The organism is Exiguobacterium sp. R-39, from assembly GCF_049942815.1.
Lineage (GTDB): Bacteria > Bacillota > Bacilli > Exiguobacteriales > Exiguobacteriaceae > Exiguobacterium_A.
On the sequence record NZ_CP187965.1, the window covers coordinates 2,162,506 to 2,393,191 of the forward strand.

The following is a 230,686-nucleotide window of genomic DNA, read 5'->3' on the forward strand; positions in this document are numbered from 1 at the left end:
ACAGGACGAGGTGACCGGTTAATGAAGCCCGGATCGAAATCTCGGCTGTCTCGATGTCACGAATTTCCCCGACCATGACGACGTTTGGATCCTGCCTGAGAATCGAGCGGAGTCCGCTGGCAAACGTTAGACCGATTTTCGAGTTGACCTGGACCTGATTGATGCCGTCCACTTGGTATTCGACCGGGTCTTCAACCGTAATGATATTACGTGTTTCATCATTTAATTCATTTAAAGCCGCATACAAGGTCGATGACTTTCCTGATCCGGTTGGTCCCGTGATTAAGATAATTCCGTTTGGCCGTTTGAGCATCTCACGAAATTGTTGTTCGTTCCGTTCACTGAATCCGATTTTTGCGATCGAGATGTTCGAGTTCGAACTGTCGAGAATCCGAATGACGACTTTTTCGCCGTAGACGGTTGGTAATGTCGAGACCCGGAAATCATAGGCAACCCCATTATGTAGAAATTTAATGCGTCCATCCTGTGGTAAGCGAGTTTCCGTAATATCCAGTTCACTCATGACTTTGATCCGGGTCGTTAAAATATTTTGAATCTGTTTCGGATAATTGTTTTCTGTACGTAATTCACCATCAATCCGGATCCGGATCGAAAGTGACGTTTCTTGTGGATCCATATGAATATCGGATGCCCGCTGGGAAATTCCGTTCTCGAGTATTTGATTGACCAGACGGATGATTGGAGCATCTTCACGTGTAACCGTATCACGTGATGTATCCGAAATCGTCATCTCGTCTGACTCGAGTAGTTCTCGCAGTGACGAATCGATATCGTAATACTTTAAAATTGTCCGTCGGATTTCATCGCGTGTCGCAAGGCCTACCTCAATCATTAATCCTGTTTGAAGTCGCAAGTCATCAATCGCAATTAGGTCCATCGGGTCTGCCATCGCGATGAACAGCCGATTCCCCTCGCGGTAAACCGGCACAAGCGTATGTCGTTGTGCCAGTTCCTTTGAAATCAATTTCGTTACCGCCACATCGACCGGATAATTATACAGTTGAATGACAGGAATTTTTAATTGATGATGTAATGCTTCAATCAACTGTTGTTCCGTCAAGTGACCAAGTCGTAATAACGTATCCCCCAGTTTTTCAGATGTCCGTTTGACGGATAGCGCCTCTTCAATTTGCGCTTCCGTCACCACACTCTCTTCTAACAGCATTTCACCTAGTCGTTTTCGTTTCATTGCCATTTACGTTGTCATCCTTCCGCGTGCCATGTTTCTTCCTCATCCAGTAGTGTCAGTTTCTGCTTTCTTTCATCCACGACACTCGTGATTGCCGTCACAACGAGAATCGATACAACGTAACCGGCAATTACGAAAGGATTCGAAATCCAGTCAAACTTGACGATTAAATAGAGGGAAGTGACCAGGACGAGCGCCGTCAAGGACAGAATCACTTTTGCTGCCGTAGTCGTGACAAAAGGGATTTGAATCGCAAACATCAAACCACAAATGATGGTCGCTAGACCGATGATGATACCAAGTTCAATTGCTAAGTCCGTCCAGTTCATATTCATCCTCTTTTCTTTTTGGCAAGATCAGCCAACAGCGCCTTCCGTCGAATCATCTTCGACCGGAGATGCCGGGTCTCCTGTCGTTGGCGTATCCGGAGTGTCCGGTACCGTCGGTTGATCCGGTGTTACAGGTTCTTCTGGTGTCGTCGTTCCGTCTGTTGTTCCATCCGTTGAGTCAGTTGTTGAGTTATCTGTCGAGTCATTGGTTGTTTCATCATTCATTGTATCGTCCGTCGAGTCGGTTGACGGTTCTTCTGCCGGTGGTGTGACGACAGGCGGTAACTCTTCTTGACTGCTCTTCGTCACAATGGCTGGTGTCGCCGCATAAAAATCAAGGGCCAGTAGTCGTTTGACTTCTCCTTGATTGGATTTCGTGACACGATACAATTCAATCGACTTTCCTTCAATCCCCGACTGCGTATCACTGCTTGTTCCTGCAGACAGCGTCGCAGAATACCGTGTAATCGTCCGGTACGGAATTGTTTTTTCCGCTTCGAGTACGGCCGTGACCGTTTCTTTGAACGGTGTCCCGCGTAATTCCAGCGTGACATCACTCCCGTTCTTCGTCGCGACGACTTGGTAATTAACCGCTTGAGTGTTTCGAACGGCAAAATCAGTTTTCTCATCAATCTTGACATCATAACCAAGTGTGATGTCGTCCGGTAATTCCTTATGCGGCATCCGTTCGACAATCTCAAATGGTGTTTTCGCGAATAGTTCATACAATTTACTGCCAATAAAGGAGGCAGCCACTGGATCCATGCCGTACGTCTTAACATTCATCAATTGGCCGGCTTTGATGTCGACTTGAGCCATTCCGTCAATCATCTGTTCTTCTGCTGCAGAACGTGTCGTAAACGTGACACTCGAGACGACTTCTCCTGCCGGATCAATCGCTGCTGCTGTTTCAGCCGGGTCAAAGTTTCCTTCTTCCAGCTTTTTACTTGTTTTAATCAACCAGGTGTTAAACGTCTTCACCTGTTCTTCTGTATATGTAATCGGTTGTGAGGCAAGATAGGCTTCCATTGCAGTTTGATTGACAGTTACCTTTAAAGATCCGCCTTTTTTCAAAGAAGCTTGTTTGATGGATTCTTCGACCTTAAATGTCACCAGTTCGGTCGGAATCGGTAATGTCTCTTCTCCTGTTCCAACGGTCAATGGTGTTTTTTTAGACCAGGACGTGACGGCTTCCTGCACTTTCGGTTTTGCTTCTTTTCGTGTCAGTCCGCTGACTGGAACGGAACCGATTCGGGCGGTATCAGAAAATTTTTCGATGACTGTTGCTTTGCCTGTAAAAGAAATCAAGGCAAATGAAGGAACATAGATTAGAGCAATTAACGCGACTAGCAGCAACGTATGGACAGCAAAACGTTTGAAATTTATCATCATCTGTTTCCTTTCCGTATGAAATAACCATTTCAGGTGTCTAGTATTTCCATTATAATGAATATTATGATGAAACATAAGTCCTACCTGACAAATACTTTCTCTACGTGTGAATACATACCTTTTTTTAATTTTCAGTCCAGAAATCCTATTGATTTAGACATGAGGTGAATCCGTGCCAAACAAGCAAGCTGGTTTTTCATTAATTGAAGTATTAGTCAGTATTACGATTTTATCGATTATTTCTGTATCGTTAATCAGTATCTTTTCCCAGTCCCTCGCAGCTTCAAGGGACAGTACCGAATTGACGTTTGCCAATTATTTAGCAAAGAATGCCGCCTCCTATATCGAGCGGGAAGCTATCGAGACAGAATCCGGTCCCTTTGTTTTTGAAGATTTGAAGGAACAAGCACAACAAACGATTTATCAGAATGGTTCTTTTGAAATACCGACGCCGAACACGCCGTCATGTGGTGTATCGGCTATTTGTGACTCAATCTTCAACGATGCTGAAATAAATAATCTACCGTTTGATGTAAAGTTCAGTGTCACGCCCCGTAAGATTAACGGTGAAAACGATCCAAATCTGCTTGATTTGTATATTTATGTCTATCCGGATGGACAACCGGAGCCGATTACGTCTTTGAAAGGATCGATCACCAATGCGACGCTTAATCAAAGTTTTCCCTCAACGAAATGATGGCTTTTCGCTTGTCGAGTTGCTTGTCGCCATCGTCATCGCTGCTATTTTCAGTGCCGTCATTTTGACAGTATTCATCTCCGGTACAAAAAGTTTTCATGCGACCGGTATCATCAGTGAATTGCGGAGCGAAGCAGACAGTTCGGTTGGTTTGATATTAAATGAAATCACAGGGTTTGATGCCATTCGAATCGACCAAGCAAACGAACTCGCATTCTACAAAAAAACGTTACCCAGTCTCAGTCAAGCAACCGGCTTACTTGAACGGTCGGCTGGTTTCGTCCCGTATAACGCGAATCAAGAAGATGTGGTCGAGCCCGTTACGTATAGATTCGACGATAAACAGACAGAACAAACGACCTTGATTTATAAGAGTCCGCTCGAAAACATCAATGAGCAGACGAGCATGCAAAAAACGTTTACCCTGTCCCGTCCGGAAACGGTCACGATTACGACAGGTGATTACCCCGGTGTCTATGTGGTCCACGGTATCTTAACGATCACCTTAACGATTCAGTCCGTCGATCAAGAAGAAACACAAACCCTCACAAGCACGATTGGCTTTTAAGAGAGAAAGGATGACCCATGCGAAAATCCGAAGAAGGTTATACTTTATTATTTGTATTAGTAACATTAACGGTGCTATCCGTTTTGGCTGTCGCGACGATTGGCATCAGTCTCCAATCCACACGACTGACAGAAATTCGTGGGACGAATATCGAAGTAGAATCAGCGACACAAAATGAATTGAAACAAGCGATTGCTGCTTTACAGCAAATCGTCGCGACGACAGCCGGAACCAGTCCGACGAGTTCGTCGAAGGAGTTATTTAATGACCCGACCAATCAAATCATTTTAAAGCTTGCGACTGCAGCACCGAACGTCAAAGTGACATTAAATGAAGCCGCATCAAATGTCCGCGTCAAAGCCTTCGATTTGACGGCACAGGTTGAAGAAACAAAAGGCGATCAGCCGACGGTCCGGAAAAAGTATGCGCAACGTGTCTATTTGTCCGCTATTCCAAGTTTCTTATATTACATTCTAGGCTCTGATAATCAAGTCATTTTAAACGGTGCCCCGCGGATTCAAGGAAATGTCTTCTCCCGGCAACCGTTACAAGTATCCGCGTCACCAAACTTCATCTACAATGGCGCAACCGGCTCCTACACGGATAAAACAGCCCGTGTCTATATTGATGGTCAAGTCAAAGTCTTCCAGCCAAAGGATCAGCCTTTATTGAGCTGTCGTGACTTCTTATCTTGTGATACGAGTGTATTCGATCCGACCGTCAAGACAGACCTGATCGCAACGAAAGAAGCACTGGTGCCTTTCGATTTTGAATTTGCCTTGAATGATTTTTTAAATATTCCAAGTACAACACCACTTGCGACATTGCCCGGATATTTGCGGACTCAACCTATTAAACAAGCTGTCTTAACGGGACCTTTTTTGAATGAACTCAGTACAGACAAACAGTTGATTCGTCCGGCACCAACAGAAAACAATACAGTGACAATCACTGATGATATCGTTAAAGCCTCCATGGAACCCCTCATCATTGATGGAAACTTAACCATTTCCTCTTTAAATCCGGTGAATCAACCACTTGAAATCAAACGCCCGATGATTGTTCTCGGTAATCTATTGATTCGAGGAAATGTCAGCTTTGCGACGACGATATTTTCGACGGGCTCGAGTCGACTCGATGATGCAAATATCCAAGGAATCGCCAGTTCGTCGAATCAAAATACGTTGATTCTTCTCAGTAAAGGAAGCCTGACGATTAATCGTGTGAATAAGTTTTCAACACCACAAACAACCAAACCTGATATGAGTGCTTTTTTATACAGTGATGATCCTGCCTTGAATCGAATTTATTCGGTCGGTTCTACGATGAACCTGCAAGGCGGAATCTTTACGAAAGGTATTCTCGAAGTCAATGCCTACCGTGGAACGCTGGATTTACCGGAAAACAGCTTCCCGCAAGATGTAACAGCACTCGAGACCTTGATGAAAGCCAAGCAATCCGCGGACGCTGAAAAATCCCGCCTTCGTCTGACCTATGACGCCAGTGTTCTTCAAAACCCGACGGCAATGCTTCCGCTCAGCCGAGCCGTTCAATTATATGTTGAAACACCTAAACGCCTTCCATGACATACAAAAACACGGCATCCTTTTTATGAGGATGTCGTGTTTTTTGTTACTTAAATGATTCTGCCCCGTAGTTGTTTGCTATTTTTTTAACTTGTTTCGTGTTTGCTGAGGCCCCACTCGTTTTTAACAATTGGTATAAGTCGGTCCGATTTTGTTTAACGGTCTCATAAATCGGTGGATCTGTTCCTTTGTCTGGAACAGCGCCTGCTGCGAGTAGCAACTCCATCGCTTCTTGATTTTGATCGACTGTCGCATAATAAAGCGGTGTATGACCAAATCGATCCAATTGATTCAGCTGACTTTTTGAAGCTTGTTTGACGAGTAAATCATAAGCATCAACAGAACGATTGATACTTGTTGCGACATGCAAAACATTTTGTTTGTTCTTATTTACTTGTTTCATCGAAGCGCCCGCCGCTAACCATTGTTTGACGATATCGGTCGGGGCAAACTGAGCGACATAAAACCAATTTTGTTGATTTTTGGCACTTGTCCGGTCTAACAAAACAAGTGCTTTTTCATACTCAAGCGTTTCTTGAAATTTCCGAATGTATCGGTTTCGTTCTTTTGTTGATAAATCAACCGTCGCTACAGCCTGTTGCAACTTAGTGGCATCACTCGCCTTTAGGCTCTCTTCAAACGTTTGTTGATTTCGATAATCAATTAACAGATAGGTCGTTCCTCCAATTCCAACTAAGAACAGGAGAACGACGAGCATGATTTTTTTTCGTGTCACGTCGCTTGCTCCTCTTTAATACACATCCGTATCACTTTCTCCTGTTGATCCGTCAGATGAAATCGTGACTTTAAAGGTTGTCGTCAACGGTTGCTTCTCTTTTTCCCCGTCTTTCAATACTTCAAAAACACTCTTGTCTTCTTTTAAGGCAGTCACTTTGATTCGGGCAACACCCGGACGAAGAGCCTTTAGCGTCTGAGCAGTCGCATCCGTCTTGACGTATTCTTTTCCTTGCATGACTTCGAGACGATAGAAACGTTCCGTCGTCGTAACGGGCAACCAATTGAGAAGCGGGCGTTTTTGATCATCTTGTAACGTCATCGTCAAATCATTTGCCGTCAACGTCAATGGATTTTCACGCACATTGATTCTTGTTACAGCACGGGTATCCGGGAAGTCACTTAGTTGTAATACCGCATCGACTGGACCGTTTGGAGTCCCGGTCAATCCTTTGACGGTATATCCGGTACCGGTTGCAGTCAATTCAATGGCATCACTGATTTTAGAAAGAACAAACGGTAAGCGGATATCCGGCGAAAACGTTGCGGTCACATTTTGAGTCGTTCCCGCCCATAGTTCCAAGTTGCTTGGATTCACAGTTAGTTCCGGAACCTTGACTTCAATCGTATAAACTTGTGATTGCGCCAAGTAGGTCGTTGCGCCTGCTGTAGCTGGTACGACCGCCTGTACAGTCAGCATACCGGGTTTGACACCCGTTAAAGTCAACGTATCCGTTTCTTTTCCTTTCGATTCAACCGATCCAGGATTCGTCACTATCCATTTGATCGGTGCATCCGTTCCAGATAACATGATGGCATCCCCGGTCATTGCCTTCGTTTGTCCCACGTACAACACATTCGGAACGTCACGGACAATCAGTCCGCCAAATACATCATTGATGGTCAATTTAGAGGTTGCGACCAATTCTTTGCCATTTGCAACAGGGACAATCAATTTAATATCCGTCGTGCCGATTTTTTTCGGCACAATGATTCCCTCTTGGTTGATGGTTGCAATGTCCGTGTCTGCAATCGACCACTTCAACGTTCCGTATTGACTGCCTGCCGGACTGATCTCCGGCAAAACTTTATAAGACGGTGTATTGAGATCGATACGAACCGAGGGAATTTTAGCTTCTGTTGCATACGATTTTGATAACGCATATCCTAGGACCTGGAAAAACTGTGTGTCATTCGCAACACTTGTGAATCGATCTCCGGTTGAATTGGAGCGATAGACGTTTTTATTTGATGTTAAAGTATTATCTTTTTTATCAAGTACATACGTTCCAGCATCTTCCTTTGCCCGAACAGTTACTTTAAACGTAATCTCCGATTGGCTCGAAATCCACTTACCTGAACCTATGTCTTCCCGGTATTCTATTCCTTTAAATGCTCCCGATACTGTTTGATTGGTCACAACTGCATCTTCTATACCGGTTGTCGATAAAATTTCAAGATTATTAGGAAGCAATTCTTTGAACTTAATGTCCTCCATTTTAACGACGTACGCTTCGTTATTTGAAACATTATCCCCGATTGCATATGTTCGTGAAATCGGCTCTGGTTTAATAGTATATGTGATGGTTGCCATTTCGCCTTGAGGAATTGTTGTAGGATTAATTGACCGCTGTAACGTAAAGGGCGAAGAAGATGACGGCTTAACCACTTGAACCGTTCGGGTTTCAATAGTTTTTGCGCCACGTTCATCTTCTGCCTCAATTCGAATAATCGCAGAAGTTTTCCCAACTAATTTAGCATCAAATGTTTTACTGACAAATGAGTTATTCTGAAGTTTATTGTTTTCGTATACTTTTTCGTTATCAATATAGATTCGTGTTTTTAGTACCCGATCGCGTAAGTCATAATCATTTACTTTATACGAAATCGTGAGTGGTTCATTGTTCAAATAACTTGCTTGATTGTTAGGCAAGATGTTTTTAATCAATGGTTTATGGTTTGCGCCAATGAATGCCCGGTACATCGTGTTCGAAAACAATTCTTTTTCCTGCTGTTGACTGAATGTCGAGGTATGTCCCGCACCTGAATAGGTAATGTTCCCTTTCGTATACATATAATAATGATTTCGGGCATCACCAATCGTTCGACCGGCATCCTGGTTCGAGGCGGCAACACTATTTTCGCGAATGTTATACCATGGAATTAAATCAGGTTGTTCCAAGTCCAGTCCAAAGTACTGGTTATGTGTCGTTGCAATTAAGACATTACTTCCTAAGGTGAAGGGGTAAGTTGTCATGACGCCATCGTTTTGCTTGACCGCTTGTCCTGAAGTACGCGGCGCCGCATAGCCCATATTCGTAAAATTCTTTTGTCCTGCTAAATCAGCAAACTTCTTTTCCCAGAACAGCTCGGGAATCGCTGATTGATTCGGACGGAAAATCGTGTCGTGAGACAACATCAATCCTTGGCCCGTGTTCGTAAACCCAAGGATCGCGTTCGATGCAGCGTCACTCAAAGAAGCCGCTCCGTAAGAATCTTGAAAACCAAAAATCAACATATCGTAAGCCGTATTTAAATTCTTAGTCGAATACGTTTGATTAAATATGTCTGCAGTAATGACTTCGACATTAAAGTCATAAAATCCATCCTGCTTCAGTAACGTTCCAGTATTCATGAAGCCGTTAATCGATCCAGTCGTTCCACTCCGAGTCACTTGAAGAATTTTCGCTTCCGCAATCTGATCTTTCATCAAAAAACTACCGGTTTTATAATCTGTCAACCCGTCACTACTGGAAATGCGTATCATCCAGTTTCGTGGACCGGTATAGCTCGGAGCATTAAAATTATAGCTCAGCGTACCTGTTTTTCCAGCAGGCTTTTCATCCACTTTTTCCGACTCCTCAAATTGATCATTGCTGTCAAAATCAATGAAGAGTTGCGCTAGTTGGTTCGTATTTTCAACACTGGTCGTATAGGTAAAATCAATCGGTACGTTTGGAACAGCCGTCGTACTTTTATCAACGTCTGTCAAAACTGTTCCCTGTTGTTGCGCAGAAGCCCGCTCAAGACGAGGACGAACGATTTTCTGTGCTTTTAATTTTGTAATGATCGTCGCCATGTCGGTATAGACAGGTACATCTTTAAAAATCAAATTAAAATTGCTAGATGTTTGTGCTAAAACATCTTGATGCAAAAAGACTGGTAATCCTTTTTTGATGTATGCATTTTTAATTTCGTTCGCTTTTAACTTCGTAATATCATTTTCAATTTTATTTGTATTATGATTTTTTTTCGTATCCGAAATCGTCATCGAATAACGATCTGTACCCGAAAATGCAGACGAATCAAAGACAATCGCATCAAATGCTCCGTCAAGTGGAAAACGGGAGGCATTCAGTTCCTTAACGGTCATCATCTTAATTTCATATTTAGTTGTATCCAATCCCGTCAACATCGATGTGATGACAGTATTCGGATCGATGCGATTTGTTGCTGACCAGGCATCCCGGATTTCTAATATCTTAAACTTCTCTCCAGTTGCTGCCTTTGTATATGGTGGTTGTATATACGTAATACTAGTAAATATCAATAAGCTGACTAAAAACAGACGTACCCAACGTTTCATCTTCATCGTCTCCTCGTCTTAAGTTCATGCAATCTAGGACTATATTACCCCACCATTAGTATACAAGGACTTTCAGCGTTTCCCCTTTTTTGTAAAAGACTGCGCCTTTAGTAATGTGCGAACCGTGCTGATGAAATAGAGCGATCCCGTGACGATGAGCGTCTTTTCCGTCGTATCCACTTCCTTGAAAAAACGGTTGAGTTCCATCGCATTCGCTCCGTCCATCTTCAATTCTTCAAGCGACCGCGCCCGTGGAAAATCAAACGTCGTTTCGTAGATATTCGGCGTCACTTTCTGCAACTGTCTGAGCATCGCTTCGCGGTCCTTGTCCCGTAAAATCGAACACAGGACGAGAACCGGTTTTGACTCTTCCTTCAGTCGTTCAACCAGTGCCGTCACCCCTTCCGGATTATGGGCACCGTCCAAAATAATCCGCGGCTTGCGGGAGATGATCTCAAACCGTCCCGGATGCGTCGCATTCCGCAGTCCGCGCCGGATAGAGGTCTTCGACCAGCCGAGTTGTTTCGCACAGACGACAGCGTTCGCCGCATTGTGGACTTGATGAATCCCTTCCAGCCCTAGACGTGTCTCGGGAATCCCTTCATAGGTCGCCCATGTGCCGGTCTCACTCAGCCGGTAATGCCGGATGACTTCCTGACTCCAGGACAGGCTCGCCTGCCGATCGCCACAATAGGCCATCAACGGAACCGTTAATTCTTCCTGCAGTTTTCCCGCAATGACTCGTGTACCTTGTTTAATGATCCCGAACTTCTGTAAAGCAATCTCTTGGAGCGTATCTCCGAGAATCGCCTGATGATCGTGACCGATCGAAGTAATAATTGCGGCTTTTGGTTGCTTCAGGACATTCGTCGAATCATACAGACCGCCCAGTCCGACTTCATAAATAACGAAATCAGGACGAATCTGATGAAAATGATAAAAGGCGAGTGCTGTCAGAGCTTCAAATTCCGTCACTGCCCCGATTACCGGTTCTAATTTCAGGATTGCAGCTTGAACCACATTAGCCGCCTCAACCAGATCCGCTTCACTGATCGGTACACCGTTCAACATGATTCGTTCCTCGAACTGAATGATATACGGTGACGTAAAGGTTCCGATTTGCAATCCTTCCGCTACACCCATCTCCCGCAAAAAAGCGACCGTTGATCCTTTGCCGTTTGTTCCCGCAACATGAATCGTCGGAATCGCATCCGGATCAATTGCAAGTTCCGCCAGTAACGCGTTCATCCGGCTCAACCCCGGTTTGATGCCAAATGCCAGTAACGCCGATAACCATTCGAGCACATCTTCTCGTGTTCTCACGCTTGGTTCACTCCTTTAAAAAAAGTGACTCAAGAAAACTTGAGCCACTGTTAAGATTATTTTGCGAGTTCGCTGATCCGGACTTCGACTGCCGCCCGTTTCTCTTTATAGTCTTGTGCTTTTGCCTGTTCTTCTTCAATGACGTGTGCCGGAGCTTTCCCGACGAAGCCCGGGTTGTTGAGTTTCTTCTCGACCCGTTCGACTTCTTTTGTATATTTCACCAGTTCTTTGTTCAGACGTGCGATTTCTTCTTCGATGTTGATCAAATCAGCCAGTGGAATGAACAATTCGGCTCCCGTCACGATGGCACTCATCGCTTTTTCCGGTGCTGGCATATTCCGTTCGACGAGCAATTCCGAGGCATTCGTGAACTTTTTCAAGTACGAGACGTTTGTCTCTAAATCGTGCTGGACTTGATCGTCACTTGTTGCAATCATCAACTGGATTTGTTTCGACATCGGTGCGTTGACTTCAGCACGGATGTTTCGGACTGAACGGATGACGTTCTGAACCGCCTCGAACGCCGGAACAGCTTTTGGGAAGTCCAGTGAATCGTTGCGTGTCGGCCAGGCAGCACGTGTGACCGTTTCGCCTTCGTGCGGCAAGTGTTGCCAAATCTCTTCCGTGATGAACGGCATGAACGGATGCATCAGACGCATGATTTGATCCAGCGTATACGCAAGAATCGAACGTGTCGTCAATTTAGCGGCTTCATCTTCACCGTTTAACGGCAATTTCGCCATCTCGATGTACCAGTTACAGAAATCTTCCCAGATGAAGTGATAGAGAACACGACCGGCTTCACCGAACTCATACTTGTCCGAAAGACGTGTTACATCATCAATCGTCGTGTTCAGACGCGTCAGGATCCATTGGTCGGCCAGTGATTTCTCACCTGACAGGTCAATCTGTTCATGTGTCAGTCCGTCCATGTTCATCAACGCAAAACGGCTTGCGTTCCATAATTTATTCGAGAAGTTCCACGTCGCTTCGATTTTCTCCCAGTAGAAACGTAAATCGTTTCCTGGTGTTGAACCGGTCGTTAAGAACCAACGCAGCGAATCGGCACCGTATTTCTCGATGACATCCATCGGATCAATTCCGTTACCGAGTGACTTCGACATTTTCCGTCCTTCCGAGTCGCGGATTAAACCGTGAATCAGTACATCGTTGAACGGACGTTCGCCTGTGAATTCATACGACTGGAAGATCATCCGTGAGACCCAGAAGGCGATGATATCGTAACCCGTCACGAGTGTTGACGTCGGGAAGTACTTCTGATAATCAGCCGCCCCTTCATTTGGCCAACCCATCGTCGAGAACGGCCAGAGCGCTGAAGAGAACCAGGTGTCAAGCACATCATTGTCCTGTTCCCAGTTTTCGATGTCAGACGGTGCTTCTTTGCCGACGTAGACTTCACCCGTTTCTTTATGGTACCAGGCCGGAATCCGGTGACCCCACCAGAGCTGACGGCTGACACACCAGTCGCGGATGTTTTCCATCCAGCGGACGTATGTGTTTTCGAAACGTTGCGGAATGAAGTTGATTTTGTCTTCGCCTTGCTGCTCTTGCAATGCTTTTTCAGCGAGCGGCTCCATTTTAACGAACCATTGGAGCGACAAGTACGGCTCGACGATCGCGTCCGACCGTTCCGAGTGACCGACGGAATGCAGATGCGGTTCAACCTTGATCAGGACACCTGATTCTTTTAGATCTTCAACGATTTGCTTGCGGCATTCAAAACGATCCATGCCTTCGTATTTCCCGGCATTTTCATTCATCGTTCCGTCTTCGTTCATGACAAGGACACGTGGTAAATCATGACGGTTTCCGACTTCAAAGTCGTTCGGATCGTGGGCCGGCGTGATTTTAACGACACCTGTTCCAAATTCCATGTCGACGTACTCATCGGCAACAATCGGGATTTCCCGGCCGACGATTGGCAACGTGATCGTTTTTCCGACGAGGTGTGCATAGCGCTCATCTTTCGGATTGACGGCAATCGCCGTATCGCCGAGCATCGTTTCCGGACGTGTCGTCGCCAGTTCGACGTGACCGCTTCCGTCCGTCAACGGATAACTGAAGTGATAGAAAGCTCCTTCGATGTCCTTATAGATGACTTCGATATCCGAGATGGCTGTTTTCGTCGCCGGATCCCAGTTAACGATGTATTCACCACGGTAGATCAATCCTTTTTCATACAATTTAACGAACACTTCCTGAACCGCTTCCGACAAGCCTTCATCGAGTGTAAACCGTTCCCGTGAATAATCGAGTCCGAGTCCGAGTTTCGACCATTGTTCGCGGATCGTTGAAGCATACTCTTCTTTCCATGCCCATGATTGTTCGAGGAACTTCTCACGTCCCATTTCAAGACGTGACTTGCCTTCCGCCCGGAGTTTCTGTTCGACTTTGGCTTGCGTCGCGATTCCGGCGTGGTCCATTCCCGGCAGGTACAAGACGTCAAAACCTTGCATCCGTTTCATCCGTGTCAGCATATCCTGAAGTGTTGTATCCCAGGCATGACCGAGGTGTAATTTCCCGGTGACGTTCGGGGGAGGGATGACGATCGTATACGGCGCTTTTTCCGGATCCTGATCGGCTTTGAAGTATTCCCCTTTTATCCAAAAGTCGTACCATTTTTCCTCTGTTGCCTGCGGATCATATTTGGTTGGCATTGATAATTCCTGCATCTGAATCGCTCCTTTAATCCATAATAAAAACGGCTTCTCTCGTCCTCATCTAAGGACGAAAGAAGCCGTTGCTCTTCCGCGGTACCACCTTAGTTCACTCTTTACAGAGTGCCCTCTAGCCCGCGTAACGTGCGGCAATCCGGATCTCGCTTGCTGTTGCTTACAAGACCAGCTCGTGGGGTGACCTTCATCAGGACGTCCTGTCACATCTCTCAGCCATGGATGTGTTCTCTCATAACAGTCCGTTGATTGACTACTCTTCCCGTCATCGCTGTTTTCCAAATTAATCTTTCTTCATTTTATCCGAGACGTCCGTAGCGCGTCAAGAACTGCTTAACGATTAAATTCGAGTTGTAATTCCTTGAATGTCAGTTCGACTGCTGCAATCGTCTGCTCGATGTCGTCGTCCGTATGAACGGTCGATAGGAAGAGTCCTTCAAATTGTGACGGTGGTAAGAAGATACCGCGTGCTGCCATCTTTTGATAATACGAACGGAACATGTCGAGATTCGACGATTTTGCCTGCTCGAAATTCGTCACCGGCTGATCCGTGAAGAAGACACCGAACATGGCGCCCGCCCGGTTCGTCGTTAACGGAATATTGTATTTCGCTGCTGCTGCGAGATACCCTTCCGCCAGTCGACCGGCTTTCCGGTCAAACTCTTCGTAATGTTCCGGTTTCAGCTGCGTCAATGTCGCAAGACCGGCTGTCATCGCAAGCGGATTACCTGATAACGTCCCCGCTTGGTAAATCGGACCTTGCGGCGCAATTTGTTCCATGATATCGCGACGTCCACCGTAAGCACCGACCGGCATACCGCCGCCGATGACCTTACCGAGACACGTGATATCCGGCGTGACACCGAAGTATCCCTGCGCACAGTTGAAGCCGACACGGAAACCGGTCATGACTTCATCAAAAATCAAGAGTGTGCCATACTGTTCTGTGATCTCGCGAAGTCCTTCGAGGAATCCCGGTTGCGGTGGAACGAAGCCCATGTTTCCTGCTGCCGGTTCAACGATGACTCCTGCGATATCATCTCCGTGTTTTTCAAATGCAATCCGGACCGCATCCATGTCATTGTATGGAACCGTCAATGTCATGCTGGCAATTTGTGCCGGTACGCCCGGTGAATCCGGGAGTCCGAGAGTCGCCACGCCTGATCCGGCTTTAATCAACAGCGAATCGCCGTGACCATGGTAACAGCCTTCGAATTTCAGGATTTTTGTTTTTCCGGTATAGCCGCGTGCGAGGCGAAGCGCAGCCATCGTTGCTTCCGTTCCCGAGTTGACCATCCGGACGACTTCAACCGACGGGACACGGCTGATGACGACTTCTGCCATCGCCGATTCGATTTCGGTCGGTGTTCCGTAGCTCCAACCGCGTGTCGCTTGTTCCTGAATCGCTGCTGTCACAATCGGATCCGCATGACCAAGAATCATCGGTCCCCAAGACAAGACATAGTCGATGTATTCTTTGCCATCGATGTCATATAACCGTGACCCTTGTGCCCGTTCTGCAAAAATCGGTGTCATTCCGACTGATTTATAGGCACGAACCGGGCTGTTGACGCCACCCGGCATGAGCGGCAAGGCGCGTTCAAACGCCGCTTTTGATTTTGAGTTCTGATTCGTTAAGCTCATTTTGACCCCTCCAAGTAACGACAAATGTCTTTCGCGAAATAGGTGATGATTAAATCGGCACCGGCCCGTTTAAATCCAAGCATTGTCTCCATGACGATTCGTTCTTCATCAATCCAGCCGTTTAATGCAGCGGCTTTGACCATCGCATATTCACCCGATACGTTGTATGCAACGATTGGCAGATCCACGCGTTCGCGGACGTCACGAATGATATCCATAAAGGCAAGGGCCGGTTTGACGATCATGAAGTCTGCACCTTGATCAACATCCGCTGTTGCTTCACGGAACGCTTCCCGACGGTTTGCAGGATCCATTTGATACCCTTTGCGGTCGCCTTCACCAGGAGCCGAGTTTGCCGCATCACGGAACGGTCCGTAATACGCGGAAGCATACTTGACGCCGTAACTCATGACCGGGATATGGCTGAAGCCGTTCTCATCCAGTCCTTGGCGGATCGCTGCAACGAACCCGTCCATCATCGAAGACGGTGCAATGATATCGGCACCGGCACGCGCTTGTGAGACCGCTGTTTGGACATGTAACGGAAGTGATGCATCATTATCGACGGTTCCGTCAGCAACGATGCCGCAGTGTCCTGTAGACGTGTATTCACATAAACACGTATCTGCGATGACCGTCAGTTGCGGTGCAACTTTTTTAACGAGTCGTGTCGCTTCTTGAACGATCCCGTGATCATGAAATGCCCCTGTTCCCTGCTCATCTTTTAAATGATCGTGCGGTACGCCGAACAGGATGACTGATTCAATACCAAGTGAAACGACTTCTTGGATTTCTGCTTCAAGATGATCGAGTGATAAGTTGAACACACCCGGCATCGAGCTGACTTCCCGTTTGATGTCGTCCCCTTCCGCGATAAATAGCGGATAAATCAAATCGGATTTGTGCAAATGATTTTCCCGGACGAGTGAGCGTAATGACGCTGTATTGCGTAAGCGGCGGTGGCGTGCGAATTCTAATGTATTCATAACAGTTCCTCCTCTAAAATACAGTCAATCAGCCCGTCGAGCGTATAGACAGCAGCGACCAGAAGCGGTGCCAAACCAGATCGTCGGGCGGCTTGCTCGGTGATTGGTCCGATCGTCACATAAGTCGCGGTCGTCCCCTTGCAAAATGGAGCAATCGCTTCGACAGCTGAAGGACTTTGTAATCCAATATACGTAGCACGTTGTAGCACATCAGGCGGAAGCCCCCGTAACTTCGTTTCGTACGTGATGACTTCCAACACTTCAGCCGCAACGGCGTTTCTTAATCGTTCGAGCGGTTCTTGACGTGACCGGTTCCCGCGGGCAAAACAAATCCGTTGACCGGTCTCGAGAAGCGGTCGTAATTCTTCGACGAGCACATCCCCAGTAAAAGTGGATGGCATGAAATCAGGTGTCCGTCCCTGTCGGATTAACGCCGCCGCCGTTTTCGACCCGACGACGGCAATCTTTGTGTCCTGCAAAGACGGAAGCTGTGACTGGATACGTTCGACGCCGGTCGGACTCGTGACAATCAGCCAATCTAATGCTGTCGGCAATTGAAAGGCGACAGGAATCGTTTCGATGACCGGGTGATGGACGACTTCAATCTGTTGTGCCGCTAAACGTGCCACTTGCTCTGCAGTCGGCTGCCGACTCCCCGTCAACACCAGTTGTTTATAAATCATCCGGTAAAGATGCGAGAATTTCACGGCCACCCGCATCGAGAAGACGCGTCGCAACCGTTTGACCGAGTTGCATCGGATCAAGTGATGTTTCCCGTTCAAGCAAGATTTGTTGTCCGTCTACTGAACCGAGGAATCCGACGAGTGTCGTCGACAAATCTTCGTTGATGGTCGCAAATCCACCGACGGGTACATGACAGCTTCCTTCGATTGCCGCTAGGAAAGAACGTTCGGCGAAGGCTACTTTTTCTGTCATCTGATCGTGGATCAAATTCAACAAGTCGCGCACTTCTTGATCGTTCGCTCGGCATTCGATTGCCAAAATTCCTTGTCCGACTGCGGGAATCATATCATCCGTTGAAATGTATTCCGAAACGATTTCATCCGACCAGCCCATCCGCTGAAGACCGGCAGCAGCAAGCAGAATGCCGTCAAACGGACCTGTTTTCAGCTTTTCAAGACGTGTATCGATGTTCCCACGAATCGATTCGATTTTTAAATCCGGACGTAATTTGAGTAATTGGGAACCACGGCGTAAGCTGCTTGTTCCAACGATTGCGCCTTCCGGAAGCGAGTCCAGTCCGCCGCCTGTCATCGTAATCAAGGCATCACGCGCATCGACTCGTGCAGGTGTCGCGCCGATGATGAGCCCTGTCGGCAACTCAGACGGGAGATCTTTCATGCTATGCACTGCAAAATCAATGTCTTCGTCAATCATCTGTTGTTCGATTTCTTTGACGAACAATCCTTTACCGCCGACTTTAGATAGTGTCACGTCAAGGATGCGGTCACCCTTCGTGATGATATTCTTGATTTCGAATTCGTATGGTGCACCTGCTTGTTTCAATTGTTCGATGACCCACTTTGTTTGTGTCATCGCAAGTTTTGAACTACGTGAACCTACTATGATTTTTCGCATGCTGAAATCCCCCTGTACAATAATAAAGGGGCGGCACAAGTCCGCCCCATGCTTTTCTATTGTAACACAATTCGGTCTATGTTCACCGATTCACAGCTTTCCGTTCAGCTGTTGTTTCTTCCTGTAATACCATTTCCTCAGCGGCACTGTCAAACAGTTCTTCGTCTAATGCAAACGTATCCATGAACTGCGCAATCCGTTGATCGGCATCCGGTTTTGCGGCTGCATCTTTGATATAGGATAATGGCTCGCGCAGCAATTGATTGATGATGGATTTCATGTGTTTTCCGATCACGGTTTTTTCCCGATTTGTCATGTTCGGCAACTTCCGCTCCAGGCTTTGCATTGTCTCTTGCTGGATTTTAAGCGACTGGTCACGGAGTTCCGTAATGATCGGAACGACACCAAGTGTCGTCATCCACCCTTCGAACTCGGCAATCGCAGCTTCAATCCGGCGTTCGATTTTTGCTGCTTCTTTCATTCGTTCTGCCATGTTTTGCTGGACGATCGACGTCAAATCATCGACATCGTATAAATGAACACCCGGCAAGTCACCTGCCGTCGGTTCGATATCACGCGGAACCGCGATATCAATCAACAGGAAGGGACGATCACTTCGGAACAATTGTGCTGCAGCAATGTCTTCACGTTTGATGATTGCCCGTTTTGCTCCGGTTGAAGAAATAACGATGTCAGCCCGAAGCAGACCGCATTGCATTTCATTGATCGAATGTGCGGATCCTTCGAAACGATTCGCCACTTCTTCGGCTTTGGCCAGCGTCCGGTTAAAGACGGTGATATCACGGGCACCCGCTTCATACAGGTTAAGTGTCGTCAATTCGCCTGTTTCTCCGGCACCGATGACCACGATGGATTTATCTTCAAGCGATCCAAGTAACTGTTCTGCGAGCGTGACGGCAGCTGCACTGACCGACACCGCATTTTCACCGATTCCCGTTTCAGCATGCGCGCGTTTCGCAAGCGTGACCGCTTCTTTAAACAATTTATTGAAAACCGTTCCTGTCGTCTCGAGTTTTTGTGCCGTGAAGAAACTGGTCTTCACTTGCCCGAGAATCTGTGTTTCGCCGACAATCATCGAATCGAGCCCGCTCGTCACCCGGAAAAGATGCTTCATCGCGTCAAATCCCTCGTGAATGAACAAATACGGCTCTAATTCTTCCATCGTCAACCCAAACCAGTTCGCCAGAAAACGTTTTGTATAATAACGCCCTGTATGCGGCTGATCCGTAACAACATATAATTCCGTCCGGTTGCATGTCGAAACGATGACGCTCTCGAAAATACTTTTTTCGTCACGTAGCGCAACGACCGCTCCCTTCATCTCATGTTCCCCAAATGAGACTTGTTCGCGGATTGATACAGGCGCCGTCTTATTATTTAAACCGACAACTACGATATGCATGCGCTCTACCCCTTACGTCCAAAGATTTCATTCTCATCTATCTTTCGTTCTCTACTCTACATTATAACCATTATAAAAAAGATTCCAATCAATTTATAAACTAAAATGAGTCGAAGTTGTGAAACTTATCTTCTTACCATATCCCTCTCAGCAACAAAGTACAAACCCTCTGCTTTCATCATAAGCAGAGGGTTGTGGATTTCTTATTTCGTCGAATCGGTAATGATCCGTGACTCCTCGATCTGGACATCCAACTTTTGTTGACGCAGACGATAAATCCGGGCAATGTTTTGAACGACGACTTTGGTCACGGCATACGTCGGGACCGCTAAGATGACACCGATGATGCCGCCAATTTTACCGGCAACGAGTAAGACGATGATGATGGTCAACGGGTGGACCTTCAACGTCTTCCCTTGGACGTAAGGTGAAATCAGATTCGATTCAATCTGTTGGGCAACGACAATCGTAATGATGGCGTAGAGCGCTTTGATTGGATCATCGATGAATCCGACGATGACTGCAGGAACAGCACCGATATAAGGTCCGAGATAAGGAATGATATTCGTGACCGTACAGAACAGCGCCAGCAGCAACGCATATTGAATGTCCGAGAGGAAGAATCCGATCAACGACATGAGACCGACACATAACGAAACGATGACTTGACCATTCACATAATGTTTAACCGTCACATGCATGTCATGAAGAATTTTACGTGTTTCCGTTTCATAGCTTTTCGGTAAAAGTTTGACGACTGAATTCGGAAACTTATAACCGTCGAGTAACATGTAGACCAAAATGAATGGTACAAGCACGATGATCAGCACGGTCGAAGAAATGACACTGAAAATCGTCCCGACAGAGGTCGACACCGACTTGAACAACGTCCCGATGTAAGATGTCGCTTCATTCGTCCATTTATCAAACAAATCGGTATTTTCATGTACCCAGTTGGAAATGAGTCGATTGTTCATCAGCTGATCCCGGAGGTTCAGCGTCTGGTCCCGCAGTTCGACGACCAGATTCGGAATGCTCGTTACGAAGTCCGAGACTTGCTCGACCAGAATCGGTCCGATGGATGCCACGGCAATCGTGATGACACCGAGAAATCCGAGCAGGACGATTAAAACAGCAAGACCCCGCTTCTTGACCCGCTTTTGCAGTGCATCAACAATTCCAAGTGTGAAGTAATAAAAAATACCGGCGATAATCAACGGTGGGAAAATCAGGGCTAACATCACTTTAATCGGTTGGAATAAAAATGAGATTTTCGTTCCGACCCAGATGACTAAGAAGATCGTCAAAATCCAAAGTAAGGCTTTAAACCATTTGTTTCGAAGTAAATCCACGAACAGTCCTCCTACGAGTTTACAATCAACTTGTTTTTTCTTTCGCTTCTTCTGTTACGACATCATCCAGTCGTTGTCGTTCCATTTTACCCCATTGACCGCGTCCCGTCATGAACTGAATTAATCCGCCCAGTTTAAAGAACACGAGGATCGGCCGGTACCAAAACGATTCTGTCAGTGACCACAGGAACAATCGAATCAATTCCTTGACGTTTTTAAAGCGGTGCATCGTCCATTCTTCAAGCAAGACAGCCCCTGCCGATAATAATGAGCCATACAATAGAGCCACCGTCAACAGAACGATGCCAAACTCAAAATTTAGCGTTCCGACAAGTAGATTTAATGGAATGATGAAATAACCGATCAGTTCGACGATCGGACCTAATAATTCAATCAAAAAGAAGTACAGCATCGAGACACTTCCGACAAAGCCGTAGCGCGGATTTCCAATCATCCGCTTATGCGTCCATAACGTTTCCGCCAGTCCACGATGCCAACGGCTCCGTTGTGAGCGTAAGACTTCCATCGTATCCGGTGCCTGAGTCCAGCAGACCGGTGACGGGACGTACTCAATTCGTTTGTCGATATCATTTTCTTTCATGTACCGGTGCAGCCGGACAACCAGTTCCATGTCCTCGCCGACAAGTCCTTCTTTGTACCCGCCAGCCTGAACAACGATTGCCTTTTGAAATAATCCAAAAGCCCCGGAAACGATAAGGAGCATGTTAAAACGGCTTAGCCCAAGACGACCGAACAGGAATGCCCGGAAGTACTCAATCATTTGCATCAACACGATCCGTTGTTTTGGTGTCCGAATCTCAACAATTTCACCGCCCTCGATTGTACAGCCGTTGACGAGGAAAATCGATCCGCACGTCGCAATGACATCTTCATCGGACTCAACAATCGGTTTCATGACTTTCAAGAGCGCATCCCGCTCAAGAATTGAATCCGCGTCCAGTGAACAGAAATACGGATAACTGGAATAGTCGATTCCGGCATTCAAAGCATCCGCCTTTCCGCCGTTTTCTTTATCGATGACAATCAAACGGGCATCGATTCGGGAACGGTAGACCTGTTTAACCGGTTGCGATCCAATCAGGATCCGTGGAAACCGCAATTCCTTTTCCAGTTCGTACATCTTAAACAGTTCACTCATTGTCCCGTCACTTGATCCGTCATTGATGACAATGACTTCATGTTCCGGATAATCGAGTGCAAGCAACGCCTGAACACTCGTGACAATCGTATACTCTTCATTGTAAGCCGGAACAAGGATACTGACCGGTCGTGTATAAAGAGAACGCATCAACGGAAGATAAGAACTTTCCTTTCGTCGGAATCGTTGTTTTCGGACCATTTGTGCCGAAATCAGATACAACGAGGAATAGAAAATGATGACGAGAATCATATAAATCAGGACAGTCCATGATAAAACATCAATGATTTTTTGAATGGTTTCAGATGACAACATGTTGTTTCATCTCCTTTGCTAGCCGTTCCGTCGCTTTTTGTTTCGCATAGCGGTCAGGATGATCTTTTGCGACAAGCGCCAACTGTTCGAGACCACCACAGGCAAGCAGGGCATCAAATGCCGCCGTTCGTACCCACCAGGAACGACTGCCGACAAACGGTAAAATGTAATCAATTGAATCTTTTGGTGTTACGTTTTCTAAAAAACGCAAGGCTAACATCTGTTCGACCCAACTCGTCTCATCCTCGAGATACGGCGTATAGAGCTGCCAGTCGTCTTCAAGACCAATGCGAGTCAACGCGCGCAGAGCCCGCTTCCGGATTTCGGGATTGGCGTCGTTCGTCTTCATCCGAACGAGTTCTGCATACTGCGTATCGTCACGGTCATAAATCAGTTGAAGAATTGCCATCTGAAAAGATTCCGTCAGCTGATCAAATGCTGTCACCCAAGGCGACAGATCGCGACTGCGACCGACAGCCAGTACCGCACCGAAAAAACTGATATCGTTTTGCTGTTTAGCTTCTTCAATTGCAAGCCCCGGTGCAATCGATACGAGGGTACGGACGATGACGTCTTCTTCTTCTTTAGATAAGTGTTTATGCAATTTTTGCTGAAGGTCTTCTGCGACCGGACTCAACCGGAACTGCGCGATTGCTTCATAAGCATTCAGACGTCGGTCAATCCGACGGTGTCGGATTTGTTTTTGATAATAGGTTAACAGATTCGTTTCGACATACTGGTACAGTTTTTCCTGATGCGACTCGGTCGCTGTCAAATTGGTCAAGGCAAACAATTCCAATTCAACCAAATCTTCATTTCCTGGCAATATATCCGGCATCTTTGTTTGTTTACTTGTCGCATAATCATAAATCTCATCACGAAAATGCAGTTGCCAAGTTAACCGTCTATCCTCTTGTTTGGAACGCTTCCGTTTTTGAAAAACGAGATAAACTAAAGCGGCTACCTGAAGAATAACTAGGATAAGAATAAAACTAAGAATCCATCTCATTCGTTCATCCCCTCCAGTTTTCTGAGCCATGCCCGAAATTCCTCCACTTTAAGCGGGAGTGTCATGATTCCGTCAACACCACGTTCGATAGCGAGTACATGATCACGTTCCCGGTTGTACATTGAAATCATGATAGCGTGAAACGGCATCACACTCTCAGTTTTGGCACGCAAGAGTAGCTCAAGACCATCGGCGCGTGGAAGAGCAGATGAAAAGACAAGAAGATACGGACGCGTGGCTACATGTTCTTCTAAAAATGACTCCGTCCGTTCATATAAAGACAGTGTCTCAAACCGGTTCGCCAGTTCACGCTCCAAGAGACGTTTTAAATGCGGATCCTCGGTCACGATGACGGCATCAACAATTCGTTGAACCCGCTTGTAGCGACTGATCCGGTCAAGCAACACATCTACCGTGACATCAGCCGGTATTACTTCACGTGCATTATCAAGCAGATACAGAGAACTGTCCGATTCATTCGGATTGAGATAGAGAACTGGTATTCGTTCTTCTTCAACAGCACTGCTCGCGAGGACGACATCTGCATAAGAGATATCTGTCCGGACACAACGTCCTTGCTCAATTAAATCATTAACCGTTTCCGGCATTAAACCAATAGTATGGATGAACATAACACCAGAGGTCGATTGCTTAATTTCTTCATCTGACGCCATATGCGCAGAACTCGTTTCCTCGTCTAGCGGTGCAATGGATGCATTGATCAGTTTCCACATCTCTTCCCGGCGCATTTATCTCACTCCTTCTTTAAACGCTTTTTGCATCGTTTGATAAACCGGTTTCAACGCTTCACGCTGTTGCGGATTCGTCCATTCCGACCAATTGTAAAAACCACGGTCTTTTTCCGGAATTCGTGTCGTCCCGATTTGACCGGTCACTTCAATCCCTTCCGTGATCATCTTCGCTTCGAGCCCGTCTTTCCAAAAATCTCCGATGATTTCATGTTTGCTTGGGTCGCGCATGTTCAATAACATCCATGGAATCCGGAGTTCGATTTGTTTCCGCTTCATGTCGGAGATATCGGTCAAGATACTTTCCGGTGGTCCTTCATGTAAGATACCGGTGTCCCACTTCACTGCCGGCTTGATAATTTTTTTAGTGACCGGATCCCGTCTTGCATAGTCGAGCATTTGGTAAATCGGATTAAAGTTTCCGCTGTTTTGTTGATCGGATGGTGGTTTGACCATCTCAAACGGTTTTTTCAATCCGTAATGGTAACGGAAGATGTCATACCGTTCATCGACATCGAGCCGTGCTTGATCGGCAATCGTTAAACGATATTCTGCTCCTTCTTCCAGTTTCAACGGTCCCACTTGTAAGTTGCCATCGTTCGGTTTCGTCGAAAAGGCGAGTGTCGTCGGTTCCGCTTTTTTCCGGTCAATCCGGACATACAGATAGGCTTCATCTGATGTCATGTAAATGGCTTGACCGTCCGTTTCCGCTACTGGCGCATAACCTTTCCAATCATCCATTTTTCCGTCAATCGTAATATCGGATCTTAAGAAACCGAGCATTCCGAAATGTTGTTCGCTCGTTTGAACATTTGACCAACGCGGACGCGTGTTGGCATCATCGTAGTCCATCGTGTTCCACGTCCGTTTAAACCATTCATCCTGCCAGATGAAGACCAGTCCGCCGGCCATTTTCGTTTCAACGATGTCCTGATACAACTTCGCCACAAGTTTCCCCTGGTTTTCTTCACTGACATGCCCTTGATCAAATCCATTCGGTCCAAGGTGAGTTTTACCGCGCGAACTCGGAATACCAAATTCGGAAACAAGTAACGGCATATCATGATAGTCTTTCATCCGTTTAAGATACCGGCTGTATGACTCTGAGTCGGTATCCCCTTTCCGTCCAAATTCTTCCTTGATGAACGATGGATAGTACGGGTAAATATGGTACGAGGCAAAGACGCCGCCTGCAAACTCTTTTGTGGCCTGGATATGATTGAAATCAATCGATACTAAATCCTGTTCTTCTTCCACTTCATTTGGGTGTGCAAGCGGATCCGTCGTCGGCCAGTTCGTCGCTGCGATGGGCCGGGTCGTTTTGTACGCGTCGAGCTCATGTTGTGTCGCACCATCCATCCGACCGGCTAACCACGACTCGAACGGAGATGCCTCTTTTGTCGTCGTCACATATTTCCCGTCGTATCGAAGTCCTTTATTCTTTTTGTTTGTTCCGATTACGGCATCCGGTAACCATTCAATCCCGAACACAAATGCCGAGACGTATTGCGAAACATCTGACGTATAGGTTCCGGAAGCATGACCGACAACTTCTTTGACGACAGCATTGCCGTGAACCACGTCGACCATCCGCTTCGCTTCCGTATCCGTCATCTTCAAAAATTTCGGTTCGAAGGCATTTTTTAATTCCTCGAACGGTTTTTCTTCGACCCACATGCCTTGCATTAAATAAATCGGTGTTTTCGCCGTTTCATTGTAAGCTTTTAACGCATCATAAAAAGCGGGAGGATGGAGGGTATAAATCCGGATGGTATTGACGCCCATCTCGCCCATCTGCTTCAGCCACCGGTCGTATTCATTGCGGCTGATGGCGTGTTCTCCCGGGAAAGCGCCGGGACGTCCTAGCCCAACATTCACACCTTTAACAAAGTATGGTTTCCATTTTCCGTCTTGATACATTTCAAGTGTATCCTGACCAGAACGTGCCCGTGTACGGACCGTCTGATTGTTAACTTTCGTTTGTGCCAACGGTTTAACTTGCGCCGACTGCTGTTTTACGACTTTCGTTTCTTTCAAGATACGACTGATCGTCGGTGCATAGACTTTCCAAAAGAATGCAGTCTCGCTGTCTGCACTATCCAAAATGAATTGCTTACGGAACCACTCGAGACCGGCATAACGATAGTAGCGCGGAATATCGGCCACATCTGTGAAGTCACCTGCAAAATAATGACCGCTTCCCTGTTTGACATATGCGGGGAATTCAAGTGGCAATTGCCGTTCACGCAACATGGCTTGTGTTTTCTTTGACGGATTCCAAGAGAATTGCGCCTGTTGTTCGCCTCCGTCAAGCTCCAACACTTCAAACCAGTAGTTGTAGCGGACTTCATCCTTCGCCTGTCCCTGGTTTTTATCCCATGTGTATAAAAGTGGCGTCTCATCATTGACGAAAAAGACTTCTTCCGTTGAGTCGTTGATGAAGACATAACCAGGTCCCGATAATTTAAATGCTTTATCTTTTGCCTGAAGCTTCAATTTATCAATGACGGTCTGATCGAGTCCCTGTAATTTTGTTAAGTCCGGGAAAAAGCGTCCGATCCATCCTGTCCATGCCGTACCAAACAATTGCCGAAACGCATTGGAGCGATCGGATGGTGTCGGGCTGGCTGCTGTATTAAACTCTGCGACGACTGTCTTTCCTTTTGAAATCGCATCTGTTGCCAATGCCACATCCTCAGCCGTCAGTCCGCCACGATGTTGTTCCTTACCATCGACGGTATAGGATTTCCCGTACGTGTCCGTAAACAACAGGACATCCGCCTTTGATGCTTGTTTGAGCATCGTTTCGCCTTGCGTCCCGTCATAACGGTTTACGTAATCCGTGTATGTATAGTTCTTTCCCTCATTCTTCGTGATTTTCAAATGATTCAATAACCAGGTCGTTCCTGCATGCTCCCGTTGTTGTTTTCCTACCGTGTAATCAAACAGGATTACGTTTAATGTCCGTTCCTTTTGAATGAACCAAATCAATAATGGTGTCAAAATCAAAAGGAGAATTACTGCTGCGATCCATTTATATCGCTTCATCTTTACACGTCCCTTTCCGTCCCCTTTGTTTTTTCTATTGTAACGTGAAAACAATCTATCGCATATATGGGAACTGCTTATTTCTGAAAGGTATATTTTGGATAAAAAAAAGAAACGACTACCGTTAGGCAGTCGCTTCGACTCATTTGAATTATAAGTGATGGTAGATGGCTTCCCATGCTGCGTCGACACCTTCACCGGTTTCCGAAGAAAAGGGAATAAATGTGTCTTGCCCGTCAAACTGTAATTTCCGTTTAATCGCCGCAATCTGTTTATCCCGTTGACCACGCTTGATTTTATCGAGTTTCGTCGCTACGACGATGACCGATAAATCGTAGTATTTCAAGAAATCATACATGATGACATCATCTGCTGAAGGTTCATGGCGGATATCGACGAGGAGGACTACCCCTTTTAAGATTTCACGTGTCGTGAAATACTTTTCCATCATCTTGCCCCATGCCTCACGCTCGGTTTTTGAAACTTTCGCATATCCATAACCGGGTACATCGACAAACATGACTTCATCATTAATATTGAAGAAGTTTAACGTCTGTGTTTTACCCGGTTTTGATGATGTGCGGGCGAGTGCTTTTCGCTGAACAAGTTTGTTGATGAACGACGACTTTCCGACGTTCGAACGTCCGGCGAGTGCCACCTCTGGAAGGAGTGGTTCCGGATAATGTTCCGGATTGACACCACTCGTAATAAAATCTGCTTTATAAATTTTCATGTTACTCTCCTTTTAATGCATGTTCGAGCACTTGATCCATTGTCGCGACCGGTATGAAGCGAATGCCGTCCCGGACCGTTTCAGGAATGTCATCGATATCACGTGTATTGTCTTGCGGCATCAAAATCGTCGTCAGACCCGCACGATGAGCGGCGAGTGACTTCTCTTTCAGACCACCAATCGGCAAGACCCGTCCCCGTAATGTAATCTCTCCGGTCATCCCGACATCTCGCCGCACCGGACGTTTCGTCAAGGCGGAAATCAATGCTGTCGCGATCGTAATTCCTGCCGAAGGACCGTCTTTCGGGACTGCGCCTTCCGGAACGTGAATGTGGATGTCTTGTGTCTCATAAAAATTCGGATCAATCTTAAACGCTTCCGCATTCGCCCGAACAAAGCTGTACGCCGTTTGAGCCGACTCCTGCATGACGTCTCCCAATTTCCCTGTTAACTGCAATTTTCCTTTACCTGGAGCGAGACTCACTTCAATCGTCAGTGTATCGCCCCCAAATGCAGTATACGCTAAACCGGTCACCGCGCCAATCGTATCTTCGAGTTCACTTTGACCGTAACGGTAAATCGGTTTACCTAAAAAGTCAGGTAAATTACGTTTTGTGACCGTGACCCGTTTCTTTTCGCCCATCGCGATTTGTTTCGCCGCTTTTCGGCATAACGCACCGATGACACGCTCTAAACTCCGCACACCAGCTTCTCGTGTATACCGCCGCACGACCTCTTGTAAGGCATCCGGTTTAACCGTCAGTTGACTTTTTTTCAGGCCGTGCTCTTTTAATTGTTTTGACAATAAATGCCGGATGGCAATCTCTGTTTTTTCCTGTTCCGTATAGCCGCCGATTTGAATCAGTTCCATCCGGTCAAGCAGTGGCCCCGGAATATTTGAAACATCATTTGCGGTCGCAATGAACAGGACGTTTGATAAATCAAACGGTTCTTCGATATAGTGATCGGAAAAACTGTTGTTTTGTTCCGGATCCAGCACTTCAAGCATCGCTGAAGACGGATCGCCCCGGAAATCGTTTGCCATCTTATCGATTTCATCGAGCAGGAAGACCGGGTTGTTTGTTCCGGCTTGTTTCAAGCCGCGAATGATGCGGCCGGGCATGGCTCCGATATAGGTCCGGCGGTGTCCTCGGATCTCGGCTTCATCACGGACTCCACCAAGCGAGACACGTACGAATTTGCGCTCGAGCGCTGTAGCAATTGAACGGGCGAGTGAGGTCTTCCCTACTCCCGGAGGACCGGCCAGACATAAAATCGGACCGCGTAACGAATCTGTCAACTGGCGGACTGCCAAGTATTCCAAAATCCGTTCTTTTACTTTCTCGAGACCGTAATGATCTTCATCTAATTGGTCCGATGCGGCTTCGACATTCAGGAAGTCGTCGGTCGCTTCGTTCCACGGAAGGGAAAAGAACCATTCGAGATAGTTTCGGATCACACCGTGTTCCGGACTCGTTGCCGGCACGACGGAAAGACGATTAATCTCTTTTTCGATATTGATGACTGCCGTTTCCGACAAATCAAGCATTGCCAGTTTTTCTTTATACTTCACGGCGTCACTTTCAGCGGAGACTGCTTCTCCACCAAGTTCCTGTTGAATCGTCTTCAGTTGTTCACGAAGATAGTATTCACGTTGCGACTGTTCAATCGTCTTTTTCGTCCGTTCCCGCATTTCGCGTTCCAGTTCGACGACTTCATATTCATGTTTCATGACATCAAGCAGCATGACCCCGCGTTCAACCGGATCGTTTTCTTCGAGGAATTCTTGTTTTTTGGCAATGTCGATCGGTAACTTCGAAGCGATGTAATCCGTCAACGAGTCGAGTCGTTCATATGTTTCAAAACGACGTCGTTCGTCCGTCCCGATTCCTTTGATGCGTGATACCAATTGCCCGAACTGTTCCTTGATCAGACGGACGAGCGCTTCCTGCTTCGCCCCTTTGATGTCGGCTTTTTCAATCGGTTCAATGTTTGCTTGGTACCCTTCGTCCGTTTCCGTTACTTGATCAATCCGGACACGTTCTTTACCGATGACCCGCACGCGGACCGTATCGTTTCCAAGCTCACTCATTTTTGCAATCTGAACAAGTGTACCGATCGTATGCAGGCCGTCAACAGACGGTTCTGCTTCCGGATCACGTTGCGTAACGACGACCAGATCAATTTCATGTTCTTTCGACGCCAGTAATGCTTTTAGCGAGACAGGACGCCCGACATCAATCGTCAGGCCGATTAATGGGTATGCGACGACACCACGTAGTGGTAATAATGGATATTGTTTTGTCTTCATCAAAAATCTCCTCCTAAACAAAAAGACTCGGAAAGGCGTACAAGTAGCCTCCGAGCCGATTTGTCACGGTGTTACGCCGTTTCTTTTTCTTTACCATGTTCAATTGTGCCATCTTTCAACTCGAGCGTTGGACCGCGTTTTCCAGTCAACGTTTCCGCTGTGATGATGACTTTCGCAATATCTTCACGCGATGGAATCTCAAACATGATATCAAGCATCGTTTCTTCAATGATTGAACGAAGACCACGTGCTCCTGTTTTCCGTTCAATTGCAAGTTTCGCAATCTCAACGAGTGCGTCATCTGTGAAGTCGAGTTCGACATCATCCAGTTGAAGCATTTTTTTGTATTGTTTGACGAGTGCATTTTTCGGTTTTGTTAAGATTTGAACGAGCGCTTCTTCGTCAAGTGGCTCAAGTGTCGCCATGACAGGTAAACGTCCGATGAATTCCGGAATCAATCCGAATTTCTGCAAATCTTCCGGTAAAGCAGCCGCAAGGATTTCTTTTTGTGTCAGGTTACGGTTCTCAGAATCGTTTCCGAATCCGATGACCTTTTTACCAAGACGACGTTTAATCGATTGATCGATTCCGTCAAAGGCACCACCGACGATGAACAAGATGTTCGTCGTATCGATTTGAATGAATTCTTGATGCGGATGTTTCCGGCCACCTTGTGGCGGAACGCTCGCAACTGTACCTTCTAAGATTTTCAGAAGCGCTTGTTGTACACCTTCACCTGAGACATCACGTGTAATCGACGGATTCTCAGATTTACGGGCAATTTTATCGATTTCATCGATGTAGATGATACCTTTTTCTGCTTTTTCGACATCATAGTCAGCAGCTTGAATGAGTTTTAAGAGAATGTTCTCAACATCTTCCCCGACATATCCGGCTTCCGTCAGACTTGTTGCATCCGCGATTGCGAACGGAACATTCAGAATACGGGCCATCGTTTGTGCGAGGAGTGTCTTACCACTACCAGTCGGTCCAATCATGACGATGTTCGATTTAGACAATTCCACGTCGTCAGCACGTCCACCAGCATTGATCCGTTTATAATGATTGTACATCGCGACAGATAAAGATTTTTTCGCTTTTTCCTGTCCGATGACATAGTCATTTAAAGTCGCACGGATTTCATGCGGTTTTGGTACGTTCTTCAGTTCGACTTCTTCTTCTGTACCAAGCTCTTCTTCGACGATCTCATTACAGAGTTCGATACATTCATCGCAAATGTATACGCCAGGTCCAGCAACAAGTTTGCGCACTTGTTCTTGTGTCTTTCCGCAGAAAGAACATTTTAGCTGACCTTTTTCTTCGTTAAATTTAAACATAAAGGTCCACCCCTTTAACGTGGAATTTGGATAGATTCATTTCGCATCTATTCTCACGTTTTACTATTTATGATTGTAGCATGAACAAGGAAACTCTTTCAAATCTTGGATGAGCGTTTTACAGTTTGATTTGAAAAATATAATTTTGTTTGTCCTTGTTTGACCTATCGTACAAAAAAATCGACTTCAAGACCAGAAATTGGTCTTGAAGTCGATCCTGTTCGGTTGTTTGCTTATTTTGCTTTTGCGTTGTCAACGAGAACGTCGATTGCTTTACGGAACTGAAGATCACCTTTAAGTGTATCCAATCCGCCTTGTGGTGCAAGCATCGTTTCGAGTTGATCTGCAGGAATGTTGTAGAGTTCAGACATCGATTGAAGTTCAGCTTGCGCTTCTTCTTCAGTGACTTCGATTTTTTCATCTGCAACGATCTGTTTAAGAACGAGACGAGCTTTAACGCGCTCTTCTGCTTGTTCTTTCATTTCAGTGCGCATCGCCTCTTCAGTCGTTCCAGTTAATTGGAAGTACATGTTAAGGTCAATTCCTTGTGACTGAATGCGTTGTGTGAATTCTTGGACCATACGTTCAACTTCGTTTTCAACCATGACTTCTGGAAGATCAACTGTTGCGTTTTTAGTCGCAGCTTCAACCAACTCATCACGCATTGAGGCATCAGCTTCTTGTTTGCGTGTGTTTTCAAGACGTGTGCGAATTTTTGTTTTCAACTCATCAAGAGAAGAAACTTCTTCGTCCATTTCTTTAGCGAACTCATCTGTCAATTCAGGAAGTTCTTGTGCTTTGATTTCGTGGATTGTTACTTTGAATACGACTGGTTTTCCAGCGAGTGATGCTTCATGGTACTCTTCTGGGAACGTGACGTCGATATCTTTTTGCTCGCCTGATTTAAGACCAACCATCTGCTCTTCAAATCCTGGGATGAAGTTTCCAGACCCGATGACGAGTGAGTAGTTTTCTGCAGTACCGCCGTCGAATTGGTTTTCACCATCGAAACCTGCGAAGTCGAATACGACTGTATCGCCATTTTCGATCGCGCCGTCTTCTTTAACGACGAGCTCTGCACCGCGTTCTTGCATTGTTTTGAGTTCAGCATCGACATCTTCGTCTGTAACGTCTGTTTCGACTGCTGTGTACTCAAGACCTTTGTACTCACCGAGTGTTGCGTCCGGCTCAATCACGAATGTGATTTTGAACTCAACTGGTTTTCCTTTTTCGAGTGTTTCAACGTCGATGTTATCAAGCGCGATTGGCTCGATTCCAGATTCGACGACAGCACCTTCGATTGTGTCTTGATATAAGATATCAAGTGCATCTTGGTAAAGTGCTTCTTCGCCGTACATTTTGTTAAACATTGCGCGTGGCATTTTTCCTTTACGGAAACCTGGTGTGTTCAATGTCTTAACGACTTTTTTGAACGCTTGGTCTACCGCTTTATCAAATGCTTCAGCAGGCGCTTCATACGTGAGAACGCCGAGGCTACCTGATTGTTTTTCCCATTTTGCAGTCATGCTGAGTCCCTCCAAAAATGTCAATTAGCGTACGTGTGTGTACAACAAGTCACATTATAGCACAATCGTTCTGAGGATTACCACTGTTGAACAAGGCATTCTCTTGAATTAGAGAAGTAATGCCTGCTCATACTGTTTCCCTTCCGGTAACACGAAATGAACAGCCTGATAAATCTTTTCAGCTTGTTCACTCAAGTCGGATGGTGGTGTTTCCGAAATGAAGTCGAGTTCAGTCAATTCATCGACCGCATCCAACCACTTCCGCCAGCCGTCGTCCCCCTTCAGTGTTTCATTTGGAAAGACGATTTGATACCAATTCATGAACAACAGTGCCTTGAACGGATCCATTCGTTTTAACTTAAACGTCTCATCACTAAAAGCCTGTAGTTCCATCGCCTGTCTCACCACATGTCTGTTGAGTTGATCCGGATCTTCAAAGACATGCTCTACCCGGATGGACGGAATGTATATCCGCACCGGAAATAGATCCACATTCTGAGGCAGTTGTGGAAGTAACGCCTGAATGACGAGAACACTCTGTTCTTTGACATCTTCTCCCGTGAGGTAGTCATGAACGATATAGTGGACGAAAGAAGGATTCGTTCTTAAATCGATTTGTCCGATCGAACGAAACTGTTCCTCCATCGTCCCGAGCCGGTAAAGCTCGACCCACTCACCTTCATCTGCGTGCAAAGGTGATGTTTCACGGATCTTCACATAGGAGGAATCATCCGTTTGTCGCGCATTCCCCTTCTTACGCGAAAGCGATTGGGCCATTTCGTCTAATTTTAATGCAAGACCATAAGGAAGATAGGGAGAGGCAGTTCGTAAGGCCACGTTAAACGAATACCGCTCTCCCTTTTCATACATGAACAGCGCGATGAGTTGTTCGACACCGTCTACATCCAGAAAAGGATCTGCCACTTGTAAATAAGCTTCCACACCATGTTCAGTTGTCAAAAAAGCTTCCTGAATCGTGTAGAGTACATAGAGAACGTCTTCTTCTGTTTTCCAGTCCTCCAATTGCACGAGCTCAGCTGCCAACTCGTCTTGGCTCAACCTGGCAAGCCGCTTGCGTTCGTCTTCCAACGGTTGTTCCATCCAACGTGATTGCGACTGATTCACAGTCATCCCACCTTTTTCATATCTGTCTTACTTTGTGAACGGATCAAGCAAAGACGTCCAGTTCGAGATAGCCTCTTGTAATTGCCCCGCCTGTTCGATTCCCATTTTGTTAAGTGTATCCAAGGAAACATCCGTTTCCAATAACCGTGTGATGTCTTCCGATTGATTCACGTACTGCTCAAGTTTTTCACTTAAGTTCTTCAGTTCTGCTGGCGGACTGTCTAAGTTTGCAAGCCGTTCATCAATCTGGTTCAATTCTTCGTTCAACTGTTGGACCGTTCCATCATTTTTTAATTGTTCGATTTGCTGATCCAGGGCTTGTTCCGGATTCGCCGCATCACGTGCTTCCATCGCTGCTTGATCGAGCTTTGTCGATAACTCAGATGTCACTTGCGACGTATCCTTGGCAATGTCTTGCAATTGTCCTGCATAATCGACACTATTCTTTACGTCTGTCACTTGCTGTTTTGCATTATCCACTGTATCCGTAACCTCGCTACAGCCGGCTAAAGCCACTGTCAATACGAGGATTCCACTCATTCTCTTTAACATCCTTATCATCCCTTTCAAGTTCATGATACCTTAAGTATACCCGAAAAAAGGGATAAAAAAAAGAGACCTCCCTCATAAGGGAAGCCTCTATTTTAATTATAGTGTCCCAAGAGGGATTCGAACCCCCGACCGACGCCTTAGAAGGGCGTTGCTCTATCCAGCTGAGCTATTGAGACGTGTCAACACGAATAAACTATACTAAAACAATTCTTTCGTGTCAATCACATTCGCAAAAACTCTTTTTAAAGCATTCCCTCGAGATACAGGGCATTGATTCTTTCGCCTGTCAAATCATAAAAATCAACCGTAAATTGATTATTTTCTACCGTCAACAAGGCATATGTCTTTTCCGGGCGATGACGTGGCATCCGAATCGAGCCCGGATTGATAAATAATTTCCCGTCCCGCTGTTCGGCTTTCGCGACATGCGAATGACCGTATAAAACGATTGCTGCCGCTTTCTGATCGGCATGGTGAACCAATTGATCAAGACTGTACTTGACGTCCTGCCGATGACCGTGGACACATAAGACACGAAACGGTCCTAGCTCTTCAACGACGTCGTCCGGAAAATCATTCCCATAATCACAGTTCCCTTTCACAACACGATAGGGGTATAACGATTCGGCATCTCTTGTCAGTTGGGAATCACCGCAATGAAAGGCAACATCTGCTTCTTGGTGGCGGTTGAATATCGTCAATAGTTCCTGATCGAGACCATGGCTGTCACTTACGATTAACGCTTTCATTTAAAATCACTCTCCCAAAAAAGTAGTTAATGCCGCTTCAAGTTTTCGCAACGCTTGTCCACGATGACTGATGGCCGCCTTTTCACTTTTCGTTAATTCGGCCGCCGTCTGATTTAAGGACGGAATAATAAACAATGGATCATAACCAAAACCGTTTGTTCCTTTTAATTCAAATCCAATCCGTCCTTCCATCGTCCCACGGACAGTCAATGTTTCACCCGAAGGTTTTGCCAGTGACAAAGCACAGACAAATCGAGCTGTTCGCTGTTCTGCCGGTGTGTCCGCTAACTTTTCTAACAGCAACGCATTATTAGCAGCATCTGACTTGTCCTCTCCTGCAAAACGGGCCGAGTAGACACCCGGTGCTCCGTCTAACGCATCCACTTCAAGCCCGGAGTCGTCCGACAGTACGGCATGACCAAAATAGGCCGCTGCCTCTTTGGATTTCAATTCCGCATTTTCTTCAAATGTCGATCCGGTCTCTTCGGTCTCAGGCGCCGTCTCATAATCCAGTAAGGATTCAACGTCGTATCCGAGTCTTGCAAGCATCGCCTGAAACTCACCGACTTTTCCGGGATTTCTCGTTGCTACGATAATTTTCATCCGTGCTCCACCTCTTCCCCGACATACCACCACGAGGCGCCTAACGATTGTTCCGCCGCATGGAGGAGTTCTTCAATACCCTTTTCCCCAAGTTCGAGCATATCGAGCATTTCTTTGCGAGAAAAGGTTGCTTCTTCTCCTGTCGCTTGCAGTTCGACGATTTTTCCGGACGATGTCATGACGAGATTCAAGTCGACATCTGCCGCTGCGTCTTCTTCATAACAAAGATCAAGCAATAACTCCGTCCCGACTTTCCCGACCGATACTGCTGCAATTCCTTCTTTGATTGGTGTATCCGTCAGCTTACCGCTTTGAATCAATCCGTCAACCGCTAAGACGAGCGCCAGGAAACCACCTGTAATGGCCGCTGTCCGGGTTCCACCATCTGCTTGAAGAACATCACAATCAATCCAAACCGTTCGTTCGCCTAATTTCTCAAGATTGACGACAGACCGCAATGCCCGGCTGATCAATCGTTGAATTTCCATCGTCCGTCCTGTCTGCTTGCCTCGAACGGATTCCCGGCCTGTCCGTTGTGCTGTCGCCCGCGGTAACATCGCATACTCGGCATTGATCCATCCGTGTCGTTTCCCACGCAGGAAGGGCGGTACTTTTTCTTCGACCGTCGCTGTACATAAGACCCGTGTATCACCAACCGATATCAGCACCGATCCTTCTGCGTGTTTATTGACACCCGTCTCGAACTGAATCGTTCGCATGTCTGCTTGTGCTCTTTGATCTAAACGCATTTTTCTTCCTCCGTTCCTAACACTAACCGTTTTGCCTGGACCGGTTGATTTAACCAGTCACTGGCGATTCGTTCAAAAGAGCGTGTATCACCGGTCGCATGATAGACATGCTCCGGAACGGTATCGTGTGCTGATGTGATGCCGTTATAATCAAGCAAAGCACTTACTTCAAGTGCGGTTTCGTCTCCCGAAGAAATCAGCTGGACGTCTGGTCCGATGACTCGTCCAATGACTTCTGCAAGCAACGGATAATGTGTACACCCTAAAATCAGTGTATCCATATCGTACGAAAGCAAGGGTTTTAAAGTGTTCGCAACGACACGTTCCACATACGGTCCACTTGTCTGGGATGATTCAACAAGCGGGACGAACGGTGGGCAGGCCAACGACTCGACGACGACTTGTCCCTCGACATGACGTAATGCTTTTTCATACGAGTTACTTTCAATCGTCATTTTCGTACCGATGACACCGATTCGTTTCGAACGTGTGACTTTAACCGCAGCCCGTGCACCCGGATCGATGACACCGATGATTGGAATCGACAACTTTTGCCGGGCTTCCTTCAGGACGACGGCTGTCGCCGTATTGCAGGCGATGACAATCAATTTCACATCTTGGGCGACAAGAAAATCAATCATCTCCCACGTAAATTGACGAATTTCTTCTTCCGGCCGAGGACCATACGGACACCGTAACGTATCTCCGACATATATGATTTGTTCATGGGGCAGCTGACGCATCAATTCACGTGCGACCGTCAATCCACCAACCCCAGAATCTAATACTCCAATTGATCTATTCACGATTTCCCCTCACTTTCCTCTCATCTCATATGGTAACAAAAAAGGACGACGGTGCAAGACCGGCGTCCAAGAATGTACGATAAAGGATTACTGAGCAAGACCTTCGCTTGTCAGCATATCTGAAAGAGTCGTGATAGCTTCAGAAGCATCGTCACCGTTTGCAACGATTTTGATGTCTGAGTCTTTTGCGATTCCGAGTGAAAGAACACCCATAATCGACTTGAGGTTTACAGTCTTTCCGTTGTATTCCAAGTTGATGTCTGATTGGAATTTAGAAGCTGTGTTGACGAGTTGTGTTGCCGGACGAGCATGAATGCCTGAATCCGCGATGACTTTGAATGTTTTTTCCATGATTAAGAAATCTCCCTCCACTAATAACGTACTAGTGAGTCGTTTTCGAATATGTGAACTCATTATCAAATGATAACGGATTCGAATCGATTCTGCAAGGAATTTTTATATGCTTCATTCCATGGAAAGGCATTCCCGGAACGATCAATCTGAACCATCGAGGTCCGTCCTGTAAACATCAATTCCTCTTGTTCGCTGAACGCTGCGTAATGCACATCACACGAAGCCGTTCCGACCTGTACAGGATAGGCGTAGACGGCAAGACGGGCCCGCGGATAGACTTGTCGGATGTAGTTACACTGTGCATCCGCGACGACGACGATGCCGTCGTCAGCAAGCGAGTAGCCCGTTTCTTCTAGCATCAGAGTCCGGACATCTTCGAAATAAACGAAGGGAACCCGATTATTCATATGACCGTAAGCGTCGGTTTCAGCGAATCGGACCGCGACATCAAGTCGCGTCCCGTGTTTCATCTGTTCCAACCATGGATCTAAATCATTGATATAACTAGGTACACGCACAATCATTTCCTCCTTAAACTATAAAAAGAAGGAGCATCGCCCCTTCTTTAATTTTACGTTTTTGTATTAATGACTAACTGCTTCACCCGTACGTCCTTCGTCACTTCCGAAGAATTTCTTGAATGAGTGCAATGTCGTCTGACGGTTCATTGCCGCGATTGATGTTGTCAGTGGAATCCCTTTCGGACACACTTCAACACAGTTTTGTGCGTTTCCACACTGCATGATTCCGCCGTCTTCCATCAAAGCTTCAAGACGCTCTTCTTTGTGGAACGCACCGGTTGGATGCGAGTTGAAGAGACGGACTTGCGAGAGCGCTGCCGGTCCGATGAAGTTCGACCGGTCATTGACGTTCGGACACGCTTCCAGACAGACACCGCATGTCATACATTTCGAAAGTTCATATGCCCACTGACGTTTGTTTTCCGGCATCCGTGGTCCCGGACCTAAATCATACGTACCGTCGATCGGTACCCAAGCTTTGACTTTCTTCAAAGCATCAAACATCCGTTGACGGTCGACCTGAAGGTCACGGACAATCGGGAACGTCTGCATCGGTTGAAGACGAATCGGTTGCTCGAGCTTGTCGACAAGTGCTGTACATGATTGACGGGGCGTTCCGTTGATAACCATTGAACACGCGCCACATACTTCTTCGAGACAGCCCATATCCCAGTTGATCGGTGTCGTTTTTTCTCCGGCTGCATTGACCGGATTACGACGAATCTCCATCAAGGCCGAAATGACGTTCATGTTCGGGCGGTAAGGGACTTCAAATGCTTCATCATATGCTTTACCATCTGGTCCATCTTGACGTTGGACGATGAATTGAACCGGCTTTTGATTCGTTTTCTGTTCGAGTGGTGTCGCCATTATGCCTTCACCTCTTTCTTCGACTTCTTGCTATAGTCGCGCTTACGTGGTGGAATCAATGATGTATCGACTTCTTCGTAATAGATTTCCGGATGACCGTTCGTATAACGGGCCATCGTTGTTTTCAAGAACCGTTCGTCATCACGTTCCGGGAAGTCCGGTTTGTAATGGGCACCACGGCTCTCGTCCCGTTTCAGGGCTCCAAGCGTAATCGCTTCCGCAAGATCAAGCATATGATCGAGTTGACGGATGAATGATGCGCCCTGGTTGCTCCAACGTGCTGTATCCGTTGCCGAAATACGTGTGAAGCGGTCACGGAGTTCCTTGATTTTCTCAAGCGTTTGCTCGAGTTTGTCATTGTAACGGACAACCGTGACATTATCCGTCATGACTTCACCGAGTTCACGGTGAATTTGATACGCATTTTCCGTACCTTCCATCGCGAGGATGTCGTTGAAACGGTTGATTTCTGCAATCTTATGTGCTTCGACGACTTCTTCCGGCATTTCATGGACAGACTGATCGAGATCGTTCATGTAAGCGATGGCTGCCGGTCCAGCGACCATTCCGCCGTATACGGCAGACAATAATGAGTTTGCCCCTAGACGGTTACCGCCATGCATCGAGTAATCACACTCACCGGATGCAAATAAGCCCGGGATGTTCGTCATTTGATCATAATCGACCCATAATCCACCCATTGAGTAATGGACTGCCGGGAAGATTTTCATCGGTACTTTTCGTGGATCATCTCCGACGAATTTTTCGTAGATTTCAAGAATCCCACCCAGTTTGACGTCCAGTTCTTTTGCATCTTTGTGGGAAAGGTCAAGGTAGACCATGTTTTCCCCGTTGACACCAAGCTTCTGATTGACACAAACATCAAAGATTTCGCGCGTCGCGATATCACGTGGCACAAGATTTCCGTAAGCCGGATATTTTTCTTCCAGGAAGTACCATGGCTTGCCGTCTTTATACGTCCAGACGCGTCCGCCTTCACCACGTGCTGATTCGCTCATGAGACGCAGTTTGTCATCCCCCGGAATCGCTGTCGGGTGAATCTGAATAAACTCGCCGTTCGCATAAATGGCACCTTGACGGTAGACAGCTGCCGCCGCCTGCCCTGTGTTGATCACCGAGTTTGTTGATTTTCCGAAGATAACCCCCGGACCGCCTGTTGCTAAAATGACTGAGTCAGCTGCGAACGCTTCGATTTCCATCGAACGTAAGTTTTGACATACCGCACCGCGACAAATACCTTCTTCATCGATGATTGCACGAAGGAATTCCCATCCTTCATATTTTTCTACCAAACCTTGCGCTTCGAACTTACGGACCTGTTCGTCGAGTGCATACAACAATTGTTGACCTGTCGTCGCACCGGCATAAGCCGTCCGGTGATGTAATGTTCCTCCGAAACGACGGAAATCAAGCAATCCCTCCGGTGTCCGGTTGAACATGACACCCATCCGGTCGAACATGTGGATGATTTTCGGTGCTGCTTCCGTCATCTTTTGAACGGGTGGTTGGTTGGCTAAGAAATCGCCGCCATATACCGTATCGTCCAAATGTTGGTAAGGTGAGTCACCTTCCCCTTTCGTGTTGACGGCCCCGTTGATCCCCCCCTGCGCACAAACGGAGTGTGAACGTTTGACGGGCACAAGTGAAAATAATTTAACGGGTACACCTTGTTCTGCTGCTTTTATCGTAGCCATCAAACCGGCGAGTCCTCCACCGATGATGACAAGATTCTTATTCGCCATGTTGTTAGTTCCCCTTTCCTTACAACACGCCTGCAAACGTCAAGATCGAGCGTACGCCTACAAACGATAATCCGATGAATACGAGGGCTGCCACATAAGACATCGCTTTTTGAGAAGCGGGTGATTGTGTGATTCCCCATGTGATGCAGAACGTCCAGAGACCATTCGCCAAGTGGAACGTCGTCGCTAAAATTCCGACGATGTAGAAGGCAAGCATGAATCCGTTATCGACGATATTTTGCATCATACTCGCATCAACTGCCGTACCCATTGCTGCTGCAATCCGTGTTTCCCAAACGTGCCATGTGATGAACACGACGAGGAAAATACCTGAAAAGCGTTGTAGCACATACATCCAGTTCCGGAAGTATGTATAACGACCTGTGTTCGCGGAACCTGTAAATGCGATGTAAACACCGTAGATACCGTGCAGGATGATTGGAATGAAGATGACAAACACTTCCAAGAACAACCGATACGGAACGCTCCCCACGACTTCCGCAGCCTTATTAAAGTCTTCCTCCCCACGAACGATGAAATAGTTCGTCGTAAAATGAGAAAGTAAAAATAACCCGATTGGAATGACGCCGAGCAGTGAGTGTATTTTACGCCCCACGAAATCACGATGATTCGCCATCCAAATCCCCCCTTTTGTTTGCCAATCAAACGTTGGCGCATTTTGGTAGAAAAGCGCTTTCATAAGGAAATTCGTCTTTTCATCACTTATTCTACTCCTGTCCTTTTTATAAGACAACCCGAGCCGTTGCATTTAACTGCAAATAACTGCAAATTTTTTCAGGAAAACAATGACCGAGGAGAATTACCCCGCTATAATAGTTTCAGAGATAGGAGTGATTGTTGATGGATTCAGTACCAACGCCCTCTTCCGCATTCGGAATCGAACTGATTCGCGACTATGTGCTGATGGATTTACTAGGAACAGATTATCGCCATGTCATCTATTGGGCAGGCAAGCGACTGGCACGTGAATTCCCGATCTTAAGTGCCGAAGAAGCGACTCCCTTTTTTTACGAAGCAGGTTGGGGACATCTCGAACTAAAGAAACAAAAAGGAAACTCCCTGAGTTTTTTATTAACACCGCCCGAATCGACACGCCTCGACCGTCCTGCAGGTTATTTTCAACTGGAAGCCGGCTTTTTAGCGGAACAATTTTCCCGACTGCATGGTTGTGTGGCTGAAGGATACGCTGAATTAAATAAAACCCACGTGCAGATTTTAATTGAGATGGATCCAAAAGATCCGATTGAACGTTCACTTTGAAATCCGGACAGGAGTTTGAAGGCAAATCTCGAATTCTTGAAACATGAAACCTTTTTAGTCTGATTGCCGTATCAATACTCAGTCGCATCTACCAAAGGAGGAATTTTTTATGTTCAAGAAACTAGCAGCCGATTTAACAGGATTCAGTGATATTGGGCAAGTGATTCACCCGGACGATTTTGACAAGGCCGCCGCGGATGACTATGTGTTACATGAAGACGGCGAAAAAATTTATTTTTTAATCAAATCGAAAACAGATGAGTATTGTTTTACGAACCTAGCGCTTGTTCACCTTGATGGCGAAAGTGCCGTCAGCTCAAAACGTGTTCTCTATCGTTATCCATATGCGCATTACCCGATTCGTCATGTCATGTTTGAAACAGCCGGTACAGTCGACCTTGATGTCGAAATCAAGTTCGAAATCGGTGGAAAACATTACTCGATTGATGTCGATAAAAAACAGCTTGAACACGTGAAGGATCTCTACAAAGCACTTCTTGCGATTGCCGAGAAGCAATACGAAGGACAAAAAATGCTTGAGTTCGCCAACAGTTCACTGAATCATTCCGTGACGATTCTCGGCGGTCTTCGCCAAGGCGACATGAATGTCCCGCAAACGTTCAAAGACTTATCTCAAGAGTCGTTCGACTGGTTACAGGGTCATTATTACAAATGGAATCAAAAAGACTTTGGTTCGTTCTACGAAAAATATATCAACAATTAAAACCAATGCTTTAACTTAATCTGAAGGACCACTATAAAAAAACGCGCCAGCCTCTCGCTTTCTATCAGAAATCCGAGGGAATGGCGCGTTTCTTTTTTTATTTTATTCTTCATTCGTCTGACTGAGATATTCCGCAACCGTCTCCGCTAACTTAACGGGTAAGCCCGCTTCCGTCAGCTGTTCGATGTTCGCTTTCTTCAAACTCCGCATCGATCCAAAATGACGGATCAACTGTTGACGGCGTTTTGCCCCCACTCCGGGAATATCGTCAAGCAACGACCGGGTCATTCCTTTTGAGCGCAATGACCGGTGGAACGTGATGGCAAATCGGTGGACTTCGTCTTGCATGCGTTGCAACAGATAAAACGCGCTCGAACGCGGATGCAGTTCAATCAACTGCCCGCCTTCCCCGAACAATAATTGACTCGTCCGGTGCTTATCATCTTTTTTCAGTGAGCCGACCGGCAGGGATAACCCCAGTTCATCTTGAATGACTTCAAGTGCCGCATTTAATTGGCCGAGTCCACCATCAATCAAAACGAGATCCGGTAATCGAGCTCCTTCGAGCAGAAGGCGTCGGTAACGCCGTCGGACGATTTCCCGCATCGATTCATAATCATCCGGTCCTTTGACGGTCTTAATCTTAAATTTGCGATATTCTTTTTTGAGCGGCTTCCCGTCTTCGAAAACGACGAGTGCCGAGACGGCATCAGCACCTTGGATATTGGCATTATCAATGATTTCAATCCGCGATAACGGATGGATACCAATCGCATCGGCAAGTTCCTGGACAGCCTGAACGGTTTTCTTTTCATCACGGGCAATCAGTTCGAACCGTTCGCCGATTGCATTCTCCGCATTTTTCGTCGCAAGATCAAGCAACTTACGTTTTGACCCTCGCACCGGGACATGGACACGCAGGTTCAGCGCTTCTTTTAGCAACATCTGATTGACGAGGGGCGGTACATAAATTTCGCTGGGCTTGATATTTTTTTCGTAGAACTGAACGATAAAACTCTCGAGCTCTTCTGCCGGTGTTCCGTAAATCGGAAACAGCGATACATCGCGCTCGATCATTTTTCCACCGCGCAGGAAGAAGACCTGGACACACATCCATCCTTTATCGACATAAATCCCGAAGACATCCCGGGCAGTCAAATCTGCTGTAATCATATTTTGCTTATTCATGATCGATTCAATCGCCCGAATTTGGTCACGTAACTCCCCTGCCCGCTCGAATTCCATCTCCTCCGCTGCAACACTCATCTTTTGTTGCAATGACTGGACCAGGTCTTTTGTTTCTCCCGACAAGAAACGGCGGATTTCCGAAACGATGTCTTTTTGAACGCCTTCCAGGTTCGGAATTTCGCAAGGGCCGAGACATTGACCAATATGATAATACAAACACAATTTCTTCGGCATCGGCTGACATTTTCGCAATGGATACAATCGGTCGAGCAGACGTTTCGTTTCGTTCGCAGCATAGGCGTTCGGATAAGGACCAAAGTAATGTCCGCCGTCTTTTTTTAATTTACGGGTCGTAATCAGACGCGGATACGTCTCATTCGTAATTTTAAGATACGGATAGGATTTATCATCCTTCAGCATGATGTTGTATTTCGGATCGTGTTTCTTGATCAGCGTCATCTCAAGAAGCAAGGCTTCGAGCTCGCTTCCGGTGATGATGTATTCAAAATCACGAATGTCTGCGACAAGCCGTTCTGTCTTTAAATCATGCGCTCCGGTGAAATAAGACCGGACACGGTTCTTTAAATTTTTGGCTTTTCCGACATAAATGACCTCATCGAATTGATTTTTATGCAGATAGCAGCCTGGTTCGTCAGGTAAAAGGGATAATTTCGCCTTAATATGTTCTTGATGACTCACAAAAATGTCTCCTTCCACCGTTTCTAGTTTTACGTTATAGGGTAAATATCATACATTGATTATGACACATGGGGGATAAAAAATGCGTACATACGATTGCATTGTAATAGGTACAGGCTCAGCCGGGAATCAAGCAGCTTATAAATTTGCTGAAAAAGGACTTAACGTCGCCATCATCGAAAATTTTACACCGGGCGGTACGTGTGCCCAACGCGGTTGTGATGCTAAAAAGATTCTACTCACCGGCAGTGAAGCAAAGGATGCCGTCGAACGTCTGCTGGGATATGGACTAAAAGGCCTTGTATCCATTGACTGGCGCCAACTGATGGAACGGAAAAATGAATACACACGCGCCATCCCGGAACAAACCCGAAATCGGTATGATGACTTGGGTATTGACTACTATCACGGTGAACCGCGTTTTCTATCCAATAAAAAGCTTCTGGTTGATGATATCGAGTTGGAGGCCGAACAATTTTTGATTGCGACCGGCCTTCGACCACGCGAGCTGTCCGTTCCCGGAAGTGAACGTTTTCTCAACAGTAATGAATTTCTGGAATTACGGGATGTCCCCCGTCGCCTGGTTTGCATCGGTGGAGGATACATTTCGTTTGAATTTGCTCACCTGGCACGAATCGCCGGTGCCGAAGTGACGATTCTTCTTCGTTCAAGTGCACTTAAACAATTTGAACACGAATTGGTTTCCGTCTTGCTCGAAGCGACACAAGCGCTCGGTATTCAGATTCTTCATGAAACGGAAGCCGTATCATACTCGGACACGACGTTGACGCTTTCCGACGGAACACGCTTAGAAGCTGACGTTGTCTTGAATGCAACAGGTCGTATCGCAAGCATCGAACATTTGCAATTGGAAAAAGCAGGTGTTGTTTACGAAGAAAAAGGAATCCATGTGAACGACTATTTACAGTCTTCCGCTCCGAACATTTATGCAGCGGGTGATGTCGCAGTCAGCGGAAACCCTGCCTTGACTCCTTTCGCTGGGACGGAAGGACGTCTTGCGGCCTGTAACATGCTTGAAGGTAATAGACGCCGACTGGAGTTACTTCCTGTGCCGAGTATCGTCTTTACCACGCCGAACCTTGCAAAAGTCGGGCAGACGGAGGCCAGTCTAAAACAAAACAATACAAGATACCGCGGAAAATTAATTGATACCTCGAGTTGGCAAACAAATGTCCGAATCAAAGACCCGTTCGCTCGGGCAAAAGTATTGATCGGGGAAGACGATCAGATTCTCGGAGCACATTTCATCGGCGTCCATGCTGCAGAACTGGCCAATTATTTTTCGTTCGCGATGCAACACCGGATTCCAAGCTCCGCCTTGCAAAAAACAAGTTTTGCTTATCCGACACCGGCATCTGACATTGCTTCGTTACTTGAAGACTGATTGATGAAAGCGAGGGGTTAACATGGTTCGTTACGGATATACGATTCTATACATTACTGATCCCGTAAAGACCCGCCTGTTCTATCATGGTCTGCTTGGGCTTCCGATTAAAGCTGAGCATGGAAGTTATACGGAATTTGACACCGGATCAACGATTCTTGCCTTCAATACAAAAGAAGACGTTCGTTCCATCATTCCCTATGAAATTCCGGACAAAACCGTTCAACAATCGATGGAACTTGGTTTTGTGACGGAGGATGTGGCTCATTTGTTTGAACAGATTAAAAAGGCCGGTCACAAAACCATCTTGCCTCCGACTGAAAAACCGTGGGGGCAAACTGTTGCCTACGTGCTCGATCCGGACGGTCATCTGATTGAACTTTGTTCGCCGATAAATTGATTTCACTCAAAAAAGGCATTCCGTCGATTGACGGAATGCCTTTTGAAAGTGTGCTTAGAATCAGTTTGATGTTTCGACGAATTCTTTTAATGCATCTTTAGGCATGAAGCCCATTGTTTTGTTAACCGGTTGACCGTCTTTGAACAAGACGAGTGTCGGAATACTTTGGACTTGGAAAGCTCCAGCGACTTCCGGGTTAGCGTCAACATCAACTTTAACGATTTTCACGTTTTCCATGTCTGCATCGAGTTCTTCAAGAACAGGAGCAAGCATGCGACAAGGTCCGCACCATGTTGCCCAGAAATCAACGAGAACGAGACCTTCTTGTGTATCTTCTTTAAACGACTGGCTAGTTGCGTGTACGATTGCCATTGAGAAAAACCTCCTATTTTTAGATTGGTTTGATTTATTTATCGAACCCATCTTTTTACTGACTTGAGTATAGCACAGCCCTACCTTACAACAAACGAAACTGCTCAGACAAGTCATAGCAAAAAAAAAGAAGCAAAGAAGTTACTCTTCGCTTCCTTTCCGCTGTCTTAATGGACAAGCATTTTTTTGAATTCTGCTGTTAACAACGGGACGACATCAAATAGGTCGCCGACGATTCCGTAATCTGCCACCGAGAAGATATTCGCTTCCGGGTCTTTGTTGATGGCGACGATGACTTTCGCGTTCGACATGCCGGCTAAATGTTGAATCGCACCGGAAATCCCGCAAGCGATATACAAGTCGGGTGTGACGACTTTACCCGTCTGACCGATTTGCAGGGCATAGTCACAATAGTCTGCATCACACGCACCACGTGATGCACCGACTGCGCCGCCGAGTAAATCAGCCAGTTCTTGAAGCGGTGCAAACCCATCCGAACTTTTGACCCCCCGTCCACCGGCAACGATGACTTTTGCTTCCGATAGATCGACTCCGCCCGTTGCTTTTCGAACGACTTCCGAAACGATTGTCCGTAAATCCTTCAATTCAACGGTTACCGCTTCGACAGTCCCTTTGGAAGAGCCTTCAGCCAGTGGTTCGATGTTGTTCGGACGGACTGTAAAGAGCGTTTTCCCTTCTGATACCTTTACTTTTTCAAAAGCTTTTCCTGAATAGATCGGTCGGATGAAAAAAGCATCTTCTCCCGTTCCTTCGATTGACGTGACATCACTGATCAATCCCGCTTGCAGTTTCGCTGCAATTTTCGGTGATAGATCTTTACCGAGTGATGTATGACCAAATACGATGACGTCTGGCGCAACACGATCCAGCAGTTGCATGAAGACTTGTCCGTATCCGTCCGGTGTGTAATGCTGCAATCGCTCGTCTTCAACGACGAGGACTTGATGGGCGCCTCGTGTCGCAAGTTGTGCTGCATCTGCCGCCACGTTTTGTCCGATTAAGGCAACTACGACTTCATCTGCCACTAGATTTGCTGCTGCAATTGCTTCAAATGATACATTTCGTAAATTCCCGTCCCGTGATTCCGCAAGTACAAGTGCTTTTGACATATCGTTTCTTCCCCCTTAAACAACTTTTGCTTCGTTGCGTAATAATGAAGCGAGTTCCTGGACCTGTGTCGACAAATCACCTTCTAGAATTTTACCGGCTGCTTTATTTGGCGGCAAAAAGCGTTCGACCGTTTCAAGACGGGGTGCAAGTTCATCCTCATCTAATTCAAGATCAGATAATTCGAGTTCTTCGAGTGGTTTCTTTTTCGCTTTCATGATGCCCGGAAGACTTGGATAACGGGGCTCGTTTAATCCTTGTTGTGCCGTGACGAGCAATGGTAACGATGTTTTAATGACTTCCGTATCCCCTTCCGAGTCACGTGTTACGACAGCATCGGTTCCGTTTAACTCCAGTTTCGTAATCGTCGTGACATACGGGATGTCAAGCAGTTCTGCGACGCGCGGAGCGACTTGCCCGCTTCCTCCGTCAACCGCTACATTCCCGGCGATGATCAGATCGACCGTCTGTTCCTTGAGGTATCCGGCCAACACTTCTGAAATCGAATAGTGATCCGCTTCTTCAATATCGTCTTCAATCGAAATCCGGACTGCCTGATCTGCTCCCATCGCAAGCGCCGTCCGCAGTTCTTTGTCTGCATCTTCCGGTCCGACGGTAACAACCGTCACGGTTCCAGATTGGGCATCCCGTACACGGATCGCTTCTTCAACTGCATATTCGTCATAAGGATTGATGATGAATTCTGCACCATCCTCTTCGATTTGACCATTTTCGAGCTGAATTGCTTCTTCCGTATCAAATGTTCGTTTTAACAAGACGTAGATTTCCATTCTTCGTTCCCCCTCGTATCAACTTCTATTGACCACCATCATTTTTGTATCCGCTTACAAAAAGTTTTTCATGAAAAGGGCTTAACTCAGCCCTTTAATTAACATGCGATGAATACCGTGACGCGTTTCGAGCAACTCGTATTTAAACCCGCTCGCCATCCAGCTCGTCACGACCTCGTCAATCGTGCCGAACACCATTTGCCGTGCCAAACGATAATCCAGCTCGTTTGAGAACTCTCCCGATTCCATCCCGTTTCGAATCACACGATCAATCAGATGGAGATACGGTTTTAAAACCGTTGCGATATTATGCCGCATCTCTTGATTCGATTGGCGTAACTCGATTTGCGTGACGACGGCCAAATCATAATCAACCGACAACTGTTCAAGATGCGCTTCAATGAGCGCTGCCAGTTGTTGTGTCGCTGATTGATGATGTGCGATTTGCGCCTCCGAATATTCGATGAAACTACCCATCTTGGCTTGGAACAAAGAAATTAATAAGTGCTCCTTGTTCTTGAAGTAAAGATAAATCGTTCCATCCGCTACGCCTGCTTCTTTCGCGATAGCTGTTACTTTGGCACCGTGGTAGCCATTTTTCGCAATCACCTTCACTGCCGCATCAATGATGCGATCACTCTTAGACATCGTTCTTTTCATAAGGCTATCTCCTAACACATAAAATGAATGATGGTTCATTCATATTTATTCTATCATGTCATTTCGAGCTGTCAACTGCTTTCTTCCAGTTGTTTTGCCCGTTCTTCCTCGACTAAGACACGGCGCAGGATTTTCCCGACAAACGTTTTTGGTAACTCTTGTCTGAACTCATATTGCTTCGGCACTTTGAATGACGCCAAACTTTTCCGGCAGAAGTGATCCAGTTCCTCTTCTGTCGTCTTCATGTCATCTTTCAAAACGATGAAGGCTTTGACTGTTTCTCCACGGTAGGCGTCCGGCACACCGATGACGACTGCTTCTTTAACCGCCGGATGTTCATACAAAATCTCTTCGACTTCCCGGGGATAAATATTGAATCCCGAGGCAATGATCAAATCTTTTTTCCGATCAACAATCCGGAAATAATGGTCCTCACCGATATATCCAAGATCACCTGTGTGCAACCATCCGTCACGGAGAACAGCCTGCGTATCTTCCGGGCGTTTCCAGTATCCTTTCATGACTTGCGGACCGCGGACAAGAATCTCCCCGATTTCTCCTGGTGCAGCCGGCGTTTCTCCGTCCGGTTGAACGATTTTCGCCATCGTATCCGAAACAGGAATTCCGACTGTTCCGGGAACCCGTTTATCCCAAATACAGTTCGTATGCGTCACCGGACTTGTTTCCGACAACCCGTATCCTTCGACGATCCGTCCGCCCGTTACCTGTTCAAATTTTTCTTGTACTTCAACCGGTAACGGCGCCGATCCTGAAATACACGCTTCGATTGAGGATAAATCATATTTTTTCAATTTTGGATGGTTCAACAATCCGACATACATCGTCGGTGCACCTGGAAACAGGCTTGGTTTTTCTTTATCGATCGTCTTCAAGACTTGTTCTAAGTCAAATTTCGGTAAAATGATCTGTTCGTATGCATTGAACATACCGAAGTTCAAGTTACATGTCATACCGTAGACATGGAAATAAGGGACGACTGCCAATAGCTTTCTCCCATCTCCCCGTGAATATTTATAGAACCAATGACTGATCTGTTCGACATTGGCACTTAGATTAAAGTGCGTCAACATGACTCCTTTAGGCGCACCGGTCGTTCCACCTGTATATTGTAACACTGCGATATCTTCTTTTGGATCGATACTTACCGGTTCAATCATCCCACTCCCGCGATGGGACAGAAAAGGAATCGATCCTGTCGTATCAATGATGATGTTATTGTCTTTCCGGGACTTGATCGGATACAGTTTATTTTTAGGAAATGGCAGATAATCAGCAATACTTGTCGTGACAACGGTTTTTAAACGTGTTTTCGCTTTGACACGTGACGCTTTCGGATACAGCAAATCGAGTGTGACGAGCATCTTCGCGCCTGAGTCGACGAGAATTTGTTCCAGTTCACGGTCCGTATATAACGGATTGACTTGAACAACGATTCCACCGGCGTACAGCACTGCATAGTAACTGATTATATACTGCGGACAGTTCGGCAACATCAAACCGACACGATCCCCCTTCTCAAGACCGGCATCTTGCAGGACTTGAGCAAAACTCCGGGCCTCCTGCCGTACTTCCTGAAACGTCATACGTTTCCCGATAAAACTAAGGGCTCTCCGCTCCGGAAACTCATCTGCCGCCTCTTCAAGTGCTTGATAAAGCGGTACTTCGCGATAGTCGATTGATGCAGGTACTTGTGCCGGATAATCCTTTAACCATGCTGAATCCATTCCATTCCCTCCCTGTAACTGAATTACTATTCATTTTTATTATACGTGTAATTCAGCCATAGCGGCTAGTCTTCTGTTAAAATAAATTTCATTTTTTCCAAATAACAGGTATTTCAAAACATACCAAAAAACCACCCGTGAGATTTCACGAGTGGTTGACGCTTTAAGACATTTAACGGGATGGATACGTAAATCCTTCCCCGATGACTTCCCGTACTTTATGAATGACGACAAAAGCACGCGGATCGGCCGCTTCGACGATTTGTTTCAATGGCGCGAGCTGACGTTTATCGACAATCATGTATAACATGTCGTTTTTCTGTTTCGTAAAATGACCGTGACTGTGGATGACGGTCGCACTGCGTCCCAGTGTTTCAGTCAAAATCGTCGCGATTTCTTCCTGACGGTGACTGATGATCGTGACGGCTTCCCGGACATTCAATCCTTCACTGACCAAATCAATTAAATACGAACCGATGATGATGGCAATTAACGTATACAGCATCGTTTCTTCGCCGAACAAAAATCCGGACGCCCCGACAACCGTCACATCGATGATGAACATCGATACGGCAATTCCTAAATTCAGATATTTGTTCATCAACCGGGCGATGATGACACCACCGCCGGTCGTTCCACCTGCCCGGATGACAAGACCGATTCCGAGACCGATCAAGATTCCGGCATAGACCGTCCCGATCAGCCGGCTGTCGGAACTCGTCGCGAGTGACGCCGTTGACGACAGGACAAACGAGGTCGTTGCAACGGAAATGACAGAATAGATCATCGTTTTCCGACTTAAGAAGCGATAGCCGACGACAAACAGTAATGCATTCGCAATTAACGAGACTAAACCGGTATCCCACCCATACAGGTAGTAGAAGATGACGGTAATCCCGATCAATCCTCCTTCAGACAAGTCATTCGGAATCGTGAAGTAGTTGATGCCGAACGCCAGGATAGCTGAACCGATGATGACCCAAAAGATATCTTTCCAGGAAATCAGTTGCATCGCTTCAAAGGCGCGCCGCCGTATTTCATTCGTATTGGTTTTTTTGACATTCATAGTCGTTTCCTCCTTCATTTTTTTGTGTCCTGCCAATAAAAATTCCGTACTGAATCAATCTCAGTACGGAATAATCACTCGGCAGAGCCAGTTCTTTTAATTCATAAAAATCCATAACAGACCGACGACCAAAAAGGCAATCGATACACCGAACATGATTTTTGCTAATCGTTCTAACACCTGTTCACCCCACTAACGCTGAACCAATCACATAAGACATCCCGATCGATAACGAACAGGAGATGATGCCGACAGCGATATTTCCTTTTTCGATCTCCCGGTCGACCGGAAGATTCGGAGTTAAGAATTCAAAAATCCAATAGGTCGAAATCAATAGTAAAAATCCGAAGGCACTCTCTAAAAAGATTGCCCCGACACGCTGCTCACTTTGAACAGCAAAATGAACGATATTTGCCAGACCAATGATCTTGCCACCGGTCGCCAGCGCTACAGCGATGTTTCCACTCTTGATATGTTCCCAGTTTCGGTATCGGGTTGTCAACTCAAAAAGTGCCAGACCCATGATGATCAATAGTCCCGCAACCGAATATAAAGCTGTCGTGTAGACATAGACGTTTTCAAAAATATTCACCTAACCGCGCCTCATTTCAATTCGATGATCGTCACACCGTGTCCACCTTCACCTTGACCGCCTAAGCGATGCGTTTTGACATGACGGTTGCCACGTAGATATTCTTGTACTCCTTGACGCATTGCTCCTGTCCCGAGACCATGGATGACACGAATCTGTTCGTAGTTGGATAACAATGCCTGATCCATGAACCGGTCGAGTTTCGCAAGCCCTTCCTCAACGCGGACACCACGTAAGTCCAGTTCGGCTGAAGCAGCGGATTGTTTCGTAATGCTTGTTCCACCGGAGCGTTTTTTAGTTTTCGAAGCCGTTTTCGCTTCGCCGACTTTGGCGAGATCCCCCGGCTTGACGTTTACTTTCATGATCCCGACTTGAACCGTATATTCACCATTCGAATTTTGATTGATGATATATCCTTTCTGGTTGAACGTCGTCACTTTTACTTCTTCACCTTTGGCAAAGACCGGAGCCTGATTCGTTTTTGCTTTGACCTTGGCAATCCGTTGATCTTGTAACAAAGGTTTCGCTTGCTCGAGCTGTTTACGGGCTTCAATCAGTTCGTGCTCTTTGACAGCTCCCGCGTCACGTAATTCTTTCAGACGTTTGATGACAGCTTCCGCTTCTTTTTGTGCCCGTTCGACTGCACGCGTTGCCTTTTCTTCTGCTTTGGCCAGGATTTCATTTTTTTCTTGATGAATCTCTGCTTGTTCCCGCTCGAATTCTTCCCGTTCTTCCACTAATCGTTGTTGCTCCTGCAACAATTCCCGCTCTAAGGATTCAGCACGTTGTTTTGCTTCCTCGAGTCGTCCGATCATCGTTTCAACAGACTGGGCGTCCGTTCCGACTTGATCGCGGGCCGCATCAATGACACGGTCATCTAACCCAAGTCGTTTCGAAATTTCAAAGGCATTCGAACGTCCCGGTACACCAATCAGCAAGCGATACGTCGGACTGAGCGACTCGACATCAAACTCCATCGAGGCATTAACAACGCCTTCCCGGTTGTAACCGTACGCTTTCAGCTCCGAATAGTGAGTCGTCGCAGCGACACGTGCCCCGCGTCGTTTCACTTCATCCAAGATGGCAATCGCAAGTGCCGCCCCTTCCGTCGGATCTGTTCCGGCTCCGAGCTCGTCAAACAGGACAAGACTCATGAAATCAATTTTCCCCATCATCGAAACAATGTTCGTCATGTGGGAACTGAATGTCGAGAGATTTTGTTCGATGGACTGCTCGTCCCCGATATCCGCATAAATCGCGTCAAAAACACTCAACTCTGTCTCATCCGCTGCCGGCACGTATAACCCGGATTGGACCATCAATTGCAGTAAACCGATTGTTTTCAGCGTGACGGTTTTCCCGCCAGTATTCGGTCCCGTGATGACAAGTGACGTAAACTCACCGCCGAGCGAGACCGTGATCGGTACGACTTCATCATCCGGAATGAACGGGTGCCGTGCTTCTTTCAGGACGATATGACGATTTTCATTTAATTTTGGTTCAACGGCACGAATCGTGTGACCGTATAAGGCTTTTGCCATGATGAAATCAAGTTCTGCCAAGACGTCGACGTTGATTCGAAGTGAATCACCAACCGAGCCGACCAGCGCCGAAAGTTGGGCTAAAATCCGTTCGATTTCCGCTCGTTCTTTAAGGCGGGCTTCCTGAATTTCATTGTTGGCGGCAACGACTGCTTGCGGCTCAATGAACAAAGTCGCACCGGACGCCGATTGGTCATGGACAATTCCGCCAAAAGCTTGACGGTACTCTTGTTTGACAGGTACACAATAACGATCATTCCGCATCGTGACGATGGCGTCGGATAACATCTTCGACTTACTGCGTAATACACCGTCGATTTTCGAGCGGACCTGCCCTTCGAGGGAGCGTAATTGACTCCGTAAAGAGCGAAGTTTATCGCTTGCCGAGTCTTGAACCGTTCCTTGATCATCGATGGCGTGACGAATTCCTTGTTCGATTTCCACCAGTTTCGTAATCTGCTCGATCCGGCTATCAAGCGCCGGTAATCGGAGATCCGGGTGATCTTCATGCAACCGTTCCTGGAAGGCTTTGACTTGACGTCCGGAATAGACGACGTCGGCAACTGCCAACAATTCACTGGTCGAGAGGACAGAGCCGATTTCCGCCCGTTTTACCTCACTGCGGACATCCGTCAGTCCACCAAACGGGTAACGGTCGCGCAGCCGGTAGACTGTCGTCGCTTCTGTCGTCAAAGCAAGCAACGATTTCACCTGCTCGAAGTCTTCCGCCGGCTCCATCTTCCGCACAAATTGAGCCCCCAGTGAACTGGCTGTTTGTTTTGCGAGTAGTTCTTTTAATTTATCATATTCTAATACACGTAGTGCATTGGCATTCATTTACTTCACTCCTAAACGTTTTCGATCAAAAAAAGCACGCGCTTCTTTTGCAGTCCACGTATTAATGACATCAGATGGCTCCAAATATGCTTTACGTGCATGCAGGACACCAAGTTTCATATCTTCTAACATTTCCGGACGATGGGTATCGGTATTGATCATGATTTTAACCCCTGCCGCCTTCGCTTTTGCAAGGGACGAGGCGGTTAAATCAAACCGTCCGGGATTTGCATTCATCTCCAGTGCCGTCCCGGTTTCAGCCGCCAACTCGACGAGTCGATCGATGTTGACTGCATATCCGTCCCGCCGACCGATGATCCGTCCGGTCGGATGGGCAATCAAGGAGACATAGGGATTCCGACAGGCATTTTCAAGCCGTTGCATGATTTCCTCTTCCGTCTGATCAAACTTGGAATGAATCGAGGCGATGACATAGTCCATCTCTTGTAAAAATTCATCCTCGTAATCCAGTGAACCATCCGGTAAAATATCCATCTCGACCCCGCATAAAATCGTCATTTCCGGATGTTTTTTGCGTGCTGCTTCAATTTCGACACGCTGCTTCCGCAATCGTTCTTCCGTCAATCCATTGACGAATTTCATATATTTACTGTGATCGGTAATCGCCATCCAGGAATATCCCCGCGCCGCACAAGCATCGACGAGTTCATCGACAGACAACGTACCGTCCGACCATGTCGTGTGCATATGGACATCCGCTTTGATATCCGCCTCTTGAATCAACTTGTCTAAATCTGCTTCGAACTCCAGACGACCTGCTCGCAACTCCGGTGGGATGAACGGCAAATCATAACGGGCAAACAGCTCCTGTTCCGTTTTTGGCTGGAACAGACCGTCCTTGGTTTCGACACCATACTCCGAAATGCTTTCGCCGCGCTCTTTCGCCAGTTGCCGCATCCGGACATTATGATCTTTTGAGCCCGTAAAGTGATGTAACGTCGAAGCAAATGCCAAATCATCCACTAATCGAAAATCAACTGCAATATACGCATCGTCCCGTTTGAGGACAATCGAGACCTTCGTTTCCCCGGCAGCAATGATTTCATCGATTTGTTCAATTTCAAGCAATTGTGCTTTCACTTCTTTTGGTTGATCTGTCGAGATGATGAAATCGAGATCCTTACAAGTTTCTTCCGCACGCCGAAAACTTCCTCCGACTTCAAAACGAATGATCTGATCAATCCTGGCTAATGTCCGCTCCAGTTCACTGACACTTTTGCGCATCACACCATACGGTAATCGTTCTGGTCGCGTCTCGAACGTTTCCAGTGCCTTACTGTATTTTTCGACGGTCTTTTTTCCGAAGCCTGGCATTGCTTCCACTGTACCATCCGCCAGTTTCTCAGCGAAGGAATCTGCATCAATGACCCCGACTTCATGCAATTTTGCTAATTTCTTCCCACCAAGTCCCGGAATCTTCAATAAGGCGATCAATCCTTCCGGCACCTGTTGCTCCAGTTCTGTCAAAGCTGTACTCGTTCCGGTTTCACGAAATTCTTCAAGTACTGTGGCCGTACCTTTACCGATTCCTTTCATCGCTGTAAAGTCTTCAATTGCCATGAAATCCAGTTCTGCCGCTTCAAGCAGACTCGCTGCCTTTCGAAACGCATTGATTTTAAACGGATTTTCCCCTTTTACTTCGAGATAAACTGAAATTCTTTCTAAATGTCGAATCGCATCTTGTATCGTCCGCATGTTCAATTCTCCCCTCAAAAAAAGCTCCCATTCAACGGGAGCACGTTATTTTATCAAACCGACTTTTTGCATCAACCAATCTGCAAGCACTGGTGTATGTTGAATCATGAACGAGGCTAAACTCGAATTTGCAATGGCATCCTGAATCGACTGAACCGGCGCGAAGGCGGCCAAGAATAAAATCAGGAAGATGAAAATATACATCTCGATGAATCCGAATACTCCACCCAATAGACCTTTTACCTGCTTGAGAACCGGAATATTCGTCAGTGAATCAAACATCGCAATGATGATGGATAACACGATTTTCGTCACAAAAAACAAGACGATGAACCAAAAGGCTTTGTAAAACACTTCATCCAAACCGACTGAACTCGGGATGGAAAACATCGTCAAATCAATTCCGGCATCATCCAGCGTCGATGGATAGGGAATCCATAACTTGAACTTCTCGGCCAGTTCATCGTAAAACGATAAAGCGACGATAAACGAGATAATCAAGCTTAATAAATGACCTATCTGTAACACTGCACCCCGACGGACGCCCGTCATCGTACCTAAAGCTAAAAACAATAAGATAACAAGAGAAATCATGTTTAAAGTTCACCCAAATTCTTTTTGATTTTGACATAATCACTACCGATATTGAGAGCTGCCAAGACAGCAATTTGTCGAACGTCGAGTTGTGGTGCCTGGTCTCTGATTTCACGAATTTTTGTATCCACGAGGAGACCCACTTCGCGTACATGTTCAGGTGACTCCGTTCCGACAATCGTATAATCGTTTCCTGCAATATGAATCGTCGTCCGGTTCAACCCTTCTGAATCAGCCATTTTCCTGTCCTCCTCATACTTTGCTTCATTCATATAGTACCATCATTTTTGAAATAGGAAAAGAAGTCCACCATCCGACTTAAGGATGGTATGCTTATTTCCGAAAGGGTGATTAAGCCATGGGAACAGTCGTTTTAAAGTTAACAAAAGAAAAACAAGAAACCGTCATTTCGGATTTTGGACGTCATCAAGTCTCTCCTCCTCCGTATGCACGTTTCGCCGCCCGAACAACCGGATGTATTTTGACCGTCTATAATTCAGGTAAAGTCATGTTTCAAGGGCAAGAAGCAGAAACAGTCGCTGCCCGGTATGGCTCGCCTGTTGCAAAAAAAGCAGCTTCGACGGCAAGCGGCTCTTTACCTGAAGGATTTGCCAATTGGTCGGTTGTCGGCAGTGATGAAGTCGGAAAAGGTGACTTTTTTGGTCCCTTAGTCGTCGTTGCTGCTTATGTCGACAGCACGAAAATCAAACTGGTCCGTGAGCTCGGGGTCCGTGACTCTAAAAATGTCTCTGATCCGGAAATCCGAACGATTGCGCGTGATCTGCATGCTGTCATTTCTTATGAATATCGTATCCTTCATAATCCGGATTACAATCAAATGCAACGGACGATGACACAAGGCAAAATGACCGCCCTGCTTCATAATGCGGCGCTTAATGGATTACTCACTCAACTGGAAGAACCGCCGCAAGCCATCTTAATTGATCAATTCGCCGAAAAGGCCACCTATTATAAACATCTTTCCGGAGAAACAAAACAAGTCAAAGACAATGTCTATTTTTCAACGAAAGCAGAAGGATTACATGTCGCTGTCGCGGCAGCTTCTATCCTAGCACGGGCCATCTTCTTAAAGGAGATGGACAAATTGAGCCGACAGACCGGCATGGAAATTCCTAAAGGAGCCGGTGCTAAAGTCGACCAGGTCGCTGCTTCCCTCTTGTTAAAATACGGACCTGAACGCTTACAAGAATGGACAAAATATCATTTTGCCAATACGAAAAAAGCAGAAGCTTTAGCTGAGAAAAGAAACCGACCATAATCAAAAATGGTCGGTTTTTCACATGGCAGACTCTTGACCGGATAATCGAATCAGTTCATCCGTTAAAATCTTGATTTCATCGAACGGAACATGCTCCGTCCCAATCTGTTCAAACCGTTCATGTCCTTTACCGACGATGACCATCCGCTTTCCGGCCAATGCAATCTTTGCCGCAATCTGAAGTGCTTCTTTTCGTGACTCATGACACGTAATGATTTTCCGGGGAGCGATGTCACTCAGAAGCTCTTTAATGATCTGCTGCGGGTTTTCGTGCCTCGGGTCATGAACCGTCACGATGATTCCATCACAATACTGACTGGCAATACGTCCCATCACTGCCCGTTTGGAACGATCCCGTTCACCGGCTGCACTCAATACCAGATATAAGGGTTCACCCGGAAGAGACAATGCTTTCAGACATTTCTCCAGTCCGTCCGGTGTATGTGCATAATCAATATACACTTCACACCCCTCGAACGGAATCTGTTCCAAGCGTCCTTTTGGCAAACGAAGTTCCGGTATGTGTCGAATCAATTGGTACATATTGACTTCACCTGCCTGCATCAGTCCGATTGCCGCCGCAAGATTCGCCGCATTGAAGTCTCCAAGAAGAAAGACCGGAACCTCAGTCACTGTCCCGTCAATCCGGACACTGACTGTTTCTTCTTTCCATTCCACCGTGATGGGTGCTTCCGACAACGCATTTGTCGCATACCAAGTGACAGGTACCCCTTCCGCTGCTCTCGCCATGACGTGGCTCGCCGGATCAGCTTCATTAAGAATGACCGCTTGACCACCGCTCGTTGCGATTTGTTTAAACAACAAGGCTTTTGCCTCCGCATATTCTTCCATCGAGGCATGATAGTCGAGATGATCATGGGTCAGGTTCGTAAACGCCGCTGCATAAAACTGTACTCCTTCGACGCGCCCTTCCATTAAAGCATGGGAAGAAACTTCGATTATACAATCCGTGACGCCCTGCTCGACCATTTGATGTAACAGACGATGTAAAATGATGGCTTCCGGTGTCGTATTCGGTGTATCAATCATCTCTCCGTCAATCATCGCACCAATCGTACTGATCATTCCTACCTTATGTCCGGCAGCACGGAATAAATCATAGGTCAATTTTGTTGTCGTCGTTTTTCCGTTCGTACCTGTTATTCCATAAACCCGCATTTTTTGACTCGGATGGCCGTAAAACAAATCCGCCACTTGTCCTGCAGCATGTTTTGTATCCTGTAACATGACGACCGGAACGGCTAATCCACGTAATGGCTCTTCCGCTAAAATTGCAACGGCTCCGTTTGCAACGGCCTCTTCGGCATACTGATGACCATCAACGGTATAACCGCGTACACAAATAAACAGACTCCCGTTTGTCACTTCGCGCGAGTCTGTCGCGATACTCGTGATGGAGGGATTTTCTTCGCATGTAAGTTGGAATGGAGCAATTAATTCTGACAGATGTTTATATGGACGATTCATGATGTAGGTTCTCTCCTCCTAAGTTTAAGCGAACGGTGACATTGTTCAGACCGGTTTTGCCGCTAAAAAATACAGGTCATCTCATCTCCAGTTAAACTTCAGGTGATGATGGTAAAATTAAGTTAAGTAATGAAAGAGTACATCTCCGACTTTTTTAACATGTATTGTTATTCAGAATCAAAGGTATCATTCGACGAATTCAGCCCAGTATCGAACAACAGCTCTCTTTTCGTAAAATTACCCTATTTCCGGCAAGCTGTAACGTTTTATTTTTAATAGCCGATCATTTTGGCTTCTAGAAATTTCAAACCCTTCATTTAATGCGCTTAACTAATCCGCTATGTGCTTAACTAATATGCTTAACTAATGTGGTGACTCCATCATCTGATTGATGCACGACGACTACTCGAATCGACTGCTAGCTGCATCAATTACCTTCATGTTGACCATCCTTTCCGCTTCCTTCAGAAAAATCACTTGTCATCGTGTCATCGATCCGGTATACTCCTTTAAGTTAACTAGTTAACTTAAAGGAGTTTTTTATATGAACACATTTCAAGAAGATTTGTTAGGACAATTATCCAAAGTAGCACGCCTCGCCAAACGTGATATCGATGCGGCGCTTCTGCCTTTTTCATTACACACCGGACAATGGGGTTTAATCAAAGCGGTCGCCATTCTCGAACCCGTTTCGCAAGTTGCCTTATCTAAATACTTAGTCATTGAAAAACCCGCTGTCACCAAGACCGTTGCGCGTCTCGAAGAGTTGGGCTACATCACGCGAACGGGTTCTGGGCGTAAACGCCTGATTACTTTAACCCCTTCCGCCCGTCAGTCTTATCGTGAAATCGATCAAGCAGTCCAGTCGGCTCATCGTGCATTTCTGCAACCTGTTTCAGTCGACGACCAAACCACCATTGCAGCAGTCATGACACAATTACTGGCAACACACCGTCCAGATGAACAGGAGGATTCCCTTTGAAAAACCGTTTATTTCATCGTCATTACGTGCTGACTTTATTGATTAATCTGTTGTTGTTCATTACATTTTATCTACTCAATGCTTCGCTTCCGTTACTTGCCGCTAAACAATTTGATGTTTCACAAGCTGCACTTGGCTGGGTCGTGACCAGCTTCATTTTAGCAACCGTCTGTTCCCGACCATTGATTGGTCATTGGCTTGACCGCCATGATGTCAAACGGATGCTGTTAATTTCAGCAGCATTGTTTACAACAATGAGTGTCTTCTATCTGTTGGTTCTTCCTTTGAATTCTTTTTTGTATCTCATCATCATCCGCATTTTTCACGGTTTTAGTTTCGGAATGTTATCTTCATCCATCAGCTTGGCCGTAACGACACTCATTCCGAAAACCCGCCAAGGTGAAGGCATGGGGTACTTTGTTTTATCCATGAATCTCGCATCCGTTCTCGGACCGGTCATTGGACTCAGTTTGATTCAACACGATGCCTTTTTCCTTTATTTCATCACAGTCGCACTGCTTGCATTCGTTTCATTCGTTCTGATGATTCGTTTGCCGTTGACGAGTCAACATGTACCGAATACGCGGGTATTCCGGCTTCATCAATCACTTTTCCTGTCCCGTCCGTTATTATTACTTGCAACTGCTCTGGCCGGTGTCGCAATCTCCAGTACAGCGGCTTTTATTTCGCTGTATACGGATTCGATTGGCCATATTTCCTACGCCTCTTACTTTTATGCCCTCGTCGCTCTTGGCATGGTGGCAATCCGTCCGCTTGCCGGCAGATGGTTTGACCAAAAAGGACCAGGCTTCGTTTTATTTCCTTCTTACCTGCTCTATGGTCTCGGTTTTATTCTCTTAGGAGTTTTCCCTTCGTTACCCGGGTTACTTTTGGCTGCACTCATCATCGGAATCGGATCGGCTTCGATTTTCCCCGGACTCCAGACGGTGATGCTGACCTATGCCGCACCACACCAAAAAGGGAAAGCCATTTCCACCTTTTTCTTGGCTTACGACAGCGGGTTTGGTCTCGGCGCATTACTACTGTCGGGTCTTGCAGCCAAAATCGGCTACTCGAATATGTTTTTGTTTTGCAGTGCCATCGTCCTCACAAGTGGTTTCATCTACTTTATTTTCAACCGCCGAAATGAACCACCGCATGAGCAAGAACTTGCTTCATGATTTTCTGTATGTATCAAAAGGGAGCTGGATGTACATTCATCCAGCTCCCTTTTTCGGGCAATCATTTACTTTTGAGTACATCTTGAACGCTGTATGACACGATTAAGAACGTAACTCGGCTTCAAACGATGATTGAAGAGCTTCGATTACTTGTTGATGGGCTGTCGCGACTTCTTCATCGACGAGTGTCCGTTCTTTATTCTGATACCGTAACGAGAATGCAAACGACTTTTGATCGGCTCCGACATTATCACCGGTATACACATCAAACAGTTCCACTTGTTTCAACAGAGGACCTGCTGCTTGCATGATGACGGCTTCGACTTCACTCGCAGATACTTCACGCTTCAGCACAACCGCGACGTCACGTGTCATCGATGGGAAACGTGAAATCTCTTGGTAGACGCGAGCTTCTTTTGAGTGCAATGTCATCGCATCGAGTTCGAAGACATATACTTCCTTCAGACCGTATTCTTCTTTAGATAATCCAGGATGAACTTGTCCGACAAAGCCAATTGCTTCACCGTCAAGGAAAATCCGTGCCGTCCGGCCCGGGTGCATCGATTGCATGGCTACAGCTTCATACGTTAAGGAGACATCAAGTGCTTCGGCGAGCGTCTCGACGATTCCTTTCATGACGAAGAAGTCTGCTTTGACATGCGTCCCGTGAACACGGTGTTGCTCTGCCAGCCCTACCATGATTCCTGCTACCATTTCTTGTTCAAGAGGCAAGGTCTCAAGTGAAGCATCACGTTGCAGATAAACACTTCCGAGTTCATAGTAGGCAAGGTCTGCATGTTGCCGCGCCGCATTGTGTTGTGCGACTTCAAGCAATCCCGGAATCAACGAGGTCCGGAGTGTCGAACGGGCTTCGCTTATCGGCATCGCTAATTTAACCGGATGCAAATCCTGTTGTTCATTGAATTGCATCGCGCGTTGCTCACTCGTCAAGGAGTACGTGATGGCTTGTGAAAGACCTGCGCCTTGAAGAAGGTGACGGATTTTACGGCGGTGTTGGTTACGTTTAGGTAAGAAACCGCGACTCGCTTCCCGCGGTAGGCTTGACGTCAACGCATCATATCCGTAAAGACGGGCGACCTCTTCCGCTAAATCAGCCGGAATCATTAAATCTTGACGACGTGTCGGTACACTTACTGTCAATGCATCTGCTGACAGCTCGACTTCAAGACCAAGACGTTCGAGCAAATCTTTCATGACAGTTCCTTCAATTTCCATACCAAGACGGTGGTTAATATACGAGACACTACCTTCAATCAGATGATCCTCCAGTTGAAGTGTACCGGCTTGGGCTGTTCCGGATAATACCGTACCTCCTGCAAGTTCAGCAATCAGCATTGCGGCCCGATCAAGTGCCAACACGACACGACGCGGATCGACACCTTTCTCAAAACGCGAGCTCGAATCCGAACGAAGACCTAACACGCGGCTTGTTTTCCGAACGGATGCCGGTGCAAAGTAAGCAGATTCGAGGACAATCGAAGTCGTCGTTGTATCAACTTCCGTGTTCGCTCCCCCCATGACACCGGCAAGTGCCACCGGACGTTCGCCGTCTGTAATGACGAGCATTGACGGATCAAGTGTCCGTTCAACTTCATCTAATGTCTGGAACGTTTCACCGGCTTTTGCTTGGCGCACGACGATTTGTTGTCCTAATTTTTTTGCATCAAAAGCATGCAACGGTTGTCCCGTCTCCAGTAAGACGAAGTTCGTGATGTCGACGACATTGTTAATGGGGCGGATTCCGTTCGCGATCAGACGATTTTTTAGCCATAATGGGGATTCACCGATTGTAATATCACGAATTTCCCGGGCCGCATAAAACGTACAGGCTTCCGAGTCCAGTTGAACGGTGACTTGAGTCGATGCCGTTCCCTCAGGTACTTCGACGTCCGGGAAGACAGGTGTTGAATTCAAGATTCCAGCAACTTCGTGTGCCACGCCGTACATACTCAAACAATCCGAACGGTTCGGCGTCAATCCGAGTTCCAATACCTCATCATGCAGACCAAGCAATTCAAGGACGTCCTGACCCGGTGTGACCGGTTCACGGAACGTATGAATGCCATCCTGTTCATCTTCACGGATGTATTTTTTCTCAAATCCGAGTTCTTCAAGCGAACAGATCATGCCTTCTGAAACAACACCACGCAGTTTAGCGCGTTTGATTTTAATGCCAGGCAGACGGGCTCCGACACGAGCGACGATGACATCTTGTCCGGCATCGACATTCGGTGCACCACAAACGATTTGAACCGGCTCTTCTTGCCCGATATCGACCGTCGTGACGTTTAATTTATCGGCTTCCGGGTGTTTTTCTTTCGTCAGAACACGACCGACGACGATATTACTTAAGTCAGCATCCCGCACCTCGACAGATTCGACTTCAATCCCACTTTTCGTAATCAAGTCAGCTAATTCCTGACCTGTCTTCTGACGAACATCAACAAATTCCTGTAACCATTGTTTTGAGACTAACATCTGTTTTCCCCCTTAAAACTGTTCGCTGAAGCGAACGTCATTCGTATAGAAGTGGCGAATATCATCAACACCATATTTCAACATGGCGATTCGTTCAATCCCCATTCCGAAGGCGAAGCCAGACATTTTCGTACTGTCATATTCCGCCATTTCAAGCACGTGCGGATGAACCATACCTGCTCCTAAAATTTCAATCCAACCTGTCTGCTTACAGATGTTGCAGCCTTTACCGCCACATTTAAAACAGGACACATCGACTTCGACCGATGGTTCAGTGAACGGGAAGAAGCTTGGACGTAAACGAATTTCACGTGCTTCACCGAACATTTGTTTAACGAATGCTTCAAGTGTTCCTTTTAAGTCTGCCATTGAAATCTCTTCGCCGACGACCAGACCTTCGACTTGCATGAATTGGTGCGAGTGCGTCGCATCATCTTCATCCCGGCGATAGACTTTTCCGGGACAAAGAATCCGGATGGGTTCACCTTTTGAAGCGAGCATCGTCCGCGCTTGTACCGGTGATGTATGGGTACGCATTAAAATCTCATCCGTGATGTAAAACGAATCCTGCATATCACGGGCCGGATGATCTTTCGGCAAATTCAACATTTCGAAGTTGAACAAGTCCTGTTCGACTTCCGGACCTTCAGCAATCGTATAACCAAGTCCGACAAAGATATCTTCGATTTCATCCGTTACTTGTTGCAGTAAATGCGCTTGTCCGACCTGTTTCGGACGACCCGGAAGTGTTACATCAATCGCTTCGAGCGCTAATTTCGCATCCATTTCCTGTTGTTTTACATCGACAAGGCGTTGTTCGAGTTCTGTTTGAATCACACCGCGGACAGCATTCGCGATTTCTCCAACGACCGGTCGTTCTTCTGCTGAAAGTTTTCCCATTCCCCGGAGAACTTCTGTAATTGGTCCCTTTTTACCAAGATATTTCACCCGGACGTCGTTTAATTCTTTTTGTGTACTTGCCTGCTTGACCAGTTGTAGCGCTTCATCACGCAATGCTTCTAATTGTTCACGCATATTCCTCACTCCTTTTCCAAATAAAAAAATCGTCCCTCCGGCAAAATGCCGAAGGGACGATTCAATTTAATCGTGGTACCACCCTTGTTCGACCTGAATTCCTCAAGTCCTCAAGTGGCGCGGTAACGGGCGCCTCCCGTCACGATCTCTCGTGCGACTCCGGAGTGAATTCAGCTAGCAGACTCGTAAAGAAGCTCCCAGTCTAAGGCTTCCTCTCCCTGATCGAATCGTTTTCTAACCTACTCTGTTCCATCGTTGTCTAGGTAAATATGATGCTGTAATTCACTTTAGCATGAACGTTCCTTGGATTCAATCAGCCGGAGCAAAATGATACAGTAAAATACCAGCGGCAACTGCCGCATTTAAGGACTCTGCTTTTCCGCGAATCGGGATGTATGCCCGACCATCACACTGATCAAGCAACTCGGGAGCAACACCTTGCGCTTCGTTTCCGATAATCAATCCGATGGCACCCAGGTTCTCAACATCTGTGTAAGGTTGAGCTCCACGTAAGTCAGTCCCTAAAATGAAGACACCCAGTTCATGTAAGTCTTGAACGGCTTCTTCAAGTGACATCATGATGACCGGTAAATGGAAGATGGATCCTTGTGTCGCCCGGAGGACTTTACTGTTGTAGACATCAACCGTTCCATGTCCGATGATCACTCCGTCGAATCCGGCAGCATCTGCCGTCCGAATCATTGTACCGACATTACCTGGATCCTGAAGACGGTCGAGTAAGAGGTAACGTCCGCGTTCCAAGCGTTCAGTTTGCTGTTTCATCTCACAGACAGCAAAAATCCCTTGTGTCGTTTCTGTTTCAGAGAGTACTTTTGCGACTGATTCATCAATCGTGATCAAATCAGCGGCATTCTTTTTCCACGAACCCGGTACTTGAACATCTTCGCGCACGATTAACTCTTTAATGATTCCGGCACGAACGGCTTCTTCGACTAAATGTTCCCCTTCAATCAGGAAACGTTTTGTTTGCAGACGTCCTTTTTTAGTCAGTAATTTTTTCCATTGTTTAACGATTTCGTTTTTTGCAGATGAAATGTGTTTCATAGTTTACCCCTCGTAAATCGCTTGGACCGTCTCTGCATCTAAACGTTTTGTTACCGCGACGATCAAGTCCACGGCTGCTTCGAAATCTGCTTTATGCATGATTGAAACATTTGTATGCAGGTAGCGAATCGGAACAGTCAGTGCAAGAGAAGGCACACCTGTATGAGACAGATGGAATTTCGCTGCATCTGTTCCACCACCCGGTGTCAGATCCAATTGATATTTAATGTTTTCTTCTTTAGCAACAGTTGTGACAAAATCAATCAATCCACGGTGTGCAATCATTGTGGCATCAAACAGGATGACTTGAACGCCTTCTCCGAGTTTCGACAAAGCTTCACGGTCCGTCATACCTGGTGTGTCTCCTGGAATTCCTGTATCGACTGCAAACGCAATCGTCGGGCGAAGCAGATTTGCAATCGTTTGAGCACCGCGTAAGCCGACTTCTTCCTGCACGGTAGCACCGGCAAAAATCGTATTCGGGTGCCCCTCTTCTTTTAAGCGTTTGATCGCTTCGATTGCAATGGCGCACCCGACACGGTTATCCCACGCTTTTGCCATCAAGAAATTATCATTTTTCATCACAGTAAATTCGCAATGCGGAACAACCGTATCTCCCGGTCGGATCCCCCACCCCTCGACTTCTTCTTTCGAAGTAGCGCCGATATCGATGAACATCTCTTTGATATCGACTGGTTTATTGCGCGCTTCCGGTGGTAAAACATGAGGTGGTTTCGCACCAATCACACCTGGAATGACTTCGCCAGATGACGTGACAATATTCATACGCTGCGCAAGAAGAACCTGTCCCCACCATCCACCGAGTGGTTGGAAGCGAAGGAATCCCTTCTCATCAATCTTCGTGACCATGAATCCGACCTCGTCCATATGCCCGGCAATCAAAATCCGTGGTGCATCTTCTCCCGCCCCTTGACGTTCGGCAAACAAACTGCCTAATCCATCTTGATGGAAGTTTTCTGCATGCGGTTCGAGATATTCGCGCATTAATTGACGTACTTCTTTCTCATTTCCGGGAACACCCGTTGCGTCCGTAAGACGTTTCAGCATATGTAATTGTTCATTCATCTGATTTCCTCCTCAGTAACCGTTGTCTTGGCGAACGTGATTCGCCTCGTTTTTCGCGACATAAGCTTTGAAAATCATTTCTTGTGTAAATCCAAGTGTAGCACCTAATGCGAGATAAGCACCAATCAGAACATCGTAACTTTGTTCTGTCCGCGAAATCGCAAACACGTTTGTCTTATTATAGACATCTAAAAACGCATCTGTCGCCGTCAGGTAGTAATCACCTTCGACAAATTCGTTTTTACGATACTCTAAAGAAAGTCCTAACGAAAGTAGAAAATGGACACCATCCACATACTCTTCGAGAATCGTGACTTGAGCCGATGGTCCTTTTGTCGACCAGAATTTAAAACAACGCGTTTCGTTCGCAAGCTCACCAAGCTCCACTAATAGCGCCAGCAAACGTTCATCAAATTGATTTCCCGTCAAATTATGTTCTGACTGAATCCGTTTATCCAATTGTTCCTGCATTTCAAAAAGTGTCAACCAGTCCATCTTAATTCTCCTTTTAATCTAAAAAAATTGCCTCAGCCCATAAAATGCGCTTTTTTATTTTACCATGAATCCAAAAAAAACGCCGGAGAATTAAATTCCCCGACGAATTGTAGAACTTAAGCGTTCAATTTTGCTTTTGCTGTGTCAGCAAGTGAAGCAAATGCAGTTGCATCTGTAACTGCGAGGTCAGCGAGCATCTTACGGTTAACGTCGATACCTGCTAATTTAAGACCATGCATCATGCGGCTGTAAGAAAGACCGTTGATACGTGCAGCCGCATTGATCCGAGTGATCCAGAGGCGACGGAAGTCACGTTTCTTTTGACGACGGTCACGGTAAGCATACATGAGAGATTTCATGACCTGCTGTTTTGCAACCTTGAAGAGTGTATGTTTCGAGCCGTAATAGCCCTTAGCTAATTTGAGTTGTTTTTTACGACGTTGACGAGTCGTATATCCGCCTTTTACGCGTGGCATATAAATTCCCTCCTAAATCTGTGTACGATTGGGTAAATTACTTAGCGATCATGTGACGGATACGTTTAAAGTCACCCGATGATACCATGCTAGCTTTACGTAATTTACGTTTCGCTTTAGTTGATTTGTTACCGAATAAGTGGCTTGTGTAAGCACGACCACGTTTCAATTTACCAGAAGCAGTACGTTTGAAACGCTTAGAAGCACCGCGGTGCGATTTCATTTTAGGCATGAGAGATTCCCTCCTACTTCGATTCGATTAGTCTTCTTTCTTTGGAGCAAGCACTAGGAACATGCTGCGTCCTTCCATCTTCGGTCTCTGTTCAATGACACCGAACTCGCTTAATTCTGTAGCGAGACGTTCGAGGACACGTCTACCGATTTCTGAGTGAGTGATGGCACGTCCGCGGAAACGAATGCTCGCTTTCACTTTGTTACCATTCTCCAAGAATTTCTTCGCATTACGGAACTTCGTTTGGAAGTCATTCTCCTCGATTGTCGGGCTGAGACGGACTTCTTTCATCTGAATCACTTTCTGATTCTTCCGAGTTTCTTTGTCCTTTTTTTGTAACTCAAAACGGTATTTACCGTAGTCCATGATTTTACATACTGGCGGCGTCGCTTGTGGTGCGACCATGACGAGGTCAAGGTCAGCTTCCTCAGCTAAACGTAACGCTTCTGTACGCGACTGGACTCCAAGTTGAGCACCATCCGCTCCGATAAGACGAACTTCTCGAGCGCGAATGCCTTCATTGATTAACAGATCTTTGCTAATGGTTAGCACCTCCATCGTGCAGAGCACGAAAAATGAATGATATAAAACGCTATAAAAAAAGCGTCGGCAGTTTTTCCCGCCCACACTCATAAAGTATACAATAGTCAGAGAACACTCTACTATCACATATCATCATGATGGACCAGCATAGATTGCTATACGTGGTGAGAAGCGGGATGCTTCTGCTTTGTTGTCATTTCACTTTGCTATCATAGCACTTGTTTTCCCTCGATGTCAAGCCGCTATATCTGTTCGGTTAGAACGTTGCTCAGATACTTGATTATAATAGCAATCCTGTCTCGTTTTAGCAAGAAGTTTCTAAGGTTGTTATCCTGGGTAAATAAAAAAGGGCAGAAAAAGTTTTCAGAATTTGCAGAGCATTATTCTTTATTTAGAATAATTATTGTTTTATAATCAATGTAATCTTTTACATAAGGGGGAGTTATTAATGAATGAAAAACGATTAACCACTAATCAAGGTGTTCCGATTGGCGACAATCAGAATTCGCGCACGGCAGGTCGTAGAGGTCCTACATTACTCGAAGACTATCAATTGATTGAGAAAATGGCCCACTTCGACCGGGAACGTGTTCCGGAACGTGTCGTTCACGCCCGCGGTTTTGGTGCACACGGGGTTTTCACAGTGAAAAACTCGATGAAGAAATATACAAAAGCTGCATTCCTTCAAAACGAAGGTACAGAGGTTCCTGTATTCGCTCGTTTCTCAACCGTTATTCACGGTACACATTCTCCTGAAACATTACGCGATCCACGCGGCTTCTCGGTTAAGTTCTATACAGAAGAAGGAAACTGGGATTTCGTCGGTAATAACTTACCGGTCTTCTTCATTCGTGATGCGATGAAATTTCCGGATATGGTCCACTCGCTAAAACCGGATCCACGTACGAATATTCAAGATCCGGACCGCTACTGGGACTTCATGACATTGCGTCCGGAATCGACAAACATGTTGATGCACCTGTTTACAGATGAAGGTATTCCGGCAAGCTACCGTAAAATGCGCGGTTCATCCGTCCATGCTTTTAAATGGGTGAATGCACACGGAAATACGGTTTATGTCAAATTGCGTTGGGTGCCGAAAGTCGGTGTCCATAACCTGACAGCGGACGAAGCGACAGAAATTCAAGGAAAAGATTTCAACCATGCTTCAAACGATACGTTCCAAGCAATCGAAGACGGAGACTTCCCGGAGTGGGATCTGTTCGTCCAAGTTCTTGACCCGTCAGATGTCGACAATTTTGACTTTGATCCGCTCGATGCAACAAAAGACTGGTTCGAAGATGTCATCCCGTTCCAACATGTCGGCACAATGGTCTTAAACAAAAACGTCGATAACTACTTTGCTGAAACTGAATCAGTCGGTTTTAACCCGGGTGTCTTAATTCCAGGCATGTTGCCTTCTGAAGATAAGTTGCTTCAAGGACGTCTCTTCTCTTATTCAGATACGCAACGTTACCGGATCGGAACAAACTACCAACAGTTGCCGATCAACTGTCCGTTCGCTCAAGTCAACAACTACCAACGTGATGGTGCAATGCCGGTCGGACAGCAATCAAGCCCGGTCAACTATGAACCGAACCGTTATCAGGATGAGCCGAAACAGACACCGGAATACACGGAAGAAAACCAACCGTTGTATGATGACATCCATGGCCGTCTCGAAATCGAAAAAACTAACAACTTCGGTCAAGCCGGTGAAGTATACCGTCGCATGACAGAAGAAGAACAAATGGCACTCCTGAACAATTTAGTGGATGACTTAAAACAAGTCCGCCATGAGAATACCGTCTTGCTTGCCATCTGTAACTTCTACCGCGCGGATGAGTCTCTTGGTAAAAAATTGTCAGAAGCGTTACAAGTCGATATCCAACCGTTCTTACAACAAATGCAAAAATAATGTTTCCATAAAAAAAGTCTATTCCGTAAAGGAATAGACTTTTTTTATGGAACAAAATTAAAGCGTTCCGATGTTTCCGCCGAAAAAACACCTAACTTGGAAAACAAAACGACTTGATTTACTGTTGCTTGATTTACTTCGTTCTGACGAAAGCTCAGTTTTTCTTTATCCGTAAACCGATTGTACAGCGGCTTGAATCCATAATTGACGTGTGGCTGAAATTGAATGGCCCGGTCGATCTTTTCCAGACGATTCTGTTTGATGCTGCCACCGACTACTCCTCGTCCCAAAATAGCGATGCCTTTCCCATCTGGACGGTGAACGTTTCGAATCGTATTGTATTGAATGACCGGTTGGTTCCAGTTCATCATTGAAATCGCATGATCTTTCGTCCCGTCAATCACGTTATTTAAAATACGGACCGCCGTATGCGGACGATCTTGAGAGTATTGGTGTGTGCCGATTGCGACATTAACATTGGTGAAGTCGTTATTTCGAATCGTGATGTCATGATTCGGTGTCCGGTCTTGCGCCGACCATTTCCATTGAAATCCTTTCGTGACCGGATCCGGCGTATCCAGATTAATGGATTCATTCGGACCTGTCCCGGCAATCATCTTCGCATCGACAAAGTGCATGTTTTCAATGAGTGCCGTTTTTGTCGCATCCAGTTCAATCGCATGCGATCCTTGTTGATGACGGATCGTGATTCCCCCGAGATACAGATTTTCATTATGTGCGATGGCAAAAGCCGAGCCGCGCGGAAAATAATTCAAATCGATTTGAGCACTTCCCCGTCCGATGATTTTGATATTTTTGGATCCACTGTATGTTCCGACCGTTGTATTTAACCGTAAAACAGAGGGCGGTACTAAATCAAAGATACTTGTTGTTGCTTGAAGCTTTGGCGTCCCGGTCTCCTTCGTCTTCTTGATGATGACACCATCCTCTAAAATGATGGTCGTATTGGAAGGAATCCCGACGCGTAAAGGGGAAAGATACACGCCTTTTGACAAGACTAACGTCCCTCCGCCTTCTGCCTCGATTTTTTCAAGGTACGACCGGAGAGTATAATGATTTTTGGTTTGGCTATTATATGTCGAATAAGCGCGAAGTGCAGGATCAATTGGCTCTGTCTGTGGCGTAATCCGGTAACTTTTCATACTGATCGCATGTTCTGTATCAGGTAAAAGCAGAAATACCAAGACCAGACATACTCCGAGCATCATTCTTCTTTTCATTTTTTCATCTCCCTTCCCTGTCCCTATTATCGGTATTCAGACATAGAATCTGTAGGACAAAAAAAGAGGACAGCTGTGAGCCACCCTCTTATTGCTATTACTAAATCCTTATTTTGAACGGTTTGCGATTTCTTGTTCCAAATCACTGACGAACTGTTCCAGTGATGCGTTGCTTGAATCTTTTGAACCGTAACGGCGGATATTGACTTCACGCGCTTCGATTTCTTTATCACCCAGAACGAGCATGACCGGTACTTTGTTGACTTGCGCTTCCCGAATCCGGTAACCGAGTTTTTCATCCCGGAAATCTGTCTCGACACGAATCCCTTTTTTCAAGAGCATCGTTTTGATTTCACGTGCGTAGTCTTCATGTACGCTTGAGACCGGGATCAATTTGACTTGAACTGGTGCGAGCCACGTCGGGAACGCTCCTTTGTACTCTTCAATCAAGTACGCTACGAATCGTTCCATCGTCGAGACAACACCACGGTGTAAGACGACAGGACGATGATCTTGTCCGTCGTTTCCTTTATACGTCAGCTCAAAGCGTTCAGGCAAGAGGAAGTCGAGTTGGACGGTCGACAGCGTTTCATCTTTACCGAGCGCTGTGCGGACCTGCACGTCAAGCTTCGGTCCGTAGAATGCGGCTTCGCCCTCTGCTTCGAAGTACGGCAGTTCGAGCTCATCCATCGTTTCTTTTAACTCACGCTGCGCCATTTCCCAAATCGCATCGTTGTCGAAGTATTTTTCTTTATCGGCCGGATCACGGTACGACAGACGGAACTTGTAGTCTGTGATGCCGAAGTCGGCATATACTTCCTGAATCAAGTGGACGATTGCTTTGAACTCTTCCTTCATTTGGTCCGGACGAACAAACGTATGTCCATCATTGAGAACCATGTAACGGACACGCTGAAGACCTGTTAACGCACCCGACATCTCATACCGGTGCATGCCACCGAGTTCTGCAACGCGGAGCGGTAAGTCACGGTACGACCGCGGTTCATTTTTATAAATCATCATATGGTGCGGACAGTTCATCGGACGGAGAACCAACTCTTCATTGTCCATCTCCATTTTCGGAAACATATCATCTTGATAGTGATCCCAGTGTCCTGATGTTTTGTACAATTCAACCGAACCAAGAACCGGCGTATAGACGTGCTCGTATCCTAGTTCAAGTTCTTTATCGACGATATAACGCTCGACCGTCCGGCGGATGGCCGCCCCTTTTGGTAACCACATCGGTAATCCTTGTCCGACATCTTGAGATGTGAAGAACAAGTCGAGTTCTTTGCCGAGTTTTCGGTGATCGCGTTCTTTCGCTTCCGCCAAGAAATGAAGGTGTTGTTTCAGTTGGTCTTTGTTTGCCCATGCTGTTCCGTAAATCCGTTGCAACATCTTATTTTTCGAATCCCCGCGCCAGTAAGCACCGGCGATGCTCATCAATTTGAAGACTTGTAACTTAGCCGTCGCCGGCACATGTGGTCCGCGGCATAAGTCGAAGAACTCGCCTTGACGATAGAACGTTAAATCCTGATCGGCAGGAATCGATTCAATCAATTCGATTTTAAGCGGATCATTTAATTCCTGATAAACAGCTAATGCTTCATCTCGTGAAACGACTTCCCGCTCAATCGGTAAGTTTTCACCGGCAATCTTATTCATCATCTTTTCGATTTCCGGCAGGTCTTCCTCTGTCAGGCGGCGCTCCATATCGATGTCGTAGTAAAACCCGTTTTCGATCGTCGGTCCGATTCCGAGATGGATCGTTTCGTCCGGGTACAGGCGTTTAATTGCTTGTGCCATTAAGTGAGCAGATGAGTGACGGATTAAATCCAGTCCTTCTTCCGAATCCGGCATGACGAGTTCAATCGAACCATCTTGCTCAATCGGACGACGGTAATCGATGACTTGTCCGTTTAATTTTGCGGCAAACGCTTTTTTCCGTAATCCCGGGCTGATTGAAGCGGCGACTTCTTCAGCTGTCGTTCCGGCTGTAAATTCCTTTACTGCACCATCTGGAAATGTAAGAGCAATGTTTGACATGACTGCTTCCCCCTATAAATTAAAATAAAAAAGACCCATCCCTCAAAAAGGGACGAGTCTCAATCTCGTGGTACCACCCTCGTTCCCGAACATGTTTCCATGCACCGGCTCGAACACGCGATAACGGGCGTGACACGCAAGCGGATTAGCCCCGCTTGAGCTATGAGGGAGTAAAGAAATGACGGATTCCATGAGAAGCTTTCACCATCCTTCTCTCGCTTGTTTGGTCCCTGTTCATTTTTCATGTCCTCAATCGTAGCTGACATCTATACAGATCGTGTCCTTAGTATAGCGAAAGTCGAACTTCTTTGACAAGAGAAATTAATAGCGCCGTCGGTTTTCACCTAAAAACTCGACCGGATTCGTCGTCGTCCGGATCCGTTCCATCAGACGCATCGCTTTTAGTTTATCTCCCTGGTCATTCGTAATCCCGAAATGCAACTCCAGTTCGTCATACGACAGGTTGGAACTGAACAGGGTCGGCAGACGGTGCATCATGCGGTATTGCAGGATGATTCCGAATAATTCATCGCGGACCCACGGACTGATTGACTCCGCTCCGATGTCGTCAATCAACAAAACCGGCACAGTCTGAAAACTTTCCAAAAACGTATCGAAACTGTCCGACCGGATCCGCCGCTTCGCTTCCGAGACGAAACCGGGTGCATGAACCAAAATTGTCGCAACCCGTTCCTTTTTTAATGCATTCCCGATTGCAGCAAGCAAATACGTTTTCCCGACACCAAAACTGCCGTGCAGGTACAATCCTTTGACTTGTTGTTTTGAACGGACTGTATTTAAAAACTGTGAAGCTGCACGCAAAGCGAGCTTCCGGTCCGTCGTCGTCAAATCAAAGTCACTGAAGTTCGCATCCCGGACTTCATCCGGTAAGAACAGACTTTTAAATTTCTTTTCGAGAGCCCGCTCGTTTTCACGGTCGCGTAACGCCTGGGTTTTTTCATAAGCAACCATGATCTGACCTTTTTCTAAATGCAGGACAGGTTGATACCCTTCGATGACGGCCTTCTTTTCAATGATTTGATTCCCGTGCATCTGTTCAGCATACTCGTTTAGTTTCAGCATGCCCCGTTCAATCGTCCGTTGATCAATTTCAGGGTGCGTCCGTAAAAACATGATAACTCCCGGATGTGACAAGACACGCTGATGAATGGCTCGAACCGATTCTGCCACGTCCGGCCGGTTTAAAATCTTTTCAATCGATGATTGGATATGTTCCATCTCACTACTCCTTTATTTGCCTTTGAGTTCCCGCAGAATCCGTTCCATTTCTTCATCATCTGGCACCTCAGCTTCAAAACTGGCTTTTTTCGTCGCTTCATATTGCTGTTGTTTTTCTTTTTCTTCCTGCAACCATTTCGGATTCGGCCCGGTCGCATTGGAACGACCTCTTCGTCCACCGACCGTTTGCCGTGAACGCTCTTGTTTCTGATCCTGCTTTTTCGAAATCAATTCGTCCTGTTCTTTCGTTTTCGCCAATGCTTCGGCTGCCGTGACGTATCCTTTTTGTTTCCAGTCATCCACGATCGAGAGAAGGAAGTTCTTACTGAAACGGTTATCCTTTTTAATGACTAACGCATAATAATAGGCTGCGTTGACGATTCCGGACGACATCTCATAGTCGATGATCAATTGCTGAATCAACTCTTCATCACGCTCCGACAGTGCTTTGACTTTTCTTAGTTTCGCAACGTAATGCTTCGGATGCGTTCCTTCCATCGTCTCCGTTTCGCTCAGCTCCCCGACCTCTACTTCTTCGAGAACGGCAACCTTGGCTTTCTTTTCCCGGCTGAGTTTCTGCTTCGCCGACAGCATCATCTGTTTACACCGTTCTTGCTTTTCACTGTCCGTCATCGGCAAGTACGCTTCATGACGGAAACGGGCGTTCAGGAGTTCTGCCATGAGGGCTTCGTTCGATTGTGTGACGTACGCCAGTTTCAACAACAGATGGTCAATCGATTTCGTATAAAAACTGCGTGGCAAGAAGCGATCGGTTTGGCGTTTCATTTCTTCAAGGTCAAACGAATAATCAAATTCGTAAGCTGCCCGTTCCTGTTTCGCATAGGATTTCGGCTGATGCGCAGAGGCGAGTCCTGCCTTGACGTCAAATACTTGATCAAACCGGACAGTCCGGTCGACGACGTTTTTCGGTAGCGGATCAGTCCGGAAACGATTTTGTAAAGCACGGAAACGAATTTCGCCGACGCGGTAGAACAGTAAGCTCGACAGCACCCCATCGTTTAAAAATGTGTTTGGTGCTAACGGGACACGGATTTGATAGACATAACGGTAAGCGGCCTGTTTCGCTTCAAAGGTCCGGATCAAACCAATCCCCTCGAGCTTAAACAGTTCTTCTTTGAATTCATCGACTGAAAATCCGAGCAGCGTGCCGAGTTCTGCATGCGAGATGTATTGCGATTTCGTCTTACCGGGAATCATCTCGCTCCAAAACGTTTGGTACAGACCAAGCGCTTTCACACCGATAATTGGTTGATACAGATAGTAGAGGGACTGATATGCTTCCCGGTCGACGACACCATTACTCATGATCAAGCAGAGATCGGTCCCTGACAATTCACGTTCCATCATTTGCTTCATCCCTTCTTTCGTGAGAAAAAGAGAGGGCGTTCTGAACAGTCAGACGACCTCTCCTTCATTAGGTTTGATTTTCCCGTTCAGTGTCTTGATGACGTTCCATCAATTCGGATAATTCCTGGAAAAAGACATTGATGTCTTTAAATTGCTTATAGACACTGGCAAACCGGACATACGCTACTTCATCGACAGAAGCGAGTTCATTCAGCACGAGTCGTCCGACCTGTTCGCTCGGAATTTCATGTTGTGCCGTTGCTCGTAGTGTTTTTTCAACCCGGCTGACGACTGTTTCCAGTTGTTCAATGGAAATCGGGCGTTTTTCACATGCTCGGACTAATCCACGCAAGATTTTGTCCCGATTGAATTCGTCACGTGTTCCATCTTTTTTGACGATGATGAGAGGCGTTTGTTCTACCATCTCAAATGTCGTAAAGCGATAGCCACATGATTCACATTCCCGCCGTCTGCGAATCGAACCAAAATCTTGCACGGGTCTCGAATCTAATACTTTTGTCCCGTTATAGTTGCAGGCTGGACAACGCATGTCGTACCTCCATTCACGTAATTTCTTTCGTACCGATCATTTTTAAACGATACGTCGAATCAAGCTCCTGATAAATGGATTCAATCCATTTTTCAAGATCGGGACCAAGCAAACCGTCGCGGTGCAGGAACAAATCAACAGCCGTACGGCCGGATCCCACCATGATGACAGTCGCCAGACCATCTAAGCCAGGTGCACTAAACGCAAGTTCTCCGCGCCCTTGATCGATCCGCTTAACTTTTCCCTGTTGTTTCGTTACTGTCGCTTCCAACCCCGTAAATAGCATCTCTACGGTCGCTGCATAGTAATGGGTCCGTAACTTTTCGTTTTTATGTGTATCTGACGTTTCCATTTGTTTTTGTAACCGTTCTTTCAGTCCCATTCCCTCATCACCCTTTTTCTGTTTTCTTCTACTATTAAGAATAACAGACGTCAGACATATTAAAAAGCCCTCGCCATAAGACGAGGGCTTGTTGATTCGTGTTTTTGTCAGTTAACGTGCTGAACCTTAGCAGCCGGAACTTCAACAGGTCCCATACCACGTGGAATTTCGACATTTTCACGGATTTTCGCATCGAGTCCGTCAGCGATATAATGCGCTGCGATGGCCGGATCGATTCGATCGCCACATGTAAATACATCAACAGATGCATAACCATGCTCTGGGAAACTGTGAATCGTTAAATGCGATTCAGAAATAATAACGACGCCGCTGACGCCGTGTGGAGCAAACTTATGGAATGCGACTTCGCGTACTTCCGCACCTGCTTGAAGTGCTGCATCAACAAAAAGTCGTTCTACAAATTCCATGTCGTTCAATTTTTCAGGATTACAATCCCAAAGTTCTGCAATAATGTGTCTTCCCATAGTATCCATTTGTGGATCCCCCCTACATTCAATGGTCTTCAAAGTAGTTGATCACTTACTTTGCGCCTGAGTCGTTCGCACCCACGGGGGAAAGTTAGTCCAGAGAGGTCCTAACCCTTTAAGCTGCGATTGCCAGACCGATTGAAGTTCACGATTTGAATTATAGCGAGTATCAAAAAGATACACAAGGATAAATTTCGAATTTTAATATATTTTCTCGAAGAAAACGCTCTACAGGTTGCTGTAGAGCGATTCTTCATTATTATTTTATTTTAACTCCAGTTGTTTTTGTTCGTTTCCGCTTGCCTCGATATGTGCACCAACCAGATGAACGAGATCGACGACACGACATGAGTATCCCCACTCATTGTCATACCAAGCGAGGACTTTGACCTGTCGTCCCCCCATGACCATCGTCGACAGACCGTCGACGACTGTTGACTTCTCTTCTCCGTTGAAGTCGATCGAAACGAGTGGTTCCATCGTCAGACCGAGTATTCCGTCGAGCGCTCCGTCCGTTGCCTTCACGAATGCCTCATTGACTTCAGCGACTGTCGTATCGCGGCTGACTTCCACAACCAGATCGACCAGTGAGACGTTTGGTGTCGGAACACGGAGTGCCAGTCCGTTGAGTTTTCCTTCGAGGTGCGGTAAAACGAGTGAAATCGCTTTGGCTGCTCCGGTCGAAGTCGGAATGATCGATGATCCGCAAGCCCGTGCCCGTCGTAAATCCTTATGCGGATTATCGATATTATTTTGATCATTCGTAAAGGCATGAATCGTCGTCACAAGACCCGATTCAATCCCGAACGCCCGGTCGATGACTTGAACGACAGGTGCGAGACAGTTCGTCGTGCACGAAGCGTTCGAGACGATCGCATCCGTCTCGTGATCATACATCTCGTCATTGACCCCCATGACGATCGTACGTAAATCCCCTTTGGCTGGCGCCGTGATGACGACTTTTTTAGCTCCGGCCGTCAAATGTTTTTCAGCACCTGTTTTTGAATTAAACTTCCCGGTTGCCTCAACGACGATATCGATGCCCAGTTGCCCCCACGGCAACTGTTCCGGGTCGCGCTCGCTGACGATTTGAATTTGTCGTCCATTCACCATCAATGCCCCATCAATGATGTCGACTGGATAAGCAAATTTCCCGTGAACCGTGTCATATTTGATGAGATGTGCCAATGTTTCCACCGGATAACTTGCATTAATGGCGACAACCTCACTTTTCCCCTCAGCGATTAGACGCCGGAATACCATTCGACCAATTCGACCAAAACCGTTAACTGCCACCTTGACTCCCATTTTCGGATCCCCCTTCAATGTGACGGATGATGCTCCGTTTACAGATAGAACTATATCATGAAATGTAAGCGATTTCATTACGTAATCTAAAAAAAGTGAGAGAAGTTGGTAACTTTCTCCCACTTTGATTACGAAAACACTTTTCCAGGCAGAAAACCGATCTAAACGGTTTTCCTTTATGCGGAACGAATCGTTTTTAGCCAGTCATCGATTTGCCGGTATAATGCTTCTCGTGTACTTTCATTAGTCAGAACGTAGTCTGCCAAACGCTTTTTCTGCTCGATATCGAGTTGCGCATCCATTCTGGCTTGCGCCTCTTCTGCTGTTAGATGATTCCGCTCCATCAAACGTTGCTTTTGTAATTTAGCAGGGCAATAGACCACTACGACTTGATCGACAAGTTGTTTCCAGTCTCCTTCTAGCAGTAATGGAATATCAAAAACGATGATGGATTGTCCGGCCTGTTCGTTTTGAGACGCCATTTCTAACATCTGTTGCCGAATTTTCGGATGCATCAGTTCATTCAGGATGATCCGCTTTTCATTATCGTGAAAAATGATATCCCCGAGTTTTGAACGAACGAGTTCCCCTTCTGAAAAGGCTGTCGGAAAAGCGGCTTTGACTTCCTCATAAGCCAACCCGCCCGGTTCGATGACTTGACGGGCGACAAGATCCGCATCGATGACGACGACACCCTGTTGTTGTAGATAGGCAGAGACCGTACTTTTTCCGGTTGCAATTCCTCCGGTCAGTCCGATTCTCATAAAGCCACCTGTTGGCATGTCGGACAGAAGTGCGTCCCTCGTCCACCTACTTTGATTTTCTCGATTGCTGTCCCGCACCTCGGACAAGGTGAACCGGTTTGTCCGTACACAGCAAGCTGTAATTGGAATTCACCTTTTCCGGTCGGAGACACATAACTCCGAATCGTGCTCCCGCCGCCTTCAACGGCTTTCCCTAACACATCCACACCGGCAACATGAATCCGTGAGATGTCATCTAACGTCAAAGCCCCTGATTTCGTTAACGGATGGACCCGGGCAGCAAACAACGTCTCATCGACATAAATGTTCCCCAGTCCTAAAAAAATCGATTGATCGAGTAGCGCGGTTTTAATCGGGCTCCGCTTTTTCCGGATCAGGTTTTCAGCCAGGACTTCTGCCGTAAACGTCGGATCAAACGGTTCCCGTTCGAGTTGGGCCAGTGGCGGGACCGACATCGCGGTCTCTTTCTCGCGCAGCTCCATCGTGCCGAATTTCCGGACATCGTTGTAATGCAGTTCCGAACCGTCTGTAAAGCGGAAGATGACATGTGTATGCTTATCCTTCTCAATCGCCTGCGGATAAGGGAAATACTTCCCTTCCATCCGCAAATGACTGACGAGATAAAATCTTTCAAACGTAAACAGTAAAAATTTCCCCCGACGCTCGATCCGTTCGATTCGCTCTTGCTTCAATGCATCAACGAACGGTGCGACTTCCATTCCCCGAATCATCTTCGGATGAAATACTTTGACGGAAGAAATCGTTTTTCCGGAGACCGTCCGTTCCAAGCTTCGTCTGACGGTCTCGACTTCAGGTAATTCAGGCAACTTACTTCCTCCTCTGACCACTTCTTATTTGGTTTCGTACCATGAATGACCGGCATCACCATCAACACGTAATGGTACAGACAAGTGAACCGTCTGTTCCATCGCTTGTTTGACTAGCGTCTTGAGCGCATCCAGCTCTTCATCCGGCGCTTCAAAAATCAATTCATCGTGCACTTGCAGTAACAGACGAGCCTGCAACGGAGATGCTTCCAGGGCGGCATGGACATCGAGCATGGCTTTTTTGATGATATCGGCTGCTGAACCTTGGATCGGCGTGTTAATCGCCGTCCGTTCCGCAAAACCGCGCAAATTAAAGTTTTTCGAATTGATGTCAGGAATATTCCGGCGGCGATTCATCAGCGTTTCGACAAAACCGTTCATCCGTGCTTTCTCAATCGCTGCATCCATGAACAACTTGATTTGCGGGAACAATTCGAAATAACGGTCGATGAAGTCTTGCGCCTCTTTACGTGAAATATTCAAGTTCTGCGACAAACCGTAATCACTGATTCCGTAAATGATTCCAAAGTTGACGGCTTTCGCCTGACGACGCATATTGCCTGTGACGTCATTCGGTGCGACACCAAAGACACTGCTCGCTGTCTGCGTGTGAATATCGGCATCATCCAAGAACGCTTGGACAAGTGTTTTGTCTTCCGACATATGAGCCATGACCCGCAATTCGATTTGGGAATAGTCGGCGGCGTACAAGGACCAGCCTGATTCACTCGGCACAAACGCTTTTCGGATTTTTCGTCCTTCTTCGATCCGGACCGGAATGTTTTGTAAGTTCGGATTAACGGAGCTGAGACGTCCTGTCTGAGCAATCGTTTGAGCAAATCGGGTATGAATTTTTCCGTCTTCCTTGATGACCTTCTGTAAGCCTTCGACATACGTCGATTGCAGTTTTTGCAATTCGCGGTACAACATGATGTGGTCGATGACCGGATGCAGCGGACGAAGTTTTTCTAGTACGTCGGCCGCTGTTGAATAACCGGTCTTCGTTTTCTTGAAGGCAGGTAATTCAAGTTTTTCGAACAGGATGACGCCGAGCTGTTTCGGCGAATTGATATTGAACTCTTCCCCGACTTCCCCGTAAATCAATTGTTCCAAATCGTGTAGACGTCCTCCCAAATCGGTTTGCATCTCCTGAAGTGTTGCCACGTCGACGCGAATTCCGGTCCATTCCATTTCAGCCAATACGCCGGATAATGGACGTTCCAGTGTCTCATATAACTCAAACTGTTGGTTTGCCTTCAGTTCTTCTTTGACTTTCGGGAATAACAGTTCAATCATGCGGGCTTTTTCCGCCAAGTAAGGATGCAACACCTCGTCTGCCGGAGCAAGACGTTTTGCGCCTTTTCCTAAGACAGACTCTTCGTTCGGTGCCATCAGCATATAATGTCCGGCAATCGACGCCAGGGTCGTTCCTCCGCTCAAGTTTAATAAATAACCGGCGAGCAACAAGTCATCGAATGCCGTTAATTTCAGCCCGTGTTTACGTAAAGCGAACGCGACCTGCTTCGCATCGAGGCAAATTTTTTGATGTTCTGATTCAATCCAATTACGGAAGGCCGGATCATGGACAAGTTCCAAGGACGCGACATAAATTTGATTCGGTGTCGCGATACCAAATCCAATGATCTCTTCTTCCATGTAATCTTCACGCAGTTGTTCAACGACCAACACAGCATCTGTAACATCTGTCGGGAAAGAAGTAATCGTTTGGACGTTTAACTGTTCTTTATCCGCTTCTTCAACGACGGGAGCAAACCGGTTCGTTAAGGATTTAAAGCCAAGTGATTGGAACAATGAATACGGTACTTGTGTATCGACGTCACTGATCTGTAAGTCATCGAGTGTGACATCAAGCGGAACGTCCAGCTTGATTGTCGCGAGTTCTTTTGACAACCGTGCCAATTCTTCATTCGCGATGACTTTTTCTTTTTGTTTCCCTTTTAAGTCTTCGACATGTTCGTACAGACCTTCGACTGATCCATAAGCAGAAATCAATTTGACGGCTGTTTTTTCACCGATTCCCGGAACTCCTGGAATATTATCGGATTTATCGCCCATCAAACCTTTCAGATCAATCATCTGAATCGGCTTTAATCCGCCGTAAGTTTCAGCAAATAATTCTTCTGTCATACACAGAACGTCTGTGATACCACGCTTCGTAATCAACACTTCGACCTGATCCGTCACGAGTTGAAGTAAATCCTTATCTCCCGTCACGATTCGGATGCGATCAGCCGGCATCGTTTGTGCCAATGTCCCAATCAAGTCATCCGCTTCGTAGCGGTGAAGTTCCATCATTTGAATGCCTAACGCTTCACAGATGTCCCGGACAATCGGAAACTGTTCCCGGAGCTCTGAAGGCGTCTTTTCACGACTGCCTTTATATTCTTGGTACACGTCATGCCGGAACGTTTCGCTTGATGCATCAAATGCGACGAGCATGTGTGTCGGTTGTTCCTCTTCAAGTAATTTCAACAACATCATCGTAAAACCGTAAGCTGCATTCGTATTGCGTCCTTGCGCATCCGTCATCGGTGGTAACGCAAAAAAAGCTCGATACGTCAGTGAATTTCCATCAATCAATAAAAGTTTGTTTTCCATCATCTACGCCCCTTTGGAAGATTTTCTGTTCTTATTGTATCACTCTACACACATTTGTTCGCTAAAAAAGCAGACAAAAAAAGACGACCGGCTAAATAGCCAGTCGCCACTGCGTGTCCCGACATGGGAGCTGAACCAGTCGAGGCACAGATGATGAAGAAGGTACTTTAAGCATACGATTATTCTGTAAAGGAAGTATGAACCCTCATCCCTTTTTTGGTAAACGTATCGTAAAGGTCGTCCCGACATTTTCCTCGGATTCAACCTCGATTGTCCCATGATGAAGATCAATGATATGTTTCACAATTGCCAGACCAAGACCGGTCCCGCCCGAATTTCGACTCCGCGCCTTATCCACGCGGTAAAACCGTTCAAAAATCCGTTGCATCTCTTTTGGATGAATCCCGATTCCATCATCCTTGATTCGGAGCATGACGGCTTCTTCCCCGTCCTCTAGACTGACCCAGACATTACCGCCGTTCGGCGTATAGTTCAAGGCATTCGCGACAAGATTGACGACGACTTGCTTTAAACGATTTAAATCCGCCCGGATAAATACTTCTTCTTCTGTCTCGAGATGAATCGTCATCTGCTTTTCCGTTGCTTTTCGTTGTAACAGTGTTTCAGTTTCACGGAGTAAACTCGTAACGTCGACAATCGTCGTCTCCAGCTGATAATTGTCCTGTTCGAGACGCGACAGTTCAAGTAAATCTTCGACCAGCGTCTGCATCCGCTCTGATTCATCGTGGATGATGTTCAGGAACTGCTCCCTGATTTCCGGTACGTCTTGTGCTCCATCGAGCAGTGTCTCCGCAAATCCTTTGATGGAAGTCAACGGTGTCTTCAGCTCATGACTGACGTTTGCAACGAAGTCTTTACGCATCTGTTCGAGCTTTTTGATTTCTGTAATATCGTTAAAAACGACCGTCGTCCCTTGGACACGTCCATTTTTCCCGAAAATCGGTGCTGCACTGACCATAAAGGTCCGACTGTTTAAACCAAACCGGACACTTGATTGTTTCCGGTTTGGTTTTTCCGTCAAGTAGACATCTTCAATCACTTGACTCATCTTTTCATTTGGTAAGACCCGGTAATACAATTGTCCATTTGATTGACCATAGATATTGAACATTTCCCGGTACGTTCGATTGACAAGCAAGACATAGCCTTTTTCATCAATCAACATCAAGCCGGCACCCATGTATTCAATCAGTGACTCAAGTCGCGCCCGTTGCATCGCTTCGCCGGAAGACGCATTCTCTAGGTTCCGGGCCAACAGATTAATGGATTTCCCGAGATCTCTCGATTCATCCGGTGCCGTCAATTCGTAGACACGTGATTTATAGTTCCCGTGTGACAACTCGTATAAGACTTCTGTCGCTTCCGCAATCGGTCGTAAAAAACGTTTTGTCGAACTGTAGACAGCGAAGAAAATAATACAAAGCGAAGTCAGAAGAGATAAGATGATGACGGTCCAAATCCGCGAATAAATCATGTTCAAATCTTTTGTATAGCGGATGAAACTGATGTAGACTTCTCCACCGTCAGCCGTCAGGACGGGTTTCGTATATTGAAGACTCGTTTCATCGACTTTCGATTCGAATGTGCCATCGTTTGGGATGGCAGAAAAATTAATGGCCCTAACGTTTAGCTTCGTGACATCGACCGGGGTTCCGGCAATGATTTCCCCGCGACCGTTAAATAAAATCATGTCGAAATTCGATTCAGCATACATCTTATCGACGTAGGCTGCCATATCCGGCACTGTCCGCTCCCGTAAAATGGACTCCACAAGTGAAGTTTCATCCACTAATTTTTCTTTTTCATTATTGATATAAAAATCTTTAAATGATTGTCCAAGCAAAAAGCCCAGTGCGATTAAGACCAGGCTGATGAAAGACAACATTTTCAGAATGAATCGTTTGCGGTATTTACTCATTCCGCTTTCGGCTCCTCCATTTTGTAGCCTAATCCGCGAATCGTTTTAATGTAGATCGGCTTTTTCGTATTCGGTTCAATTTTTTCTCGAACATGACTGATGTGCACATCAACGATTCGCGTATCCCCAACGAAGTCATAATTCCAGATGGCGGACAACAATTGGTCCCGCGTCAAAACACGTCCTTTGTTTTTTGCGAGATATACTAACAGCTCAAATTCCTTTGGTGTCAATTCGAGTCGCTCTTCCGCCTTGAATGCTTCGTAGTTATCCGGTACGATTTTGACGTCTCCAATCAGGATCGTTCCATCCGTCACTTCTTCCGCGACATTCTGCTGGTTCATTCGGCGCAGGATGGCTTTAACACGGGCGACGACTTCACGCGGACTGAACGGCTTCGTCAAATAATCATCTGCTCCGAGTTCCAGTCCGAGCACTTTGTCAAACTCATCATCTTTTGCCGTCAGCATTAAAATCGGGGTATTGATTTTTTGTTGGCGTAGTCGCTTGCAGACTTCCAGTCCATCCAGTTCCGGTAACATGAGATCCAGGACAATTAACGCTGCATCTTGTTTCTCCGCTAACTTCAACCCTGTCATTCCATCATGGGCCGTTTCAACAACAAAACCGGCTTGCTCTAAATTAAATTTTAAAAGTGTGGCAATCGAGAGTTCATCATCAACAACGATTATTTTATCTTTCAAGACAGTTAGCCTCCTCAGCACATTTCATCTTTGAATGAGGAATTCCGTGGAATCCGCTTCTTCTGTCTTCATCTTAACGACTTTCGCTACTAAACCACAAATCTTTCTGGTCTTTCTTTACATAATCTTTAAGGTCGGACACTTTCTTCCAGTAGTTTCCCGTGTTGAAATGACGGAATTGGGGAAACAGTTACATATCGTGATTATGTGGAGGAATGAATATGGAATGGAATCACCCGTTGTTTGCAGCAATTACGGCCTGGTTTATCGCACAAGCCGCCAAACTCGTCACCGGTTTAATCAAAACAAAAAAATTTGACCTTGAAATCATGTTTGCTTCAGGCGGCATGCCGAGTTCACATAGTTCGACTGTCGTCGCACTGGCTGTCGTGATTGGTTTTCAAGAAGGCTTTAGTTCTTCCCTGTTCGCACTTGCCGCCATTTTCGCTGTCATCATCATGTACGATGCGACCGGCGTTCGCCAAGCCGTCGGGTTACAGGCTAAGCTGTTAAATGATTATTTCAAAGGAATCCGGCACAAGACACCTCTGCTCAATGAACTGGTCGGACACACCGAGTTTCAGGTCTTCGTGGGTCTTCTGCTTGGTCTTGCCGTAGGTTTCCTTTGGCCCGTCTTGTTCTTTTAATCATGACGCCCACACGGTACATCAGATATAATTTTTCACACAAAAGACCGCTTCGGATGTCAGAAGCGGTCTTTATGCTGGTTGCGTTATGGTTTTAAGATGACTTTAATGCACCCGTCCTCATGATCGTTAAACGTTTGGTAGGCATGGGCTGCCTGTTCCAAATCAATTTTGTGCGTAATGATATCGGTTGGATCAAACTCCTGATTGATGATTTTTTGGAACAATTCGGGCATCAGATGAACGACCGGAGCCTGTCCCATCTTTAGCGTGATGTTCCGCGTAAAGAAATCTCCGAGCGGGAATTGATTGTATTTTTTGGCATAGACACCTGTCAATTGGACCGTTCCAAATTTCCGAACAGCATCTTTCGCGATATTGATGGCACTCAACGTTCCACCTTGCAAACCGATTTTTTGTTCCACTTTTTCAACAGCCGACATCTTACCGTCCAGTCCGACACAATCAATGACGACATCTGCGCCGCCCTGAGTCAGTTCCTTCAGATATTGACCGGTCTCTTTGTGATCCTGCAAATTGACCGTTTCGACGCGGTTCGTCATCTTGGCATGATTTAACCGGTATACTTGCTGATCAACGGCAATGACCCGTTTTGCTCCTTGCATCCAGGCAAATTTCTGTGTCATCAATCCGACCGGCCCCGATCCGAGAATGACGACCGTATCCCCTTTTTTAACGCCGGCATTCAAAACACTCCAGTAAGCTGTCGGAATGACATCGGACAGGAACAGTAAGGCTTCGTCTTCCAGTTCACAAGACTCCGGAACAACGAGTGGCATGAAGTTTCCAAACGGGACTTTTAAGTACTCTGCCTGACCGCCCGGATGTCCTCCGAATTCTTCCGTAAATCCGAAGTATCCGCCTGTATCGACGTGCGGATTCCCGTTCGAATTGTCGCATTGACTCTCCATATCATGTTCACAAAAGAAACAATGTCCACACGCGACGTTGAACGGCAGGACAACTCGGTCTCCGCGCTTGACCTTCGTTACATCCGGACCAACTTCTTCAACGATTCCCATCGGCTCATGTCCAATGACATAATCTTTTTTTGCCGGCATATTTCCTTGATAGATGTGCAAATCTGACCCACAGATGGCAGTTGACGTAATTTTGACGATGATATCATCGTTCTTCTCAATCGACGGATCCTGAACATCTTTCACTTCGACATTTTTTGTACCTTGATACGTAACGGCGCGCATGAAATTTCCCCCTTTAAAGTTTTAAAAAACAGGTATACTGTAAAGGTTTACCCTAAAAAACAGGCATTCATGTTACATGTTTCTTACAAAAAGAGGATTTTTTAATCCAATACAAAAAGACACCCAATCTTTTGATTGGATGCCTTGTTTACTAAAATTGAAGTCAGAGCATTTCCAACACAGAACGGACCGTTGAAACGGATCGATCCAGCCCTTGCTTTTCTTCTGACGTCAAGTCCAACTCCAGTACCCGTTCCACGCCGTTCCCACCAAGAATGGTCGGAACACCGAGATACAAGTCCTCATACCCGTATTCTCCTTCGAGATAGGCAATCGCCGGCAAAATTCGCCGCTGATCTTTTAGAATTGCTTCCACCATCTCGACGATGGCAGCTGCCGGTGCGTAATAGGCCGAACCGTTCCCGAGTAACTGAACGATTTCACCGCCGCCTTTGCGTGTCCGTTCGACGATGGCAGCTAATCGTTCCGGTGTCAGCAGTTTCTCCAGCGGAATTCCGCCCGCGTAGGAATAACGTAACAACGGTACCATATCGTCGCCATGCCCACCGAGCACGAATCCGGAGATATCCTTAACGGAGACATTGAGTTCCATTGCGACGAACGTCCGGAAACGCGCCGTATCGAGCACACCGGACTGACCGATGACGCGTTCTTTCGGAAAACCGGATGCTTGAAAGACGGTATACGTCATCGCATCGACAGGGTTCGTCAACACGATGATGATCGATTCCGGTGCATGGGTCACGATTTCTTTCGTGACGGCTTTCATGACGTTTGCATTCGTGCTGACAAGATCTTCACGACTCATCCCCGGTTTTCTGGCAATCCCCGCCGTAATGACGACGATGTCAGAATCTTGAATGTCTTGATAATCAGATGTCCCGTTGATCCAGGCATCAAAACCTTGAATCGGTGCTGTTTCCTGCATATCAAGTGCTTTTCCTTTGGTCGCGCTTTCCTGTTGCGGCATATCAACGAGCACGATATCCCCTAACTCTTTTTGAGCGAGGTACAGTGCTGTTGTTGCCCCTGTGAATCCGCTCCCGATGACCGAAATCTTTTTTCGTCGATTCATTGCCCCGTCCCCCTATTCAAGATTACATATTCTTGATGAGTTCATCTGCGAATTCAGAACATTTCACTTCTGTCGCACCATCCATGAGACGTGCGAAGTCATATGTGACGACTTTATTTTCAATTGATTTTTCCATTGATTGAATGATCAAGTCTGCAACTTCATTCCATCCAAGGTGACGGAACATCATTTCTCCTGAAAGAATGACAGAAGATGGATTTACCTTATCAAGTCCCGCATATTTCGGTGCTGTACCGTGAGTCGCCTCGAAGATCGCGTGACCTGTCATGTAGTTGATGTTAGCACCAGGTGCAATCCCGATTCCGCCGACTTGTGCTGCAAGCGCATCAGAAATGTAATCACCATTCAAGTTCATCGTTGCAACGACATCGAATTCTTTTGGACGCGTCAAGATTTGTTGTAAGAAGATATCAGCAATCGAATCTTTGACGATCAACTTGCCCGCTGCTTCTGCTTCAGATTGTGCTTTGTTCGCTGCATCAGCGCCTTCTTCATCCTTGATGCGGTCATACTGGTTCCATGTGAAGACGTGTTCTGCATATTCACGTTCTGCGAGTTCATAACCCCAGTTTTTGAATGCACCTTCTGTGAACTTCATGATGTTCCCTTTGTGAACGAGCGTCAATGAAGCACGTTTGTTTTCGAGTGCATATTCAATCGCTGCACGGACAAGACGTTCTGTTCCTTCTTTTGAGATTGGTTTGATCCCGAGACCAGACGTTTCAGGGAAACGGATTTTGTTGACACCCATCTCTGTTTGCAGGAAGTTAAGTAATTTTTGTGCTTCTTCGCTGCCTGACGCATATTCGATCCCAGCGTAGATATCTTCTGTGTTTTCGCGGAAGATGACCATGTCTGTATCTTCTGGGCGTTTAACCGGTGAAGGAACACCTGTGAAGTAACGGACCGGGCGAAGACATGTATATAAATCAAGTTCTTGACGAAGCGCAACGTTTAACGAACGGATTCCGCCGCCGACTGGTGTCGTGAGTGGTCCTTTGATCGCGATGATGTGTTCGCGGATCAGGTCAAGTGTTTCTTCTGGAAGCCAGTTGCCTGTTTTGTTGAATGCTTTTTCTCCAGCGTACACTTCTTTCCATTCAATCTTTTTTTCACCGTTGTATGCTTTTTCGACAGCAGCATCAAAGACACGAACTGCAGCATTCCAAATATCAGGTCCAGTGCCATCACCGATGATGAACGGAATGATTGGAGCGTTTGGTACGTTAAGTGTGCCGTTTGTTACCGTGATGTTTTCGCCTTGAATTGTAGCCATTTGTAAAATCCCCCTTGAATATGATTGATGTCATCAAAAAGCAGGAGAGGATTTCTCCTCTCCGTCTTTTTTAACGTTCGTTCATGGACACGTATGTCCGGTGTGTTTCACCAATATAATCGGCGCGTGGACGAATGAGGCGGTTGTCACTATACTGCTCTAAAATGTGCGCTAACCAACCTGACATACGACTGACGGCAAAGATTGGCGTAAACAATTCCGTATCAAGTCCAAGTGCATGGTATGTGGAAGCGGAATAGAAATCGACGTTCGGTTTCAATCCTTTTTCCGATTGGACGATTTGGTCAATCTTGACTGACATCTCGTACCATTTCGGTTCTCCGATTTGAGCTGTCAATTGACGGCTCATCTCCTGGAGGTGCTTCGCACGCGGGTCGCCGTCTTTGTAGACACGGTGACCAAAGCCCATGATTTTTTCCTTGTTCTTAAGTTTATTATGAACATACTCGTCAACCTTTTCAACTGAATCAATTTCAAGCAACATGTTCATGACCGCTTCGTTCGCTCCACCGTGAAGCGGACCTTTCAAAGCACCCATGGCAGCTGTGACGCCTGAATAGACATCTGACAGGGTTGCAACACAGACACGTGCTGTAAATGTTGAAGCGTTCAGTTCGTGATCGGCATGCAAGACGAGTGCTTGGTTAAAGGCTTTTTCTGCTACTTCTGTCGGCTCTTCGCCTGTCAGCATGTAGAGGAAGTTTGCCGCATAAGAAAGACCTGCTTTCGGTGCAACCGGCTCTTGACCTTTTTTGATTCGTGCATACGCTGTTACGAGTGTCGCAATCTGTGCCTGGAGTTTGATGGCTTTAGCGTAATTCGCCTCTGTCGACATATCTTCAGCCGATTCATCATATAATGCGAGTTGTGATAAAGCCGTGCGAATGGCTGACATCGCGTTGGCGGTTTTCGGCGCCACTTTTAATGTCTCGAGAACTGCTGGTGCGACCGTTGCTTCAGCAATCAAAGCTTCTGACAGTTGCTTCAGTTCGTCTTCTTTTGGTAAGCGGTCATTCCAAAGTAAAAAGACCACTTCTTCAAATGAGGCGTGCTCCGCCAAATCATCAATTGTATACCCACCATACGTCAACTGACCATCAATGATCGAACTGATCTTCGATGCTGTCGCGACGATTCCTTCTAAACCTTTTGTTTGTGTCATACAAAAATCCCCCTTTTTTTCCCCCAGAAATTTAAAACGCTTTCATTTCCGTATTGAAAAAAAGACGTCTACGCAAGAGTCGTTCCCCACTCTGAACCGTTTGCTCTTGAATAGACCATCTTGTTTCTGTTCTTAGTATAAACAAAATTAACCAAAAAGTGAACGAACTTGCATACTATTATCAAAAAATTAATTCAGTTCACTATTGTTACATAATTTAACCACTGATTGTTTTAACGATGATATCCCACATTCCGATGACAAGAGCTGCAATTCCTGCTCCGATCAAAGGACCAACCGGTACACCGCGGAACAGTCCGACTGCAAGAATCGTTCCGGCAAGCAGTGCTGTCGTGACGAGTGGATCTTCCTTCATCAGACCAACGCCGTGGGCTGCAATGATGGCTACAAAAATCCCTGCTAAAAATGAAATGATCCCGATATGTCCCCGGATACTGTTCAGTAGTTCTCTAAATCCGATGTCTCCCGTTGCAATCGGTACTAAAATCGCCGCCGTGATCAACGTGACCCCCCATGTGATGCCTTTCGCCTGTAACGACGGGAACAGGCGACCGTCGAGCCCGATTGCTTTGATGATGAGTAAAAATGCAGCCGCAATGATCAACGATTTATTTTGAGCGATGACACCAATCAACACGAGACCAATCAAAAAAAGATAGGCTTCCATGTTCAAACCCCCGATTTGAAAAAACGGACATGGCTTTCGCCACATCCGTTTCATTGATTATGCGTTGTACAATTTACCTGTTAAAGGATCGATTGAAATACGTTGACCATCCGTGAAGATTGTCATGGCATTTTCAACACCGACGATAACCGGTTTACCGAGTGAAGGACCAACGATTCCAGCATGGCTTGTCAATCCGCCGTCTACTGTGACCATTGCTGCAGCCATCTCGATTGCAGGCATCATATCGCGATCCGTTGAGTTCGTGATCAGAATCATACCTGGTTTTGCTTTTGCGTTTGCTTCTTCAGCTGTATGAGCGATGACGACTTCGCCAACGACACCACGTTCACCGATTCCGCGACCGTTTGTGATCTCTTTACCGACGATATGGATTTTCAACATGTTTGTCGTACCTGCCGTAAGAGCCGGGATACCTGCAGAGATGACGACGAGGTCACCGTCTGTAACGAATCCTGCTTCTTTTGCTGTATCAGCAGCAAGTGTCAACATGTCATCCGTGTTGTCTGACAAATGATCGACAACGATCGGGTAAACACCCCAAACGATATTGAGTTGACGTGCAACACGCGCGCTCGGTGTAACGGCAACGATGTTTGGCTCTGGACGGTATTTTGAAATCCGGGCAGCTGTGTAACCAGACTGAGTCGGTGTCAAGATTGCTTTAGCGTCCAGGTTGATCGCTGTATGCGTAACTGCTTGAGCGATTGCATCCGTCACAGTGTGCTCACTGCGTGTTTGACGATCTTTCAAGAGCATTTTGTAGTCAAGCATTTTTTCTGTGCGCTTCGCAATCGTATGCATCATTTGAACAGACTCAATTGGGTAGTCCCCGGCTGCTGTTTCACCTGAAAGCATGATCGCATCTGTTCCATCAAGAATCGCGTTTGCGACGTCTGATGCTTCGGCACGTGTCGGACGTGGGAAACGTTGCATCGAGTCAAGCATTTGCGTTGCTGTGATGACCGGTTTACCGTAGTCATTACAAATTTTGATGAGATCTTTTTGTGTTGGTGTAACTTCTTCCGTCGGAATCTCGATTCCAAGATCACCACGTGCGACCATCAAACCGTCTGAAATCGCGATGATTTCTTCGATGTTGTCGACACCTTCTTGGTTTTCAATTTTCGGGAAGATTTTGATATGACTTGCATTGTGTTTTTCGAGCAATTGACGAATCGCAACGACATCAGATGCGCGACGAACGAATGAAGCAGCAATCAAATCGATGTCGCTTTTGATTCCGAACTCGATGTCTGCGATATCTTTGTCTGTCAAAGCAGGTAAGTTAACTTTTACGTTTGGTAAGTTAACGCCTTTTTTCGTTTTGATGATTCCTTCGTTTTCGATGTCACAAAGGAGTTCACGGTTTTCGAGTTTTTCTGCGACACGAAGTCCGATTAATCCGTCATCTAACATGATCATCGAACCGACCTCGACATCATCATATAAACCATCGTACGTGACAGAGAACTTGTCTGCTGTTCCGACGATTTCGTTCGCGTCACCACTGACGACGATGACTTGTTTGCCGCGTACGAGAAGAGCTTTGCCTTCTTCAAATGTATGCGTACGGATTTCAGGACCTTTTGTATCTAAAAGAATCGTAACTAATTTATTTGCTTCTTCTGCTGCACGGCGGATGTCCGTAATACGGGCACCATGTTCTTCATAGTCACCGTGTGAGAAGTTCAAACGAGCGACGTTCATACCCGCTTCAATCATTTCTGGAAGACGTTTTTCTGACGCCGGTCCAATCGTACATACAATTTTAGTTCTGCGCATATTCCATAAACCTCCTACAATGTTTGGCTGTTCAATCACAATGCCAATAAAACCTATTCTACTCCGACTGATATCGGTCGATCTTAAATTGATAGTTGTTTTGACAACTCTAAGATTCCAAGATCCAGTTCGTGTTTGTTTTCGTCCAATGCCTCATCGATATCAAGATCAATCATCTTGCCACCGCGTACCCCAACGACACGTCCTTGCTTACCTTCAAGCAAGATGTCGATTGCATAAGCACCCATCCGGCTTGCCAATACACGGTCAGCAGCTGTCGGCGCACCACCGCGTTGAACATGACCTAATACTGTGACACGTGTATCAAGTCCTGTTTCTTTGGCGATCTCGTCTCCCACATCCTGCGCGCGTCCGGCACCTTCTGCCACGATGACGATCGAGTGTTTTTTACCACGATTGACACCGCTTTGAATCCGGTTTAGGACTTCTTTTAAATCTTCTGGTCGCTCTGGGACCAGGATTGATTCCGCTCCGCCGGCTAATCCAGCATAAAGAGCGATATCCCCTGCGTCGCGTCCCATGACTTCGATGACATACGTCCGCTCATGCGACGACGCTGTATCACGAATCTTATCGATCGCTTCCAGTGCCGTGTTGAGTGCTGTATCGAAACCAATCGTGTAATCCGTACCTGGAATATCGTTATCGATCGTTCCAGGGAGACCGATTGTCGGGAAACCAAGTCCCGTCAATTTTTGGGCACCACGATAAGACCCGTCACCACCAACGACAACGAGTGCATCAATTTCGAATTTCTTCAGATTGACGACAGCTTTCGCACGTCCTTCTTCTGTCCGGAACTCTGGGCAACGTGCAGAACGAAGGAATGTTCCGCCTCGTTGAATGATGTCACCGACTGAACCAAGGTTCAATTGGACGAGATCTCCGTTAATCAGACCTTGATATCCGTTATAGACGCCAAATACTTCCAGTCCATGAAAAATCGCCTTACGTGTTACAGCACGCACTGCAGCGTTCATGCCGGGTGCGTCGCCTCCACTTGTTAAAACAGCAATCCGTTTCAAACTCACGTTAATCACCTCTCCATTAATCTTAGTCTAAAATAGCACGTAGTTTTGTTGTTTTACAACAGGGCAGACTGCATAAACTTTCTACAGCAGTTTGTTCATCCTATCACGAAATAAGGAATGCCAATCATGATAGCGATTACATGCAGGTTATGTGCCAATTTGGTGATATTTTTCTGTGCGCTTCTCGATTAACTGCTCTGGTGTCAAACGGGTCAGTTGGGCAAGTCTTTGTTCTAGAACAGATTTTACTTTGTCAGCCTGTAATGAAACATCTAAATGCGCTCCACCGATGACTTCCGGGATGATTCCATCCGCGATTCCAAGTCGAAGTAAGTCCGGCGCCGTAATTTGCATTGACTCTGCCGCTTTTTCAGCAAGACTCGCATCTTTCCAAAGAAGGGCAGCTGCACCTTCAGGTGAAATGACGGAATACGTGGAGTTCTCTAACATCAACAACTGATCACAGACACCGATTCCAAGTGCTCCACCTGATCCGCCTTCACCGATGACGATAGAAATAATCGGGACCGGCATTCCGGCCATTTCAAAGAGATTCTTCGCGATTGCTTCGCTTTGTCCCCGTTCTTCCGCTGCCCGGCCGGGATACGCGCCTTTCGTATCAATGAACGTGATGATCGGACGATTGAACTTCACCGCTTGTTGCATCAATCGTAAAGCTTTTCGATAGCCTTCAGGATGCGGCATACCGAAATTCCGGCGGATATTTTCTTTCGTATCTTTTCCTCGCTGATGACCAATGATTGTCACGGCTTGACCATTCAGCATCGCAATTCCTCCGACGATTGCTGCATCATCGTAACCGTGCCGGTCACCATGTAATTCAATGAAATCGTCACAGATCAGACGAACATAATCAAGTGTCGTCGGACGCTCCGGATGCCGTGCCAGTTGGACACGGTTCCACGCTTTCATATTCCCGTAAATATCGAGTTCTAATCGACGTAGCCGTTCTTCCAATAAATTCAGCTCTTCTTTAAAATCGAGCCCTTGTGTCTCTGCCATATCGTGCAGTTCTAATATTTTTTCGCGCAATGCGATTACTGGTTGATCAAATGGTTGCATGATTGGTTCCCTCCGAGTGCATCATCAGAATACGTGTGTAGTAGGTTTTCAAGTCGTGTCGCGATACGACATCGTCGAGTTGTCCCGCCTGCAATAAAAACTCTGACGTTTGGAAGTCTTCCGGTAATTTTTCACGAATCGTCTGTTCAATGATCCGGCGACCGGCAAAGCCGATCAAGGCACCGGGTTCTGCAATATTAAAATCACCTAACATGGCAAAACTGGCTGACACGCCACCTGTCGTCGGGTGTGTCATACATGAAACGTACAATAATCCGGCATCCGAATGTTGTTTCAGGAATAAGCTAGATTTCGCCATCTGCATCAGGCTGACCATTCCCTCTTGCATCCGTGCTCCACCGGAAGCCGAAAAGATCGTTACAGGCAACCGTTCTTTCGTTGCATAACGGATGGCTTCTGCAATCGCAGCTCCGACTGCCGCTCCCATTGAGCCCATCCGAAAACGTGCATCCATGACACAGGCTACAAGCGGATATCCATTCACTTGACCAACACCGCAGACAATCGCTTCTTCAAGTCCTGTCCGTACTTGATCTCCTTTCAGCTTTTCCGGATAATCCTGAAAATCGAGTGGATCTGCCTTCACTGCCGGTAAATCGAAATACGTAATCGTTCCCGCATCAAACAATTGTTCAAATCGTTCGGTAGCAGTTAACGGATGATGGTAGCCACAGACACAGACTTTTAAATTGGCTTCGAGTTGTTTCGTATATTGAATCAGTTTGCACTTCGGACATTTCGTCATTAAACCAACCGGTACATCGACCCGTTGTTCTTTTGATGTCAAAGTGACAAATTTTTTAGGTTTTCGAAAAAATGCTTGCACGTTAGTTCCCCCTTGTGGTTCCTACGAGCGTTTTAGAAAAGCTTCCCGTTCCGCTCGCGTATAGAGCTCCCCTTGACCAAAACTTTGATAGAAGGCATTCACTTGCCGCCAAATCCGCTCAAACAAATCGTTATCGATTGTAGCGATCAGCGTTTCCCGAAAAGCCGCATCGGAATCGACGTGCACTTCTAGAATGGACGCGTCTGCGAGTTGAACAAATGCTGCTTGTTCAAGCAAACGAAGTGTTCCTGCCAGATCTTCAAACTTTGAATCGCCGGTCACTAAAAATTGTGCGATGATTTGAATATAGGTATGGTCATCACGGTTTAAAAGAAAACTCCCTCCGCCGTGCCTCGTCTCGATGATTCCGAGATAAGCTAACGTCCGAAGTGCTTCCCGGACAGACGGACGACTAATCGACAGTCGTTCTGCCAATTCACGTTCTGATGGAATTCGATCTCCCGGCACAAAACCATCCTGTTCGATCATCGTTTTGATTGCTGAAATATTCATTTCAAAAGCATTCCGCTTTTTCTCCATTTGTACAGCACCACCTTCCTGACGCATGCGTCATTTCCTTATTCCGGCGGTCATTGGTCAGACCAATTACCCCTTATTATAACAAATCTTATTACCTACTACTAGTTCGAACGAGGGACATTTTTCAAGATGATATTCGTTTCCCCGAATCGAATCCGGAGTTGCGCCATCAATTCTTCTTCCTGTTGGATGGCATACATTCCCGGCAGTGATTTGGTCTCATTCGTATCGGCATAACGAACGACGACCGGAATATCCCCGGGGACGGTCTCGAGCATCCGCTCAAGAACCGCGAGATCATTTTTGGACGGTAGTTTGACGAATAACACATCTTGCCCTAAAGGACGTAACCGCTCCAGGACGAATTGCCGGTTCCCTTCGCGTTCCTGCACCTTCACTTCAATCAACAAGACGTTTCCGATATACAACGAACGTTTAAACGCTGCATACTGTTGCGGAAAAACGACAACTTCTTCCGTCGAATACCCATCAACGGCATGCATGACCGCCATCGTTTGGGCGCGTTTTGTCTTAAATTCACGGATTTGCTCAATATAACAGACCAGGTAATTGGTTTGATTGCCTTCAAGGGAAACCGTTTGAAAATGCGTCGTTTCAACCGGCGGCTTCATCGCGGTCATCAATGGGGAATAGGTCAACCAAAATCCGAGTGATTCACGCTCAAGGCGTGCCCAATCCGTTGCTGTCCGGTTCGTTTGTGCCGTTGTCTTTCTTCGCCCGAGACTTGCGAGTTCATCCGGAAGAAGTGTATTCGAAGCCATCGTAAAGTAGTCAAGGACTTCCTGTTCCGCTAGCCCACGGTCTCCATGAGTTGCCCGATCGAGCGCTCCGCTGTATAACAAAAGTTCAATCTTAGCCCGTTCTTTTTTCCCCCAACCAACTGCTGACAATAATTGTGTAATCGTTTGCGAGGTTTTGGCCGCTTCCCGTAACGTCTGAAAATCTTTTTCCGTGATTCCCCGAAGTGTTTGAACGCCGAGCCGGATTCCTTTACCTTCTAATGTCGAACGGTAATCCGACATCCAAATATCAGGCGGCAGTACCGGAAGACGTTTTTCCCGCATGACACGCACGAGACGTTCCGGTTGATCGATCGATACCAATGAAAAGATTTGTGGATAATGGGCCTTCATGTATCCGAGGGCATAACTGATTTTCGTATACGCCACGGCATGACTACGGTTAAATCCGTATCCGGCAAACCGTTCAATTTGATCGTACAACGTTTCGGCGACCGTTAAATCAAAACCGTTTTGCAGCGCCCCTTCAATAAATCGTTGTTTTTCCGCCTCTACAGACTGACTGCTTTTTTTCGAGATTGCCCGCCGTAATAAATCAGCTTGCGCCAAGGTGAATCCGGCGACCCGGCGTGTAATCTCCATGATTTGTTCTTGGTAGACGATGACGCCGTACGTCGCGGTTAAAATCTCTTCTAAAATCGGATGGACCATTTGATAGGGTTGACCGGCTTTTCGTTTCGCATAGAGATCGATGAATTTCATCGGTCCCGGACGGAACAGTGACATCGTCGCGACCAGATCCTCGAACTGATTGGGCTTGACCTCCCGTAACGTCTGTTTCATTCCGGCCGACTCAAATTGGAAGATGTGATCCGTCTCCCCTTTGGCGAACAATCGTAACGTCGCTTTGTCCTCGTCCGGTATCCGTTCCACCAAGAAATCGGGGTACGTATGTTGAATCAATTGTTCCATCTGCCGCAGTCGTGTTAAATTCCGTAACCCCAATAAGTCAATCTTCAGCAATCCTTGTTGTTCGATGGCCTTCATTAGATATTGTGTAACGAACCGTCCGCTGGCATTCAAATCAACCGGTGTCGTCTCGATCAACTCATCTGATCCGATGATGACACCGGCAGCATGAATGGAACGTTGGCGTGGTAATCCTTCAATTGCTTGAGCAAGCTGCAGTAATTGGCGTCGTTTTTCACTGCCCGAGAACCAGCGGTAAATGGAAGCCTGTTGTTCAAGGCCTTGTAATGTCGTCACTTTTCCCAACTGTTTCGCTGCCGCATCTGTTTCATCTTTAGAAAACTCCAACACCCGTGCAACATCGCGTAATGCTGCTTTCGCTCCAAGAGTCGATAACGTTCCGATCTGACCGACATGTTGCTTCCCGTACCGTTCGACCAGGTACTCAAGCACTTCTTCCCGCCGCTCATCTTCGATATCAATATCGATATCGGGCATCGAGATCCGCTCCGGATTTAAGAACCGTTCAAATAACAACCCGTATTTCAGTGGGTCTACCGTCGTAATCCCGAGAGCATAACTGACGAGCGACCCTGCGGCCGAGCCCCGTCCCGGTCCTACACGGATGCCTTTTACCTTCGCATGGCGCACTAAATCTTCGACGATCAGAAAGTAATCAGCAAATCCCGTTTTTTCAATGACTTCCAGTTCATACTGCAACCGTTTTGTCGCTTCTTCCTCGACATGTCCATGTGCGAGCAAGCCATCATGCGCCAAACGGTTCAATGCATGATTCGAATCATCCGATACTTGCGGGAGAGGACGTGATTGAAACGGCAACGTCAATGTTTCCTGCGACTCTCCCCATTGTTTCAGCAACCGCAGTTCCCGATCAGTATACTGCTCGTGCAACTCCTCCATTAGTTTAAAGTGAGCCGTCCGACTGACTTTTTGATCAGCGAACGTCGACCCTTCGTCAATCGCACGCAAAGCTTGAAACGCTTCCGCCTCTTCCCGAAACAGATAACGAACAGGATCGATGGGAATCGTTTCGATTCCGAGCGCATTTGCCGCTTGACGGTACTGTTCCCTGCTGTCGCGCTCAACGGTCGACCGGACCGCCTTGACGCCGAGAAAAATCTTCGCTTTGTGCGCTGATCCCATCCAGTGGGCGATGAGACGCCGTAAGCGCGAGTCATCTTCCGGTGCTTGGCGTTTTGGTTCCAGGACAGCGATCAATTGTGAATAGTCTTCAACAGGCATCTCACTGGCAAGCCGGTAGAGTGCTTTTAGTCCATGACTCGTCTTCGCATACCACAAAATCGTGAGTTCATCCGGTTCTATGACTTGTTCTAGTCCGATGATCGGAGTCAGTTCCCGTTGCGCACAACCTGCCATGAACGCCGGCACGCCGGTCAAGGACGTTTCACAGATGGCTGCAGCTGAAAAGCCGCGTCGTTTGACCTCATCCAGATAACGATCCATCCGAATCGTACTTTGCAAAGGACTGTATGCTGTACGGACATTTAGTTGGATCATTCTTTTTCCTCCATTCTCATCTGCTTTTATTCCTTCCATAAATGAAACGTTTTCAGAAGTTTCATATCTATGCGTTTCTGAGTCTCGCCATCCCCATCATTTTTCGCTACAATAAAAAGAGAACATCATGACTTGCACGGAAGGAGAGTTTGCCATGATTTTAAACCGTAGCCAAATTGCCCGCGAAAAAGTAGAACAACTGAAATTAGGGGTAACCGCATTTACCGAGACTGAAGAAATCGCTGAAAAAATCCGGAAGTCCGTTAAAGAACTTGAATTAAACGTCATTGAAGATCACACAGAACGGGGAACTTGGTTCATCCCTCAAGAAGAGGCTTCCACTCATTGATGCTAAAAAAAGCTGTTCGCCATGTATCCGAAACAGGATGATGGCGAGCAGCCTTTTTTTATTAGAACGTAAAGGCTTCTGCCACTTCATTCAAACGGGAGACGACCGTATCCACTTCCGTCAAATCTTTGATCGTCGCACCTGATGCCATCGGATGTCCGCCACCATTAAATTCTTTGGCTACCTCATTGATGACCGGCCCTTTCGAACGCAGGCGGACACGAACTTCCTTATCAGTTTCGAGGAATAATGCCCATGCTTTTAAGCCTTTCAGACCTGCGAAGCTATTGACGAGGAGGGACGCTTGTTCAACGGTCGCATCGAATGTCGCCAATGTATCCTGTGTCAACACGACATACCCGACGCCGGCTTTCGTCAACTGGATATGTTGCAAGACATAGCCTTGTAACTGTAAAGCAACCAGTTCCGTCTGATACATGTTGCGGTAGAGCCAATCCGTATCGATTCCTGTATCCAGCAGTTGCGCTGCGACGGAAAATGTCCGGCTTGTCGTGCCTCTGAATTGGAAGCGGCCTGTATCACCGACAATTCCTGCATAAAATTGAATCGCCGCCATTGCCGGAATCTCGTACTCCCATTCATTTAAGAGGTGAACCAATAATTCTGACGTCGAACTGACGGTTGTATCCACAAGTTGAACGTCGGCGTATGGATCTTCGTCCGGATGGTGGTCGATTTTAATCGTGTGTTGACCGTTTAAGGCTTCCGCTCCATCGATCCGTCCTTGATTGGCGGTATCCAGGACGATGACGAGTGCATGCGCGTACTCTGCTGCTTCTACAGCATCGAGCTCTCCCATGAATGAAAGGGAGGTCGCCATCTCGCCCACTGCCTTTATTGTTTTATCGGGAAATCGCTTTTGTAAAACCAGCTGTAATCCAAACTGACTGCCTAGCGCATCAGGGTCCGGACGTTCATGCCGATGAATGATGATTGTCGATGCTTGTTCAATCAATTGTCTGATTTGTTCTTTCACAGTGCACAGCTCCTCTAAATATTGATATGATACAAACAGATATAGAAAGAAAAGGAGGTCATCCATATGCAGTTTGTTCTCATTCTGTTAATCGTCTTATCTCTTGGTGGATATTTACTTGCAAAACGACGTGCGTTTCATACGAAAAGCACGAACCGGAAATTTTTATTCAATACGCAAGCGAGCATCTGGCTCAGCTTGTTCGTCATTCTTTTTGCCGTTAACCAATTTGTGTCTGGTGACGGATTGACGACGACGATCGGAAAAGTCGTCTGTTCGATTCTGATTGTCATCGGTGTCGCTTCATTTATCGCAGGTTTCATCCGCTATAAGAAAATCTATCCGTATGTCGTCCGTGAAATGGAACAGTCGGAACAATCGTAAAAAAGACGGTAGCTACCGTCTTTTTTTGTGTCCAGTCCCTGTCATCGATCGATTAGTTGTGACGTCACGAGTGCTTTCGCCACGATTTGTGTACCTTGATACATCTCGACATCCACTTTTCCGAACTTCCGTCCGACATCAAACACATTGGCTCGAATCGTAATCGTACTCTCGATTTGAACAGGTTTGATGAAATAAATGCTGACATTTTCGATGACGAGGTCACCCTTTTTCATATGACGCAACATCCGTGTCGCTCCTTCGACGAGCAAGGTCGTCAAGACACCACTCGAAGCCGTCCCCATGAAGTTCGTCATCTGCGGTGAGACTTCGAGTGAAAGGTAAGGTCCTCTCGCATCTTCTGCCGCTTTGATCTGTCCTGTGATCAAGTCATCAAACGTTTCGCCGACTTGCGGTTGACGGTTCGCCAGTTGCAGGGCTTTCAAGACATCTTGCCGGCTGATGATGCCAAGCAGACGTCCGTACTGATCGATGACCGGTAACATCTCGATCCCTTCCCATACCATCTGGTGCGCGGAGTTCGTCACGCTTGTCCGGATTCCGACCGTGATCGGGTGACGGGTCATGACTTTTTCGACCGGCCAGTCATGTGGACGATCAATGATATCCTTCGCCGTCACGACACCGACAACCTTCATCTGTTCATCAATGACCGGATAACGGTTATGTTTTGTCTGCTCATTAAGTTCATGCCATCTGGCAATCGGGTCGTTCGTTTGCAAATAAAACGTATCGTGTAAAGGAATTAAGATATCGGAGACCAGTAAAATTTCTTTTTTGATCAGTCGGTCATAGATGGCCCGGTTGATCATCGTCGCGACAGTGAACGTATCGTAAGACGTGGAAATGATCGGCAACTCCATTTCGTCTGCCAATCGTTTTGCGTCTTCCGTCGTGTCAAAACCACCGGTAATTAAAACTGCTGCTCCTGCATCCAAGACCAGCTCATGTGCTTTTTCCCGGTTTCCGATGATGACGAGACTGTCGACATCGATATAACGCATCATCGCTTCTAACTTCATCGCGCCGATGACAAACTTCGTCAATGTCTTATGAAGTCCGTCACGTCCTCCGAGAACCTGTCCATCGACGATATTGACGACTTCCGCAAACGTCAGTTTTTCAATATTTTCTTTTTGTTTCTTTTTAATGCGAATCGTCCCGACACGTTCAATCGTTGAGACGAACCCTAAATTTTCCGCTTCTTTGATGGCACGATATGCCGTACCTTCGGATACCGTTAAGTCCTTTGCGATTTGCCGGACGGATATTTTGGCGCCCACATCGAGATCCTCAATGTGCCGGATGATCTGTTCATGTTTTGTAGGCATGCTGTATCCCTTCTTTTTCCTATATTCTACTCTTCTGTCATTATACTGTACCACTCCAACGAATGAAAAGTGTACTAGTCCCGATTTGCGAGAAATGTTTTCCGTTTCTAACGATGGTATACTGAATCCTGAAACGAACAGAGAGGTGGAAGCGATATGTTAGAACGGACAAATCAGATTAGTCGTGTATTACAGGAATCAGGAATCGACGTTGCATTGATTACGTCAAAAGCGAGTGTGTTTTATTTTTCAGGTGTCTATGCGGAACCTCATGAACGTGTGATGGCTGTCATCGTAGATGCTAACGGAAAACGTGCCCTCTTCTGCCCAGCCCTCGAAGCCAACATCGTCGCTGCAAGTCCATGGGACGGCGAAGTCATTACGTATGCGGACCACGAGCATCCATTTGACAAAATTAGCGAAACCCTGAAGACATTTTCGATTTCCAATAACCGAATTGGAATTGAAGGCGAACACATGACTTTCAGCCGGTTTAAAGAGTTGGAAGCCCGTCAGGAAAATGCGGCAATTCTTGATATTGGTCAACCCTTGCAAGCACTACGCCTAAAAAAAGACGCTCAAGAAATTGCAATTCTCCGCGAAGCAGCAGCATTAGCTGACGAAGCGATCGAAATCGGCAAACAGGCGATTCGTCCCGGCGTCACGGAAATGGAAGTCATTTCAACAATCGAGTTCGAAATGAAAAAGAAGGGCGTCCGTGAGATGTCGTTCGATACATTGGTTTTATTCGGAGCAAACAGTGCCGATCCGCATGGTGTGCCCGGTGACCGAGTCATTCAAGAAGGCGATTTCGTTCTGTTCGACCTTGGTGTCGTTTGGAAAGGATATTGCTCAGACATTACTCGGACGTTCGTTTACGGGGAAGCCAGTGAAGAACAACAAACTATTTATCAAACAGTTCTTCAAGCACTTGAAGCAGCAACGGAAGCCAGCCGGGTCGGCGTGACTCTTGGTACATTAGATCAAGCTGCCCGGAAGGTGATTGAACAAGCCGGTTACGGTGACTATTTCACCCATCGTGTTGGACACGGTATCGGCATCGATGTCCATGAATTCCCGTCACTCGCATCGAACAACTTGCTGACAGCGGAGTCTGGAATCGTATATACACTGGAGCCAGGGATCTATGTCCCGAACGTCGGCGGTGTCCGTATTGAAGATGACATTCATTTAACCGAGAGCGGACCGGAAGCACTGACCCGCTATCCGAAGCACCTCCAATCCTTACCGGTAACAGCCGTACAGTAAACGAAATCAGAATCTAATAAAAACAAAAATCAGGTGGACGGAATTCGAATTCCGCCCACCTGATTTGTATACACAGCCAAATCTAGCTGTTAATCCTTCTTCCGAAAAATCACGGTCGTGATTGATGCACAACATTGACACCACCGGTCACATCAAGAATCGCCCCTGTAATCAGACTGGATTCTTCCGCTACTAAAAATGAAATCGTCCGCGCGATATCTTCTCCGACACCTGTCCGTCCGACCGGCGTCTGTTCATCCGCCGTCGCCTCTTCAATCCGTTTTGACTTATTGTCGCCCACAATATTACCGGGATTGACCATGTTTACCGTAATTCCGTATTCCGCCTCTTCAAGCGCTACACTTTTCGTCAAACTGACCATACCGCTTTTCGCAGCGGCGAATGCAGCTCGCTCCACCCACCCGGGTGCAGATGCACTCTCCGGAAAACCGTATGTAATAATACGTCCGTATTGTTGTTCGCGCATAATCGGAAGGATTTTTCGCAATAACCAAAAACTGGCTGTCAGGTTACCGGTCACTACTTCATTCCACTCTTCATCCGAATAGTCGACAAGCGATTTCCGTTCGAAGATATACGGTCCCGCGTTTAAAATTAACGCGTCAATCCGACCGTGGGCAGTCATCGTTTGTTCAACCGCATCCATCAATTGATTTTGCTGCGTGACGTCCGCTTTAATCAAATGAAGTCGTTCGTGAACAAATGTCGGCTCCGAGCGGTGAAGCGCAGTGACGTGCCACCCCTCCTCGAGTAAACGACGGGTCACCATTTCACCGAGTCCTTTTGTTCCTGCTGTAATTAACGCGTGCCTCATCTTGGCATCGCCTCCTTTCATCTCTTTCCATCTTACGGGTTCCGCTGGCGAAGAACAATTTTAAAATCTCCTTAAATGTTCCTCACCTTCTACTTGAGGGAATGGTATAATAAGGGTGTAAAATCAGAGGAAGACGAAGGGATGGATACAAGATGGCAATCGTATATCATAACATTTTAGTAGCAGTCGACGGATCAAAAGAGGCAGAACGTGCTTTTGAAACGGCGATTGACGTCTCACTTCGAAACAATGCCAAACTCGTCATTGCTCACGTCATCGATACACGGACTTTCGCAACTGTCGAGGCCTACGATCGGACGATTACCGAACGTGCCGAATCCTATGCAAAAGAACTGCTCGATGATTACGTCAAGACAGCTCAGGAGCGTGGTGTAAAAGATGTTGAAGTCGCTATTGAATACGGTTCCCCGAAAGTAACCATCGCCAAAAAACTTGCACCCAACCATAATGTCGATTTGATTATCTGTGGAGCAACCGGCTTAAACGCTGTTGAACGTTTCTTTATCGGTAGCGTTTCAGAAAGTATCACACGTTACGCGAAGTGTGATGTCTTGATTGTTCGTCTTTAATTGAACTCATTTTGAGCACTTTCTCTTTCAAGAGGAAGTGCTTTTTTGGACAAAAAAATCAATCGCACCAATGTACGATTGATTGAAATGACTTATTTGTATTTAACAGTGACGTTACGACGACCCCAGTTAAATGCTTCGGCACGTGAGTAGTACAAAATGTCCATCTTCTTGCCTTTGATGGCACCACCTGTATCTGCTGCTGTATATGTCCCTTTTAATTTCCCTTTGTAATACACTTTGACTGTTGAACGAAGGGGAATCACACGTGGATCAACTGCTACGACTTTCTTTTTCGAGCTCTTGATGTTCCAGCCGATTGCCGTTAAATTACCGCTACCTGGATCGTATGGTGTATAAGCTGTTGCACTTACGTTTGTGATTGTTTTCCAACCACCTGTTGATTGTTTTTTCGATCCGCTTGATGTGACGACTTTCGAATAACGGGCACTGAGGTACGCCGTTTTTCCTTTATAACTTACTTTATACCAGTTTCCTGTTTTAGCTTTGTACGGTAACGTTTGATTCTTATATAGAAGACCGAGTTTCTTGGACGCTGTGGTAGCTTTCTGGCGAACAATCAGACTATCGACCGACGACTTGACATTTTTTTTAGTTGCAGCTTCCGCTTGAAGACCTGCAAACGAACTGAGTGCTAACAAGACTGCTAAAACACTAGCGATTATTCGTTTCATCATCATGTAATCTCTCCTCCATAATTGTCCCTGTTTTGTAACTTACATTAATATACATGACAAAATGAAGCTGTGCCGTTACATATAGACCACAAAAAGATGACGTCATTGTTACTTTTATATTACAAAAGTCTCATTTTTATCGGTTTCAAACCGTTTTTTCGACAATAATCGGTTTAACTTTCGTTTTCACGTTTTTTATATGACAAACCTTGTAACAAACGTTTTTATTACGAGAAATCATCTCACCTGTTTTCACTCCGTTGAGATGATTTTCTTCAAACAAAAAAACGCCTGAATACAACTTTCGTTGTGATCCAGACGTTTGCTCAAAAAGATTTAATTATGCGTTTTGCTCGACCAATCCACCGATACGAACCGTGTCACGGGCAATCATCAATTCTTCATTCGTCGGAATGATGATGACTTTGACCGGTGAATGCGGATAGTTGATGAACAATTCTTCTCCGCGTGCACCGTTGTTGAGTGAAGGATCCCAATAAACGCCCATGAATTCAAGGCCACGTAAGACACGCTCACGGATCGAATCCGAGTTTTCACCGACACCTGCTGTAAAGATGATGGCATCGACGCCATTCATCTCTGCTGCATACTGACCGATATAGCCATGAATCCGGTTAGCGAAGATTCGTAACGCCATTTCCGAACGGTGATTTCCTTCTGTCGCTGCAGATTCAACATCACGCAGGTCACTTGAAAGACCAGAAAGACCGTAGATGCCTGACTCTTTGTTCATGACATTTAGAACGTCTTCTGCTGTCTTGCCGGTTTTCTCCATCAAGAATGGGATCAAGGCTGGGTCAAGCGAACCAGAGCGCGTTCCCATCGTGATTCCTTCGAGTGGTGTGAAGCCCATTGTTGTATCAAGTGATTCTCCGCCTGCGACAGCTGCGATCGATGCTCCGCTACCGAGGTGACATGAAATCAGACGCAAGTCTTGTAATGGACGGCCCAACAATTCAGAAGCACGTTCCGTGACATATTTATGGCTTGTTCCGTGGAAACCGTACTTCCGGATGCCGTACTCTGTGTAGTATTCGTACGGAAGACTGTACAGGAAGTTTTCTTCCGGCATTGTTTGGTGGAAAGCTGTATCAAAAACAGCGACTTGCGGTACTTCCGGTAAAATCGCTTGGAACGCACGAATTCCGATCAAGTTTGGCGGAATGTGTAACGGACCGAGCTCCGTGTAAGATTCGATGTCTTGCATGACTTCTTCTGTAATGACAACAGAGTCCGCATATTTTTCTTTACCGTGTAACACACGGTGTCCGACACCTTTGATCTCATCATACGATGAGATGATGCCGAATTCCATGAGTTTCTCAAGTGATAATTCAACTGCTTCTTTATGTGTCGCAAGCGGAAGAACATCCGTGTATTTCTGTCCTTCGCCATATTTAATCGTAAAGATGGCATCGTCTTTTCCGACGCGCTCTACTAAACCAACTGCAATCATCGTTTCATTCGGCATCTCAAGTAATTGGAACTTCAGTGACGAACTACCGGCGTTTACTGCCATAATCTTTGCCATGATTTATTTCCCCTTTTCCATTCAAATCGATCGACATTCACATCTGTATGAGTCTTGCTCTTTTTCTGTTCTACACTAGAATAGTCAAATTAACGACAGATTTCAATCACTTTGCGCATTTCATTTTAATTCTGTGTTAATCCATTCATCAATCTGTTTCACCATCCCGCCGAAGGCACGGGCGTCGGTAAACGATGGCAACTCGGCCAACAATGCCTGTTTTGGCATCGTCATACCTGCCAAGTGGTTCCGGACAATCAAATAACTTTTAGCTGCTTGTTCCTGCTTGAACATCGTCAACGGTAACTGGAGGATTCCGACGACATGGGCTTTTGTTTCGAAATATTGCTTCAGCTTACCTTCTGTATCATGTTGAAAGAGTCCGTTCGGAATGACAAACACTCCAAACCCGCCCGGTTTCACATAATTCATTGCTTGTTCGATCAACAGGAAATGGCTGTAACTCATACCTTCATCCCGTTTTAAAACGTATGTTTTCGAGACTTCTTCATCCGGATAATAGCCGATCGGCAAATCTGCCATCGCTAAATCGACCGGATCAAGCAAAAGCGGACGCAAAGCATCCTGATGCGTATAGTTGACCGGATAATCCATGAGTTCAGAAACAGATGCCGACAGTCGAATTAATGTTTCATCCACCTCAACGGCTTCGGCAACCGTATCTTTCGGAAGTTGACTGAGGACAGCATGCAACATACCGCCTGTCCCGCTGCCAAGATCCAGCAGACGGACATCCTCCTTCTTGATTAGTTTCCCGATTAAATAACCCGCAAACAATGCGACGCTGTCCGGTGTCGGCAAGTGATTCGGTTGTGCCTGTTTCATTCCTTCGAGAATGGCAAGTGATACGGCTTTTCGGACGGTTTCCGGTTCTACGTTTTCCGTATGCCGTTCATTCAAACGGTCGATGACTTCCGTCAGACCTTCAAGGTACGGCATGTCTAAATCACGTTCTAATTTACGCGTTTGCTGTGTCAATTCTTTATATAATTTTTCTAGTGATTCCATGTGTGTTCCATCCTTTCAAAACGAAACGGCCCCCGCACTTCTTGGGAGCCGTTCTTTCTCATTACTTTCATTGTAGCGGTTTTACGCCGTTTGTAAACCATTCTTACTTCGTTGTTTTGGCTCCTTTGGCAGCCGCAAGTGCTGATTCAAAATCAACTTCATTCGTTGACTCTTCTAGATATTCCGCATAAACGACTTCATTTGCTGCGTCGATGACGAAGACCGAACGAGCCAGTAAACGAAGTTCTTCGATTGCGACTCCGTACTGTGTACCGAACGAAAGATCACGGTGATCTGACAGCGTCACGACGTTGTCGAGTCCACTCGCCGCACACCAACGACGTTGTGCAAACGGTAAGTCGTTTGAAATCGTCAAGACTGTTACACCTTCAATAGCCGCTGCTTCTTCGTTGAATTTACGTGTTTGGGCATCACAGACACCTGTATCGATTGATGGTACGACACTGATGATTCGAACTCCTTCATACGTATCGCGTGTCACCGGTGAAAGATCGTTTGCTAACACTTCGAAATCCGGTGCCTCTTGTCCGATTTCAACAGGTGTTCCGATTAATGTGATTGCGTTCCCTTTAAATGTTGCCATGTAAATTCCCCATTTCCCGATAGATTCATATGTCGTTTTCCATTCTACTATAGAAATGCCACCACGGTAACACAAGATTTCTGCCCGCACTTCGAGCTGGCAGTACCGATTTTTGTCAAAGACGGGTATAATAAAGGAGTTCATGAAACGCTTTCAAGGGGGAATTGACCATGGCTCGAAACAATGTCTACCTGTATTACCGTAACAAACAAAGACACGAGACGCAGGTACGTAAACTGATTGAAGTAGGAAATCGGTATGGACTGAATGTCGTTCAGGACCACAAACAAGCCAACATCATTGTCTCGATCGGCGGAGACGGTGCCTTCCTTCAAGCGGCACGCTTTACAGGATTCCGGGAAGATGCGATTTATGTCGGGTTTGCCGAAGGACCGAACTCATTTTATTGTGACTTCGATATCAACGATCTCTCTTCGGTTGAAGCCATATTCAAGGAAACCGGAAGCCGTGCTTCTGAAGGTGAAATTGAAGTCCGTCGCTATCCGCTCCTCGAAGCTTCAATTAACGGTGGACCGGGTATGTTGTGTCTAAATGAATGTTCCGTTAAGTCGAGCATCATCAAGTCGCTGGCAATTGAGGTCTATATCGACGGGTTCCTGTTTGAGACATTCCGCGGGGACGGTATGGTCATCTCGACACCAACCGGTTCAACGGCTTACAACAAATCATTATCAGGGGCAATCGTTGATCCATTAATCCATTGTCTTCAAGTCAGTGAGATTGCTTCCGTCAACAACAACCGGTACCGGACACTCGGATCGGCATTCCTCTTGAATCGCGGTCGTAAGTTGTCTTTACGCATCATCGAAGATGGCAACGACTATCCGATCATCGGAATGGACAATGAAGCGCTCAGTTTAAAACGGACAGATTCCGTCGATATTCAATTATCGGAAAAAGAACTCAAGACCGTTAAATTAACGAATAATACATTTTGGCATAAAATCCAACGTTCTTTCCTGTAAAACAAAAAAACTGCCGATTGGCAGTTTTTTTATTTTAATTCATGACTGGCGTCGCCTCAAAAACAGTTCTTCCTGCCTGAACAGTCTCCAGCAACCGGTTGGTTAAGACAGCTTCCCCGCTTAACATGTAGAAATCCTGTTCAAAGATGACGAAGTCTGCATCGTATCCCGGAAGCAACATTCCTTTTCGTCCATGTGTATCGGTTGCGATATGTGGATTTTTCGTGAACAACAGCAGGGCTTCATACATTGATAATACTTCGTCCGTCTTATTGATGTTACCTGCTGTCCCCGTCGTCGCAGCATACAAGGCACGCCGGACATCCGGACTTGAAATCGGCGCATCGGATCCACCGCACAGAAGCGCTCCCGTATCCGCAAGAGATTTCAGCCGATAGGCCCAGTCCAAGCGATTCAACCCGAGTCGGTCTTGCGCAAAATCAGCATCATCGAGCAGGAAGACCGGTTGGACATCGATCAAGACCGGCAATTTTCGAATTCGTGCCAACAACTCCGGACGTACGACCGTTGCATGAATGATTCGGTCCCGTGTCCCTTTTGGAGCCGGGTATTTTTCAAGGACGGCTACGAAACGTTCGATCGCCAAGTCCCCGATGACGTGTGCCGCTACCGTAAAGCCGTAACTCCGGGCCCGTTTGACGAGTTGTTCCAACTGTTCCGGAGAATGGACTTCGATGCCGCGTGTCGTCGCATCATCCGAATATCCTCTGCCAAGCAGTGCCGTCCGTCCTCCGAGCGCCCCGTCGACGAACAGTTTCATCGCACCGGTCGACAACGTCGGCGGCAGGACGGGATTCAGTTGAATAAGTTGATCAATGACTAAATGATGAACGAGCAGATGAGCATGGAATCCCGTTTCTTCCGTCACTTCCCGGTATGCTTGTAAGACTTCTTCTAAATCGCCATGATACGCCAAATCTTCCGTATGCGCAGCAACAATACCATGACGGTACAAATCTTTAATGGCTGACCGCAACGAGGATTTATTCCGCTCGACTGAGCCCGATTGCAGGGCATACAACGGTTCGATCGCCGCATCATAAAGAAATCCGTCCGCTTCTCCCGATTCGAGTAACCCGATTTTCCCACCTTCAATGACGGTTGACGATTTGTATCCCAACTGTTTGAACAAAACATCGTTGACGAGTACGGTATGCCGATCCGTCCGCTTCAACAAGGCCGGTTCTGTCGGAAAGAGCTGATTTAACCATGCTTTCGTCGGTGCCCGGTCAAGCTTCGTTTCATCGTATCCTTCTGCCACATGTAATCCGTTAACGGCTTCTGCCTCGACGAATGCTTTTCCCAATTCCGCTAACGTGGCATAACGCGACGCATCCACACGTCCGATGGCTTCACCGTATCCGATCAAATGAATATGTGCATCGGTGAAAGCCGGATAAACCGCTTTCCCGTTCAAATCAACGATCGACAGAATCCGTCTTCCAAACCGCCGTCGTAACTTGCTTTCTTCACCCATGGCAATGATCCGTTCTCCTTCAATGAACATCGCCGAGTGAATATCTGTTTCGTGCGTCATCGTTCGAATGATTCCGTTTACGTACAGTTTCCCCATCTCAATCGCTCCCTTTTTTTACAAAAACAGGGTGACCTGGACGGCCACCCTGAATTGTCAGTGATGATTATGCATGCATCGTTTCCGGTTGACCACATGCTTTTCGAATACGTTCAATCGAATTAGGATCAAATTGTTGTAGTACTTGTTCTCCTAACGCAATCGTCCGTTCATAGTCTCCTGCAAGGAACTTCGTCTCAGCAATCGTCAACGACATATGTATCTCGTTATCTTGTCGGCGGAATCGATTGGCGTATTGAACGAGCCGTTCTGCATAAGTGACTTCGAATACTACTTTATCTATCCGTTCTTGCAATGTTTTAAACGTTCCGTTGACATCTTCGCTTTGGGAAACGATGTAATGGACGTTAAACGGTAACTCTTCGAGCCGTGTTTCAAGCGTCTGCAGCGAACGACTTGATGCTTGTAAAGCTTCTTCGACGTCTGCCGGGATTTTCGGAAGACCGAGTCGTTTTAAGCGCAAGCGGATGGTCGATAACAATTGTCGCCATTCGGCAACACGTTGACGGACTTCTGTTTCTTCTTTCCGTAACGCCTGCAATTCAACCGCGAATCGTTCGTATTGAAGCATCAATTGTTCTTCCAATCGGACAGCATCCCGCATTTGATCTTCCAGCATACTGAAGGGGATGATCCGGCTTGCAATCGATTCATCCAAATCTTTCGCTGCTCCAAATAACATTTCTTCATCCCGTTGAATCGATTCGTAATGTTCTCCTAAATCTGCCGAAATCTCATAGTTTTCCCGCAACATGCTGAATTCTTGTGCCAATTGATGAACCTTTTCACGCATCCGTAATGCTTTTTGCTTCAATGATTGATTTTCTTTTTTCACATGGTGCCGGGCATCGACTTCACGACGGAACGTATCGTACATTTGGTCGATATCTGAAGCAAGTTGCTGCACCTGCTCTTCAAGTCCGTTAATTTCAAGGAATTCGAGCTTCTTGACGAGACTCAAACGTTGTTCTTCAAATCGTTTGATATCAGATTGCATACCGAGTGGTTCAAGCGGATACCCATCTAATGTCATCTCTTTATAGCCGGCTCCGAGCTGATCAATGCGCTGTCTCAATTCGTGAGCGAGTGTCTTCCACTGCTGTGGAATCACTTCGACGAGTTGACGTGTTTCTTCTACTTTTGTTTCAAGTAACAAACTTGTCTCATAGGCTTTCGTCACTTCACCCGCTTCTTCAAAGGCAACCATCTCAATCCGTAACTGGTCAATCTGTTCCGCCTGTTCTTCCAATTTAGGTAACGCAGGTCCGAATGACGTCGCCTGCAACAATAACGATTTACGAATTTGACTGGAGTTTGTTTCGCCTTGTGCCTTAAGCTCCGCCAAGACCGATTGATTTGTCTTGAACGTCGACATGTCTACCAGCATCCCATCAATTAATCCCTCGAGTTCGGCAATTAATTGTTCTGTTACCTCCAGATCATTTTTAACCGCAACAAACCGGTAACGATCCAGCCCTTCTTCCGCTCGATATAATGTCTCATCGATTTGTGCGACGTGGACTGTCACTAACTCCTCCCATGCCTGATGCCAGGAAGTGAATTTCGTCTCCGTCTCACCCGCCATCGGGAGTTCCTTCAGTTCTTGCAACTCCTTCGGAATCGACGCGCTGATGATTCCTTGTTTCCGAAGATCAAGTTCATCGATTTTCGTATAATATTTTTTCCGACTGATCATGCTAAACAGCATGACGAGTAATACGATGACGATGACACCAATCACCCATGCCCACATTTGCTACGACCTCCACCCTATCAAGCGACTTTATATTTTGAGAAATTCGCTTTAATCTTATCCTTATAATAGTATAGCGCAACCGATTTGCATAGATTTACTCGGGCTTTTACTAATTTCTTCCGAATTTTTAGCCGGGTTTCTTGAAATCAATTGTTTGTCAGTCGTGTGAAAACCCGATAAGATGATTAAAATATGATTTTTCAGGAGGAATTCTATATGTTTGAGACAACGACTTATGATGGTGACCGGACAAAACAATACGAAATGCTGAATAAACAGCTTGATGCGTTACTGACTGGGGAAACGAATCAGATTGCCAACCTTTCAAATGCAAGTGCCTTACTCGGTCAATTTCTCGACCGGACGAACTGGGTCGGGTTCTATTTAATGGACCCGGAACAAAACGAGTTGGTCCTTGGTCCATTCCAGGGACTGCCGGCGTGTGTCCGGATTCCGCTCGGACGGGGAGTTTGCGGAACAGCCGCTCAGGATCAAACAACACAACTCGTCATGGATGTCCATGCGTTCCCGGGACATATCGCCTGTGACGCAGCAACTAATTCGGAAATCGTCGTGCCGTTGATCAAAGACGGAAAAACGATCGGCGTCCTCGACATCGACAGTCCTGAACTCAACCGCTTCGACGAAACGGATCAAGCCGGTCTTGAAGCATTCAGCGAAATTCTTCTTCGCCATATTTGATTGACAGCAGGAATCAGCAGACGTATACTTGTAAAAGTGCAGAAATGATAACGATAGCGGTCAAATCGCTTACGTATCACATTTCATGACTCGGCTTTGCCGGAGGGGCATCGTGTAACTTTGCTATCAAGCGAGGGTGCCACATCATGAAATGGGCGTAACGTGGGTTTGATGGCGTTATTATTTTTATGCAAATAATAACGAACACTAAGGAGGAGTCTTATTATGGCTCGCTATACAGGTCCAGCTTGGAAACTTTCACGTCGTCTCGGTATCTCACTTACTGAAACAGGAAAAGAAATCGCAAAACGTCCGTACGCTCCAGGACAACACGGTAACAGCCGTCGCAAAATGTCTGAGTACGGTCTCCAACTTCAAGCGAAGCAAACGCTTCGTCACATGTACGGAGTAAACGAACGCCAATTCAACCGTATCTTCAACGATGCTGGCAAAATGCCTGGTATCCACGGTGAGAACTTCATGTTCTTACTTGAAGCACGTCTTGACAACGTTGTTTACCGTATGGGTATGGCTCGTACACGCCGTGCTGCTCGTCAGCTCGTCAACCACGGTCACATCCAAGTTGATGGCGCTCGCGTCGACATCCCGTCGTTCCGCGTGAAACCAGGTCAAACGATCTCAGTTCGCGAAAAATCAAAGAACTTTGTCGTTATCAAAGAAGCACTCGAAGTTGCACCAGCAACTAAAGACTTCGTTACTTTCGATGCTGAGAAGCTCGAAGGAACGTTCGTCCGTCTTCCAGAGCGTTCTGAATTGAACGATCAAATCCAAGAACAACTCGTCGTTGAGTACTACTCACGTTAATCAGTTGTTTCAAGCATCCACTCCGGTGGGTGCTTTTTTTGTTTCCCTTTTTCACGTTTTGTGTTAACCTTTATTTTATATTGGTTAACACAAAACATAGAGGACGTGTCATCTTATGAAAACAAAAGATCTTACATTTATCGCTTTAGGTGCTGCCATCATTTCTGCGGTCAGTTTACTGCCGCAACTTCAACTCGTCGGTCCGGTACCAATCACGCTTCAAATGCTCGCCATCATGACGGTCAGTGCCATTCTCGGTGCGAAACGCGGTGGACTGGCTGTCCTGATCTTCTTATTGCTTGCCGCTGCCGGTCTTCCCTTACTTGGTGGAAAAGGAGGACTTGCCCCATTCGTCGGTCCGACCGTCGGTTATCTGATTGCGTTCCCGATTGCCGGTTTCTTCATCGGTCTCGTCGCTGAAAGGACACGCCGTTTCATTCCGCTATTCATCGGGATGCTCGTGTTTGGACTCGGACTCGTTTATCTGCTCGGCACGTTCGGTTTGATGATCGTCTTGCATCTGTCGTTCCTCGATGCCCTGACAATCAACATTCCGTTTATTCTCGGTGATGTCCTAAAAGCGTTGCTCGCAACAACGATCGCCGTCCGTTTGCTTCCCCTTCGCCTGTTCCGTGTCGCTTAAACAAAAAAAACAACGCTGACGAAATCGCCAGCGTTGTTTTTTATTCGCTTCAAGCGTGCTCGAGCACGAAGTATTTCTTTTTCCCACGACGGATGATCGTGAAATCACCAATCGCATCTTGTTTCGTAATCTCTTTTGTCAATTCCTGTTCTCGGTCCCCATTGATGTAAATCGCACCGTTTGTCACATCTTCGCGTGCTTGACGCTTCGACGGACTGATTTGGGCTTCGACAAGGATGTCGACCAGGTTTGTTGCCTCTCCCAGTGCGAAACGTGGCATTCCTTTGAAGGCATCGGCAATATCTTCTGCTTTCAACGATTTGATTTCACCGCTGAACAATGCTTTTGTAATCCGTTCCGCTTGTTCGAGTGCCTCTGCGCCATGAACGAGAACTGTCATTTCTTCTGCCAACCGGCGTTGTGCAACTCGTTTTTCAGGTGCCGTCTCGACTTCCTGTTGAAGGGCGTTGATTTCGTCAGGTGTCAGGAACGTAAAATATTTTAAGAACTTGATGACATCAAGGTCATCGACGTTGAACCAAAACTGGTAAAACTCGTACGGTGTCGTTTTATCAGCATCGAGCCAAACTGCTCCACCGGCCGTTTTCCCGAATTTTTGACCATCCGATTTCGTAACGAGCGGCACTGTGATTCCGAAAGCCTTTTGGTCATGACCGACGCGGCGAATCAATTCCATTCCTGCCGTGATGTTTCCCCACTGATCACTTCCACCGACCTGCAGGCGACATCCTTCATTTTCGTACAGCTTCAAGAAATCGAACGATTGAAGCAACATGTAGGAGAACTCCGTGAACGAGATTCCGTTTTGCAGACGTGAGTCAACGGAGTCTTTCGCCAACATGTAGCTGATCGGGAAATGTTTCCCGATGTCGCGCAAGAAATCAATGATTGTCAAATCCTTTGTCCAGTCAAGATTGTTTGCAATCGTTACGGGATTTTCGCCATCAAGCGGCAAAAAGCGTGACAATTGTCCTTTAATCCGGTTGGCGAATTCTTCGACGATATCCGATGTATTCAATGAACGTTCTGTCGAGCGGCCACTCGGATCACCAATCATTCCCGTTGCCCCTCCGACTAATCCAATCGCCTGGTGTCCCGCTTGTTGGAAACGTTTTAACACAAGAATCGGCAATAAGTGTCCGATGTGGAGTGAATCTGCTGTTGGATCAAATCCAGTGTATAGTGTCGTCGGACTTTCAAGTAATTCTTTAATTCCTTCTTCGTCCGTCATTTGACTGATCAATCCGCGAAACTCTAAATCTTCCAGTAACGTCATCTGTCTTCCCCCTAAAATAGTCTAAAAAAAACCGTCCCCTCGTCTGAACGAAGGGACGGAATATTCCGTGGTACCACCCTAATTGCATGAACCTCATGCCACTTAGATTGCCGATAACGGGGCAGACCGCCTGATTTCTCAAGAAGCTCCTGGAAGCATAATTCATGAAGCGCTATGTCCTAGTTCGCAGCACCACTAGGTCTCTGATACAGGGAGCGGTTCATTACTTTTTTCCAATCACAGCTGATTCTACTATACTTTTGATTAAGATGTTTCCATGATACGTTGAAGCAGAATCCACTGTCAAGCCATTTTCTAATACTTCAGTTATGGTATAATACGTCTATCTGTGATTTAATGTTAATTTACACCCAAGTTTAAGATGTAAAGGAGATCATTTATGCGCGAGAACTGGTTCAAGTTTTGGAATCATCCCCGGACGAAAGCCGTTCGGCACTGGTCGAATATCACATACGACGTATCTTGGAATATCATTTTATTCCTCATCATAGGGGTCTTGTTAGTCGGAAGTTTTTCTGTCGGAGCAGCGGGCGGTTATTTCGCTTCGCTTGTCAAAGATACAAAAGCACCGAAACTGACAGAAATGAAACAACAAGTAAACAGTTATGCCATTACGAGTGAGATTTATTGGGGAAGTGGCGAAAAGCTGACGAACATTGCCACGGACGAAGAACGTCAACCTGTCAATATTAAGGAAATTTCTCCTTATCTGCTCGATGCTGTCCTATCGACAGAAGATGTTGATTTTTATGAGCATGATGGAGTCGTACCAAAAGCTACATTACGTGCCGTCTTACAAGAGGTGACGAACTCGTCTTCCCGGACAGGCGGAAGTACGTTGACACAACAGTTGATCAAAAACCAAATCCTCACGAATGAAGTCTCGTTTGAACGGAAAGCCAAAGAAATCATTTTGGCTCTGCGTCTCGAAAATGCGATGACAAAAGATGAGATTCTGCAAGCTTATCTGAATGTCGTTTCGTTTGGTCGAAATTCACTGGGACGAAATATCGCCGGAATCGAAGCTGCGTCACGTGGTGTGTTTAACAAACCGGCCAAAAAACTGACGTTACCACAAGCTGCTTTCCTCGCAGGTATTCCAAAAAATCCTTACTACTACACACCTTACCTTCAAGGTGGAGTGGTCAAAAAAGATTTGACGCCGAGTACCAACCGGATGAAAACGGTCTTAAAGCGAATGTATGTCGCGAAAAGCATTACAAAAGCACAATATGAGAAAGCTGTAAAATACGATATTACAAAAGATTTTTCTAAAACATCAAAACGTTCACGTGATACGTATCCGTATGTCTATGATTTAGCTGAAAAAGAAGCACTTAAAATCATGACAAGCTATTTCATGAAACAGGACGGGATCAAAGAAGATGAGGTTAAACCTTCTGAACTTGCCGAAGTCAAAGCCAATTATCGGGATCAGGCATTGATTGCGATGCGACAAGGCGGATATAAAATTCATTTGACACTGGATAAAAAGATTCACGAAGCGATGCAAACACCGGCTAAAAATGCGTCGAACTTCCCGAGTGCGCCGCAATACAAACAAGTCGTCAATCCAAAAACGAAAAAGACAGTCACGAAAAAAGATCCGGAAGAAACCGCTGCTGTCATGGTTCAAAATGAAACAGGTCGGATTTTAGGATTTGTTGGTGGACGTTATATGGATGGAACAGCCGATGACTTCAACCGTGCTTTCCAGGCGAAACGTCAAATCGGTTCGACTGCTAAACCAATTCTTGTTTATTCGAACGGAATTGAAAATGGATTAATCACACCGGCATCGACCATTAATGACGAAGAGTATTATTACCAGACCGTTCCGCGTCAACCCGGTGATAATCCAATCAACAATGAAGGCGGACGTTACCGTGGAAACGTCACCGTACGCGAAGCATTGGAACTGTCTCTAAACGTTCCTGCCGTTAAAACGTACGAGAAGATGAATATGTCGAATTCGATTCAAAAATTAGTCGATATGGGAATTGAAATTCCGGATAATATCCGCTATGCCCCATCTGCCGCTTTAGGAACGATGGAAATTACACCAGTTGAACTTGCCGGAGCTTATGCAACGCTTTCCAACTACGGTGAATACGTCAAACCCTATGTCATTTCGAAGATTACGAAAGACGGTAAAAACATCTATAAAGCAAAATCAAAGAAAAAGCGTATCTACCAAGATCGTACCGCTTATTTGACGCTTGATATGATGCGGGGTGTCTTTGATAAAGGAACGGCGCAATATGCCAATTCATTACTCAAGGTACCTGGTGATTGGGCAGGTAAAACCGGGACGACCAATGAAATCAAAGACTCGTACCTGGTCGGTTCAACACCTGGTGTCACCCTTGCCGTCTGGACCGGACATGACCAAAACAACTCATTGATGGGTGCAACCACGTACTATCAACGGACACAAAATCTTTGGGCTCAAATGGCGAATCTGACGTATAACGCAAACAGCAGTTACTTTAAGTCAGGTGCCCGATTCAATCAGCCGGCCTCTGTCAGTGCAGATGACTTCAAAAACACCGGTCGTTTCAAAGAGGAAGACCAAAAGAAAAAAGAAGCGGAAGCAAAGAAAAAAGCAGAAGCAGAAGCAGAAAAGAAAAAACAAGCCGAACAAGATAAAAAGAAAGCGGATGAAGCAAAAGCCAAAGCGGAAGCGGATGCCAAACAGAAAGCGGACGATACAAAAGCCAATGCCGACGCGGATGCTAAACAGAAAGCAGACGAAGCAAAAGCGAAAGCCGATGCGGATGCCAAACGCAAAGCAGACGAAGCAAAAGCGAAAGCCGATGCGGATGCCAAACGCAAAGCAGACGAAGCAAAAGCGAAAGCCGACGCGGATGCCAAACGCAAAGCAGATGAAGCAAAAGCGAAAGCCGACGCGGATGCCAAACGCAAAGCGGATGAAGCAAAAGCGAAAGCCGACGCGGATGCCAAACGCAAAGCAGATGAAGCAAAAGCGAAAGCCGACGCGGATGCCAAACGCAAAGCGGATGAAAAGCAGAAAAACGCTGAGTAATCTAAGTTCCGTCACTAAAGCATCGACTCTAAAAGAGTCGGTGTTTTTTTAGTTTCCGTTCAAAACAAAAAACAAGACCACCTACTTCCGCTTTCTCCGGAAATAAGTGGTCTGTTTTTATAAGATAAACTTAGTCTTCCATCGTCGAAAGATCTCCTGTTTCAAGATTCAATTCCCAAGCCTTTAAGACACGGCGCATGATTTTACCGCTGCGTGTTTTAGGCAGTTTATCGCGGAAGTCGATTTCGCGAGGAGCCGCGTGGGCTGCCAGCCCCTCTTTAACGAATTTTTGGATTTCTTGTTTAAGTTCTTCTGTCGGCTCATATCCATCTCTTAGCGAAATGAAAGCTTTGATGATTTCACCACGAACCGGATCCGGTTTCCCGATGACACCCGCTTCTGCAACAGCCGGATGCTCAACCAAGCGACTTTCTACTTCGAATGGTCCAACACGTTCTCCGGCAGTCATGATCACATCATCGACACGACCTTGGAACCAGAAGTAGCCTTCATCGTCCATATAGGCCGAATCACCTGATACATACCATCCTTTGAAGAAATACGACTCGTATTTTTGTGGATTGTTCCAAATTTGACGCATCATCGAAGGCCATGGTGTTTTTAACGCTAAATTCCCCATCCGGAAAGGAGGCAACTCGTTTCCTTGATCATCTACAATCGCTGCTTGCGTTCCCGGAATCGGTTTCCCCATCGATCCTGGTTTGATATCCATTGATTTGTAGTTACAGATCATCATAGCACCCGTCTCCGTCATCCACCATGTATCGTGAATGCGTTGATCGAAAGCTTCTTTTCCCCACCGGATGACTTCCGGGTTAAGTGGTTCTCCGACCGAAAGGACATGCCGTAAACTGGACAGATCATGTGTATTTGCAATTTCCGCCCCAGCACCCATCAACATCCGGAAAGCTGTTGGTGCACTGTACCACACAGTCACTTTATATTTCTCGATGACACTGTACCAGAAGTCAGGATTAAATCGACCGCCAACGACAACATTCGTCGCACCGTTCAAAAAAGGTGCAAAGATACCGTAGCTTGTTCCTGTGACCCAACCTGGATCAGCTGTACACCAATAAACATCTTCTTCTTGTAAGTCGAGGACCCAACGTCCTGTCATCATATGTTGAATCATTGCGTTCTGAACATGTAAGACGCCTTTCGGTTTACCGGTCGAGCCCGATGTATAATGAAGGATTAAACCATCTTCCCGGTCTAACCAGACCGGTTCAAATGATTCCGATGCTTGATTGAACGCTTGTCGGAAATCCTTGATTTTATCATCTTCCTCTACGTCTTCATCAACTAAGAGAATCTGTTCGAGTGATGTCAGTTCATCACCAGGGACGCGTGGTAATAATGCTTTTGTCGTAATCAACATTTTTGCTTCCGAATCCAACAAGCGATCCCGGACTGCTTGTTCCATGAAAGCTTCAAATAACGGGCCGACGATCGCACCGACTTTCAACGCACCGAGTAAAGCAAAATACAATTCCGGCGAACGTGGCATGAAAATGAAAATCCGATCTCCAGCTTCGATACCCGCATCTTTTAAGACGTTGGCCGCTTTATTTGTCATTCGTTTCATATCAGCATACGTAAACGTTTGTTCCGTTGTCCCGTCAAAATAAATCAGCGCCGTCTTATTGGCACGTTCACCTTCTGCATGACGATCGATTGCTTCGTAGGCCATGTTGACTTTCCCCGTCGTCGACCACGAAAAATATTGTTCCGCTTCTTGCCAATCGTATGAATCTGAACCATCATATTCGGATAACCAATGCTTCCCCGGAAGCGCTTTCAAAACTTTCATGTCTCGTTCCTCCCCTTCGCTGTTCTCTCCTACATTATAAGCTAGTTAGCCTGTAGTTCAATCAATTTGCCGTCAACTTGTTAAAAAATCCCTCTCTTTCTTTCTCTGCTTTCGATTATAATGAACAGGAAGGTGGTGACGCTTACATGTTTGAAAAACAATTCAATCATCGTACTCATGAAACATCGCTTGGTCCAGTAGAAATCGAAGGACCAGTCACAAGCCAGGTACTTGCTTCTTATACACTTGATCCAGGCCTAACAGCTTTTCGACAACCTGCGGAACAGCATGAAGCACTCGTTGAAATCGCCGCTTTGGAAGAAGGACGTATCATCATCGCCCGACAAGGAAATGACATCATTGGCTATGTAACGTTTCTGTATCCCGATCCTTATGAGACATGGAGCGAGGGGAATAATCCGTATATATTGGAACTCGGTGCCATCGAAGTAGCGGCCCGCTTCCGGGGACAACAAATCGGTAAAAAACTCTTAGAAGTTTCGATGCTTGATCCAGCGATGGAACAATATTTAATTTTAACGACAGAATATTATTGGCACTGGGATTTAAAAGGAAGTGGTTTGTCTGTTTGGGATTACCGTAAAATCATGGAAAAAATGATGAACCACGGTGGGTTGGTCTTTTTCCCGACGGATGATCCAGAAATCGCCTCGCACCCTGCCAACTGTTTGATGGCACGAATCGGTAAACATGTCGCACCTGAAGTCGTCGCGCATTTTGATGCATTACGGCTCCGTCGTCGCTTCATGTACGATTAAGGAGGGCTCGCATGTTAATCGAACAAATCATGAAGACACATTGTATTACGATTCAACCTACAAACTCGATTGCTCACGCTGCCGAGTTGATGCGCCGTCACCAAATTCGGCATTTGCCTGTGATAAATGCCCGACAGGAACTGTTAGGCTTAATTGGTCTGCAGGAGATACAAAGTGCCAGCAGTGTGTTTCACCCGGAAACTTTTTTAAAGGATAAACAAAATGCGGTATCAAGCATCATGCAACGAATACCAATCACGGCTCACCCTCTTGATTTCATCGAAGATGCGGCTGTCTTATTTTATGAACATCGCCTCTCCTGTCTTCCGATTGTTCGGGGACGTCGCTTAGTCGGTTTAATAACAGAAACGGATTTGCTCCGGACCTTCGTCCAATTAACCGGTGCACTAGAACCGAGTTCACAAATCGAAGTCCGTGTCGAAAACACGGCAGGAACACTCGCTAAAATCGCTGGACTCCTGGCGAAAACAAACGTCAATATTTTAAACGTCTTAGTCTATCCGACAGATGATCCATACGTTCGGATCGTTGCTTTTCGTGTCCAAACGATGAACCCGATTCGCGTCATCGAAAAATTACGAAAGGAAGGATTTGATGTGGTTGGTCCTGATATGAGCCGATGAAAGAGTTTGCTTATGTATACAGCAAAGAAGAGGCTGCCTACCGCTTCTCCGACTCCCATCCGTTTAATCCGATTCGACTCGAATTAACCCTGTCCTTATTGGAAGCAACCGGTGCCCTCGAGAATATCGACTGCATCGTCCCCCGTCCGGCAACAGACGAGGAATTATCGTTGATTCACGATCCGGATTACATACAGGCGGTGAAACTCGCAGGACACGGCGAACTTTCTCCGATGAAGGCGCAAATGTACGGATTAGGAACCGAAGACACCCCTCTTTTTGACCAGATGCATGAAAGTGCAGCCTTGCTCGTCGGCGGAACGATTGAAGCATGCGAGCTTGTCCTGTCCGGTCAATACCGGCGGACATTCCATATCGGAGGAGGTCTGCATCACGGCTTTCGCGGACGGGCTTCCGGTTTTTGTATCTACAACGACACTGCCGTCGCGATGGCAGCCATGATTCAAAAATACGATTGCCGGATTTTATATGTCGATACCGATGCCCATCACGGCGATGGTGTTCAATGGGCGTTTTACAACCGGGCGGATGTCATGACGTTGTCACTTCATGAAACCGGACGTTACTTATTTCCCGGAACCGGAATGGTGACGGAGCGTGGAGCAGAAGAAGGTTATGGTTGGAGCTGGAACGTTCCCTTTGACGCCTTTACGGAAGACGCTTCTTTTTTACATGCCTACCGGACTGTCCTGTTTGAAGCATGTGAACTCTTTAAGCCGGATTTGATCATTACTCAAAATGGCGCCGACGCACATGCCCTTGACCCGTTGACCCATCTGTCGTTAACGATGGAGAGCTACGAACAGATTCCTCAAATCGCCGTTGAGGCTGCTGACCGGTACACAGGCGGCCGGATTGTAGCTTTAGGTGGTGGCGGTTACGACTGGTACCGCGTCGTCCCTCGCGCCTGGAGTCAAGTATTTGCTGCTTTAACGAATCAATCTCCCTTCCAGGGGAATCTTCCGGAAGAATGGATTAAGCGATGGCAGAAAGAGAGTCCGAATGTTCCGGTGACATGGGCCGATCCTGTTCCACTGTATCCGATGATTCCTCGTCGTCCGGAAATCGAAGAAAAAAACTGGGAGACCGTTAAACGATTACTGTGGCCGTTCGTCGATGATTCTAAAAAAGAACACTTATCGTTCTCCTCCCCTTATTCAAATGATTAAAAATGTCTTGTTCTTTTCACAATTACTTCGTGGGCATTTCACAAGTTCTTGTTATACTAAATAAGCTTTCATTACTTTATTTAGTAAACGAAAATTGGGGGAATCCGTGTTGAAGAAAAAAACAATAGGCTTCATGGGGATGTTTTTCGCGACAGGACTTTTGCTTGCCGGATGCGCGAATGACAAACAAGCAATGGATCACGATACAATGCAAGGATCCGGAAAAAAAACAGTCGACGTTAAGGTTGATGTACCGGCGAAGACGATGGAAAATCAAAAAGTGGTTTTCCAAGCGACAGCACTTGAAAATAAAAAGGCTGTTAATCTGGAAAACGTAGCTTTCGAAGTCTGGAAAGCGGATGAAAAAGAAGCGGTTCATCAAAAGTTTAAAGCGGCATTGAAAAAGACAGGTACTTATCAAGCCGAAGCCAAGCTTGCTGAAGGCGAATACGAAGGACTTTATCATATCAATGATAAAAACGGACTTCACCATATGGATAAAATCTCATTCGTCGTCATGGACCACTCGCACGAAGGCGCGAAAAAGAACACGACTGAACATACACACAAACACGCTACCGTTGAAGGATTATCCGTTCATTATATGGGTGCTAAAACAGTGAAGGCCGGGGCAAAATTCCCCGTCTCCTTTCATGTCTTTCTAAACGGCACACCACTCAAGGCAGATGTTCAAATTGAAGTCATCGAACCCGGTGTCGAAAAACATACGTATCTGCCGCTCACTAAAAAATCAGATCAATACGTAGGTGAAGTCTCGTTGACACATCCAGGAGAGACCATCGTCCGACTTCATGTCGAGAACGATCAATTACACCATCACCAAGACCAAACGATAGTCGTTAAACGATGAAAAAAAGTCTGTTTCTTTTCCGGTTGGAAAAAGAACAGACTTTTTTTTGATCAAGAACGGGTAGAATCCCGTTGTTCGATTCGGTGTGGTAAGGTCACATCGTTTGTCTCGATTTCTTCTTTGTTGAGGATTTTCGTCAACAAACGCATTGAAACGGCTCCGATATCATACATCGGTTGAACGACCGTCGTCAGTTTTGGACGAATCATCGTTGCAAGACGCGTGTTATCATGACCGATGACTTCGAAGTCTGCCGGAACTTGATGACCAGCGTCTTGAAGAGCATGAATGACACCAAGCGCCATTTCATCTGTCCCTGCAAAAATCGCACGTGGACAAGCATCGCCAAGTTCAAGTAATTGGTTCATCGCCTTCATGCCTGAATCGTACGTGTAGTTTCCAAGGACAACATTTTGCTCATCAAACGGTAAATTGGCTTCTTCCAACGCGCTCCGGTAGCCGGCAAATTTCTTTTCTCCATTAATCTGTTGTTCAAGTGGTCCAGTAATGAATCCAATCCGCTTATGACCATTGTCAATCAGAGATTTTACAGCATCATGTGCAGCACTTTCGTAATCAATATTAACGGCCGGAAGATCATAATCTTGGTTTAAAGTAGCCGCCAATACGATTGGAACAGGTGATGTTTTAAATTCACGGACAAGATCTTCATGAAGACGCCCACCCATGAAGATGATTCCATCGACTTGTTTACCAAGTAACGTATTCAACAAATGAATTTCTTTTTCAGGATTTTGGTCCGAGTTACATAGGATGATATTGTACTTATACATCGTTGCAACGTCTTCAATTCCCCGTGCTAAATCTGCAAAAAAGATATTTGAAATATCCGGTACGATGACGCCGACAGTCGTCGTTTTCTTACTGGCAAGACCTCGTGCGACGGCGTTCGGACGGTAGCCGAGTTGATCGATGGCATCCTGTACTTTTTTCCGCGTCGACGGTTTGACATTCGGATTTCCATTCACTACACGCGAGACGGTCGCCATGGAGACCGCGGCTTCCCGTGCGACATCATAAATCGTTATATTACTGTTCAAAACAAATTCCTCCTTATTTTAGACAACCTTTTTGTTTTCATTCTTGTTTTCATTTTTAGGCAACACGAAAGGAAGACAGGAAAAGATAACTTTCTTTTCCCATTCTTCCCTCATTGTAAAACGTTTTCATTCGCTAAAGAACAGTCTTTTTAGAAAATCATTGAACGTTTAGTGCCGGAAAAGTAGAAGTCAGATTCTCGATGAACGAATCGAACTCATTAAAATCTAATTGTTGGTTTGCATCCGATAACGCAAGCGCCGGAAACGGATGGACTTCTACCATAACAGCATCTGCTCCGATCGCATACGCTGCTTTTGCAGTCGGAAGAAGTAAATCTTTACGGCCCGTCGAATGGGTTACATCGACCATGACCGGAAGATGTGTTTCTTGTTTGAGAATCGGAACGGCAGAGATATCGAGTGTATTGCGGGTCGCCCGTTCATACGTCCGAATTCCGCGTTCGCATAAGATGACCTGTTCATTCCCGCTTGCCATGATGTATTCCGCAGCGTACATGAACTCTTCAAGTGTAGCAGACAAACCCCGTTTCAACAGAACCGGCTTGTTCGTTCGCCCTACTTCTTTCAACAAGTCGAAGTTTTGCATGTTGCGGGCACCGACTTGAATGATGTCCACGTAAGGCAGAGCTGATTCAACTGCGCTTGGTGTCATGATTTCAGTAATGACATGAAGACCGTGCGCATCAGCTGCTTTTTTCAACATCTTTAATCCGTCTAATCCAAGACCTTGGAAATCATATGGTGATGTCCGCGGTTTGTAAGCACCGCCACGCATGAAGCGTACACCATGCTTTGCCAGTTGTTCTGCCACCTCAAAGACCTGTTCTTCACTTTCGACCGCACACGGTCCTGCAATCAATTGTTGGGAACCGTCACCAATCACATCATCCCCGATGCGAATGATCGTATTCGTCGGTTTTTGTTTTCGGGAGACCAACAACTTCCGTGTCCGATCCTCCCCTTGAAGTTCAAGTGAAGCTTTGAAAATTTCTTTAAATACGTGCTGTAGGCGTCCTGTTTCAAATGGACCATGATTGCTCGCTGCAATCGATTCAAGCATCTGACGTTCACGGACCGGATCATACCGATCGATTCCCTGGGCACGTTTGACTTCACCGATTTCAACCGCTATTTCCCCTCGTTTATTGATTAACGCCAGTAACTCAGCGTTTACTAAATCAAGTTCATCCCGTAAACGTTTCAATTCTGCATGTTGATCCATTCTTCTACCACTCCCTAATCAGCATATAGCTCGTAATAGCAACTAATTATAGCGAACTCTTGTGAAATTGTACATAAATAAAGCGTACTCACTATTTAAAGTCAGTGAGTACGCTAAAACGTTGCTTATTTTTTAGGTTGTTTTTCATGACTTAACTTTGCCTGGGGATCATTGTCCTCATCTTCTGTATCTTCTTCGTTCTCTTCTCCTTCGAGATCTTCACGTAATTCAGATAGCTCAGCAACCGTTTCAGTATCAAGTTGTTCTGCTACCGGAGCCCCGTCCACTTCGTCACCGATTTCTCGTTCGATATCACGGACCAATTGTTCCGCTTCTGCAAGTGCAGCATCGATGCTCGATTGGTCTTTTTCAAAACCGGCATATTGTGCCGCTTCCTGGACCGTCGGATTCTTTTTCGCTTTTTCAATGACAGGTGCTGCTTTATCTTTTGCTAATTGAATCCATTCGCCGACGAGTGGTTCTGCTTTTTCGCGAACGACTTGTGTCTGTTCGTTTAAACGTTGGCGTGCTGGCGCTGTCCGCTCATCGAGCATTCCGCGCATTTCACGGCCTGATTTCGGACTTGATAATAAAGCGGCTGCTGCGCCGATTAGGCCACCGACGATGATGCCGGCAAGGAATCCGCCACCTTTAGAAGTATCTTGTGTTTGGTATGGATGTTGTTTTGTCATTATGAACGATCTCCCTTCAACTCATCTGGAATACTTTCGACATCCGGAACAGAAACGATTTCCGGTGTAACCGGTGTTTCTGCTTTTTTACGGAAGCGACGACGCGGTTTCTTTTCGACTGTTGTTGTAGCTGTTGTCGAAGAAGTCACGTCTTGGCCTGGTTCAGGCTTATTTTTCTTAAAGAGTTCCACCGCGACTGATCCCCAACGGACGGCTTGTGCGATTTGTTCTTTGTTTGTATCCGCAGCACCTGCGACCGTGTCAGACACAGTCCGAACTGAATCAGTTACTTTATTGAGCGATGTTCCGAGTTCTTCGATTGAGTTCGCAACCGGTGCAAGCAATTCTGTTTTTTCTTCAATCGTATCGACAAGACGATTCGTTTTGTGTAACAACGCTGTTGTCTCCATCATGATGCCGTCTAATTGACGCTCGAGCCCTGCTGTCGTATCCGCTACGTTGTTAAGTGTCTTACCTGCTGCGCTCAATACGCGTGCGAGGAAGATGACGAGTACTACGAATGCAATCGCAGCAACCAGTCCGGCAATTCCGCCTAATGTAATTTCCATGGTTCGTGCCTCCAATTTCTTTTGCTAGTGTCTAGTTGGTAGTTCGACGTCGGGGCAGTTGTTCCTGCTACTCCAAATGGTTTATTTCCGTTACAATGATAAATGAAACCTACATACATCATTTTGAGGAGGAACTTTTCATGCGTGACCCGCGCCTAACACAACTCGCAACGAATCTTATCAATTATTCAGTAGCACTTGCTCCTGGTGAAAAAGTCTTGATCGAGAATTTCGGAATCGAACGTGAACTTGTCGAAGCACTCGTTGATGCCGCTTATGAAGCCGGTGGTCTTCCATTTGTCCTCTTAAAGGATAACCGTGTGTTACGGAAATTGTACCGCAATGCATCGGAAGAACAACTTCAGTTAATGGCAGACATCGAACAAAAACAAATGCAGGCGATGGATGCTTATATCGGTCTGCGTGCCGGAGACAATATCAATGAACTTTCCGATGTCCCGTCTGACAAAATGAAGCTGTACGGTAAAACGCTCGGTAAAATGCATACCGAAGATCGTGTCAAAGGCACGAAATGGGTCGTGTTACGCTTCCCGACGACTTCAATGGCACAACTGGCGAACCAGTCGACAGAAGCTTTCGAAGATTTTTACTTCGATGTCTGTACGCTTAACTACGCGAAGATGGGTGAAGCCATGACGCCCCTCGTCGATTTGATGAATAAAACTGATCGCGTTCGTCTCGTCGGTCCCGGAACAGACCTGACTTTCTCAATCAAGGACATTCCAGCCATCAAGTGTGCCGGCAATGCCAATATTCCGGACGGAGAAGTCTTTACGGCGCCTGTCAAAGATTCGATCAACGGAACGATTTCATACAATACGCCTTCCCCTTACCAGGGCTTTACCTTCGAGAACGTCAAACTGACATTTAAAGACGGTAAAATCGTAGAAGCAACAGCAAACGATACGGAACGGATCAATCAAGTATTTGATACAGATGCCGGAGCACGTTTTGTCGGCGAATTCGCAATCGGTGTTAATCCGTTCATCCAACATCCGATGAAGGATATCTTGTTTGATGAAAAGATTGATGGTAGTTTCCACTTTACACCCGGTCAAGCATATGCCGAGGCTTACAACGGAAATGACTCATCCATCCATTGGGATTTGGTGAACATCCAACGTCCTGATTACGGTGGCGGAGAAATTTGGTTTGATGATGTCTTGATTCGTAAAGACGGTCGATTCGTTTTACCTGAACTCGATGTCTTGAATCCTGAAAACTTAAAGTAAGGAAAAACGGACGGCTCATTCCATAGAGGATGCAGCCATCCGTTTTTTTTGACTTATTTTTTTAATGTTGCACGCAACATCCAAATTTGTTTTTCAATTTCTTTCGCTTGTGCCAATAAATCGTCTTCAACCGTCACATCCTGCGATTCAAGATGTACGATTGCATCCAGCATTTCCTTGCGAATCTGTTGGAAGTCACTGATGACCGACTCGACCATCTCATCTGCTGATAAGCCTGGTTTAGCTTCTTCAAGCGTCGTTTGCTCCAAATATTCCTTCAGTGTTGCAGAAGGCATTCCGTTGTTCATCAACAGACGTTCTGCCACGACATCGTACTGTTCCGAAACCCATGTGTATAATTCTTCAAGCTTTACATGTAACGTCAAGAAATCAGGACCTTTAATGTACCAGTGGTAGTTATGGAGTTTTACAAACAGGACACCATAGTTTGCCACCTGTTGATTTAAAGCCGTCTTAGCATGATTACTAATCATTATCGATTTCTCCTCTCATAAAACTATGTTTTGTTCTATTTCATCTTTATCCTTAAATAACAAAACTTAAACATGATTTCATGAGAGATTCTTCGAGCATGCAGTAAAAAAATTTCTTACTGAGACCGTTTCAATCCTTTGAGCATATAACCGCCTTTGAAATCCACCGAATCAAAAGCGACAAGAAACGCTTTCGGTTCATACTCCTCGACCAGGTTACGCAATACTTTCATTCTTGTCCGGGCTGCCAGTACATCCAGTCGATAACGAATTCCATCACGACCCTGACCTTGATAATGTGTGACTCCGAATCCGTTATCCCGGATAACTTGAATCAATTCTGCCGGAAACTCTTGTGTGTGAACTTGAATCATATTGTATCCAATCGCCAGCTTCCGTTCGACGAATCCTCCAATCAGAATACCAAGACCGAATCCAAGCGCATAGACAATCATTCCGACTGTCGTCAAGTCACGGAATACGATACCGAGCGCAAAGATATAAATCAACGTTTCAACCGTTCCTAACACACCTGCAATGATTGTTCTTCCTTTGACGAGCATGATGGTACGTAATGTCAAAACAGGTACGTAAATCAGCTGTAACAGTAAGATGAGTAAGATTTGTCCCATGACGTCTTTCCTTTCTAAATAACATACCCCCACTATTCCAAAAATTAATTCAAGATGCAATCAAAAATTTACAACAACCTACCTCAAAATCACTTCAGTTTTTTTTGTTTCATGAAACCGACAAAAAAGACACTGACAAATGAATGTCAGTGCCCGTTCTTACTCAGGATGTTATTTCGTGTTTTCGTACTGGTGTTGATACGTTTGAATGTCTCCTGCTCCCATAAAGAGCAATACGGCATTTTCGTGTTTACTTAAGAGTGATACATTGTCCCGTGTCAAAATATCCGAGCCCGGCACTTTTTCTTGTAAGTCTTCTACCCGGACCTGGCCTTCCTGCTCACGTGCCGATCCAAAGATTTCACACAGATATGTGGCATCTGCCTCGCGTAACGATGTCGCAAAATCATCCATGAATGACTTCAAGCGAGTATACGTATGCGGTTGAAAAATCGCTACGACTTCACGATCCGGATATTTCTTGCGTGCAGACTCAATCGTCGCACTGATTTCTTTCGGATGGTGTGCATAATCGTCAACAAGAATCTGCGAACCGAAGTTAGATTCACTAAAACGGCGTTTCACTCCGCCGAATGTAGACAGACGCGCCGCTACCTCTTCTTTGTTCAATCCTTCATACTGGCAGATTGCGATGACAGACAGTGCATTCAAGACATGGTGGCGACCAAATCCAGGAATCAGGAATGTCCCGTAGAAGTCATCCCGGAGATATACGTCAAACGATGTTCCATCTGGAGTCGACGTTGCATTTTCTGCACGGAAATCATTATTTTCGCCAAAACCGTAATACAGAATCGGAACATTCGCCTGAAGGTTTTGAAGATGTTCGTCATCTCCACAAGCTACGATTGCTTGTTTGACCTGCATCGCCATCTCCTGGAATGCAGATACGACGTCATCAATGCCTGTAAAGTAATCGGAATGATCAAAGTCAATATTCGTCATGATGGCATAGTCCGGTTTGTAATACAGGAAGTGGCGTTTGTATTCACACGCTTCAAAAACAAATGCTTTCGCATCTTCTACACCGGCACCCGTTCCATCACCAATCAAAAATGCCGTTGGTGTAATTCCACTCAAGACATGTGACAGTAACCCGGTCGTCGATGTTTTACCATGCGAACCGGTAATGGCGACAGACCGGTACTCATCTGCTAAATAGCCTAAGAAATCATAATAATGATAAATCGTTAAATCCAGTTCCTTTGCCCGAGCAATTTCTGGATGATCATCTCCAAAAGCATTTCCTTGGATGATGACTTGATTTTCTTTAATGTTGTCCGCACTGAACGGGAAAAACGGAATTCCTTTTGCCCGCAAGGCATCTTCTGTAAAAATATGCTTGTCAATATCAGAACCTTGTACTTGATGATTCATTTCATGCAGTACTTGGGCGAGTGCACTCATCCCTGTCCCTTTAATCCCTACAAAATGATAATTTGTCATATATGAGCCCTCCAATTCACGTTCCGGTCCGTACCATCGGGCTTGGGTACAAAACCTGTACCATTATAGCAAACCGACTTATTATTTACCATTTAAATTATTTTGTTCCCGACGTGCACGATACATGGCCATCAAGTCTTTCGTCGTCATCACGACGTTTACCGGTGGTCCGACCGGTTTTTTAATTTGAACCGACTGGTCTGTAGGTACCTTTTCTGCCCCACTATTTTCTACTTTGATTTCAGCGACTAAATCGTTTTCAGCAGAGGACAGTTCTTCTACCTGTGTGACCGGTTCCTCCGTTTTGTGATCAACGTGTAAAGTACCTGTTGATAACTGGACAGGTTCCGCATCTTCTCCGTGAACAGCGTGCTCTTTCAAAGTCATTTCAGACTTTTCTTCCACAGGACTCTCTTCGGTTAATTCTTCCATCGTCTCTTCTTTACTCATTTCTTCTGTAGCAGGATTTTCTAACGCTTGAACGGTATCGTTTACTTCAACAATATCGTCTGCTGCAGGAAGAGAACTTTCCGTCGTCACTTCTGCTTCGACTTGTTCTTCCGAAACATCTGACGGAGAATTTTCTTCGATTGTCGGTTCTGGAACGAGGATGTCTGCATCTGTCGTCGGTACTAAGCCAGCATCCGCTTCGGTTAGATCCGTCTGTTCCATCGTCTCGATCCGCGACTCTTCGTTCAATTCTGATGTCTCATGTTCAAGCGACTCTTCTGATTTTTCCTCTTCCTGTACACTTGAAACATCGACTTCAGATTCGTCAGAATGGATTTCCTCTTGGATCGACCGTTGCTTTCTAGGTCGTTGGAATCCGTAAATAGGCGATGGAACATCCGTCAACACGAAACGATCTTCACGCTCTTCTTTTTTAGGCCGTTCAACGGGTTTTGTTTCTTTTTCGCCTGCTAATTCACGTCGAATTCGTGCTGCCTGTTCCTTTAACGACTGTTCATAACGATTGCTCATTCCCTCACCCCTCCATCTTGTTAAAAAATCGGCCGAATTATCGACCGATTAAAAATGCTTCTCCCGTTTTCGCCGTATCCTCAAGGACAAGAATTCCTTTTTCCTGCGGTGCATCCGGCAATGCGAGTTCCCGTGCAGAACAAAGCATTCCGCTCGAAGCCACTCCACGTAACGCGGACGGACGAATGATTAATCCGGACGGCATGACTGCGCCAGGTTTAGCGACCACTACTTTTTGTCCGGCAGCAACGTTTGGTGCTCCACAGACGATTTGCAATGTCTGACCATCCACCTCTACTTGACAGACCGACAACTTGTCCGCATCTGGATGTTTTTCAGCAGATGCTACGAATCCGACTACGAATTTAGGTGAATAATCAATTTCACGTGCTTCGAAATCGACTCCGTTTTCTCCTAGTACGCGTTGAACCGTTTCAACAAGTTCCGGTGTCAATTCGACCGGTCCTACAGCGTTCAATTCAAACTGCTTTGATGCTTCGAAGATGTTATAGCCAATGACGTCTTCGCCATGGAAAATCGTTGCTACATCGCCTTTTCTTTCGGCAGTGATTTCAGCGCGTGGTGCATCTGCCAAGATGACCATCAGGACGTCCCCGACACCTTCTTTATTATAAAAAACATTCATGCAATCCATGACTCCCTTCAAACTTTCTCACAATGCCTATTGTAGCAGATTATTCAACTTTTCGGATGCTTGTTTTTTGCAAGAACGAAGACAGGTTCCAGTTTACCTTCTTCATACATGAACGGAAGCGCCGTTACCGGAACCCGTCCGTTCGTGAAGAAATCGAACATCAATTGTTGTAAAACATCGTATCCTGCATCATTTCGGATATCAGCAAAAATCAGCACATCCTGATGCGGAATCCCGACAGCAAACTCACCTGTCATTTTTTCAGCGTAATCGCTCAATAATTGTTTATTTAAGACACGACTTGCTTCATATCCATCACCCGTACTCAGGAAGTAAAAGATGTTCCCGGCTACTTCGTCCATTTTAAAAGGGGCTTCCAGTGTTTTTAAATTAAAGCGGGCTGCTTCTGACAAATGTTCGGTCGTCCACCCTGCCTGATGTAACAATTCTTCGTCAATCAACCGGTACGTGGCACCTAAATCAAGCGCGTACATGATTTTCGTTTCACCGGTATGGGGGGTGCTGATGATTTTCTTACCATCTTTCGTTTCATCCGCAAAAGATTTTGCCCGAATGACCGGAAAGACTTGTTGCTCATGACCAATTAAAGAAACCGGTTCCGTCTGTTCCAAAACGGCTTTGATGTATTCGATTGTCTCTTCGACTGCGATGACACCGCGACGCTTCGCTTTCGCTACAAGTGGATTTAATCCCAGATCGACTCCTGTACGATCTTTTTTCCGTTCGATGCGAAGCACCGATTTTTCACGATCGAAATACGTTGTATAGTGGGTTGTATCAAATGCCTCAGTAACAAGGCGACGAATTTGTTGTAGTTCCATGAATCCATTTCATCCTTTCCTATTAAAAAAAGCGAGTCAGCACTCGCTTTTGTCTCAGACTGTTTCTAAAAAGGCTGTAACCTGTTCAGGTGTTTTTCGTTCTTTCCCGACATAACGGCCTGTCTCTTCATTTTCACGATACGCGACGAAACTCGGGATTCCGAAGATGTCCATTTCCTGGGCAATTTCAATGTGCTGATCGCGATCGACGTAATAAAAATTGAATTCATTAAACGTCTGTTCCATCTCCGGCATGAACGGATCTAAAAACCGGCAATCCGGGCACCAATCCGCCGAGAAAAGGAAAATCGATTTTTCTTTTTTTGCTTGGTCAAATTGTTCTTTTGATTCTAATTTTTCCATCTGTTACACTCCCTCAATACTTGCTTTTTCATTGGGTTCATCATAGCATATTCGAATGTTTCTGTGCGTTTTGGCGCTCTGTTTGCTATACTGCAACTAGAAAATGTCCTGAAAGGAAATTATTATGACTGATCAACCTGTTAAACATCCTTTCGAACGATTTGTAGGTTTTGTCGGCATGACAAGTTGTCTCCGATATGGATATTCGTTCATCGATTCCGAGCGTAGCCTGCCTCAAATTCTTATTTTTCTTGTGGTCGGATTCGCCATCATCATGTTACTCGAAGCCATCGGGAAACGGCTCGCCAGAAAATTACCAATCGTTCGGATGCGTTACTTGATTCCGCTCTATCTATTGTACTTGTATGTCTTTTTCACAAGTTTTTACTCCAGCTCGTTTGGTTTTTCCCTGTAAGTATACGTATGTAAAGAGAAACAGGCGGTGGATGCGCATCCACCGCCTGTTTCTCTTTCTTTGCCTCTTTCAAAAAGCCAATGAACAAGCATATTCTCATTAGTACTCGATTTTCAAATCTCCGTCTTTAATCCGTCCCATGCGATGAAGGGCCCGATAAATCAAATAACTCAGCAGCGCTGGTGCCAGGAAACATAAAACAAAGACAGCTAAATAATACTCCGCTTCAAATCCCATCGTTTTTAACATCATCAGCGGACCGACAAGTCCGCTTGTCCCCATACCCGATCCTTCAGGATTACTTTCGAGTGTCAACAAGACGGTCGCGAACGGTGCGAGCAGTGCTCCCGCCAGTGTCGGCGGGACAATCGTCCATGGATTTCGAATGATATTACCCACTTGTAACATCGACGTGCCGATTCCTTGGGCAATGAATCCACCAATCCCGTTATCCCTATAACTGATGACACCAAATCCGATCATCTGTGCCGCACAGCCAATCGTTGCAGCACCGGCCGCCAGTCCGTCAAGACCTAACATGATACCGAGGGCAGCACTTGAAATCGGAGCTGTTAAGGCGAGACCCATGACGGTCGCGACAAAAATCCCCATAATCAAGGGTTCTCTTTCTGTTCCCCACCGGATGACTTCTCCTAAATCGGTCATCAATGTTCCAATCCAAGCTCCGACGTACTTACCACTTACAAAACCGACGAGCAACGTGATCAATGGCGTTAAGATGATATCAAGACGCGTCGTCTTTGAAATCAATTTTCCGATTTCAGTAGCAATGACCGCTGCGACATAACTTCCGGCAGGGCCTCCTGCTTCATAACCAAATGCACCGACAGCAACGGCAGAAAACAAAACGAGTGGTGGCGCTTCAAGTGCAAACGCGACAGCCACTCCGATTGCCGGACCCGTCAGCGCGATTGCCTGTTCTCCGACCGTAACGAGCATTCCCGCTTCAATACCTCTTGCAATCAATCCTTCACCTATCGTCTTTAAAATTAATCCCATAATCAAAGAACTGAATAACCCTAATGCCATATAGCTGAGCACTGTAATAAAATATACTTTCGGACTAAGTAAAATCCCTTTTCTTTTTAACAAGATGCCACTTCCTTCTGTTTGAAATCAGATTCATTATAACAAACTCCAAAAAAAGGTCATACATTTGTTTTTCATGTGACAAGACAGTCGGGATGTAAAAAGAGGATGCACAAAGGCATCCTCCATTATCTTCATTTGATTTGTAATGTTGCGAGCGTCGTCGCATCGAGTTGCGTGACAAGTTTCTTGAGCAATTCTTTTGCCGCATCGTAGTCATCCGTATGCATGATCGAGGCATGCGTATGAATATAACGTGCCGGAAGACCGACGACCGTCGTCGGAATACCGTTGTTCGAACGATGAATGACTCCCCCGTCCGTTCCGCCTGCACCAACATAGTATTGATACGGAATCTTGTTCGATTCTGCCGTATCGAGAACATAATCTGTCATTTCTTTCGATAAAATCATGACGCTGTCCTTAATCCGTAACAACGGTCCTTGACCGAGCTGACCAAATTCTGTTTTATCACCTGAAGCATCGTTGGCCGGTGAGGCGTCGACGACAAAGGCAACATCCGGATCGATCAGATTCGTTGCTGTTTGTGCGCCGCGTAAGCCGACCTCTTCTTGAACCGTCGCTCCTGAGAATAAGATGTTTGGATGATCCGACGCTGTCGTCTCTTCCAACAACTCGATCGCCATACCGACGCCGTACCGGTTATCCCATGCTTTCGCCATGATTTTTTTAGGATTGGCCATCGGTGTGAACGGGAAGAACGGAACAGCCGGAATACCCGGACGGATGCCGAAAGATTCCGCTTCTTCTTTTGAGTCTGCCCCGACATCGATGAACATATCTTTGATTGCCATCGGCTTATTCCGGACTTCATCCGTCAATAAATGTGGTGGTATCGAGGCAATGACACCGGGAATGATGCCGTTATCCCCACAAATCGAGAACCGTTGTGCGAGCAGTACCTGACTCCACCAACCGCCGAGCGGTTGAATCCGGAGCATGCCGTTTTTCGTAATCTGCGTTACCATGAAGGCCACTTCGTCCATATGACCGGCAACCATAACCTTCGGACCATTTTCCTGTCCCGTCCGTTTGCCGAAAATCGAACCGAGACCGTCCATGACGATTTCATCCGTCACCGGTGTAATGCGTTCTTTGACAAAGCGTCTGACATCGTGTTCAAATCCAGGTGCACCATTTAATTCTGTCAATGTTCGAAACAAGTCTCTTGTTTTTTCATTCATATGTATCGCCCCCTGTTCATTCATTATACAAAATTTTGCTTCAATCACTTAACCTTTTGTTTCTCACTGGACGAATTATTTGGTACAGTAGGAATAGAACCTGTAAGGAGGGGAATTTTAATGAAAAAACGCTATTGGATTATCGGTCTCGCAGCAGCGGTCGTTGCCGCTTTCGCAGTCAAGAAGGCTGTCGACAACAAACAACTCTCTGCCGAGGAAGCGCTCGAAATCACGAAACGCACATTTTCAGCAAAAGGACGTGTCCAAGGTGCATGGATCTCTGCAACACCAGAGGCGTACGCATACGAGTCACGTGACTACCAAAGCTACAAAGGTGGCATCTCGGTCCTTGAAGGTGACGATGAAAAAACGTATCAATTCACAGTTGATGCGGAAACAGGTGCTTTACTCGAATACGCATAATAGACGGACCATACTTCGATCGACGAAGTATGGTCTTTTATAAAGAAAGGAGTCTCGACATGTCTTTACTCGCTATCTTCTTTGTACTGCTAGTCGCTGTGGAACATTTTTATATCATGGTACTTGAAATGTTTCTTCTATCATCTAAGTCTGCCAAACGTACATTCGGACTGACCGAAGAAGCGGTCTCAAATCCGCAAATCCGGACATTATTCGCCAATCAAGGTCTTTACAACGGTTTTCTTGCCGCCGGTCTGATCTTCGGACTGATTCTTGATTCCCCGGCTGTTCAGTTGTATTTCCTCGGATGCGTCATCGTTGCTGCCCTTTACGGTGCAGCTACTGCAAATGTCTCGATTCTTTTCAAACAAGGACTTCCAGCCATCATCGCTTTTTTACTCGTTTTATTTATCTAAAAAAATCCCTTGTCCGTCCCGACGAATCGGGTCAGACAAGGGATTTTCATTTGTTTAAAAAAGATTAACGCGGGTTATCATTACGCTCGTAGATCGGGTTCATGTATTCCGTAGTAGAGTACAGACGCGGTACAACAACGTATAGCATGATAGCTGGTACAGCAATTAATAAGATCATGAGTAACATCGGCAACCAGTAGACTACTTTTTGGTGCAGGTTATCCGAGTTGCTGTCAATGTATTCTTTGACGCCGTCTACTTTAGCCGCATCTGCGCTTGTAAGTAATTTACCGCTGTCTGCGTTAAAGAAATGGATTTCACGTTTGATCGTGATGAAGATTCCATCACGAACAGTCTCGATTACCGCGATTCCGCCGATAATCTGTTCACCTTTTTCACCAGTGAATGTTTTTGGATCTTCAATTTCTACAGAACCTTTTTTATAGTCGTAATGTGTACTCTTCAAATCCTCGTCAAGTGCTTTTTGCATAGATGACGTATCAATCGCAGCGAATACCGATTGTCCGATACTCAATGCGAGAAAGAGTGCCGTTACGAAGGCTAAGCTTTTTTGCCACATCCCCAATTTCCCCCTTTACCTGTAAATACAGTTCTTCAGTCAACAACATTGTACCAATTAATAAGAAAAAAGTGTGAAAGAAATGCTAGGAAAATAAGAAAACTTTTTGTCTAAATTATTTCGTATATGTTGCTTCCATCCGATAAATCGGTTGACCCAGTGCTGAAAAACGTTCTTCGTATTCCGTTCTGACGTTATTTTCCGGCTCATTGGCATGTAAATCAAGCGACATCCAATCGAATGTCATGCCGTAAGCAGACATCGTCATCAGACTGGATTCAAATAATTTCCGGTTATCCGTCTTAAAATGAATCTGCCCTTTTTCCGGTAAAATATCTTCATACGTCGCTAAAAACGTTTTGTACGTCAAGCGGCGTTTGGCATGGCGTGATTTCGGCCAAGGATCGGAGAAGTTCAAATAAACACGGGCAACCTCTCCTTTTTCAAAGAAGTCACGCAAATCTTTTGCATCAACCGTCAAGACACGAACGTTTTCAAGTGGTTCTTCCACCATCTTTTGAACGATTGCGACCGCAACGCTTTCAAACAACTCGATCGCGATAAAGTTGACCTCCGGATACTGTTTTGCCATCCCTGTGATGAAGGCCCCTTTGCCTGACCCGACTTCGATGTAAATCGGATTTTCATTTTTAAATTCATTCGACCAGTTTCCTTTTAAAGTCGACGGGTCTGCTATATAGATGGAGGATTGCTCTTTCATATAATCCAGCGCCCATGGTTTGTGGCGTAAACGCATATTGTTCATCCTTTCGATTCTTAAATTATCCGCAGATAAGTTTATCATGATTCGGGTAAATATATAAGATGTTCTTGATTGACGCCAAAAAGAAAGTTCAGCAGATCGTCACTTGAGAATAACTGAGCAATCTACTACACTTACAGTACAAAGTTTCTTGAAGGAGGTTTTAATGATGGATGACTTCTTAATTGCCTGGGGTTCTCCGATCGTCCTTGTCATGGGTGTAGCAGCCCTCTTTGTTTGGGCGACATTCGGGAAAGTTAATGCGGAATAATGCTGACGTGTCAGACATCTTGTGTAGATCACAAGGTGTCTTTTTTAGTTTCTGAACGATTCACCTTGGTTTCTCACTAAAACAGATGTATACTTTTTACGAAACAGTTTTTATATTACAGCTATCGAACAACCAAAACTACTGGTAGAAAAGGAGAATTGTAATGATTGAAAAACAAAACAGTGAATCAGAAGAATTAGTACAGAAGAAAACAGGGGCCGATTTGGTTGTGGATACTCTCATCGAACAGGGTGTCGATTACATTTTCGGAATTCCTGGAGCTAAAATTGATTCTGTCTTTAACGTTTTGCAAGACCGCGGACCAGAACTGATCGTCGCACGTCATGAGCAGAACGCTGCTTTCATGGCGCAGGCGATCGGTCGCTTGACGGATAAACCCGGTGTGGTTCTTGTCACGTCAGGACCAGGTGCTTCGAATCTTGCGACCGGTCTTGTCACGGCAAACTCTGAAGGCGATCCTGTCGTCGCGATTGCCGGCGCCGTCACAAGAGCTGATCGTTTGAAACGAACACATCAATCGATGGATAACCAAGCACTGTTCAAACCGATCACGAACTTCAGTGCTGAAGTTCAAGATGCCGACAACATTCCCGAAGTGTTATCCAATGCTTTCCGGACGGCCGAAACGACATCAGGTGCTGCGTTCGTCAGCATTCCGCAAGATGTCGGATTAAATGAAGCAAACGTCACTTCGTTTAAAGCCGTCCAAACCCCTAAACTCGGAATTGCACCGGAAGAATGGATCGATGAGACAGCTACCTTAATCGAACAAGCGAAATTACCGGTCTTATTACTTGGTATGCGTTCAAGTCAACCCCGTGTCGTCGAAGCAATCCGTGCTTTGTTAACACGCGTTTCGATTCCAGTCGTTCAGACATTCCAAGCGGCCGGCACACTGTCGCGCGAGCTTGAATCCAATTTTTATGGCCGAGTCGGTCTTTTCCGTAACCAACCGGGAGATGCTTTGCTTGCTGAAGCCGATCTTGTCTTGTCGATCGGATACGATCCAATTGGGTACGATCCGAAATTCTGGAATCAACCGTCTCAGGAGCGGACATTAATCCACCTCGATCAAATGCGGGCTGAAATTGATCATTTCTATCGTCCTGACCGCGAGCTTGTCGGTGATGTCGCAGCAACCATCAATGCTTTATCAGAACGGTTAAACGCATTGACACTTCCAGAAAGTTCAACTGAGTTTTTACGTGGTCTTCAACAACGGTTGGAAGAACGGGACATCCCGCCAATCGTCAAAGACTCGCCACTCACTCATCCGCTTTACTTTATGAAAACGTTACGCGAACAAATTGCTGACGATGTGACGGTCACAGTCGATGTCGGTTCACATTATATTTGGATGGCGCGTCACTTCCGTTCGTATGAACCACGTCACCTTCTATTCAGTAACGGGATGCAGACGCTTGGTGTTGCATTACCATGGGCGATTGCGGCGACACTCGTTCGTCCCGGTAAAAAAGCCGTCTCGATTTCCGGAGATGGCGGCTTCCTCTTTTCTGCAATGGAACTGGAGACGGCAGTCCGTCTGAATGCCCCGCTCGTCCATTTCGTCTGGCGTGACAGCGGCTTTGATATGGTAGCATTCCAGCAGGAAATGAAGTACAACCGAAAATCCGGTACATCGTTCGGTGAAGTCGATTTAGTGAAATATGCTGAAAGTTTTGGTGCAAAAGGACTTCGTGTCAATCATCCGTCAGAGCTCATCTCGGTCATGGAAGAAGCATGGCAAACAGACGGTCCTGTAATCGTTGATGTCCCGATTGACTACAGCGATAACATTACACTCGGCAAAGAGGTACACTTGGATCAACTGAACTGATAAGGAGATGGAAGCGATGCAACACGAGGATACGTTACTTCAGATTTCGACAATGATGGCTTTACTCGACGGCGTGTTCGAAAGTGAGACACGCTACGAGTCGATTCTTCCCGGACATGATTTCGGGATCGGAACATTTGATCATCTCGACGGGGAAATGATCGGTTTTGATGGTTTCTTTTATCAATTACGGTCGGACGGCAGTGCCCGTCCACTCGATCCGGAGACGACGACGCCGTTCTGTTCTCTGACACGATTTGTTCCGGAACAGTCGTTGTCCGTGAAGCAAACGATGACGAAAGCTGATTTCGAACACTGGTTAAGTGAGCAGCTGAGTACAGTCAACAGCTTTTACGCGGTACGGATTGAAGGACGATTTTCCGAGGTCAAGACACGGACCGTCGCCCGACAGGAAAAACCCTTCCGTCCGATTACTGAAGCCGTCGCGACACAAAGTGCCCGGACATTCGAACAAATTGACGGGACGCTGGCCGGTTACTTCACACCCCGGTTCGGTCATGGAATCGCAGTCGCAGGTTATCATCTTCATTTCATCGACCAGGAACGAAGCGGTGGAGGTCATGTTTTCGACTATACGGTACAGGACGTGACGGTCACGTTTGAAGAAAAACCAAGGCTGGATTTACGTTTGCCGACGACAGAAGCTTATCGTCAAGCGGATCTCGAAAGTCACGATATCGAAAAAGAAATACAAATTGCTGAAGGCTAAAAAAATGTGCGGACACAGAATCATTCTGTGTCCGCACATTTTTTTAGCCTTTAAAGCTCGTTATATCGAAAGTACCCAGCGCTGATTTAATCTTCCTGCTCCATCTCAAGCAGTTGGGCCAAGAAAAGATAACTCTCTGCTGCATCCGGATGCACGGTATCTTCATACCAATAAATTGAGAGTACCGCCTGAGCCACGACATACCAATACATCCGCTGCTTCAGATCTGCCGTCAACGGATGTCCGTAATTCGCAAACCATTCCGGCCAACACTCTTCGTCGACATAACTGTATAACATCATTCCAAGATCATAAGCACGATCCGCAATGATGGCATCATCCCAATCATTAAGATACAGATGTCCATCTGTTCCGACCAACCAGTTATTATGATTCAAATCCGAGTGACAAACGACTTGCTCGTCCGTTCTAACAAAAGGTAATTGTTCTGACAGATAGTCGATTGCCTGTTCAATCAATTCCGGTTGTTCCAGTTCAGCAGGTTGAAAATACAGCCGGCATTGCCGTAAAAGTTCATCCGGTTCGATCGGACGCTGATCCAGTTGTTGTAACATGAACAGCAATTCCTTCGAGTCATGAATTTTTCCGAGCAACCTTGCGACTTCCGGCCGTTCCATCATTTCCGGTTCCAGTTCTTGCCCCTCAATGAATTGTTGGGCACTGATGACATCTCCGCTATAAATCCGCTTCGTCCAAAGCAGCTTCGGTACGATTCCATCCGCTGATAAAATCGCCAAAAATGGCGAGGAGTTTCGTTTTAAAAAGAGTTTTGACTGCCCTGTCGAGGCAATATATGCTTCTCCCGTGATTCCGCCTGCTGGCGTAAGGGTCCAGCCTTCGCCAAGCGCATCTAAAATATCTAATTCCATTATAATCCGCTCAACTTTTTAGTAGATTTGCCTTAAGGCACAATGATTATCTTAACATGTGGCGATCGTTGTTGACAACGGAAGGACCGTGATCTGCGAAACACCCTTTTCAAGTGGCGTAACGGATGCTTCGTTGCCGTGGACATGTACATTCCATCTCGGATGATCGAGCACAATTTCAATTTTTTCAAACGTCACATTATGAACGACAAGCGTCCGTTGCCAGGCATCATATGAATGAACGGCCCCTACTTCGTAGGCGATGACACCCGGATGCATCGGCAAAAAATGCATCAATTCTTGCACCTGGTTGGCTCGGTGTAATCGGAATCCTCCGTGCATTCGACGGATTTGTAAGATATTTTTTAAATAATCGACCATATGCGCATGGCGATCGCGTAACGTCCAATCCATCCGATTGATCGTATCAGGTGCATTGTAACTGTTCTCGACCCCTTGTTTTGTCCGTCCGAACTCCTGTCCGGCGTGAATAAACGGAATACCGGCCGCTAAGAAAATAATCGTCTGAGCCAGTCGACTCATTTGTAACCGTGTCACTTCATCCAAATCCGGTCGGGCGAGCGCTAACTTATCATACAAGGTATGGTTGTCATGTGCTTCGACATAATTGATCGAATACGTCGGCTCAGGAAAACGCCCGGTCGTTTGACCGTCCAATGTGATACTCCCGGCCATCCCGTTTCGCACTTCCCCTTCCCACCAACCATTACCCGATACAAAACCACAATCCGTTTCATTGAACGTCGAGCCTTTTAACGCATCCCGGAAAACATCGTTAAAATGACCAATCCGAGGCATTTGCGAAGCAACTGAACTGATGGCTTTTTGACGTTGCGGTAAAGGTGTCGCCAAGTCCCAACCTTCTCCATAAACAAGAATGGTCGGATCGATATGATCCAATGCTGCCCGGACATGGTTCATCGTCTCAACATCATGAATCCCCATCAGGTCAAAGCGAAAAGCATCCACCTGAAAAATGTCCGCAAAATACGTCAGGCAATCAACAATCATCCGTCTCATCATAAACCGTTCCGATGCCGTATCATTCCCGACACCTGTTCCGTTGGCAAGTGTCCCGTCCACTTCGTAACGGAAATAGTAACCCGGTACCAGATGTTCGAGTGCGGATTGCTCCCGAATATAGACATGATTCATGACAACATCAAACGTCACCCGAATTCCTGCCGCGTGCAACTGTTCGATCATCTCGACATATTCAAGAATCCGGATTTTCGGATCAGTCGGGTTACTGGCATAACATCCGGTCAGTGAAAACCATTGAACAGGATCATATCCCCAGTTATAAGGAAGACGACTGACTTCCTCTGTCGTCGTAAACAGGTGAACCGGTAACAATTGAAGATGGGTCACCCCCAACTCAAGTAAATAATCAATGCCTGTCGAACGTCCTTCCGGTGAAACGGTTCCTGTTTCCGTCATCCCTATGTATTGTCCGGGATGATGCGAGCCGGAAGACGAATCAATCGTAAAATCCCGGATATGCGCTTCATAAATGATGGCATCTGTCGGTTTGATCAACAGCGGTCGTTTTTGTCGATGCGGAAACTGCCGGTTAATTTCTTGCTCGACATCAAGCAAAACAGCAAACTGTCCATTTACGCTGACTGCCTTTGCATAAGGATCGACGACTTCATGTGTTCCCTGATACGTCGTGACCCGGTAACGGTAACGGCTGTTTTCCCATGTTCGGGGAACTACTAAACGATACGCCCCACGTTCTTGCCGTTCGAAGTCCCGGCTCTCGATTTCGACACCGGCTTGATCGTAGCGAATACACTCCAACCTCTCTGCCAGCGGTGACCAGACGTATAAAGAAATCATTTCCGTGTCATAGACGGCACCTAAAGGTCCTTCATAACTGTATTTGCGGTCGAATCCCGCCGTTTGGACAATCCGGTTCGGCAATACACGGACTCGTTCCTGATCGGGTAAGATGATTTCATAACACCGTTCTACTTCAACCGCCCGGTCGAGCAGCAGTGTCAATTTGATTGTTCCGTCCGTATCTTCTCGACGTTCAATGAAATAGTTCATCGGCTGACCATCACAGACGAGCAAAAACTCACCTTGTTCAACCGGTGTCGTCGTCTCCATTAGAATGGTTTGAAATGTCACGAACTCAACTGAACACAATCCGACTTGCTGCGTTTCCGATTCATTATTTACCATCTGTTTACGCGACAATCAAACATCTTGCCGCTTCCCTCCCTATTTTTGAATCCGCCCGTTTTCTTGACTGTTCAGCGCCATTTGAAAGGTCACCGAAACCGTTTCTTTTAAGATCTGTTCGCATACCCGCATTTGAGAAGCTTTTGTATGCACAGCCGACAAATTCATTTTCCGTAGCCAATCCGTGAAGTCCACCTTACTGACATATGTCGTCGTTGTCTCTTTCGGAATTTGATCGAAGTAACCTTGCGATGCAATGACAACACGTTCGATTGGTAATATGAATTCGGAACCTAGAATCAATCGCAGAATATCCTCCGTCCGCTTTAAGCTGATTAATGGATTGACGATATTTTTTGGCGGGGCTTTAAAGGGTTGTTCCCGCCACAGTTTATTTCGCTTGATATGATAGATACTTTCTTCCCCGTCTAACCAGTCCAGTATATAGATGGCAGAAGGTCCTACGACAAACGGACTGAGTTCAACCTCTCCTTGCTGGTATTGAATGACGGCACGATAAAACATGCCGAATTGATCGTTCAAGAGATGCAACATTTGATAAAAGTCAAGATGGCGTCTTAAAGGCAAGCGCCAGATGTCTTCTTCCGTCGCTCCGCCTGCCACGTAAATTAATTTTTGGACTTCTACTCGCTTTTTATACCATTTATCAAACGCCGGCTTTGAGATTTGTTTTCCCGGCACCTGAAACCTCTCTGGTTTTTTAAAAGGCTGCCACCATTTTTTCGGCCGAATGATCGTCTCACCCGGAAACAGTTCACCCGACTCCCATTTTTTAAGGACATTCGCATAATCCACCAGCTGTTGTTCTTTGAAACGCTTCGAAGCTTCCAACGGATTTCGTTCATATCGGCTTTCTAAATCATAAAGTTTCATCAATAATGCCAATCATATCACCTCGTTATTTCTTCCCAAATGGAAATCGTGTGTCTGCCTGATACCGCGGCTGATCGTCGGGGCAAATCTGATACAGAACGATTTCATTGACATTCAAGCTGCCGCCAGGTGTTTGTTCGGGTGGATGGAGCGCCACTTCTTGATTCCACTTCTTCGCAAGAGTAATGTGCGGAACAAACGGTTTAGCCGGATCCGGATCAATCCGTCGGGCAAGCTGAAACAGTTTTTCCTCATATGCCGGTCCGACGGCAAAGACACGAGGCCTCTCGGCTGATCCAAACCGTTCAAGGTGATCTAATTTCAAGGTAAAAGCAAAAGTGAGCTGAGCAATTTCCGTCAGTTGACGTCGCCAATTTCTCAACTCGTCCTCTGTTAACGTTCCTAAAAAACGTAGCGTCAGATGATACTCGCCTGATTCGTACACCGTTTTGTAATAGCGGCCAAGCGCTAGAGGAGCCGCGAATCGCGTCAACATCTCGTCAGCAACCGGGATAGCGATGAAGTAGTGTTTTTGCATACGGATCACTCCTTGATTTTTGAGCTGACCAGATACAAACAAGCACCTAACAAGCTACTACCTGTATATACCCAAAATACGGCATAGATGGTCCATTGATCAAAAACAATCCCACTCATTAAATTAAACAATGCCGTCGCAAGACCGGTCGTCGTCGCCATATATGTACTGACTGCCGTCGCCACTGTCGAAGGTGGAACGAGCGAGCGAACATACTCAAGTGCGACCGGAATCAACAGACCGATGATGAATCCTTGTAATGCTGCCAATATCCAGAGTGTAAAAATCGGCGGCTCAAGCGCCAGTATCCCTGTCCGTACCGCGGATAAAACAGAGATGAACACCAGTACAGGAATCGGTCCAAACCGCATCATGACACGCGTCGCAACCCGCATGAACGGTATTTCGCATAAGACAGCGACAAAAAACAGTGTTCCGACGAGTGCTGTTGATTCCCCACGAATCGTCACATAACTTCCAAAGTAATAGTTATTCGCAAAAATTGGTCCGAATACTAAACTTCCACCTGCTAAAAACAGTAAAAAACGTTTGTTTGAAAATAACGATTTCAGCGGAATATGTTCACGCTCGACGGTCGAAACCGGCGTTTCTTCAATTCCGATCAACACAAGAAATCCAAGAACAAGCGCAGCTCCGCTAGCATAAAAAATCGCACCGAGTGATCCTTGTTCCGTTACCTGTCCAAGGATAAAGACAGCCAGTGCAAAACCGGCGGAACCAAATAAGCGTAATGCTCCGTAGTCGACTGATTTTCTTTTTGAAAATTCGATGGCCAACGTATCGACAAGCGGAATATGTGCACACTGGAACAATGCCCAAAGTGAAGAAATTAATAACAGGAATAAGTAGACAGACGTCAATAAATAACTGAGCGTTAAGAGCCCCGCAGCGAGTAAAGCCACTAACAACAGACGTTTCGGTCGTCCGAAGCGGTCTGCCGCCATGCCCCAAACCGGTTGTAAAACAATTGATAACACTGGACCTACTGCAACAATCGTTCCGATTTCGGATGCCGATAATTGAAAGGCATCATTGGAAAAATAGAGTGCCAAGTATGGAATAAGTGCACCTTGCCCAAAGAAGATGAAAAAATAAAGGGCTTGAAAATGATATTTTTGACGATGGATCACAACTGAGTCTCCTTCAAGAATCAATCCCCCTATCACAACGGATTTGGGGGATTCATTTCCTTATACTATTTTTTTTAAGATGCACTGATGCTTATTTCGCCAATTCGTAAATCGCCTCTGCATAGATGGCAACGGCTAATAAGAGTTCTTCAAAATCAACATACTCATCCACCTGGTGCGCGACTTCCGGTCCACCAGGAAAAACAGGTCCAAATGCGACACCTGCTGTCAATGAACGGGCATAGGTTCCGCCGCCGATCGCAATTAAGTCGGCCTTTTGATTCGTTTGCCGTTCGTAAACCGCACTGAGCGTCCGGATCAGTTCATGGTTCGGATCGACGTGATGCGGTGGCATATGCGTCCGTGTTTGAAGTTCGAATCCGTATGCAATCGCGGCTTCTTTAATCAATTGCAACCGTTCTGTGAAATCGGCACTGTAAGGGTAACGGATATTGATTGAAGCTGTCCCTTGTCCGTTTTCGTAACGGAACACTCCACCGTTGATCGTCAGGTCGCCTGTTTCATCAGATGCCGCCACTCCGAGTGCAACACCGCGTGAGTCGCGGAACATGTGCACGATCATTTCAAGATAACGGCGGCCGCTGTAATCCAAGTGGAGCGTATGCAAGAAACGCGCCAGATGAAGGGCGGCATTTTTCCCGTTGTCCGGTTCCATCGCATGGGCGGCGACGCCAATCACATCAAAGATGAGGCCTTCTGCCGTCTCCTTGATTGTCCCTGTCACACCTTGCTTTTCTAAATACTGGTGGAAATCTTCTTCAACCGTTCCCCGCTCAGCGACATGTACCGTCGCTGTCGCGTGACCCGGTACCATATTCGGACGTTCTCCGCCTTCGAAGCGAATCAGTTGGTAGCCTGTATCTGCGGCTTTAACCGGTTTACCTTGAGTCAACAGACCGTCGTACAATCCTTTTTCTGCATTGATGATTGGAAAATCGGCATCCGGTGCAAATCCAAGCGTCGGCATTTCTTCATGCTTGAAGTAATGATTCACACACCGCCATTCACTTTCTTCGTCCCCGCCGGCAATCAGACGAATTCGTTTTGAAAGCGGAAGTCCCAACTCTTTAACGATTTTTAAGGCATAATATGCTGCCATCGTCGGTCCTTTGTCATCAATCGCACCCCGCGCAATCAATTTTCCGTCAGCCAATGTCGGATTAAATGGGCCGTACGTCCAGTTATCCCCGCCCGCTGGGACGACGTCCAAGTGGCAAAGAATACCGAGCAATTCATCTCCTTGACCATATTCAAGGTGACCGGCATACCCATCAACGTTTTTCGTGATGAATCCATCGCGGTCCCCGAGCGCGAGCATCCAATCGAGCGCACGTTTGACTTCGGTTCCGAATGGAGCTCCTTCCTGAATCGTTGTTTCATCGAGAATACTAGGTATGCGTAACAATTCCTTTAAATCAACTAAAAGATCTTCGCGTCGTGCCATGACTTCTTCTTTCCAATTGACCATATGACTTCTCTCCCTTATCCGCTGATTCGTTCACCTTTAAGTATAGCGAAAATTTGACAATTACGAACATCCAAAATACCAAATCTTTTGTTATTACGTTTTTAACGAACATTGAAAGATAAAAAACACCTTTCATTCGCTATTGGGTGTTGAAAGTTTGTGTTATTTTTGCAAACGTTCGGTTAAATTACTTGCATTCTATACTAAAAGAGTTATACTAAAGGCGAAACAACTTAATTAATCATCGTCTTTTGTCACCCGAAGCTTTAGAACACTATTCTATCCATTGGGGGAGTGGTTATACCAATGAAAGATTCTACAGACCGTATGTTGACCCGGATTAAATCGATTTATCTCTATATCAATGAGAACGGAGCTACTACGACAGCAGACTTGGTTGAAGAGTTCGGCATTACTTCAAGGACCGTCCAGCGTGACTTGAATGTGCTTGAATACAACAACCTCATTGTAAGCCCAAGACGCGGTACTTGGACATCAAGTAAAAAACAACGACAAGCCGGCTGATTAAGATGTTTCATCAGACTATTTTCTGTTACGACGCGAATTCTTCGCGTCTTTTTTTTGTTATTTTTTTTTCAGGCAGGGTATATCTAGTTTGAGAAGGAGATGATGAGATGAATATTTTAATTATTGGAGCAAACGGAACAACCGGGCGGAAAATGGTTGAGCTGATCGGCAAGCAAGGTCAGCATCAAGCCATCGCTGTAGTCCGGGAAGAAAACCAGATCAATGACTTGATTGCACTTGGAGCATCTGAAGTCCGCCTTGGTGATTTAACGAAAGATGTCACGGACGTCGTCAAAGATGCCGATGTTGTCATTTTCGCTGCTGGTGCCGGTGGCGCTTCCGAAGAATTGACACGTGCCGTTGACCAGGATGGCGCAATCAAAGTCATCGATGCGGCTAAAGCAAGCGGAATTGAGCGTTTCTTGATGCTCAGTTCAGTTGGCGCTGATCACCCGCAAGGTGATTTGAAAGTTTATCTGGAATCTAAGGGTGCGGCGGACCGTCATTTAAAAGACAGTGGCCTCGATTATACGATTGTTCGGCCGGGTCCACTCAGTTACGATGAGCCGAGCGGCTCGATCGAGACACAAGAACATTTTGATTCATATGAGGGACGCGAAGTCTCACGAGATGATATTGCGGCTCTGTTCGTCACATTGATTGATCATCCGACTCAAACACGTCAGTTTGAAGTACTCAGTGGTCCCTTCCCGATTGCGGAAGCCCTTCGTAACCAGTAATCGACAAAGAGGCTGGGACATAACTCGGCTTTAAATAAAAAGACCCTCGAAACTTTTTTCGTTTCGAGGGTCTTTACTTATTCCGGTTTCCAGTCGAACAGGGCTAATTCACCACGTGTGAGTTCCCGGTATTCGCCTGCTTCGAGTGTCGAATCGAGCGGCAGTTGTCCAATCGACAAGCGTTTCAAATACGTCACTTCTTTTCCGAGAGCCAACATCATCCGTTTGACTTGATGGAACTTCCCTTCGGTAATCGTCAGCTCGAGTGTAGACGTTTCATCCGTCGCTTCCAGGATGACCAGCTTTCCCGGTTTTGTTTTATACCCGTCTTCAAGCGTGACCCCTTCTGCAACTTCTTCCACGTCCTCTTCCGTCAGCGTACCGATGACTTCCGCATAGTAGACTTTTTCAACGTGTTTCTTCGGTGACATCAACGCATGATTAAAGGATCCGTCATTTGTCAACAGCAACAATCCTTCCGTATCCTTGTCGAGTCGTCCGACCGGAAAGGGTTTAAAGTACGTCACATCTTCAAACAGTAAATCAATGACGGTTTGATCCCGCTTATCTTCAGTCGCACTGATTACGCCCGGCGGTTTGTTCATCATCAAGTAGATGAACTTTTGATACGTGACCGGTTCCCCGTATAAAAGTACGTGTTGCTGTTCGGTATCAACATGTTGCTTCGGATCATACACGATTTCTCCGTCAACTTGAATCGCACCGGATTTGAGTAATTGTTTTACTTCTTTCCGCGATCCGGCTCCCATGTTTGAGAGTAATTTATCTAGACGCATTTCCTCGTCCTCGTTTCATTGAAAATTTTCTTCCTAATACAGCTTCCGCTAATCCGCTCCAAATGGCAAGACCTGCAAAGACGACGATTCCAATTCCTGCTCCGACGATTAAAATGACGAGCGAACCGACCGTCGTAGCGGGTAACATGACCGATAATCCCCATTTCACCAGCGCGACGCTCGCACCCATGATGGCACTGATGATCATGATCAGTGACGTCCGGCGTAAGACCGTACTGAACGGAAACTGAACCGTTTGCGTAATCCGGAAGAACATCAATCCCGTCGCGACGACGTATCCGAGAATCGTTGCATATCCGGCACCCGTTCCGTCTCCTGTCCAGTGAATCAGGGGAGCATTCAACAGATATTTCGTCAGCAATCCTGCCAATGTCGCAACAATCGTGAAATACTGCCGGTTGATGCCTTGCAATACAGCGGCCGTGACGGAATACAGCGCAAGGAACAGCGCACTTGGTGCATAACTCAATAAATAGACCCAGGCAGCCTGATCTTTCGGGAATAAGACATGGAACGTCTCTTCACTCAGCAAAATCATACCGACGACCGCTGGAATTGTTACGAAAAAGGCCAGTTGATAAATTTGCGAGATTTGTTTCCGGACTTTCCGCATATCCCCTTGTGTAAACGAGGCCGTCAACAATGGTGTCGCGGATAAGGATAACCCCGTCGCGACCGAAACCGGAATCAGGACAATCTTATGACTATCTGCAATCAGATAGGCCGTTGCATTCCCCGCTGCTTCCAGCGTGTAACCAATACTTTGTAAAGCCGCATTCATCGTGTTTTGATCAATGACCTGATAAAGCGGTGTTGATAACCCGACCATGACGATTGGGATCGCATACGTCAACAATTCTTTGTACAGTCCTGCTAACGGACGATCCGGCGATATCGTCGTCTGACCATCGCGTAAGGCTTTTAAACCGGGTGCACGTTTTCGGAAATAATAAACGAGTACGACAACACTGCCGATTGCCCCGATGAAGGCACTGAACGTCGCAATCGTTGCTGCCCACGCTGCATCCGTGTCAAACAGATAAATCGCGATGCTGACACCGGCCAGTAAAAAGATGATTCGCACGATTTGCTCCAGGATCTGCGAAATCGCTGTCGGTCCCATCGATTGATACCCTTGAAAATAACCCCGTGTCATACTCATCGCCGGAATCAGAATCAAGGCAAAGCTGACACCACGGATCGTCATCGTGACAGCATCGACATATGAAGCCGAATCGACATCTCCTCCGGGTATTGCCCGGTGAGCCAAATACGGAGCCAGTAAAAATAAGGCCAGAAAGGAAACTACACCGGTGATGGACATGATTTTTAATCCGGATCGGTATAATCGTTCGCTTGTGTCGTATTCCCCCATCGCATTATACTTTGCGACGAACTTCGAAACGGCGACCGGAATACCGGCTGTTGCGAGACCAATCATGATGGCATAATAATTATAGGCATACGTGTAGAACATGATTCCCGTCGCTCCGACCATGAACTGAAACGGAAACAGATAAATCAGACCAAGGGCACGGGAAATGAGTGATGCACCGGATAACAACATCGTTCCACGAACGAATCCGGTATTACTGGATGAAGTTTCTTGCTTTTTGCTCACAGTCGACATGGATAACCTTCCTCGCACTTTCTATTTTTTCTTAACTCAATAAACGTCTCAATATACAAGTTCTCTCTTGCACAATTGCAAATCATTATACCGCTCAGCTTCCATAAAAGAAAGAGACGGTTTGTTTACAGTACAAACTTCTGCTAAAGTGAAACAAGCAGAATCCAACAAATGAGGTGACCACATGTATGATGTAATCGTAATCGGAGGCGGCCCAAGCGGTTTAATGGCAACTCTCGCCTCGTTACAAGCAGGCGCGAAGACGCTTTTGCTCGATAAAGGAAGTAAACTTGGACGAAAACTGGCGATTTCAGGGGGCGGTCGGTGTAACGTCACAAATCGCAAACCACTGGAAGAGTTGGTTCAATCGATTCCGGGAAACGGCCGTTTTCTCTATAGCGCCTTTTCGCAGTTCAATAACGAATCGATCATTGAACTGTTCGAAGGGTTTGGTGTCGCCCTAAAAGAAGAGGACAACGGACGGATGTTCCCTGTTTCCGATAAAGCGGCCGATGTCGTTCGTGTGTTGATTGATCAAATTCGTCAACACGGCGCCGAAATCCAAATCAATGCCGAAGTCGAAACCCTCGACTTTCATCCGGATGGTTCGTTTGCAGCCGTCTTGCTCGCTGACGGAACCCGCCTTGAAGCCAAAAGTTGTGTCGTCGCTGTCGGCGGACAATCGGTTCCCCACACCGGTTCAACCGGTGACGGCTATCCTTGGGCACGTAAAGCCGGCCATACGATCACGGAACTCTTTCCGACGGAAGTCCCGATTTTACTGAACGACACGTTCATTCAGGAAAAGACATTACAAGGTCTTTCCTTACGTGACGTTGCTCTGACCGTCCATGGCAAAAAAGACAAACCGATTAAAACGCATACCGGTGACCTCCTGTTCACGCATTTCGGTCTGAGTGGTCCGATTGCGTTACGGTGCAGTCAGTACACGATCAAAGAAAGAAAACGATCAGGTGAGCGAGTCGTCCATCTCTCGATCGATTTGTTCCCGGATGAATCAATCGGTGCGTTGACGGAACGATTCCAAGCCGCCCTTGCCGCTAATCCGAAAAAGACAGTCCGTAATGCGTTAAAAGGATTTGTTCCGGAACGGTTACTCGACCTGTTATTTGCTAAAATCGGTTTCGGTGATGAAGTGTGTACGCAAATTAAGAAGCAGGACTTCACCCAATTGTTAGCAACGCTCAAACGGTTCCCGCTTCAAGCAGTAGGAACACTCGACTTTGATAAGGCATTCGTCACCGGAGGTGGCGTTTCGATTAAGGAAATCCAGCCGAAAACGATGATGTCGAAAAAAGCAGACGGTCTCTTTTTCGCCGGCGAAATCCTCGACATTCACGGCTATACAGGCGGTTACAACATCACAGCCGCTTTCGTGACCGGACATTGTGCCGGAACGAATGCTGCCTTGACCGCATTATGACAAAAAGGCTAGTTCCTACACGGAGCTAGCCTTTTAGTCGATTGGCGTAAACGAACGGCTCGAGAATTTATCCGTTTGGATGAGTGCAAACAACTCATTGTCCTGAACAAATATTCCTTCTGCCCCGTACACTTTCGGACTCGCTGATTCCCCCGTGATTGTCACATCTTTCGTATCAATCGAATACAGGAATAACGCTTCCGAATCCAATGTATAAATCCGCCCTTGCCGCTCGGCCAGACCGATCGGACGGAAGTTTTCCGTGAAGGCTTTTTTCGCATCACTGCGCATGCCACTGGCCGTGTCGATCCGTTTTCGTGCCACGATCGTCAAATACGGTGGTTTTTGTTTTTTCTTCAAGGCACGCTTTTCCTTCGCAGTCGCCTCTTTATCAATCTTGATTTCATCTTGTTTCATCGCAAAATACGTCAGTTCACTTCGTGCTAACGAGCGAATGTGATTGATCGTATAAAATTGTTTTTTCTTGGCATCGTAACCGAGTCCGTGAAAGCTGTCACGGATTGTCGTACCTGCTACCCGCTCTCGTTTGTCTTCTTTCCAGACGCCCTCTTCCCGTTTGACTGTCACGAGAATTTGATTGGATGTCAATAAGGCGACGGTCTCGCCGTCAACGAGCGTCATTCCGTCAAGTCCCGATAACATCAACTTGCCTTCATCCTCGATTTGGAATGAAGCATTGATACGTTCTCCTGTCCCACTGATTTCAAAAAAGTGATAATCTTCCGTTACAACAAGATAAGAACCAATCGAATCATCATACAACATCTGTTGGACATTCTTGATCAACGGTTCTTCCGGATTTGGAATCGAGGACGGCGTTTTCGGTGGTACTTGTTTCACAGCTGCTTGGTGTTTGGATTGTGTCTCAATTTTTGCAAACGTCTCTTGAATTTGTGCTACGGTCTCAGGTCTCGAAAAGACGAGGGCCACACAAAGGATCAGACCGGAGACGACGGCAAAAATCGTTGTATAGACTATATAAGTTCGTTTCATTTACACAAATCGCCTTTCTGTCTCGGTTTCTGATTCAGTTTAGCAGAAGGCGCCCTAAAAAAAAAGCGGACTTGCGACGGAGATAATCGAAAACCCCTCGATCTGATTAAATCAGATGAGGGGTTTCAGCTTAGTTTGCTACGATGTTGATCAGTTTTTTCGGGACGACGATGACTTTTCGAACCGTTTTATCACCAATCCACTCTTGTGTTTTTTCATCTGCAAACGCAAGAGCTTCAATTTCTTCTTTCGTTGCGTCGATGCTGATGACGAGCTTCGAACGGACTTTGCCGTTGACTTGAATGACGAATTCCATTGTATCGCTGACGAGTTTCGTTTCATCGAATGTCGGCCATGCCGCATATGTCAAGGTGTCTTCAAAGCCAAGTTGTTCCCATAACTCTTCCCCTAAGTGCGGAGCAACCGGAGTCAATAATTGAATGAATCCACGAAGGAAATGGCGTGGCAAGACCGGTTGTTTGTTTGCTTCGTTGACGAAGACCATCAACTGCGAAATGCCGGTGTTGAACTGAATATTCGTGAAATCTTCCGTTACTTTCTTAACCGTCTGGTGGTAGACACGTTCAAAGTCCGCATCGACTGTCGTCACATCTTGAATGTCCGCTGTCCGTTCAAACAGACGCCAGACGCGGTCAAGGAAACGACGTGCTCCGTCTAGACCGTTCTCCGACCAGGAAACTGAAGCATCCAGTGGTCCCATGAACATCTCATATAAACGGAGCGTATCCGCACCGTGCGATTTGACGATTTCATCCGGATTGATGACGTTTCCGCGTGATTTCGACATTTTTTCGTTGTTTTCTCCGAGAATCATCCCTTGGTTATATAACTTTTGGAATGGTTCTTTCGTCGGTACGACACCGATATCATACAAGACTTTGTGCCAGAAGCGGGCGTAGAGTAAATGAAGTACGGCATGTTCAGCCCCTCCGATGTAAATATCAACCGGGAGCCAGTATTTTAATTTTTCCGGATCGGCAATCGCTTCTTCATTGTGCGGATCGATGAAGCGAAGGTAATACCAGCAGCTGCCGCCCCATTGTGGCATCGTATTCGTCTCACGACGCCCTTTAAGTCCTTTGACCGGATCCGTGTAATCGAGCCAGTCTTCAGCAAGAGCGAGTGGAGATTCACCCGTTCCCGACGGCTTGATTTCCGGAATCATCGGCAATTCAAGCGGAAGTTCTGATTTATCGAGCGTCTTCATCGTTCCGTCTTCCATGTGGACGACCGGAATCGGCTCACCCCAGTACCGTTGACGGCTGAATAACCAGTCACGCAACCGGAAAGTGATTTTTTTGCGTCCGACTTGATTCGTCTCAAGTTCAGCGATGATTGTCTCAATCGCTTCTTGTTTTGATAGTCCGTCGAGCATCTCTGAATTGACGTGCTCTCCTTCACCCGTGTACGCTGCTTCGTCGACGTTACCGCCTGTTACGACTTCGATGATTGGCAGGTCAAACTGTTTCGCAAATTCATGATCTCGCTCGTCATGTGCCGGTACGGCCATGATGGCGCCTGTCCCATATGTCGCGAGGACATAATCGGCGATCCAGATCGGCAGACGTTCTCCGGAAATCGGATTGACGGCAAAAGCTCCCGTGAAGACGCCTGTTTTTTCTTTCGCAAGATCTGTCCGCTCCAAGTCTGATTTCGTCTGAACAGATGCGATATACGTTTTAACAGCTTCTTCATGATCGGCTGTCGTGATGTCCGCGACGAACGGATGCTCCGGTGCAAGAACAAGGTAAGTTGCCCCGAAAACTGTATCCGGACGTGTCGTAAAGACCGTCACTTGTTTTTTATGACCGTCAATCGTAAAGTCGATTTCCGCCCCTTCCGATTTTCCGATCCAGTTCCGTTGCATTTCTTTCACCGATTCTGGCCAGTCGAGTTCATCTAAATCTTCGAGTAAACGGTCCGCATACTCTGTGATTTTTAAGACCCACTGCCGCATCGGAACACGGACGACGGGATGATTGCCACGCTCCGACAGTCCGTCGATGACTTCCTCGTTCGCAAGGACTGTTCCAAGCGCCGGACACCAGTTAACCGCGACTTCGTCAACGAAAGCAAGTCCTTGTTCATACAATTTCGTAAAGATCCACTGTGTCCATTTGTAATAATTTGGATCCGTCGTATTGATTTCACGATCCCAATCATATGAGAATCCTAAATCTTTTAACTGACGTTTGAACGTCTCGATGTTTTGCGCTGTAAACTCCCGCGGATCATTCCCTGTATCAAGGGCATACTGTTCCGCTGGAAGTCCAAACGCATCCCATCCCATCGGATGAAGGACGTTGTACCCCTGCATCCGTTTCATCCGTGCGAGGATATCCGTTGCCGTGTATCCTTCTGGGTGTCCGACATGGAGTCCTGCTCCCGATGGATAAGGAAACATGTCTAACGCATAAAAACCTTCTTTTTCCGGATCTTCTGTTGTGACGAACGCATTGTCCTGTTCCCAGCGCGCTTGCCATTTCGGTTCGATTTCACGATGATTGTACGGCATCTCTATTCCTCCTCTGAATATACAAAAAACCGGTCTCCGCCCCTAGGAATAGGGACGAAAGACCGGTTTGTCTCCCGCGGTACCACCCACGTTGTCTGCTGAAGCAGACCACTTGATTCACGGATAACGGTGTGAAGGACCGGAGTTCGCTACTTGATTTCACGAATCATGCTCCCTGACGAGTTCACGGACGATTCCGACTGGTTTGCACCGATCACCAGCTCTCTAAACGGAATGACTCCCTTACTACTTCAGTTCGTCGCAATGGACTATCTATGTGTTAGTGTAAGCTGAATCTTCCCTTATCGTCAACGGTTCCGTAAAATTTCTCCGATTGCCGCATGCGACGAGACGACGTGGTCCGCGTGATGCAGGATTTGTGCCGGCATCCGTTCATCCAGCAAGGCGATGACTTCCATTCCTGCTTCCTTCGCCCCGATCATCCCGTTCGCTGCATCTTCAATCACGATACAAGCCTCCGGTGCTTGATCAATCCGTTGCGCCGCCAAGCGGAAAATCGCCGGATCCGGCTTCGACCGCGGGACTTCAAATCCGCTCGTGTACGCATCGACCGTCAATCCATAATGCGTGATGACGCGTGTGATTTTTTCAAGTGAACTGGAAGAAGCAATCGCAATCCGGTATCCTTCCATGCGGGCCAGTTCCATCAATTCTTTGACTCCGTCTTTTAGGCCGCATGCTTCCGGCTTCGCGTGTTGCTGGAATAATTCATGTTCGAGTGCCAGTAATGCTTCCGTAGAGTGAGGTAACTCATGTTGTGTAATCAGTTCTTCCCACATCTCGTCTCCTGTTTTCCCCATGAATGTCGCATACTGCGTATGATCGAGCGGGATAGATAACGTCTTAAACATGTGTTGGTGGACTTTAAAATATTGAATTTCACTGTCGAGAATGACACCATCCATATCAAAAATCAGACCTGTTTTTTTCATTTTTTCCCCTCCTGCTATCAGCCTACCAAAAAACCTGATCATCCGCAGACGATCAGGTGGATTCATGTCGCTAAAACCGTCTCTTGGTAGCGGTATTCCGGGAAATAGTCTACGTCTTGATCACTTCCATAGCGTTGGCACAATTTTTCATAGACATGAGGCAGAAGAATCGTTTTTCCTTGGTGGTATTCAAACATCCGGTATCCTGTGTAACGGCACTTGCTTTCAAACAGACTGTCCCGTTCCTTATATCCGCCGCCTAAATGTTGTTCGACCATCCCTGCCGTCTTGGAATGTAAGATCGCCTCATATTCCAGTCGCTGATTCGGAAACAGTTTATGTTCATCCCGTTGACATCCAATCAAATGTCCGTGTGCATACTCTTGTCCAAGCAATACGAAATAACCACCGACGGCTTCCCCTCTCCACTCGGCAATCAACAATAACGGTTCACACAGCTGTGTCGGCTGAAACAGTTGTTCAAAGTATTCAGGTGTAAAATAGTAATGGGAAGAGGCATCTTTCCGGTCCATCGTTTGGTAATAAAGACGGATAAAAGTTGGCAAATCTTCTTTTGATCCCCGACGGACTGTCAGCTCTGACGCCAATGACTTCCGGATCATACTCCGGTTTTTCTTATGAAACGTTTGCATGATTTCTTCCACGGTTGGCCGAAGATCGATGCTCGTCGTGTGGCGGATGAATTCCGTTTTCGTCCAATCCGCTATCCGTTTTTGATTTTCCGTCAATGGATTAAACCGAATCAGCTCCGAGACAATTTTGTGACGCATGGCCCATTGCCGAAAAGAACGCTTGGCATCTGCCAGTTCTTCCAACGTCAGTTCACCAACAACTTCCGGACCTCCATAACCATAAGGTGTAATCATATCAAAATACTCGGTGTCGAAAATACGCCTCTTCAAAAAAGGATAAAACAGTTCGCCTGACGCACCTTGAAAATAAACCAGTCCCGCCGTTTCATCGGCCCGTGCATTTAAACGGACGTATTCATAGCTATAAAAAATATCAAGTGATTTATTTTCGACAAGTGATGTCCAAGTCAGCTGATCTTCAACGAAAATACATTGCCTCATCTTTTACACCTCCGGCACACGACACGTCAAACATATTTTTTCTTTAATTTGGTTAATCAATTAATATTTTCCTTTTAATTGAATACCCATTTTACATGTTTATTATGCGTCCTCAAAAAAAGACAGATGGCGGCATCAAACGACCGCGTCTGTCTTTCGAACTTATTTTATCGCCTTACTTGGTATAGCACGAATGAATGTGAATCCTGCCACCAGAATCAATCCGATCAACGTCAGGAACACGGCATTCATACCGGATAAATCATAAATCAGTCCCCCGACGGTCGGACTGATCATCCGGCCTGCCGAAGCGGCGATATTGACGTATCCCTGAAACTCACCTTCTTTACCAATCGGAGCCAAGCGCGCTGCCATTGCAGGAACTGCCGGCCAAATGAACATCTCACCAATCGTCAAGATGATCATCGCCACTAAAAACATTTTGAATCCGCCCGCAAAGGGAACGATGGCATAGGACAAAAGAAAAATCCCTGTCCCCGTCAGTAACTGACGTTTCAAATCGTCTCCAAACCATCGTAAGACGGGTGTCAATAACGGTTGTGCAAACACAATCAGCGCCCCGTTGATCGTCCATAAAATCGAATACTCGGAAATTGTTACTCCAAGTGACTTTGTATGCACGGCAAACGTTCCCTGCCATTGAACATACACAAACCATAACAGTGCATAACCAATCGAGACATACAACATCGTCCGGACAGAACTCCGTGAGAGCGGTTCCCGCACTTCCTCGCTTGCCGACATCGATTGACGTCTGATTGGATGGACCTGAATCCAATTCAATCCTACCAACAGAACCACAGCAAACAACAAGTACAGTATCAGATTTGCGATGAAGATGAATTGGATATCAATCGCCGCAATTTGCCCACTGATAGCAGTTCCGAGCGCCACACCGACGTTTTGAGCAACATAGATTGCGTTAAACGCCCGTCTCCCGCCTTCCGGCCAGATCACACCGGTCAGAGCATAGATGGTCGGAAAAACCATTCCGCCGACGAATCCGATTAATCCCAGCATCAGAACATAACCGGTGAAAGTCTGATGGAACATCCAAAGTCCGATTGAGGCAAGGACGAGTCCGATGACACTGATGACAAGTGTGCGTTTCCCACCTAACCGATCAAATGCTTTTCCACCAATGTAGTTCCCGATGATGGCGAGAGCCGAGTTGACGAATAAGGCCATTCCGGCCTTCGTCATCGACTCCCCTAAATAGTCATGAATGTATAATGTATTAAACGGCCATAAAAAAGAGGACCCTGTCGTATTGATTGCCATCGCCAATACCAGAATCCAGACCGCGCGAGGTAATTTCGGCATGGTAAGTATCCTCCAATGTAGTTTCCAACCTTGCCACTTTACGAAATTATTCTGTCGTCTGTCAAGGAACTTCGATTTAAACGAACAATCGGAAAAATGATACAATTAACTAAAGGGTCGATTTTGCGGGTACTTAGAAAAAAATAGAGCATATCAATCAAAAAGAGGAGTTTTTGCCATGTCACTTGCACGTGTGTTACCTTATGCCAAAGAATTGTTGGAATCAGTCATCCATGAAGGGGATTGCGTCGTCGATATGACTGCGGGGAACGGTCATGATACGCATTTCCTTGCTGAACAGGTCGGACCGGGCGGACGGGTCATCGCTTTTGATGTCCAGGAGCAGGCAATCGAAGAAACGACCCGTCGGTTGCAGGCGGCTCACGTCTTCGATTGGGTCGATTTGTATCACGAAAGTCATATCCATGTCGGCGCTCGGTTATTTGCTGAACAACGTCCGATTCGTGCCGGAGTCTTTAATCTTGGTTACTTACCGGGAAGCGATAAATCCGTCACGACGACAGGAGAAGAAACGCTAGAGGCACTCCGGGCCCTTCTTCCGGTCCTCGTCCCCGGTGGTCTGGTTGTCCTCGTGATTTATCACGGTCACTTGGAAGGACGCCGCGAACGTGATGCAGTGCTGGAGCATGTTTCATCCCTCCCCCAGCAGGATTATGCCGTCTTGCAGTACCGTTTCTTGAATCAGCAAAATAATCCGCCGTTCATCGTTGCGATTGAAAAAAAATTAAAAAAACAAATACTCGATTAAACAACAGAGGAGTGCCGTCGTATGCGACGGCACCCCTCTTTTTAAAACATATTAATCTTCCACTAATTTCAGGAACAGCAACAACTTTTCAGCAAACCGTGTGTTCAAGCGTTCGAAACTGAAGTGCGGGAACCCGTGCAGACGTTGCAGATAAATCTGGTCCCCACCCATTTTCCGGCATACCTCAAGCGTCAACTTGACGTCAGCAAACTGATCGTCCGGCGCATAAAAACAAGCGAGTTGGACCCGCGGCAGTTTCTTACGTTCTTCATCATGGATGACAATTTCTTCTTCAATCTCACGATATTCAGCGTACGTCAGTTCACCGAGACGAGCAGCATCCTCATTATTTTGTCCGAACGGTAATGTCCCAAGCGGAGCATCCGGACGGAACCGGTCGAAGGCACTCGCGAAGACTTGTTTGACGCCTCCCAATTGCTTGGAATTGTGCCAATCAAATAACGGCGAGATAAACGTCAGGCTCGCCATCGGCAACTCATATTCTTGAAGCAGTCGGTTGACGACAAGCGCTCCCATACTGCAGGCAATGATATGAATCGGTAATTTCCGCTTACCGGCTTCGCGTAGTGCTTCTTTTAATAACTGTTGATGTTCTTCAAACGATACACGACGGGGTGCGTCGACCAAGAGGACCTCATATTCGTGCTCTAAGACACGAATCAGTGCTTCACTTGGCCGGGCACGTAATTGGAGTGGATATACAAGAACGATCACTCCGGTTGGTTGTTCTACCACAAACTCACCTCTTCATTCGATATCTGTTTAGTATGCAACAAATCCGACTTCAGCCAAACCGCCTTAAGTCGGATTCCGTTTCTTTAATATATACGTTGTAGTCGCGTCACAGGTTCCACCTGTCCGAAGACTTCCTCTGTCGTCTCGCTGATTTCCTTAAATCCGTATGAAGTCAAAAAGTGACGGGCTTTATAGTTTCGGGATTCAACATACACTTCAATCGGAGACGCCCCTTGCAATTCCAGTTCGCGGATCAGCCGGCGTCCGATTCCGTTTTGCTGGTATTTCGGCAAGACATACAGCCGGACGATTTCCCACGTTCCATCCACATCGATGGCGTGGATAAAACCGACGATTTCCCCGTCGATCAGTCCGACATTGAAGTATTCTCCACGTGCTTCTTCCGCTGTCCGGATTGCTCGGACCACTTCTTCCTGCGGGTACGCTTCTTGTACGAAATGGGCTTTCGAACGCTCTGAATAGATTTCCTCATATGTGTCCATCCAGGACGTGAGCGCAATATCATGAATGCGTGCTGCATCAGCCGGAACTGCTTCGCGTATCTCCATACCGAAATCCCCCTTTTCCTTTTACAGGCTCATGTTCTTTTACCCTTTTCTAGAAATTTCAGTCGTTTCCCTGCAAAGTTCCGGAGAAACAAAAAAAGTTCAGAAACACCCTTAAAAGGGAGTTTCTGAACTCAGGATTATGCGAAACGTTTTGCCTGCTCTTCAAGAGTAGCGGCTTTATCTGTTTGCTCCCATGGTAATTCGATGTCTGTACGACCGAAGTGACCATAAGCTGCTGTCTGACGATAAATCGGACGGCGGAGATCAAGCATCTTGATGATCCCTGCAGGACGGAGATCAAAGTTTTCTGCGATTAATTCAACGAGTTGCGCTTCAGGAAGTTTTCCTGTACCGAACGTATCGACTGCGATTGAAACCGGGTGCGCCACACCGATTGCGTAAGCAAGTTGAACTTCTGCTTTGTCCGCAAGACCAGATGCAACCAGGTTTTTCGCGACATAACGTGCTGCGTAAGCAGCTGAACGGTCGACTTTCGTTGGATCTTTACCAGAGAACGCTCCACCGCCGTGACGTGCATATCCGCCATACGTATCAACGATGATTTTACGACCTGTCAACCCTGCATCTCCTTGTGGTCCGCCGATGACGAAACGACCAGTCGGGTTGATGAAGAATTTTGTGTCTGCATCGATGTACTCTGCCGGGATGACCGGTGCGATGACATGTTCTTTCAGATCAGCTTGAATTTGCTCAAGCGTCACTTCTTCTGCATGTTGTGTCGAGATGACGATTGTATCGACGCGAACAGGTTCATTGTTCTCGTTGTATTCAACCGTAACTTGCGTTTTACCATCCGGACGGAGGTAATCGAGTTGCCCCGTTTTGCGGACCTCTGCCAAACGACGAGCCAGTTTGTGTGAAAGCGAGATTGGAAGTGGCATGAGTTCCGGTGTTTCTTTCGTTGCATAACCGAACATCAGACCTTGGTCTCCTGCTCCGATCGCATCGATTTCTTCATCGGACATGTTTCCTTCGCGTGCTTCAAGCGCTTGGTCCACACCGAGAGCGATGTCTGCTGACTGCTCATCGATTGATGTCAATACAGCACAAGTGTCTGCATCGAAACCGTATTTAGCGCGTGTATAGCCGATTTCACGAATAGTTTCACGAACGACTTTCGGGATATCCACGTAAGTTGATGTCGTGATTTCTCCAGCTACTAATACGAGTCCTGTCGTGACAGAAGTTTCTGCCGCAACACGTGCGTTTGGATCGGCTGCAAGAATTGCATCCAAAATTGAATCCGAAATCTGGTCACAGATTTTATCCGGGTGACCTTCAGTTACTGATTCCGACGTAAATAGTCGGCGATTAAGGTTTGTCATGTTTGACCCTCCCAAAAAAGAATTTGACGGTGTACTCATTTCCCCTAGTTGAGTGGGACGGTAAAATGAAAAAAACCTTTCCATGTCCAAAAATGGTCAGGGAAAGGTTGTGCGTTCTTCCTTTACCCTCTTATCGTTCGAAGTGTTTACTTCGCTTCAGGAGAGCACCTTTTCCTACATTAATGATGAAATTAATATAAGACGGTTGCCGGGTTTCTTCGGGCCTTGTTCCCTCCACCTGCTCAGAATAAGAGTATCCGTTACGAATTACATGATATAAACTTGTGCTCACTCTGTCAAGCAACGTTTTAATTTCTAGTCGAAAAATTTCGGAAGAGATGTTAAACTGTTAATGCTGAAAGCGTTTCCAGATAAATAGAAATCAGCGCAGGAAAATGATTGCCCTGTCATTAGTATGTCATATATAATAAATGTGTCATACTAATAGTAGAGCTAAAACCAACGTAGGGGAAAGGTGGGGTCAGGATGCCGATGACGGTCCTGAATATCGAAGAGCTACTCAAGAAGGAGCATGTGTTCAAACAACTGTCAGTTGCTGAACTAGTCGAACATGCGATTCGCAACAAAGAAGGAGTTCTTGCAGAAAATGGTGCTTTGTCTGTAGAAACGGGGAAATTTACAGGTCGTTCACCGAAAGACAAGTTCATCGTCCGTGATCAATCGTGTGAGATGCATATCGATTGGGGTCATGTCAATCAACCAATGGAATCGGACAAATTCGAGCAACTGTTACAAAAAGTTCTTCGTTATATGAACGAAGCAGATCAACTTTACTACACAGAAGCTGCTGCTGGTGCCGATACGCATTTCACCCTTCCAGTGCGCGTCGTAACCGAATATGCTTGGCATAATTTGTTTGCGAAACAGCTATTCTTACGCGAATATCCTACGGTTGCGGCCTTTGAACCATTTACGGTCGTCTACGCACCACATTTTAAAGCGGATCCGGCGGTCGACGGGACAAACTCGGAGACATTCATCGCGATGTCTTTCGAACACCGTATTGTCTTGATCGGTGGTACAGAGTACGCCGGAGAAATTAAAAAATCAATTTTCTCGGTCATGAACTATCTCTTACCACAACAAGAAGTGTTGTCGATGCACTGTTCCGCCAACGTTGGACACGAAGGGGATGTCGCGTTATTCTTCGGACTATCCGGGACTGGTAAGACCACACTGTCTGCAGATGAGAGCCGTCAATTGATCGGCGACGATGAACACGGTTGGTCCCATGACGGTGTCTTCAACATCGAAGGTGGCTGCTATGCGAAAACGGTCAACTTGTCACGCGAAAAAGAACCACAAATCTTTGACGCCATCCGCTTCGGAACCGTTCTTGAAAACGTCGTCCTCGACGACACCCGGATTCCGGATTATGATGATACCTCACTGACGGAAAATACGCGTGCGGCTTACCCGATCACAGCAATCGAGAATATCGCCATCCCGTCACGCGCCGGTCATCCGAAAACGATTGTCTTCCTGACAGCAGATGCTTACGGTGTACTGCCTCCGATCAGTAAACTGACAAAAGAACAAGCGATGTATCACTTCTTGTCAGGTTATACATCTAAACTTGCCGGCACAGAGCGTGGTGTCACGGAACCGGAAGCAACGTTTTCGACCTGCTTCGGTTCCCCGTTCCTGCCGTTGATTCCAGAAAAATATGCGACGATGCTCGGGGAACTGATTGATCGCCACGGCGTCACCGTTTATCTCGTCAACACCGGTTGGACCGGTGGGGCTTATGGTACCGGCAGCCGGATGAAACTTTCGTATACACGGACGATGGTCAATGCAGCCGTCAACGGCCTGCTCGCAGACATCCCGACAGAAGAACATCCGATTTTCGGTCTGCATATGCCGATTGAAGTACCCGGTGTTCCGACTGATTTACTCAATCCGGTCAAGGTATGGGCGGATTCATCTGTTTACGAACAACAAGCGACTGCACTCGCGCAAAAGTTCACGCAGAACTTTGCACGTTTCGAAAGTGCGACGGATGCCATCAAAGCAGCCGGTCCCCGCGTTTAAAAATGATTGATGATACTAAAAAGGTTGAGCTCCTTAACGGATGCTCAACCTTTTATGTTAGACGATTGAATCTGTCTTATCTTGTAAATGAAGCTCTTTTTGAGAAAGCCAAACTTGGCTTTCTTTTAATAATTCATAAGCGCGGCGCTTCGCAATCCCGAATCGATTGCTCAGCATCTCGAACCGTTCGAACTCTCCCCGGTCTGCGCTGATCGCAAGGAGCAGGCAATCCCGAAACGGATGATCATCACCTTGTAAGACGTTTTTCAAAGCCGGTTCAATCGGAAGCTGATCAATGATTTCATCAATATCGACTGAGAGTAATGCATCAATATGAGACAGTAATCCAATCATATAAGCGCTCTCTGCTTTCAAGGTCTTCGTTTCCGTCGCAAACAGTTCACACAGCTTTGCACAATGCAAAGATGAACGTAACAATTCATCCGACCACCTGTACGGACTTGCGAGTTTCATTTCACGCAAAACGATTAACGAAATCCAGCTCTTTAATTGCGAAAATCCAAGTAAGGAAATCGCTTGTCGGACGGAACTGACGGTGTTCCGAAGACCGATTCCCGGAGAATTGATTAATTGCAGTACTTGTACACTGATGTAAGGATTTCCTTCGATTTCATCGACGACGTCCTCATAATGATCGTCTGTATCCAACCACTTCAGCATCTTCAACAGGACAGGTACTTGCGGAGGAACCGCCTTCCCTTTCATCAGCATCGGTTTGGCATAAAAGTATCCTTGAAACCAGTCATATCCCATCTCAAGGCTTCGCGTATGATCTTCATGTGTTTCGACCCGTTCTGCCAAAAAGCGCATATGCGGATAATTCCGCTTTAAAATATGTAAGATTGCACTTTGTTCGCGTGGGTTGATGGCTTCGATATCAATTTTAATCAAATCAATCAGATCAAACAGCTCTGCCCCATGATGACGCAACAGATCGGTTACGAAATCATCCAGTGCCAATACGAAGCCTGCTTCTTTCCACTTCTGCAACGTCAGGAGCATAGCAGCATCAATGTGAACCGTCTCTAACACTTCAATCACGAATCGGGTCGGATCCAAGTGATCGATCAGCTCAGACTGTAACAGATCGCCTGTGAAATTAATGAATAATCGTTTCCCTTCTGCTACACGGTCTACTCCCAAATGAATCAGTGTATTCGTCAATACATCCATCGTTGCCAAGTCACCATCAAACACTGCAGGTGTTTCAACGGAACGATAGAGCAGTTCAAAAGCGTCAATCGAACCAAACCGGTCTACAATCGGTTGTCGCGCAAGTAAGATTTCCATCTCATATATCCCTTCTAAATCCGTTAATCTGGCTTATTTTATATGTTCTAGTATATCAAATATCGTTTTCCCTTAAAAAATCTCTTTTTTAAAACATATCAATGTTCCCATCATTTGGAGAAAAAAACATCTCAATGCGAGGCACTGAGATGTTTTCACGAATCCTTTTACTTGGATAACATCCAATCGATGACTTGTTTCGTCACAAGCATTTTTTGATGGATTGGAAATTGATGCGCATATTGATATACCAATAAACGGGTCTTTTCCGGATAGCGGGCTGCATAGTTCGTCGCATGCCGCAACCGAACGTTTTGATCGTACAATCCATGAATCAACAAGACGTCTCCTTGCGGCGGAAAATAGAGTGGTGACCGGACGCGATATGCCTCCAGCCGTTGCTCTGGAACGCCACCGGTAAATCGTCTGAGCATTTTTTGCATCGTCCGTTGTTCTTCATACGTCCAAATCAAATTCGTCACGCCGGCCCAGGAAACTGTCCGGGCGACTTCACGATGATGCGCCAGTAAAAGCGCCATCTGACCGCCGCGGGAAAAGCCAAATACCGATGTCCGCTCGACATATTGATCGAGCCAATCAAAAGCACTGATGGCGTCAAGGATATCCCGTTGTCCAAAATCTTCTTTTCCGGTCCCCCCTAAGTTACCGCGGTAAAAAGGAGCCATGACCAAATAACCGGCTTGCGCGAACTGCATTAAGCGGGTCGGTCGAACCATGCCGATATTACGTGTCCCACCACGTAAATACAAGAGACCTTGTCCGTTCGCCCGAACCGGTAAGATGATGTACGCCCCGACCCGTTCTCCGTCGGATGTTTCATAAAAGACCCGAAAGGTACGAAACGGTCCCTGGCGGGGGAGCTCAAACCAGTCGGCGTTCGGCGAGTACACGAAGAGTCTCCGGAAGGACACGGTCCTTCATCATGAAGCTGTATTGGCGGTTCGTATCTAAACGTTTCGGGATATCGTCTAGTAAATAGGCACCGTCCGTCTCATCGACAGCAAGATGCGGCACCAAGGATGCGATTTCGGCGAAGTAGATATTCTTGATGATCGTATCCCCCCGACCTTCAACCCGGTATTGTCCGATGTACTGGAGACGTTCGATATGTCCCCCTGTCTCTTCCATGACTTCCCGGTACGCTGCTTCCTCGGCCGTTTCCCCCGGTTCGACCTTTCCACCCGGAAATTCGTAGCCCCGTTGCTTATGATGTGTCAGTAACCATTTCCCTTCGTACACGGCAATGACCCAGACATGAAGCGGATGGACTGAAAACGGATGGTCCTCAAAACTCAGTTCAACCCGATTTTGATAATAATCTAAAAACGTAATCACGTGCGTGCACCTCATTTCTTCTTCTCTCTTCACTTTACCTGTTTCGAAAGCATTCTAAAAGTGAAAGTGCGTAGGAATTTGCCAGAATGACAAAAAAAGACATCCCTCTGAATCGAGAGATGTCCGGCTTCTTATTTCAAGCGAGCTTCAAGCTCTGCTTTTTCTGCTTCAAATCCAGGTTTACCAAGCAAGGCAAACATGTTTTTCTTGTACGCTTCCACACCCGGCTGATCGAATGGGTTGACACCAAGCAGGTATCCACTCATTGCACATGCCTTTTCAAAGAAGTAGAACAAGAATCCGAGATGATACGGTGTCATCTCCGGCAACTCAACTGTCAGGTTCGGAACTTGTCCATCTGTGTGGGCAAGCAACGTTCCTTCTGCTGCCTTGTCGTTGACGAATTGAATCGACTTGCCTTCAAGGAAGTTTAAGCCGTCCAAATCCTGTGCATCTTTTTCAATCGTCAAGGTATGACGCGCTTGTCCGACTTTGATGACCGTTTCGAACAAATCACGACGTCCTTCTTGAACGTATTGTCCCATCGAGTGAAGATCCGTTGAGAAGTCGACTGCTGCCGGGAAGATCCCTTTAAAGTCTTTTCCTTCTGACTCTCCGTACAACTGTTTCCACCACTCCGACACATAGTGTAAAGCAGGTTCATAGTTGACGAGCAACTCGATTGTTTTTCCTTTCGCATATAATGCGTTTCGAACGACCGCGTACTGGTACGCTTCGTTTTCCGCCAAGTTCTCATTTGAGAACTGAACTTGCGCATCACGCGCACCTGCCATCAAGTCTTCAATCGAAATGCCGGCAGCTGCAATCGGTAATAAACCAACCGGTGTCAAGACAGAGAAACGACCGCCAACGTCATCCGGAATCACAAACGTCTGGTATCCTTCCGAGTCAGCAAGTGTCTTCAGGGCACCACGTGCTTTATCCGTCGTCGCATAAATCCGGTCCTTCGCTCCGGCTTTACCGTACTTGTCTTCCATAAATGTTTTCAGGAGACGGAATGAAATCGCCGGTTCCGTCGTTGTCCCTGATTTTGAGATGATGTTGACCGAAACATCTTTTCCTTCAAGTACTTGGAACAAATCGTGTAAGTACGTCGAAGAAATGTTATGTCCGGCATAAATGATTTGCGGTGCTTTCCGCTCGTCTTTTGACAGTAAGTTGTGGAACGAATGACCGAGCATCTCAATTGCAGCACGTGCTCCGAGATACGATCCGCCGATCCCGACGACTAACAAGACATCTGAATCCGACTTGATTTTTTCAGCCGCCGCCTGAATTTTTTCAAATTCCGCTTTGTCATAGTTTGTCGGTAAATCGACCCATCCTAAGAAATCGCTGCCGGCACCTGTGCCGTTGTGGATTGCTCCGTGTAATGTTTTTACCATATCCGCCATATAGTCCACTTCATGTTGTCCTACGAATTGTAGGGCCTTCGAATAATCAAAACGTACCGTTGTCATTCACTCGTCCTCCTTATTCATTCGCAAACAAATGCGACCTTCCTTTTCATTAAAACGCAAGAAGGAAGGTCGTTCAAGTCTTTTGTGAAAAGATTAGCAAATGTTATGACGCTTACAAAGCAGCTGTTACGATTTGACGAACATCTTCGTTGCCAAGTGATTTGAAGTTACCAAAGTCTCCACGTGTCATCGCTGACTTCACGATTGAATCGACCGTTTCTTCTTTGATGTCATAATCCGCAAGGCGGTTTGGTGCACCAAGTGATGTCCAGAACGCACTGATTGCATCGATTGTAGCGTGTGCTGCTTCCATTTCTGATTTACCTGTCGTATCGACGTCAAAGACGTTCTCACCGAGCGTAACGAAACGGTGTGCGTTTGACTCATCAAGAACATGACGCATCCAGTTCGGGAAGAGAATCGCCAGACCGCCTGCATGCGGGATGTCGTGAACCGCTGAGACCGCGTGCTCAATGTTGTGTGACGCCCAGTCGCCGCGTGCGCCCATTTGAAGAACACCGTTGAGTGCCATCGTACCGGCAAACAGAATCGTACCGCGGAGTTCAACGTTTTCAAGATCGTTGACAAGTTTCGGTGCAGCTTCAACGACTGCTTTCATGACACCTTCCGTCATCCGCTCTTGAACCGGTGCATGCGCCGTGTGGAAATATTGCTCGAGGCAATGGCTCATCATGTCGACGATTCCGTAAATCGTTTGATCTTTCGGAACGCTGACAGTGTACTTTGGATCAAGGATTGAGAATGTCGGGAACGTCAACGGGCTGCCCCAACCGTATTTCTCTTGTGTCTTCCAGTTCGTGATAACAGAACCTGAGTTCATTTCTGAACCTGTCGCAGCGAGCGTCAAGACTGTTCCAAACGGGATCACTGTTTCTGGTGTCGCTTTACCGATGACGAGATCCCATGCTTCACCCTCGTAAGGGATACCTGCAGCGATCAATTTCGTGCAGTCGATGACAGAACCGCCACCAAGAGCGAGCAATGCGTCAACGCCAGCTTCACGTGCGATTTTAATACCGCGTTCTGCTGTCTCGATGCGTGGATTTGGTTCGACGCCGTCGCATTCGACGTATTCGATTCCTGCCGCATTGAGTTCGCGCGTGACGTCATCATAGACACCATTACGTTTGATACTGCCGCCGCCAAATACGAGCATGACTTTTTTAGCATCTAAAGCTTTCAATTCGTCTTTGATTTTGTTGACTTGACCGTCACCAAAAATAAGTTTCGTTGGATTACGATATTCGAAGTTTTCCATTGTGTGTTGCCCCCTTGATAAGTAATGAACACCTTACATTATCCACACATTCCCCTTTTGCATCTATTTTAATGCTTATAACGCAAAAAAAGAGAACCGACCGATGTCGATTCCCTTTCAAAATCTTATTTTTGGAAGTTTGATTTTTCAATCCATTCTTCCAATTTGCCTTTTAACACGTTGAAGCCAGGAGCTTCTTCTTGTTTGAAAGCAGGACCTGCATCGCGACGGCCGGTGTTTTTGCGTGGGCCTTTAGCGCGTGCTTCGCGTTTTGGAGCTTCCTGTGTTGCTTTGATCGAAAGCTTCATTTTTTTGTTAGCTTCGTCGATGTCGAGAACTTTAACAGTTACTTCATCGCCAACTTTTACGTAATCGTTGATGTCTTTTACGTAATCGTGTGAGATTTCTGAGATGTGGACGAGACCTTGTGTTTGCTCGTCAAGTGCTACGAAAGCACCGAAGTTTTGAATACCAGTTACTTTACCAGTAACGACTTGGTCTTTTTCAAAGTTTGCCATAGTTTATACACTCCCTAACTAAATTCATCAACTTATAATAACATACTTTTTACGGATGGTAAAAAATATTTTTCAAATTGTTTATTTTTTATTTTACCAGGGAACAAATTAGTAGCAAGACTTCAAGTATTCCCCCTGATTCTGCCGGACTTTTCGAGTCCGGCCCTTTTTTTGTTTCAACTTACTTTTTCACGCAAAAAGGACAGGTCCGGTCTGCTCGCTTTCCGCGGACAAGCCATCATGCCGCTTCAGATGCAATGCATCTTCCAGGGTCAGGATTGACTTGTATTTCCGCAGGAGTCGAGCATGACCTCACCTGTCCTAGCGTAAAGGAAATTTCACGGTGAAGCAATCAAAAAATAAAGATTCGGGAATGGCTTACAAATCGTCAAATCCGTTTGCATCCGTCACTTTCGCATATGACCGTGATTTTTGCTCGAAGAAATCGGATTTCGTCGCATTCATCGAGTCGTCGGAATACGCCCGGATCCATGGCATGACGTCTTCATCATGTCCTTCATACAGATCGTCGAGCCCGATGACACGGAGACGTTTGTTGGCGAGGTATTTGACATAGTCACGCATCTCGCTGACATCAAGTCCGTCCAAGTCACGTAACACGTATTCACTCCACTCGATTTCGAGATCAACAGCACGCTCGAATGTGGCATAGACGAACTTCGTGAATGAACCGTCGGCATCGATTTGCGGATGTTCTGTCAAGACGGCACGTAACAGCTGACTGATGAAGTACGAGTGTTGCAACTCGTCGCGTTGGATATAACTGATCATCGTCGACGTTCCGACCATTTTCTGATGGCGCGCCAGGTTATAAAAGAACGCAAATCCGGAGTAGAAGTTGATTCCTTCAAGAACGATTGAGGCGACGAGTGATTTCGCAAAGTTTTCCGGTGTCCGGTCGTTTTGGAAATCTTCATACAGATCCAGAATAAAAGCATTCCGCTTCATGACCATGTCATCATCTTTGGCGATGTCGAAGATCCGGTTTTGTTCTGACAACGGTACGAGACTCGACAGCACGTAGCTGTACGATTGGTTATGCACGACTTCCTGTTGGGCCACAATCGCGAGGATCGCATGAATCGAGGCGTCTGACGTAAACATTGCCGACTCCAGGATATAGCGGGTCTGGACAGAGTCAAGAATCGATAACAGACCGATGATCCTCTTAAACGCATCCTGTTCCCGCTCGCTCAATTGATTCCACTGTTGCATGTCTTTTGACATCGAAATTTCGTCCGGAATCCAGAAGTTCGATAACAGTTGTTTATAGATCGAATAAAACTGCGGATATGCGATGTCGTTCCAGTTGACGATCGAGCTTGTCTCGCCACCGATGATCGCTGTCGCACGATTCGGATGACGGGCATCAAGCAGTTTGATTTTTTGTAGTTGTTCCATGTTGTTCGGCTCCCTCTTGCTGTAATTGCAGTAGTGTTCGACGTGTCCACTCTTTGACCGCATGCGGTCGGTTGCGCGGCGATTGTTCGATTTTGAGTAATTCACCTGCGAGCGGAACCCCGAACTTCGCGAGATGATACGCCATCTCATCGACGGCGCGGCAATATTTGACGAACATCTTATCGCCCGTCCCGAAGACAGCCGCCTGCGGAATCGCGTGCGGACTTTCCCTTAAGACCAGCTTCAGACAATCCCGCATCTCATCCGGCAATTGTCCGTCTCCCCAGGTGTACGAACCAAAATAGACGATATCATAAGGGACCAGCTGATACGTCGTCACATCATCGGCAAAGATCATCGTCGGTTCGACCTGCATTTCGGAACATGCTTTTGCAATCAGTTCCGCAACCTCCTCTGTATTTCCGCTCATTGACGCATATACGATTGCTGCCTTCATGATATCGTCCTCCTTCTCTTATGATGAACACGACTCACATTCATCGATTTCGACGGTCGTCGAACGTGTGTAGTAAATCGTCTTCATCCCCAGCTGCCATGCCTCCATGTGCATCTCGAGTAACTCTTTTGCTTTGACACTGTTTTTGACGTAGAGATTAAAGCTGATTGCTTGGTCAATATGACGTTGGCGTGAGGCATTTTGACGGATGCTCCAAAGCTGATCAATCTCAAACGCTGATTTATAGAACCAGTTCGTTTCCGGTGTCAAATCGGGCACTGTGACTGGAATCTTGTAGTTTTTCTTCTCTTCCGCATAAACCTTCTTGTAAATCGGATCGATCGAAGCCGTACTTCCGGCGATGATTGCCGTCGACGAGTTCGGGGCGACTGCCATCAGATAGGCATTTCGCATACCGTGTTCTGTGATGTCGGCTTGCAGACGATCCCAGTTCAGTTCAGCCGTTGTTTTGTAGTGACGGCGGGCGATGTATTCCCCTGTCTGCCATTCCGATCCTTCAAAGAGACGGTAAGCGCCTTTTTCTTTCGCCAGTTGCATCGACGCATCAATCGTCAAGTAGGCAATTTTTTCGTAAAGACGATCGGCATACTGAACAGCCTCGACCGACTCCCAGCGGATGCCTTCGAGAGCGAGCAGATGATGCCAGCCGAATGTTCCGAGACCGACGGCGCGGTATTTTTGATTCGTAATCTGTGCTTGCGGCACGTCGATCGTATTTAAATCGATGACGTTATCAAGCATCCGCATTTGAATCGGAATCAACCGTTCCAATACATTTTCACGGACAGCACGCGCAAGCGCGATCGAAGATAAGTTACAAACAACGAAATCGCCCGGTGTTTTCGTGATGATGATTTTGCCGTCTTCCGTGTACTCTTCTGTGACAGTCGTCGGGCTCATGTTTTGCATGATTTCCGAACAGAGGTTAGACGAATAAATCATTCCCGCATGTTTGTTCGGGTTGGCACGGTTTACTGCATCACGGAAGAACATGTACGGTGTGCCTGTTTCGAGCTGCGAACGCATATAGCGTTTGACGAGATCAATCGCCGGTACTTTCGTCCGGCTCAGACGCGGTTCATTGACACACGCTGTATATTTCTCCGTGAAGCTGCCGCCTTGTTCCGTTTCGTCAAACGAATCTTCCAGGCTGAAGCCCATCACCGTCCGAATTTCGTGCGGGTCAAACAAGTACCAGTCGCCGCGTGCTTCGACCGTCCGCATGAAATGGTCCGGTAAGCTGACGCCTGTGAACAAGTCATGTGTCCGCAACCGTTCGTCCCCGTTGTTCAATTTCGCATCGAGGAACTCAAGAATATCTTTATGCCAAATATCGAGATAAACGGCGATTGAACCTTGGCGCATACCGAGCTGATCGACGCTGACCGCTGTGTTGTTCAACTGTTTCATCCACGGAATGACACCGCTTGAAACTCCTTTAAATCCTTTAATGTCTGACCCGCGTGAACGGATTTTCCCCATGTAGACACCGATTCCGCCGCCGCCTTTTGACAGTGTCGCAACATCGGTATTCGAATCATAGATACCCCGCAACGAATCATCGACTGTATCGATGAAGCATGATGACAGTTGTCCGTATGATTTACCGGCATTCGATAAAGTCGGTGTCGCAACAGTCATGTAGAGATTCGAAAGTGCCCAGTAAGACTCTTTGACGAGCTCGATCCGGCGGTCTTTTGGTTCTGTCTGCATGAGTGTCATCGCGATGATCATAAAACGTTCCTGCGGTAATTCGTATAATTTCTTGACGTGGTCGCGCGCTAAGTAACGGTCGGATAATGTCCGGAGTCCGATATACGTGAACAGATGATCACGTGACGGGTCAATCGATGCCGCAAGTTCCTCGACTTCTTCTTTCGAATACGTCTCCAGAAGGTGGGGTGTGAAAATACCAATCTCCGTTAATTTTTCAATCAAGTGATATAGCGAGCCGTACCGTTCGTCCGCTGCATAGCCGCGGTTTTCACTCGCTTCAAGATACAGCCGGTTCAAGTACGTTGCTGTCGCAACAAACGTCCAGTTCGGTTCTTCTGCCTTCAACATGTCAAGTGCATGCATGGTTAAGAGTTCATAGACTTGATCCGCCTGTAACGTCTTCCCTTCGAGTGCCCGAATCGCCCGTTCTGTGTAACGCTCGACGTCGAGCTCCGAGTATGATGCTGTAATCTGACGGATGACCGTATATACATCTTCTATTGTCATTGCACCTTGATAGATGCGTGCTGTATTCAGTGGAGATGCCACTATGAACCACTCCCATTCTCTAACTTTAAAATAGGTTCCGTTGCCGTAAAAAATGCGCTAAACTAAAAAAAGACGCCCTACATATAGAAAGTGTTATTCAATCTTCACTCTATATATAGACGTTCCAGGCATTTCTAAACCTATTTATCTACAAGATATAGGTTATCACTAAATGCCGGAAAAATAAGCCCTTGCATTGAAATTCAGGTCAAACAAATTTGAAAAGGCGGACTACCGCCTTTTGAGATATATTGAGATAAGGAGTTTTAGTGATTATGAGTTCAGAAGAACTTTTAAAAAAATATGATCCATTTCACCTAGGAGAAGGAAATTATCCGACGGAAATGTCTGCTATACTAAGCTTACTGACGGTTCATGATCAAATAAGCCCGCTTGCGGAAGCAATCGGGAGCGTTTTTGAAGAATCATTTGATGAACGACCGGATCAGCAGGAATTGATTTTACTCGCAACGAACTTACTTTTATGTGAAGCTTCGTGTGAACTTTGAAAGGAGACTGATTATGCAAGTTGACTACACGCCTAACCCGAACTCAGTAAAAATCACCCTCGACGGAGACCGTTTCGGTGCCAAGAGCACCAGCGTCAAAAAAGGGGATACACCGGAAGATGCTTTGCTCGCATCACTCATTACGATTGACGGCATCGATAATCTATTTGCATACGGTGATTTCGTCACCGTCACAAAAGAAGCTGACGCTGAATGGAATGACTTACTTCCGACAATCGAAGAAAAAATGTAAATATCTCACAAGGACACCTGAATTTCAAGGGTGTCTTTGTTCTAAGGAGACGACTTAAATGCCGATGGTCTCAGTCATCATCCCCACATATAACAGATTGCGTGAGTTGCGCGAAGCACTGACCGCACTGACAAAACAAATCTATCAGGATTTTGAAGTCATCATCTTAAACAATAACGGCGAGCCGCTGACTCCTGTCCTGACTGACTTTCAGGACAAACTGACAATCACGTCAATCGATTTGCCGGAAAACCACCATGTCCGGGCACGAAATCACGGTGTCTCGTTAGCAACAGGAAAGTATATCCTTCTCCACGACGACGACGATTTATTGTTGCCTTCGCATATCGAGGAAGTTGTCGGCGATCTTGAGGCCGGTGCGGACTTGACGTACGTCGATGCCGAACTGTTCACTTACGAGTGGCAACAGGACCTGCGTGTCGTAAAAACGACGGAACCTTTTGCTTATCCGTATGACCGGGAAGCGATGAAAGAGGATTCGACCTATATCCCGTCCGGTTCCCTCTATCGCAAGTCACTTCATGAAAAACTTGGTTTATTTGATGAAGACGTCTTCAACTATTGGGATTGGGACTGGATTTTGCGTGTCGGACAGGATCATCTCGTTCTGCACCCGGCCCGGGCAACCGTCCTGTATGCGTTTAATCCTGCGGGCAACCACCAATCGGCTAAGCAGGATGCGTCGCGTCGCGTCTATTTTGACCGACTCGTCGAAAAGCATCATCTCCCGACAACTGATATGAAAAATTTCCACATCGTACAAGAGGAACGTCGCTCCCGGCTACGCGAGACACGCCGGACGTTCCATGGCAACCTGACAGAAAGCGAGTGATGATTGTGTACACAGACAAACAACTAGAACTACTGGAATTATTGACGCAGAATGGACCGGTCGATCCTGTCTTAGCTGCTCAAATGCTTAATTTGACAGAGGAAGAGGTGTCATCTTCACTCGAGACGTTTAAACAAGACGGGGTCCTGCTCGGTTATACAGCCGTTATCGACTGGCAAAAAATCCATGCTCACCATGGCGTGACCGCTTTCATCGATGTCAAAGTGACACCGAAACGGGGACGCGGCTTTGATGAGGTCGCAGAACGCATCCACCGCTTCCCGGAAGTGACGTCACTCTATTTGATGTCAGGAGCATACGATTTACAAGTCGTCCTTGACGGAAAATCCCTGCAGGAAGTATCACAGTTCGTCTCAGAAAAATTATCGACACTCGATTCTGTCATTTCGACGACAACCCATTTCCGTCTCAAAACGTATAAACATGACGGCGTTTTATTCAGCCAGGATGACGGGGACAAACGATTGAAGGTGTCTCCATGAAACATTTATCTGAACGTGTCGAACGATTGGCCCCTTCCGGTATCCGGCGGTTTTTTGATTTAGCCGGTTCGATGGAAGATGTCATCTCGCTTGGTGTCGGCGAACCCGATTTTGTCACCCCCTGGAATGTCCGGGAAGCCAGTTTCGCTGCGCTCGAACAAGGTTATACGGCATACAGTGCCAATGCCGGATTAGTCGAATTACGCCAGGAGATCCGTTTGTACATGCAAGAAAAATTTTCGATTGACTATCAGGTCGCGGACGAAATCATCGTCACGACCGGTGCTTCGGAAGGACTCGATTTAGCCTTTCGGACGTTGATCAATCCGGGAGACGAAGTCATCGTCGTTGAACCGGCCTTCGTCTCGTATGCTCCATTGATTGAACTGGCAGGCGGTATTCCTGTCGCGGCAGCCTGTCGTGCAGAAGACGGATTTACGATTCAGCCGGAAACGATTGAAGCGGTCATCACAGACCGGACAAAAGCGATCATCTTTTGTTTCCCGTCCAATCCGACCGGTTCCGTCATGACACGCGATCAATTGGCCGATCTCGCGTTGCTTGCCAAGAAACATGATCTTTATGTCATCAGCGATGAAATCTACGCTGAACTTTCTTATGAAGACGAGCCGACTTGTTTTGCGACCCTTCCCGATATGCGGGAACGGACGATTGTCATCAACGGGTTTTCTAAAGCCTTTGCGATGACCGGTTGGCGGCTCGGTTTTACCTGTGCCCCGCCCGCTATCAGCCAGGCGATGCTGAAAGTTCATCAGTATGGCATGATGTGTGCCCCGACGCTCGTTCAGTTCGCCGGAATCGAAGCCTTACGTTCGCGTCATAAGACAGTTCCGGATATGGTCCGCAGTTACCGGCAACGACGGAACTATTTCGTCAAAGCGTTAAATGACGCCGGACTGCCGACGCATTCACCGGGTGGGGCGTTCTATGCCTTCCCGTACATCGGCGGAACCGGTTTGACGAGTGAGGAATTCGCAGAGCAACTGTTGCTTGCGGAACGCGTCGCGGTCGTCCCCGGTTCTGTATTCGGTGCAAGTGGAGAAGGTTATGTCCGGGCCAGTTATGCCAGTTCGATCGAACAGCTCCAACAGGCGATTCACCGGATCAACCGTTTCATGCAACACTTGAATCAGAAACAAATCGAACTATCGAATCCCTCACGATGATCTACACCAAAAGAAGCATCCATTCCAAATTGGGAAAGGATGCTTCTTTTTTAGTTACTCATCGACATGTAGGACGATAAACATCCGGTGGTCGTCTTCCGCATGATACGGCGATACCGGACCGAGTTGAGGGGCATAGACATCAATCCGGTACGGTGCTTCTTTAAACGACAGCGGTGTCTGTTCCTTAATGATTCGTCCGATTTCATCAGCCTGATCTTTGACGCTTCGTAAACTGTCAGTCCGCTCGATCGGAGCCTCGATGACGAATCCATCAATGCCTTCAATCCGGGCACAACGCAGGAACCGGCGTAACGACGGCAGTGACGCCCGAATATGCGCCTCGAGCGAAAGGCCGCTTTCATGGACGGGTGCACCCCAGAGACGTTCCGTATTGCCCGTTGCGCTTCGGAAGTGATCAATCGTCGCTTCTGTCACCGGATCACGTGTCAAAGCAAACCGTTTACGATCACGATTCAGATTCTTCTCGTTTGTCCGGTCGATTTCTTTCAGGAGGTTGATTCCGAGGGGACGGGCCAACCGGAACAGTTCACGCTGGAGACGGGCGAGCGATGTCCCGATCGGAATGACGTCTTCCGTCTTTTTCGGCGGCTTGTCACCTTCATATCCGTTCATGACACGAGCGACCTGCCCCGTTTCATGAACAAGGCGGTAAAACGAACCTCGAACCTCGTCTTCGATCGTCCCGAGCTGTTGATGTTGCTGTGCCAAATCCGTCACATATTGATTCGCAAGACAGGTCGAAATCATCAGGACATCGACCAGTTCCGCTTGAAACGACGACTCGTCTCCGGTTTCGAGCGCCTCCCCGACTTCACCGACCTCCTCAATCAAACGGGCTAATCCAGATAACGGGCGAAAATATCCTCCGAGCGCTCGAATCGTTTCATCAACCTTTTGTTGAAGAAGAATCATCTCCTGCATCGTCCTGCACCTCCGCCAGTCCCTTCACAAGCCGGTCTTCCGATTGTTCCTTAAATCGTTTCGTAAACTGTTGGTTCTTCCGCCATTCCCGAACAGCCAGTCCACTCGCAACGGCGAGCGAGACGAGTAATCCCATTTCTTTTCGTTTCATCTGAATTCCTCCCCTTTTGAACGATACGTTCGTCTGACAAACATGATATGATGATGACATTCCATACATAGTAAGAGGTGTTGCTTATGTCGACTGAACGTTTGTGGCAATTAGCCCGTTTCATTGGCGTCATCCTTGCCATCTTTTTCACCGGTTGGCTGATCGTTCGCTTGTCTTCTTTCATGTACCCGTTCGTCTTTGCTTTTCTATTGGCTTTATTCAGTCGGCCGCTCGTCGACTTTTTCCAAAAACGACTTCGGATCAACCGCGGTTGGGGTGCTCTGCTGTCCATCATTTTAATGAGCGGTTTATTGATCGGCTCGCTCGTCTTGATCATCATGCAGTTGATTCGTGGACTTGTGTTTGTCGCCAATCAGCTGCCGGCACAAATCCAGGAGCTGAGTCTTTATTTCCAAAAACTCTACAACGAAAAGCTGGCACCGATTTGGAACGATGCGTCGGAAGCCCTTCGCTCGCTTGAACCGTCACAACAAAATACGGTCCAAAACAGTATCCAGTCCCTCGGCAGTTCCCTTGCCAGTGCGATCGGTGAAGGCTCCAAAAGTGTCGCCGGGATGTTGCAGACGATTTTAGCGACATTACCCTCCATCGCGTTGATTTTAGTCATCGTCTTGCTCGCCTGGTTCTTCATCTCAAAAGACTGGCACAAGTACGAAATCAGATTGAAGCAATACGAAATGTTACCATGGTTCGCCCGTGCCGAATCGGTCGTCACGAGTCTCCGGTCCGCTTTGTTCGGTTATATCAAAGCGCAACTGACATTGATTACGATTACATTTTTCATCGTCCTGATCGGACTGTTGATCATCGGAGTCGAGCATCCGTTTGCGATCGCCTTTATCGCGGCATTTTTTGACATCTTACCCTATCTTGGAACCGGCTCCGTCTTTTTGCCTTGGATTGCCTATTCCATCATTACGGGAGATACGGGTCTTGCCATCGGTCTTGCGATTCTTTACGGAATCGTCATCTTACAACGCAATATCATGGAACCTAAAATCGTCGGCGATAACATCGGTATTCAACCGATCACCGCCTTAATCGCCTTATTTGTCGGTATTCAGGTGTTCGGCGTCTTCGGATTGATTTTAGGTCCCTTGATTGCGGTCATCATCAAAGCGTTACACAACGCGAGGATTTTTCATTATCTTTGGGACTTTATCAAAGGATCACCTACACCATTTCGGTGAAGGTGATTTTTTTCGGTAATGCGGCATATAACGGAAATCCCATCGAATCAACCGGACGATCGTCCGGCACATAGACTGCCGGTAACGTGGCAGCAACTGCCAGGAGACAGGCATCGATCCAGTCGTCTGTCGCGACACCGCGCACATTTAGTTCCCAGTAAGCCGGACAACCGTACCGTCGCAACAGTTCTGCCCGCTCTGCCATTCCCTCGACCGTCCGTTTACTGTGACGTGCCGGATGACCGGTCAGGCGGGCAAAACAGACTTCCGGATGGGATTCCACCATGCCCGGTCGATAACAGTTCCGTACCTGTTGGATTTTCGGTAACAGATACCACGCTTGTTTGGAGAGACCGAAACCTGCCTGCTGCTTCGAATACTCGTTTGCTTCCGGATAACCGGCTTGCTCCAGTGCTGCACGCAACGGGGCATTAAAGACACTGCTCGTTCGGCCAGGCTTCAATTCTTCCCGTAACAACTGATCGACTGCCCGGCGTTTGTCTTCTTCCAGTCCAATCGGCATATCGATATAGGTCCGGGTTCCGCATTCGATTTCGTCGAGTGACGGAGCGACCGTCCAGGAAAACTGACCGTCTTGAATCGATACAGCCACCCATCCGGCTTTCGCCGCATCAATTCCGGTGACGTCCACTGGACTTCTCCCGCAGACTCTTAAGGAGCGATAAAATCGTAAAGACACCAAAAAAAGTCGCTGCCGCTAAAGAAATCTGTTCCCGTGCATCCAGGTACCAGACGATACTAACGATTGTCATTAAAATGAGGACGCTGTTGACGCGCATCATTTTTCGCGTTCGACGAAATGATACAGACTGCGGACCATGACACCGGTCGCCCCTTTTGGACCAAGTTCCGTCGCGGCTTTTTGTTCGGATGTTCCGGCGATATCAAGGTGGAGCCACGGGGTCTCACCGACAAATTCACCGACAAACGCACCACCGAAAATCATATGTCCCATCCGTCCCGGTGAGTTATTTAAGTCTGCGACGTCCGAGCGTCGGACCTGCTTGATGAACTGATCAACGTACGGCATCTGCCAGACCATTTCGTTTGTCTCTTGTGTCACGGCTTCAAATCGTTCGTACAGATCAGCATCATTCGTCAATGCCCCTGTGATTTCTGTTCCAAGTGCCACTAAGACTCCGCCTGTCAGCGTCGCAAGGTCAATGATCATCTTCGGCTTGTATTCTTTGGCGTAGGTGACGGCATCTGCCAGGACAAGGCGTCCTTCTGCATCGGTGTTCAGGATTTCAATCGTTTTTCCTGCCATTGACGTGATGACATCATCCGGTTTAAAAGCATCACCGGAAATCATGTTATCCGTCGCCGGAATGACTCCCAAGACGTTTACATTCGGTTTAAGCTGACCGAGGGCTTCAAACAATCCGAGGACGGCTGCGGCTCCTCCCATATCCCCTTTCATCCCGACGATTCCGTCTTTTGGTTTAATCGAGTAACCGCCTGTATCGAAAGTCACACCTTTTCCGACGACGGCAATCGGAGCCTCGTCGCCTGCTCCTTTGTATTCAAGGACAATCAGTTTCGGTGGAATTGTCGACCCTTGATTGACGGCAAGCAATGCACCCATCCCGAGCGCTTCCATATCTGTTTTTTCAAGAATCTTCAAATCATGCCCGTGACGCTCGGCAATAAAGCGGGCTTCATCCGCCAAAGCAGGTGCAGTCAACAGGTTACCCGGCATCGTGACGAGACGGCGCGCGAGATTCGTCGCTTGCGCAAGTGCTTCCCCACGTACAACATCCTGATCTCCCGCGTCTGACCAGATTGTTAAATCCAGATCATATGTGCCCCGCGTGTTTGTTTTATAATGTTTGACTTCATATGTAGCTAAGCCAAACGTCTCAGCAATCAGTTCGACCGGTTGACCCGGGAAAGTCGTCGCATCAATCGTCACTTTGGATAACTGGCGTGCTTTCAAGAACTGAGCTGCTTTTCCGAATAATCGGCGAAGGCTGTCTGTCGTAAGTCCTTCGGCTTTCCCAAGACCGACGAACAACACACGTTCCACGGTTCCCGTCAGTGTCGGCAACAAGCGGAGTTCTCCTTGTTTCGTTGAGATATCCCCTCGGCGTATCCATTCATCCAAACGATCCGGATAAAGTGACCGGATCCGTTCCTCGACCGGCTGGTTTCCTGAAATACCGACAACGAGTACTTCGACATGAGCTTGTGGATCTACTTGATTCCATTGCATATTCAAATCCCCCTTTAGTGATACATATTAGTATGAAGTGTTTAATCCAATTTTCCAACTGATAGCCTCCGAGACAAATGAAACCGTTCTCAAAGAAGACGTTCTTTAATTTGTCGATTTGAAGCGTTTCAAACAATTGTTGCCTGTTTCACAATATGATAGGATTAAACAGGTGAAAAGGACAGGCACTTCTATTTTAACGGTCATTTGGCAACGACAGAAATGTCTACGTTTTCATTCAAAGGGAGAGTCCGCAAGCGACCCGTTAAGAGAGATGCGTTTATGGGTATCTATAGATAGCAAAGAAATGACGTCGCTGCGGCGAAAAAACTTACTGAAAAGAGGGTAATGCACATGGCACAGCACATCAAAGGAATTGGCGCTTCTGCAGGGATTGCGATTGCAAAGGCATTCGTAATGGAAACACCTGTCTTTGACATTCCAACGAATAAAATCGAGGACTCGGCAGCAGAAAAGGAACGTTTCCAAGCCGCCATCGTTAAGTCGAAGGGTGAACTTGAAATCATCCGTGAAAACACATTAAAAGAACTCGGTGCAGACAAAGCGGAAATCTTCTCAGCTCACCTCTTGATCTTGGAAGACCCGGAAATCGTCAGCCAAGTCAACGCAAAAATTGACGATGAGAAGACCAATGCAGCCCAAGCACTCGATGAAGTGTCACAGATGATGGTCATGATTTTTGAATCCATGGATAACGAATACATGCGTGAGCGTGCAGCCGATGTCCGTGACGTTACAAAACGGACGATGGCCCACTTGCTCGGTATCACATTCGTTACACCGGCTCAAATCAATGAAGAAGTCATCATCATTGCAGAAGATTTAACACCTTCAGATACAGCACAACTCAACCGGAAGTATGCAAAAGGATTTGCTACGAACATCGGTGGACGGACTTCGCACTCGGCGATCATGTCCCGTTCTCTTGAAATTCCGGCTGTCGTCGGAACAAAAGTCGTCTTGACGGAAGTCAAACACGGTGATTTCTTGATTCTTGACGGTACAGAGGGTGACGTCATCGTCAACCCTTCAAGCGAACAAATCGCAGAGTATGAAGAAAAACGTTCAGCGTATATCGCTCAAAAAGAAGAGTGGAAAAAACTAAAAAACGAAAAAACAGTTACAGCAGACGGTCATCACGTCGAGCTCGCAGCGAACATCGGAACACCAAACGATGTAAAAGGCGTTCTCGAGAATGGTGCGGAAGCAGTCGGATTATACCGGACAGAGTTCCTTTACATGGACGCTGAAACGTTCCCGACGGAAGACGAGCAATTCACGGCTTACAAAACGGTTCTCGAATCGATGGGCGATAAAAAAGTTGTCATCCGGACACTCGATATCGGCGGCGACAAAGAGTTGTCTTACCTCGATCTCCCGCATGAGATGAACCCGTTCCTCGGCTACCGTGCAATCCGTCTTTGCCTGGACCAAACAGATCTCTTCCGGACACAGCTCCGTGCCCTTCTCCGGGCAAGCGCGTACGGAAAACTTGCTGTCATGTTCCCGATGATCGCGACACTCGAAGAATTCCGTGCAGCAAAAGCGCTTCTCTTGGAAGAAAAAGCAAACCTTCAAGCAGAAGGCGTGACGGTTTCTGAAGACATCGAAGTTGGTATGATGGTCGAGATTCCATCAACAGCTGTCATGGCGAAACAATTCGCGAAAGAAGTCGACTTCTTCTCAGTCGGAACAAACGACTTGATTCAATACACGATGGCAGCTGACCGGATGAATGAGAAAGTTTCATATCTCTACCAACCGTTCAACCCGGCCATCTTGAACCTCTTAAACAACGTCATCACAGAAGCACACAAAGCAGGCAAATGGGTCGGCATGTGTGGTGAGATGGCTGGAGAAGAACTCGCGCTTCCAATCCTTCTCGGACTCGGACTCGACGAATTCTCAATGTCAGCTTCTTCCGTCCTTCGTGCACGCAGCTTAATGACGCGCTTGAACAAAGCAGAATGTGAAGCAGTCGTTGAACAAGTACTCGATATGGATACAGCGGAAGATGTCGTTAACTTCCTCAGCACAACATTCGATATCAAAAAATAAGGTTTTTCAGACACGTCCCGTCTCGGGGCGTGTTTTTTTGTCTCGTTAACAAAGTATCCCCTTTTCCTTTACTTTATGCGGGAAATCGGATTATCCTACGTCGAAATCATTCCTCTTTGTACTCGCTTTTCTCAGACGAGACACAAGCCAGTTTTCCTGCCCCGTGTGGGCAGAAAAGCGGGTCTTGTTTGTCTCTGACAGCGCAGTTTGCACTTGCGCTTTTTCCTGCAGGAGTCTCGTGCATTGAATGATTTCGAACAACAAAAAAGGAAAGCGGATTTTGACATCCACTTTCCTCTCGTCTGTTAATGTTTATCTAAATCGCTTTAACTACACATTATGCTTGTTTTGCTTTTGGTCGTTCGCCTTGTCCTTCTTTTAACGTCGGACGTTCATTCCCCATCAGGAACACAAAGATAACACCGAGTACTGCTGGAATCAAAGCCCACAGGTAGACGGATGAAATCGATTCGGCAAGTGATGACTTGATGGCATTCGCTACTTCCGGCGGCATCTTCGCAAGGGCCGAAGCCGTCGGGAATTGTCCGCCATCCGGTGCATTGCCATTTGGCAACTGTTCACTGATCGTCGATGAGAATGTTCGCGACTGGACAATACCAAGAACTGTTACCCCGAGCGTCATTCCGATGGTCCGGAACGTCGATCCCATCGATGTGGCAGCACCGCGCCGTTGCATCTCAATTCCGTTGATACTCGCCAGGTTGAGTAACGAGAAACTGAATCCGACACCAAACCCTAAAATGATCATATAGATCGTGATGGCTGTTCTTGATGTTTCAAGCGACATCGTACTCAAGAGATAAACGCCTAATAAGAAGAAAACAGCTGAAACGAGCATGACATTCCGGAATCCGTATTTATTCGGTAGACGTCCACCGAGTTGGGCCGAAACGACGGATGCAATCAACATCGGCATCAAGATCAGACCCGAATTGGTCGCGCTACCACCAAACACACCTTGGACAAAAATCGGAATAAAGACACTGGCGGAGATAAAGACAAAGCCATAGAAGAAGGCTACGCCTTGTGTCGCCGCAAACAATTGCCGTCTAAATAAGCTGAACGTGATGACCGGATCAGCTGCCCGGCGTTCGATGAAGCCAAAGACGATGAAGGCAACAAGTGCTGCTCCAAACAAACCGAGGATTTGCGGTGAGTTCCACGCATAATCTTTTCCGCCCATTTCAAGTGCCAGCAGGAATAGGACAAGTCCGGCAACCAACGTCACCGCTCCGGCATAATCGATTTTTTGTGTCCGGTGAACCGGTGACTCCTTGTAAAACAGTGAAACGAGTGTTAACGCCAAAATCCCTAATGGAATATTGATATAGAAGACCCAGCGCCAATTGATGGCATCCGTTAAGACGGCACCAAGCAACGGACCAAAGATACTTGAAATTCCGAAGACGGCCCCAAACAATCCGCTGACTTTCCCCCGTTTTTCCGGTGGAAAAATATCAAAAATAATCGTAAAGGCGATTGGCATTAAAGCACCGCCGCCAAGACCTTGAACGGCACGATATACGGATAGTTCCACGATCGAGTCGGCCATTCCGCAAAGAATACTTCCTGCGATAAACAGTAACATTCCAAATAAGAAGAATCGTTTCCGACCATACATGTCACTCAATTTACCAAAAATTGGCATCCCGGCCACAGTCGCAATCATGTAGGCCGATGTGACCCATGCATATTGATCAAAGCCGTTTAATTCACTGACGATTGTCGGCATTGCTGTTGCAACGATGGTATTATCCATTGCCGCTACCAAAATCCCGATCAATAACCCTAACACGACATAGCGTGTTTTTGTCGAAGTCGTAGCCATCGACTCACCTCTTTCTTTTCAAAAAAATAGCTAATCTTCATAATAGCTTATTCATTGTATCATCGTATGTGCAAAATCTCACTGTTAAATGTTCGCTGCATATAAAAAAACACGATTCCAAAAACGGAATCGTGTTCATCGTACCGCTCATTATTTAATGTCATACGAAATCTTTTCACCGGCTTCGACTGTTTTTCCAACATCGACCGAGACTTTCCGGTCGCCGCTGTTCGTGACGATGATTGGCGTGAGTAACGATGGAACAAGTGGCCGGATTTGTTCTAGATCAACATTTAATAATGGTGATCCCGGTTCGACCCGATCGCCGGCTTTGGCGAGTGCTTCGAATCCTTTTCCTTCAAGCGAGACGGTATCGATTCCGATATGAATTAAAATTTCGTCTCCATTATCAGCAAGGATGCCAATCGCGTGTTTCGTCGGGAAGAACGTCGTGATTTCACCGGATACAGGAGAAACGACATATCCTTCTGTCGGCTCAATCGCATAACCGTCACCCATCATCCGTCCAGAGAAAACCTGATCCGGTACGTCATCAAGTGAACGAATCACACCGCTCAGTGGCGAAACATATCCTTCAACCGGTACATAGGCTCCATCTTTACCGGCTAAGTCAGAGCGGTCATCCGTCCGCGCTTCCGCTCCTGTTGGCACTTGTGGAATCGGATCAGCTTCCGGCTTAGCCGGCGGTTGATAGTTCGGGTCGTTCATAATTTCTGCCATTTCGGTCTTGATGCCATCCGACTTCGGACCAAAGATTGCCTGGACGTTATCCCCTACTTCGAGGACACCGGCAGCACCGAGTTGTTTCAAGCGCTCTTTGTTGACCCCTGATTTATCATTGACGGTAATCCGGAGTCGTGTGATACAAGCGTCCAAGTGTTTGATATTCGCGGGTCCACCAAACGCTTGGAGAATTTCATACGGCAATTCACCGGCTGTCGCACCGGCTGTTGCTGCACCTTCCTGAATCGCTTCGCGTCCAGGAATCTTCAAATCAAATTTCTTGATGACGAAACGGAAACCAAAGTAATAAATGACCGCGAAGACGAGACCTACCGGAATGACGAGCCACCAGGAAGTCCGGTTTGGTAAAATACCGAACAACGTATAGTCAATCAATCCTCCGGAGAAGGTCATCCCGATCTTGACGTTTAAGATGTCCATGATCATGAACGACAATCCGGCAAACAAAGCATGGACTGCAAACAATAACGGTGCAACGAATACGAACGAAAACTCAACAGGTTCAGTGATCCCTGTCAGGAAAGAAGTCAGGGCAGCCGAGAAATATAACCCTTCAACTGCTTTTCGGCGATCTTTCGCAACCGTATGATACATCGCAAGACAGGCAGCAGGAAGTCCAAACATCATGAACGGATATTTTCCCGTCATATACGTTCCGGCTGTAAATGGAACACCATCTTTTAACTGGGCGAAGAAGATCCGCTGATCCCCGTTGACGAGATTACCGGCTTTATCGGTGTATTCACCGAACTGGAACCAGAAACTTGAATACCAAATATGGTGGAGACCAAACGGAATGAGGGAACGTTCGACTAATCCAAAAATGAAGGCAGATAACGTTTCGTTTGATTCGATGATGGTTTTCGAGAACGTGTTGATTCCTGTCCCGATTGGTGGCCAAATATAAGACAGTGCAAAACCAGCGACTAAACTGAATAGCGCTGTAGCAATTGGTACAAATCGTTTACCGGCAAAGAATCCAAGGAAATCCGGAAGTTTAATCTTAAAGAATTTATTATAGCTGTACGCCGCAATCAATCCGGCGATGATCCCTCCGAATACCCCCATTTGCAGGGTCGGTATCCCTAACACGGTGGCATACGATAAATCACTCGACTTTTGTGCTTCTGTAATCTTTTCAGGTGTAATCTGTAAAAATGAGCTGATAACTTTGTTCATGATCAAAAATCCGACAATCGCAGCTAACCCGGCGACCCCTTCACCATTCGCAAGGCCAATCGCAACCCCGACGGCAAACAGTAATCCTAAATTGGCAAAGATGATGTCCCCTGCATCTTGCATGACCCGCCAAATGACCACTAGTGCATCATTTTCGAGAAACGGAAGATACTGCGTCAGGTTCGGGTTTTGAAACGCCGTACCAAACGCCAGGAGCAGCCCCGCTGCCGGTAGGATTGCGACCGGTAACATCAGCGCTTTACCGATCCGTTGCAATACACCGAACACGTTTTTCCACATCAGTGATTTCCCTCCTTTTTTTGACCAAACTACTTACTTCATACCCTTAATGTTTCTTCCACAAAACTATTTCCTTCATGTTTCTTTCCACAAAAAAAGAGCCTTCCCAAATTGGGAAAGCTCTTTTACTCATTAGACTGATTTTTCTTGTTTACGTGATGCGATGACAGCTTGAATTTCAGATTTAATGTTATCTGATTTCGGTCCGTAGATCGCTTGAACGTTGTTACCAACTTCAAGAACTCCTGCAGCACCTAATTTTTTCAATTCATTTTTGTCAACTTTTGATTTATCAAGGACTTCAACACGAAGACGTGTGATACATGCGTCCAGGTGTTTAATGTTTGATTCAGAACCAAGTGCATCAAGAATACCTGCTGCGAGTTCAGAACCTTGTGCCATTGATGTCTCTTGAACTTCGTCTTCACGACCCGGTGTTTTCAAGTTGAACTTGCGGATTGCGAAACGGAATCCGACGTAGTAAACAACTGCAAGAACAAGACCGACGACGATGACGAGCCACCACTGCGTGCGTCCTGGAAGGACACCGAAGAGAAGGAAGTCAATCAATCCACCTGAGAATGTCATACCGATTTTAACGTTCAAGAGTTGCATTGTCATGAACGAAAGACCTGCGAAGACTGCGTGAACTGCGAACAAGATTGGAGCAACGAATAAGAATGCGAATTCGATTGGCTCTGTGATACCTGTCAAGAATGCTGTAAGTGCTGCTGATCCAAGAAGACCACCAACGATTGCGCGACGCTCTGGGCGTGCTTCATGGTACATAGCAAGTGCTGCTGCCGGAAGACCGAACATCATGAACGGGAATTTACCAGTCATGAATGTACCAGCTGTCAAGGCAACGTTATCTTTTAACTGAGCGAAGAAGATTGCTTGGTCACCGTGAACAACTGTACCGGCTTTGTTCGTGTATGAACCGAACTCGAACCAGAATGGTGCGTAGAAGATGTGGTGAAGACCAAATGGAATCAATGAACGTTCAATGAGACCAAAGACGAATGCTGCAAGTGTTGGGTTTTTCTCCATCATGAAGTGGGAGAATGTGTTCAACCCGTCTTGAGCGAACGGCCAAACGAAAACAAGTACAAGACCTGCAAATAATGAAACAACTGCTGTAACGATTGGAACAAAACGTTTTCCTGCGAAGAATCCGAGGAATTGCGGCAATTCGAGATTATGATACTTCCCGTATGCCCAGGCTGCGATTAAACCGATGATGATACCACCGAAAACACCTGTTTGAAGTGTCGGGATACCGAGTACGTTTGCGTATCCTTGTCCGTTAGCAACCATTTCTGGTGTAACGCCGAGCCAAACGCTCATTGTTTTGTTCATGATCAGGAATCCGACGATGGCAGCAAGTCCGGCAGCGCCGTCTCCTGCTAATCCGATCGCGACACCGACCGCGAATAAGAGTGCTAAGTTACCGAAGATGATATCCCCGGCTGCTTCCATCAATTTTGCAACCTTGATGATTGCATCATTTTTTAAGAACTCGAGTTTTGACGTCAAGTTCGGATTTTGCATCGCGTTACCGAATCCAAGTAAGATCCCGGCAGCAGGCAAAATCGCAACAGGAAGCATCAACGCTTTACCGACACGTTGAAGAACAGCAAAAATCTGTTTGAACATGTGTGTTTCCTCCTTTTGATGTACGAGCTAAGAATAAGGAATAATACCAATGACAGGTCGAAAAAAGTCAGACATCTGACCGATTTTTACAGAAAAAAATCAGGCACAAGCGGATTGTAGACAAAATACACTTATCCCGTAAAAATAGAAACGGAAATAAATCATCTTGCCCGACATCCCACTCATGCCTGATCGTATCAGTAACACGTAGTCCGTGCGGTCATTTACCTAAATCGTACTGCACTAAGCGTTGCAGATGCATCGTAAGATACGTCGCTTCGCCGCGCGGTACCGCTTTCTTCAACTGACGTTCCATGATGGACATCAGCTCCCAAGCAGTATCATAGCACAGCGGATATTCTTCGCGCAATAGCTTTTCTACTTTTTCTGGCGCCTCTAGGTACTCCCCATTGGAAACCCTTTCAATCGCCGATCGTAAGTGCCGGATTAAACGCTTGTAATCCAGTGATTTCCGGTCGATTTTAATCTGTAACCGTTGTTCGATATGACTCGCAATTAATCCAACCAATTGATGGTGCCGGTTGACTTCGAGTACATCTTTGAAGTTCGTCGCCGAATGAATATGAAGGGCAATAAATCCGGTTTCAGCCGGCGGTAAATAAAAATTCATCTCGGCGCTGATGAATTCAACGATTTCTTCAGCTAAAGCATACTCTTCCGGATACAAGGCTTCGGTTTCAGCAAGAAACGGATTCGTCACTTCCATCCCTTGTTCAAGTCGCTTGAATGTAAACGTCAAGTGATCCGTCAAACCAATGTGAATATGTTCATCCACCCGTTTTCCGAATCGCGTTTCAATCATTGAAACGATTTCATTCATCAAGGCGATGAAGTTTTCATCCAAATGTCCGACAAGTGCTTTGTACTGCGCCTGTTCGTCTTTATCCTTTAACGTATACACTTTTTCTAATTTATCAAGATCCGTTAGTTGATCGCCTGGCTTCCCACCGAAGCCAATCCCTTTTGCGAGGATAATGACTTCCTGGTTGGCACCAGTCGAACAAATGACGACATTATTATTCAAGACTTTGATAACGTGGTACATTTGTTTATCCATTCGCTCTCAACCCTATCTGCTCTTACACATTTTTTAAAAGACACTGTTTTCATTATAACGTGTTTTCACATACTAAAAAAGCCTACTCACTCAAGTAGACTTTAAAACATTTGGTAACCGCTCTTACGCAGGAAGCGAATCGACATCCCGGCGATGATGATTCCGGCAAGACCGGCTACGAACATCGTGATGTCTGCCGTCTGCAGACCCATGATACGTTCCCCGAGTTTCGGAATCGCTTCACGCGCACTCGTGAAATAATCCAGTGTCGACTGGTTATCAATCATCATGATGATGATGATCGGATACAGGACAAGCATGATCCACGTACTGCGTAATAACATGTTTAAGATAAAACCGATACTAAAGAACATGACGAGATAAAGAACGCTCCCGATCACGGCTTGAATGATATGCATAATGTTCCCCCTTTAAATCTCTTTTAGTATAACCGACAAAAAAGACAAATGCACGAGTGTACATTTGCCTAAAACGTGAACTTAGAATTTACCTTTTTTGATGGCAAGACCAATCTTTTTAAGCTCAAGGAAATGTTTGTTGTCGATGACTTTTTTCATGAATGATGCATTACGGCCGTAAATCTTCTTACCGAAGACCATTCCGATTCCATCTTTATGACCAAGTGAAGCGACAGTTCCTTTGTTTTCATATGTGAATGTCGATGTTTGACGTCCACCGATGAGTGCTGCAATGTTTTCAGCCACTTTGTGTGCCTGTTGTGTCGCGATTTGTGCTGTCGGCGGGTACGGACGGTTTGAAGCCGGATCCATAACAGCTGAACAGTCACCAATCATGAAGACATTTTCATGTCCAGGAACACGGAGATCTTCTGCAACGACTACACGGTTACGCATCGCTTCGAAACCAGATGCTGCAACAACAGGGTTTCCGCTGACGCCACCTGTCCAGATGATTGTGTTCGCTTCGATTGTTTCTGTCGTATCACCTTGAAGTGGTCCGAATGTCACGCTACCCGGTCCACATTCCTTGATGCCGTTACCGAGTTTAAACTCGATGCCTTGGCGCTCAAGCCATTTGTGTGCGTAGTTAACGAGATCGGCATCAAATCCAGGAAGGACTGTTGGAGCCGCTTCGATATTGACGACACGAACAAGTTCGCGTGGGATGTCATACTGTTTGCACAGTTCAGGGATCCGGTTGACGAGCTCACCCATGAACTCGATTCCTGTAAACCCGGCACCACCGACGACGATCGTCAAGAGTGAACGGTTTGTTGAACCCGTCGTTTTGTACTCTGCGAATGAGTAGTCGATGTGTTCTTTGATTTTCCGGACACTGTTCAATGAACTGATTGTTAGAGCATTCTCTTTCAACCCTTTGATGCCGAATGTTTCAGGAACTCCACCGAGTGCCACGACGACATAATCGTAAGGGACTGTCCCGCCATCCACAAGCTTCACTGTATTGTTTGCTGTATCGACTTTTTCGACGATTCCTTTAACAAGCTTAACGCGTGAAGGATTGATGACATCATTGATATAGATACGTGCTTGTTCAGCAGACATCGTACCTGCTGCTGGTTCGTGTAACCACGTTGTTTGGTAATGATAATCGTGTTTGTTGATTAATGTAATGTTCGCTTGGTCGACGCCAAGTTTTTTCTGAAGGTTGACTGCTGTGATCAATCCACCGTAGCCGGCTCCGAGAATAACAATATTTGGTGTGTTCATGTTCTAATACCCCTTACGCATAATAGTTTTGTTGTGATTTTCTTCACATTCAATTGCAGATAAATGCTCAAAAACTTTGTTCAAATAATGTTCACACGTCTATACGTTTATTGAACCATTTTCTATCATAGATTGCAAAGGGAAATTATGCAAACCCAAAAAAATGTGAGATGTCCCGTACTTGCAACATGGAACCCCTCTTCCTATATAATAGAGGTATCCAACTTTAGGAGGGACTCAGATGCACCAACCATATGATGTAACGATTATCGGCGGCGGTCCGGTCGGACTGTTCACCGCGTTTTACTCAGGCATGCGTCAAATGAAGACGAAAGTCATCGAAAGTCTGCCGCAACTCGGCGGACAACTTGCGACGCTCTATCCTGAAAAATATATATACGATATTGCCGGCTTCCCGAAAGTCAAAGCTCAGGACTTAGTCGACCGCCTGCTTGAACAAGCAAATGAATTCGATCCGACTTACGTTCTCGGCGAAACCGTCCTTGCTTATGAACGACTTGATGACGGACTGATCCGTCTCGTCACGAACAAAGGTGAACACTATACGAGAACCGTCATTCTGACAGCCGGAAACGGTTCGTTTGCTGCCCGCCCGCTCGGTGTCGCCGATGCCGAACGGTTCGAAGAAAGCAACTTACACTATTTCGTCAACGAGATGGACCGCTTTAAGGACCGTCAAGTCGTCTTGCTCGGCGGCGGCGATTCTGCCGTCGACTGGTCACTGATGCTTGAGCCGATTGCAAAATCAGTTACCCTCGTCCACCGACGTGATAAGTTCCGTGCCCATGAACATACGGTCGAATTGTTGCATAACTCGTCCGTCAATGTCATGACACCGTATACACTCGAATCGGTTACCGGTGAAGACAGCATCGAAACGTTGACATTCAAACACGCCGAGACGGATGAAGTCATCGTCGTCGGTGCCGATGATGTCGTCTGCAACTTCGGTTTCGTCTCATCACTCGGTCCGCTCAAGGAGTGGGAAGTCGAATTCGAACGGAACTCGATCCGTGTCAACTCGAAGATGGAAACAGCGATTCCCGGTGTTTTCGCCTGCGGCGATATCGCGACCTATGACGGTCGTGTCAAATTGATCGCGACCGGTTTCGGTGAAGCGCCGATTGCCGTCAACCAAGCGAAGTTGCTTGTCGATCCATCGGCACGTCATCCGCAGCACTCGACAAGTCTGTTTGAAAAAGTTAAAAATCATTAAGGTATAACCAACAACAGCGCCACCTCGATTTCAGGATCGAAGGGACGCTGTTTTTTTTGACTCAACTGTCGGATGATGATTCAAATAGAATCCGATACGTATACTCGACCAGTTGTTTCCCGCCCCGCGCGATTGATTGTTCGGAAACGAGTCGTCCGCCGAAACGTTCGTAAAAGTGACGGGACGGGTTATCTGCCAGCACACTTACAATACAGGACGGGAAGCCTTTCCGTCCGAGATCTTCCAACACGTGATCAAACAACCGTTTACCGGTTCCTTGCCCCTGATGGCTTTTCAAAAGATAGAGCGCGTACAGTTCTCCTTCCGTCGCATCATTTTCCCTGTTTGGTCCACCGTTCGCAAAACCGACGATTTCGTTTGTCTGATCAAGCGCGACGAAAACCGGACCTTCGGCAAGGCTTTTCCGCCAACCCGGTTCCCGCTTCTCCTGTGACAATTGATCAAAATACGCATCCGGAATGATTTTCCGGTACGTTTCCTGCCAAGATTTAATCTGAATCCGCGCAATCGCGCCAGCATCTTCCATAACGGCACGCCGGATCGTCACAGGTCCTGATTTCATAACGGAATGACGAAACGCCGGACCGTTGTCCCGTCTTCTTTGATAAAGGATTCAATCTCTTGACCGCCGTTTGCCAGGATTACACGGCCGGATGCGGCATTCTCTGAACTGCAGGTGATCAAGACCGAGCTAAGTCCCCGCTCCTTTGCCACGCCCAGTGCTTGGCGTAATCCTTCTGTCGCGTATCCCTTGTTCCGCTCACTCGGTCGAATCCCGTATCCGATATGACCGCCGACTTGTTGCAATTGATCGTTTAAATCATGTCGGAAATTTACTGCCCCGACGATCGTTCCCCCGTCATATAACCAATACGTCGAATGGGTCACCCAATTAGCGGGCGCGATCCGTTCCTCCTGTTCCTGTTCTTCTAAAAAAATTTCCAATGGTAAGAAGGTTTTACTGACGACGCTCGGAACGATGGATTCACCGGATTCTTGCCATTCTAACAAATACTCGAGGTACTCCGGTTCTAAGCGTATCGTTGGTTTGATCAACGTAATCATTTGTGGTTACGGACCTCCTCTTCAATCAGTCGATCGAGCCAGTCGTCGACATGTTGGAAGATATAACCGGCCTGCTTGGCTGCTGTCGTATCCATATAGAAATCATGTGCCGGTGCAAGCGGTGACGGCTCTTCGCCTGCCGTCTCAAAACGCGATGTCGTTCCTGCCACGTGATCAATTTTATCCATCAAATCTTGAATCGACAACACGCCGTCACTCGCGGCATTTATCGGTCCGGTCATTGTCGAACGGCCGCACCATTCAAGGAAGGCTGCAGCTTCATAACTTGAGATGTACCCCACCTTCGCATACAAGTTTTCAGCAACGATCGGCTGATCGGCCAAAGCGCGTTTGACATGAAAGACCAGCCGTTCCGTGTAATCATCCGGTCCGAGGACAACCGGGAAACGGACGGCAATGACGGGGAAAGTCGCCCGTTGGAAGAAATAACTTTCCGCCTGACGCTTTCCTTCGCCGTAATCATGTTCTTTTTCGAGGTCGTATTTCCCGGGAAACGGATTATAGGACCGTTCGGAAACATTTGTCCCGCCCTGCTCATAGACCGACATCGTCGACGTCAGAATGTAACGACCGACTTTCCCCTCGAATGCATCAACAGCAAGCTTCGCCTGATACGGATTAAAGCAGATATTGTCATAGATGATATCCCAGTTTTGACTTCCAAGATCCTTCATTGTACTGCTTGATGTCCGGTCCCCTTTAAAAAATGTCAAGCCCTTCGCGACAGGCGGCGTATGTTCCCCACGCGTGACAATCGTCACATCATCCCCCGATTCCGCGAGCCGTAATGCCAACCGTCGACCAAAGTAGCGTGTTCCACCGAAAATCAGTACCTTTCGCATCGATAGTCCTCCCTCGTCATAGCGTGCTAACGTTCTTGTTAATTCTTCTCCACGTGCCTTAAAAAGTCCTGTCGCTTTGCGCTGAAAACAAAAAAAACGCAGACGGCATCGTCTGCGATAAAAGTTTTTTGATTAGCAACCACCGGGTGTCCCGGCATTTGTAGCCGTCCGGAACGACGTCCCGCAACCGCATGTCGCGATCGCATTCGGATTCGTAATCGTGAATCCGCCGCCGAGCATCGATTGTTTATAGTCTACTTCCAGTCCCTTGACGACCGGATAATCTTTTTGATCAACGATGACTTTAACCCCGTGTTGCTCAAAAGTTAAGTCCGTTTCTTTTTCACTGTCAAAGCCCATGCCGTAGGAGAGACCACTGCATCCGCCACCTTGAACGAGCATGCGCAGATTTTGTTCATCGTCCGGCGCCTGCAACATCATCTCTTTGACTTGGAGTGCGGCCGCTTCTGTTAAATGAATCATGTCATCACCTTCCCTTTTTTATTAGTATACGCAATTTTAAGGGGAATCGAAACCTAGTTGCTTGAAACAATCTTGAATTCGTTGTATAAAGGAGTTGTATCAAAAAAAATTAAATCGTTCCATCTTCAGGGCAGGGTGAAATTCCCGACCGGCGGTAAACAGGCGATTCGTCTGAAGCCCGCGAGCGAATAGGGCGCTATTTGCTGATTCTGTGTGACTCAGGAGCCGACAGTATAGTCTGGATGGGAGAAGATGGCGGCATGTTTCTTTCTTGAACCGGTTTTTGCAAAAATCGGTCAGGCTTAGTTTACTGCGGACTTCTCCCCTATCGAACACTTCGATGGGGGTTTATTTTGGACGCAGACATGCCAATACTTCATCGAGAGGAACGAGCAAAAGGAGATTATACTCGTATGAAACGCACACAAAAAATGGTCACATTATCCATGTTAGGTTCAATTTCGTTTGTTCTTATGCTACTGAATTTCCCGCTTCCTTTTTTACCGAACTACTTGAAGATCGACTTCAGTGACGTTCCTGCTTTGATTGCTGCCATCATGTTCTCACCGGTAGCCGGCGTCATCGTCGAAGCACTCAAAAACGTCCTGTACTACATCTTCCGCGGAAGTGGTGTTCCGGTCGGTGAACTTGCCAACTTCGCAGCTGGCGTTGCTTTCATTCTTCCGGTCAGTTGGTTCTACCATAAAAAGAAATCTACAAAAGGTCTTGCAACCGGTCTTGTCGCTGGTACAATCACGATGGCACTCGGTCTTGCAATCCTCAACTATATCTTGATTCTTCCAGCGTACGCTTGGTTCTTCGGTATGGACTACATGCTTGACCCTGCCGTCAAGTGGACGACGATCACGGCTGGTATTCTGCCGTTTAACATCATCAAGGCGATGTTCATCTCAGCACTCTTCATTCCGCTGTTCCTGAAACTGAAGCCATGGATGACGCGCCGTCAACAAACTGTCTAAGTCCGAAGCTGCGCCCGCTGACAGACACGAATCCCCGGTCTCATCTGAGACACGGGGATTTTTTTAAAGTTCATTCTCTTCGATTTTCTGATAAATCTTTTCAAGCAGTTCTTCCGGCGTCTCGCCGACAACGGTTTCCCCGTCAACCAGACAGAAATGATCGAGGGAGCAGATGCCGCAATAACCAAGACAACCATATTCGACAACATCGACATTCGGGTCCCGTTCGAGTTGTTGCATGACGACCTGGGTCCCTGTCGCTAAGTTACTGATACAAAATTCAATAATCGGATTCACTTTTTTTCCTCCTTCAGGCAGGAATTATCTTTCCTCATGTCGTATTATACAAGGTCAGACTGATTTAGGGGAACTAAGGGGGATTTTAAGTTATGAAGCAACTAGTTGTTTTAGGTGGCGGATATGGCGGTATGCGGATCTGTGAACGATTCAAGGATGAGGACGTGGCTGTGACGCTCGTCGATCGTTTACCATATCACGCGTTAAAAACAGAATACTATGCACTTGCTGCCGGAACATTATCGGACCGGGATGTCCGGATTGCGTTTCCGGAAGGAGAACATCTCTCATATAAGTATGGACATGTCATCAAGATTTCACCCGAGACGAACTCCGTCCATCTGCAAGACGGTACGGAACTTTTTTATGATGATTTAGTCATCGCGTTAGGGTGTGAAGATAAATACCATAACATACCGGGCGCACAAGAGTTTACGTACAGCATCCAGACACTTGAAGAGTCGCGCAAAACACAACAAGCGATTTGCGGACTTTCTCCCGGTGCGGTTGTCTCAATCGTCGGAGCCGGTCTATCCGGAGTCGAACTTGCCAGTGAACTGCACGAAAGCCGGAAAGATTTAAAAATCCGCTTATTTGACCGCGGACCGTCTGTCTTGTCGTTCCTTTCGGATAAGGTCTCGACCTACGTCCAGGAGTGGTTCGAGGAGCATGATGTCGAGGTCATCAATAACTCCAACGTCACATTCGTCACGGCAGATGATGTTCAAAACGGTGATGATGCCTATCCATCGAATTTGACGATTTGGACGGCCGGGACACAACCGGTCAAAGTCGTCCGTGATCTCGGTTTTGAAGCCGACAGCGGCGGACGGATCAAGCTGACGGAACACCACCATGTGCCGGAACATGAAAATGTGTTTGTCATCGGGGATTGCGCCAGCCTGCCGTACGCACCAAGCGGTCAGCTCGCCGAACATCAAGCCGATCAAGTCGTCGATGTCCTGCAGGCGAAATGGGCTGGAAAGAAGTTACCGAAACTGCCGGAGATCAAGTTACGTGGGATGCTCGGGTCACTCGGAAAATCAGATGGTTTCGGAATCGTCATGGGGAAACAAGCCTTGACAGGAAAAGTTCCGCGTCTTCTGAAGTCCGGTGTCCTTTGGAAACACAAAAAGATTAAATAAGAAAAACGGCGCCGGTCATTTCGGCGCCGTTTTTTCGATTCTTTGATCAATCGCTTGGGTGATTTTCTTCAGTTGAACGTATCCTTCATCAACCATTTCACCATCGAGCAGGACGAGCGGATAAAAATAGACATCGTCCTTTAAGGCTGTCACCCACTCATCTTCAAACGGTTCATCTTCAAAATCGACGTATTCAAATGTTAATGTCGTCCCGTATTTTCGTCCGAGAACGGCTTGCAGCCAGCTGTACGTCTCTTCGGAACTCGGTGCTCCGACACAGCTCGGACAAGTCTTCGCAGCCCCGTATACCTTGATTTCCATCCCATATCCCCCTTTTCTTTCTACACTTCTTTTTCAGTATACAAGTTTTCCAGATTGAGAACATTTTTCAACCCTGTTACAATGATTCTATAAGAAAGGATGTGTTTACGCATGGAAATGTTTGATCAAGTAAACGAAGTACTCGAAAAATTGCGTCCGTTCCTTCTTCGTGACGGAGGAGACGTTGAACTCGTAGATGTAGAAGATGGTATCGTCAAACTCCGTTTGATGGGTGCTTGCGGCAGCTGCCCAAGTTCAACAATCACACTGAAGGCTGGTATCGAACGTGCCCTGCTTGAAGAAGTAGCCGGCGTCGTTGAAGTCGAACAAGTTTTCTAATCAGTAAAATCCCCACTGACATCCTGAACTGCCCCATAAAAGTTGGACATAAAAATCCAACTTTTATGGGGTGTTTTTTATGGTCAAATATACAAAGGCGTTTAAAGTCCAGGTCGCTGAGCGTTATCTGACAGGACGAGACGGATACCGAGGTGTGGCGAAAGAATTCGGGATAACGCATAACCTGGTCCGTGAGTGGTCACATCTCTATGAGCGCTGGGGGGAAACGATCTTCGATCCTTCCTATACAACACACTCGCTGGCATTTAAACTGGAGGTATTAAACGACATGGCGACCAATAAGCTGTCCAATAGAGAGACGGCCGTAAAATACCGAATTTCCTCCCCGGGGATGATTTCGACATGGCGATCGACGTATGAACGGGAAGGGACCGCAGGTCTGGTCGCCAAACCGAAAGGACGTGCCCCGATGACGAGACGCAAGAAGAAGGATTTTGAAGAGATGACAGAAGTCGAGAAGCTCAAAGATCGGATCGAGTATCTCGAGATGGAGAACGCTGCGTTAAAAAAATTGAAAGCCTTGGTTCAAGAAGAGAATGCGCGACGAACCGGATCAAGGCACAAGTAATCGACGAATTGCGGTCAATCTATCCCGTTCCGGGACTCCTCCGCGTGCTCGGAATGGCCAGGAGCGTCTATTACTATTGGCGGACGCGCCTGACGGGCGAAGACAAGTATGCGGAGGTGAAGGCAGCCATCCATACCCTCTTCCACGAACACGAGGGACGATGTGGTTATCGTCGCATCCACGCACTTCTCGAACGCCAGGGCTTCCGGCACGATCCGAAGACCGTGCGCCGTCTCATGAACGAGCTCGGTCTCAAATGTCTCGTCCGCATGAAGCGATACCGCTCCTATAAAGGACGGGTCGGAGAGGTCGCACCGAATCTTCTCCAACGGGACTTCAAGGCCACCGGCCTGAACCAGAAATGGGTGACTGACGTCACTGAGTTTCACCTGTTCGGTGAGAAGCTCTACCTGTCGCCGATGATGGACTTGGGAAACCGTGAGATCATTGCCTATACCCTATCGGACCGCCCTACATATCGATTCGTTGGTGAAATGTTAGACAAGGCAATCGGGAAGCTCGACGGGAAAGCCCGACCAATCCTCCATTCCGATCAAGGGTGGCATTATCAATATAGAGCGTTCACTGGTACGCTCCACGAGCACGGCATTACGCAAAGCATGTCCCGTAAGGGCAACTGTCTCGACAACGCAGCCATCGAAAGCTTCTTCGCCGTGCTCAAGTCAGAGCTCCTGTATCTCAAGGAGTTCGATGACATGGACCACTTCAAATGTGAGCTCGAGCGTTACATCGAGTACTATAACCATCGTCGTATCAAGAGACGACTAAAAAACCTGAGCCCGGTGGAATACCGGACTCAGGTCCTCAAGGTCGCCTGACAAATTATTTATTGTCTAACTTTTTTGGTTCAGTTCATCCGTCAATGGGGATTTTTTTGTTTAGAGAATCCATTCCGCCAGCGTATCGACCATATAGGTCGGTTGCGCGTCTTGTCCTTGAATGAAGACCGGTGTATGGACGCCGGAATTGACATGCATCGTCCGGATGCCACCATTGATGCCGAACAAGATGTCCGTATGGTAGTTGTCCCCGACCATGATGAGGTCTTCTTTCGCAAGTCCAATCATTTCTGCTGCGATATTGACCATGACCGGTTCCGGTTTCCCGATATAAAACGGTTCTTTTTCTGTCGTCACGCGTAAAACGGATGTTAATGCGCCGTTCCCCGGTAAGAATCCGCGTTCTGTCGGAATCGCGATATCTCCGTTCGTCGAGATAAAACGGGCTCCGCTCCGAATCGCGAGGGCTCCGACCGCTAACTTCTCATACGTAATCTGACGGTCAAGACCGATGACGACATAGTCGGCATGCTGGTCTGCGACGACCTGTAAGCCTTGACGCTCAAGAGCATCAATCAGCCCGCCTTCTCCGATTGCATAGACCTTCGCACCCGGATCGAGTTCTGCGATGTAGCGACCTGTCGCCATCGCACTTGTTAAGACGTGTTCCGCGTTCGAGTGGACACCCATGCCGCGTAATTTTTCCGCGACCGCTTCTGCCGTCATCGAAGCATTGTTCGTGACGAACAGATACGGTACGCCTTCTTCCTGCAACCGGTTCACGAAATCGACTGCTTCTTTGACCGGTTCTGTCCCGTTATACATCGTACCGTCTAAATCAAATAAATATCCTTGTGCTTTCATCCTGGCTCACTCCTCATTTGGTAAAAATGCAGAGACGGGTCCGAGTTCTGTCTCTAAATAATGTCGGACGGCGTCCGGAAAACGACGCAATTGCGTTTCTTCCTCAAAAAGAACAGTCCGGATCTCTGCCGTACTCGATGTCGTAAATTCACGGACGATTCGTGTCCGCAATGCAACGATCCGTTTTAAGCTCGTCGCAAGTGACGCATCGATGACCCGTTCATCTTCTAAAATCATGACGATATCTTCATAACTTCCCGGATCACGCATGATGAAACCATCAATCATACTGTTCCCGATATCGATGATACTTTCAATCACTAAAAACCCGATCCGTTCCCACGCAAGTGAAACTGTCAAAGCATCCCCCGTTAACTCTTTGCTTTGACGCAATGCCGTTTCAAAACAAACAACGGTTTGTTCAATCTTTTCACGATTTACAAAATACACCTTACATTCCCCCTCACATCCTTCATTTTAGCTCTATCGGCGAAACATGAAAAGCAGAAAGGCTGTTTGCATCACATTGTCCAATGTGTTATCCTCAATTTAGATTTTTACGAAAATAGTATGTCACATTAAGTGACTTGGAGGTTATTCATAGATGGAACGCGAATTAGCACTAGAAATCGTCCGAGCAACAGAAGCAGCTGCACTGGCATCCGCCAAATGGATTGGCCGGGGGAAAAAGAACGAAGCCGATGATGCGGCAACAACGGCCATGCGCGAAGTCTTAAACACAGTCAACATGGCAGGAACGGTCGTCATCGGTGAAGGAGAACTCGACGAAGCACCGATGTTATTCATCGGCGAAAAAGTCGGGACGTCAAACGGACCAATCGTCGATATCGCAGTCGATCCACTCGAAGGGACGAACATCGTTGCCAAAGGTCTCGGTAATGCGATGGTCGTCATCGCGGTCGCCGATCAAGGTGCCTTGTTACACGCACCGGATATGTATATGGATAAACTGACCGTCGGACCGAACTTAAAAGGCCATGTCTCACTTGACGATCCGCTTGAATTCATCATTCAAAAAGCAGCGGAATTGAATCATAAACGGATTGAAGACGTCACCGTCATCATGCAGGACCGTCCACGCCATGACCACTTCCGGGAAGCCGCGATGCGTGTCGGTGCCCGTGTCCGTCTGTTTGAAGACGGCGATGTGTCAGCAGGAATCGCTCCGCTTTCGCCATCGACAGGAATCGATATCTTCATCGGAACCGGTGGGGCACCGGAAGGCGTCATCACGGCAGCGGCCGTCAAGGCGATGGGGGGCGACATGCAGGCCCGTCTGCACCCGATGAATGAGGAAGAAACGGCACGTGTCATCCGGATGGGTCTTGCCGATCCGCTGCAATTGTTGACACTCGATGACCTGATTAAAAGTGACGACTGCATCTTTGCTGCAACCGGCGTCACAACCGGCGAAATGCTCGACGGAGTCCGTTTCTTGACCGATGATATCGTTGAGACGACATCACTCGTCATGCGCTCAAAAACACGGACAATCCGGAAAGTCATCGCAGAACACAGCCTTTCACGTAAACCGTACTTGCAAAAGGTTCCCCAAACCCTTTAATCTAAGCAGAGATGAAGGAAATGAGGGAACTGACAGATGATGCAAGAACGTGATTTTTTATATGATGACGTCGAACAGACGAAAACCCGATTCGTTTGCTGGATCGGAGAGACGAGCCGGTTTGATTTAGCGATCACCCATTCCGAACATTTTTTCGGAAAGATTTTAGTGTTGAATCTCTTATCGAACCGGTTTGCCATCATCGGTACGGATGACTTTGATGAACCCGGCTATATCGCTCATGCCTTTGATTTAGAGGATGAAGCGGCGGATGAACTTGAAGGATACTTACGCGACTATATCGGTCTGTAAGCAAAAGAACAGCCAATTCCCGAGGGAGTTGGCTGTTTTTTACTGTTACAGTAACCGGTCGTTCCGCTCATTGAGTGTGTTAGGACCGCTAAAGACGTTGGTATTATCTGATTCATCGTGGGCTTTACGTTCAGAATGTTGATCCGCTTCGTCGCCGACGAGTAAGACGAATTGTCCCTCTTCCGCTGCTTTGTTGGCACGGTTGACATCATCTTTCGTCAAGCCGCTTGCTTCGAGAACATCACTGTGTGAAGAACCGGCACTGTCTTTTTTAAAGATCCCTTTGATCTCCTGCCACAGATTCATGTGTTCTTCTTGCGACAGACGTGTTGATGTTTGATGATTATTCAAATCTGCCAATTCCTCGATTTGTTCCAAATCATATCGATCATGGGCAATGACTTTTAAATCCGTTGATACAACACCTGCGACACGTAAATCATGAACAGCACTGACGACTTCTGGTACTGAATGGTAGATTCCGACGATTCTCATGGATAGTTCCCCCTATAGGTGCGTGATACTATACTATTAGCCGAAATCACCCATTCAGAAACGTCTTTTCAGATGTCATTTTGATTACTGCTCTTCTTCCGTCTCTTCTTTCGCCGCCGAAAACTTCCGTTTCAGTTTTAACGTATTCGCTGAAGATCCGTCGAAGCGAGGTGGTGCTTCTTCTCCTTCTACGAATTCCATCCGTTTGACGATAAAATAGGCACAGCCGAAATTGCAGTATTCGTACAAATAATCCGCCACATGGGAGATTTTTGTATCGAACGTTGCTTTTTCATGGTTATCTTCATAGAAACCACGGAGCCGCAATTGTCCGTGTCCCCAGTCTCCGACGATGTAGTCATATTTTTCGAGCACATCGCTAAAGCGGCCGATGAAGGCTTCTTCGTGGAATCCTTCCCGTTTTTCTTCGACGATTTCATATCTTTCACGATTGACTTGTATCATTTTTCCACCCCCTGCTTCTTTTATCTTACCATAATCATGATTGAAAACGAATCGTCAGACAGCAGAAAACCGTCCTCGCAGATGGCGCGGACGGTCTGTCAGTATCAATCAATCGGTAGAGCAGCCTTATTTTTTTTCGCAGCATTGACCTGTTCGTCGGCGTGATAAGACGAACGGACAAGCGGACCGGCTTCACAATGCGAGAACCCTTTTCCGAGCGCAATCTGCTTGAGTTCGGCAAACTCTTGCGGCGTGTAGTACTTGATGACATCCAAGTGCTTTTTCGTCGGTTGGAGATATTGACCAATCGTCATGATGTCGACATCATTCGCCCGTAAGTCATCCATCGTCTGTAAGATTTCTTCCCATGTCTCACCAAGACCTAACATCAGACTCGATTTCGTCGGAATTTCAGGAGCCAGTTCTTTTGAACGGCGCAGGAATTCAAGTGTCCGATCGTATGTTGCTTTCGCCCGGACGGTCGGTGTCAGACGACGAACTGTCTCAATGTTATGGTTCATGATGTCCGGCTTGGCTTCGATCAGCGTCTGCAACGCTTCGAAGTTCCCACCCATGTCGGACGGTAAGACTTCAATTGATGTTTCCGGGTTCATGCGACGGACTTCCCGTACCGTCTCTGCATATACCCCTGCCCCGAAATCATTTAAGTCATCACGCGCAACTGCTGTGATGACGGCATGCTTCAGATTCATCAGACGAACGGATTCCGCAACGCGTTTCGGTTCTTCTAAGTCAAGTTCATTTGGACGTCCTGTCGTCACGGCACAAAAACGGCATGCACGTGTACAGATGCTTCCAAGAATCATGAATGTCGCCGTCCGGCGCACAGCCCAACACTCGTGAATGTTCGGACATTTTGCTTCCTCACATACCGTGTGAAGCTTTTTTTCACGCATCATACTTTTGAGTTCTGTGTAAGTCTCATTCGTGTTCAGCTTGATTTTCAGCCATTCTGGTTTACGTTGTATCTCTCTGCGTCCCATGAATCGGTTTCCCCCTTTATCCGTAAAAAACTGACCTGATTTCTGTTACAGTATAACAAATATTCAGTGTTTGCGGATGGGTAATTCACCAAATTCTGACTGCTCCGATAGGCGATCAAAGAGCAGATCCCGTAACAATTCCGGCATGAAATATTCTTTCGGCATTTCTTTGATTTCCGGAAATAAAGGACCAAATGTAAACATATCCGGAAGGACCACGGTGTAATGTTTTTCGTCATCCAGATGTTGACGGTTTCCGGCATAATGCATCTTGCCCATCAGCTTCCCGCGGAAACCAAGTCCGCGGACTTTTAATTGTTCAAAGCGGTTCGTATCGACTTCGGTGATGAATTGTTTTAATTCAACCCCCGTCATCGTCACTTTACACGGATTGATCGGATGCGGACAAAGCCGGTGTAAATCGTAAGACGAGACCGGTCCCGGGGACAATGAACCAAGAAGCATACCGGCCGGCACACAGGCAAGATCCGCCTGACACCAGTCCCGCATCGTATCGGCAAGCAGCTGTGTAAACGGTGATGGATTAAACCAGTCATTCGCTAGACCTGATGTCCGGCCAATCGGTTGTTTCATCTGACGTTCTGCTAAATACTGTTCTTTATCGAGTAAGACCGTTGTCGCCTCGTCTGCCGGATACGCTTCAAGCGCATGCAGGACCGCCTCTTTTTCGCCTGTATCCGTGTTTAAGTAGATTTCCCCTGCGTACTGACCATACTTTCCAGCCTGGGCAATCAACACACCGTTTTTGACGACCCCGTCATCGAGGACGTGATGCGTATGCGCTCCGATGATCAAATCAAGCTCCGGGAACCGTTCCGCCAGCTCTTCGTCCTGATAAAAACCGAGATGACTGAGACAGATCAGTACATCGACCTGATCCCGCAAGGCTTCGATTTCGCGGGCAGCTGCTTCAAGTGGATTTTCAATCGACCAACCGAGTAAATCGTACAATTCATAATACGGCGCCGTCAGCCCAAAGATGCCGACTTTTCCTGTCGGTAATTCCTGAATCATCCCGGCTTTGGCGAACGGAGCCGACAAGTTCGAGACTAGAACCGGGAACGTCGCATCGCTGTATAGTTCCGCCAGCCATTCATGCGGAAATGTGATGCCTTCATTGTTTCCGATTGTGACTGCTGTAGGGTCAAGTTCGTTTAACAGGTGCGTATTGATTTTTCCTTGTGTCGCTTCCGTTGCTGGTGCAACCCGGTCGGCATGGTCCCCCAAGTCAAAGACGAGGGAGTCATATGTCCGGTGTTCTTTCATAAACGACATATAGCGAGGCCACATATCAAAGTGTGAATGCAGATCGTTATAATGAATGACGTGTAACTTCACGCATAAGCCTCCTCCAGGTATTAAAACAGTGAAATTTGCCGGGGCGCGAGCGATTCATAATCGAGACCTAAAATCTCGATCAACCGTTTAGCATTCGGCACGGCATCTCCTGCTGAGTTGTTATTAAAGAAAACATACACGTCTTTTGCCTGTTCGGCAAGTGAACGGATATGTAGGGCCAACTCTTGTAATTCTTCTTCTGAATAGCGGTATAGACACCGGACCTTCCGCCAGTCCTCGCTGCTTTGTCCGGGCTTCTTCAGCCATCCGGCGACATTCCGGCCGTGCAGCCGGACAAATGCCGTCTCCTGTGTGACGACCGGGACGAACGGCACCGATCCGTCTTCCGTCTGCGGCTCATCACAAATCGTATGGATGAACTGATGCTCGGCTAAGAACCGGAGTGTCCGTTCCTGATAAGCCTCCGAATACCAGGACGGATTACGAAACTCAATCGCGACAGGCAGTCCGGCAAGCGATTTCCGGATTGTCTGAAGATATTCAAGATGCACTTTACTGACGTCGAACCAGGGTGGAAGCTGGACGAGAATCGCCGCAATCTTTCCACTCTGCCGCATCGGTTCAATCGAAGCGAGATACTGTTCAAAGATTGGACCGAGCGGGTCTTTGTTCTCCCGGTCATGACCGCTCATCGCCCGGTGGACCTTGACGATGAATCGAAAGTCGTCGGGTGTTTCCGCGACCCATTTTTGATAATTCCGTTCCGGTTGAATCGCATAATACGTCGAATCGACCTCGACTGCTGGAAAGTGGCCCGCATAGGCGGCAAGCTTTTCCTTCCGGTCCTGTGGTGTCGGATAGAGGCTGTCGTGATCGCCCCAACCGGTCACGCCGACATAAATCATCCTGCTCCCTCCTCATCTGTGTGCGTTGCATATTTTTTATCATAGCATAGCGGAATCGGGAATTTCTTCTTCAAAGCTCGTCTTGGAAAAGACACAGGTTTTCCATATAAAAAACAAGCAGATCCTTCCCACTCCTGCAAAAATCAGGGGGATGGACTGCCTATTTCATCAGCCTTCTCACCTTTTGAATCAATCATTCCGGATCCGTTCATACGTTAAGGCGATACAGCCGGAAGCAAATGTCTGCTGATCAACGAGCCGTAAGGACAACGGTTGCTCAAACAACGGAAACATCCGCTTGCCACCTCCGAGTAGGACGGGATAGATGACGATATGGTAGCGGTCGATCAAGTCCAGACGGACGGCTTCTGCCGCGAGCGTCGCTCCGCCGATTGCAATCTGTTTGCCGGGCGCCTGCTTCAATGCCGCGAGTTCCTCAGCGAGCGACCGGTTCGCAAGACGGGCATTCCCCTCAACGGCCGTCAACGTTTGCGAGAAGACGACTTTTTCAAGTGCCTGCCATGTTCTCGCATACTCGACGATGATCGGTTCATCTTCCTGATCGGCCGTTTCCCAGTATTGCATCATCTCATACAGAAGACGGCCGTAGACATGGGTATCAAATGCTTTTTCATAGTCATTGAAATACTGATGCAGTTCCGCGTCCGGTGACGCAAACGCGATGCTGCCCGACGCATCCTCGATGTAGCCGTCGAGCGAGACTTGAAAAGAATAGATGAGTTTACGCATGATGACGCCCTCCTTTTTCAATCCTTTACCCTCTTTTACCTGTGTACAAAAAAATCCCTCATCCGAAGATGAGAGATTGAGAAACAAATTATCCGATTGAACCTTCCATCTCGAACTTGATGAGACGGTTCATTTCGACCGCATATTCCATCGGCAATTCTTTTGTGAACGGCTCGATGAAGCCCATGACGATCATTTCAGTTGCTTCTTCTTGTGAAATCCCGCGGCTCATCAGGTAGAACAATTGCTCTTCCGAGACCTTCGATACTTTCGCTTCGTGTTCAAGCGAAATGTTATCGTTGAGAATTTCGTTGTACGGAATCGTATCTGATGTCGACTGGTTGTCCATGATCAACGTGTCACATTCGATGTTCGAACGTGCGCCGGTTGCTTTACGGCCAAAGTGGACAATCCCACGGTACGTTACTTTACCACCATGTTTCGAAATCGATTTCGAAACGATTGTAGACGACGTGTTTGGTGCGAGGTGAATCATTTTCGCACCTGCGTCCTGGTGTTGTCCTTTACCCGCGATGGCGATTGATAATGTCATACCGCGTGAGCCTTCCCCTTTAAGGATGACAGCAGGGTATTTCATCGTCAATTTCGAACCGATGTTGCCATCGACCCATTCCATCGTCGCGCCGGCTTCACAAATCGCACGTTTCGTAACGAGGTTGTAGACGTTGTTCGCCCAGTTTTGGATCGTCGTGTAACGGCAGTACGCGTTTTTGTTGATGAAGATCTCAACGACTGCTGAGTGAAGCGAGTTCGTCGTGTAGACCGGTGCTGTACATCCTTCGACGTAATGAACCGATGCTTCTTCGTCAACGATGATCAACGTCCGCTCGAATTGACCCATGTTTTCCGAGTTGATCCGGAAATAGGCTTGAAGCGGCGTGTCCATCTTGATACCTTTTGGTACGTAGATGAATGATCCACCCGACCAAACCGCTGTGTTGAGGGCAGCGAACTTGTTATCTGTCGGCGGAATCAATTTCCCGAAGTACTCACGGAATAAATCTTCGTTTTCTTTCAGTGCTGTATCTGTATCTTTGAAGACGATCCCTTGATCTTCCAGTTCACTCTTCATGTTGTGGTAAACGACTTCTGATTCATACTGCGCGGAAACACCTGCGAGGTATTTTTGCTCCGCTTCCGGGATTCCGAGTTTGTCAAACGTGCGTTTGATTTCTTCCGGTACTTCATCCCAAGATTTTTCAGCACGTTCTGATGGCTTGACGTAATACGTGATATCATCAAAACGAAGATCTGATAAATCGCCGCCCCATGCTGGCATTGATTGTTCGTTGAAAATCTTAAGTGATTTCAGACGGAAATCAAGCATCCATTGCGGTTCTTCCTTCATTTTAGAAATCGTCTCGACGACTTCCGTCGTCAAGCCGCGTCCAGAACGGAAGATCGAGATATCGCGATCGTGGAAACCATATTTATAATCGCCAATTTCAGGCATGTTCTTAGCCATGTTCGTTTCCTCCTCTTACTTACTGACCGAAGTTACTTCCCTTCTTCGACGCCGCGTTCGAGCGCCTTCCAGGCAAGTGTCGCACACTTGATTCGCGCCGGGAATTTTGTCACACCAGACAGTGCTTCTGCGTCTCCCAGATCAAATTTCTCATCGTCGTAGTCTTTTCCTTGAACCATCTCGGAAAAGACGTTGGCGAGTTGTAATGCTTCTTCGACTGTTTTTCCTTTGACGGCCTGTGTCATCATCGACGCAGACGCCATACTGATGGAACATCCTTCTCCGTCGAACTTCGCATCTTTGACGATATCGTCTTCGATGGCGAGTTGCAGACGGATTGTGTCGCCACATGTCGGATTGTTCATATCGATTGTCACACCACCGTCAATCGCACCACGATTGCGGGGCGTTTTATAGTGGTCCATGATCACTTGACGGTACAAGTGATCGAGATTGTTAAAATCCATGACTGAAATACTCCTTCGTTTGGCGAAGTCCTGTCACTAATGCGTCTACTTCTTCCTTTGTATTATACAGGTAGAAGCTGGCTCGTGCCGTAGAACTGGCTCCAAGCCAGCGCATCAGTGGTTGCGCGCAATGGTGACCGGCACGGACGGCGATTCCTTGCATATCGAGGACCGTCGCGACATCATGTGCGTGGACATCACCGAGATTAAAGGTGACGAGACCGACGCGTTCTTCCGGACCGTAAATCGTCAGCCCTTCGATGTCACGCATTTGTGCCATCGCATACTGGGCGAGCTCACGTTCGTGGGCTTCGATGTTACTGAGTCCGACTTGTTCCAAGAAATCAATCGCTGCCGATAAACCGACTGCCCCGGCGATGATCGGTGTTCCTGCTTCGAACCGGTACGGTGATGGTTTGAACGTCGACTCTTCCAGCCCGACGTAGTCAATCATCTCACCGCCGAATTCGACCGGCTCCATCGCATTGAGCAATGCTTTTTTACCGTACAAGACACCGATACCGGTTGGTCCGCACATCTTATGTGCCGAAAACGCCAGGAAATCACAGTCGAGATCGGTGACATCAATCTGTTGATGCGGCGCGCTTTGCGCAGCATCGACGACCATGACGGCACCGGCAGCATGGGCAAGTTGCGTGACTTCTTTAATCGGGTTGATTGTTCCAAGGACGTTTGAAACGTGGGCCATTGCCACAATTTTCGTCCGATCAGAAATTTGTTCTTTGACCGCTTCGATCGTCACGCGACCGTCTGCCGTCAAATCCACATATTTCAGTTTCGCTTTTTTCTTTTTCGCGACTTGTTGCCACGGAATGAGATTCGCATGGTGCTCGAGGTACGTGACGACAATCTCGTCCCCTTCTTCCACATGCTCCATTCCGTAACTTGAGGCGACGATATTGATCGCCGTCGTCGTACCGCGGGTAAAGATAATCTCTTCATGGTGTTGCGCCTTGATGAAACGACGTACGTTCTCACGCGCACCTTCGTACGCATCCGTCGCTCGTGTTCCGAGCGTATGGACGCCACGGTGCACATTCGAATGAACCGTCTTGTAGTAGTTCTCAATCGCCTCGATGACGACGAGCGGCTTTTGTGACGAAGCCGCACTATCTAAATAGACGAGTTTCCGGTCATTAACCTGTTGGTCAAGAATCGGAAACTGATTGCGGATGGATGCATCGATTCCCATATTAGTTTACTTTCCCTTCGATCACTTGAACGAGACGTTCTTTGACAGAGTCAATCGCGAGTTCTGAAACGACCGGTTGTAAGAAACCATGAACGACAAGACGTTCTGCTTCTTTACGTGAAAGACCGCGGCTCATCAAGTAGTAGAGTTGGAGTTCGTCGACACGGCCGACAGATGCCGCGTGTCCTGCCATGACATCATCTTCATCAATCAAGAGGATCGGGTTCGCGTCACCACGTGCCTTTTCAGACAACATGAGCACACGTTCCGTCTGCACACCGTTTGATTTTGAAGCGCCATGATGAATCATGGATGTTCCGTTGAAGATCGATGTTGCCGAATCTTTTTGAACACCGTGAATCAAGATGAAACCTTCCGAACCTTTACCAAAATGGTCTGTCCGGACGTTGAAGTTTTGTTTTTGATCGCCACGACCAACCGTTACGGCTTTCGTATCCGAGAACGAATCGTTACCGACGAGGTGTGTTTTCGTTTCCGTGATCGTGTGTCCGTCATTCATGTGACCGAGTGCCCATTCGAGCTTCGCGCCTTGTTTGACGACACCGCGACGGTTCATATACGTGACAGCACCTTTCGCAAGCGTATCGACGCCTCCGAAAAGAACTTTCGCATTGTCTTCGACGAAGACTTCCGTGACGACGTTGACGTTATGTGCTTCTTCTCCGTACGAGACGAAGCTTTCGATATACGTCAGTTCACTGTCAGCATCTGCGATGATGATTGCATGGTGGTACAACGCACCGCCTGTTTGTTCCAGCGTATAAATCGCCTGCATTGGAACAGTCAACTTCAAGCCTTTTGGTACGTATAGGAATGTACCGCCGTTCATGAGTGCTGCGTTGAGTGCTGCGAGACGATCTTCGTTGACGTTGACGCCTTCTGTCATGAAGTATTTCTCGACGAGCTCCGGATGGTGCTTCATTGCGTCTTCAAGCGTCGTGAAGATGACGCCGTTCGTCGCTTCGCTGTTTTGCGCGTGGACGAGTTGTCCGTTACGCGTAATCAGCATATGGTCACGGTTTTCACCGATCAACGATTCGATATCCGGTGTCAAACCAGTTACCGTTTCGAGATCTGCTGTACCTTCTGTGAAGTTCCAGCCACCGATTTTAATTTTTTCTACTTTTGGCAATGCGAGCGTCGGGGCAAGATCAAGTGCATCTTGACGCTTGGTAATCATCCAAGCCGGTTCCCCTAAGCGAGTCGCACGTTCTGCCACTGCCTCGCGATTTACGGCAAGATTCAGTTCTACAGTCATCATGCTTCCTCCCTCGTCTTACGCTTTTGTTTCGATTTCGACTTCTTCGATGCCGAGTTCTTTTTTAACCCAGTCATAACCTTCTGCTTCGAGACGGTGAGCAAGTTCTTTACCACCAGACATGACGATTTTTCCGCCCATCATGATGTGGATGAAATCAGGCTCGATATAGTTCAAGAGACGTTGATAGTGCGTGATGATCAAGCAGCCGAATTCAGGTGAACGCATTTCGTTCACACCTTTTGCGACGACTTTAAGTGCATCGATATCAAGACCTGAATCGATTTCGTCAAGGATCGCGATTGCTGGTTTCAGCATCGTCATTTGGAGAATTTCATTCCGTTTCTTCTCTCCGCCCGAGAAACCTTCGTTGAGGTAACGGTGTGCCATTTCGCCCGGCATTTCTAGAAGACCCATTTGTGCGTCGAGTTGACGGATGAATTTCATGAGTGAGATTTCATCGCCTTCTTCGCGGCGTGAGTTGATTGCTGAACGCAGGAAGTCTGAGTTCGTCACACCACTGATTTCGCTTGGGTATTGCATCGCGAGGAACATCCCTGCTTGTGCACGTTCGTTGACTTCCATTTCGAGGACGTCTTCGCCGTCGAGTGTGACTGATCCTGATGTCACTTCGTAAGTCGGGTGACCCATCAATGCAGATGCGAGTGTTGATTTACCAGTCCCGTTTGGTCCCATGACCGCGTGGATTTCGCCGCCTTTGATTTCTAAGTTGACGCCTTTCAAGATTTCTTTGCCGTCGATTGCAACGTGTAAATCTTCAATCTTTAAGTGTGAAGCCTTCATGTAGAATCCCTCCATCTATTCATTTCGTGTCTGACGATTCAGTTCACGAGAGTTACTAATTTAGTATCATTCTAATCTTAATGAATCATACCACATTATTCAAGCGTCATCGCTCATGGTTTTTTCTCAAAACGGAGCCTTTCAGTGAGAATGACTCTAAAGTGAGACGACTTCCTTTTCCTGTTCCGGTTTCGTTTGACGGTGAACCCGCTGTGACAGTAGGAGCAGTGGTATTCCGAGAACGGTCATGAGCGCTAAAACACCGAAAATCGGCAGCGGACGTTCCGGTCCAAAATAAAGTAATAATTGTCCGCCGATGACCGGTCCGACCGATTGACCGATCGACGTCAAGCCCATCGCCCCGAAATAACTTCCCCGCAGTTCCGGTTTCGCAAAGCTGTCCGTCAAAATGTCGGTCATCGTAAACATCATCACTTCCCCGCATGTGAAGATGAACATCGCGCCGATCATCAACCAGACCGTACCGGCCGTTCCCATAACGAACAAACCGACGGCAACGGTCGCAATCCCGACCGTAATCGATACGAGCGGTGACGTCTTGACGCCAAACTTCATGATCGGGTACTGGACGACGAGCACCGTGATCGCGTTAATCGTAATCAACAAGGCAAACAAACTCGTCCCGCCCGACAATAACGTCGTCGTCGTCAAAAACTGCGGCAACGTCGAGTTGAACTGACTGTATCCGAAGACGCCGAAGATGATGCCGGCGAGCGCGAACGTAAAGGCGACGTCGGTCTTCAGCAGACGGACCGTTGCGCCGAACGACACCTTTTTCCCGCCGTGACTTTCCGTGATCGGGTGCCGCTTGAACAGGATGAAGATGGCGACGCCGTAGCCGAGATAGACGAACGCTGTAATATAGAAGGTAATCGCCGTATTTCCGGCACTGAGCAACAACGCAATCCCCGGTCCGATCGCGGCTGCGATGTTGATGCACGTATAACGGATGTTAAAGACGAACAACCGGTTTTCTTCCTCCGTCGTATCACTGATCAACGCCCTCGCCGACGGTTCGAAGATGGAACGAAAAACGCCATTCAAAGCACTTAAGATGAAAAACGCCCAAAACGTCTCGACTTGTGCCAGTCCGATAAAGACGAGCACGAAACCAAACGTTCCGCTGAGCATCATCGTCCGCCGGCCATAGCGGTCGGATAATGTCCCGCCGACGAAACTCATGACGAGACTGGCGATGGCCGAAATACTGAGAATCCAACCGACGTCGACCGGGCTGAACTTCAGGACGACCGATAAGTAAATCGCAAAAAACGGCATCGTGATGAAAGTCCCGAGCCGGGCAAAAAATGTCCCGAGCAAAACCCCGACCGTCAATGGATGAAGCTGTTTCAAACGTTGCATGGAAATCCCCCTTTCGCACAAAAAACAATGCATCCTTCCATTATATAGGAAGAATGCATTGAAGGAAGCAACTTATTTGCTGACCGGAACGACGGCCCCTTTGTATTTTTTTGTGATCCAGTCCTGATTCTTTTTCTCATGGAGAATATCGAGTAATGTCGTGACACGTTTGTCTTTTTCATCGCCGTCACGCGTCACGATGATGTTGACGTACGGTGAAGACTCGTCTTCCAGTGCAATCGTATCTTTCAACGGGTTCAGACCGTTGTCGATCGCGTAGTTCGTATTGATGAGGACCGCGTCACCTTCGTTATTTTTGTAGGCTTGCGGTAAGAGTGACGCTTCAATGTTCGTTTTGAACTTAATTTTCTTTGGATTTTCTACGATATCTTTCAATTGTGCATCCGTTGTTTTACCGTCTTTCAACTTGATCAGCCCTTCGTTTTGAAGGAACGTCAAGACACGTCCGCGTTCTGCAACGTTTGAGCTTGTTAAGATCGTTGCACCTTTTGGCAGTTTATCCAAAGACTTGTATTTTTTAGAATAGACACCGAGCGGTTCAACGTGAACGCCGCCGGCACTCGCGAATTTATAGTCTTTGTTTTCTTTTTCCTGTTGCTCAAGGTACGGCACGTGTTGGAAATAGTTCGCATCGATTTCTTTTTCAGCCAATGCTTTGTTCGGAAGAACATAATCCTGAAACTTCTTGATTTCGAGTTTATAGCCTTTTGCTTCATATTCTTTTTGAACATGCTCCAAGATTTGAGCATGAGGAACGTTTGACGCTCCGATGACGAGTGTTTTTGAATCGCCGCCGCCTGAAGAAGATTCTTCTCCGCATGCTGCAAGACTGACTGCTAAGACCGATACGGCTGCTGTGCCGACGAATTTTTTCCAAAGTTTCATGAATGATTCCTCCCAAGGTTAAATAAGATAGGTATTACCGTTTATCGATGGCTTTGACAAGCAGGTCACCGATAATTTGAATGATGAAGACGATGACAAGAATCAACAGTGTCGCGATGACGGTGATGTTATTTTGTGAACGCTGGAATCCTTCGATGAAGGCCATGTCTCCCAGTCCACCACCACCGGCTAACCCGGCCATTGCCGTGTAACCGACGAGTGCGACAAGCGTAACGGTGATTCCTGAGATGATTGCCGGCAAAGCTTCCGGAATCAGGACTTTATAGATAATTTGGAACTTCGTTGCGCCCATCGATTCAGCTGCCTCGATGACACCCTTATCGACTTCACGAAGTGCCAGTTCGACCATCCGGCCGTAAAACGGTGCTGCACCGAGAATTAACGCAGGTAATGCAGCCGTTGGTCCTAAGAATGACCCGACGATGATTTTCGTGATCGGGATCAACAGAATCAATAGAATGATAAACGGGATAGAGCGGAATATATTGACTAAAAAGCTGAGTACGGAATAGAGTGTCCGGTTTTTAAACAACAATTCTTCGTTCGTCGCATATAACAACAGACCGATCGCCAGTCCGAGGACGAACGTCGCGAGTCCTGCAACAGCCGTCATATAGACGGTACTGCGGGTTGCTTCCCAAACCATATCCCAATCCACATCTGTAAAAAATGTACTCATCGGTGATCCACCTCCACTTCAACGTCACTCGCTTGAAGTTTGGCGATGACCGCTTGTGCTTCCTGTTCCGACCCGAGCAGCTGAATGAACAGCGTTCCGAGTGCCCCGTCCTGCGTCTGTCCGACGTTTCCGCCGATGATATTGAATAATAAGTTCGAGTCTTTCATGACTTCGGCCAGGATCGGACTTTCCGCCGTCGAACCGACGAACGTCAGCTGGACGATTTTTCCGGTCGGGTAGCGTTCGCGTAATTTCGCAAACGTCAATTCGTTTTCAGATGGTGACGTCAATTGTTTGACGAACTCTTTTGTCATCGCCTGTTTCGGGTGACGGAACACTTCTGCGACCGGTCCCTGTTCGACGATTTTCCCGGCTTCCATGACGGCAACCCGGTGACAGATTTTCTGAATGACGTGCATCTCATGTGTAATCAAGACGATTGTCAGTTTTAATTTTTTGTTGATGTCGACAAGCAACTCGAGGATCGAGTCCGTCGTTTTCGGATCCAGCGCACTGGTCGCTTCGTCACAGAGTAAGACATCTGGGTTGGATGCCAGTGCCCGGGCAATCCCGACCCGTTGTTTTTGTCCACCTGACAGTTGCGACGGGTAAGCACCTTCGCGTCCGTCGAGTCCGACGAGTTGAATCAGTTCAGCAACTCGTTCTTTGCGACGGGCTTTCGGATAACCGCCGAGTTCAAGCGGGAACATAATGTTTTCTTCGACGGTCCGTGACCACAGCAGATTAAAGTGCTGGAATACCATTGAGACGTTTTTGCGGACGCCGCGTAATTCTTTCGGTTTGAGCGTCGTCATTTCGACACCGTCGATTTGAATCGAGCCGCTCGTCGGTGCTTCAAGCATGTTCAGCAAACGAATCAGTGTTGATTTCCCTGCCCCTGAATAACCGATTATTCCAAAAATTTCACCGCGCTCGATTGACAAGTCGACATTGACGACGGCTTCAACCGATCCGCGCTTCGAGCGATAAATCTTTCCTACATCCTGTAAGCGAATCAATACGGTCCCTCCTAAACATAAAAAAAGTGCGCACGTTTTAGAGCAAACGCGCGCACTTTTTCAGTACACAAAACCATTTGCTCTCATCTTGCAGACAATCGTCTGCTGGAATTAGCACCACTTCGGAATAAATTCCGCGGTTGCCGGGTTTCATCGGGCCAGTCCCTCCACCACTCTCGATAAGAGTTATCGGTATTTAGTTATTTTTAATATAATCTGAATATTAGCAGGGGTTATTTTGCTTGTCAAACAGTTTTTTCTGAAACCGGTTGAAGCAGACTGAAAGCACGTGCCAAATCTTCTTTCAAGTCTTCCGCGTCTTCAAGACCGACCGAGATCCGAACGAGACCATCTGTAATTCCGAGTTCTGCGCGACGCTCTGCTGGAATCGACGCATGCGTCATCCGTGCCGGAACGGAAATCAAACTCTCGACCGCTCCAAGACTTTCAGCCAATGTGAAGAAATGTGTCGCTTCGACGAGTTTCTCCGCATTTTCTGCTGAACCGACATCAAAACTGATCATTCCGCCGAAACCGGTCGCCTGTTTCTGTTGTGTCGAGTGACCCGGATGTGATGCCAGTCCCGGATAAAAGATGTATGAGACGACATCCTGTTCCTGTAAGAACTGAACGAGATCGTGTGACGTTTCTTCGATTGCATCCATCCGGATACCAAGCGTCCGTAAACCACGGACGAGCAGGAAGCTGTCCTGCGGTCCAAGAATACCGCCGGTCGAGTTTTGGATGAAATGAAGATCTTCTCCGAGCTCGTCGCTGTTGACGACGACAAGTCCGGCGACGACGTCCGAGTGACCGCCGATGTATTTTGTCGCGCTGTGAAGAACGATATCTGCACCGAGTGCGAGTGGTTGCTGCAGGTATGGTGTCGCAAACGTGTTGTCGACGACAAGTTTCAGGTTGTTGCGTTTTGCGATCTCAGAAACAGCTGCGATATCCGTCACTTTCAACAACGGGTTCGTTGGTGTTTCGACGTACAGCATCTTCGTGTTGTCTTGAACCGCAGCTTCCGTTGCGGCAAGATCCGTCGTATCGACGAATGTCACTTGGATGTTGAATTTCGGTAAGACACGTTGCATCAGACGGAATGTACCACCGTAGACGTCATCTGTCATGACGATATGGTCGCCTGACTCAAGCAGATTGAATACGGCATGAATCGCTGCCATTCCTGATCCAAAGGCAAAACCACGTGCGCCGCCTTCAAGATCGGCAATCAGACGTTCGATGCTCGTCCGTGTCGGGTTGGCTGTCCGTGAATACTCGTAGCCTTCTTTTAGTTGACCGATTTTTTCCTGTTTGTATGTGCTTGTCTGATAAATCGGGGGTGTAACGGCACCTGTTGCTCGATCGACGCCTGTTCCTCCATGAATCAATGCTGTCTTTTTACGCATGTGTCTCGTCCACCTTTTCAAAGATTTGTTGGCTTAAATACCGCTCGGCACTGTCGGCGAAGACGGTGACGATGGTACTGCCGGGAAAACGATGTGCCAGATCAAGTGCTGCTACGAGTGCTGCACCGGCTGAACTGCCGACGAGCAATCCTTCACGAGCCGCCAATTCATGGACTTTCGTGAAGGCATCATGATCTGAAATCGTATGAATTTCATCTACTAAGTCACGCGAGACGAGGCTTGGCCATTTGGCCGTTCCGATACCTTCCGTCTTATGCGGTCCGGCTGGTCCCCCGTTGAGGACCGAGCCTTCCGGTTCGACGATTGCACCTTTCGTCCCGAGACGTTCTTTTAAATAGGCCGCTGTTCCGGCAAACGTTCCGCCTGACCCGCATCCGGCAACGAACCAATCAATCTGATCCAGTTCCGCCATCAGCTCAGGGCCAAGTGTCCGCTGATACGTGACCGGATTTTCTTCGTTTTCGAATTGAAGCGGAACATAACTGTTCGGAACCGTTTGTCCGAGTTCTTTGGCTTTATCGATCGCGCCCTGCATATCGAGCTCAGTCGGTGTGTTGACGACAGTCGCGCCGAGTGCCCGCATCAACGTCTGTTTCTCCTGGCTGAACTTTTCCGGAACGACACAGATGACCTGTAAATCATACTTTTTGGCGGCGAGCGCCAAACCGATGCCGGTGTTGCCAGCAGTCGGTTCGATGATCGTTCCACCTGGTGTCACATATCCCTGTTCGATCGCGGCATCAACGAGTTGAATGCCAAGGCGGTCTTTGACGCTGCCCCCAGGGTTCATCCATTCGAGCTTCGCCAAAATCCGCGTACCAGCAGGCAAATCGAATGAAGTAATCTCGTAGAGCGGCGTATTTCCGACGAGGTCGCGGACTGATTTCGCGATCATCCGAAGACGATGTCCCATTCATCACGACCGGCAAGCATTTTCTCGGCATAGTGCTTCGCTCCTTTAAGATCGTGGGCGCTTGCGAATCCGCATTGGACTTCATTTTGCGCTGGAATTTCTTCTGCTGCTAAGACGTCTTTTAATGTTTTCTCAACAAGCTCGCTCATTTTTTCGACCGAATCAAAGTTCATCATCGCCATGTAGAAACCTGTTTGGCAACCCATTGGCGAGACATCGATGACATCGTCCGAATAGTTACGGATGTTTTCTGCAAGTAAATGTTCGAGTGTATGCATTGCACGCATCGGCATTTGCTCGACGTTTGGTTGCGTGAAGCGGATGTCGTATTTAACGACTTGATCGACTTTACCGTCTTTGTATCCGGCAACGCGAATATATGGTGCTTTGACTTTCGTATGATCCAGGTTAAAGCTTTCTACGTTCATTTTTTTGAGTGTCATGATTTATTCCCCCATTTTCTCGGCTTCTACGAGCCAGACGAAGTGATTGTATTGTGTAAATGAAACATCGAATCCGCGTGATGCAAAAATCTGTTCCATCACCGGAATCAGTGGATAAAACTCACGTTCCAAATCTTCTGCTAGTCCGTTAAATCCTTGGGCTTTCGCTTCAGAAATCGTTTGTAAGCGGGCTTCTTCCGAAACAAACATCGTATCGGCATAAACGATTTTTCCGTCGTGCGGCAAAATTTTCGCCATCAAGTCAACAGCTTCTCCCTTTTCCTCATCCGTCAGATGATGAAACGCATACGTCGAAACAAAGCTTTTCGCATCATCTGCCGTAAACGACAGGAAATGTCCGTCCTGCACCGGAAGTTCCGGAATCTTGTTGGTGAGAATATCCCGCATCTCCGGACTCGGTTCGACGGCGAGGACATGATCATGTCGCTCCAGCAACCGTTGCGTCAGGTTACCGGTTCCTGCGCCGAACTCAACGACCGGGGAGACTGCTTTCGTTGCGACCGTATCTAATATTTCTTCATAACGACGAAAGACTTCTTTGTACTCCGGATCATGCCCCGTTACCGTGTCGTCGTATGTTGACGCCCACTCTGTAAAAACATCCATAAAGCGTACTGTCATGCCTGTTCGTCCTCCGTATCTCTCTTTTAATTCCGACTAATCGGATATGAATTAAAGTAATTTACCTTAATCGCATTGTAGCAGGGACATTTACGAATGGCAAGACGACTGCTTTAAATTCTTTTGAAAACAAAAAAAAGGCGCTGCCGGAGAACCGGCAACACGAATAATGTGGTTAGAAATGCCACGAAGGAAAACCCAGCTCTGACACGAACTTCTTCGTTCGTCGTATCAGAGGGCGGCGCCTTTTCGACATATCAGTTGAACTGGACTCTCATGACAGACCTCCTGCTCGAATCCCGAATGGTTTCCTTGCGCCGCTTCGTCTTTGGGGGACGACTTAAGGGGAGACAAGCAAACAACACAGGATTTTTTTGAACGGTTCTGGAATGAAAAACAACAGCCAACTCATATCTCTGCCAGACTTCCTATAAAAGCATTTCTAGAAGTTGATATGAATATACCATTCATAATTTAGCATTGTCAATGAATTATTGTAAATATTCCGACAATTTAGCGTAAAGAGAAATCTCAGACGGATTCCTCTTGTTATTCGGCACAGAATGCGAAGACATTTTGAACCGATTGAAAAGCGTAAAGCCTTGATACGACTTGATTCTCTTCAATTTTTAATAATGCCGGCACACTCATGACCTGCGCTTGCTCTAAAAAATCCGGAATGAAGTTTCCGTTTGCCTGCACGATCCATTCTTCCTCTTTTGTCGCTTCGACGATCTCAAGCATCCGACTGGCGATGGCGCATGTCCCACACATCGGTGCATAGACATACAAAAAACCATTTTCCGGGACTTGTGTGACTTCTTTCATCCGTTCCATTCCCCCTCTGTTTTGTTTTATCTTGTGCCAGTATACAGAAAAAAAGACGACGAGGAAACGATATCGTTTCCTTGCCGCCTTTTCCGTAAGTATTACTCGTTAATCATCGATTTGTAAGCAGCTGCGTCCATTAACGCTTCTACTTGTGCATCATCTTCGATTTCGATATCAACCATCCAAGCACCTTCGAATGGTGATTCGTTGACGAGTTCCGGGGAATCAGACAGTGACTCATTGATGGCAACGACTTTCCCTGAAATCGGTGCGTACAATTCGGATACCGTTTTAACCGATTCAACTGAACCAAACGGCTCGTTGGCAGAAATCGTATCGCCGACTTCTGGTAATTCGACGAAGACGATATCGCCAAGTTCGTGTTGCGCGAAATCCGTAATCCCGATTCGTGCCTTGTTTCCTGTTACTTCGACCCATTCATGCTCTTCCGAATAACGTAGATTGTCTTTGACTTGACTCATTTGCGATTCCCCCTGTGATCTATAGTGGACTAACGCATTCAGTATACCAAATGAACTAGCCTTCTTAATACCATTTTCCTTGATAGAGTTCTTCTTTGAAGCCGATTGTCACGTCTTGTCCGTCTGTGACGATCGGACGCTTCAGCAACATCCCGTCACTTGCAAGCAATTCGTATTGCTCCTGTTCGGAAAGTTCCGGCAAACGGTCCTTGATTCCTTGCGACCGGTACGACTGACCGCTCGTATTAAAAAACTTCTTCAGCGGTTCGCCACTCTTTTGATGAAGTTCCCGAATCGTCTCGGCACTTGGTGTTTCATTGACGATATGCTTGTAGTCAACTTCGACACCGTTCGTTTCCAGTGCTTTTTTTGCTTTGACACACGTACTGCATTTTGGATAACCGTACATCGTTACCATTTTTTCATCACCTCTGTCTTCAGATTAGCAGATTGGTCAGCCCCGTTTCAAGCGTGCCAATGCTGCATCGATTTGATCCTGATGGTGGTGGTCATGGGCAATGAAGGAGTCGACAAACGCTTTTGGCTGAAATGTCCCTTCATATGTCCGCTCATACTGTTCGTCCGTCAGCCGGTCGAGGAGCGTAACCAGTTCCCGGCGTACACCGATGGCTTTTTTCAATAAGGCGAGAGCATCGATATGATGGGCATATTCGACCGCCAGGCGATTGAACTCGTCATAATCGGTCTGAACAAGCGTCAACCGTTCATCCGGCAGCTTGGATACGGCATGATCGAGATAGTACCGGTCCCATAAAAACAAATGACTGACACATTCATGAATGGTCCACTTATCGACGGCAAGCGGTAATTCCCATTCTTCATCAGAAAGCCGTTCAAGTGATTTATAGTAGTCGATGGCAAACTGGAGTTCCGTCAATTCTTGTCGCATGTTTGCTTCCTCCTTCAATGAAAAAATTCGCCCTTACAGAGATTTTCCCTGCAAAGGCGAATCGGTAAAC

Annotated in this window: 220 protein-coding genes, 1 tRNA gene, 1 pseudogene, 3 riboswitches and 2 other annotated features (1 of these 227 cut by a window edge); of the genes and pseudogenes, 51 read left to right on the top strand and 171 right to left on the bottom strand. The window is 46.8% G+C overall.

Annotated elements, in window-relative coordinates; all coding sequences use genetic code 11:
* The 3 genes in view from ACP26N_RS11475 to ACP26N_RS11485 are tightly spaced (at most 27 nt apart) and all read right to left on the bottom strand, a layout consistent with a single transcriptional unit that may run on beyond the window.
* A protein-coding gene (locus ACP26N_RS11475) for a GspE/PulE family protein (protein WP_131502736.1) crosses the window boundary here: on the bottom strand, positions 1–1,216 show its 5' portion. Its footprint begins 449 nt before the window's first position; 1,216 of the gene's 1,665 nt are visible here — the first part of the coding sequence; it begins with the start codon at positions 1,214–1,216; the stop codon falls past the left edge of the window.
* Positions 1,217–1,224: 8 nt separating this feature from the next.
* Complete coding sequence (locus ACP26N_RS11480; protein WP_426353857.1) at positions 1,225–1,539, bottom strand: hypothetical protein; 315 nt, start codon at positions 1,537–1,539, stop codon at positions 1,225–1,227.
* Between the two features lie 27 nt (positions 1,540–1,566).
* Positions 1,567–2,928, bottom strand: coding sequence for a G5 domain-containing protein (locus tag ACP26N_RS11485; protein ID WP_426353858.1), 1,362 nt, complete (start codon positions 2,926–2,928; stop codon positions 1,567–1,569).
* Between the two features lie 175 nt (positions 2,929–3,103).
* On the opposite strand from ACP26N_RS11485, the gene ACP26N_RS11490 reads away from it, so the two are divergent.
* The 3 genes from ACP26N_RS11490 to ACP26N_RS11500 are packed head-to-tail and all read left to right on the top strand — an operon-like array spanning position 3,104 to position 5,782.
* Entirely contained in the window at positions 3,104–3,628 is a 525-nt protein-coding gene (locus ACP26N_RS11490) for a type IV pilus modification PilV family protein (protein WP_131502739.1), read from the top strand.
* Positions 3,591–4,196, top strand: coding sequence for a PilW family protein (locus ACP26N_RS11495; RefSeq protein WP_426353860.1), 606 nt, complete (start codon positions 3,591–3,593; stop codon positions 4,194–4,196). The genes ACP26N_RS11490 and ACP26N_RS11495 overlap by 38 nt, the downstream gene beginning before the upstream one ends.
* Before the next feature lie 17 nt (positions 4,197–4,213).
* Positions 4,214–5,782 carry a type II secretion system protein gene (locus tag ACP26N_RS11500; RefSeq protein ID WP_426353862.1) on the top strand — a complete coding sequence of 523 codons (1,569 nt, stop codon included), beginning with the start codon at positions 4,214–4,216 and terminating at the stop codon, positions 5,780–5,782.
* A gap of 46 nt (positions 5,783–5,828) precedes the next feature.
* On the opposite strand, the gene ACP26N_RS11505 is transcribed toward ACP26N_RS11500, so the two are convergent.
* The 30 genes from ACP26N_RS11505 to ACP26N_RS11650 all read right to left on the bottom strand — a co-directional run bounded on the left by ACP26N_RS11505 (position 5,829) and on the right by ACP26N_RS11650 (position 42,039).
* Positions 5,829–6,518 (bottom strand): ankyrin repeat domain-containing protein, encoded by a 690-nt coding sequence (locus tag ACP26N_RS11505; protein WP_131502742.1) that lies wholly within the window; start codon positions 6,516–6,518, stop codon positions 5,829–5,831.
* A gap of 15 nt (positions 6,519–6,533) precedes the next feature.
* Positions 6,534–10,103 carry a DUF5057 domain-containing protein gene (locus ACP26N_RS11510; protein WP_426353864.1) on the bottom strand — a complete coding sequence of 1,190 codons (3,570 nt, stop codon included), beginning with the start codon at positions 10,101–10,103 and terminating at the stop codon, positions 6,534–6,536.
* Between the two features lie 72 nt (positions 10,104–10,175).
* Entirely contained in the window at positions 10,176–11,426 is a 1,251-nt protein-coding gene (locus ACP26N_RS11515) for a bifunctional folylpolyglutamate synthase/dihydrofolate synthase (protein WP_426353865.1), read from the bottom strand.
* Between the two features lie 56 nt (positions 11,427–11,482).
* On the bottom strand, positions 11,483–14,125 hold the full coding sequence (locus ACP26N_RS11520; RefSeq protein WP_426355413.1) for a valine--tRNA ligase: 2,643 nt from the start codon (positions 14,123–14,125) through the stop codon (positions 11,483–11,485).
* 327 nt (positions 14,126–14,452) lie between these two features.
* Entirely contained in the window at positions 14,453–15,763 is a 1,311-nt protein-coding gene (hemL, locus tag ACP26N_RS11525; RefSeq protein ID WP_114595308.1) for a glutamate-1-semialdehyde 2,1-aminomutase, read from the bottom strand.
* On the bottom strand, positions 15,760–16,749 hold the full coding sequence (gene hemB, locus ACP26N_RS11530) for a porphobilinogen synthase (protein WP_188004570.1): 990 nt from the start codon (positions 16,747–16,749) through the stop codon (positions 15,760–15,762). The genes hemL and hemB overlap by 4 nt, the downstream gene beginning before the upstream one ends.
* Positions 16,746–17,456 (bottom strand): uroporphyrinogen-III synthase, encoded by a 711-nt coding sequence (locus ACP26N_RS11535; RefSeq protein WP_426353867.1) that lies wholly within the window; start codon positions 17,454–17,456, stop codon positions 16,746–16,748. Before ACP26N_RS11535 ends, hemB begins: the two co-directional genes overlap by 4 nt.
* Positions 17,422–18,348: a hydroxymethylbilane synthase gene (gene hemC, locus ACP26N_RS11540; protein WP_188004571.1), complete on the bottom strand. Its 927-nt coding sequence runs from the start codon at positions 18,346–18,348 to the stop codon at positions 17,422–17,424. The genes ACP26N_RS11535 and hemC overlap by 35 nt, the downstream gene beginning before the upstream one ends.
* An 82-nt stretch (positions 18,349–18,430) precedes the next feature.
* Positions 18,431–19,771 carry a glutamyl-tRNA reductase gene (hemA, locus tag ACP26N_RS11545; protein ID WP_026827794.1) on the bottom strand — a complete coding sequence of 447 codons (1,341 nt, stop codon included), beginning with the start codon at positions 19,769–19,771 and terminating at the stop codon, positions 18,431–18,433.
* A gap of 203 nt (positions 19,772–19,974) precedes the next feature.
* Positions 19,975–21,123: an AI-2E family transporter gene (locus tag ACP26N_RS11550; RefSeq protein WP_131972418.1), complete on the bottom strand. Its 1,149-nt coding sequence runs from the start codon at positions 21,121–21,123 to the stop codon at positions 19,975–19,977.
* Positions 21,124–21,148: 25 nt separating this feature from the next.
* Complete coding sequence (locus tag ACP26N_RS11555; RefSeq protein ID WP_131502750.1) at positions 21,149–22,597, bottom strand: glycosyltransferase family 2 protein; 1,449 nt, start codon at positions 22,595–22,597, stop codon at positions 21,149–21,151.
* Positions 22,584–23,606, bottom strand: a complete 1,023-nt coding sequence (locus ACP26N_RS11560) for a HEAT repeat domain-containing protein (RefSeq protein WP_426353870.1) — start codon at positions 23,604–23,606, stop codon at positions 22,584–22,586. The genes ACP26N_RS11555 and ACP26N_RS11560 overlap by 14 nt, the downstream gene beginning before the upstream one ends.
* Complete coding sequence (locus ACP26N_RS11565; RefSeq protein ID WP_426353872.1) at positions 23,603–24,355, bottom strand: response regulator; 753 nt, start codon at positions 24,353–24,355, stop codon at positions 23,603–23,605. The genes ACP26N_RS11560 and ACP26N_RS11565 overlap by 4 nt, the downstream gene beginning before the upstream one ends.
* Positions 24,356–27,403 (bottom strand): hypothetical protein, encoded by a 3,048-nt coding sequence (locus tag ACP26N_RS11570; RefSeq protein WP_426353874.1) that lies wholly within the window; start codon positions 27,401–27,403, stop codon positions 24,356–24,358.
* Positions 27,404–27,554: 151 nt separating this feature from the next.
* Positions 27,555–28,136: a ribosome biogenesis GTP-binding protein YihA/YsxC gene (gene yihA / locus ACP26N_RS11575; RefSeq protein WP_131502754.1), complete on the bottom strand. Its 582-nt coding sequence runs from the start codon at positions 28,134–28,136 to the stop codon at positions 27,555–27,557.
* Position 28,137: 1 nt separating this feature from the next.
* Positions 28,138–30,447, bottom strand: coding sequence for an endopeptidase La (lon, locus tag ACP26N_RS11580; RefSeq protein ID WP_131502755.1), 2,310 nt, complete (start codon positions 30,445–30,447; stop codon positions 28,138–28,140).
* Positions 30,448–30,518: 71 nt separating this feature from the next.
* On the bottom strand, positions 30,519–31,784 hold the full coding sequence (clpX, locus tag ACP26N_RS11585; RefSeq protein WP_026827787.1) for an ATP-dependent protease ATP-binding subunit ClpX: 1,266 nt from the start codon (positions 31,782–31,784) through the stop codon (positions 30,519–30,521).
* A gap of 233 nt (positions 31,785–32,017) precedes the next feature.
* Positions 32,018–33,310, bottom strand: coding sequence for a trigger factor (gene tig, locus ACP26N_RS11590; protein ID WP_012371016.1), 1,293 nt, complete (start codon positions 33,308–33,310; stop codon positions 32,018–32,020).
* A 108-nt stretch (positions 33,311–33,418) separates the two neighbouring features.
* Positions 33,419–34,441: a hypothetical protein gene (locus tag ACP26N_RS11595; RefSeq protein WP_426353877.1), complete on the bottom strand. Its 1,023-nt coding sequence runs from the start codon at positions 34,439–34,441 to the stop codon at positions 33,419–33,421.
* A gap of 21 nt (positions 34,442–34,462) precedes the next feature.
* Positions 34,463–34,975: a hypothetical protein gene (locus ACP26N_RS11600; RefSeq protein ID WP_426353879.1), complete on the bottom strand. Its 513-nt coding sequence runs from the start codon at positions 34,973–34,975 to the stop codon at positions 34,463–34,465.
* 114 nt (positions 34,976–35,089) lie between these two features.
* Positions 35,090–35,163 (bottom strand) — tRNA-Arg (locus ACP26N_RS11605).
* Positions 35,164–35,229: 66 nt separating this feature from the next.
* A complete protein-coding gene (locus ACP26N_RS11610; RefSeq protein ID WP_131502758.1) occupies positions 35,230–35,736 on the bottom strand; it encodes a metallophosphoesterase family protein in 507 nt (168 codons plus the stop codon).
* A 6-nt stretch (positions 35,737–35,742) separates the two neighbouring features.
* Positions 35,743–36,339, bottom strand: coding sequence for an XTP/dITP diphosphatase (locus tag ACP26N_RS11615; RefSeq protein ID WP_426353880.1), 597 nt, complete (start codon positions 36,337–36,339; stop codon positions 35,743–35,745).
* Positions 36,336–37,088, bottom strand: a complete 753-nt coding sequence (rph, locus tag ACP26N_RS11620; protein WP_188004577.1) for a ribonuclease PH — start codon at positions 37,086–37,088, stop codon at positions 36,336–36,338. Before rph ends, ACP26N_RS11615 begins: the two co-directional genes overlap by 4 nt.
* Positions 37,079–37,894, bottom strand: a complete 816-nt coding sequence (gene racE / locus ACP26N_RS11625) for a glutamate racemase (RefSeq protein WP_188004578.1) — start codon at positions 37,892–37,894, stop codon at positions 37,079–37,081. The genes rph and racE overlap by 10 nt, the downstream gene beginning before the upstream one ends.
* An 87-nt stretch (positions 37,895–37,981) precedes the next feature.
* Positions 37,982–38,245 carry a phosphocarrier protein HPr gene (locus tag ACP26N_RS11630; RefSeq protein WP_012371023.1) on the bottom strand — a complete coding sequence of 88 codons (264 nt, stop codon included), beginning with the start codon at positions 38,243–38,245 and terminating at the stop codon, positions 37,982–37,984.
* A 65-nt stretch (positions 38,246–38,310) separates the two neighbouring features.
* Positions 38,311–38,766, bottom strand: coding sequence for an acyl-CoA thioesterase (locus ACP26N_RS11635; protein WP_131502762.1), 456 nt, complete (start codon positions 38,764–38,766; stop codon positions 38,311–38,313).
* Positions 38,767–38,832: 66 nt separating this feature from the next.
* Positions 38,833–39,639, bottom strand: coding sequence for a succinate dehydrogenase iron-sulfur subunit (gene sdhB, locus ACP26N_RS11640; protein ID WP_114595290.1), 807 nt, complete (start codon positions 39,637–39,639; stop codon positions 38,833–38,835).
* Entirely contained in the window at positions 39,639–41,402 is a 1,764-nt protein-coding gene (gene sdhA, locus ACP26N_RS11645) for a succinate dehydrogenase flavoprotein subunit (RefSeq protein WP_012371026.1), read from the bottom strand. Before sdhA ends, sdhB begins: the two co-directional genes overlap by 1 nt.
* A 19-nt stretch (positions 41,403–41,421) precedes the next feature.
* Positions 41,422–42,039, bottom strand: a complete 618-nt coding sequence (locus ACP26N_RS11650; RefSeq protein ID WP_114595289.1) for a succinate dehydrogenase cytochrome b558 subunit — start codon at positions 42,037–42,039, stop codon at positions 41,422–41,424.
* A 224-nt stretch (positions 42,040–42,263) separates the two neighbouring features.
* Between ACP26N_RS11650 and ACP26N_RS11655 the strand changes: the two genes are divergently transcribed.
* Both ACP26N_RS11655 and ACP26N_RS11660 read left to right on the top strand, forming a co-directional pair.
* Positions 42,264–42,683 (top strand): DUF2507 domain-containing protein, encoded by a 420-nt coding sequence (locus ACP26N_RS11655; protein ID WP_131502764.1) that lies wholly within the window; start codon positions 42,264–42,266, stop codon positions 42,681–42,683.
* Positions 42,684–42,792: 109 nt separating this feature from the next.
* On the top strand, positions 42,793–43,407 hold the full coding sequence (locus tag ACP26N_RS11660) for a PH domain-containing protein (protein ID WP_012371029.1): 615 nt from the start codon (positions 42,793–42,795) through the stop codon (positions 43,405–43,407).
* A 102-nt stretch (positions 43,408–43,509) separates the two neighbouring features.
* Here the strand turns inward: ACP26N_RS11660 and uvrC are convergent, their stop codons facing one another.
* Entirely contained in the window at positions 43,510–45,294 is a 1,785-nt protein-coding gene (uvrC, locus tag ACP26N_RS11665; protein WP_426353882.1) for an excinuclease ABC subunit UvrC, read from the bottom strand.
* Positions 45,295–45,376: 82 nt separating this feature from the next.
* Between uvrC and ACP26N_RS11670 the strand changes: the two genes are divergently transcribed.
* Both ACP26N_RS11670 and ACP26N_RS11675 read left to right on the top strand, forming a co-directional pair.
* Positions 45,377–46,699 (top strand): dihydrolipoyl dehydrogenase family protein, encoded by a 1,323-nt coding sequence (locus ACP26N_RS11670; protein ID WP_131502766.1) that lies wholly within the window; start codon positions 45,377–45,379, stop codon positions 46,697–46,699.
* A gap of 22 nt (positions 46,700–46,721) precedes the next feature.
* Complete coding sequence (locus ACP26N_RS11675; protein ID WP_426353883.1) at positions 46,722–47,099, top strand: VOC family protein; 378 nt, start codon at positions 46,722–46,724, stop codon at positions 47,097–47,099.
* Between the two features lie 60 nt (positions 47,100–47,159).
* Here the strand turns inward: ACP26N_RS11675 and trxA are convergent, their stop codons facing one another.
* From trxA to zapA, 11 genes are all read right to left on the bottom strand, one after another.
* Positions 47,160–47,522, bottom strand: a complete 363-nt coding sequence (gene trxA, locus ACP26N_RS11680; protein WP_131502768.1) for a thioredoxin — start codon at positions 47,520–47,522, stop codon at positions 47,160–47,162.
* Positions 47,523–47,638: 116 nt separating this feature from the next.
* A complete protein-coding gene (locus tag ACP26N_RS11685; RefSeq protein ID WP_131972408.1) occupies positions 47,639–48,601 on the bottom strand; it encodes an electron transfer flavoprotein subunit alpha/FixB family protein in 963 nt (320 codons plus the stop codon).
* 15 nt (positions 48,602–48,616) lie between these two features.
* Positions 48,617–49,390 carry an electron transfer flavoprotein subunit beta/FixA family protein gene (locus ACP26N_RS11690; protein ID WP_114595283.1) on the bottom strand — a complete coding sequence of 258 codons (774 nt, stop codon included), beginning with the start codon at positions 49,388–49,390 and terminating at the stop codon, positions 48,617–48,619.
* 81 nt (positions 49,391–49,471) lie between these two features.
* A complete protein-coding gene (locus ACP26N_RS11695) occupies positions 49,472–50,050 on the bottom strand; it encodes a TetR/AcrR family transcriptional regulator (RefSeq protein WP_012371036.1) in 579 nt (192 codons plus the stop codon).
* 71 nt (positions 50,051–50,121) lie between these two features.
* A complete protein-coding gene (locus ACP26N_RS11700) occupies positions 50,122–51,795 on the bottom strand; it encodes an AMP-binding protein (protein ID WP_426353884.1) in 1,674 nt (557 codons plus the stop codon).
* Positions 51,796–51,967: 172 nt separating this feature from the next.
* On the bottom strand, positions 51,968–52,861 hold the full coding sequence (locus ACP26N_RS11705) for a YitT family protein (protein WP_114595280.1): 894 nt from the start codon (positions 52,859–52,861) through the stop codon (positions 51,968–51,970).
* Between the two features lie 184 nt (positions 52,862–53,045).
* Positions 53,046–53,453 (bottom strand): DUF350 domain-containing protein, encoded by a 408-nt coding sequence (locus ACP26N_RS11710; protein WP_012371039.1) that lies wholly within the window; start codon positions 53,451–53,453, stop codon positions 53,046–53,048.
* Between the two features lie 11 nt (positions 53,454–53,464).
* Complete coding sequence (locus ACP26N_RS11715) at positions 53,465–55,831, bottom strand: endonuclease MutS2 (RefSeq protein WP_426353885.1); 2,367 nt, start codon at positions 55,829–55,831, stop codon at positions 53,465–53,467.
* Entirely contained in the window at positions 55,832–57,547 is a 1,716-nt protein-coding gene (gene polX / locus ACP26N_RS11720) for a DNA polymerase/3'-5' exonuclease PolX (protein WP_426353886.1), read from the bottom strand.
* Between the two features lie 45 nt (positions 57,548–57,592).
* The gene (locus ACP26N_RS11725) at positions 57,593–58,141 is read right to left on the bottom strand and encodes a CvpA family protein (protein ID WP_114595277.1); all 549 of its coding nucleotides are present in this window, start codon (positions 58,139–58,141) and stop codon (positions 57,593–57,595) included.
* A gap of 2 nt (positions 58,142–58,143) precedes the next feature.
* Entirely contained in the window at positions 58,144–58,380 is a 237-nt protein-coding gene (gene zapA, locus ACP26N_RS11730) for a cell division protein ZapA (protein ID WP_012371043.1), read from the bottom strand.
* A gap of 119 nt (positions 58,381–58,499) precedes the next feature.
* On the opposite strand from zapA, the gene rnhC reads away from it, so the two are divergent.
* Positions 58,500–59,420: a ribonuclease HIII gene (rnhC, locus tag ACP26N_RS11735; RefSeq protein ID WP_188004586.1), complete on the top strand. Its 921-nt coding sequence runs from the start codon at positions 58,500–58,502 to the stop codon at positions 59,418–59,420.
* An 18-nt stretch (positions 59,421–59,438) separates the two neighbouring features.
* Here rnhC and ACP26N_RS11740 read toward each other — a convergent pair whose 3' ends face one another.
* A complete protein-coding gene (locus tag ACP26N_RS11740; RefSeq protein WP_426353888.1) occupies positions 59,439–60,908 on the bottom strand; it encodes a UDP-N-acetylmuramoyl-L-alanyl-D-glutamate--2,6-diaminopimelate ligase in 1,470 nt (489 codons plus the stop codon).
* 544 nt (positions 60,909–61,452) lie between these two features.
* On the opposite strand from ACP26N_RS11740, the gene ACP26N_RS11745 reads away from it, so the two are divergent.
* On the top strand, positions 61,453–61,890 hold the full coding sequence (locus tag ACP26N_RS11745) for a MarR family winged helix-turn-helix transcriptional regulator (protein WP_426353889.1): 438 nt from the start codon (positions 61,453–61,455) through the stop codon (positions 61,888–61,890).
* A complete protein-coding gene (locus tag ACP26N_RS11750; RefSeq protein WP_131972404.1) occupies positions 61,887–63,071 on the top strand; it encodes an MFS transporter in 1,185 nt (394 codons plus the stop codon). The genes ACP26N_RS11745 and ACP26N_RS11750 overlap by 4 nt, the downstream gene beginning before the upstream one ends.
* A 102-nt stretch (positions 63,072–63,173) precedes the next feature.
* Here ACP26N_RS11750 and pheT read toward each other — a convergent pair whose 3' ends face one another.
* The 8 genes from pheT to infC all read right to left on the bottom strand — a co-directional run bounded on the left by pheT (position 63,174) and on the right by infC (position 70,517).
* Complete coding sequence (gene pheT / locus ACP26N_RS11755) at positions 63,174–65,570, bottom strand: phenylalanine--tRNA ligase subunit beta (protein WP_426353891.1); 2,397 nt, start codon at positions 65,568–65,570, stop codon at positions 63,174–63,176.
* Between the two features lie 12 nt (positions 65,571–65,582).
* Positions 65,583–66,605 (bottom strand): phenylalanine--tRNA ligase subunit alpha, encoded by a 1,023-nt coding sequence (gene pheS / locus ACP26N_RS11760; protein WP_026827762.1) that lies wholly within the window; start codon positions 66,603–66,605, stop codon positions 65,583–65,585.
* A gap of 309 nt (positions 66,606–66,914) precedes the next feature.
* Entirely contained in the window at positions 66,915–67,670 is a 756-nt protein-coding gene (locus ACP26N_RS11765; protein ID WP_026827761.1) for a TrmH family RNA methyltransferase, read from the bottom strand.
* Positions 67,671–67,673: 3 nt separating this feature from the next.
* The gene (locus ACP26N_RS11770; RefSeq protein ID WP_012371055.1) at positions 67,674–68,756 is read right to left on the bottom strand and encodes a M42 family metallopeptidase; all 1,083 of its coding nucleotides are present in this window, start codon (positions 68,754–68,756) and stop codon (positions 67,674–67,676) included.
* 12 nt (positions 68,757–68,768) lie between these two features.
* Entirely contained in the window at positions 68,769–69,251 is a 483-nt protein-coding gene (locus ACP26N_RS11775; protein ID WP_071500229.1) for a dUTP diphosphatase, read from the bottom strand.
* Positions 69,252–69,367: 116 nt separating this feature from the next.
* The gene (gene rplT / locus ACP26N_RS11780) at positions 69,368–69,727 is read right to left on the bottom strand and encodes a 50S ribosomal protein L20 (protein ID WP_012371057.1); all 360 of its coding nucleotides are present in this window, start codon (positions 69,725–69,727) and stop codon (positions 69,368–69,370) included.
* Between the two features lie 37 nt (positions 69,728–69,764).
* On the bottom strand, positions 69,765–69,959 hold the full coding sequence (gene rpmI / locus ACP26N_RS11785) for a 50S ribosomal protein L35 (protein ID WP_012371058.1): 195 nt from the start codon (positions 69,957–69,959) through the stop codon (positions 69,765–69,767).
* A 27-nt stretch (positions 69,960–69,986) separates the two neighbouring features.
* Positions 69,987–70,517 (bottom strand): translation initiation factor IF-3, encoded by a 531-nt coding sequence (infC, locus tag ACP26N_RS11790; protein WP_012371059.1) that lies wholly within the window; start codon positions 70,515–70,517, stop codon positions 69,987–69,989.
* A gap of 433 nt (positions 70,518–70,950) precedes the next feature.
* Here infC and ACP26N_RS11795 point away from each other — a divergent pair, with 433 nt between their 5' ends.
* A complete protein-coding gene (locus tag ACP26N_RS11795) occupies positions 70,951–72,420 on the top strand; it encodes a catalase (protein ID WP_131502780.1) in 1,470 nt (489 codons plus the stop codon).
* Positions 72,421–72,464: 44 nt separating this feature from the next.
* Here ACP26N_RS11795 and ACP26N_RS11800 read toward each other — a convergent pair whose 3' ends face one another.
* The 13 genes from ACP26N_RS11800 to ACP26N_RS11860 form a co-directional block, all read right to left on the bottom strand.
* Positions 72,465–73,661, bottom strand: coding sequence for a right-handed parallel beta-helix repeat-containing protein (locus ACP26N_RS11800; RefSeq protein ID WP_188004590.1), 1,197 nt, complete (start codon positions 73,659–73,661; stop codon positions 72,465–72,467).
* A gap of 108 nt (positions 73,662–73,769) precedes the next feature.
* Positions 73,770–75,710, bottom strand: coding sequence for a threonine--tRNA ligase (thrS, locus tag ACP26N_RS11805; protein WP_131502782.1), 1,941 nt, complete (start codon positions 75,708–75,710; stop codon positions 73,770–73,772).
* Positions 75,711–76,031: 321 nt separating this feature from the next.
* Positions 76,032–76,949 (bottom strand): primosomal protein DnaI, encoded by a 918-nt coding sequence (gene dnaI / locus ACP26N_RS11810; RefSeq protein WP_131502783.1) that lies wholly within the window; start codon positions 76,947–76,949, stop codon positions 76,032–76,034.
* A 12-nt stretch (positions 76,950–76,961) separates the two neighbouring features.
* Complete coding sequence (locus tag ACP26N_RS11815; RefSeq protein ID WP_026827756.1) at positions 76,962–78,317, bottom strand: replication initiation and membrane attachment family protein; 1,356 nt, start codon at positions 78,315–78,317, stop codon at positions 76,962–76,964.
* Positions 78,318–78,384: 67 nt separating this feature from the next.
* On the bottom strand, positions 78,385–78,867 hold the full coding sequence (gene nrdR / locus ACP26N_RS11820) for a transcriptional regulator NrdR (protein WP_114595266.1): 483 nt from the start codon (positions 78,865–78,867) through the stop codon (positions 78,385–78,387).
* Positions 78,868–78,880: 13 nt separating this feature from the next.
* Entirely contained in the window at positions 78,881–79,249 is a 369-nt protein-coding gene (locus ACP26N_RS11825; protein WP_426353896.1) for a hypothetical protein, read from the bottom strand.
* A gap of 107 nt (positions 79,250–79,356) precedes the next feature.
* Positions 79,357–79,743, bottom strand: coding sequence for an adenosylmethionine decarboxylase (speD, locus tag ACP26N_RS11830; protein WP_114595264.1), 387 nt, complete (start codon positions 79,741–79,743; stop codon positions 79,357–79,359).
* Positions 79,744–80,001: 258 nt separating this feature from the next.
* Complete coding sequence (locus tag ACP26N_RS11835; RefSeq protein WP_426353897.1) at positions 80,002–81,045, bottom strand: glyceraldehyde-3-phosphate dehydrogenase; 1,044 nt, start codon at positions 81,043–81,045, stop codon at positions 80,002–80,004.
* Between the two features lie 176 nt (positions 81,046–81,221).
* A complete protein-coding gene (gene coaE / locus ACP26N_RS11840; protein ID WP_131972398.1) occupies positions 81,222–81,809 on the bottom strand; it encodes a dephospho-CoA kinase in 588 nt (195 codons plus the stop codon).
* On the bottom strand, positions 81,806–82,636 hold the full coding sequence (mutM, locus tag ACP26N_RS11845; RefSeq protein WP_426353899.1) for a DNA-formamidopyrimidine glycosylase: 831 nt from the start codon (positions 82,634–82,636) through the stop codon (positions 81,806–81,808). The genes coaE and mutM overlap by 4 nt, the downstream gene beginning before the upstream one ends.
* Positions 82,637–82,660: 24 nt before the next feature.
* On the bottom strand, positions 82,661–85,258 hold the full coding sequence (gene polA / locus ACP26N_RS11850; RefSeq protein WP_426353901.1) for a DNA polymerase I: 2,598 nt from the start codon (positions 85,256–85,258) through the stop codon (positions 82,661–82,663).
* A 202-nt stretch (positions 85,259–85,460) separates the two neighbouring features.
* A complete protein-coding gene (gene pnpS / locus ACP26N_RS11855; RefSeq protein WP_131502788.1) occupies positions 85,461–87,194 on the bottom strand; it encodes a two-component system histidine kinase PnpS in 1,734 nt (577 codons plus the stop codon).
* A complete protein-coding gene (locus ACP26N_RS11860) occupies positions 87,191–87,898 on the bottom strand; it encodes a response regulator transcription factor (RefSeq protein ID WP_131502789.1) in 708 nt (235 codons plus the stop codon). The genes pnpS and ACP26N_RS11860 overlap by 4 nt, the downstream gene beginning before the upstream one ends.
* A 215-nt stretch (positions 87,899–88,113) precedes the next feature.
* Here ACP26N_RS11860 and ACP26N_RS11865 point away from each other — a divergent pair, with 215 nt between their 5' ends.
* The gene (locus ACP26N_RS11865) at positions 88,114–88,545 is read left to right on the top strand and encodes a divergent PAP2 family protein (protein WP_369835016.1); all 432 of its coding nucleotides are present in this window, start codon (positions 88,114–88,116) and stop codon (positions 88,543–88,545) included.
* An 86-nt stretch (positions 88,546–88,631) separates the two neighbouring features.
* On the opposite strand, the gene ACP26N_RS11870 is transcribed toward ACP26N_RS11865, so the two are convergent.
* From ACP26N_RS11870 to dnaE, 11 genes are all read right to left on the bottom strand, one after another.
* On the bottom strand, positions 88,632–89,771 hold the full coding sequence (locus tag ACP26N_RS11870) for a zinc-dependent alcohol dehydrogenase (RefSeq protein WP_131502790.1): 1,140 nt from the start codon (positions 89,769–89,771) through the stop codon (positions 88,632–88,634).
* Positions 89,772–89,934: 163 nt separating this feature from the next.
* Positions 89,935–90,867 (bottom strand): malate dehydrogenase, encoded by a 933-nt coding sequence (mdh, locus tag ACP26N_RS11875; protein WP_426353904.1) that lies wholly within the window; start codon positions 90,865–90,867, stop codon positions 89,935–89,937.
* Positions 90,868–90,889: 22 nt separating this feature from the next.
* Entirely contained in the window at positions 90,890–92,164 is a 1,275-nt protein-coding gene (icd, locus tag ACP26N_RS11880) for an NADP-dependent isocitrate dehydrogenase (protein ID WP_026827743.1), read from the bottom strand.
* Between the two features lie 70 nt (positions 92,165–92,234).
* A complete protein-coding gene (gene citZ / locus ACP26N_RS11885) occupies positions 92,235–93,347 on the bottom strand; it encodes a citrate synthase (RefSeq protein WP_131502792.1) in 1,113 nt (370 codons plus the stop codon).
* A 217-nt stretch (positions 93,348–93,564) separates the two neighbouring features.
* Positions 93,565–94,041: a DUF441 domain-containing protein gene (locus tag ACP26N_RS11890; RefSeq protein ID WP_165871641.1), complete on the bottom strand. Its 477-nt coding sequence runs from the start codon at positions 94,039–94,041 to the stop codon at positions 93,565–93,567.
* Positions 94,042–94,092: 51 nt separating this feature from the next.
* Positions 94,093–95,841, bottom strand: coding sequence for a pyruvate kinase (pyk, locus tag ACP26N_RS11895; protein WP_131502794.1), 1,749 nt, complete (start codon positions 95,839–95,841; stop codon positions 94,093–94,095).
* Between the two features lie 83 nt (positions 95,842–95,924).
* The gene (pfkA, locus tag ACP26N_RS11900; protein ID WP_256442161.1) at positions 95,925–96,887 is read right to left on the bottom strand and encodes a 6-phosphofructokinase; all 963 of its coding nucleotides are present in this window, start codon (positions 96,885–96,887) and stop codon (positions 95,925–95,927) included.
* Positions 96,888–97,040: 153 nt separating this feature from the next.
* Entirely contained in the window at positions 97,041–97,976 is a 936-nt protein-coding gene (locus ACP26N_RS11905; protein WP_131502795.1) for an acetyl-CoA carboxylase carboxyltransferase subunit alpha, read from the bottom strand.
* Positions 97,963–98,823: an acetyl-CoA carboxylase, carboxyltransferase subunit beta gene (accD, locus tag ACP26N_RS11910; protein ID WP_131972393.1), complete on the bottom strand. Its 861-nt coding sequence runs from the start codon at positions 98,821–98,823 to the stop codon at positions 97,963–97,965. The genes ACP26N_RS11905 and accD overlap by 14 nt, the downstream gene beginning before the upstream one ends.
* 21 nt (positions 98,824–98,844) lie before the next feature.
* On the bottom strand, positions 98,845–99,390 hold the full coding sequence (locus ACP26N_RS11915) for a FadR/GntR family transcriptional regulator (protein ID WP_233494506.1): 546 nt from the start codon (positions 99,388–99,390) through the stop codon (positions 98,845–98,847).
* Between the two features lie 74 nt (positions 99,391–99,464).
* Positions 99,465–102,632, bottom strand: a complete 3,168-nt coding sequence (gene dnaE / locus ACP26N_RS11920; RefSeq protein ID WP_131502797.1) for a DNA polymerase III subunit alpha — start codon at positions 102,630–102,632, stop codon at positions 99,465–99,467.
* A 154-nt stretch (positions 102,633–102,786) separates the two neighbouring features.
* Between dnaE and ACP26N_RS11925 the strand changes: the two genes are divergently transcribed.
* On the top strand, positions 102,787–102,981 hold the full coding sequence (locus tag ACP26N_RS11925) for a hypothetical protein (protein WP_114595250.1): 195 nt from the start codon (positions 102,787–102,789) through the stop codon (positions 102,979–102,981).
* Between the two features lie 61 nt (positions 102,982–103,042).
* On the opposite strand, the gene ACP26N_RS11930 is transcribed toward ACP26N_RS11925, so the two are convergent.
* Complete coding sequence (locus ACP26N_RS11930; protein WP_426353905.1) at positions 103,043–103,978, bottom strand: DHH family phosphoesterase; 936 nt, start codon at positions 103,976–103,978, stop codon at positions 103,043–103,045.
* A 66-nt stretch (positions 103,979–104,044) separates the two neighbouring features.
* On the opposite strand from ACP26N_RS11930, the gene ACP26N_RS11935 reads away from it, so the two are divergent.
* Positions 104,045–104,362: a YtpI family protein gene (locus ACP26N_RS11935; RefSeq protein ID WP_131502799.1), complete on the top strand. Its 318-nt coding sequence runs from the start codon at positions 104,045–104,047 to the stop codon at positions 104,360–104,362.
* A 41-nt stretch (positions 104,363–104,403) separates the two neighbouring features.
* Here ACP26N_RS11935 and ACP26N_RS11940 read toward each other — a convergent pair whose 3' ends face one another.
* Complete coding sequence (locus ACP26N_RS11940; protein WP_026827733.1) at positions 104,404–105,714, bottom strand: DRTGG domain-containing protein; 1,311 nt, start codon at positions 105,712–105,714, stop codon at positions 104,404–104,406.
* A gap of 156 nt (positions 105,715–105,870) precedes the next feature.
* Between ACP26N_RS11940 and ACP26N_RS11945 the strand changes: the two genes are divergently transcribed.
* The gene (locus ACP26N_RS11945; RefSeq protein ID WP_426353906.1) at positions 105,871–106,983 is read left to right on the top strand and encodes a M24 family metallopeptidase; all 1,113 of its coding nucleotides are present in this window, start codon (positions 105,871–105,873) and stop codon (positions 106,981–106,983) included.
* A gap of 109 nt (positions 106,984–107,092) precedes the next feature.
* Here ACP26N_RS11945 and ACP26N_RS11950 read toward each other — a convergent pair whose 3' ends face one another.
* Positions 107,093–107,818, bottom strand: coding sequence for an SDR family oxidoreductase (locus ACP26N_RS11950; RefSeq protein ID WP_131502801.1), 726 nt, complete (start codon positions 107,816–107,818; stop codon positions 107,093–107,095).
* A gap of 152 nt (positions 107,819–107,970) precedes the next feature.
* On the opposite strand from ACP26N_RS11950, the gene ACP26N_RS11955 reads away from it, so the two are divergent.
* Entirely contained in the window at positions 107,971–108,408 is a 438-nt protein-coding gene (locus tag ACP26N_RS11955; protein ID WP_026827730.1) for a universal stress protein, read from the top strand.
* A gap of 92 nt (positions 108,409–108,500) precedes the next feature.
* Here ACP26N_RS11955 and ACP26N_RS11960 read toward each other — a convergent pair whose 3' ends face one another.
* From ACP26N_RS11960 to tpx, 4 genes are all read right to left on the bottom strand, one after another.
* Positions 108,501–109,106, bottom strand: coding sequence for a 3D domain-containing protein (locus tag ACP26N_RS11960; protein ID WP_233494505.1), 606 nt, complete (start codon positions 109,104–109,106; stop codon positions 108,501–108,503).
* A 340-nt stretch (positions 109,107–109,446) separates the two neighbouring features.
* Complete coding sequence (locus tag ACP26N_RS11965; protein ID WP_114595245.1) at positions 109,447–110,658, bottom strand: acetate kinase; 1,212 nt, start codon at positions 110,656–110,658, stop codon at positions 109,447–109,449.
* Positions 110,659–110,778: 120 nt separating this feature from the next.
* Positions 110,779–111,687, bottom strand: a complete 909-nt coding sequence (locus ACP26N_RS11970; RefSeq protein WP_114595244.1) for a class I SAM-dependent methyltransferase — start codon at positions 111,685–111,687, stop codon at positions 110,779–110,781.
* Positions 111,688–111,790: 103 nt separating this feature from the next.
* Positions 111,791–112,297, bottom strand: a complete 507-nt coding sequence (gene tpx / locus ACP26N_RS11975) for a thiol peroxidase (RefSeq protein ID WP_131502814.1) — start codon at positions 112,295–112,297, stop codon at positions 111,791–111,793.
* Positions 112,298–112,461: 164 nt separating this feature from the next.
* Between tpx and ACP26N_RS11980 the strand changes: the two genes are divergently transcribed.
* Positions 112,462–113,277, top strand: a complete 816-nt coding sequence (locus ACP26N_RS11980) for an NAD kinase (protein ID WP_026827725.1) — start codon at positions 112,462–112,464, stop codon at positions 113,275–113,277.
* A 34-nt stretch (positions 113,278–113,311) separates the two neighbouring features.
* Here ACP26N_RS11980 and ACP26N_RS11985 read toward each other — a convergent pair whose 3' ends face one another.
* Together ACP26N_RS11985 and ezrA are read right to left on the bottom strand one after the other, a co-directional pair.
* On the bottom strand, positions 113,312–114,871 hold the full coding sequence (locus ACP26N_RS11985) for an amidohydrolase (protein ID WP_131972387.1): 1,560 nt from the start codon (positions 114,869–114,871) through the stop codon (positions 113,312–113,314).
* Between the two features lie 67 nt (positions 114,872–114,938).
* The gene (ezrA, locus tag ACP26N_RS11990; protein ID WP_426353908.1) at positions 114,939–116,645 is read right to left on the bottom strand and encodes a septation ring formation regulator EzrA; all 1,707 of its coding nucleotides are present in this window, start codon (positions 116,643–116,645) and stop codon (positions 114,939–114,941) included.
* Between the two features lie 219 nt (positions 116,646–116,864).
* Here ezrA and ACP26N_RS11995 point away from each other — a divergent pair, with 219 nt between their 5' ends.
* From ACP26N_RS11995 to ACP26N_RS12005, 3 genes are all read left to right on the top strand, one after another.
* Entirely contained in the window at positions 116,865–117,350 is a 486-nt protein-coding gene (locus ACP26N_RS11995) for a GAF domain-containing protein (RefSeq protein ID WP_114595241.1), read from the top strand.
* Positions 117,351–117,575: 225 nt separating this feature from the next.
* Complete coding sequence (rpsD, locus tag ACP26N_RS12000) at positions 117,576–118,175, top strand: 30S ribosomal protein S4 (protein WP_012371102.1); 600 nt, start codon at positions 117,576–117,578, stop codon at positions 118,173–118,175.
* A 115-nt stretch (positions 118,176–118,290) separates the two neighbouring features.
* A complete protein-coding gene (locus tag ACP26N_RS12005; protein ID WP_426353910.1) occupies positions 118,291–118,818 on the top strand; it encodes a biotin transporter BioY in 528 nt (175 codons plus the stop codon).
* Between the two features lie 49 nt (positions 118,819–118,867).
* On the opposite strand, the gene tyrS is transcribed toward ACP26N_RS12005, so the two are convergent.
* Complete coding sequence (gene tyrS / locus ACP26N_RS12010; RefSeq protein ID WP_426353911.1) at positions 118,868–120,115, bottom strand: tyrosine--tRNA ligase; 1,248 nt, start codon at positions 120,113–120,115, stop codon at positions 118,868–118,870.
* Positions 120,116–120,163: 48 nt separating this feature from the next.
* Positions 120,164–120,365: a binding site (T-box leader), on the bottom strand.
* A gap of 150 nt (positions 120,366–120,515) precedes the next feature.
* Between tyrS and ACP26N_RS12015 the strand changes: the two genes are divergently transcribed.
* Positions 120,516–123,182 carry a transglycosylase domain-containing protein gene (locus ACP26N_RS12015; RefSeq protein ID WP_426353912.1) on the top strand — a complete coding sequence of 889 codons (2,667 nt, stop codon included), beginning with the start codon at positions 120,516–120,518 and terminating at the stop codon, positions 123,180–123,182.
* Between the two features lie 130 nt (positions 123,183–123,312).
* Here the strand turns inward: ACP26N_RS12015 and acsA are convergent, their stop codons facing one another.
* Positions 123,313–125,016 carry an acetate--CoA ligase gene (acsA, locus tag ACP26N_RS12020; protein ID WP_426353914.1) on the bottom strand — a complete coding sequence of 568 codons (1,704 nt, stop codon included), beginning with the start codon at positions 125,014–125,016 and terminating at the stop codon, positions 123,313–123,315.
* 146 nt (positions 125,017–125,162) lie between these two features.
* Between acsA and ACP26N_RS12025 the strand changes: the two genes are divergently transcribed.
* From ACP26N_RS12025 to ACP26N_RS12040, 4 genes are all read left to right on the top strand, one after another.
* Complete coding sequence (locus ACP26N_RS12025) at positions 125,163–125,795, top strand: GNAT family N-acetyltransferase (RefSeq protein ID WP_426353915.1); 633 nt, start codon at positions 125,163–125,165, stop codon at positions 125,793–125,795.
* 11 nt (positions 125,796–125,806) lie between these two features.
* Positions 125,807–126,439: an acetoin utilization AcuB family protein gene (locus ACP26N_RS12030; RefSeq protein WP_426353916.1), complete on the top strand. Its 633-nt coding sequence runs from the start codon at positions 125,807–125,809 to the stop codon at positions 126,437–126,439.
* Complete coding sequence (locus tag ACP26N_RS12035; RefSeq protein ID WP_426353917.1) at positions 126,436–127,629, top strand: acetoin utilization protein AcuC; 1,194 nt, start codon at positions 126,436–126,438, stop codon at positions 127,627–127,629. Before ACP26N_RS12030 ends, ACP26N_RS12035 begins: the two co-directional genes overlap by 4 nt.
* A 106-nt stretch (positions 127,630–127,735) precedes the next feature.
* Positions 127,736–128,500, top strand: a complete 765-nt coding sequence (locus ACP26N_RS12040; protein ID WP_131502085.1) for a FixH family protein — start codon at positions 127,736–127,738, stop codon at positions 128,498–128,500.
* A gap of 50 nt (positions 128,501–128,550) precedes the next feature.
* Here ACP26N_RS12040 and ccpA read toward each other — a convergent pair whose 3' ends face one another.
* The 4 genes from ccpA to ACP26N_RS12060 all read right to left on the bottom strand — a co-directional run bounded on the left by ccpA (position 128,551) and on the right by ACP26N_RS12060 (position 132,065).
* The gene (gene ccpA, locus ACP26N_RS12045) at positions 128,551–129,561 is read right to left on the bottom strand and encodes a catabolite control protein A (protein WP_131502086.1); all 1,011 of its coding nucleotides are present in this window, start codon (positions 129,559–129,561) and stop codon (positions 128,551–128,553) included.
* A 157-nt stretch (positions 129,562–129,718) separates the two neighbouring features.
* Complete coding sequence (locus ACP26N_RS12050) at positions 129,719–130,804, bottom strand: bifunctional 3-deoxy-7-phosphoheptulonate synthase/chorismate mutase (RefSeq protein ID WP_131502087.1); 1,086 nt, start codon at positions 130,802–130,804, stop codon at positions 129,719–129,721.
* Between the two features lie 125 nt (positions 130,805–130,929).
* Positions 130,930–131,496 carry a YtxH domain-containing protein gene (locus tag ACP26N_RS12055; protein ID WP_131972381.1) on the bottom strand — a complete coding sequence of 189 codons (567 nt, stop codon included), beginning with the start codon at positions 131,494–131,496 and terminating at the stop codon, positions 130,930–130,932.
* Positions 131,496–132,065, bottom strand: coding sequence for a DUF948 domain-containing protein (locus ACP26N_RS12060; RefSeq protein WP_114595229.1), 570 nt, complete (start codon positions 132,063–132,065; stop codon positions 131,496–131,498). Before ACP26N_RS12060 ends, ACP26N_RS12055 begins: the two co-directional genes overlap by 1 nt.
* A gap of 140 nt (positions 132,066–132,205) precedes the next feature.
* Here ACP26N_RS12060 and ACP26N_RS12065 point away from each other — a divergent pair, with 140 nt between their 5' ends.
* Positions 132,206–133,318, top strand: a complete 1,113-nt coding sequence (locus tag ACP26N_RS12065; protein ID WP_131502090.1) for an aminopeptidase — start codon at positions 132,206–132,208, stop codon at positions 133,316–133,318.
* A 53-nt stretch (positions 133,319–133,371) separates the two neighbouring features.
* Here ACP26N_RS12065 and ACP26N_RS12070 read toward each other — a convergent pair whose 3' ends face one another.
* The 7 genes from ACP26N_RS12070 to ACP26N_RS12100 form a co-directional block, all read right to left on the bottom strand.
* Positions 133,372–133,812, bottom strand: coding sequence for a Dps family protein (locus tag ACP26N_RS12070; RefSeq protein WP_026827708.1), 441 nt, complete (start codon positions 133,810–133,812; stop codon positions 133,372–133,374).
* A 116-nt stretch (positions 133,813–133,928) separates the two neighbouring features.
* A complete protein-coding gene (locus ACP26N_RS12075; protein WP_026827707.1) occupies positions 133,929–134,444 on the bottom strand; it encodes a DUF2179 domain-containing protein in 516 nt (171 codons plus the stop codon).
* 171 nt (positions 134,445–134,615) lie between these two features.
* A complete protein-coding gene (gene murC / locus ACP26N_RS12080; protein WP_131502091.1) occupies positions 134,616–135,911 on the bottom strand; it encodes a UDP-N-acetylmuramate--L-alanine ligase in 1,296 nt (431 codons plus the stop codon).
* Between the two features lie 81 nt (positions 135,912–135,992).
* The gene (locus ACP26N_RS12085) at positions 135,993–136,892 is read right to left on the bottom strand and encodes a hypothetical protein (RefSeq protein WP_426353920.1); all 900 of its coding nucleotides are present in this window, start codon (positions 136,890–136,892) and stop codon (positions 135,993–135,995) included.
* 37 nt (positions 136,893–136,929) lie between these two features.
* Positions 136,930–137,538 (bottom strand): YtpR family tRNA-binding protein, encoded by a 609-nt coding sequence (gene ytpR, locus ACP26N_RS12090; RefSeq protein WP_131972377.1) that lies wholly within the window; start codon positions 137,536–137,538, stop codon positions 136,930–136,932.
* Positions 137,539–137,591: 53 nt separating this feature from the next.
* Positions 137,592–138,389: a DUF1444 domain-containing protein gene (locus tag ACP26N_RS12095; RefSeq protein ID WP_131972376.1), complete on the bottom strand. Its 798-nt coding sequence runs from the start codon at positions 138,387–138,389 to the stop codon at positions 137,592–137,594.
* A gap of 54 nt (positions 138,390–138,443) precedes the next feature.
* Positions 138,444–138,752 carry a thioredoxin family protein gene (locus ACP26N_RS12100; RefSeq protein WP_131972375.1) on the bottom strand — a complete coding sequence of 103 codons (309 nt, stop codon included), beginning with the start codon at positions 138,750–138,752 and terminating at the stop codon, positions 138,444–138,446.
* Positions 138,753–138,876: 124 nt separating this feature from the next.
* Here ACP26N_RS12100 and ACP26N_RS12105 point away from each other — a divergent pair, with 124 nt between their 5' ends.
* Complete coding sequence (locus ACP26N_RS12105; protein ID WP_026827701.1) at positions 138,877–139,167, top strand: hypothetical protein; 291 nt, start codon at positions 138,877–138,879, stop codon at positions 139,165–139,167.
* 99 nt (positions 139,168–139,266) lie between these two features.
* Here ACP26N_RS12105 and ACP26N_RS12110 read toward each other — a convergent pair whose 3' ends face one another.
* Both ACP26N_RS12110 and ACP26N_RS12115 read right to left on the bottom strand, forming a co-directional pair.
* Complete coding sequence (locus tag ACP26N_RS12110) at positions 139,267–140,280, bottom strand: PTS sugar transporter subunit IIC (RefSeq protein ID WP_131502096.1); 1,014 nt, start codon at positions 140,278–140,280, stop codon at positions 139,267–139,269.
* Positions 140,281–140,411: 131 nt separating this feature from the next.
* On the bottom strand, positions 140,412–141,482 hold the full coding sequence (locus ACP26N_RS12115; RefSeq protein WP_131502097.1) for a M42 family metallopeptidase: 1,071 nt from the start codon (positions 141,480–141,482) through the stop codon (positions 140,412–140,414).
* A gap of 120 nt (positions 141,483–141,602) precedes the next feature.
* On the opposite strand from ACP26N_RS12115, the gene ACP26N_RS12120 reads away from it, so the two are divergent.
* Positions 141,603–141,905: a PepSY domain-containing protein gene (locus tag ACP26N_RS12120; protein ID WP_012371126.1), complete on the top strand. Its 303-nt coding sequence runs from the start codon at positions 141,603–141,605 to the stop codon at positions 141,903–141,905.
* Between the two features lie 59 nt (positions 141,906–141,964).
* Complete coding sequence (locus ACP26N_RS12125) at positions 141,965–142,321, top strand: DUF1304 domain-containing protein (protein WP_188004604.1); 357 nt, start codon at positions 141,965–141,967, stop codon at positions 142,319–142,321.
* A gap of 64 nt (positions 142,322–142,385) precedes the next feature.
* Here the strand turns inward: ACP26N_RS12125 and ACP26N_RS12130 are convergent, their stop codons facing one another.
* Positions 142,386–142,901: a hypothetical protein gene (locus ACP26N_RS12130; RefSeq protein WP_131502099.1), complete on the bottom strand. Its 516-nt coding sequence runs from the start codon at positions 142,899–142,901 to the stop codon at positions 142,386–142,388.
* A 115-nt stretch (positions 142,902–143,016) separates the two neighbouring features.
* A complete protein-coding gene (gene trmB, locus ACP26N_RS12135; RefSeq protein WP_114595216.1) occupies positions 143,017–143,658 on the bottom strand; it encodes a tRNA (guanosine(46)-N7)-methyltransferase TrmB in 642 nt (213 codons plus the stop codon).
* A gap of 175 nt (positions 143,659–143,833) precedes the next feature.
* Here trmB and cydS point away from each other — a divergent pair, with 175 nt between their 5' ends.
* The 3 genes from cydS to budA all read left to right on the top strand — a co-directional run bounded on the left by cydS (position 143,834) and on the right by budA (position 146,523).
* Positions 143,834–143,935, top strand: a complete 102-nt coding sequence (gene cydS / locus ACP26N_RS12140) for a cytochrome bd oxidase small subunit CydS (RefSeq protein ID WP_426353925.1) — start codon at positions 143,834–143,836, stop codon at positions 143,933–143,935.
* A gap of 163 nt (positions 143,936–144,098) precedes the next feature.
* The gene (gene alsS / locus ACP26N_RS12145; protein ID WP_131502100.1) at positions 144,099–145,793 is read left to right on the top strand and encodes an acetolactate synthase AlsS; all 1,695 of its coding nucleotides are present in this window, start codon (positions 144,099–144,101) and stop codon (positions 145,791–145,793) included.
* Between the two features lie 16 nt (positions 145,794–145,809).
* Positions 145,810–146,523 (top strand): acetolactate decarboxylase, encoded by a 714-nt coding sequence (gene budA, locus ACP26N_RS12150; protein ID WP_188004606.1) that lies wholly within the window; start codon positions 145,810–145,812, stop codon positions 146,521–146,523.
* A gap of 86 nt (positions 146,524–146,609) precedes the next feature.
* Here the strand turns inward: budA and ACP26N_RS12155 are convergent, their stop codons facing one another.
* The 6 genes from ACP26N_RS12155 to pepV all read right to left on the bottom strand — a co-directional run bounded on the left by ACP26N_RS12155 (position 146,610) and on the right by pepV (position 153,696).
* Positions 146,610–147,413 (bottom strand): phosphotransferase family protein, encoded by an 804-nt coding sequence (locus ACP26N_RS12155; protein ID WP_131502102.1) that lies wholly within the window; start codon positions 147,411–147,413, stop codon positions 146,610–146,612.
* A gap of 51 nt (positions 147,414–147,464) precedes the next feature.
* Positions 147,465–149,639 carry a type I pullulanase gene (gene pulA / locus ACP26N_RS12160; RefSeq protein ID WP_426353927.1) on the bottom strand — a complete coding sequence of 725 codons (2,175 nt, stop codon included), beginning with the start codon at positions 149,637–149,639 and terminating at the stop codon, positions 147,465–147,467.
* A gap of 24 nt (positions 149,640–149,663) precedes the next feature.
* Positions 149,664–150,530 carry a hypothetical protein gene (locus ACP26N_RS12165; protein ID WP_131502104.1) on the bottom strand — a complete coding sequence of 289 codons (867 nt, stop codon included), beginning with the start codon at positions 150,528–150,530 and terminating at the stop codon, positions 149,664–149,666.
* Between the two features lie 13 nt (positions 150,531–150,543).
* Positions 150,544–151,056 carry an RNA 2',3'-cyclic phosphodiesterase gene (gene thpR, locus ACP26N_RS12170; protein ID WP_131502105.1) on the bottom strand — a complete coding sequence of 171 codons (513 nt, stop codon included), beginning with the start codon at positions 151,054–151,056 and terminating at the stop codon, positions 150,544–150,546.
* 5 nt (positions 151,057–151,061) lie between these two features.
* Positions 151,062–152,207: an MFS transporter gene (locus ACP26N_RS12175; RefSeq protein ID WP_188004609.1), complete on the bottom strand. Its 1,146-nt coding sequence runs from the start codon at positions 152,205–152,207 to the stop codon at positions 151,062–151,064.
* A 91-nt stretch (positions 152,208–152,298) separates the two neighbouring features.
* A complete protein-coding gene (gene pepV / locus ACP26N_RS12180) occupies positions 152,299–153,696 on the bottom strand; it encodes a dipeptidase PepV (RefSeq protein ID WP_426353930.1) in 1,398 nt (465 codons plus the stop codon).
* 306 nt (positions 153,697–154,002) lie between these two features.
* Here pepV and ACP26N_RS12185 point away from each other — a divergent pair, with 306 nt between their 5' ends.
* Both ACP26N_RS12185 and ACP26N_RS12190 read left to right on the top strand, forming a co-directional pair.
* The gene (locus tag ACP26N_RS12185; RefSeq protein ID WP_012371138.1) at positions 154,003–154,221 is read left to right on the top strand and encodes a DeoR family transcriptional regulator; all 219 of its coding nucleotides are present in this window, start codon (positions 154,003–154,005) and stop codon (positions 154,219–154,221) included.
* Positions 154,222–154,331: 110 nt separating this feature from the next.
* Positions 154,332–154,964 carry an SDR family oxidoreductase gene (locus ACP26N_RS12190; protein WP_131502108.1) on the top strand — a complete coding sequence of 211 codons (633 nt, stop codon included), beginning with the start codon at positions 154,332–154,334 and terminating at the stop codon, positions 154,962–154,964.
* A gap of 77 nt (positions 154,965–155,041) precedes the next feature.
* On the opposite strand, the gene ACP26N_RS12195 is transcribed toward ACP26N_RS12190, so the two are convergent.
* Complete coding sequence (locus tag ACP26N_RS12195; RefSeq protein WP_131502109.1) at positions 155,042–155,761, bottom strand: pseudouridine synthase; 720 nt, start codon at positions 155,759–155,761, stop codon at positions 155,042–155,044.
* A complete protein-coding gene (locus ACP26N_RS12200; RefSeq protein WP_131972371.1) occupies positions 155,748–157,412 on the bottom strand; it encodes a putative polysaccharide biosynthesis protein in 1,665 nt (554 codons plus the stop codon). The genes ACP26N_RS12195 and ACP26N_RS12200 overlap by 14 nt, the downstream gene beginning before the upstream one ends.
* Before the next feature lie 184 nt (positions 157,413–157,596).
* On the opposite strand from ACP26N_RS12200, the gene ACP26N_RS12205 reads away from it, so the two are divergent.
* On the top strand, positions 157,597–158,856 hold the full coding sequence (locus ACP26N_RS12205; protein ID WP_131972370.1) for an NAD(P)/FAD-dependent oxidoreductase: 1,260 nt from the start codon (positions 157,597–157,599) through the stop codon (positions 158,854–158,856).
* Positions 158,857–158,889: 33 nt separating this feature from the next.
* Here the strand turns inward: ACP26N_RS12205 and ACP26N_RS12210 are convergent, their stop codons facing one another.
* The 5 genes from ACP26N_RS12210 to ACP26N_RS12230 form a co-directional block, all read right to left on the bottom strand.
* The gene (locus ACP26N_RS12210) at positions 158,890–159,870 is read right to left on the bottom strand and encodes a hypothetical protein (RefSeq protein WP_131502112.1); all 981 of its coding nucleotides are present in this window, start codon (positions 159,868–159,870) and stop codon (positions 158,890–158,892) included.
* Positions 159,871–160,000: 130 nt separating this feature from the next.
* The gene (gene leuS, locus ACP26N_RS12215) at positions 160,001–162,406 is read right to left on the bottom strand and encodes a leucine--tRNA ligase (protein WP_426353932.1); all 2,406 of its coding nucleotides are present in this window, start codon (positions 162,404–162,406) and stop codon (positions 160,001–160,003) included.
* A 47-nt stretch (positions 162,407–162,453) separates the two neighbouring features.
* Positions 162,454–162,675 (bottom strand) — a binding site (T-box leader).
* 39 nt (positions 162,676–162,714) lie between these two features.
* Positions 162,715–163,359 carry an HAD family hydrolase gene (locus tag ACP26N_RS12220; protein ID WP_131502114.1) on the bottom strand — a complete coding sequence of 215 codons (645 nt, stop codon included), beginning with the start codon at positions 163,357–163,359 and terminating at the stop codon, positions 162,715–162,717.
* 62 nt (positions 163,360–163,421) lie between these two features.
* Positions 163,422–164,453, bottom strand: a complete 1,032-nt coding sequence (locus tag ACP26N_RS12225) for a peptidoglycan bridge formation glycyltransferase FemA/FemB family protein (RefSeq protein ID WP_131502115.1) — start codon at positions 164,451–164,453, stop codon at positions 163,422–163,424.
* A 162-nt stretch (positions 164,454–164,615) separates the two neighbouring features.
* Positions 164,616–165,797: an MDR family MFS transporter gene (locus ACP26N_RS12230; RefSeq protein WP_131502116.1), complete on the bottom strand. Its 1,182-nt coding sequence runs from the start codon at positions 165,795–165,797 to the stop codon at positions 164,616–164,618.
* Positions 165,798–165,975: 178 nt separating this feature from the next.
* Between ACP26N_RS12230 and ACP26N_RS12235 the strand changes: the two genes are divergently transcribed.
* Complete coding sequence (locus ACP26N_RS12235; protein WP_131502117.1) at positions 165,976–166,566, top strand: class I SAM-dependent methyltransferase; 591 nt, start codon at positions 165,976–165,978, stop codon at positions 166,564–166,566.
* A gap of 51 nt (positions 166,567–166,617) precedes the next feature.
* On the opposite strand, the gene ACP26N_RS12240 is transcribed toward ACP26N_RS12235, so the two are convergent.
* The 3 genes from ACP26N_RS12240 to metK form a co-directional block, all read right to left on the bottom strand.
* A complete protein-coding gene (locus ACP26N_RS12240; RefSeq protein ID WP_131972368.1) occupies positions 166,618–167,322 on the bottom strand; it encodes a serine aminopeptidase domain-containing protein in 705 nt (234 codons plus the stop codon).
* Positions 167,323–167,405: 83 nt separating this feature from the next.
* On the bottom strand, positions 167,406–167,891 hold the full coding sequence (locus tag ACP26N_RS12245) for a GNAT family N-acetyltransferase (protein ID WP_114595197.1): 486 nt from the start codon (positions 167,889–167,891) through the stop codon (positions 167,406–167,408).
* Between the two features lie 137 nt (positions 167,892–168,028).
* Positions 168,029–169,237 carry a methionine adenosyltransferase gene (metK, locus tag ACP26N_RS12250; RefSeq protein ID WP_114595196.1) on the bottom strand — a complete coding sequence of 403 codons (1,209 nt, stop codon included), beginning with the start codon at positions 169,235–169,237 and terminating at the stop codon, positions 168,029–168,031.
* 127 nt (positions 169,238–169,364) lie between these two features.
* Positions 169,365–169,491, bottom strand: a riboswitch (SAM riboswitch).
* A 232-nt stretch (positions 169,492–169,723) separates the two neighbouring features.
* On the opposite strand from metK, the gene pckA reads away from it, so the two are divergent.
* The gene (gene pckA, locus ACP26N_RS12255; RefSeq protein ID WP_188004618.1) at positions 169,724–171,292 is read left to right on the top strand and encodes a phosphoenolpyruvate carboxykinase (ATP); all 1,569 of its coding nucleotides are present in this window, start codon (positions 169,724–169,726) and stop codon (positions 171,290–171,292) included.
* A gap of 57 nt (positions 171,293–171,349) precedes the next feature.
* On the opposite strand, the gene ACP26N_RS12260 is transcribed toward pckA, so the two are convergent.
* The 9 genes from ACP26N_RS12260 to ACP26N_RS12300 all read right to left on the bottom strand — a co-directional run bounded on the left by ACP26N_RS12260 (position 171,350) and on the right by ACP26N_RS12300 (position 181,360).
* Positions 171,350–172,603 carry an EAL and HDOD domain-containing protein gene (locus ACP26N_RS12260; protein ID WP_214852949.1) on the bottom strand — a complete coding sequence of 418 codons (1,254 nt, stop codon included), beginning with the start codon at positions 172,601–172,603 and terminating at the stop codon, positions 171,350–171,352.
* 167 nt (positions 172,604–172,770) lie between these two features.
* On the bottom strand, positions 172,771–173,514 hold the full coding sequence (locus tag ACP26N_RS12265) for an alpha/beta hydrolase family protein (RefSeq protein ID WP_131502120.1): 744 nt from the start codon (positions 173,512–173,514) through the stop codon (positions 172,771–172,773).
* On the bottom strand, positions 173,486–173,959 hold the full coding sequence (gene ytkD, locus ACP26N_RS12270) for an RNA deprotection pyrophosphohydrolase (RefSeq protein ID WP_426353935.1): 474 nt from the start codon (positions 173,957–173,959) through the stop codon (positions 173,486–173,488). The genes ACP26N_RS12265 and ytkD overlap by 29 nt, the downstream gene beginning before the upstream one ends.
* 131 nt (positions 173,960–174,090) lie before the next feature.
* Positions 174,091–175,440 (bottom strand): glucose-6-phosphate isomerase, encoded by a 1,350-nt coding sequence (locus ACP26N_RS12275; protein ID WP_426353936.1) that lies wholly within the window; start codon positions 175,438–175,440, stop codon positions 174,091–174,093.
* 112 nt (positions 175,441–175,552) lie between these two features.
* Positions 175,553–176,719 carry an iron-containing alcohol dehydrogenase gene (locus tag ACP26N_RS12280; protein ID WP_131972364.1) on the bottom strand — a complete coding sequence of 389 codons (1,167 nt, stop codon included), beginning with the start codon at positions 176,717–176,719 and terminating at the stop codon, positions 175,553–175,555.
* A 125-nt stretch (positions 176,720–176,844) separates the two neighbouring features.
* The gene (yugI, locus tag ACP26N_RS12285; protein WP_014971071.1) at positions 176,845–177,237 is read right to left on the bottom strand and encodes a S1 domain-containing post-transcriptional regulator GSP13; all 393 of its coding nucleotides are present in this window, start codon (positions 177,235–177,237) and stop codon (positions 176,845–176,847) included.
* A 378-nt stretch (positions 177,238–177,615) separates the two neighbouring features.
* Positions 177,616–178,659: a ribonucleotide-diphosphate reductase subunit beta gene (locus ACP26N_RS12290; RefSeq protein ID WP_114595190.1), complete on the bottom strand. Its 1,044-nt coding sequence runs from the start codon at positions 178,657–178,659 to the stop codon at positions 177,616–177,618.
* On the bottom strand, positions 178,628–179,116 hold the full coding sequence (locus ACP26N_RS12295; protein WP_426353937.1) for a flavodoxin domain-containing protein: 489 nt from the start codon (positions 179,114–179,116) through the stop codon (positions 178,628–178,630). Before ACP26N_RS12295 ends, ACP26N_RS12290 begins: the two co-directional genes overlap by 32 nt.
* 18 nt (positions 179,117–179,134) lie before the next feature.
* Positions 179,135–181,360, bottom strand: coding sequence for a ribonucleoside-diphosphate reductase subunit alpha (locus ACP26N_RS12300; protein WP_370529001.1), 2,226 nt, complete (start codon positions 181,358–181,360; stop codon positions 179,135–179,137).
* A 317-nt stretch (positions 181,361–181,677) separates the two neighbouring features.
* Between ACP26N_RS12300 and ACP26N_RS12305 the strand changes: the two genes are divergently transcribed.
* Genes ACP26N_RS12305 through ACP26N_RS12325 form a run of 5 tightly spaced genes read left to right on the top strand, consistent with a single transcriptional unit; the run spans position 181,678 to position 184,707 of the window.
* A complete protein-coding gene (locus ACP26N_RS12305) occupies positions 181,678–181,911 on the top strand; it encodes a DUF1871 family protein (RefSeq protein ID WP_114595187.1) in 234 nt (77 codons plus the stop codon).
* 13 nt (positions 181,912–181,924) lie between these two features.
* Positions 181,925–182,164, top strand: a complete 240-nt coding sequence (locus tag ACP26N_RS12310) for a NifU N-terminal domain-containing protein (RefSeq protein ID WP_026827667.1) — start codon at positions 181,925–181,927, stop codon at positions 182,162–182,164.
* Between the two features lie 58 nt (positions 182,165–182,222).
* Positions 182,223–183,017, top strand: a complete 795-nt coding sequence (locus ACP26N_RS12315) for a glycosyltransferase family 2 protein (protein WP_426353938.1) — start codon at positions 182,223–182,225, stop codon at positions 183,015–183,017.
* A complete protein-coding gene (locus tag ACP26N_RS12320; protein ID WP_131502127.1) occupies positions 183,017–183,520 on the top strand; it encodes an Lrp/AsnC family transcriptional regulator in 504 nt (167 codons plus the stop codon). Before ACP26N_RS12315 ends, ACP26N_RS12320 begins: the two co-directional genes overlap by 1 nt.
* Positions 183,517–184,707, top strand: coding sequence for an aminotransferase (locus tag ACP26N_RS12325; RefSeq protein WP_426353940.1), 1,191 nt, complete (start codon positions 183,517–183,519; stop codon positions 184,705–184,707). Before ACP26N_RS12320 ends, ACP26N_RS12325 begins: the two co-directional genes overlap by 4 nt.
* 54 nt (positions 184,708–184,761) lie before the next feature.
* Here ACP26N_RS12325 and ACP26N_RS12330 read toward each other — a convergent pair whose 3' ends face one another.
* Entirely contained in the window at positions 184,762–185,652 is an 891-nt protein-coding gene (locus tag ACP26N_RS12330) for a MazG nucleotide pyrophosphohydrolase domain-containing protein (protein WP_426353942.1), read from the bottom strand.
* On the bottom strand, positions 185,618–185,803 hold the full coding sequence (locus ACP26N_RS12335) for a hypothetical protein (protein ID WP_131502129.1): 186 nt from the start codon (positions 185,801–185,803) through the stop codon (positions 185,618–185,620). The genes ACP26N_RS12330 and ACP26N_RS12335 overlap by 35 nt, the downstream gene beginning before the upstream one ends.
* A gap of 86 nt (positions 185,804–185,889) precedes the next feature.
* On the opposite strand from ACP26N_RS12335, the gene ytvI reads away from it, so the two are divergent.
* The gene (ytvI, locus tag ACP26N_RS12340; RefSeq protein ID WP_131502130.1) at positions 185,890–187,014 is read left to right on the top strand and encodes a sporulation integral membrane protein YtvI; all 1,125 of its coding nucleotides are present in this window, start codon (positions 185,890–185,892) and stop codon (positions 187,012–187,014) included.
* Here ytvI and ACP26N_RS12345 read toward each other — a convergent pair.
* The 3 genes from ACP26N_RS12345 to ACP26N_RS12355 are packed head-to-tail and all read right to left on the bottom strand — an operon-like array spanning position 186,998 to position 189,247.
* The gene (locus ACP26N_RS12345; protein ID WP_131502131.1) at positions 186,998–187,666 is read right to left on the bottom strand and encodes a DUF429 domain-containing protein; all 669 of its coding nucleotides are present in this window, start codon (positions 187,664–187,666) and stop codon (positions 186,998–187,000) included. The genes ytvI and ACP26N_RS12345 overlap by 17 nt on opposite strands.
* Complete coding sequence (locus tag ACP26N_RS12350) at positions 187,647–187,787, bottom strand: hypothetical protein (protein ID WP_426353944.1); 141 nt, start codon at positions 187,785–187,787, stop codon at positions 187,647–187,649. Before ACP26N_RS12350 ends, ACP26N_RS12345 begins: the two co-directional genes overlap by 20 nt.
* A gap of 26 nt (positions 187,788–187,813) precedes the next feature.
* Positions 187,814–189,247: a leucyl aminopeptidase gene (locus ACP26N_RS12355; RefSeq protein WP_426353945.1), complete on the bottom strand. Its 1,434-nt coding sequence runs from the start codon at positions 189,245–189,247 to the stop codon at positions 187,814–187,816.
* A 354-nt stretch (positions 189,248–189,601) separates the two neighbouring features.
* Between ACP26N_RS12355 and ptsP the strand changes: the two genes are divergently transcribed.
* A complete protein-coding gene (ptsP, locus tag ACP26N_RS12360) occupies positions 189,602–191,326 on the top strand; it encodes a phosphoenolpyruvate--protein phosphotransferase (protein WP_188004624.1) in 1,725 nt (574 codons plus the stop codon).
* Between the two features lie 337 nt (positions 191,327–191,663).
* Here ptsP and ACP26N_RS12365 read toward each other — a convergent pair whose 3' ends face one another.
* From ACP26N_RS12365 to ACP26N_RS12390, 6 genes and pseudogenes are all read right to left on the bottom strand, one after another.
* Positions 191,664–193,175, bottom strand: a complete 1,512-nt coding sequence (locus ACP26N_RS12365; RefSeq protein ID WP_188004625.1) for an MDR family MFS transporter — start codon at positions 193,173–193,175, stop codon at positions 191,664–191,666.
* Positions 193,176–193,325: 150 nt separating this feature from the next.
* On the bottom strand, positions 193,326–195,419 hold the full coding sequence (gene ptsG, locus ACP26N_RS12370; protein WP_426353947.1) for a glucose-specific PTS transporter subunit IIBC: 2,094 nt from the start codon (positions 195,417–195,419) through the stop codon (positions 193,326–193,328).
* 153 nt (positions 195,420–195,572) lie between these two features.
* Positions 195,573–197,075, bottom strand: a pseudogene (gene ptsG, locus ACP26N_RS12375) (glucose-specific PTS transporter subunit IIBC); the annotation flags it as partial.
* Positions 197,076–197,295: 220 nt separating this feature from the next.
* Positions 197,296–198,153, bottom strand: a complete 858-nt coding sequence (gene glcT / locus ACP26N_RS12380; RefSeq protein ID WP_426353948.1) for a glucose PTS transporter transcription antiterminator GlcT — start codon at positions 198,151–198,153, stop codon at positions 197,296–197,298.
* A 101-nt stretch (positions 198,154–198,254) separates the two neighbouring features.
* The gene (locus tag ACP26N_RS12385; protein WP_131502137.1) at positions 198,255–198,572 is read right to left on the bottom strand and encodes a YuiB family protein; all 318 of its coding nucleotides are present in this window, start codon (positions 198,570–198,572) and stop codon (positions 198,255–198,257) included.
* Positions 198,573–198,653: 81 nt separating this feature from the next.
* Complete coding sequence (locus ACP26N_RS12390) at positions 198,654–199,865, bottom strand: NAD(P)/FAD-dependent oxidoreductase (RefSeq protein WP_131502138.1); 1,212 nt, start codon at positions 199,863–199,865, stop codon at positions 198,654–198,656.
* A 241-nt stretch (positions 199,866–200,106) separates the two neighbouring features.
* Between ACP26N_RS12390 and ACP26N_RS12395 the strand changes: the two genes are divergently transcribed.
* Positions 200,107–201,102, top strand: a complete 996-nt coding sequence (locus tag ACP26N_RS12395) for an NAD(P)/FAD-dependent oxidoreductase (protein WP_131972356.1) — start codon at positions 200,107–200,109, stop codon at positions 201,100–201,102.
* Between the two features lie 61 nt (positions 201,103–201,163).
* On the opposite strand, the gene ACP26N_RS12400 is transcribed toward ACP26N_RS12395, so the two are convergent.
* The 4 genes from ACP26N_RS12400 to ACP26N_RS12415 form a co-directional block, all read right to left on the bottom strand.
* Positions 201,164–201,685 (bottom strand): GNAT family N-acetyltransferase, encoded by a 522-nt coding sequence (locus ACP26N_RS12400; RefSeq protein ID WP_426353949.1) that lies wholly within the window; start codon positions 201,683–201,685, stop codon positions 201,164–201,166.
* Positions 201,682–202,188, bottom strand: coding sequence for a GNAT family N-acetyltransferase (locus ACP26N_RS12405; protein WP_188004627.1), 507 nt, complete (start codon positions 202,186–202,188; stop codon positions 201,682–201,684). The genes ACP26N_RS12400 and ACP26N_RS12405 overlap by 4 nt, the downstream gene beginning before the upstream one ends.
* Positions 202,185–203,051 (bottom strand): NAD-dependent epimerase/dehydratase family protein, encoded by an 867-nt coding sequence (locus ACP26N_RS12410; RefSeq protein WP_426353951.1) that lies wholly within the window; start codon positions 203,049–203,051, stop codon positions 202,185–202,187. Before ACP26N_RS12410 ends, ACP26N_RS12405 begins: the two co-directional genes overlap by 4 nt.
* A 132-nt stretch (positions 203,052–203,183) precedes the next feature.
* On the bottom strand, positions 203,184–203,534 hold the full coding sequence (locus tag ACP26N_RS12415) for a HesB/IscA family protein (RefSeq protein WP_012371185.1): 351 nt from the start codon (positions 203,532–203,534) through the stop codon (positions 203,184–203,186).
* A 117-nt stretch (positions 203,535–203,651) separates the two neighbouring features.
* Positions 203,652–203,792: riboswitch (FMN riboswitch) on the top strand.
* Between the two features lie 155 nt (positions 203,793–203,947).
* On the opposite strand from ACP26N_RS12415, the gene ACP26N_RS12420 reads away from it, so the two are divergent.
* Positions 203,948–204,514, top strand: a complete 567-nt coding sequence (locus ACP26N_RS12420; protein WP_131502143.1) for an ECF transporter S component — start codon at positions 203,948–203,950, stop codon at positions 204,512–204,514.
* 63 nt (positions 204,515–204,577) lie between these two features.
* Here ACP26N_RS12420 and ACP26N_RS12425 read toward each other — a convergent pair whose 3' ends face one another.
* On the bottom strand, positions 204,578–204,811 hold the full coding sequence (locus ACP26N_RS12425; protein WP_012371187.1) for a YuzB family protein: 234 nt from the start codon (positions 204,809–204,811) through the stop codon (positions 204,578–204,580).
* Positions 204,812–204,903: 92 nt separating this feature from the next.
* On the opposite strand from ACP26N_RS12425, the gene ACP26N_RS12430 reads away from it, so the two are divergent.
* Positions 204,904–205,956, top strand: coding sequence for an NAD(P)/FAD-dependent oxidoreductase (locus ACP26N_RS12430; protein ID WP_131502144.1), 1,053 nt, complete (start codon positions 204,904–204,906; stop codon positions 205,954–205,956).
* Between the two features lie 15 nt (positions 205,957–205,971).
* Here ACP26N_RS12430 and ACP26N_RS12435 read toward each other — a convergent pair whose 3' ends face one another.
* On the bottom strand, positions 205,972–206,277 hold the full coding sequence (locus ACP26N_RS12435) for a DUF1462 family protein (protein ID WP_131502145.1): 306 nt from the start codon (positions 206,275–206,277) through the stop codon (positions 205,972–205,974).
* Between the two features lie 111 nt (positions 206,278–206,388).
* Between ACP26N_RS12435 and ACP26N_RS12440 the strand changes: the two genes are divergently transcribed.
* Both ACP26N_RS12440 and ACP26N_RS12445 read left to right on the top strand, forming a co-directional pair.
* Positions 206,389–206,616, top strand: a complete 228-nt coding sequence (locus ACP26N_RS12440) for a NifU family protein (RefSeq protein WP_012371190.1) — start codon at positions 206,389–206,391, stop codon at positions 206,614–206,616.
* 79 nt (positions 206,617–206,695) lie between these two features.
* Positions 206,696–208,044, top strand: a protein-coding gene (locus ACP26N_RS12445) for an IS3 family transposase (RefSeq protein ID WP_426353953.1) whose coding sequence is annotated in 2 segments (ribosomal slippage) — positions 206,696–207,155 and positions 207,155–208,044 — 1,350 coding nt in all. Because the reading frame shifts where the segments join, the coding sequence is not laid out codon by codon here.
* A gap of 60 nt (positions 208,045–208,104) precedes the next feature.
* Here the strand turns inward: ACP26N_RS12445 and ACP26N_RS12450 are convergent.
* Positions 208,105–208,869, bottom strand: a complete 765-nt coding sequence (locus ACP26N_RS12450; protein ID WP_131502146.1) for a TIGR01457 family HAD-type hydrolase — start codon at positions 208,867–208,869, stop codon at positions 208,105–208,107.
* A 6-nt stretch (positions 208,870–208,875) separates the two neighbouring features.
* Complete coding sequence (locus ACP26N_RS12455; protein ID WP_131972352.1) at positions 208,876–209,319, bottom strand: DUF86 domain-containing protein; 444 nt, start codon at positions 209,317–209,319, stop codon at positions 208,876–208,878.
* Positions 209,320–209,473: 154 nt separating this feature from the next.
* Between ACP26N_RS12455 and glpX the strand changes: the two genes are divergently transcribed.
* Positions 209,474–210,454 (top strand): class II fructose-bisphosphatase, encoded by a 981-nt coding sequence (gene glpX / locus ACP26N_RS12460; protein ID WP_188004629.1) that lies wholly within the window; start codon positions 209,474–209,476, stop codon positions 210,452–210,454.
* 36 nt (positions 210,455–210,490) lie between these two features.
* The gene (locus ACP26N_RS12465; protein WP_131502149.1) at positions 210,491–210,766 is read left to right on the top strand and encodes a DUF3055 domain-containing protein; all 276 of its coding nucleotides are present in this window, start codon (positions 210,491–210,493) and stop codon (positions 210,764–210,766) included.
* A 45-nt stretch (positions 210,767–210,811) separates the two neighbouring features.
* On the opposite strand, the gene ACP26N_RS12470 is transcribed toward ACP26N_RS12465, so the two are convergent.
* From ACP26N_RS12470 to ACP26N_RS12580, 23 genes are all read right to left on the bottom strand, one after another.
* Positions 210,812–211,261: a general stress protein gene (locus ACP26N_RS12470; protein ID WP_131502150.1), complete on the bottom strand. Its 450-nt coding sequence runs from the start codon at positions 211,259–211,261 to the stop codon at positions 210,812–210,814.
* A gap of 84 nt (positions 211,262–211,345) precedes the next feature.
* Positions 211,346–211,726, bottom strand: coding sequence for a YutD family protein (locus ACP26N_RS12475; protein ID WP_131502151.1), 381 nt, complete (start codon positions 211,724–211,726; stop codon positions 211,346–211,348).
* A 104-nt stretch (positions 211,727–211,830) separates the two neighbouring features.
* Positions 211,831–212,730 (bottom strand): lipoyl synthase, encoded by a 900-nt coding sequence (lipA, locus tag ACP26N_RS12480; protein WP_131502152.1) that lies wholly within the window; start codon positions 212,728–212,730, stop codon positions 211,831–211,833.
* Positions 212,731–212,793: 63 nt separating this feature from the next.
* The gene (locus tag ACP26N_RS12485; protein ID WP_131502153.1) at positions 212,794–214,089 is read right to left on the bottom strand and encodes a 5'-nucleotidase C-terminal domain-containing protein; all 1,296 of its coding nucleotides are present in this window, start codon (positions 214,087–214,089) and stop codon (positions 212,794–212,796) included.
* Between the two features lie 20 nt (positions 214,090–214,109).
* Entirely contained in the window at positions 214,110–214,955 is an 846-nt protein-coding gene (locus ACP26N_RS12490) for a DUF72 domain-containing protein (RefSeq protein WP_131502154.1), read from the bottom strand.
* Positions 214,956–215,144: 189 nt separating this feature from the next.
* Positions 215,145–215,705, bottom strand: coding sequence for a dihydrofolate reductase family protein (locus ACP26N_RS12495; RefSeq protein WP_426353955.1), 561 nt, complete (start codon positions 215,703–215,705; stop codon positions 215,145–215,147).
* A gap of 88 nt (positions 215,706–215,793) precedes the next feature.
* Positions 215,794–217,191: a Fe-S cluster assembly protein SufB gene (sufB, locus tag ACP26N_RS12500; protein ID WP_026827635.1), complete on the bottom strand. Its 1,398-nt coding sequence runs from the start codon at positions 217,189–217,191 to the stop codon at positions 215,794–215,796.
* Positions 217,192–217,223: 32 nt separating this feature from the next.
* Positions 217,224–217,658, bottom strand: coding sequence for a Fe-S cluster assembly sulfur transfer protein SufU (sufU, locus tag ACP26N_RS12505; protein ID WP_012371201.1), 435 nt, complete (start codon positions 217,656–217,658; stop codon positions 217,224–217,226).
* Positions 217,648–218,871: a cysteine desulfurase gene (locus tag ACP26N_RS12510; RefSeq protein ID WP_012371202.1), complete on the bottom strand. Its 1,224-nt coding sequence runs from the start codon at positions 218,869–218,871 to the stop codon at positions 217,648–217,650. Before ACP26N_RS12510 ends, sufU begins: the two co-directional genes overlap by 11 nt.
* 1 nt (position 218,872) lies before the next feature.
* Positions 218,873–220,150: a Fe-S cluster assembly protein SufD gene (sufD, locus tag ACP26N_RS12515; protein WP_426353956.1), complete on the bottom strand. Its 1,278-nt coding sequence runs from the start codon at positions 220,148–220,150 to the stop codon at positions 218,873–218,875.
* Between the two features lie 18 nt (positions 220,151–220,168).
* Positions 220,169–220,954: a Fe-S cluster assembly ATPase SufC gene (gene sufC, locus ACP26N_RS12520; RefSeq protein WP_012371204.1), complete on the bottom strand. Its 786-nt coding sequence runs from the start codon at positions 220,952–220,954 to the stop codon at positions 220,169–220,171.
* 156 nt (positions 220,955–221,110) lie between these two features.
* Positions 221,111–222,337 (bottom strand): MDR family MFS transporter, encoded by a 1,227-nt coding sequence (locus ACP26N_RS12525; RefSeq protein ID WP_426353958.1) that lies wholly within the window; start codon positions 222,335–222,337, stop codon positions 221,111–221,113.
* A gap of 72 nt (positions 222,338–222,409) precedes the next feature.
* Entirely contained in the window at positions 222,410–223,243 is an 834-nt protein-coding gene (locus ACP26N_RS12530; protein WP_131972345.1) for a MetQ/NlpA family ABC transporter substrate-binding protein, read from the bottom strand.
* 34 nt (positions 223,244–223,277) lie between these two features.
* Positions 223,278–223,943, bottom strand: a complete 666-nt coding sequence (locus tag ACP26N_RS12535) for a methionine ABC transporter permease (protein ID WP_131972344.1) — start codon at positions 223,941–223,943, stop codon at positions 223,278–223,280.
* Positions 223,940–224,962 (bottom strand): methionine ABC transporter ATP-binding protein, encoded by a 1,023-nt coding sequence (locus tag ACP26N_RS12540; protein WP_131972343.1) that lies wholly within the window; start codon positions 224,960–224,962, stop codon positions 223,940–223,942. The genes ACP26N_RS12535 and ACP26N_RS12540 overlap by 4 nt, the downstream gene beginning before the upstream one ends.
* A gap of 80 nt (positions 224,963–225,042) precedes the next feature.
* A riboswitch (SAM riboswitch) is annotated at positions 225,043–225,148 on the bottom strand.
* A gap of 59 nt (positions 225,149–225,207) precedes the next feature.
* The gene (locus tag ACP26N_RS12545; RefSeq protein ID WP_426353960.1) at positions 225,208–226,374 is read right to left on the bottom strand and encodes a bifunctional cystathionine gamma-lyase/homocysteine desulfhydrase; all 1,167 of its coding nucleotides are present in this window, start codon (positions 226,372–226,374) and stop codon (positions 225,208–225,210) included.
* Positions 226,367–227,290 (bottom strand): PLP-dependent cysteine synthase family protein, encoded by a 924-nt coding sequence (locus tag ACP26N_RS12550; RefSeq protein WP_426353962.1) that lies wholly within the window; start codon positions 227,288–227,290, stop codon positions 226,367–226,369. The genes ACP26N_RS12545 and ACP26N_RS12550 overlap by 8 nt, the downstream gene beginning before the upstream one ends.
* A complete protein-coding gene (locus ACP26N_RS12555) occupies positions 227,287–227,751 on the bottom strand; it encodes an S-ribosylhomocysteine lyase (RefSeq protein ID WP_114595157.1) in 465 nt (154 codons plus the stop codon). Before ACP26N_RS12555 ends, ACP26N_RS12550 begins: the two co-directional genes overlap by 4 nt.
* Before the next feature lie 3 nt (positions 227,752–227,754).
* The gene (locus ACP26N_RS12560) at positions 227,755–228,393 is read right to left on the bottom strand and encodes a class I SAM-dependent methyltransferase (RefSeq protein WP_426353963.1); all 639 of its coding nucleotides are present in this window, start codon (positions 228,391–228,393) and stop codon (positions 227,755–227,757) included.
* 549 nt (positions 228,394–228,942) lie between these two features.
* A complete protein-coding gene (locus tag ACP26N_RS12565) occupies positions 228,943–229,221 on the bottom strand; it encodes a thioredoxin family protein (RefSeq protein WP_131972339.1) in 279 nt (92 codons plus the stop codon).
* Between the two features lie 101 nt (positions 229,222–229,322).
* Positions 229,323–229,706, bottom strand: a complete 384-nt coding sequence (gene gcvH, locus ACP26N_RS12570) for a glycine cleavage system protein GcvH (protein ID WP_114595154.1) — start codon at positions 229,704–229,706, stop codon at positions 229,323–229,325.
* A 64-nt stretch (positions 229,707–229,770) separates the two neighbouring features.
* Positions 229,771–230,124, bottom strand: coding sequence for an arsenate reductase family protein (locus ACP26N_RS12575; RefSeq protein ID WP_188004639.1), 354 nt, complete (start codon positions 230,122–230,124; stop codon positions 229,771–229,773).
* A gap of 36 nt (positions 230,125–230,160) precedes the next feature.
* Positions 230,161–230,616 (bottom strand): DinB family protein, encoded by a 456-nt coding sequence (locus tag ACP26N_RS12580; RefSeq protein WP_426353965.1) that lies wholly within the window; start codon positions 230,614–230,616, stop codon positions 230,161–230,163.
* Positions 230,617–230,686 lie beyond the last annotated feature (70 nt).

Excerpts from the sequence above, each read along its gene's own strand:
- ACP26N_RS11480 (WP_426353857.1), bottom strand. The coding sequence starts at position 1,539 with ATGAACTGGACGGACTTAGCAATTGAACTTGGTATCATCATCGGTCTA.
- ACP26N_RS11485 (WP_426353858.1), bottom strand. The coding sequence starts at position 2,928 with ATGATAAATTTCAAACGTTTTGCTGTCCATACGTTGCTGCTAGTCGCG.
- ACP26N_RS11495 (WP_426353860.1), top strand. The coding sequence starts at position 3,591 with ATGCGACGCTTAATCAAAGTTTTCCCTCAACGAAATGATGGCTTTTCG.
- ACP26N_RS11500 (WP_426353862.1), top strand. The coding sequence starts at position 4,214 with ATGCGAAAATCCGAAGAAGGTTATACTTTATTATTTGTATTAGTAACA.
- ACP26N_RS11510 (WP_426353864.1), bottom strand. The coding sequence starts at position 10,103 with ATGAAACGTTGGGTACGTCTGTTTTTAGTCAGCTTATTGATATTTACT.
- hemL (WP_114595308.1), bottom strand. The coding sequence starts at position 15,763 with ATGAGCTTAACGAATCAGAACTCAAAATCAAAAGCGGCGTTTGAACGC.
- hemB (WP_188004570.1), bottom strand. The coding sequence starts at position 16,749 with ATGAATACATTAGAATTCGCACGCCACCGCCGCTTACGCAATACAGCG.
- hemC (WP_188004571.1), bottom strand. The coding sequence starts at position 18,348 with ATGCGAAAAATCATAGTAGGTTCACGTAGTTCAAAACTTGCGATGACA.
- hemA (WP_026827794.1), bottom strand. The coding sequence starts at position 19,771 with ATGCATATCGTAGTTGTCGGTTTAAATAATAAGACGGCGCCTGTATCA.
- ACP26N_RS11555 (WP_131502750.1), bottom strand. The coding sequence starts at position 22,597 with ATGTTGTCATCTGAAACCATTCAAAAAATCATTGATGTTTTATCATGG.
- ACP26N_RS11560 (WP_426353870.1), bottom strand. The coding sequence starts at position 23,606 with ATGAGATGGATTCTTAGTTTTATTCTTATCCTAGTTATTCTTCAGGTA.
- ACP26N_RS11565 (WP_426353872.1), bottom strand. The coding sequence starts at position 24,355 with ATGCGCCGGGAAGAGATGTGGAAACTGATCAATGCATCCATTGCACCG.
- ACP26N_RS11570 (WP_426353874.1), bottom strand. The coding sequence starts at position 27,403 with ATGAAGCGATATAAATGGATCGCAGCAGTAATTCTCCTTTTGATTTTG.
- yihA (WP_131502754.1), bottom strand. The coding sequence starts at position 28,136 with ATGAAAATTTATAAAGCAGATTTTATTACGAGTGGTGTCAATCCGGAA.
- lon (WP_131502755.1), bottom strand. The coding sequence starts at position 30,447 with ATGAAGACAAAACAATATCCATTATTACCACTACGTGGTGTCGTCGCA.
- clpX (WP_026827787.1), bottom strand. The coding sequence starts at position 31,784 with ATGTTTAAATTTAACGAAGAAAAAGGTCAGCTAAAATGTTCTTTCTGC.
- tig (WP_012371016.1), bottom strand. The coding sequence starts at position 33,310 with ATGACTGCAAAATGGGAAAAACAATCAGGTAGCCTCGGCGTTCTCACG.
- ACP26N_RS11595 (WP_426353877.1), bottom strand. The coding sequence starts at position 34,441 with ATGACTGTGAATCAGTCGCAATCACGTTGGATGGAACAACCGTTGGAA.
- ACP26N_RS11600 (WP_426353879.1), bottom strand. The coding sequence starts at position 34,975 with ATGAGTGGAATCCTCGTATTGACAGTGGCTTTAGCCGGCTGTAGCGAG.
- ACP26N_RS11610 (WP_131502758.1), bottom strand. The coding sequence starts at position 35,736 with ATGAAAGCGTTAATCGTAAGTGACAGCCATGGTCTCGATCAGGAACTA.
- ACP26N_RS11615 (WP_426353880.1), bottom strand. The coding sequence starts at position 36,339 with ATGAAAATTATCGTAGCAACGAGAAATCCCGGAAAAGTCGGTGAGTTT.
- rph (WP_188004577.1), bottom strand. The coding sequence starts at position 37,088 with ATGCGTTTAGATCAAAGAGCACAAGCAGACATGCGAACGATTCAGTTC.
- ACP26N_RS11630 (WP_012371023.1), bottom strand. The coding sequence starts at position 38,245 with ATGGAAAAAACATTCAAAGTCATCGCGGATTCAGGCATTCATGCTCGT.
- sdhB (WP_114595290.1), bottom strand. The coding sequence starts at position 39,639 with ATGGCGACACCACTCGAACAGAAAACGAATCAAAAGCCGGTTCAATTC.
- sdhA (WP_012371026.1), bottom strand. The coding sequence starts at position 41,402 with ATGGCGAATAAGAATCTTGTCATCATCGGTGGAGGACTCGCCGGTTTG.
- ACP26N_RS11650 (WP_114595289.1), bottom strand. The coding sequence starts at position 42,039 with ATGGCGAATCATCGTGATTTCGTGGGGCGTAAAATACACTCACTGCTC.
- ACP26N_RS11655 (WP_131502764.1), top strand. The coding sequence starts at position 42,264 with ATGGATTCAGTACCAACGCCCTCTTCCGCATTCGGAATCGAACTGATT.
- ACP26N_RS11660 (WP_012371029.1), top strand. The coding sequence starts at position 42,793 with ATGTTCAAGAAACTAGCAGCCGATTTAACAGGATTCAGTGATATTGGG.
- ACP26N_RS11670 (WP_131502766.1), top strand. The coding sequence starts at position 45,377 with ATGCGTACATACGATTGCATTGTAATAGGTACAGGCTCAGCCGGGAAT.
- ACP26N_RS11675 (WP_426353883.1), top strand. The coding sequence starts at position 46,722 with ATGGTTCGTTACGGATATACGATTCTATACATTACTGATCCCGTAAAG.
- trxA (WP_131502768.1), bottom strand. The coding sequence starts at position 47,522 with ATGGGTTCGATAAATAAATCAAACCAATCTAAAAATAGGAGGTTTTTC.
- ACP26N_RS11685 (WP_131972408.1), bottom strand. The coding sequence starts at position 48,601 with ATGTCAAAAGCACTTGTACTTGCGGAATCACGGGACGGGAATTTACGA.
- ACP26N_RS11690 (WP_114595283.1), bottom strand. The coding sequence starts at position 49,390 with ATGGAAATCTACGTCTTGTTAAAACGAACATTTGATACGGAAGAAGCA.
- ACP26N_RS11695 (WP_012371036.1), bottom strand. The coding sequence starts at position 50,050 with ATGAAAAGAACGATGTCTAAGAGTGATCGCATCATTGATGCGGCAGTG.
- ACP26N_RS11700 (WP_426353884.1), bottom strand. The coding sequence starts at position 51,795 with ATGGATTCAGCATGGTTAAAGGATTATCCGGCACAAGTACCTGCATCA.
- ACP26N_RS11705 (WP_114595280.1), bottom strand. The coding sequence starts at position 52,861 with ATGAATGTCAAAAAAACCAATACGAATGAAATACGGCGGCGCGCCTTT.
- ACP26N_RS11715 (WP_426353885.1), bottom strand. The coding sequence starts at position 55,831 with ATGAATGCCAATGCACTACGTGTATTAGAATATGATAAATTAAAAGAA.
- polX (WP_426353886.1), bottom strand. The coding sequence starts at position 57,547 with ATGCGGACGATACAAGATGCGATTCGACATTTAGAAAGAATTTCAGTT.
- ACP26N_RS11725 (WP_114595277.1), bottom strand. The coding sequence starts at position 58,141 with ATGATTTCTCTTGTTATCTTATTGTTTTTAGCTTTAGGTACGATGACG.
- zapA (WP_012371043.1), bottom strand. The coding sequence starts at position 58,380 with ATGGCTGATTCAGAAGGGTTGAACCGGACGACGATTCATATTGCAGGA.
- rnhC (WP_188004586.1), top strand. The coding sequence starts at position 58,500 with ATGGGAACAGTCGTTTTAAAGTTAACAAAAGAAAAACAAGAAACCGTC.
- ACP26N_RS11740 (WP_426353888.1), bottom strand. The coding sequence starts at position 60,908 with ATGAATCGTCCATATAAACATCTGTCAGAATTAATTGCTCCATTCCAA.
- ACP26N_RS11745 (WP_426353889.1), top strand. The coding sequence starts at position 61,453 with ATGAACACATTTCAAGAAGATTTGTTAGGACAATTATCCAAAGTAGCA.
- pheT (WP_426353891.1), bottom strand. The coding sequence starts at position 65,570 with ATGTTAGTCTCAAAACAATGGTTACAGGAATTTGTTGATGTTCGTCAG.
- pheS (WP_026827762.1), bottom strand. The coding sequence starts at position 66,605 with ATGCGTGAACAATTAGAAGCATTGCGTGATGAAGCGCTACAACTGGTC.
- ACP26N_RS11765 (WP_026827761.1), bottom strand. The coding sequence starts at position 67,670 with ATGAAACACATTTCATCTGCAAAAAACGAAATCGTTAAACAATGGAAA.
- ACP26N_RS11770 (WP_012371055.1), bottom strand. The coding sequence starts at position 68,756 with ATGAATGAACAATTACATATGCTGAAACGTCTTACGGACGCAACGGGT.
- ACP26N_RS11775 (WP_071500229.1), bottom strand. The coding sequence starts at position 69,251 with ATGGACTGGTTGACACTTTTTGAAATGCAGGAACAATTGGATAAACGG.
- rplT (WP_012371057.1), bottom strand. The coding sequence starts at position 69,727 with ATGCCACGCGTAAAAGGCGGATATACGACTCGTCAACGTCGTAAAAAA.
- rpmI (WP_012371058.1), bottom strand. The coding sequence starts at position 69,959 with ATGCCTAAAATGAAATCGCACCGCGGTGCTTCTAAGCGTTTCAAACGT.
- infC (WP_012371059.1), bottom strand. The coding sequence starts at position 70,517 with ATGGAGGTGCTAACCATTAGCAAAGATCTGTTAATCAATGAAGGCATT.
- ACP26N_RS11795 (WP_131502780.1), top strand. The coding sequence starts at position 70,951 with ATGAATGAAAAACGATTAACCACTAATCAAGGTGTTCCGATTGGCGAC.
- ACP26N_RS11800 (WP_188004590.1), bottom strand. The coding sequence starts at position 73,661 with ATGAAAAGAAGAATGATGCTCGGAGTATGTCTGGTCTTGGTATTTCTG.
- thrS (WP_131502782.1), bottom strand. The coding sequence starts at position 75,710 with ATGTCAAACATTGCTCTTACATTTCCAGATGGTGCAGTAAAGGAATTT.
- dnaI (WP_131502783.1), bottom strand. The coding sequence starts at position 76,949 with ATGGAACATATCCAATCATCGATTGAAAAGATTTTAAACCGGCCGGAC.
- ACP26N_RS11815 (WP_026827756.1), bottom strand. The coding sequence starts at position 78,317 with ATGATGGAACGTGAATTGTCAGGGACCGATCTCTGCTTGATCATGAGT.
- nrdR (WP_114595266.1), bottom strand. The coding sequence starts at position 78,867 with ATGCGTTGTCCAGCCTGCAACTATAACGGGACAAAAGTATTAGATTCG.
- ACP26N_RS11825 (WP_426353896.1), bottom strand. The coding sequence starts at position 79,249 with ATGGGACTGAAAGAACGGTTACAAAAACAAATGGAAACGTCAGATACA.
- speD (WP_114595264.1), bottom strand. The coding sequence starts at position 79,743 with ATGGATACTATGGGAAGACACATTATTGCAGAACTTTGGGATTGTAAT.
- ACP26N_RS11835 (WP_426353897.1), bottom strand. The coding sequence starts at position 81,045 with ATGGGAGTCAAGGTGGCAGTTAACGGTTTTGGTCGAATTGGTCGAATG.
- coaE (WP_131972398.1), bottom strand. The coding sequence starts at position 81,809 with ATGAGAATCGGACTGACCGGAGGAATTGCAACCGGAAAAAGTACGGTC.
- polA (WP_426353901.1), bottom strand. The coding sequence starts at position 85,258 with ATGATGGAAAACAAACTTTTATTGATTGATGGAAATTCACTGACGTAT.
- pnpS (WP_131502788.1), bottom strand. The coding sequence starts at position 87,194 with ATGAGTAAATACCGCAAACGATTCATTCTGAAAATGTTGTCTTTCATC.
- ACP26N_RS11865 (WP_369835016.1), top strand. The coding sequence starts at position 88,114 with ATGAATATGGAATGGAATCACCCGTTGTTTGCAGCAATTACGGCCTGG.
- ACP26N_RS11870 (WP_131502790.1), bottom strand. The coding sequence starts at position 89,771 with ATGCGCGCCGTTACGTATCAAGGTACAAAAAATGTCGAAGTGAAAGAT.
- mdh (WP_426353904.1), bottom strand. The coding sequence starts at position 90,867 with ATGAATCGACGAAAAAAGATTTCGGTCATCGGGAGCGGATTCACAGGG.
- icd (WP_026827743.1), bottom strand. The coding sequence starts at position 92,164 with ATGGCTACAATTCAAGGCGAAAACATCACGGTAACAAACGGCACACTT.
- citZ (WP_131502792.1), bottom strand. The coding sequence starts at position 93,347 with ATGACACAAACAAAAGGTTTAGAAGGAATCGTCGCGACAGCATCGAAG.
- pyk (WP_131502794.1), bottom strand. The coding sequence starts at position 95,841 with ATGCGCAGAACTAAAATTGTATGTACGATTGGACCGGCGTCAGAAAAA.
- ACP26N_RS11905 (WP_131502795.1), bottom strand. The coding sequence starts at position 97,976 with ATGCAACCATTTGATCAACCAGTAATCGCATTGCGCGAAAAAATATTA.
- ACP26N_RS11915 (WP_233494506.1), bottom strand. The coding sequence starts at position 99,390 with ATGCGTCAGGAAGGTGGTGCTGTACAAATGGAGAAAAAGCGGAATGCT.
- dnaE (WP_131502797.1), bottom strand. The coding sequence starts at position 102,632 with ATGATCCAACTAAATGTCCGTACAGCATACAGTCCTTTGCAAAGTACG.
- ACP26N_RS11925 (WP_114595250.1), top strand. The coding sequence starts at position 102,787 with ATGATTTTAAACCGTAGCCAAATTGCCCGCGAAAAAGTAGAACAACTG.
- ACP26N_RS11935 (WP_131502799.1), top strand. The coding sequence starts at position 104,045 with ATGCAGTTTGTTCTCATTCTGTTAATCGTCTTATCTCTTGGTGGATAT.
- ACP26N_RS11940 (WP_026827733.1), bottom strand. The coding sequence starts at position 105,714 with ATGCCTACAAAACATGAACAGATCATCCGGCACATTGAGGATCTCGAT.
- ACP26N_RS11945 (WP_426353906.1), top strand. The coding sequence starts at position 105,871 with ATGTTAGAACGGACAAATCAGATTAGTCGTGTATTACAGGAATCAGGA.
- ACP26N_RS11950 (WP_131502801.1), bottom strand. The coding sequence starts at position 107,818 with ATGAGGCACGCGTTAATTACAGCAGGAACAAAAGGACTCGGTGAAATG.
- ACP26N_RS11955 (WP_026827730.1), top strand. The coding sequence starts at position 107,971 with ATGGCAATCGTATATCATAACATTTTAGTAGCAGTCGACGGATCAAAA.
- ACP26N_RS11960 (WP_233494505.1), bottom strand. The coding sequence starts at position 109,106 with ATGATGAAACGAATAATCGCTAGTGTTTTAGCAGTCTTGTTAGCACTC.
- ACP26N_RS11965 (WP_114595245.1), bottom strand. The coding sequence starts at position 110,658 with ATGGCAAAGATTATGGCAGTAAACGCCGGTAGTTCGTCACTGAAGTTC.
- ACP26N_RS11970 (WP_114595244.1), bottom strand. The coding sequence starts at position 111,687 with ATGGAATCACTAGAAAAATTATATAAAGAATTGACACAGCAAACGCGT.
- ACP26N_RS11980 (WP_026827725.1), top strand. The coding sequence starts at position 112,462 with ATGGCTCGAAACAATGTCTACCTGTATTACCGTAACAAACAAAGACAC.
- ACP26N_RS11985 (WP_131972387.1), bottom strand. The coding sequence starts at position 114,871 with ATGGGGAAACTGTACGTAAACGGAATCATTCGAACGATGACGCACGAA.
- ezrA (WP_426353908.1), bottom strand. The coding sequence starts at position 116,645 with ATGTGGGCATGGGTGATTGGTGTCATCGTCATCGTATTACTCGTCATG.
- ACP26N_RS11995 (WP_114595241.1), top strand. The coding sequence starts at position 116,865 with ATGTTTGAGACAACGACTTATGATGGTGACCGGACAAAACAATACGAA.
- rpsD (WP_012371102.1), top strand. The coding sequence starts at position 117,576 with ATGGCTCGCTATACAGGTCCAGCTTGGAAACTTTCACGTCGTCTCGGT.
- ACP26N_RS12005 (WP_426353910.1), top strand. The coding sequence starts at position 118,291 with ATGAAAACAAAAGATCTTACATTTATCGCTTTAGGTGCTGCCATCATT.
- tyrS (WP_426353911.1), bottom strand. The coding sequence starts at position 120,115 with ATGACGTTACTGGAAGATTTAGAGTTTCGCGGATTGATCAGTCAAATG.
- ACP26N_RS12015 (WP_426353912.1), top strand. The coding sequence starts at position 120,516 with ATGCGCGAGAACTGGTTCAAGTTTTGGAATCATCCCCGGACGAAAGCC.
- acsA (WP_426353914.1), bottom strand. The coding sequence starts at position 125,016 with ATGAAAGTTTTGAAAGCGCTTCCGGGGAAGCATTGGTTATCCGAATAT.
- ACP26N_RS12025 (WP_426353915.1), top strand. The coding sequence starts at position 125,163 with ATGTTTGAAAAACAATTCAATCATCGTACTCATGAAACATCGCTTGGT.
- ACP26N_RS12030 (WP_426353916.1), top strand. The coding sequence starts at position 125,807 with ATGTTAATCGAACAAATCATGAAGACACATTGTATTACGATTCAACCT.
- ACP26N_RS12035 (WP_426353917.1), top strand. The coding sequence starts at position 126,436 with ATGAAAGAGTTTGCTTATGTATACAGCAAAGAAGAGGCTGCCTACCGC.
- ACP26N_RS12050 (WP_131502087.1), bottom strand. The coding sequence starts at position 130,804 with ATGGATCAACATGCAGAATTGAAACGTTTACGGGATGAACTTGATTTA.
- ACP26N_RS12055 (WP_131972381.1), bottom strand. The coding sequence starts at position 131,496 with ATGACAAAACAACATCCATACCAAACACAAGATACTTCTAAAGGTGGC.
- ACP26N_RS12060 (WP_114595229.1), bottom strand. The coding sequence starts at position 132,065 with ATGGAAATTACATTAGGCGGAATTGCCGGACTGGTTGCTGCGATTGCA.
- ACP26N_RS12065 (WP_131502090.1), top strand. The coding sequence starts at position 132,206 with ATGCGTGACCCGCGCCTAACACAACTCGCAACGAATCTTATCAATTAT.
- ACP26N_RS12070 (WP_026827708.1), bottom strand. The coding sequence starts at position 133,812 with ATGATTAGTAATCATGCTAAGACGGCTTTAAATCAACAGGTGGCAAAC.
- ACP26N_RS12075 (WP_026827707.1), bottom strand. The coding sequence starts at position 134,444 with ATGGGACAAATCTTACTCATCTTACTGTTACAGCTGATTTACGTACCT.
- murC (WP_131502091.1), bottom strand. The coding sequence starts at position 135,911 with ATGACAAATTATCATTTTGTAGGGATTAAAGGGACAGGGATGAGTGCA.
- ACP26N_RS12085 (WP_426353920.1), bottom strand. The coding sequence starts at position 136,892 with ATGAGCAATCGTTATGAACAGTCGTTAAAGGAACAGGCAGCACGAATT.
- ytpR (WP_131972377.1), bottom strand. The coding sequence starts at position 137,538 with ATGAATGTTTTTTATAATAAAGAAGGTGTCGGGGACGTCCTGATGGTC.
- ACP26N_RS12095 (WP_131972376.1), bottom strand. The coding sequence starts at position 138,389 with ATGGAACTACAACAAATTCGTCGCCTTGTTACTGAGGCATTTGATACA.
- ACP26N_RS12100 (WP_131972375.1), bottom strand. The coding sequence starts at position 138,752 with ATGGAAAAATTAGAATCAAAAGAACAATTTGACCAAGCAAAAAAAGAA.
- ACP26N_RS12105 (WP_026827701.1), top strand. The coding sequence starts at position 138,877 with ATGACTGATCAACCTGTTAAACATCCTTTCGAACGATTTGTAGGTTTT.
- ACP26N_RS12115 (WP_131502097.1), bottom strand. The coding sequence starts at position 141,482 with ATGAATGAAAAAACAAGAGACTTGTTTCGAACATTGACAGAATTAAAT.
- ACP26N_RS12120 (WP_012371126.1), top strand. The coding sequence starts at position 141,603 with ATGAAAAAACGCTATTGGATTATCGGTCTCGCAGCAGCGGTCGTTGCC.
- ACP26N_RS12125 (WP_188004604.1), top strand. The coding sequence starts at position 141,965 with ATGTCTTTACTCGCTATCTTCTTTGTACTGCTAGTCGCTGTGGAACAT.
- ACP26N_RS12130 (WP_131502099.1), bottom strand. The coding sequence starts at position 142,901 with ATGTGGCAAAAAAGCTTAGCCTTCGTAACGGCACTCTTTCTCGCATTG.
- trmB (WP_114595216.1), bottom strand. The coding sequence starts at position 143,658 with ATGCGTTTACGCCACAAACCATGGGCGCTGGATTATATGAAAGAGCAA.
- cydS (WP_426353925.1), top strand. The coding sequence starts at position 143,834 with ATGGATGACTTCTTAATTGCCTGGGGTTCTCCGATCGTCCTTGTCATG.
- alsS (WP_131502100.1), top strand. The coding sequence starts at position 144,099 with ATGATTGAAAAACAAAACAGTGAATCAGAAGAATTAGTACAGAAGAAA.
- budA (WP_188004606.1), top strand. The coding sequence starts at position 145,810 with ATGCAACACGAGGATACGTTACTTCAGATTTCGACAATGATGGCTTTA.
- ACP26N_RS12155 (WP_131502102.1), bottom strand. The coding sequence starts at position 147,413 with ATGGAATTAGATATTTTAGATGCGCTTGGCGAAGGCTGGACCCTTACG.
- thpR (WP_131502105.1), bottom strand. The coding sequence starts at position 151,056 with ATGCAAAAACACTACTTCATCGCTATCCCGGTTGCTGACGAGATGTTG.
- pepV (WP_426353930.1), bottom strand. The coding sequence starts at position 153,696 with ATGGTCAATTGGAAAGAAGAAGTCATGGCACGACGCGAAGATCTTTTA.
- ACP26N_RS12185 (WP_012371138.1), top strand. The coding sequence starts at position 154,003 with ATGAAAGATTCTACAGACCGTATGTTGACCCGGATTAAATCGATTTAT.
- ACP26N_RS12190 (WP_131502108.1), top strand. The coding sequence starts at position 154,332 with ATGAATATTTTAATTATTGGAGCAAACGGAACAACCGGGCGGAAAATG.
- ACP26N_RS12195 (WP_131502109.1), bottom strand. The coding sequence starts at position 155,761 with ATGCGTCTAGATAAATTACTCTCAAACATGGGAGCCGGATCGCGGAAA.
- ACP26N_RS12200 (WP_131972371.1), bottom strand. The coding sequence starts at position 157,412 with ATGTCGACTGTGAGCAAAAAGCAAGAAACTTCATCCAGTAATACCGGA.
- ACP26N_RS12205 (WP_131972370.1), top strand. The coding sequence starts at position 157,597 with ATGTATGATGTAATCGTAATCGGAGGCGGCCCAAGCGGTTTAATGGCA.
- ACP26N_RS12210 (WP_131502112.1), bottom strand. The coding sequence starts at position 159,870 with ATGAAACGAACTTATATAGTCTATACAACGATTTTTGCCGTCGTCTCC.
- leuS (WP_426353932.1), bottom strand. The coding sequence starts at position 162,406 with ATGCCGTACAATCATCGTGAAATCGAACCGAAATGGCAAGCGCGCTGG.
- ACP26N_RS12220 (WP_131502114.1), bottom strand. The coding sequence starts at position 163,359 with ATGAAAAAAACAGGTCTGATTTTTGATATGGATGGTGTCATTCTCGAC.
- ACP26N_RS12225 (WP_131502115.1), bottom strand. The coding sequence starts at position 164,453 with ATGAGGCAATGTATTTTCGTTGAAGATCAGCTGACTTGGACATCACTT.
- ACP26N_RS12230 (WP_131502116.1), bottom strand. The coding sequence starts at position 165,797 with ATGCCGAAATTACCTCGCGCGGTCTGGATTCTGGTATTGGCGATGGCA.
- ACP26N_RS12235 (WP_131502117.1), top strand. The coding sequence starts at position 165,976 with ATGTCACTTGCACGTGTGTTACCTTATGCCAAAGAATTGTTGGAATCA.
- ACP26N_RS12245 (WP_114595197.1), bottom strand. The coding sequence starts at position 167,891 with ATGGAGATACGCGAAGCAGTTCCGGCTGATGCAGCACGCATTCATGAT.
- metK (WP_114595196.1), bottom strand. The coding sequence starts at position 169,237 with ATGACAAACCTTAATCGCCGACTATTTACGTCGGAATCAGTAACTGAA.
- pckA (WP_188004618.1), top strand. The coding sequence starts at position 169,724 with ATGCCGATGACGGTCCTGAATATCGAAGAGCTACTCAAGAAGGAGCAT.
- ACP26N_RS12260 (WP_214852949.1), bottom strand. The coding sequence starts at position 172,603 with ATGGAAATCTTACTTGCGCGACAACCGATTGTAGACCGGTTTGGTTCG.
- ACP26N_RS12275 (WP_426353936.1), bottom strand. The coding sequence starts at position 175,440 with ATGACAACGGTACGTTTTGATTATTCGAAGGCCCTACAATTCGTAGGA.
- ACP26N_RS12280 (WP_131972364.1), bottom strand. The coding sequence starts at position 176,719 with ATGGAAAACTTCGAATATCGTAATCCAACGAAACTTATTTTTGGTGAC.
- yugI (WP_014971071.1), bottom strand. The coding sequence starts at position 177,237 with ATGGCAAACTTTGAAAAAGACCAAGTCGTTACTGGTAAAGTAACTGGT.
- ACP26N_RS12290 (WP_114595190.1), bottom strand. The coding sequence starts at position 178,659 with ATGGAACAACTACAAAAAATCAAACTGCTTGATGCCCGTCATCCGAAT.
- ACP26N_RS12295 (WP_426353937.1), bottom strand. The coding sequence starts at position 179,116 with ATGAAGGCAGCAATCGTATATGCGTCAATGAGCGGAAATACAGAGGAG.
- ACP26N_RS12300 (WP_370529001.1), bottom strand. The coding sequence starts at position 181,360 with ATGACAATAGAAGATGTATATACGGTCATCCGTCAGATTACAGCATCA.
- ACP26N_RS12305 (WP_114595187.1), top strand. The coding sequence starts at position 181,678 with ATGAGTTCAGAAGAACTTTTAAAAAAATATGATCCATTTCACCTAGGA.
- ACP26N_RS12310 (WP_026827667.1), top strand. The coding sequence starts at position 181,925 with ATGCAAGTTGACTACACGCCTAACCCGAACTCAGTAAAAATCACCCTC.
- ACP26N_RS12315 (WP_426353938.1), top strand. The coding sequence starts at position 182,223 with ATGCCGATGGTCTCAGTCATCATCCCCACATATAACAGATTGCGTGAG.
- ACP26N_RS12320 (WP_131502127.1), top strand. The coding sequence starts at position 183,017 with ATGATTGTGTACACAGACAAACAACTAGAACTACTGGAATTATTGACG.
- ACP26N_RS12325 (WP_426353940.1), top strand. The coding sequence starts at position 183,517 with ATGAAACATTTATCTGAACGTGTCGAACGATTGGCCCCTTCCGGTATC.
- ACP26N_RS12330 (WP_426353942.1), bottom strand. The coding sequence starts at position 185,652 with ATGCAGGAGATGATTCTTCTTCAACAAAAGGTTGATGAAACGATTCGA.
- ACP26N_RS12335 (WP_131502129.1), bottom strand. The coding sequence starts at position 185,803 with ATGAAACGAAAAGAAATGGGATTACTCGTCTCGCTCGCCGTTGCGAGT.
- ytvI (WP_131502130.1), top strand. The coding sequence starts at position 185,890 with ATGTCGACTGAACGTTTGTGGCAATTAGCCCGTTTCATTGGCGTCATC.
- ACP26N_RS12350 (WP_426353944.1), bottom strand. The coding sequence starts at position 187,787 with ATGACAATCGTTAGTATCGTCTGGTACCTGGATGCACGGGAACAGATT.
- ACP26N_RS12355 (WP_426353945.1), bottom strand. The coding sequence starts at position 189,247 with ATGCAATGGAATCAAGTAGATCCACAAGCTCATGTCGAAGTACTCGTT.
- ptsP (WP_188004624.1), top strand. The coding sequence starts at position 189,602 with ATGGCACAGCACATCAAAGGAATTGGCGCTTCTGCAGGGATTGCGATT.
- ACP26N_RS12365 (WP_188004625.1), bottom strand. The coding sequence starts at position 193,175 with ATGGCTACGACTTCGACAAAAACACGCTATGTCGTGTTAGGGTTATTG.
- ptsG (WP_426353947.1), bottom strand. The coding sequence starts at position 195,419 with ATGTGGAAAAACGTGTTCGGTGTATTGCAACGGATCGGTAAAGCGCTG.
- glcT (WP_426353948.1), bottom strand. The coding sequence starts at position 198,153 with ATGGATAAACAAATGTACCACGTTATCAAAGTCTTGAATAATAATGTC.
- ACP26N_RS12385 (WP_131502137.1), bottom strand. The coding sequence starts at position 198,572 with ATGCATATCATTCAAGCCGTGATCGGGAGCGTTCTTTATCTCGTCATG.
- ACP26N_RS12390 (WP_131502138.1), bottom strand. The coding sequence starts at position 199,865 with ATGAACACACCAAATATTGTTATTCTCGGAGCCGGCTACGGTGGATTG.
- ACP26N_RS12395 (WP_131972356.1), top strand. The coding sequence starts at position 200,107 with ATGCACCAACCATATGATGTAACGATTATCGGCGGCGGTCCGGTCGGA.
- ACP26N_RS12400 (WP_426353949.1), bottom strand. The coding sequence starts at position 201,685 with ATGAAATCAGGACCTGTGACGATCCGGCGTGCCGTTATGGAAGATGCT.
- ACP26N_RS12405 (WP_188004627.1), bottom strand. The coding sequence starts at position 202,188 with ATGATTACGTTGATCAAACCAACGATACGCTTAGAACCGGAGTACCTC.
- ACP26N_RS12410 (WP_426353951.1), bottom strand. The coding sequence starts at position 203,051 with ATGCGAAAGGTACTGATTTTCGGTGGAACACGCTACTTTGGTCGACGG.
- ACP26N_RS12415 (WP_012371185.1), bottom strand. The coding sequence starts at position 203,534 with ATGATTCATTTAACAGAAGCGGCCGCACTCCAAGTCAAAGAGATGATG.
- ACP26N_RS12420 (WP_131502143.1), top strand. The coding sequence starts at position 203,948 with ATGAAACGCACACAAAAAATGGTCACATTATCCATGTTAGGTTCAATT.
- ACP26N_RS12430 (WP_131502144.1), top strand. The coding sequence starts at position 204,904 with ATGAAGCAACTAGTTGTTTTAGGTGGCGGATATGGCGGTATGCGGATC.
- ACP26N_RS12435 (WP_131502145.1), bottom strand. The coding sequence starts at position 206,277 with ATGGAAATCAAGGTATACGGGGCTGCGAAGACTTGTCCGAGCTGTGTC.
- ACP26N_RS12440 (WP_012371190.1), top strand. The coding sequence starts at position 206,389 with ATGGAAATGTTTGATCAAGTAAACGAAGTACTCGAAAAATTGCGTCCG.
- ACP26N_RS12450 (WP_131502146.1), bottom strand. The coding sequence starts at position 208,869 with ATGAAAGCACAAGGATATTTATTTGATTTAGACGGTACGATGTATAAC.
- glpX (WP_188004629.1), top strand. The coding sequence starts at position 209,474 with ATGGAACGCGAATTAGCACTAGAAATCGTCCGAGCAACAGAAGCAGCT.
- ACP26N_RS12465 (WP_131502149.1), top strand. The coding sequence starts at position 210,491 with ATGATGCAAGAACGTGATTTTTTATATGATGACGTCGAACAGACGAAA.
- ACP26N_RS12470 (WP_131502150.1), bottom strand. The coding sequence starts at position 211,261 with ATGAGAATCGTCGGAATCTACCATTCAGTACCAGAAGTCGTCAGTGCT.
- ACP26N_RS12475 (WP_131502151.1), bottom strand. The coding sequence starts at position 211,726 with ATGATACAAGTCAATCGTGAAAGATATGAAATCGTCGAAGAAAAACGG.
- lipA (WP_131502152.1), bottom strand. The coding sequence starts at position 212,730 with ATGGGACGCAGAGAGATACAACGTAAACCAGAATGGCTGAAAATCAAG.
- ACP26N_RS12490 (WP_131502154.1), bottom strand. The coding sequence starts at position 214,955 with ATGATTTATGTCGGCGTGACCGGTTGGGGCGATCACGACAGCCTCTAT.
- ACP26N_RS12495 (WP_426353955.1), bottom strand. The coding sequence starts at position 215,705 with ATGCGTAAACTCATCTATTCTTTTCAAGTCTCGCTCGACGGCTACATC.
- sufB (WP_026827635.1), bottom strand. The coding sequence starts at position 217,191 with ATGGCTAAGAACATGCCTGAAATTGGCGATTATAAATATGGTTTCCAC.
- sufU (WP_012371201.1), bottom strand. The coding sequence starts at position 217,658 with ATGGATTTTAACAATCTCGATCACTTGTACCGTCAAGTGATCATGGAC.
- ACP26N_RS12510 (WP_012371202.1), bottom strand. The coding sequence starts at position 218,871 with ATGGGAATCGATGCATCCATCCGCAATCAGTTTCCGATTCTTGACCAA.
- sufD (WP_426353956.1), bottom strand. The coding sequence starts at position 220,150 with ATGACTGTAGAACTGAATCTTGCCGTAAATCGCGAGGCAGTGGCAGAA.
- sufC (WP_012371204.1), bottom strand. The coding sequence starts at position 220,954 with ATGAAGGCTTCACACTTAAAGATTGAAGATTTACACGTTGCAATCGAC.
- ACP26N_RS12525 (WP_426353958.1), bottom strand. The coding sequence starts at position 222,337 with ATGCAACGTTTGAAACAGCTTCATCCATTGACGGTCGGGGTTTTGCTC.
- ACP26N_RS12530 (WP_131972345.1), bottom strand. The coding sequence starts at position 223,243 with ATGAAACTTTGGAAAAAATTCGTCGGCACAGCAGCCGTATCGGTCTTA.
- ACP26N_RS12535 (WP_131972344.1), bottom strand. The coding sequence starts at position 223,943 with ATGAGTACATTTTTTACAGATGTGGATTGGGATATGGTTTGGGAAGCA.
- ACP26N_RS12545 (WP_426353960.1), bottom strand. The coding sequence starts at position 226,374 with ATGCGTAAAAAGACAGCATTGATTCATGGAGGAACAGGCGTCGATCGA.
- ACP26N_RS12550 (WP_426353962.1), bottom strand. The coding sequence starts at position 227,290 with ATGATCGCGAAATCAGTCCGCGACCTCGTCGGAAATACGCCGCTCTAC.
- ACP26N_RS12555 (WP_114595157.1), bottom strand. The coding sequence starts at position 227,751 with ATGACACTCAAAAAAATGAACGTAGAAAGCTTTAACCTGGATCATACG.
- ACP26N_RS12560 (WP_426353963.1), bottom strand. The coding sequence starts at position 228,393 with ATGACAGTACGCTTTATGGATGTTTTTACAGAGTGGGCGTCAACATAC.
- ACP26N_RS12565 (WP_131972339.1), bottom strand. The coding sequence starts at position 229,221 with ATGAAAGAAGTCACACAAGTCCCGGAAAATGGTTTTTTGTATGTCTAT.
- gcvH (WP_114595154.1), bottom strand. The coding sequence starts at position 229,706 with ATGAGTCAAGTCAAAGACAATCTACGTTATTCGGAAGAGCATGAATGG.
- ACP26N_RS12575 (WP_188004639.1), bottom strand. The coding sequence starts at position 230,124 with ATGGTAACGATGTACGGTTATCCAAAATGCAGTACGTGTGTCAAAGCA.
- ACP26N_RS12580 (WP_426353965.1), bottom strand. The coding sequence starts at position 230,616 with ATGCGACAAGAATTGACGGAACTCCAGTTTGCCATCGACTACTATAAA.